183 protein-coding genes and 1 pseudogene (1 of these 184 cut by a window edge) are annotated in these 230,686 nt (G+C 62.1%); 94 read left to right on the forward strand and 90 right to left on the reverse strand.

All coding sequences use genetic code 11. The annotated features are described in order from the left end of the window. The 5 genes from Q5H89_RS17475 to Q5H89_RS17495 all read right to left on the reverse strand — a co-directional run. Positions 1-939: M56 family metallopeptidase (locus Q5H89_RS17475; protein ID WP_305020632.1), on the reverse strand; the 939-nt coding region annotated here is incomplete at its 3' end. Continuing rightward, positions 917-1,345, reverse strand: a complete 429-nt coding sequence (locus tag Q5H89_RS17480; RefSeq protein WP_305020633.1) for a BlaI/MecI/CopY family transcriptional regulator — start codon at positions 1,343-1,345, stop codon at positions 917-919. The genes Q5H89_RS17480 and Q5H89_RS17475, both read right to left, overlap by 23 nt. Before the next feature lie 256 nt (positions 1,346-1,601). Then, positions 1,602-1,991, reverse strand: coding sequence for a dihydroneopterin aldolase (gene folB / locus Q5H89_RS17485; RefSeq protein ID WP_305020634.1), 390 nt, complete (start codon positions 1,989-1,991; stop codon positions 1,602-1,604). Positions 1,992-2,221: 230 nt separating this feature from the next. Then, complete coding sequence (locus tag Q5H89_RS17490; protein WP_305020635.1) at positions 2,222-3,265, reverse strand: DivIVA domain-containing protein; 1,044 nt, start codon at positions 3,263-3,265, stop codon at positions 2,222-2,224. A gap of 90 nt (positions 3,266-3,355) precedes the next feature. Continuing rightward, positions 3,356-4,303 (reverse strand): WD40 repeat domain-containing protein, encoded by a 948-nt coding sequence (locus Q5H89_RS17495; RefSeq protein ID WP_305020636.1) that lies wholly within the window; start codon positions 4,301-4,303, stop codon positions 3,356-3,358. 115 nt (positions 4,304-4,418) lie between these two features. Between Q5H89_RS17495 and Q5H89_RS17500 the strand changes: the two genes are divergently transcribed. Together Q5H89_RS17500 and Q5H89_RS17505 are read left to right on the forward strand one after the other, a co-directional pair. Beyond that, a complete protein-coding gene (locus Q5H89_RS17500) occupies positions 4,419-5,105 on the forward strand; it encodes a 4'-phosphopantetheinyl transferase family protein (protein WP_305020637.1) in 687 nt (228 codons plus the stop codon). 62 nt (positions 5,106-5,167) lie between these two features. Further along, positions 5,168-5,734 (forward strand): redoxin domain-containing protein, encoded by a 567-nt coding sequence (locus Q5H89_RS17505; protein WP_305020638.1) that lies wholly within the window; start codon positions 5,168-5,170, stop codon positions 5,732-5,734. A gap of 68 nt (positions 5,735-5,802) precedes the next feature. Here the strand turns inward: Q5H89_RS17505 and Q5H89_RS17510 are convergent, their stop codons facing one another. Next, the gene (locus Q5H89_RS17510) at positions 5,803-6,678 is read right to left on the reverse strand and encodes a transglutaminase-like domain-containing protein (RefSeq protein ID WP_305020639.1); all 876 of its coding nucleotides are present in this window, start codon (positions 6,676-6,678) and stop codon (positions 5,803-5,805) included. Positions 6,679-6,870: 192 nt separating this feature from the next. Between Q5H89_RS17510 and Q5H89_RS17515 the strand changes: the two genes are divergently transcribed. Then, on the forward strand, positions 6,871-8,307 hold the full coding sequence (locus Q5H89_RS17515; RefSeq protein WP_305020640.1) for a glucoamylase family protein: 1,437 nt from the start codon (positions 6,871-6,873) through the stop codon (positions 8,305-8,307). A 22-nt stretch (positions 8,308-8,329) separates the two neighbouring features. Here the strand turns inward: Q5H89_RS17515 and poxB are convergent, their stop codons facing one another. From poxB to Q5H89_RS17540, 5 genes are all read right to left on the reverse strand, one after another. Then, a complete protein-coding gene (gene poxB / locus Q5H89_RS17520) occupies positions 8,330-10,057 on the reverse strand; it encodes a ubiquinone-dependent pyruvate dehydrogenase (RefSeq protein ID WP_305020641.1) in 1,728 nt (575 codons plus the stop codon). A gap of 80 nt (positions 10,058-10,137) precedes the next feature. Then, the gene (locus Q5H89_RS17525; protein ID WP_305020642.1) at positions 10,138-10,863 is read right to left on the reverse strand and encodes a hypothetical protein; all 726 of its coding nucleotides are present in this window, start codon (positions 10,861-10,863) and stop codon (positions 10,138-10,140) included. Continuing rightward, on the reverse strand, positions 10,853-11,257 hold the full coding sequence (locus tag Q5H89_RS17530) for a GntR family transcriptional regulator (protein ID WP_305020643.1): 405 nt from the start codon (positions 11,255-11,257) through the stop codon (positions 10,853-10,855). Before Q5H89_RS17530 ends, Q5H89_RS17525 begins: the two co-directional genes overlap by 11 nt. A 12-nt stretch (positions 11,258-11,269) precedes the next feature. Continuing rightward, positions 11,270-12,043, reverse strand: coding sequence for a hypothetical protein (locus Q5H89_RS17535; protein ID WP_305020644.1), 774 nt, complete (start codon positions 12,041-12,043; stop codon positions 11,270-11,272). Continuing rightward, positions 12,027-12,884, reverse strand: coding sequence for an ABC transporter ATP-binding protein (locus tag Q5H89_RS17540; protein ID WP_305020645.1), 858 nt, complete (start codon positions 12,882-12,884; stop codon positions 12,027-12,029). Before Q5H89_RS17540 ends, Q5H89_RS17535 begins: the two co-directional genes overlap by 17 nt. 290 nt (positions 12,885-13,174) lie before the next feature. Between Q5H89_RS17540 and Q5H89_RS17545 the strand changes: the two genes are divergently transcribed. Together Q5H89_RS17545 and Q5H89_RS17550 are read left to right on the forward strand one after the other, a co-directional pair. Continuing rightward, the gene (locus tag Q5H89_RS17545) at positions 13,175-14,497 is read left to right on the forward strand and encodes a family 1 glycosylhydrolase (protein ID WP_305020646.1); all 1,323 of its coding nucleotides are present in this window, start codon (positions 13,175-13,177) and stop codon (positions 14,495-14,497) included. Between the two features lie 95 nt (positions 14,498-14,592). Next, entirely contained in the window at positions 14,593-15,330 is a 738-nt protein-coding gene (locus Q5H89_RS17550; protein WP_305020647.1) for an SDR family NAD(P)-dependent oxidoreductase, read from the forward strand. A gap of 142 nt (positions 15,331-15,472) precedes the next feature. Here Q5H89_RS17550 and Q5H89_RS17555 read toward each other — a convergent pair whose 3' ends face one another. The 3 genes from Q5H89_RS17555 to Q5H89_RS17565 form a co-directional block, all read right to left on the reverse strand. Next, a complete protein-coding gene (locus Q5H89_RS17555) occupies positions 15,473-16,081 on the reverse strand; it encodes a hypothetical protein (RefSeq protein ID WP_305020648.1) in 609 nt (202 codons plus the stop codon). A gap of 89 nt (positions 16,082-16,170) precedes the next feature. Beyond that, positions 16,171-16,929, reverse strand: coding sequence for a hypothetical protein (locus Q5H89_RS17560; RefSeq protein WP_305020649.1), 759 nt, complete (start codon positions 16,927-16,929; stop codon positions 16,171-16,173). A gap of 67 nt (positions 16,930-16,996) precedes the next feature. Beyond that, the gene (locus Q5H89_RS17565) at positions 16,997-18,832 is read right to left on the reverse strand and encodes a S8 family serine peptidase (RefSeq protein WP_305020650.1); all 1,836 of its coding nucleotides are present in this window, start codon (positions 18,830-18,832) and stop codon (positions 16,997-16,999) included. A gap of 143 nt (positions 18,833-18,975) precedes the next feature. On the opposite strand from Q5H89_RS17565, the gene Q5H89_RS17570 reads away from it, so the two are divergent. Beyond that, the gene (locus Q5H89_RS17570) at positions 18,976-19,785 is read left to right on the forward strand and encodes an OmpA family protein (protein WP_305020651.1); all 810 of its coding nucleotides are present in this window, start codon (positions 18,976-18,978) and stop codon (positions 19,783-19,785) included. Between the two features lie 71 nt (positions 19,786-19,856). Here Q5H89_RS17570 and Q5H89_RS17575 read toward each other — a convergent pair whose 3' ends face one another. Next, a complete protein-coding gene (locus tag Q5H89_RS17575) occupies positions 19,857-21,932 on the reverse strand; it encodes a glycoside hydrolase family 65 protein (protein ID WP_305020652.1) in 2,076 nt (691 codons plus the stop codon). Positions 21,933-22,255: 323 nt separating this feature from the next. Here Q5H89_RS17575 and Q5H89_RS17580 point away from each other — a divergent pair, with 323 nt between their 5' ends. The 7 genes from Q5H89_RS17580 (at position 22,256) to treA (ending at position 35,879) form a co-directional block, all read left to right on the forward strand. Beyond that, entirely contained in the window at positions 22,256-25,045 is a 2,790-nt protein-coding gene (locus Q5H89_RS17580; protein WP_305020653.1) for a substrate-binding domain-containing protein, read from the forward strand. 192 nt (positions 25,046-25,237) lie between these two features. Continuing rightward, a complete protein-coding gene (locus tag Q5H89_RS17585) occupies positions 25,238-26,569 on the forward strand; it encodes a sugar porter family MFS transporter (protein ID WP_305020654.1) in 1,332 nt (443 codons plus the stop codon). Between the two features lie 87 nt (positions 26,570-26,656). Then, on the forward strand, positions 26,657-27,514 hold the full coding sequence (locus tag Q5H89_RS17590) for a carbohydrate kinase family protein (protein ID WP_305020655.1): 858 nt from the start codon (positions 26,657-26,659) through the stop codon (positions 27,512-27,514). Between the two features lie 20 nt (positions 27,515-27,534). After that, entirely contained in the window at positions 27,535-29,361 is a 1,827-nt protein-coding gene (locus tag Q5H89_RS17595) for a glycoside hydrolase family 13 protein (protein ID WP_305020656.1), read from the forward strand. A gap of 158 nt (positions 29,362-29,519) precedes the next feature. Beyond that, entirely contained in the window at positions 29,520-32,567 is a 3,048-nt protein-coding gene (locus tag Q5H89_RS17600; protein WP_305020657.1) for a SusC/RagA family TonB-linked outer membrane protein, read from the forward strand. Between the two features lie 24 nt (positions 32,568-32,591). Continuing rightward, complete coding sequence (locus tag Q5H89_RS17605) at positions 32,592-34,154, forward strand: RagB/SusD family nutrient uptake outer membrane protein (RefSeq protein WP_305020658.1); 1,563 nt, start codon at positions 32,592-32,594, stop codon at positions 34,152-34,154. Positions 34,155-34,280: 126 nt separating this feature from the next. Continuing rightward, positions 34,281-35,879: an alpha,alpha-trehalase TreA gene (gene treA / locus Q5H89_RS17610; RefSeq protein ID WP_305020659.1), complete on the forward strand. Its 1,599-nt coding sequence runs from the start codon at positions 34,281-34,283 to the stop codon at positions 35,877-35,879. A 173-nt stretch (positions 35,880-36,052) separates the two neighbouring features. Here the strand turns inward: treA and Q5H89_RS17615 are convergent, their stop codons facing one another. From Q5H89_RS17615 to Q5H89_RS17630, 4 genes are all read right to left on the reverse strand, one after another. Beyond that, the gene (locus Q5H89_RS17615) at positions 36,053-37,459 is read right to left on the reverse strand and encodes a M20/M25/M40 family metallo-hydrolase (protein WP_305020660.1); all 1,407 of its coding nucleotides are present in this window, start codon (positions 37,457-37,459) and stop codon (positions 36,053-36,055) included. A gap of 60 nt (positions 37,460-37,519) precedes the next feature. After that, positions 37,520-38,572, reverse strand: a complete 1,053-nt coding sequence (locus Q5H89_RS17620) for a hypothetical protein (RefSeq protein WP_305020661.1) — start codon at positions 38,570-38,572, stop codon at positions 37,520-37,522. A gap of 189 nt (positions 38,573-38,761) precedes the next feature. Then, positions 38,762-39,313 (reverse strand): histidine phosphatase family protein, encoded by a 552-nt coding sequence (locus Q5H89_RS17625; RefSeq protein ID WP_305020662.1) that lies wholly within the window; start codon positions 39,311-39,313, stop codon positions 38,762-38,764. A gap of 102 nt (positions 39,314-39,415) precedes the next feature. Beyond that, a complete protein-coding gene (locus Q5H89_RS17630; protein WP_305020664.1) occupies positions 39,416-40,849 on the reverse strand; it encodes a family 16 glycosylhydrolase in 1,434 nt (477 codons plus the stop codon). A 471-nt stretch (positions 40,850-41,320) separates the two neighbouring features. Here Q5H89_RS17630 and Q5H89_RS17635 point away from each other — a divergent pair, with 471 nt between their 5' ends. Together Q5H89_RS17635 and Q5H89_RS17640 are read left to right on the forward strand one after the other, a co-directional pair. Next, positions 41,321-42,016, forward strand: coding sequence for a response regulator transcription factor (locus tag Q5H89_RS17635; protein ID WP_305020665.1), 696 nt, complete (start codon positions 41,321-41,323; stop codon positions 42,014-42,016). Between the two features lie 183 nt (positions 42,017-42,199). Next, entirely contained in the window at positions 42,200-43,594 is a 1,395-nt protein-coding gene (locus Q5H89_RS17640; RefSeq protein ID WP_305020666.1) for a sensor histidine kinase, read from the forward strand. Between the two features lie 128 nt (positions 43,595-43,722). On the opposite strand, the gene Q5H89_RS17645 is transcribed toward Q5H89_RS17640, so the two are convergent. From Q5H89_RS17645 to Q5H89_RS17655, 3 genes are all read right to left on the reverse strand, one after another. Next, complete coding sequence (locus Q5H89_RS17645) at positions 43,723-44,253, reverse strand: hypothetical protein (RefSeq protein WP_305020668.1); 531 nt, start codon at positions 44,251-44,253, stop codon at positions 43,723-43,725. A gap of 86 nt (positions 44,254-44,339) precedes the next feature. After that, a complete protein-coding gene (locus Q5H89_RS17650; RefSeq protein ID WP_305020669.1) occupies positions 44,340-45,470 on the reverse strand; it encodes a DUF6973 domain-containing protein in 1,131 nt (376 codons plus the stop codon). A 691-nt stretch (positions 45,471-46,161) separates the two neighbouring features. Beyond that, positions 46,162-47,244 (reverse strand): AAA family ATPase, encoded by a 1,083-nt coding sequence (locus Q5H89_RS17655; RefSeq protein WP_305020670.1) that lies wholly within the window; start codon positions 47,242-47,244, stop codon positions 46,162-46,164. 77 nt (positions 47,245-47,321) lie between these two features. Between Q5H89_RS17655 and Q5H89_RS17660 the strand changes: the two genes are divergently transcribed. Then, positions 47,322-48,803 carry an ATP-binding cassette domain-containing protein gene (locus tag Q5H89_RS17660; protein ID WP_305020671.1) on the forward strand — a complete coding sequence of 494 codons (1,482 nt, stop codon included), beginning with the start codon at positions 47,322-47,324 and terminating at the stop codon, positions 48,801-48,803. Here Q5H89_RS17660 and Q5H89_RS17665 read toward each other — a convergent pair. The 3 genes from Q5H89_RS17665 to Q5H89_RS17675 all read right to left on the reverse strand — a co-directional run bounded on the left by Q5H89_RS17665 (position 48,800) and on the right by Q5H89_RS17675 (position 53,371). Beyond that, positions 48,800-49,579, reverse strand: a complete 780-nt coding sequence (locus Q5H89_RS17665) for an EcsC family protein (protein ID WP_305020672.1) — start codon at positions 49,577-49,579, stop codon at positions 48,800-48,802. The genes Q5H89_RS17660 and Q5H89_RS17665 overlap by 4 nt on opposite strands. A 234-nt stretch (positions 49,580-49,813) precedes the next feature. Beyond that, positions 49,814-52,600, reverse strand: coding sequence for a hypothetical protein (locus Q5H89_RS17670; RefSeq protein WP_305020673.1), 2,787 nt, complete (start codon positions 52,598-52,600; stop codon positions 49,814-49,816). Between the two features lie 39 nt (positions 52,601-52,639). After that, positions 52,640-53,371, reverse strand: a complete 732-nt coding sequence (locus Q5H89_RS17675; protein WP_305020674.1) for a hypothetical protein — start codon at positions 53,369-53,371, stop codon at positions 52,640-52,642. A gap of 121 nt (positions 53,372-53,492) precedes the next feature. Here Q5H89_RS17675 and Q5H89_RS17680 point away from each other — a divergent pair, with 121 nt between their 5' ends. After that, the gene (locus Q5H89_RS17680) at positions 53,493-55,004 is read left to right on the forward strand and encodes an APC family permease (protein WP_305020675.1); all 1,512 of its coding nucleotides are present in this window, start codon (positions 53,493-53,495) and stop codon (positions 55,002-55,004) included. 322 nt (positions 55,005-55,326) lie between these two features. Here the strand turns inward: Q5H89_RS17680 and Q5H89_RS17685 are convergent, their stop codons facing one another. From Q5H89_RS17685 to Q5H89_RS17695, 3 genes are all read right to left on the reverse strand, one after another. Beyond that, positions 55,327-57,666, reverse strand: coding sequence for a S9 family peptidase (locus Q5H89_RS17685; protein WP_305020676.1), 2,340 nt, complete (start codon positions 57,664-57,666; stop codon positions 55,327-55,329). Positions 57,667-57,729: 63 nt separating this feature from the next. Next, entirely contained in the window at positions 57,730-60,264 is a 2,535-nt protein-coding gene (locus Q5H89_RS17690; RefSeq protein WP_305020677.1) for a zinc-dependent metalloprotease, read from the reverse strand. A gap of 127 nt (positions 60,265-60,391) precedes the next feature. Next, a complete protein-coding gene (locus Q5H89_RS17695) occupies positions 60,392-60,985 on the reverse strand; it encodes a carboxypeptidase-like regulatory domain-containing protein (RefSeq protein WP_305020678.1) in 594 nt (197 codons plus the stop codon). A 218-nt stretch (positions 60,986-61,203) separates the two neighbouring features. Here Q5H89_RS17695 and Q5H89_RS17700 point away from each other — a divergent pair, with 218 nt between their 5' ends. Beyond that, a complete protein-coding gene (locus Q5H89_RS17700) occupies positions 61,204-62,964 on the forward strand; it encodes a class I adenylate-forming enzyme family protein (protein ID WP_305020679.1) in 1,761 nt (586 codons plus the stop codon). Continuing rightward, positions 62,957-64,072 (forward strand): acyltransferase family protein, encoded by a 1,116-nt coding sequence (locus Q5H89_RS17705; protein WP_305020680.1) that lies wholly within the window; start codon positions 62,957-62,959, stop codon positions 64,070-64,072. Before Q5H89_RS17700 ends, Q5H89_RS17705 begins: the two co-directional genes overlap by 8 nt. Before the next feature lie 92 nt (positions 64,073-64,164). Here the strand turns inward: Q5H89_RS17705 and Q5H89_RS17710 are convergent, their stop codons facing one another. Further along, positions 64,165-64,620: a hypothetical protein gene (locus Q5H89_RS17710; protein WP_305020681.1), complete on the reverse strand. Its 456-nt coding sequence runs from the start codon at positions 64,618-64,620 to the stop codon at positions 64,165-64,167. Positions 64,621-64,782: 162 nt separating this feature from the next. On the opposite strand from Q5H89_RS17710, the gene Q5H89_RS17715 reads away from it, so the two are divergent. The 5 genes from Q5H89_RS17715 to Q5H89_RS23310 all read left to right on the forward strand — a co-directional run bounded on the left by Q5H89_RS17715 (position 64,783) and on the right by Q5H89_RS23310 (position 72,049). Further along, positions 64,783-65,016 (forward strand): hypothetical protein, encoded by a 234-nt coding sequence (locus Q5H89_RS17715; protein WP_305020682.1) that lies wholly within the window; start codon positions 64,783-64,785, stop codon positions 65,014-65,016. A gap of 191 nt (positions 65,017-65,207) precedes the next feature. After that, positions 65,208-66,398, forward strand: a complete 1,191-nt coding sequence (locus tag Q5H89_RS17720) for an efflux RND transporter periplasmic adaptor subunit (protein WP_305020683.1) — start codon at positions 65,208-65,210, stop codon at positions 66,396-66,398. A gap of 197 nt (positions 66,399-66,595) precedes the next feature. After that, entirely contained in the window at positions 66,596-69,835 is a 3,240-nt protein-coding gene (locus Q5H89_RS17725) for an efflux RND transporter permease subunit (protein WP_305020684.1), read from the forward strand. A gap of 108 nt (positions 69,836-69,943) precedes the next feature. Then, positions 69,944-71,497, forward strand: a complete 1,554-nt coding sequence (locus Q5H89_RS17730; RefSeq protein ID WP_305020685.1) for an efflux transporter outer membrane subunit — start codon at positions 69,944-69,946, stop codon at positions 71,495-71,497. Between the two features lie 243 nt (positions 71,498-71,740). Then, positions 71,741-72,049 carry an energy transducer TonB gene (locus tag Q5H89_RS23310; protein WP_369810674.1) on the forward strand — a complete coding sequence of 103 codons (309 nt, stop codon included), beginning with the start codon at positions 71,741-71,743 and terminating at the stop codon, positions 72,047-72,049. Here Q5H89_RS23310 and Q5H89_RS17740 read toward each other — a convergent pair. From Q5H89_RS17740 to Q5H89_RS17750, 3 genes are all read right to left on the reverse strand, one after another. Then, positions 72,027-72,683, reverse strand: a complete 657-nt coding sequence (locus Q5H89_RS17740; RefSeq protein ID WP_305020687.1) for a class I SAM-dependent methyltransferase — start codon at positions 72,681-72,683, stop codon at positions 72,027-72,029. The genes Q5H89_RS23310 and Q5H89_RS17740 overlap by 23 nt on opposite strands. Before the next feature lie 124 nt (positions 72,684-72,807). Further along, complete coding sequence (locus Q5H89_RS17745; protein ID WP_305020688.1) at positions 72,808-73,263, reverse strand: peroxiredoxin; 456 nt, start codon at positions 73,261-73,263, stop codon at positions 72,808-72,810. Positions 73,264-73,340: 77 nt separating this feature from the next. Continuing rightward, a complete protein-coding gene (locus Q5H89_RS17750; RefSeq protein WP_305020689.1) occupies positions 73,341-74,291 on the reverse strand; it encodes an alpha/beta hydrolase in 951 nt (316 codons plus the stop codon). An 84-nt stretch (positions 74,292-74,375) separates the two neighbouring features. Between Q5H89_RS17750 and Q5H89_RS17755 the strand changes: the two genes are divergently transcribed. After that, entirely contained in the window at positions 74,376-76,244 is a 1,869-nt protein-coding gene (locus Q5H89_RS17755) for a M2 family metallopeptidase (RefSeq protein ID WP_305020690.1), read from the forward strand. Between the two features lie 74 nt (positions 76,245-76,318). Next, positions 76,319-77,122 (forward strand): alpha/beta hydrolase, encoded by an 804-nt coding sequence (locus tag Q5H89_RS17760; protein WP_305020691.1) that lies wholly within the window; start codon positions 76,319-76,321, stop codon positions 77,120-77,122. A gap of 111 nt (positions 77,123-77,233) precedes the next feature. Here the strand turns inward: Q5H89_RS17760 and Q5H89_RS17765 are convergent, their stop codons facing one another. Both Q5H89_RS17765 and Q5H89_RS17770 read right to left on the reverse strand, forming a co-directional pair. Continuing rightward, complete coding sequence (locus Q5H89_RS17765; protein WP_305020692.1) at positions 77,234-77,935, reverse strand: GAF domain-containing protein; 702 nt, start codon at positions 77,933-77,935, stop codon at positions 77,234-77,236. Continuing rightward, positions 77,935-78,657, reverse strand: coding sequence for a pirin family protein (locus Q5H89_RS17770; protein WP_305020693.1), 723 nt, complete (start codon positions 78,655-78,657; stop codon positions 77,935-77,937). The genes Q5H89_RS17765 and Q5H89_RS17770 overlap by 1 nt, the downstream gene beginning before the upstream one ends. 391 nt (positions 78,658-79,048) lie before the next feature. Here Q5H89_RS17770 and Q5H89_RS17775 point away from each other — a divergent pair, with 391 nt between their 5' ends. From Q5H89_RS17775 to aspA, 3 genes are all read left to right on the forward strand, one after another. Continuing rightward, positions 79,049-80,548, forward strand: coding sequence for an alpha-amylase (locus Q5H89_RS17775; protein ID WP_305020694.1), 1,500 nt, complete (start codon positions 79,049-79,051; stop codon positions 80,546-80,548). A gap of 110 nt (positions 80,549-80,658) precedes the next feature. Beyond that, a complete protein-coding gene (locus Q5H89_RS17780; RefSeq protein WP_305020695.1) occupies positions 80,659-82,476 on the forward strand; it encodes an alpha-amylase in 1,818 nt (605 codons plus the stop codon). Between the two features lie 167 nt (positions 82,477-82,643). Then, the gene (gene aspA / locus Q5H89_RS17785) at positions 82,644-84,053 is read left to right on the forward strand and encodes an aspartate ammonia-lyase (protein ID WP_305020696.1); all 1,410 of its coding nucleotides are present in this window, start codon (positions 82,644-82,646) and stop codon (positions 84,051-84,053) included. 176 nt (positions 84,054-84,229) lie between these two features. Here aspA and Q5H89_RS17790 read toward each other — a convergent pair whose 3' ends face one another. Further along, complete coding sequence (locus Q5H89_RS17790) at positions 84,230-84,799, reverse strand: DUF3109 family protein (protein ID WP_305020697.1); 570 nt, start codon at positions 84,797-84,799, stop codon at positions 84,230-84,232. A gap of 147 nt (positions 84,800-84,946) precedes the next feature. Here Q5H89_RS17790 and Q5H89_RS17795 point away from each other — a divergent pair, with 147 nt between their 5' ends. The 3 genes from Q5H89_RS17795 to murA all read left to right on the forward strand — a co-directional run bounded on the left by Q5H89_RS17795 (position 84,947) and on the right by murA (position 89,442). After that, positions 84,947-87,193 (forward strand): ATP-dependent helicase, encoded by a 2,247-nt coding sequence (locus Q5H89_RS17795; RefSeq protein WP_305020698.1) that lies wholly within the window; start codon positions 84,947-84,949, stop codon positions 87,191-87,193. A 93-nt stretch (positions 87,194-87,286) separates the two neighbouring features. After that, positions 87,287-88,054, forward strand: a complete 768-nt coding sequence (locus Q5H89_RS17800) for a DUF4290 domain-containing protein (protein ID WP_305020699.1) — start codon at positions 87,287-87,289, stop codon at positions 88,052-88,054. 80 nt (positions 88,055-88,134) lie between these two features. Continuing rightward, positions 88,135-89,442 carry a UDP-N-acetylglucosamine 1-carboxyvinyltransferase gene (murA, locus tag Q5H89_RS17805; RefSeq protein WP_305020700.1) on the forward strand — a complete coding sequence of 436 codons (1,308 nt, stop codon included), beginning with the start codon at positions 88,135-88,137 and terminating at the stop codon, positions 89,440-89,442. Between the two features lie 86 nt (positions 89,443-89,528). Here the strand turns inward: murA and Q5H89_RS17810 are convergent, their stop codons facing one another. The 7 genes from Q5H89_RS17810 to Q5H89_RS17840 form a co-directional block, all read right to left on the reverse strand. Next, positions 89,529-89,867: a phage holin family protein gene (locus tag Q5H89_RS17810; RefSeq protein WP_305020701.1), complete on the reverse strand. Its 339-nt coding sequence runs from the start codon at positions 89,865-89,867 to the stop codon at positions 89,529-89,531. 36 nt (positions 89,868-89,903) lie between these two features. Further along, positions 89,904-90,986, reverse strand: coding sequence for an agmatinase family protein (locus Q5H89_RS17815; RefSeq protein WP_305020702.1), 1,083 nt, complete (start codon positions 90,984-90,986; stop codon positions 89,904-89,906). Positions 90,987-91,104: 118 nt separating this feature from the next. Further along, the gene (locus Q5H89_RS17820) at positions 91,105-91,731 is read right to left on the reverse strand and encodes a chemotaxis protein CheC (RefSeq protein WP_305020703.1); all 627 of its coding nucleotides are present in this window, start codon (positions 91,729-91,731) and stop codon (positions 91,105-91,107) included. Between the two features lie 83 nt (positions 91,732-91,814). Next, positions 91,815-93,470 carry a chemotaxis protein CheA gene (locus Q5H89_RS17825; RefSeq protein WP_305020704.1) on the reverse strand — a complete coding sequence of 552 codons (1,656 nt, stop codon included), beginning with the start codon at positions 93,468-93,470 and terminating at the stop codon, positions 91,815-91,817. 188 nt (positions 93,471-93,658) lie between these two features. Continuing rightward, complete coding sequence (locus Q5H89_RS17830; protein WP_305020705.1) at positions 93,659-94,039, reverse strand: response regulator; 381 nt, start codon at positions 94,037-94,039, stop codon at positions 93,659-93,661. Between the two features lie 84 nt (positions 94,040-94,123). Then, positions 94,124-94,720, reverse strand: a complete 597-nt coding sequence (locus tag Q5H89_RS17835; protein ID WP_305020706.1) for a chemotaxis protein CheW — start codon at positions 94,718-94,720, stop codon at positions 94,124-94,126. A gap of 55 nt (positions 94,721-94,775) precedes the next feature. Further along, positions 94,776-98,570, reverse strand: a complete 3,795-nt coding sequence (locus Q5H89_RS17840) for a methyl-accepting chemotaxis protein (protein ID WP_305020707.1) — start codon at positions 98,568-98,570, stop codon at positions 94,776-94,778. Between the two features lie 222 nt (positions 98,571-98,792). Between Q5H89_RS17840 and topA the strand changes: the two genes are divergently transcribed. Beyond that, entirely contained in the window at positions 98,793-101,288 is a 2,496-nt protein-coding gene (gene topA, locus Q5H89_RS17845; RefSeq protein WP_305020708.1) for a type I DNA topoisomerase, read from the forward strand. Between the two features lie 108 nt (positions 101,289-101,396). After that, positions 101,397-102,236, forward strand: a complete 840-nt coding sequence (locus Q5H89_RS17850) for a DUF4846 domain-containing protein (protein WP_305020709.1) — start codon at positions 101,397-101,399, stop codon at positions 102,234-102,236. Between the two features lie 12 nt (positions 102,237-102,248). Here the strand turns inward: Q5H89_RS17850 and Q5H89_RS17855 are convergent, their stop codons facing one another. Next, positions 102,249-102,911: an HAD family hydrolase gene (locus Q5H89_RS17855; RefSeq protein WP_305020710.1), complete on the reverse strand. Its 663-nt coding sequence runs from the start codon at positions 102,909-102,911 to the stop codon at positions 102,249-102,251. Between the two features lie 108 nt (positions 102,912-103,019). Between Q5H89_RS17855 and Q5H89_RS17860 the strand changes: the two genes are divergently transcribed. Continuing rightward, entirely contained in the window at positions 103,020-104,033 is a 1,014-nt protein-coding gene (locus tag Q5H89_RS17860; RefSeq protein WP_305020711.1) for a VWA domain-containing protein, read from the forward strand. 10 nt (positions 104,034-104,043) lie between these two features. Next, positions 104,044-104,712, forward strand: a complete 669-nt coding sequence (locus tag Q5H89_RS17865) for a YggS family pyridoxal phosphate-dependent enzyme (RefSeq protein ID WP_305020712.1) — start codon at positions 104,044-104,046, stop codon at positions 104,710-104,712. Here Q5H89_RS17865 and Q5H89_RS17870 read toward each other — a convergent pair. From Q5H89_RS17870 to Q5H89_RS17885, 4 genes are all read right to left on the reverse strand, one after another. Then, a complete protein-coding gene (locus Q5H89_RS17870; RefSeq protein WP_305020713.1) occupies positions 104,709-105,452 on the reverse strand; it encodes an SDR family NAD(P)-dependent oxidoreductase in 744 nt (247 codons plus the stop codon). The genes Q5H89_RS17865 and Q5H89_RS17870 overlap by 4 nt on opposite strands. A gap of 101 nt (positions 105,453-105,553) precedes the next feature. After that, positions 105,554-106,384, reverse strand: coding sequence for a type IX secretion/gliding motility protein PorT/SprT (porT, locus tag Q5H89_RS17875; RefSeq protein WP_305020714.1), 831 nt, complete (start codon positions 106,382-106,384; stop codon positions 105,554-105,556). Continuing rightward, on the reverse strand, positions 106,333-107,061 hold the full coding sequence (gene ubiE, locus Q5H89_RS17880; RefSeq protein WP_305020715.1) for a bifunctional demethylmenaquinone methyltransferase/2-methoxy-6-polyprenyl-1,4-benzoquinol methylase UbiE: 729 nt from the start codon (positions 107,059-107,061) through the stop codon (positions 106,333-106,335). The genes porT and ubiE overlap by 52 nt, the downstream gene beginning before the upstream one ends. Positions 107,062-107,200: 139 nt before the next feature. Then, positions 107,201-109,447 (reverse strand): OmpA family protein, encoded by a 2,247-nt coding sequence (locus tag Q5H89_RS17885; protein ID WP_305020716.1) that lies wholly within the window; start codon positions 109,445-109,447, stop codon positions 107,201-107,203. Between the two features lie 416 nt (positions 109,448-109,863). On the opposite strand from Q5H89_RS17885, the gene yihA reads away from it, so the two are divergent. The 3 genes from yihA (at position 109,864) to Q5H89_RS17900 (ending at position 111,623) form a co-directional block, all read left to right on the forward strand. Further along, a complete protein-coding gene (gene yihA / locus Q5H89_RS17890) occupies positions 109,864-110,481 on the forward strand; it encodes a ribosome biogenesis GTP-binding protein YihA/YsxC (protein WP_305020717.1) in 618 nt (205 codons plus the stop codon). Between the two features lie 64 nt (positions 110,482-110,545). Next, positions 110,546-110,998 (forward strand): energy transducer TonB, encoded by a 453-nt coding sequence (locus Q5H89_RS17895; protein ID WP_305020718.1) that lies wholly within the window; start codon positions 110,546-110,548, stop codon positions 110,996-110,998. Between the two features lie 121 nt (positions 110,999-111,119). Beyond that, positions 111,120-111,623, forward strand: a complete 504-nt coding sequence (locus tag Q5H89_RS17900; protein ID WP_305020719.1) for a DUF5606 family protein — start codon at positions 111,120-111,122, stop codon at positions 111,621-111,623. A gap of 88 nt (positions 111,624-111,711) precedes the next feature. On the opposite strand, the gene fbp is transcribed toward Q5H89_RS17900, so the two are convergent. Beyond that, positions 111,712-112,740, reverse strand: coding sequence for a class 1 fructose-bisphosphatase (fbp, locus tag Q5H89_RS17905; protein WP_305020720.1), 1,029 nt, complete (start codon positions 112,738-112,740; stop codon positions 111,712-111,714). A 161-nt stretch (positions 112,741-112,901) separates the two neighbouring features. Between fbp and Q5H89_RS17910 the strand changes: the two genes are divergently transcribed. From Q5H89_RS17910 to rsgA, 5 genes are all read left to right on the forward strand, one after another. Beyond that, a complete protein-coding gene (locus tag Q5H89_RS17910; RefSeq protein WP_369810675.1) occupies positions 112,902-114,215 on the forward strand; it encodes an aspartate kinase in 1,314 nt (437 codons plus the stop codon). Between the two features lie 175 nt (positions 114,216-114,390). Continuing rightward, positions 114,391-114,984 carry a peroxiredoxin gene (locus tag Q5H89_RS17915; RefSeq protein ID WP_305020721.1) on the forward strand — a complete coding sequence of 198 codons (594 nt, stop codon included), beginning with the start codon at positions 114,391-114,393 and terminating at the stop codon, positions 114,982-114,984. Between the two features lie 85 nt (positions 114,985-115,069). Beyond that, positions 115,070-116,290: a 3-deoxy-D-manno-octulosonic acid transferase gene (locus Q5H89_RS17920; protein ID WP_305020722.1), complete on the forward strand. Its 1,221-nt coding sequence runs from the start codon at positions 115,070-115,072 to the stop codon at positions 116,288-116,290. A 27-nt stretch (positions 116,291-116,317) separates the two neighbouring features. Next, complete coding sequence (locus tag Q5H89_RS17925; protein ID WP_305020723.1) at positions 116,318-116,710, forward strand: hypothetical protein; 393 nt, start codon at positions 116,318-116,320, stop codon at positions 116,708-116,710. Positions 116,711-116,786: 76 nt separating this feature from the next. Beyond that, positions 116,787-117,713: a ribosome small subunit-dependent GTPase A gene (rsgA, locus tag Q5H89_RS17930; RefSeq protein WP_305020724.1), complete on the forward strand. Its 927-nt coding sequence runs from the start codon at positions 116,787-116,789 to the stop codon at positions 117,711-117,713. 179 nt (positions 117,714-117,892) lie between these two features. Here the strand turns inward: rsgA and Q5H89_RS17935 are convergent, their stop codons facing one another. Together Q5H89_RS17935 and Q5H89_RS17940 are read right to left on the reverse strand one after the other, a co-directional pair. Then, positions 117,893-119,251 carry a Gfo/Idh/MocA family protein gene (locus Q5H89_RS17935; RefSeq protein ID WP_305020725.1) on the reverse strand — a complete coding sequence of 453 codons (1,359 nt, stop codon included), beginning with the start codon at positions 119,249-119,251 and terminating at the stop codon, positions 117,893-117,895. Between the two features lie 174 nt (positions 119,252-119,425). Beyond that, positions 119,426-120,814 (reverse strand): 3-keto-disaccharide hydrolase, encoded by a 1,389-nt coding sequence (locus tag Q5H89_RS17940; RefSeq protein ID WP_305020726.1) that lies wholly within the window; start codon positions 120,812-120,814, stop codon positions 119,426-119,428. 147 nt (positions 120,815-120,961) lie between these two features. On the opposite strand from Q5H89_RS17940, the gene Q5H89_RS17945 reads away from it, so the two are divergent. Then, entirely contained in the window at positions 120,962-122,062 is a 1,101-nt protein-coding gene (locus Q5H89_RS17945; RefSeq protein ID WP_305020727.1) for a Gfo/Idh/MocA family protein, read from the forward strand. 3 nt (positions 122,063-122,065) lie between these two features. On the opposite strand, the gene Q5H89_RS17950 is transcribed toward Q5H89_RS17945, so the two are convergent. Further along, on the reverse strand, positions 122,066-123,046 hold the full coding sequence (locus Q5H89_RS17950; protein ID WP_305020728.1) for a Gfo/Idh/MocA family protein: 981 nt from the start codon (positions 123,044-123,046) through the stop codon (positions 122,066-122,068). Positions 123,047-123,263: 217 nt separating this feature from the next. Here Q5H89_RS17950 and Q5H89_RS17955 point away from each other — a divergent pair, with 217 nt between their 5' ends. After that, entirely contained in the window at positions 123,264-124,142 is an 879-nt protein-coding gene (locus tag Q5H89_RS17955) for an NAD(P)-dependent oxidoreductase (RefSeq protein ID WP_305020729.1), read from the forward strand. 140 nt (positions 124,143-124,282) lie between these two features. Here Q5H89_RS17955 and Q5H89_RS17960 read toward each other — a convergent pair whose 3' ends face one another. Beyond that, positions 124,283-124,921 (reverse strand): fasciclin domain-containing protein, encoded by a 639-nt coding sequence (locus Q5H89_RS17960; RefSeq protein WP_305020730.1) that lies wholly within the window; start codon positions 124,919-124,921, stop codon positions 124,283-124,285. A gap of 166 nt (positions 124,922-125,087) precedes the next feature. Here Q5H89_RS17960 and Q5H89_RS17965 point away from each other — a divergent pair, with 166 nt between their 5' ends. Next, a complete protein-coding gene (locus Q5H89_RS17965; protein ID WP_305020731.1) occupies positions 125,088-125,555 on the forward strand; it encodes a peptidylprolyl isomerase in 468 nt (155 codons plus the stop codon). 72 nt (positions 125,556-125,627) lie between these two features. On the opposite strand, the gene Q5H89_RS17970 is transcribed toward Q5H89_RS17965, so the two are convergent. Further along, on the reverse strand, positions 125,628-126,194 hold the full coding sequence (locus Q5H89_RS17970) for a DUF4269 domain-containing protein (RefSeq protein WP_305020732.1): 567 nt from the start codon (positions 126,192-126,194) through the stop codon (positions 125,628-125,630). Between the two features lie 82 nt (positions 126,195-126,276). Continuing rightward, entirely contained in the window at positions 126,277-127,797 is a 1,521-nt protein-coding gene (locus tag Q5H89_RS17975; RefSeq protein ID WP_305020733.1) for a sigma 54-interacting transcriptional regulator, read from the reverse strand. 293 nt (positions 127,798-128,090) lie between these two features. On the opposite strand from Q5H89_RS17975, the gene Q5H89_RS17980 reads away from it, so the two are divergent. Further along, complete coding sequence (locus Q5H89_RS17980; RefSeq protein ID WP_305020734.1) at positions 128,091-128,918, forward strand: rhomboid family protein; 828 nt, start codon at positions 128,091-128,093, stop codon at positions 128,916-128,918. Positions 128,919-128,993: 75 nt separating this feature from the next. Here the strand turns inward: Q5H89_RS17980 and Q5H89_RS17985 are convergent, their stop codons facing one another. Both Q5H89_RS17985 and Q5H89_RS17990 read right to left on the reverse strand, forming a co-directional pair. Then, positions 128,994-130,103 (reverse strand): vWA domain-containing protein, encoded by a 1,110-nt coding sequence (locus tag Q5H89_RS17985; protein ID WP_305020735.1) that lies wholly within the window; start codon positions 130,101-130,103, stop codon positions 128,994-128,996. A gap of 104 nt (positions 130,104-130,207) precedes the next feature. Continuing rightward, positions 130,208-131,200: a GNAT family N-acetyltransferase gene (locus tag Q5H89_RS17990; protein WP_305020736.1), complete on the reverse strand. Its 993-nt coding sequence runs from the start codon at positions 131,198-131,200 to the stop codon at positions 130,208-130,210. A gap of 96 nt (positions 131,201-131,296) precedes the next feature. Here Q5H89_RS17990 and Q5H89_RS17995 point away from each other — a divergent pair, with 96 nt between their 5' ends. After that, the gene (locus Q5H89_RS17995) at positions 131,297-131,578 is read left to right on the forward strand and encodes a DUF427 domain-containing protein (RefSeq protein WP_305020737.1); all 282 of its coding nucleotides are present in this window, start codon (positions 131,297-131,299) and stop codon (positions 131,576-131,578) included. A gap of 158 nt (positions 131,579-131,736) precedes the next feature. Here Q5H89_RS17995 and Q5H89_RS18000 read toward each other — a convergent pair whose 3' ends face one another. After that, on the reverse strand, positions 131,737-132,693 hold the full coding sequence (locus Q5H89_RS18000; protein ID WP_305020738.1) for an NADP-dependent oxidoreductase: 957 nt from the start codon (positions 132,691-132,693) through the stop codon (positions 131,737-131,739). Positions 132,694-132,826: 133 nt separating this feature from the next. Continuing rightward, a complete protein-coding gene (locus Q5H89_RS18005) occupies positions 132,827-133,813 on the reverse strand; it encodes an acyl-ACP desaturase (RefSeq protein WP_305020739.1) in 987 nt (328 codons plus the stop codon). Positions 133,814-134,075: 262 nt separating this feature from the next. Here Q5H89_RS18005 and Q5H89_RS18010 point away from each other — a divergent pair, with 262 nt between their 5' ends. Continuing rightward, positions 134,076-135,062, forward strand: a complete 987-nt coding sequence (locus Q5H89_RS18010) for a hypothetical protein (protein WP_305020740.1) — start codon at positions 134,076-134,078, stop codon at positions 135,060-135,062. A gap of 69 nt (positions 135,063-135,131) precedes the next feature. Here Q5H89_RS18010 and Q5H89_RS18015 read toward each other — a convergent pair whose 3' ends face one another. From Q5H89_RS18015 to Q5H89_RS18025, 3 genes are all read right to left on the reverse strand, one after another. Then, positions 135,132-135,668 (reverse strand): GbsR/MarR family transcriptional regulator, encoded by a 537-nt coding sequence (locus Q5H89_RS18015; protein ID WP_305020741.1) that lies wholly within the window; start codon positions 135,666-135,668, stop codon positions 135,132-135,134. Positions 135,669-135,676: 8 nt separating this feature from the next. Then, positions 135,677-136,597 (reverse strand): TIGR01777 family oxidoreductase, encoded by a 921-nt coding sequence (locus tag Q5H89_RS18020; protein WP_305020742.1) that lies wholly within the window; start codon positions 136,595-136,597, stop codon positions 135,677-135,679. Positions 136,598-136,804: 207 nt separating this feature from the next. Further along, the gene (locus Q5H89_RS18025; RefSeq protein ID WP_305020743.1) at positions 136,805-137,878 is read right to left on the reverse strand and encodes a nucleotidyltransferase domain-containing protein; all 1,074 of its coding nucleotides are present in this window, start codon (positions 137,876-137,878) and stop codon (positions 136,805-136,807) included. A 113-nt stretch (positions 137,879-137,991) separates the two neighbouring features. On the opposite strand from Q5H89_RS18025, the gene Q5H89_RS18030 reads away from it, so the two are divergent. Then, positions 137,992-140,241, forward strand: a complete 2,250-nt coding sequence (locus Q5H89_RS18030; RefSeq protein ID WP_305020744.1) for a TonB-dependent receptor plug domain-containing protein — start codon at positions 137,992-137,994, stop codon at positions 140,239-140,241. 58 nt (positions 140,242-140,299) lie between these two features. On the opposite strand, the gene Q5H89_RS18035 is transcribed toward Q5H89_RS18030, so the two are convergent. The 3 genes from Q5H89_RS18035 to Q5H89_RS18045 form a co-directional block, all read right to left on the reverse strand. Beyond that, on the reverse strand, positions 140,300-141,232 hold the full coding sequence (locus tag Q5H89_RS18035; RefSeq protein WP_305020745.1) for a helix-turn-helix domain-containing protein: 933 nt from the start codon (positions 141,230-141,232) through the stop codon (positions 140,300-140,302). 68 nt (positions 141,233-141,300) lie between these two features. Then, complete coding sequence (locus tag Q5H89_RS18040) at positions 141,301-142,161, reverse strand: SDR family NAD(P)-dependent oxidoreductase (RefSeq protein ID WP_305020746.1); 861 nt, start codon at positions 142,159-142,161, stop codon at positions 141,301-141,303. A 299-nt stretch (positions 142,162-142,460) separates the two neighbouring features. Next, complete coding sequence (locus Q5H89_RS18045) at positions 142,461-143,225, reverse strand: nucleotidyltransferase domain-containing protein (protein WP_305020747.1); 765 nt, start codon at positions 143,223-143,225, stop codon at positions 142,461-142,463. A gap of 360 nt (positions 143,226-143,585) precedes the next feature. On the opposite strand from Q5H89_RS18045, the gene katG reads away from it, so the two are divergent. The 7 genes from katG to Q5H89_RS18080 all read left to right on the forward strand — a co-directional run bounded on the left by katG (position 143,586) and on the right by Q5H89_RS18080 (position 150,094). Continuing rightward, positions 143,586-145,853: a catalase/peroxidase HPI gene (gene katG, locus Q5H89_RS18050; RefSeq protein ID WP_369810676.1), complete on the forward strand. Its 2,268-nt coding sequence runs from the start codon at positions 143,586-143,588 to the stop codon at positions 145,851-145,853. Positions 145,854-145,954: 101 nt separating this feature from the next. Then, complete coding sequence (locus tag Q5H89_RS18055; RefSeq protein ID WP_305020748.1) at positions 145,955-146,473, forward strand: hypothetical protein; 519 nt, start codon at positions 145,955-145,957, stop codon at positions 146,471-146,473. An 8-nt stretch (positions 146,474-146,481) separates the two neighbouring features. Continuing rightward, the gene (locus tag Q5H89_RS18060) at positions 146,482-147,066 is read left to right on the forward strand and encodes a TMEM175 family protein (protein ID WP_305020749.1); all 585 of its coding nucleotides are present in this window, start codon (positions 146,482-146,484) and stop codon (positions 147,064-147,066) included. A 2-nt stretch (positions 147,067-147,068) separates the two neighbouring features. Further along, positions 147,069-147,320, forward strand: coding sequence for a DUF3601 domain-containing protein (locus Q5H89_RS18065; RefSeq protein ID WP_305020750.1), 252 nt, complete (start codon positions 147,069-147,071; stop codon positions 147,318-147,320). A gap of 22 nt (positions 147,321-147,342) precedes the next feature. Next, positions 147,343-147,798, forward strand: a complete 456-nt coding sequence (locus Q5H89_RS18070; protein WP_305020751.1) for a hypothetical protein — start codon at positions 147,343-147,345, stop codon at positions 147,796-147,798. Between the two features lie 82 nt (positions 147,799-147,880). Further along, positions 147,881-149,584 carry a M28 family metallopeptidase gene (locus tag Q5H89_RS18075; RefSeq protein WP_305020752.1) on the forward strand — a complete coding sequence of 568 codons (1,704 nt, stop codon included), beginning with the start codon at positions 147,881-147,883 and terminating at the stop codon, positions 149,582-149,584. A gap of 54 nt (positions 149,585-149,638) precedes the next feature. After that, the gene (locus Q5H89_RS18080) at positions 149,639-150,094 is read left to right on the forward strand and encodes a VOC family protein (protein ID WP_305020753.1); all 456 of its coding nucleotides are present in this window, start codon (positions 149,639-149,641) and stop codon (positions 150,092-150,094) included. Between the two features lie 147 nt (positions 150,095-150,241). Here Q5H89_RS18080 and Q5H89_RS18085 read toward each other — a convergent pair whose 3' ends face one another. Together Q5H89_RS18085 and Q5H89_RS18090 are read right to left on the reverse strand one after the other, a co-directional pair. After that, entirely contained in the window at positions 150,242-151,033 is a 792-nt protein-coding gene (locus Q5H89_RS18085; protein WP_305020754.1) for an NIPSNAP family protein, read from the reverse strand. An 81-nt stretch (positions 151,034-151,114) separates the two neighbouring features. After that, entirely contained in the window at positions 151,115-153,916 is a 2,802-nt protein-coding gene (locus Q5H89_RS18090; RefSeq protein WP_305020755.1) for a polynucleotide kinase-phosphatase, read from the reverse strand. 44 nt (positions 153,917-153,960) lie between these two features. On the opposite strand from Q5H89_RS18090, the gene Q5H89_RS18095 reads away from it, so the two are divergent. From Q5H89_RS18095 to Q5H89_RS18105, 3 genes are read left to right on the forward strand one after another with little or no spacing between them, the layout of a single operon-like run. Next, a complete protein-coding gene (locus Q5H89_RS18095; RefSeq protein ID WP_305020756.1) occupies positions 153,961-154,314 on the forward strand; it encodes a type II toxin-antitoxin system RelE/ParE family toxin in 354 nt (117 codons plus the stop codon). Next, positions 154,295-154,600 (forward strand): helix-turn-helix domain-containing protein, encoded by a 306-nt coding sequence (locus tag Q5H89_RS18100; RefSeq protein ID WP_305020757.1) that lies wholly within the window; start codon positions 154,295-154,297, stop codon positions 154,598-154,600. The genes Q5H89_RS18095 and Q5H89_RS18100 overlap by 20 nt, the downstream gene beginning before the upstream one ends. A 23-nt stretch (positions 154,601-154,623) precedes the next feature. Then, positions 154,624-155,244 (forward strand): hypothetical protein, encoded by a 621-nt coding sequence (locus tag Q5H89_RS18105; protein ID WP_305020758.1) that lies wholly within the window; start codon positions 154,624-154,626, stop codon positions 155,242-155,244. Here the strand turns inward: Q5H89_RS18105 and Q5H89_RS18110 are convergent. Together Q5H89_RS18110 and Q5H89_RS18115 are read right to left on the reverse strand one after the other, a co-directional pair. Beyond that, positions 155,231-156,028, reverse strand: coding sequence for a DUF4249 domain-containing protein (locus Q5H89_RS18110; RefSeq protein WP_305020759.1), 798 nt, complete (start codon positions 156,026-156,028; stop codon positions 155,231-155,233). The two genes, Q5H89_RS18105 and Q5H89_RS18110, sit on opposite strands and share 14 nt — an antisense overlap. 186 nt (positions 156,029-156,214) lie before the next feature. Beyond that, positions 156,215-158,566, reverse strand: coding sequence for a TonB-dependent receptor (locus Q5H89_RS18115; protein WP_305020760.1), 2,352 nt, complete (start codon positions 158,564-158,566; stop codon positions 156,215-156,217). A gap of 187 nt (positions 158,567-158,753) precedes the next feature. Here Q5H89_RS18115 and Q5H89_RS18120 point away from each other — a divergent pair, with 187 nt between their 5' ends. Then, a complete protein-coding gene (locus Q5H89_RS18120) occupies positions 158,754-159,320 on the forward strand; it encodes a hypothetical protein (RefSeq protein WP_305020761.1) in 567 nt (188 codons plus the stop codon). 41 nt (positions 159,321-159,361) lie between these two features. Here the strand turns inward: Q5H89_RS18120 and Q5H89_RS18125 are convergent, their stop codons facing one another. Beyond that, on the reverse strand, positions 159,362-160,798 hold the full coding sequence (locus Q5H89_RS18125; protein WP_305020762.1) for a 3' terminal RNA ribose 2'-O-methyltransferase Hen1: 1,437 nt from the start codon (positions 160,796-160,798) through the stop codon (positions 159,362-159,364). Between the two features lie 175 nt (positions 160,799-160,973). On the opposite strand from Q5H89_RS18125, the gene Q5H89_RS18130 reads away from it, so the two are divergent. Then, entirely contained in the window at positions 160,974-162,482 is a 1,509-nt protein-coding gene (locus tag Q5H89_RS18130) for a TolB family protein (RefSeq protein WP_305020763.1), read from the forward strand. 141 nt (positions 162,483-162,623) lie between these two features. On the opposite strand, the gene Q5H89_RS18135 is transcribed toward Q5H89_RS18130, so the two are convergent. Beyond that, positions 162,624-163,559 carry a sugar phosphate isomerase/epimerase family protein gene (locus Q5H89_RS18135; RefSeq protein ID WP_305020764.1) on the reverse strand — a complete coding sequence of 312 codons (936 nt, stop codon included), beginning with the start codon at positions 163,557-163,559 and terminating at the stop codon, positions 162,624-162,626. A 165-nt stretch (positions 163,560-163,724) separates the two neighbouring features. On the opposite strand from Q5H89_RS18135, the gene Q5H89_RS18140 reads away from it, so the two are divergent. Further along, positions 163,725-164,363, forward strand: coding sequence for a hypothetical protein (locus Q5H89_RS18140; protein ID WP_305020765.1), 639 nt, complete (start codon positions 163,725-163,727; stop codon positions 164,361-164,363). A gap of 175 nt (positions 164,364-164,538) precedes the next feature. On the opposite strand, the gene Q5H89_RS18145 is transcribed toward Q5H89_RS18140, so the two are convergent. The 4 genes from Q5H89_RS18145 to Q5H89_RS18160 all read right to left on the reverse strand — a co-directional run bounded on the left by Q5H89_RS18145 (position 164,539) and on the right by Q5H89_RS18160 (position 168,671). Further along, positions 164,539-166,005, reverse strand: a complete 1,467-nt coding sequence (locus Q5H89_RS18145) for a GH1 family beta-glucosidase (RefSeq protein WP_305020766.1) — start codon at positions 166,003-166,005, stop codon at positions 164,539-164,541. A gap of 316 nt (positions 166,006-166,321) precedes the next feature. Next, positions 166,322-167,362 carry a glycosyltransferase family protein gene (locus Q5H89_RS18150; protein ID WP_305020767.1) on the reverse strand — a complete coding sequence of 347 codons (1,041 nt, stop codon included), beginning with the start codon at positions 167,360-167,362 and terminating at the stop codon, positions 166,322-166,324. 158 nt (positions 167,363-167,520) lie between these two features. Next, positions 167,521-168,432: a UDP-2,3-diacylglucosamine diphosphatase gene (locus tag Q5H89_RS18155; protein WP_305020768.1), complete on the reverse strand. Its 912-nt coding sequence runs from the start codon at positions 168,430-168,432 to the stop codon at positions 167,521-167,523. Beyond that, a complete protein-coding gene (locus tag Q5H89_RS18160) occupies positions 168,429-168,671 on the reverse strand; it encodes a hypothetical protein (protein WP_305020769.1) in 243 nt (80 codons plus the stop codon). The genes Q5H89_RS18155 and Q5H89_RS18160 overlap by 4 nt, the downstream gene beginning before the upstream one ends. 174 nt (positions 168,672-168,845) lie before the next feature. Between Q5H89_RS18160 and Q5H89_RS18165 the strand changes: the two genes are divergently transcribed. Beyond that, on the forward strand, positions 168,846-169,421 hold the full coding sequence (locus Q5H89_RS18165) for a hypothetical protein (RefSeq protein ID WP_305020770.1): 576 nt from the start codon (positions 168,846-168,848) through the stop codon (positions 169,419-169,421). A 165-nt stretch (positions 169,422-169,586) separates the two neighbouring features. On the opposite strand, the gene Q5H89_RS18170 is transcribed toward Q5H89_RS18165, so the two are convergent. Then, positions 169,587-170,105, reverse strand: a complete 519-nt coding sequence (locus tag Q5H89_RS18170; protein ID WP_305020771.1) for an NUDIX domain-containing protein — start codon at positions 170,103-170,105, stop codon at positions 169,587-169,589. 207 nt (positions 170,106-170,312) lie between these two features. Here Q5H89_RS18170 and Q5H89_RS18175 point away from each other — a divergent pair, with 207 nt between their 5' ends. Together Q5H89_RS18175 and Q5H89_RS18180 are read left to right on the forward strand one after the other, a co-directional pair. Beyond that, positions 170,313-171,767, forward strand: a complete 1,455-nt coding sequence (locus tag Q5H89_RS18175; RefSeq protein ID WP_305020772.1) for a DEAD/DEAH box helicase — start codon at positions 170,313-170,315, stop codon at positions 171,765-171,767. A gap of 190 nt (positions 171,768-171,957) precedes the next feature. Then, the gene (locus tag Q5H89_RS18180) at positions 171,958-172,428 is read left to right on the forward strand and encodes a hypothetical protein (RefSeq protein ID WP_305020773.1); all 471 of its coding nucleotides are present in this window, start codon (positions 171,958-171,960) and stop codon (positions 172,426-172,428) included. A gap of 100 nt (positions 172,429-172,528) precedes the next feature. Here Q5H89_RS18180 and Q5H89_RS18185 read toward each other — a convergent pair whose 3' ends face one another. From Q5H89_RS18185 to Q5H89_RS18195, 4 genes and pseudogenes are all read right to left on the reverse strand, one after another. After that, positions 172,529-172,705 carry a hypothetical protein gene (locus tag Q5H89_RS18185; protein ID WP_208130987.1) on the reverse strand — a complete coding sequence of 59 codons (177 nt, stop codon included), beginning with the start codon at positions 172,703-172,705 and terminating at the stop codon, positions 172,529-172,531. Positions 172,706-173,631: 926 nt separating this feature from the next. Then, positions 173,632-173,778, reverse strand: a complete 147-nt coding sequence (locus Q5H89_RS18190) for a hypothetical protein (protein WP_305020774.1) — start codon at positions 173,776-173,778, stop codon at positions 173,632-173,634. A 483-nt stretch (positions 173,779-174,261) separates the two neighbouring features. Then, a pseudogene (locus Q5H89_RS23315) lies at positions 174,262-174,429 on the reverse strand (helix-turn-helix transcriptional regulator); the annotation flags it as partial. 310 nt (positions 174,430-174,739) lie between these two features. Then, positions 174,740-176,506: a L,D-transpeptidase family protein gene (locus tag Q5H89_RS18195; protein ID WP_305020775.1), complete on the reverse strand. Its 1,767-nt coding sequence runs from the start codon at positions 176,504-176,506 to the stop codon at positions 174,740-174,742. Positions 176,507-176,908: 402 nt separating this feature from the next. On the opposite strand from Q5H89_RS18195, the gene Q5H89_RS18200 reads away from it, so the two are divergent. Together Q5H89_RS18200 and Q5H89_RS18205 are read left to right on the forward strand one after the other, a co-directional pair. Continuing rightward, positions 176,909-178,717, forward strand: coding sequence for a M1 family metallopeptidase (locus Q5H89_RS18200; protein WP_305020776.1), 1,809 nt, complete (start codon positions 176,909-176,911; stop codon positions 178,715-178,717). Between the two features lie 125 nt (positions 178,718-178,842). After that, on the forward strand, positions 178,843-179,730 hold the full coding sequence (locus Q5H89_RS18205; RefSeq protein ID WP_305020777.1) for a cyanophycinase: 888 nt from the start codon (positions 178,843-178,845) through the stop codon (positions 179,728-179,730). Between the two features lie 104 nt (positions 179,731-179,834). On the opposite strand, the gene Q5H89_RS18210 is transcribed toward Q5H89_RS18205, so the two are convergent. After that, positions 179,835-182,252 carry an FdhF/YdeP family oxidoreductase gene (locus Q5H89_RS18210; RefSeq protein ID WP_305020778.1) on the reverse strand — a complete coding sequence of 806 codons (2,418 nt, stop codon included), beginning with the start codon at positions 182,250-182,252 and terminating at the stop codon, positions 179,835-179,837. Positions 182,253-182,547: 295 nt separating this feature from the next. Next, positions 182,548-183,477: an isoaspartyl peptidase/L-asparaginase family protein gene (locus tag Q5H89_RS18215; RefSeq protein WP_305020779.1), complete on the reverse strand. Its 930-nt coding sequence runs from the start codon at positions 183,475-183,477 to the stop codon at positions 182,548-182,550. 271 nt (positions 183,478-183,748) lie between these two features. Here Q5H89_RS18215 and Q5H89_RS18220 point away from each other — a divergent pair, with 271 nt between their 5' ends. Then, the gene (locus Q5H89_RS18220) at positions 183,749-184,171 is read left to right on the forward strand and encodes a DUF3127 domain-containing protein (protein WP_305020780.1); all 423 of its coding nucleotides are present in this window, start codon (positions 183,749-183,751) and stop codon (positions 184,169-184,171) included. Between the two features lie 167 nt (positions 184,172-184,338). Further along, positions 184,339-184,968 carry an RNA-binding domain-containing protein gene (locus Q5H89_RS18225; RefSeq protein WP_305020781.1) on the forward strand — a complete coding sequence of 210 codons (630 nt, stop codon included), beginning with the start codon at positions 184,339-184,341 and terminating at the stop codon, positions 184,966-184,968. Between the two features lie 441 nt (positions 184,969-185,409). Here Q5H89_RS18225 and Q5H89_RS18230 read toward each other — a convergent pair whose 3' ends face one another. After that, complete coding sequence (locus Q5H89_RS18230; RefSeq protein ID WP_305020782.1) at positions 185,410-186,942, reverse strand: alpha/beta hydrolase-fold protein; 1,533 nt, start codon at positions 186,940-186,942, stop codon at positions 185,410-185,412. A gap of 123 nt (positions 186,943-187,065) precedes the next feature. On the opposite strand from Q5H89_RS18230, the gene Q5H89_RS18235 reads away from it, so the two are divergent. From Q5H89_RS18235 to Q5H89_RS18270, 8 genes are all read left to right on the forward strand, one after another. Then, on the forward strand, positions 187,066-187,773 hold the full coding sequence (locus Q5H89_RS18235) for an alpha/beta fold hydrolase (protein WP_305020783.1): 708 nt from the start codon (positions 187,066-187,068) through the stop codon (positions 187,771-187,773). A gap of 74 nt (positions 187,774-187,847) precedes the next feature. After that, positions 187,848-189,047 (forward strand): ATP-grasp domain-containing protein, encoded by a 1,200-nt coding sequence (locus tag Q5H89_RS18240; protein WP_305020784.1) that lies wholly within the window; start codon positions 187,848-187,850, stop codon positions 189,045-189,047. Between the two features lie 121 nt (positions 189,048-189,168). Continuing rightward, entirely contained in the window at positions 189,169-190,272 is a 1,104-nt protein-coding gene (locus Q5H89_RS18245) for a carboxylate-amine ligase (RefSeq protein WP_305020785.1), read from the forward strand. A 115-nt stretch (positions 190,273-190,387) separates the two neighbouring features. After that, positions 190,388-191,182, forward strand: a complete 795-nt coding sequence (locus tag Q5H89_RS18250) for a type 1 glutamine amidotransferase (protein ID WP_305020786.1) — start codon at positions 190,388-190,390, stop codon at positions 191,180-191,182. 56 nt (positions 191,183-191,238) lie between these two features. Beyond that, on the forward strand, positions 191,239-192,429 hold the full coding sequence (locus Q5H89_RS18255) for a hypothetical protein (RefSeq protein WP_305020787.1): 1,191 nt from the start codon (positions 191,239-191,241) through the stop codon (positions 192,427-192,429). A gap of 87 nt (positions 192,430-192,516) precedes the next feature. Next, entirely contained in the window at positions 192,517-193,008 is a 492-nt protein-coding gene (locus tag Q5H89_RS18260) for a YkvA family protein (RefSeq protein WP_305020788.1), read from the forward strand. A 62-nt stretch (positions 193,009-193,070) separates the two neighbouring features. After that, positions 193,071-193,394 carry a hypothetical protein gene (locus Q5H89_RS18265; protein ID WP_305020789.1) on the forward strand — a complete coding sequence of 108 codons (324 nt, stop codon included), beginning with the start codon at positions 193,071-193,073 and terminating at the stop codon, positions 193,392-193,394. A 20-nt stretch (positions 193,395-193,414) separates the two neighbouring features. Further along, positions 193,415-194,266 (forward strand): LysM peptidoglycan-binding domain-containing protein, encoded by an 852-nt coding sequence (locus Q5H89_RS18270; protein WP_305020790.1) that lies wholly within the window; start codon positions 193,415-193,417, stop codon positions 194,264-194,266. Between the two features lie 16 nt (positions 194,267-194,282). Here the strand turns inward: Q5H89_RS18270 and Q5H89_RS18275 are convergent, their stop codons facing one another. Next, positions 194,283-195,155 (reverse strand): SDR family oxidoreductase, encoded by an 873-nt coding sequence (locus tag Q5H89_RS18275; RefSeq protein ID WP_305020791.1) that lies wholly within the window; start codon positions 195,153-195,155, stop codon positions 194,283-194,285. A 223-nt stretch (positions 195,156-195,378) separates the two neighbouring features. Between Q5H89_RS18275 and Q5H89_RS18280 the strand changes: the two genes are divergently transcribed. The 3 genes from Q5H89_RS18280 (at position 195,379) to Q5H89_RS18290 (ending at position 198,101) form a co-directional block, all read left to right on the forward strand. Continuing rightward, on the forward strand, positions 195,379-196,158 hold the full coding sequence (locus Q5H89_RS18280; RefSeq protein WP_305020792.1) for an SDR family NAD(P)-dependent oxidoreductase: 780 nt from the start codon (positions 195,379-195,381) through the stop codon (positions 196,156-196,158). Between the two features lie 57 nt (positions 196,159-196,215). Beyond that, positions 196,216-197,508 (forward strand): BaiN/RdsA family NAD(P)/FAD-dependent oxidoreductase, encoded by a 1,293-nt coding sequence (locus tag Q5H89_RS18285; protein ID WP_305020793.1) that lies wholly within the window; start codon positions 196,216-196,218, stop codon positions 197,506-197,508. A 140-nt stretch (positions 197,509-197,648) separates the two neighbouring features. Then, on the forward strand, positions 197,649-198,101 hold the full coding sequence (locus Q5H89_RS18290; protein ID WP_305020794.1) for a PA2169 family four-helix-bundle protein: 453 nt from the start codon (positions 197,649-197,651) through the stop codon (positions 198,099-198,101). A gap of 245 nt (positions 198,102-198,346) precedes the next feature. Here the strand turns inward: Q5H89_RS18290 and Q5H89_RS18295 are convergent, their stop codons facing one another. Beyond that, positions 198,347-200,359, reverse strand: a complete 2,013-nt coding sequence (locus Q5H89_RS18295) for a DEAD/DEAH box helicase (protein WP_305020795.1) — start codon at positions 200,357-200,359, stop codon at positions 198,347-198,349. Positions 200,360-200,857: 498 nt separating this feature from the next. Then, positions 200,858-201,055, reverse strand: coding sequence for a cold-shock protein (locus Q5H89_RS18300; RefSeq protein ID WP_173113349.1), 198 nt, complete (start codon positions 201,053-201,055; stop codon positions 200,858-200,860). Between the two features lie 155 nt (positions 201,056-201,210). Between Q5H89_RS18300 and Q5H89_RS18305 the strand changes: the two genes are divergently transcribed. Further along, a complete protein-coding gene (locus tag Q5H89_RS18305; RefSeq protein WP_305020796.1) occupies positions 201,211-201,633 on the forward strand; it encodes an acyl-CoA thioesterase in 423 nt (140 codons plus the stop codon). On the opposite strand, the gene Q5H89_RS18310 is transcribed toward Q5H89_RS18305, so the two are convergent. Beyond that, complete coding sequence (locus tag Q5H89_RS18310; protein WP_305020797.1) at positions 201,634-202,062, reverse strand: hypothetical protein; 429 nt, start codon at positions 202,060-202,062, stop codon at positions 201,634-201,636. It abuts the gene before it with no gap. A 31-nt stretch (positions 202,063-202,093) separates the two neighbouring features. Between Q5H89_RS18310 and Q5H89_RS18315 the strand changes: the two genes are divergently transcribed. The 4 genes from Q5H89_RS18315 to Q5H89_RS18330 all read left to right on the forward strand — a co-directional run bounded on the left by Q5H89_RS18315 (position 202,094) and on the right by Q5H89_RS18330 (position 209,692). Continuing rightward, positions 202,094-205,609, forward strand: coding sequence for a UvrD-helicase domain-containing protein (locus tag Q5H89_RS18315; protein ID WP_305020798.1), 3,516 nt, complete (start codon positions 202,094-202,096; stop codon positions 205,607-205,609). Positions 205,610-205,913: 304 nt separating this feature from the next. Next, positions 205,914-207,701, forward strand: a complete 1,788-nt coding sequence (locus Q5H89_RS18320; RefSeq protein ID WP_305020799.1) for a S8 family peptidase — start codon at positions 205,914-205,916, stop codon at positions 207,699-207,701. Positions 207,702-207,740: 39 nt separating this feature from the next. Then, positions 207,741-208,757: a YitT family protein gene (locus Q5H89_RS18325; RefSeq protein ID WP_305020800.1), complete on the forward strand. Its 1,017-nt coding sequence runs from the start codon at positions 207,741-207,743 to the stop codon at positions 208,755-208,757. A gap of 98 nt (positions 208,758-208,855) precedes the next feature. Next, positions 208,856-209,692 (forward strand): MOSC domain-containing protein, encoded by an 837-nt coding sequence (locus tag Q5H89_RS18330; RefSeq protein ID WP_305020801.1) that lies wholly within the window; start codon positions 208,856-208,858, stop codon positions 209,690-209,692. A gap of 151 nt (positions 209,693-209,843) precedes the next feature. Here Q5H89_RS18330 and Q5H89_RS18335 read toward each other — a convergent pair whose 3' ends face one another. Further along, positions 209,844-210,860, reverse strand: a complete 1,017-nt coding sequence (locus Q5H89_RS18335; RefSeq protein ID WP_305020802.1) for a LacI family DNA-binding transcriptional regulator — start codon at positions 210,858-210,860, stop codon at positions 209,844-209,846. Between the two features lie 306 nt (positions 210,861-211,166). Between Q5H89_RS18335 and Q5H89_RS18340 the strand changes: the two genes are divergently transcribed. The 7 genes from Q5H89_RS18340 to uxuA all read left to right on the forward strand — a co-directional run bounded on the left by Q5H89_RS18340 (position 211,167) and on the right by uxuA (position 222,856). Continuing rightward, on the forward strand, positions 211,167-214,364 hold the full coding sequence (locus Q5H89_RS18340; protein ID WP_305020803.1) for a SusC/RagA family TonB-linked outer membrane protein: 3,198 nt from the start codon (positions 211,167-211,169) through the stop codon (positions 214,362-214,364). Positions 214,365-214,589: 225 nt separating this feature from the next. Continuing rightward, on the forward strand, positions 214,590-216,098 hold the full coding sequence (locus Q5H89_RS18345) for a RagB/SusD family nutrient uptake outer membrane protein (protein ID WP_305020804.1): 1,509 nt from the start codon (positions 214,590-214,592) through the stop codon (positions 216,096-216,098). A 179-nt stretch (positions 216,099-216,277) separates the two neighbouring features. Beyond that, a complete protein-coding gene (locus Q5H89_RS18350; protein ID WP_305020805.1) occupies positions 216,278-218,143 on the forward strand; it encodes a glycoside hydrolase family 2 protein in 1,866 nt (621 codons plus the stop codon). A gap of 95 nt (positions 218,144-218,238) precedes the next feature. Further along, positions 218,239-219,717, forward strand: coding sequence for a hypothetical protein (locus tag Q5H89_RS18355; protein ID WP_305020806.1), 1,479 nt, complete (start codon positions 218,239-218,241; stop codon positions 219,715-219,717). A gap of 5 nt (positions 219,718-219,722) precedes the next feature. Then, a complete protein-coding gene (locus Q5H89_RS18360; protein ID WP_305020807.1) occupies positions 219,723-220,577 on the forward strand; it encodes a sialate O-acetylesterase in 855 nt (284 codons plus the stop codon). Positions 220,578-220,705: 128 nt separating this feature from the next. After that, complete coding sequence (locus tag Q5H89_RS18365) at positions 220,706-221,527, forward strand: SDR family oxidoreductase (protein WP_305020808.1); 822 nt, start codon at positions 220,706-220,708, stop codon at positions 221,525-221,527. A gap of 162 nt (positions 221,528-221,689) precedes the next feature. Further along, positions 221,690-222,856 (forward strand): mannonate dehydratase, encoded by a 1,167-nt coding sequence (gene uxuA, locus Q5H89_RS18370; protein WP_305020809.1) that lies wholly within the window; start codon positions 221,690-221,692, stop codon positions 222,854-222,856. A 111-nt stretch (positions 222,857-222,967) separates the two neighbouring features. On the opposite strand, the gene Q5H89_RS18375 is transcribed toward uxuA, so the two are convergent. The 3 genes in view from Q5H89_RS18375 to Q5H89_RS18385 are tightly spaced (at most 57 nt apart) and all read right to left on the reverse strand, a layout consistent with a single transcriptional unit that may run on beyond the window. Further along, positions 222,968-223,804, reverse strand: a complete 837-nt coding sequence (locus Q5H89_RS18375) for a hypothetical protein (RefSeq protein WP_305020810.1) — start codon at positions 223,802-223,804, stop codon at positions 222,968-222,970. A 57-nt stretch (positions 223,805-223,861) separates the two neighbouring features. Beyond that, the gene (locus Q5H89_RS18380; protein WP_305020811.1) at positions 223,862-225,859 is read right to left on the reverse strand and encodes a hypothetical protein; all 1,998 of its coding nucleotides are present in this window, start codon (positions 225,857-225,859) and stop codon (positions 223,862-223,864) included. Positions 225,860-225,863: 4 nt separating this feature from the next. Continuing rightward, a protein-coding gene (locus tag Q5H89_RS18385) for a hypothetical protein (RefSeq protein WP_305020812.1) crosses the window boundary here: on the reverse strand, positions 225,864-230,686 show its 3' portion. The gene runs 46 nt beyond the window's last position; the window shows 4,823 of its 4,869 coding nt (coding positions 47-4,869); its start codon lies beyond the right edge, outside the window; the stop codon is at positions 225,864-225,866.

Consider the following 230,686-nt stretch of genomic DNA (forward strand, 5'->3'; position numbering starts at 1 on the left):
GGCCAGCGCCAGGCGCGGCGCGGTAGCGGCGGCGGCTTCCAGCTCGGCCAGGGCCGCCAGGGCGCGGGCCACGCGCAGGCCATCGCCGCCGCAGAGGGCCGCGGCTTGGTCGTCGCAGCAGTTTTCGCGCTCGGCGCGCAGGCAGTTGGCCATAAACCACACGGCCGGGTGGTAGAAAAACAGCACCTCGGCCACGGCCAAACCCAAATTCAGCAGGTAATCGCGGCGCACAATGTGGGCTAGCTCGTGGGCCAGCAGCGCTTCGAGCAACGCCGGGCTCAGGCCCGCCACCGCCCCTAGCGGCAGCAAGATTACCGGGCGCAAATGCCCCAGCACCACCGGCCCCGCCACCCGCGCCGACTCCAGCAAGGCTACCGGCCGGCGCACCCCGGCGCGGCGGGCCAGGCTAGCCAGCCGCTGCTGCCACTCGGCGCCCAGGGCCTGGGTACCGGCCCGGCGCAGCCGGCTGGCGTAGAGCAGGCCCCCGGCCAGGCGGCCGCTCATCAGTACCAGGCCCAGCAGCCACGCCACCACCACCAGCGGCAGGTAGGCTTCGAGCTGCACAGCGTTGGCGCGCAGCCAAGCCAGCGAAACGGTGGGCGCCGTAGCCTCAACAGCTGCGGCGGCGCCCGCCGTGGCCGGGCTAGCCGGCGCGGCGAAGGCCGCTGCTACGGGGCCAGCCCCCACGGCGGGCGCCGGCTGCGGGGCGCTTTGGTAGTAAAAGCCAAACGTGAGCCCCACCACCAGCACCAGGCTGGCCAGCGCGCCGGCCGAGGCGGCGTAGCGCACCTCGGCGCGCCGGCGACGCAGCAGCGGCAGCACGCCGGCCAGCAGCAGGGCCAGTACCCCACCCTGCCACACCGAATGCAGCAGCGCGTAGCCCAGGGCCCGCACCAGCGCGGGCGACAATACTTCTCTAAGCAGCGGGAGCGTGGTCATCGGAAGCGGGAGTTGAAGGGTTAGCGTTCTGAATCTCAATGTCATTGAGCAGGCGGCGAATCTGGGCCAGCTCGTCGGCCGAAGTCTTGCGGTTGCCCAAGGCCTGCATTACCAGCTTCAGGGCCGAGCCGCCGAAGGTGGCCGCCACAAACTTATCCAGCAGCAGCCCCTGGGTATCGTGCTCGCGCACGGCGGCCCGGTACACGTGGCTGCGGCCTTCGTCGTCGCGGCTCACCAGGCCTTTTTCCAGCATCAGCTGCATGATTTTCAGGGTGGTAGTGTAGCCCACCTCGCGGCGCTGGCTCAGCGCCTCGTTTACGGTGCGCACCGTGGCCGGGCCGTGCTGCCACAGCACCTGCAAAATCTCAAGTTCCGAATCGGTAGGTTTGGGGGGCGCTTTGGGCATGGCTGGCGGGCAAAAAGTTTCGTACGAAATAGTTCGTAGACCAAAGGTTATACGAGAGACTTCGTAGTTGCAAAAACAATGTACGAAATAAATCGTATAATCAGGCAACAAGTTAGTAATCAGCCGGATTATTTTTTTCAGCCGCAGCTTGTTGCTCCCTCTTGGTCTATAACCCGCGCCGCATTGGGGTAGCCCATCGGCGGCGCCAGGCAGTTGCTCACCCCTGAGACGCCGGGGTGCATCTGCTCCCCTATCGCTATGCCGGTTCGGTTGCGCCGGCTTGCCCGGCCCGGCGCTTGCGCACCAGCGTAACCCGCGCCCGGTGGCAGATGCCGCCCAGCGGCGGGTTGAATTTCGATACGCTCACCTGGGCGCGCCGCACCTGCGGAAACTCCTGCATCAGGCGGTCGAGGATGCGGTGCGCCAGGTGTTCCAGCAGCCGGGCCGGGCGCTGCATTTCTTCGAGTGTCACGCGGTAGAGCACTTCGTAGTTGACAGTGGCGGCCAGCTTATCAGAAGCCCCGGCGGCGTGCAGGTCGGTTTTGAGGTGCAGGTCGACGCCGTACTTATTCCCGATTTTCTGCTCCTCATCATAGTAGCCGTGGAAGGCAAAAAACTCCAACCCTTCAAGTGCAATCTGGCCCATGTCGTCAGTTGTCTGAACCGCGGATTTATCGGATTCGTCGGATTACTCGGATTTCGAGGATGCTTCCCGGCCGCGGCAGGGTGCAAAAGTAACGGCGGCCACCGCCCCAGCCGCTCGCCGCTACTAATCATCTGCTAGCCCCACCACAAAAAGAAAGGGCTGCCCAGTGGGCAGCCCTCGCTTACGGCTTCAAAATCCGACTAATCCGGAGAATCCGATAAATCCGCGGGCTAGATTTCGTCAAAAAACGACTTCTCTCCCATTGGCCCGGCCTGGGCCGGGCTAGCGGCCATGCCGGGGTGGGTCATGGGCTCGGGCTGCTGAATTTCGGGCCGGCCAGGGCCGATGGGCTGAATCTCGGGCCGGCTAGGCTCTACGTAGGGCGCGGGCGGCTGGGGCACGGTTTCGGGGCCGGGCTGGTCGATGTGCGGAGCCGGCGCGATGCCGGGGTTTTCGGGCGGCGACTGGGGGCGCTCGATGTCGGGCGTGGGCGCCTGGCCGGGGTCGGGCTGCTGGCCGGGCTTGGGGTTGTAGCCGCTGGGCGCGGCCGTGGGGCTAGCGGCCGCAGCCGGGCGGCCCGCCGCAGCGGGCGCAAAAGCAGCGGCAGGGGTCGGGGCCACGGCGGCAGCCGAGGAGCGCGAAGGAGCAGTGGAAACGTGCATAGCGGGGGCGGGGCTAGGTTCGGGAGCCGGCGTTTCGGCCGGCCGTTTTACCTGTACGCTGGCCGCCCGCGAAAGGATGGCCGCCGGGGCATTTTTGGGACGGGCGCGGGCGCGCTCCACTTTTTCGAGGGCGTCGGAGGCCAGGTGGTGCAGGTCGCGCACCAGCGTATCGAGCTGCTGCTCCAGGCGCTGGCACTCCTGGCCGAGGCCGGTTACTTCCTTCTGCATGTCGGCCACGGTTTTTTCGGCCGTTTGGTAGGCCTCTTCCACAATGGTGCGGGCACGCTGGCGGGCTTCGGAAAGCGTTTGCTCGGCCAGCAGCTGGGCCTCGCGGCGGCGCAGGTCGGCATCGCGCTGGGCCTGCTCGGTGATGGAGTTGCCGGTGTCTTCGGCCGTTTTGAGGGTGCGGTAGAGCGACGACTCTACCTCGCGCATCTTTTGCACGTCGTGCAGGGCGTGCTCCAGCTTGAGGCGCAGCTCGCGGTTTTCGTCGCCCAGCCGCTCCCACTGCTGCGACACCGTGTTGAGGAAGGCCTGCACCTCGTCTTTGTCCACGCCCCGAAAGGACTTTTCAAACGTCTTCTGCCGAATATCGAGGGCGGTAATTTTCATTATTTGAAGCTGTTAGCCCCTAGCTATGCGCTAGCGGCCGGGTAGGTAGTAAAATTAGGGTATGCCCGGCCAACGCTCGCCGGGCGCAAGCTATTGGCTGGGCGCGGCAATTTCCCACACCGCCAGGCTGCGGTCATCGCTACACGAAACTAACCGGTGCTGGTCGCCCGGCCAAACCAGCTTATTGACCGACGTGCCGTGGCCGGCCGCCCGCGCCCTATCGAGCACCCGCAGCAGCGCCAGGCTGGCCGGGTCCCAGAGCTTGATACTTTTATCCAAAGAGCAGCTGGCCAGGTAGCGCCCATCACCGCTGAAGGCCAGGTGGTTGATGGCGTACATGTGGGCCACCACGCTATCGGCCAGGGGGTAGCCATCGGTGGCCAGGTAGCGGCGCAGGTGGGCATCGCGGCCGGCGGCCAGCAGGTGCTGGCCATCAGGCGAGTAAGCGAGCGTGAAAACGGAATTGGTGGCTTCCGTCAGCGAAGTTTTGATAGCCAGCGAGTCGAGGTCGAGCACGTAGGTTTTCCAGTCGGAGCTGCCCACGGCCAGCTCGCCCCGCGCCTCGTGCAGGGCCAGGCAGCGCAGGCTCTTATCGCTGAGACGCAGTAGGTTTTCGAGCCGAAAGTCATCGCCGCGCAGCACGGCCAGCGTGCCATCGCCGAGGGCGCAGTACAGCCGCTGGCGGCTTTCAGAATACACCATCTCAAAGATGGCGACCGGCGGCAGGGCCGTGGCGTAGGCCAGCGTTTTACTTTGCAAATCAAGGGCTTGCACCCCCTGAAAATTATGTCCCAGCAATAGCAGGCCGCGCGCGGGCAGCTCCAGCAGGGCATATACCGAGTTCTCGACCCTGGCCAGCAGCTCGCCGTCGGCTTCGGGCTGGGCGCTGTTCCAGGCCACCACCATGCCATCGGCGCTGCCCGAGAACACCTGGTCGGCGCCGGGCCGCCCGGCCAGCGCGTACACGGCATCCTGGTGCCCGGCCAGGGTGCCGATGCGGGTGGCGGTGGGGCGAAGTGGGGGCGTAGTAGCAAGCATAAGAGCGGCAAAGGTCGGGCGGAAAGTAGCATAAGCTTTCGCTTGGGCGCCATGAAACTACTGCGCAAGCGGAAGCTTGTGTTACCTTCTGCCCGACCTTTGCCGCTACCTGTTTATGCCGCTTCATTCTCTTACGCCCCTGGCCGGCGGCCCACTGCTAGGCCGCTGGCACCTCACCGAAACGCCCGCCGAGCTGTGGCCCCAGCTAGCCCAGGCCGCCGAGTATGCCCCGCTCCTACCCGCCCGCGCCGATGGCCCGCGCCAGGCGCAGTGGCTGGCGGGCCGGGTGCTGGTGCAGCAGCTGCTGGCGGCGGCCGGCGCACCGCTGGCGGCGCTGCGCAACGACGAGGCCGGCCGGCCTTTTTTACTGGGCCCCGGGCCGCGGCCGGCCGTATCGCTGTCGCACTCGGGCGAGTGGGTGGTGGCGCTGCTAGCCCCCGCCGGCACGGCCGTAGGCATCGACATCGAAATGGTGCGCGACAAAGCCCAACGCCTTGCCCGCAAGTTTTTGAATGAGCAGGAAGCCGCTGTTTTAGAAAGCATTACCCTAGCCGAAAGCGCTGGGCTCCAGGCGCAGCAAGAACTGTATAGCCTGCTTTGGAGCGCCAAGGAAACCTTGTATAAGCTGGCAAACCGGCGCGGGCTCATCTTCCGCGACAACCTGCTGCTCGACCTGCCGGCGGGCGCCTGGCCCGTGCCCGGCACGCTGCCCGCCCGCCTGGCTGTAAACGGCACAATTTCCCGGCACCAGATTTGTTATCTTCGGCCAGCGGCGGGCTACGTGCTCACGTATTGCTGCTAATTTTCACGTACTTTCTACGCGGCTTGCGCGGCTTATTTTCCTTGGCTTTTTCTACTCGCCTCATGTCTTTTCGCAAACTTCCGATTTTGCTGGCGGCGGCCCTGCTGCTGGCCACCGTCACGGTGGGTATTGCCCGTGCTCAGGGCACGGTGGGCGATTTTACGGTGCAAAAAACCGGGGGCGGCAGCACCTCGCTCAGTGCCTACAACGGCCAAAAGGCGGTAGTAGTAGTGTTTATGAACCCCGCCTGCGCCTACACCCGCCTCTACCAGGAGCGCCTGGCGGCGCTCAGCAGCGCCTACGGCGGCCGGGGCGTGCAGTTTATGTTCGTCAACGTGCCCATCAACCTCGACACGGCCGATGGCGGCGGGGGCGGCTCGCTGGCCACCTTCACCGATGAAGGCGCCGCCAGCGCCGCGCTAGGCGTGAGCAAAACCACCGAGGCCGTGGTGCTGCAGCCTTCGGGCTCGGGCTTTGCAGTGCGCTACCGCGGCGCTATCGATGATAACCCGCAGGTAGCCAGCGGCGTGCAGCAGCACTATTTGCAGCAGGTGCTCGACAATGTGCTGGCTGGCCGCCCCGCCGGCGTGGCCGATAAGCGCGCCGCCGGCTGCCTCATCAAGCGCTAGGTTGCGTAACAGCTAATAAAAAAGGCCCGCTGTAGAGCACAGCGGGCCTTTTTTTAGGGCGTTAGGTTTTATTCTTCGCCTTCGCCCGGCTCGTCCTGTTCCAACAAGATGGCTAGCAGCTGCGCTACTTCTTCAGCCTTAGCGGGTTCCTGTAGTTTTTCGAAGCCCACCTGCAGGTTGCGCATTGCGCGGCGCACGATGTCGAGGTGGGTGCAGGGCTCGTAAAAACTCTCCTGCGAAGTGATGCCAAGCTGGCCCACATAGTGCTCAATATCAGCCTTCGACAGCACCACGCCCCGGTTGTAGCAGTTGATGTAGAACGGCAGCACCGGCTTATCGTCCGCATCCTTGTAGAGCTGGTAGGTGAGCACAAACAGGTTGGGCAGGTTCACGCCGAACACCGGCAAATCGAGGCGCTGGGCCACTAGCAGGTAGATAACGCAGAGCGACAGCGGGTTGCCGCGCTTGGTTTCCAGCACCCGGTGCAGCATGGAGTTGGCCGGCGAGTGAAAGTGCTGGGTATTGGCCGCGAACTTGTGGTTGCGAAAAATAACGTGGTTGAGCACCTGCACCTGGTCGGCGGGGTGCATTTCGGGGCGCAATAGCGTCCAGGCCTCGAAGCGCAGCTGCTCGATGGCCCGGTTCAGGGCCTGCAGGTCGGCATCGGGGTACTGGTACGAGTTGAGCAGCCACATGCCCTCCAGCAAATCCTGGCCGCCCGAGTCGCGCCACACGCGCAGGCGGTGCTGCAGGCCCTCAAACTGTAGGTTATGAATGAGGTCTTCGAGGCGCCGCTGCTGCTGCGGGTCGAGGGTTTCCTCCCACGATTCTTCTAAAAAAGGAATAATGGCCTCGCCCAGGTTCTGGATTTCGCTCTGAATCTGGGGGGCGATTTCCGGGTCGTCGAGCAGCGAGATGAGGGCTTTTATTTCGGTGGTAGTCATGCGGGCAAAATCGGCCCCAAGGCGAGAGGCGGGGTTAAATCTAACACCCGCTAGCGGGCTTTTTGTTCAGAAAACGGGCCTGGCGGCGGTTTTGGCCGGCTAGCTAGGGGCCGCCTAGCGTGGCCAGGCCGGGTTGGCGCGCCCAATTCTTTTGCCGAACTTACGGCTCCTTTCCTTCCCACCCCTCCTCTCATGCAAACTCTGCTTTGGCTGCTGGCGGCGGCTAGCCTGCTTGGCGGCCCGGCGCGGGCGCAGCCGCGCCGGGCTACCCGGCCACTAGCCCCGGCGGCCGACTTTATTGCTCCGGTAGGCATTGTGCCCCAGGCTTCTGACTCGGTGCTGCTCGATATTGTGCAGCGCCAGACGTTTCGCTACTTCTGGCACTTTGCCCACCCGGTGAGTGGGCTGGCCCGCGAGCGCGACAACACGGTGCGGGCGCAGTACTACTGGGATTACATCAACGAAGCCGAAGACAGCCCCAACCTGAGCACGGCCACTTTCGGGCCCGAAGCCTGCGCCATTGGGGGCACCGGCATGGGCATTATGGCTACAGTGGTGGCCGTGCACCGCCACTGGGTGAGCCGCGAAGCGGCCCTGCGTCGCCTCACCAAAATCGCAGATTTTCTGATTAAGGCCGACTGCTACCACGGCATCTATCCGCACTTTATGAACGGGGCCACGGGCAAAACCATCGCCTTCGACCGCATCGACGACGGGGCCGACCTCGTGGAAACGTCCTATCTGCTTATGGGCCTGCTCACGGCCAGGGCGTATTTCAACGGCAACACCCTAGCCGAGCGCTACTTCCAGAAGCGGGTGCAGCAAATGTGGGAGGCTGCCGACTGGAACTGGCACACCCAGGGCGGCCAAAGCAAGCTGTACTGGCACTGGAGCCCCAACAACGGCTTTCAAATGAATTTCCCCATCAAGGGCTACAACGAGGCGCTCATTACCTACATTATGGCGGCGGCTTCGCCCACCCATCCCATCCAGCGGGCCGTATATGACAGCTGCTGGGTGGGCAGCGGCGACTGGCGCAATGGCAAAACGTACTTCGGCTACCGCCTGCCCCTCGATGCCTACAACCAGGGCGGCCCGCTGTTTTTTGAACAGTATACCTACCTGGGCATCAACCCTAATGGCCTCACCGACGACCACGGCATCGACTACGCCGAGCAAACGCGCCACCACACGTTCATCAACCGGGCCTACTGCGTGGCTAACCCCAAGCACTGGAAAGGCTACGGCCCCACCTGCTGGGGCCTCACGGCCGGCGACAGCTACAAGGGCTACCTGGCCCACTGCCCGAGCGTGGACGTGGGCGTGATTCAGCCCACCGCGGCGCTCTCTTCTTTCCCCTACACGCCCGCCGAGTCGATGCAGGTGCTGCGGCACCTCTATTACGACCTGGGCAAGCAGTTGTGGGGCCCCTACGGCTTTGCCGATGGCTTCAGCGAGAGCCGCCACTGGTACGCCCGCACGCACCTGGCCATCGACCAGGGGCCAATAGTGGTGATGATAGAAAACCACCGCTCGGGGCTCCCCTGGCGGCTGTTTATGGGCCAGGCCGATGTGCAGCGCGGCCTGCAGCGCCTGGGCTTCACAAGCCGGCCCACCGCCGGGCGCTAGCCCTGCGGCCGGCTCGCCGGGCCTAGCGAAACAGGTTGGTTTTGGCGAGGTCAATAAGCTCGCTACCCCGGCCATTCATCAGGGCTTTCAGGGCATAGAGGCTAAAGCCTTTGGCCTGAGCAGCTTCGATGTGGGGCGGCATGCTCAGCTCCTCGCGGTTGACGATGGCGTTGACCACCACCTGGCCGTCGTGGGCCAGGGCTTCATGCAGGACGCTTTCCAGTTGGGCGGGGTCACTCACGCGCAGGCCCTTGATGCCGGCCGCCTCGGCTAGCTGGGCAAAGTCGGGGTTGTCGAGGGTGGTGCCGTATTCGAGGGTGCCGGCGGCTTTCATTTCCAGCTCCACGAAACCATAGGAGCTGTTATTGAAGACGATAACCTTCACCGGCACCTTCAGCTGGTGCAGGTCGAGCAACTCGCTGAGCAGCATGGCGAAGCCGCCATCGCCGCACATCGCCACCACCTGCCGGCCCGGATAGGCCAGCGCTGCCCCAATGCCCTGCGAAAGCGCGTTGGCCATGCTGCCGTGCACAAAGGAGCCTAGCAAACGGCGGTGGCCGTTCATGCGCAGGTAGCGGGCGGCCCAGATGGTGGGCGTGCCCACATCGCAGGTGAAAATAGCGTCTTCCGCGGCCAGCTCGTTGAGGAGGCGGGCTACCTGCTGCGGGTGCAGGCTAGCGGCGCCGGCCTCGCCGGTGGCCAGCTCGGCCAGGCTCTGGTCGTCGGCTTGGTGGCGCTCCTGGGCGGCTTTGAGGTGCGCATCGTCAGTACGGGCTTTGAGCAGCGGCAGCAGGTGCTGCACGGTTTCGGCCACGGTGCCGTGCAGGCCCACTTCTACGCGGGTGCGGCGGCCCAGGTGCAGCGGGCGGGTATCGACCTGCACCACGCGGGCATCGTCGGGGAAAAACTGGCGGTACGGAAAGTCGGTACCGAGCATCAGAATGGCGTCGGCGTCCATGAGGGCGTGGTAGCCGGCGGGCATGCCGAGCAAGCCGCTCAGGCCCACGTCGTAGGGATTATTGGGCTCCACGCACTCTTTGCCGCGCAGGGCGTGCACCACGGGCGCTTGCAGGGCGCCGGCTACTTGCAGCAGCTCGGCGTGCGCCCCGGCGCAGCCCACGCCGGCCAGAATAGTCACCTTCTCGCAGCTGTTAAGCAGCTCGGCGGCCTTGGCCAACTGCGTGGCGGCGGGTACAAGGGCGCTGGCGTGGCCCAGGCTGGGCAGGCGCGGCGCGGGCGCCTCGGCTTCGAGGTGGGCCACATCGCCGGGAATGACGACCACCCCCACCCCGTGCATGCCAATGGCGGCCTGAATAGCGGCCTCCACGATGCGCACGGCCTGGTCGGGGCTGGCGATGACTTCGCAATAGTGGCTGCACTCGCGGAAAATGCGCTCGGGGTGGGTTTCCTGAAAGTAGCTGCTGCCGATTTCCACGCTCGGAATCTGGGCGGCGATGGCCAGCACCGGCACCCGCGAGCGGTGGCAGTCAAACAAGCCGTTGAGCAGGTGCGTGTTGCCCGGCCCGCACGAGCCGGCGCACACGGCCAGGTCACCGGTAAGGTAGGCCTCGGCACCGGCCGCAAACGCGCCGGCTTCCTCGTGCCGCACCTGCACAAACTCGATGCCCTCGCGGGCCCGGATGGCATCGGTAATGCCGTTGAGCGAGTCGCCCACCAGGCCAAATACGCGCTTGACACCCGCGGCTTGCAGCGTGTCGATAATAATTTCGGAAACAGATTTTTTGGACATGCGATAGGCGCGGGCTAGCCGGGCAATAGAAGCGTACTTCCAGCACTTACGGCCGCCCGCGCCTTCACGTTCGGTACACCCTAGCGCAGCACGCTGCCCAGCGCGGCGCCCGTCAGGGTTACTTTGGCGCTGTCGCTGAACTGGCGGTGCAGCTGCGGAATCTGCACGTTGTCGAGCACCAGCTCGCTCTGGTGGGCCAGCGCGAGGCTAGCGGCGGCAATGCGGTTGCCCCTGTTTAACTGCAACAGCCCGTGGCTGCCGAGGCTAGGGCCAGCCGTGGCGCTCAGCATGCCCAACTCATTGTCGGCCAGCTCGATGTGGCTGCCGTGGTCCTGGCGCAGCACCAGGCTATCCTGCCGAAAGCCCTGCACCAGCACTTTTTCGTAGTCCCTGAAATCATTGGTGGTCAATGGCTTGCCCTGCGACTCGTACACGGCATCGGTACTGAGCGCCGCCAGGCGCGGGCAGCTGATAAGTACGGTTTCGGCCGGGCCAAAATAGCGCCGCCACCTCGGGAAAGCAGCAGTAATAACCAGCCGGCCGCCCTGCTGCCGCAGGTGCACATACTCGGCAGCGCCAGGGTTCAGGCGCACGCTAAATGGGCCGGGCACAATCTTGACGCTCACCACGTTGGAGGCCGGCACCACTACTTCCGTGAAATCGCGGAAGCCCTGGGCTACGTAGCCGCGCAGCGGGTTTTTGTAGTCGCCCCGGCGGTACTCGGCGCGCAGGGCCATGTTGTAGGCCGTGAGCGAGGCTAGCAGCACCAGCACGGCTGCCAGCAGGTAGTTGCTGCTATTTTTCATGCGAAGTAGAAGAATGCGGCTGCGGCGCGGGGGCGCCAGCCCGGTACTGCTCGTAGCGCTGGCTCAGCTCGGCAAAGCCGATGCCCAGCAGCGAAATTGTGTTGAAAAAGGCCGGTAGCTCTTGCTGCAAAAACCGCTCGCGGCGGTAGGCCAGCACGGTTTGCACGGCATCGGGGGCCACAAAAAAACCGAGGCCGCGCTTGTTGTAGACCGTGCCCTGGGTTTGCAGAAAATCGTAGGTTCGCATCACCGTATTGGGGTTGACTTGCAGCTCGGCGGCGAGGTCGCGCACCGACGGAATCTTGCCGTCGGGCGGCCACTGCTGGCGCAGAATATTATCGCCCACGTATCCGGCTATTTGCAGGTAGATGGCTTCGTTGTCGTTGAATTCCATGGGCTAGAGGCATTAAATCTGCTTTTCGGTAAGGCGGGCGTAGGCCGCCAGCCACAGCAGCCCGGCCAGGGCCAGGGGCAGCAGCGTCAGGGCCAGGTGCCACTGCCCCTCGGGCAGGGCTAGCAGGGCCCGCTGGCGGCCCTCGCCCACCCACACATCGCCAAACGGCGCAATGGGCGAGCTGCCCGGCAGTAATACTTTCAGCAATTGCCGGTTGGCCAGTAGCAGGCCCAGCAAGAGGCCAAATACCAGAAAAGCCGTCTTGATAATGTGCATCCGCCGGAAGTAAATGGCCCCGCACAGCGCCACGCTGTGCAACAGCGCGTAGCTCAGCAGCGGCGTGAGCCACTCCCGCGCACCGCGCGCAAAGTCATATACCTCGTAGGGGCGCCCCTGGCTGCTTAGCTGCAGCAGCAGCGAGTTAACGAGCATAAAGACAACCGTATATACTACTAAAAATACCGGCAGCGACCAGAGCCAGGCTACCAGGTATTTTTCGAGGTGCGAGGCGGGCAGCAGCAAGGCCGGCGCGGCCCCGCGCGGCGTGCCGAGCGCCGCAAACACCGACGACGTGAACAGCGCGCCCGCGGCCAGCAACCCAAACAGGAACAGGATTAGCTGCATTTCGCGCTCCAGGGGCCGGCGCGTGAGGTAGGTAAGGGCCCCTAGCACCACCAGTACGCCGCCCGCCAGCACGGCCGTGCTCATGAGGTAGCTGGGCAGGTGCTCGGCGGTGTGCTTGCGCAGCAGGCGGCCAAAGCGTGCAAAATCAAAGTGCTGGTTCATGCTGCAACTGAGTTAGATAAGTGGCCACTGCCGACTCGCGGCCGGTGAGCGCGTTGAAAAGCACCTCCAAATCGACTTTGCTGAATGCCCCGCCCGTATTGGCCCGGATGGCATACTGGCCCCGCACCGCAGGCTCGGCGTACAGCACGCCGGGGCTAGCGGCCCCGGCCGGCACCATACCAAAGTGCAGCTTTTCGGCTAGGGCATCGATGGTTTCGTTGAGCACCATGCGGCGCTCGTGCAGCACCAGCACGGTATCAATCAGGCTGTCGAGGTCGCGCACCTGGTGGGTCGAAATGACGACGCAGCGCTCCTCGCCCAGTGCCCCCGCCACGAGCTTGCGAAACTGCGCCTTGCTCGGAATATCGAGGCCGTTGGTAGGCTCATCCAGCACCAGCAGGCCGGTGTTGGTGGCCAGGGCAAAGGCTATCATCACCTTCTTCTGCTGGCCGTAGCTGAGCGCCGTGAGCTTCGTGAGGCTAGGCACGTCCAGCTCGCCCAGGTAGTTGTGGAAGGCCGCCGCGTCGAAGCGCGGGTAAAAACCCCCGGTACTGGCCGCCAGCTGCGTGGCCGATACGGGTGGCACCTGCACATCTTCGGGCAGGAAAAACAGGTCTTGCAGCGTGTCGGGCCGGCGCAGGGCCGCCGCGTGGCCATCTACCTCGCAGGTGCCGCTGAGCGGGAAGGCTAGCCCCACCAGGTTCTTGAGCAGCGTCGATTTGCCCGCGCCGTTCTTGCCCAGCAGGCCGTAGATGCGGCCACGCTCCAGGTCCAGGCTCAGGTTTTCGAGTTGCAGTACCCGGCGCGAGTACCCAAAATGCAGGTTGCGAATACGAACCATATGCGTATGCGTTTTAGTGTATTACTAAACTAGTACACTGCAAATGTATACGCTGCTTACCAAGTTGGTTCTGCTTGGCAAAAAAATAAGCTATTTTTTACCTCTACTCTTGCTCAGCTGCCGAGCTAATTCCTTGTTGACGGGCGCTTTCAACTGGCAAGCCAATACTTCATAAAGGCTTCATACGCAAAAAGAAAGCGCTCACTAGCCACCGTGCGAAGCTGGTTTCCGTAGGCTGCTTATTAGCCTGTTTTGCACCTCACGCTCCCGCCCATTTCATTCCACTTTTCATGGCTGCTTCCCAATTTCTCTTCGCTACCGGCATCGAAAACAGCAACCCGACCATCCAAAATGGCACCGTGCGCCAGGACGAGTATGAGAAGTGCGGCCATTATAAATTCTGGCAGAAGGATTTTGAGCTGGTGCAGGAGCTGGGGATTGAGTACCTGCGCTACGGGCCGCCCATCCACACGACCTGGATGGGGCCGGGCAAGTACAACTGGGATTTTGCCGACGCTACGTTCAACGATTTGCTGCGGCGCAACATCATGCCCATCGTGGACTTGTGCCACTTCGGGGTGCCCGACTGGCTGGGCAATTTTCAGAACCCCGATTTCCCGGCGCTCTTCGCGCAGTACGCCGGCGATTTTGCGCGCCGCTTTCCGTGGGTGCAACTCTACACGCCGGTGAATGAGATGTACATCTGCGCCGAGTTTTCGGCCCTCTACGGATGGTGGAACGAGCAGCTGGCCAGCGACCAGGCTTTTGTAACGGCCCTGAAATACATTGTGAAGGCTAACGTGCTGGCCATGCACGCCATCTTGGCGGTGCGGCCCGACGCGCTGTTTATCCAGAGCGAGTCGAGCGAATATTTTCACGCCTCTAACCCGGCCGCCATCAAGCCGGCCGAGCTGCTGAATGCCAAGCGCTTTCTGTCGCTGGACCTGAATTATGGCCGGCGCGTGGACTCGGATATGTATGAGTACCTGATGGATGGGGGCATGACGCGCGCCGAGTACCACTTCTTTCTGGATAATAACCTGAAGCACCAGTGCATCATGGGCAACGATTATTACCGCACCAACGAGCACCGCGTGCGGCCCGATGGCAGCACCGTGGCTTCGGGCGAAATATTTGGCTACCACGTCATTACCACCCAGTACCACGACCGCTACCAGCTGCCCGTGATGCACACTGAAACCAACCTCTGGCAGGGGCCCAACGGCGACGAGGCCGTGAACTGGCTCTGGAAGGAGTGGGCCAACGTGCTGCGCGTGCGCAACGATGGCGTGCCCATTGTAGGCTTTACCTGGTACTCGCTCACCGACCAGGTAGACTGGGACACCGCGCTGCGCGAAAGCCACGGCACTGTGAACCCGCTGGGCCTGTATGACTTAGACCGCAATATTCGGCCCGTGGGCGAGGCCTACAAAAAGCTCATCAGCCAGTGGCGCGAGGTGCTGCCCATGCAGTCGGCCTGCCTGCAAATGCCGCTCGTGCGGCCCCAGGACAGCAATGACGCCTGGGCCCGGCAGCAGCAGGCCGATGCGCAAGCCGCCCAAAACCAGCCCGCCGTAGCCGCCGCCAACGCTCCGCTGCAAGACAACCACTAGCCAGGCCAGGTGGCGGGCGGACGCGGCAAAGCCGCCCGCCTAAAATAGGTTAATAAAATACTCCTGCGCAGCTTGCGCTACAACTCTCCTACCCCATGCGTTTTCAAGATAAAGTAGTGATTATCACGGGTGGTGCCAGCGGCATTGGCCTGGCTATTGCCAAGCGGCTGGCCTCAGAAGGCGCCCGTATTGTGCTGGCCGATATCAACCAGACCAACCTCGACCAGGCCTCGCCCGACGTGCAGAAGGCCGGCGCGCCCGAGGTGCTGCCCACCATCTGCAACGTGGCCGATGAGAACCAGGTAATTGCCACCGTGCAGGCCACCCTGGCCAAGTTTAGCCGGCTGGATGTCATCATCAACAACGCTGGCCTGATGCAGTTTAAAGCGCTGGAAGAGCTGGATGGCGAAGACTGGCTGCGCGTGCTGAGCGTGGATTTGCTAGGAGCCTTTTACTTCACCAAGCAGGCCTTTCTGCACATGAAGCCGGGCGGCAACATCGTGAACGTGGCCAGCATCCACGCCATTGCCACCGAGGCGCTGGTGGCACCCTACGCGGCGGCCAAGGCAGCGGTGCTCTCGCTCACGCGCTCCGCAGTGATTGAGGGCAAGCCCAAGGGCATCCGTACCAACGTGGTGCTGCCCGGCGCCATCGACACGCCCATGCTCTGGAACAACCCCAACGTGAAGTCGGGCGTCGAAAAAATCAACCCCAGCGACGTGGGCAAGCCCGAAGACGTGGCCGCCATGGTGGCTTACCTGGCCTCGGACGATGCCGCGTTTGTGCAGGGCGCCGAGGTGCGCGTGGATGGCGGGCGCCTCGACCACTTGTAGGCTGGCAGGCTAGCTGGGCTGCACCTGCCCGCCCACATAAAACGCCGCTGGCACGGGACCATTATCCCGTGCCAGCGGTACCGTATGCATATCGCTGCTGGCACTCGCGGCACGCGTTAGCTGCAGCAAGCAATAGGCCGGTTTATTGATTGATAACTAGCACTTTTTTCAGCGTTTGCGAATAAGCCAGGCGGGTTTCGCCGCCGGAGCCCGGAAAATCGAACCCCACGGCGCGGGGGTCGTTGCGGAGGCTGGCCCAGGCCTGGGCATCTAGCTCGGCGGGCTGGGTAGCCGAGGCAGGCACAGCCGGCTGCACAAAGTGGCTAGGGCTAAAGAAATTATTCATGCCGCGCAGGATGCTGATTTCCTTGTCGCGCACGGTGGCCGACTGGTTGTTGCGCAGCGTGCGGTCGTCGAGCAGGGCCGTGGCGGGCAGCACCTCGTGGCGCAGCGTATCGCCCAGGCTGTTTATCACAAACAAATGCACCCGGCTGCTGAGCACGCGGGGGCCGCGCATTTGCAGGATAAAATTGTCGGGCGCCTGCGGGTTGGAGAAGGTGTGGCTGGTGCGCACCGTGTTCAGCACCGTGGCGCCGCCCACGCGCTCGCCGCGGCCATTGGGTGGCCGAAACTCGGTGCGCGGGTCTTTGCCTGAAGTAGAAGTGGCGGTTTCGCGCTCGGTGTTTACGCAGGAGCTGGCCGTGAGAATAATAGCGGCCAGAAAGCCGAGCTTGCAGGTAAAGGTGTTCATCAGAGAGAGGTTTAGGCAGGCAAAAAAACGGCAGCGAATGGCCTAGCGTCCGCTGCCGGGCTTTGTACGCAGGTGCGGCAGCCGGGGGTTCAGAACCAGCCCAGCTCAATGCCCAGCTGCCAGCGCGGCGGCTCGGGCAGGCCTGGCCCACGCAGGGCATTGCTGAGGCGGTAGCGGCCCACCAGGGCCAGCGAATTACTACCCAGGCGCACCCCCACCCCGCCCAGCCAGCGCGCCAGGTAGTCGGGCTGGTGGGCCACTATTTCGAGCCGGCCGCCGCTGGGCCCGGGGCCGGTGGTGGCGTAGGTGGTGGCAAAGGCCCAGCCGCCGTAGGCCAGCAGGTCGAGGTAGCGGCCCACGGTGTTGCCCCGGCGCAGGTAGGGGCTCAGGCGCAGGCTGGCCTCGCCCTGCACCTGGTGGTAGCTGAAATACTGGTTGTCGAAGCCCGTGCCGAAGGGGCCGGGGCGGCTGGCCCCGGGGTCGAGGCCGTAGCGCAGGTAGGCGTAGCGCAGGTCAGTATTGAGCGCAAAGAAGGGCCCCAGCCGCCGCTTGAGCCGGCCGCCCAATTGCAGTTCGGAAGCCGCAAAGCCGTACTTCACCCCTAGTGCGCTGGGGCCGGCGGCCAGCGAGTAGCCCCCATATAAGTGCCCGAAATAGCGCCGGTTAGGCCCCGTGCGGTTCGGAATAGTGTCCTCGGCCACGTCGGCTTGCAGCAGCACCTGCTGGGCCCGGGCGGCCGGGGCGCTCAGCAGCAGGGCTAGCAGCAGGAGCCCCGCTAGCACATACGCAGGCGCCAGGTCGCGCAGACGGGAGGTAACAGGTAAAAGTGAAGAGGTAAAAAACGTCATTGCTTCAGCATACATGGAAGGAGTCAATTCTACCTCTTCCCTTTCAACTTTTACCTTCCGATTAGCGCTATTCCGCATATTGCCCGGTATAGCCTTGATAATAAACGCGCAGCACATTGCCGTTTTTGGCCAGTCGGCGCGGCACCTGCACTACCAGCCGCTGGGTGGCGGCGCGCACCTCGTAGCGGTGCAGCACGCCGCGCGCGTTGGCCAGGTGCCAGTAGAGGCGCCCCGGGTAGGCGGGGTACGGCGGCAGGGCGGGTGCCGGGCCGGGCGGGGCGTCGTGCTCCTTGCCCACGGGCCGCACATCGGGGGCGGTGGGCGTGCCGGGCGGGCGCTCGGGGGTGGGCGGCGTGAGCCAGTCGGTGGTGCCGGCGGCCAGCTCGTCGGTTTCGGCCACCAGAGGCAGCGGGCGGGCGGCGGGCACAGTAGCGGCGGGCCGCAGCACCACGGCCACCAGCGAGTCGTGCACCACAAAGTCGAACGTGGGCTCCGGGGCCGGCGGCGGGCCTAGCCGCCGGGCCAGCAGGCGGCTGGCCTCGGGCCGGCCGTAGCCGTGGGCATAGTCGTAATACGGATACAGCTCGCCGGCCTCGCGCACCTGCCGAAACAGCTCCATGGCCGTGAGCTTGCCGCCCCCGGCCTGCTGCGCGCAAGCCGCCAGCCCCGCCACCAGCGGCGCCGAAAACGAGGTGCCCTCGACGCGCTCGAAGCCGCCCGAGGCATTGGCCGTGAGCACGATGCCGAAGGCCGACACATCGGGCTTGAGGCGGCGGTCGGCACTGGGCCCTACCGAGCTGAAGGCCAGGTGCAGGCCGGTGGCCGGGTCGAGGCCGCCCACGGCCAGCACCGAGTCGGCATCGGCGGGCGTGCCAATGCGGCCCCAGTCGTCGTCGCCATCGTTGCCGGCGGCGCTCACCACCAGCATCCCCTTGCGGGCCGCCAGCGTGGCCGCCCGCCCGATGAGCGAGTGCCGGCCATCCATCTGCTCGGGAAAGTAGCGCTGCTCGGTATAGGCCAAGGACGAGCTGATGATGTCGGCGCCCTGCTGGTCGGCCCACTCGGCGGCGCGCAGCCAGGCTTCTTCCTCGCTGTAGCGCTCGCTGGCTAGCCCCTCGGTGCGGGCCAGCAGGTAGGTGGCGGCCGGGGCCAGGCCCAGCGCCGGGCCCAGGTGCAGGGTATCGGGGCCGGGCAGGCGGCCGGCCAGGCAGCCCAGCACCTCGGTGCCGTGCGAGCCGCCCCGAAACACGCCCGGCTGGTTTTTCAGAAAATCGTAGGTGGCCACGATGCGCCGCTCGCGCCGCAGCGCCCGGAAAGCCGGGTGCCAGTCGGCCCCCCGAAAGCCTACATCAAACACCGCGATGCGCACGCCCTGCCCCAGCAGGCCGGCCCGGCTGAGGTCGGCGCGCCCGAGGGCGGCGGTTTGCTGGCGGGCCAGCAGGTAGTCGGCCGGCGACACGGCGGGGCGGCCAGCGGCGCTTTGACTTGGGCTGGCCACTTGTTTTTCAGTCTTATAGTAACTAGCCGGCCGCAGCCGGCTGGCCAGCGGCCAGGCCACCACGCTAGCCACGACGGGTAGCTGGCGCAGCGCGGCAGCCTGGGCCGGCGTGGCGCGGCAGGCCACGGCATTAAACCAGCGGCTAACCAGCGTGAGCGTATCGACGCGGGCCTGCACGGCGGCCACGTAGGCGGGCGGCACGGGGCGGTCGCTAAAGTCGGCGGCGGGCAGGCCCTGGCGCTGGCGGCGCGCCTGCGCGGCCGGGCTGAAGTAGTGAGCGGGGTCGAACTGCACGCCCGCCTTGTCGCGGAAGCTGACCCAGTAGCGGGCCGGCGCCTGGGCCTGGCTAGGGCCGGGCACGACCAGCAGCCGCACCAGACAAAGTAGCAGTAGAAGTATGCGCATAAAAGAGAAGGGCAGCGCGCAAAAGTACCCCGGCGCCGCGCTCTGGCCCAGGCGGGCGGGCAACCTGGGCTTTGGCCGGGCCGTTTAGCCCGAGTGTCCTGGCCCAAGCTAGGTCGTTTTTACCACTTTACGTGCGTTAGCTAATGTCTCATTCTTCGAAAAACCTCGCTGCCCCTACCCTGCTGCTGGCCGTGGCGCTGCTAGCCCTGCCGGGCTGCAACCAGAAGGAAATTGCGGCTTTGCAGCAGCAAAATGCCGACCTTACCAAGTCGCGCGACCAGCTGCAGGCCGAAAAGATGGCGCTGCAACAAGCTAAAAACCAAAACGAAGCCGCCCTCGGCGCCGACCTGCTGGCCCGCAACAACCGCGTAAACCAGCTCAACCAGACGCTGGGCACTACCGAGCAGGACCTGGCCGGCAAAAACGCCCGCGTGGCCGAGCTTCAGCGCGTGCTGGACGAGAAGGACGCCGCCACCAACGCCCTGCGCAAAAAAGTGGCCGATGCCCTGCTAGGCTTCAACTCGCAGGATTTGCAGGTGAACGTCAAAAACGGCAAAGTCTACGTGTCGCTCTCCGAGCAGCTGCTCTTCAAATCGGGCTCGACCAAGGTGGACCCGGCTGGCCAGGATGCGCTCATCAAGCTGGCTAATGCGCTGACGGGCAACAAGGACGTGAACATTCTGGTAGAAGGCCACACCGACAACGTACCCATCAAGGGCGTGGTAAACGGCGCCAAGGACAACTGGGACCTGAGCGTGCTGCGCGCCACCGAAATCACGCGCCTGCTCACTGCGGCGGGCATCGACCCCACGCAGATAACGCCCTCGGGCCGCGGCCAGTACCTGCCCGTGGCGGCCAACGATACGCCGCAGGACAAGGCCCTGAACCGCCGCACCGATATTATCCTGACGCCGAAGCTCGATGAGCTGTTTTCGATTTTGAATACCAACTAGGAATCAAGTAAATAAAAGCGCCCGGCAGGCTGAGCCTGTCGGGCGCTTTTATTTACTTGATTCCTAGTGAATTACGGGCCCTGGCGCCCCACTGAGTAAGTCTTTCGCCCCGGCCCCACGCCGGTAATCTTCACCGATTGCCAGCCGCTGGGCAGGGCCGTTTTGCGCTGCACGATGCCTAGCGGGGTGATGTCGAGCCCGCCGAAGCCCATGAGCACGGCTTGCAGCACGCCGCCCGCGCCGGTGGCGAAGTAAGGGTTGGTACCGCCCTTGGTTTCGGCGATGACGCGGAAGGGCGGCAGCAGATTGGGTGTGTAGGCATCCTGGAAGAAGTGCTGGGCCTTGGCCCCGTCGCCGAGCCTAGCGTAGAGCAGCGCGAAGATGGCTTGGGTCATGGCCGGCGTGCCCTCGTTGGGCACGCGGGTTTCGTAGTAAGCCAAGTCCTTGCGAATCTGGGCCGGGTCGGTGATAGTGCCGAGCGGGAACGCCAGCAAATTCACATCGCCCTGCTTGATGCCCTCGCCGTGGTAGGTGGCATGCTCCTTGGTCACGCCGTCGGGCATTTTGAGGATGGGAATGTTTTGAGCCACTAGGGCCCAGTCGGCGTTGGCGGGGCGGCCTAGCAGGCGGGCGGCGGCGGCGGCGGCGCGCAGGTTGGCCTGGGCGGCGGCATTGGTGAAGGCGTCGTTATCCACGTTTTCGGCCCACTCATCCGAGGCCACCACGTTCTTGATGTCGTAATGGCCGGGGCCGTTGCGCTCGACGCGGCTGGCCCAGAAATCGGCGGTGGCCTGCAAAATGGGCCAGCCTTTCTCGCGCAGCCAGTCTTTGTCCTGCGTCACGCAGTAGTACTGCCAGGCCGCTAGCCCTACGCAGGCCGAAATGTGGTGCTCAAATGGCCCGCTCAGCGCCCACACGGGCGTTTCCTCCACGCCGGTATCGGCGCTCTCCCAAGGGTACATGGCGCCTTTATAACCGTGCTCAAAGGCATTGCGCCGGGCCAGGTCGAGGCGATTGAAGCGGTACTCGACCAGCGACTTCGCGATTTCGGGGTGCAGCACGAGCAGGGCTGGGTACATCCACAAGTCGCTGTCCCAGAATACGTGGCCGTTGTAGCCCAGCCCCGAGAGGCCCATCGGCGAGGGCGAGTAATCGGTGCCGGCCCGCGAAAAGCTGTAGAGGTGGTACAGCATACTGTGCACATCCTGCTGGGCCTGGGCGTCGCCGGCTATCTGAATATCGCTGCGCCACAAGTCCTGCCAGGCTTTGCGATGAAAGTCGAGCAGGCGCTGGCGGCCTTCGAGGCGGGCAAAGATGGTGAGGCGCTCGGCCTCATTGAGTGGGTCGGGGTGGTGGGCCGAAGTAATGCTGGAGCCCGCCACGGCATAGGCGTAGGTCTGGCCGGCCTTCAGCGCCTTGCTGAATTTCATGAGGTGCATGTTGTTGTCCCACATCTCATGAATGATGCGCGGCTCCTGGCCGTGCGGCTCCTCAAACAGAAAGCTGTTGGAGGCGCACAACGTCAGCTTGCCCGTCGGGCTTTTAGCCGACGAAGTGAGCAGGCTGAGCGTGGCGTGGGGCCGGTCTATCTCGTTGTAGTAGTTCTGCGCATCGCGCAGGGCATCAGGCGTTTCCATCACGCTGGCGGCCGTGAGGGCCAGGTCCTTCCTGGCCGTGATGCTAACATCCATGAGCACCGTGAAGGGCAGGTGGCGCAGGGCGTAGTAGGTGTAGCTGACGGTAGCCTTGTCGCCGTAGTCAAACGTAGTGGTGAGGCTAGCCCCCTGCATATCAAGCTGCTGCCGGAAGTTGCTGGCATCCTGGGCGCCCAGGCGGTGGCCGTCCATTTCCAGGTACATATTCAGCAGGTTGAAGCTGTTGAGGAAGTTGCTGACCCGGCCTCGGCCGTACTGGTCGTAGGCGCCGGCCAGCACCACGTTTTTGACCTGAAACGGCACCGGCGACGACACGATGCCCAGCATGCCGTTGGCCACCGTCACGCCGTAGTAGTGGCTAGGGTCAATCTTATCGGCGCTGATGCGCCAGGGGTCGGGCGGGGCCTGGGCGGCCAGCGGCCAGCTAGCCAGCAGCAGGCAGCAAACGATACAGAGGCGCGCCGCAAACCAGCGGGAAACGGGTGGGAACATGGAAGGAGGAAAAGAGGCGAAAACGCGAGCGAGCCGATTAGTACAGGCCAGCCCACGCCGGGGAAGCTACTCCCGCAGAAGTTCGTCAAAAATAAGCAGGGCAACTGGCAATCAATTGCCTAGGGGGCACTATTTACTGGCTGCGGTGCGGGGTGGCCTGGTGGGCGCCCCCGCACCGCAGCCAGTAAATAGTGCTTTTCTATCTACCTTGACGCCGAAATCAGAAACTCCTGATTAAATACGTTTGGTTTGATGATAGTTAGCTACCTTCATTCCGGCGGCTGCCTCCCTAGGCAGCCGTATGCTCTTTCCATCCCCACCCGTTGAAAACTCTCCTGCTATCTGGTTTGGGTTGCCGGCTGCTGGCCTTTTTGCTGCTGGCAGGGCTAGCCAGCTGTGCCCCGGCCGCGCGCACGCCGGTCTACCACATCGGCTTTTCGCAGTGCACCACCGGCGATGCCTGGCGCCAGGCCATGCTGGCGGGCATGGAAAAGGAGCTGAGCTTCCACCCCAACGTGCAGTTTCAGATGCTGGACGCCCGCAACGATACCGAGCTGCAGCGGCGCCACATTCAGGAGTTTATCCGGCAGCGGGTCGATTTGCTCATTATCTCGCCCAACCAGGCCACGCCCCTCACCGAGCTTGTGGATGCGGCCTATGCCTCGGGCATCCCGGTCATTATCCTCGACCGGCGCACCACCTCGCAGCACTACACGGCCTACGTGGGCGGCAACAACCTCGAAGTGGGCCGCACGGCGGGCCGCTACGTGGCCCAGCAGCTGCACGAGCGGGGCCAGGTGCTCGAAATACTGGGCCGGCCGGGCTCATCGCCGGCCACCGACCGGCACGTGGGCTTTGTGCAGGCCCTGGCGGCCTACCCCAACCTGCGCATCGCAGCCCAGTTTTCGGGCGAGTGGCAGCCGGGCCCGGTGCTGGCGCAGCTGCCCGCCTTGCTGCGCCAGCACCCCGGCATCAGGCTCATTTTTGCCCACAACGACCCCATGGCTAGGGCCGCCCACCAAGTGGTGCAGCAGCTGGGGTTAGAGCGGCGCATCCGCATTGTGGGGGTTGATGGCCTGCCGGGGCCGGGCAATGGCCTGGAACTGGTGGCCCGCGGCGACCTGCAAGCCACGCTGCTGTACTCGCCGGGCGGCGAGGAAGCCATTCGCACGGCGCTGCGCATTCTGGGCCACGAGCCGTATGCCAAAGATAACATCTTGGTAACAATGGTAGTAGACTCGGCCAACGTGCAGGCCGTGCGCAGCCAAACCGAGCGGCTGGTGGCTCAGCAGCGCGATATTTTTCGGCAGCAGCAGCGCTGGCAACTGCAGCAGGTGCGCTACGACCACCAGAAGATGCTGGTGTACCTGCTGCTGGCCAGCCTGCTGGGGGCCGTGCTGCTGGGAGCGCTGGCCTGGCGCTCGTCGCGCCTCAACCGGCGCATCCGGCGGGTGCTGGAGGGGCAGAATGCCGAAATCAGCCAGCAGCGCAACCAAATTGCCGACCTGGCCGAGCAGGCCCGCGCCGCCGCCGAGGAAGTGCGCCGCACCTCGGAGGCCAAGCTGCGATTTTTCACCAACTTCTCGCACGAGCTGCGCACGCCGCTCACCCTCATTCTGGGGCCGGTCGAGGACTTGCTCACTAGCCCCGCCGACGACCTCACGCCGCCCCAGCGCCACGACCTGAGCCTGGTGCGCCGCAACACCCAGCGGCTGCTGCAGCTCGTGAATCAGCTCATGGATTTTCGCAAAATCGACGTGGGCAAGATGGCCGTGCGCGCTACCGAGGGCGACCTGGTGGGCTTCGTGCGCGAAATCATGGACGTATTTGAGAAAACGGCGCGCCGCCGGGGCATCACCTTCCGGTTTGTGGCGGCCGAGTCGGTTATCTTTCTGTGGTTTGACGGCGAGATTCTCGACAAGGTGTTTTTCAACCTCCTCTCCAACGCCTTCAAGTACACGCCCGACGGCGGGCAGATAACGGTGAGCATCCGGCTCGAAAAAGCCGATAAGCAAGTGTGCGTCAGCGTCGAAGATACCGGCCGCGGCATTGCCAAAGCCGACCAGCCGCACATTCTGGAGTGGTTTTACCAGGGCAGCCAGCCCACGCCCAATAGCTCGGGGCTAGGCCTGGCCCTGGCCGAAGGGCTCACGCGGTTGCACCAGGGCACGCTCTCGTTCCGCAGCCAGCCCGGCCAGGGCAGCACCTTCGACGTGCGCCTGCCGCTCGAAAAGCCCGCTGCTTTTTTAGAGGTGGAAACCGGCCTGGCCCGGCCCGCCAGCGCGGCCGCCGCTCCCGAGGAAGAGCTGGCCCAGCCCATTTCGGCCACGCCGCCGCCGCGCCCCGAGGCCACGGCTCTTGTTATCGAAGACAACGAGGAAGTACGCGAGTTTTTGGTGCAAAAGCTGCAGCCTTACTTCCAGGTGAGCACGGCAGCCGATGGCGCTACGGGCCTGCGCCTGGCCAGCGACACCATTCCCGACGTGATTGTGTGCGACGTGGGCCTGCCCGAGCTTAGCGGCCTGGAGGTGGCTAGCGCCCTCAAGGGCGACTGGCGCACCTCGCACATTCCGCTGGTGCTGCTCACGGCCCAAAGTGCGCCCGAGCAGCAGGTGGCCGGCGTGCAGGCCGGCGCCGACCTCTACCTTACCAAACCGTTCAACCCCACCTTTTTGCTCGAAAGCCTGCGCACGCTGCTGCGCAACCGCGACCAGCAGCGCGAGCACTTTCATCGGCAGCTCTCGGGCGGCGCGCCCAGTGCGGCGCCGCTGCGGGTCGACCAGAAGTTTTTGGCCGACCTAGCTGCCATTATCGAAGGCCGCCTCGACCAGCCCGGCCTGAATGTCGATGACATTGCCCACAGCCTGGGCGTGTCGCGCACGCAGCTCTACCGCAAGGTGAAGGCGCTGCTCGGCACCGGCGTCACCGAATATATCCAGACCGTGCGCCTCACCAAAGCCCGGCAGCTGCTGCTGCAGGAAGGCAGCACCGTGGCCGATGTGGCCTACCAGACGGGCTTCTCGTCGCCCTCCTACTTCTCGACCGCTTTTAAGGGCAAATACCAGGTGTCGCCCTCCGAGTTTAAAGCCCTGCACACGCACCTGCGGGTCTGACCGATTTTTAAAAGTTGCGCTACGCAATCAAAGAACCGGCCTTGGTGAGTCAGTACTCACTTTATTTTATTTTCTTGAATAGCAGTTATTTACGTCAAAAAAAATCCTCTGCATCAATTTTAAACGCATTTGGAATGCTAGTGCACGCCTAGCCAGGCAGCCCCCCGGACTTTTGTACAAACGATTCCGGTCATGGTGCAACGCAAAGTTCTTTTTTGGTCTATTGTTACGGCGCTCGGCGGCTTTCTGTTCGGGTTTGACACGGCTGTGATTTCGGGTGCCGAGAAAGCTATTCAGCAGCTCTGGCACCTGAGCGCTGTAGAGCATGGCTTCACTATTTCCATTGCTCTCATCGGCACGGTGCTCGGCGCCATGTTTGGCGGCATCCCGAGCGATAAGCTGGGCCGCCGCCAAACGCTGCGCTGGATTGCGGTGCTCTACCTAGTGTCGGCGCTGGGCGCGGCGCTGGCCCCGGCCTGGGTGCCGTTTATGGTCTTCCGCTTTCTGGGCGGGCTGGGCGTGGGCGCCTCCTCGGTCACGGCGCCGCTCTATATCTCCGAGATTTCGCCGGCCGACTCGCGCGGCAAGCTGGTAGGGCTGTTTCAGTTCAATATCGTGTTCGGTATTCTGGCGGCCTACCTCTCTAACTACCTGCTAGCCAATACGGGCAGCCACTCGTGGCGCCTCATGCTGGGCGTGCAGGCGGTGCCGGCCGTGGCCTTTCTGCTGTTCCTGTTTCGGGTACCCGAAAGCCCGCGCTGGCTGCTGCTGCACGGCCGCCTGGCCGAGGGCAAAGACGTGCTGCGGCTCATCAACCCCGCCACCGTGGAGGCCGACACGGCCGCTATCCTCACGGCCCAGGCCGATGCCGGCCAGCAGAGCGAGTCGCTCTGGGCGGCGCAATACCGCACGCCGGTGCTGCTGGCCATGGCCTTCGCCTTCTTCAACCAAGTATCTGGCATTAACGCTATTATCTACTATGCGCCGCGCATTTTTGAGATGACGGGGCTAGGCCAGGGCGCGGCCCTGCTGTCGTCGGCGGGCATCGGGCTGGTCAATTTTATCTTTACGCTGCTGGGCGTCAACGTTATCGACCGTTTTGGGCGGCGCTCGCTTATGCTGGTGGGTTCGCTCGGGCTCATTGCCACGCTGGGGCTGGTAGCAATGGCCTTCTATACCCAGCGCTTTCAGCTCTTTGGCGGCCTGCTGGTGCCGGGGCTGCTGTTTGCCTACATCGCCTTCTTCGCCTTCTCGCAGGGCGCCGTTATCTGGGTCTTCATCTCCGAGATTTTCCCGAATGCCGTGCGGGCCAAGGGCCAGGCGCTGGGTAGCTCCACGCACTGGGTCATGGCCACGGTTATCGCCTTCACTTTCCCCTACTTCGCCGAGCGCCTGGGGGGCGGCAACACGTTCGCTTTTTTCTGCGGCATGATGGTCTTGCAGCTTGTGTTCGTGCTGCGCTTCATGCCCGAAACCAAGGGCACCAGCCTGGAGGGCGTGGCCAAAACGCTGGTCATGCACTAGGGCCACACTGATTTATACTTCACTTAAATTCAACTTGTTGGCAACATTTTACCCTTCGCTCTTATGGCTATTGTCTGCTTTGGAGAAATGCTCTGGGACGTCCTGCCAACGGGCAAGCAGCCCGGCGGCGCCCCGCTCAACGTGGCTGTGCACCTGCGCAACTTCGGGCAGGAGGCCCTGCTTATCAGCCGCGTGGGCCACGACGACCTGGGCGCCGAGCTACTAGGCTTTGTGCAAAGCAAAGGCCTGAGCACCTGCTACATCCAGCGGGGCGAAACCCACCTCACGGGCGTGGTAAAGGCCAATGTGAGCGACAGCCACGAGGTTACCTACAAGATAGTGCAGCCCGTGGCCTGGGATTACATCCAGTACGAAGACGCGTTAGGGCCGCTGGTAGAAGCCGCCGATGCCTTTGTATTTGGCAGCCTGGCCGCCCGAAGCGGCGCCACCCGCGAAACGCTGTATCGCCTGCTGCAGCGCGCTCCTTTTAAGGTGTTCGACGTGAACCTGCGCGCTCCGCACTACTCGCGCAACGTGGTGACCTACCTGCTGCGCCAGGCCAACCTGGTGAAGCTCAACCACCACGAGCTGAGCGAGATAATGGGCTGGTTTGGGGCTAGCCCCGACGAGGAAACCGCCCTGCACTGGCTCGCCGACCGCTTTCAGCTGCAAGCCGTGTGCGTGACCAAGGGCGCCGATGGGGCCGTGCTCTGGGCCAACGGGCAGTTGCACCGCAGCCCCGGCATTGCGGTGCAGGTGCAGGATACCATTGGCAGCGGCGATGCTTTTCTGGCGGCGCTGCTCAAGGGCTGGCTAGCCGGCCAGCCGCCGGCCGAGATGCTGGCCTTTGCCTGCGCGGCGGGCTCGCTGGTAGCCACGCACCAAGGCGCCACGCCCGCCATTTCGGCGGCCGACGTGCTGGCGCTAACAGCCGCTACTACCTGATTTTCAGCATCTTAATTGTTATGAGCGCTTTACGCTTGCCTTTTTCAAGTCCTCCCGTTTTTCGCCTGGCTGCCGCTCTGCTGCTGGCTGGCGGCGCCGTGGCCTGCAACCAAACCACCAAAACGGAAACCGGGACAACTACCGCCACGCAGCCCGACAAGGCAACTACTACGCCAGCGCCTAAGGCCTTGGCTAAACCCGCTGGCTGGTGGAAGGAAACTGTTGTTTATCAGCTCTATCCGCGCAGCTTCCAGGATAGCAACGGCGACGGCGTGGGTGATTTGAAGGGCATCATCTCGCGGCTCGACTACCTCAAGAGCCTGGGCGTGGGCACGGTGTGGCTGAACCCCATCTACGCTTCGCCCAACGACGACAACGGCTACGATATCAGCGATTACCGCCAGATAATGCCCGAGCTTGGCACCATGGCCGACTTTGATGAGCTGCTGAAGGGCATGCACGCCCGCGGCATCAAGCTGGTAATGGACCTGGTGGTGAACCACAGCTCGGACGAGCACGCCTGGTTTAAGTCGGCGCGGGCCTCGCGCACCAGCCCCTACCGCGACTATTACTACTGGTGGCCCGCCGAAAAAGGCACGCCCCCGGCGCGCTTCAGCACCTTCGATGTCAAGAACAATGCCTGGCAGTACGACGCGCCCACCAAGAGCTACTACCTGCATTACTTCTCCAAAAAGCAGCCCGACCTGAACTGGAACAACCCCAAGCTGCGCCAGGAAGTGCACAACATCATGCGCTACTGGCTCGATAAGGGTATCGACGGTTTCCGCATGGATGCCTTTCAGTTTGTGGCCAAAGACCCCACGTTTCCGCCCATGCCGGGCCTCACGCAGGCCAACTATACCAACGCCTACAACCACGGCCCGCACCTGCACGACTACCTCAGGGAGATTAACGAGCAGGTGCTCAGCCACTACAACGTGATGAGTGTGGCTGAGGGCGCCGGCCGTAACCCCACCGAGGCTATGCTCTTCGTGGACCCCGCCCGCAAGGAGCTGGACATGACCTATCACTTTGAGGGCGTGGGCGTGGGCAGCAATTCGGATACGTACAAGCTCACCGACCTCAAGCGCGTGTTTACGAAGTGGGACAGCGCCTTTGCCCAGAAGGGCTGGCAGGCCATCGACCTGGGCAACCACGACCAGCCGCGCATGGTGAGCAAGTTTGGCGACGACCGCCTGGCCTTCCGCGCCCCCTCGGCCAAGCTGCTCAATACCTTTTTGCTGACCATGCGCGGCACGCCCTATTGCTACAACGGCGACGAGCTGGGCATGACCAACAGCCCCTTCACGGGCATTGCCGACTACCGCGACGTGGCGGCGCGCAACGCCTACACCGCGCTCAGGCAGCAGGGCGGCGATGAAAAAGCATTTTTTCACTCGCTAGCCCGCTTCTCGCGCGACCACAGCCGCACGCCTTTTCAGTGGAATGCCTCGGCCAACGCCGGCTTCACCACCGGCACGCCCTGGATTAAGGTGAACCCCAACTACGTGACGCTCAATGAGGCTAGCGAGGACAAAGACTCGGCTTCGGTGCTCAACTACTTCCGGCGGGCCATTGCCGTGCGCAAGCAGCACAAGGTGCTGGTACATGGCCAATACCAACTGCTCGACGCGGCCAATCCTAACATCTACGCCTACACCCGCACGCTAGAGGCCGAAAAGGTACTGGTGGTGCTCAACTTCTCGTCGGCGCCGCGCACCTGGCCCCTGCCGGCCGGCCTCACCCCGAGCGGCGCGCCCTGGCTCAACAACTACTCCGGCGCGGCTCCTGCCGGCCCGGCCCTGGCCCTACAGCCCTGGCAGGCAGTGGTCTATCAGCTGCGATAAGCCCGGCCAGGCAGCCGCAATTACTTTTTGATACGCTTTTCATTTTCCAGGTTTCACTCAGTTTCGGTGCCTTTCGCGGCCATTTTTTGGAATCGATTGGGCTAGGTTGCCAACCGGCTGGGTGCTCGCAGTATTTCCCACTTTAACCCTTTTCACTCATGCGTAACACCTGTTACTCAACCTACCAAGCCTACGAGCAGCCGGCGGCCCGGTCGGCGCTCAGCGGCAAGACGCTGCTGCTGGCTCTTTTTCTGCCCATCATCGGCCACGCGCAAACGGCCCGTGAAGTGACGGGCAGGGTGACGGATGCCACCGGCACCGCCCTGCCGGGCGTAACGGTACTCGTGACGGGCACCTCCATCGGGGCCAGCACCGGGGCCGACGGCGATTTCCGCGTGCAGGTGCCCGCTACGGCTACCTCGCTCACGGTGTCGTTTGTGGGCTATGCCCGCCAAACGGTGAGCATTACGGGCCGCAACACGGTGACCATTGCGCTGAAGGATGATGCCCAGGCCCTGGCCGACGTAGTGGTGGTAGGCTATGGCACCGTGAAGAAAAGCGACCTGACCGGCGCCGTGTCGGCGCTTAGCCCCAAAGATTTCAACAAGGGTACCTTTACCTCGCCCGACCAGCTTATCCAGGGCCGCGCCTCGGGGGTGCAGATAACGCAGAACAGCGGCCAGCCGGGGGGCGCCAGCACCATCCGCATCCGGGGCAACTCGGCCGTGACGGGCACCGGCCAGCCGCTGTACGTAGTGGATGGCGTGCCGCTGGACGGCCGCACCGCCCGCCCCGGCCTCACGACGGCCTTCGGCGACAGCCCCGACAGCAACCCGCTGCTCTTCCTGAACCCGGCTGATATCGAGAGCGTCGACATTCTGAAAGATGCCTCGGCCACTGCCATCTATGGCTCGCGCGCAGCCTACGGCGTGGTGATTGTGACCACCAAGCGGGGCAAGGTGGGCGAGGCGCAGCTGGATTTTGGGTCCAGCTTCGGCTTCTCAAAAATCCTGCGGCGCATCGATGTGCTCAATGCCGACCAGTACCGCCAGGCCCTAACTTACTACGGGGCCCCGACCAGCAATGACAAGGGCCAGAACAACGACCCGCTAGGGGCAATTCTGCAAACGGCGCCGCTGCAGAACTACAACCTGGCCGCCAGCGGCGGCACGGAAAACGGGCGCTACCGCCTCTCGCTGAGCTACCTCAATCAGAAAGGCATCGTTAAGACTACGGGGCTGGAGAAATACACCGGCGCGTTTGCAGGCAACTACAAATTTTTGGAAAGCAAGCGCCTGGGCCTGGACCTGAACCTGAAAGTGGCCCAGGTGAACGAGCAGCTGGCGCCCATTACCAACAACGGTGACTTCCGGGGCAGCATCATCGGGCAGGCGCTCCAGTGGAACCCCACCGACTCGCTCTACAGCGCCAACGGCCAGCCCGTATCGCGCCTGGGGAGCACCACCATCAACCCGGTGGCCACGCTCAACTACTACCACGACCGCGCGCGCACGACGACCGCGCTGGTATCGATATCTCCCTACTACAAGTTTACCGATTGGCTCGAATACCGGGCTTTGTTTGCGGGCACTTACAGCACGGGGCAACGCCGCAGCTACATCGACCAGCGCCTCAACATTGCTGATTATCAACAGGTAGGCTTTGCCGCTATTAACAGCGCCGAGCTGCTGACCCAGCAGATGACCCACACGCTGAACTTCAACAAGAAGCTAGGCAGCGACTTCAACCTGAATGCCCTGCTGGGCTACGAGTACCAGAAATTCAACTACTCGACTGCCGCGCTGAGCGGGCGCGGGCCGGTAAACCCCAACACGGGCACGCCTATCGGCTTCGGAACCTACGGGCTCGACTACACCAACTACCTGCAGTACTCCAACCCCTCGGGCCGCAGCGTCTCCTCCACGGTTGACCCCGTAACGGAGCTGCAGTCGTTCTTCGGCCGGGCAATCATCAACTACAAGGACCGCTACCTGCTGACGGCCACGCTGCGCGCCGACGGCTCTACCAAGTTTGGCGACAATAACAAGTACGGCTACTTCCCGTCGGTATCGGTAGCCTGGGATATCAGCCAGGAAGAATTCTTCAAGTCGGCTACGGCCTTCAACCAGCTGAAAATTCGGGCCGGCTACGGCCGCACCGGCAACCAGGAATTCCCGGCCGGCGCCTCGCGCTCGCAGTACTCGTTCCTGAACAACAACGGCGGCATCAGCCAGATTACCAACTTTAACCCCAACCTGAAGTGGCAGTCGGACGACCAGTTTGACGTGGGCACCGACATTGCCCTGTTCAACAACCGCCTGACCCTGACGGCCGACTACTTCTACAAGCGCACCACCGACCTGCTCTACCCCAACATCCCGGGCTACCCGGCGGCCCCTGGCGGCAGCAGCGTTATCTGGTCGAACCTGAACGGGCAGATTGTGAACAAAGGCGTGGAAATTATCGCCAGCGCGTCTATTGTTGAAGGCACTAATTTTGGCCTCAATATTGGCGGCAACGCCACCTTTGTGCGCAACTCGGTATCGGGCCTGCCCGAAACGCTCATTATCCAAACCGGTGCGCTGAGCGGGCAGGGCCTGTCGGGGGTACTGGTAGAAACCATCCAGAACGGCCAGCCCCTCAACGGCTACCAGCTGCCGGTCTACAACGGCATCAACGCCACTACGGGCCTCTACAACGACTTTGGCCCGCGGCAGTACAGCGGCAACCCCAACCCTACCACGCTGGTAGGGTTTAACGCCCGGCTGCGCTTCCAGAAGCTTTCGCTCATTGCCAACTTCACGGGCGTATTCGGCAACATGATTTACAACAATACCTTCAACAGCGTATTGAACGTAAGCCAGATACGCTCGGGTAAAAACATTGCCCTGGCCGAGTACCAGTCGGGGGTAAAAGAGTCGCTGGCCAACGCCGTGACGCCCTCGACCCGCTACCTCGAAAGCGGCAACTACGTGAAGCTCTCTAACCTGACTCTCAACTACGAGGTCGGCAACATCGGCACCGTATTTAAGGGGCTGAACATCTTCGCTATCGGCCAGAACCTGGCCCTGATGACCAGCTACCGCGGCTTCGACCCCGAGGTGAACACCAACAAGGCTAATGGCGTGGTGCCCTCGGCCGGCATCGACTACACGGGCTACCCACCGGCGCGCACGTTTACGTTTGGCTTCAACGTTTCGCTCTAATCCCACCCTAGCACTTATTCTGATATGAAAAAGACCCTAAGCGCGGCGGCTTTGCTAACGCTGCTGCAGCTGGCCAACAGCTGCAAGATTAATGAGGAGTTTCAGGGCACGCTTACGCCCAACCAGGTAGCCGGCGGCACCGCTTCCTCGCTGCTCGACGGTGTGTACACGTCCCTGCGCTCGCCCTTCCAGGGCGCCACGCAGGTGTTTGCCCTCTCGGAAGTAACGACCGATGAGCGCCTGATGCCTACCCGGGCCGGCGACTGGGACGACAACGGCGTGTGGCGCCAGCTGCACCTGCACACCTGGGATGCCAACCACAGCCAGGTGCGCGACGCCTTTGCCAACCTGGGTGGCATCGTGTTCGCGGCCACCGACATGCTGCAGAGCCAGTACAACGCCAGCACCCAGCAGCAGGCCGAGGCTCGCTTTTTGCGCGCTTTTGCCATGTACTGGACCCTGGACCTCTACGACCAGGTGCCTTACCGCGAGCCGGGCGGTGCCGTATCGGCAGCGGCGCAGGTGCGCAAGGGCACGGCGGCGCTCGAATACATCATCTCGGAGCTGACCGCCATACTACCCAGCCTGCCCGACTCGCCGGTGAACCGCGCCACCAAAGATGCCGCCCGCTGCCTGCTGATGAAGTGCTACCTCAACCGGGGGGTGTATGCCAACCGGCAGGCGCCCACCTTCGCGGCGGCCGACATGAACCAGGTAGTGACGCTGGCCGACCAGATTATCACCAGCGGGCGCTACAAGTTTGCGAATAACTATTTCGACAACTTCGCGCCCGACAACTCGAACATCGGCACCGAGAATATTTTCACGGAGCTGAACGTGGGCGGCGTGAGCAGCGGGGCCCAATACGACCTGTGGCGCTTCATCTCGCACTACAACATGGTGCCCAGCGGCTACAATGGCCCCTGCGCCCTCTCGGACTTCTATAATAAGTACGAGGCGCAGGACCTGCGGCGCGGGCAGTATTATACCTACACCAATGGCCCGGCCAACCCTGGCAAGCGCCAGAACGTGGGTTTCCTCATCGGGCAGCAGTATAACCTGATTACGGATGCGGCCCTTACCGACCGCACCGGGGCGCCGCTAGCCTTCACGGCGGCCGTTAGCATCATCGAAACCGGCTCGAACCTGGAAGTGACGGGCATCCGGCCGATGAAATACCCGCCCGACTTCACCAACAACGGGGCCGGTACCATCGACAACGATATGGTGCACTTCCGCCTGCCCGACGTGCTGCTGATGAAGGCCGAGGCCATCCTGCGCGGGGCCACCGGCACCACGGCCGGCGCCTACGGCAGCACGGCCCTGGCGCTGGTAAACTACATCCGCACGCACCCAACGCGCGGGGCCAGCGCCCTCGCCAGCGTAAACCTGACCAACGTGTATGACGAGCGCGGCCGCGAGCTGTATCTGGAGCTGTGGCGCCGCCAGGACATGGTGCGCTTTGGCACCTTTCTGGGTCCCATTCAGCAAGGCCCCACGAGCAGCGACCCCAAGTACCTGATTTTCCCGATTCCGAACCAGCAGCTGGCCGTGAACGCCAACCTTACCCAGAACCCCGGGTATTAACAAAGGGAGTTGATGCCTGACAGTAGCAGCGGTTGGCCCAGGCCGGCCGCTGCTATTTTTTTCGGGCTAGCGGCTAGCCCGTCGGTGGCGTTTCACCCTGCTCATTTTTCCGCTTACTTTATGCTTGTGCTTACTAAAAAACTGTGGGCTGCCGGGCTTATGCTGGTAGCGGGCCCGGCCCTGGCGCAGCCCGCCGCCCAGCCTACGCCCCGCCAGCTTTACCCGGGCCTGTTTGAGGCGATTCAGCTTACCCGGGTGTACCCCGATGGCAAGACCTTCGTGGACATGCTGCCTACTGCCGCGCCGGCCGTGGTGCTAGCCGCCTACGCCAAAGAAAAAAGCCAGCCGGGCTTCGACCTCAAGGCCTTTGCCAAGCGCTACTTCTACCTGCCCAACGCCGACACCGCGAAGTACCGCAGCAACATCCAGGCCGGCATCCGGGCGCACCTCGATACGCTCTGGACGGTGCTGCGGCGGCCGGCCCAGGCCACTGTGCCGCCCTACTCGTCGCTGCTGCCGCTGCCGCACTCCTACGTGGTGCCGGGCGGGCGCTTTCGCGAGGTATACTACTGGGATTCGTACTTCACGATGCTTGGGCTGCGCGAGGCGGGCCGGCTGGCCCAGGTGCGCGACATGGTTGATAACTTCGCATACCTAATTGATAAACTAGGGTTTATCCCGAACGGCAACCGCACTTACTACCTTACCCGCTCGCAGCCGCCCTTCTTTGCCCAGATGGTGGGCCTGCTGGCCACCGGCCCCGACTCGGCGGCCGTGCTGGCGCGCTACCGCCCCGCGCTAGCCCGCGAATACGCCTACTGGATGGCCGGCGCCGACAAGCTGCACCCCGGCCAGGCCAGCCACCGCGCCGTGCGCCTGCCCGGCGGCGAGCGCCTGAACCGCTACTGGGACGAGAGCGACCAGCCCCGCGAAGAATCGTACCGCGAAGATGTGGAGGCCGCCAAGCTCAGCAAGCAGCCGCCCGCGCAGTTTTACCACCACGTGCGGGCCGCCGCCGCCTCGGGCTGGGATTTCAGCACCCGCTGGTTTGGGCCCGATTTGCAGCTCAGCTCCATCCGCACCACCGATTTGGTGCCCGTTGACCTCAACTGCCTGCTGCTGGTGCTGGAGCAAACCCTGGCCCGCGCCAGCCGCGCCACCGGCCAGCCCGCCGAGGCCAGCCAGTACCGCCAGAAGGCGCAGGCCCGGGCCGCCGCCATTCAGCGCTACTGCTGGGATGCGCAGGCCGGCTTTTTTGTCGATTATGACCTGCCCCAAAAGAAGCTGGCCGGCATCCGCACGCTGGCCGGCGTTTTTCCGCTCGCCTACGGCGTGGCCACGCCGGCCCAGGCCCGCGCCGTGGCCAGCCGCCTGCAAAGCGAGTTTTTGCGCCCCGGCGGCGTGCTCACCACCACCAATGCCAGCCACCAGCAGTGGGACGCCCCTAATGGCTGGGCGCCCCTGCAGTACCTCACGGTGGCCGGCCTGCGCCGCTACCAGCTGCCCGACCTGGCCGATACCATCGCCCACCGCTGGACGACGCTGAACGTGCGCGTATTCAACCGCACCGGCCGGCTGCTGGAGAAGTACAACGTGGAGGACCTGAGCCGCGTGGCCGGCGGCGGCGAATACCCGCTGCAAGACGGCTTTGGCTGGACCAACGGCGTGCTGCTCAAGCTCTTGGATGAGCAGCGCAGCCGGGAGCAGCGCCGCAAGTCGCTGTAGCACTGGCTAGGGTCAATTACTAAAAAATACGTTCGTCATGCTGAACGCAGTGAAGCATCTCTACCGCATTATACAACGGTGCGGTAGAGATGCTTCACTGCGTTCAGCATGACGAACGTATTGTAAAGTACCGTATTATGAGCTAATGGCTAGGCCGACCCGGCGCTAGCCCCCTACAAGCCATACTTGCCCAGCAGGTAGATGAGCGCGGCCATGCTGGCGCCGCCCAGCTCCAGCTCGCGGCGGTTTACCTGCTCGAAGGTGTCGAGGGCCGAGTGGTGCAGGTCGAAGTAGCGCTGCGAGTCGCAGTCGTAGCCAAACAGGGCCACCGGCTTCACGGCCGCCACCAGCGGCTCGATGTCGGTGCCGGCGTGGCCGGGCGTGAGCTGGCCCGAGAGGTACGGGGCTAGCAGCGGCTTCCAGGCGGCCACTTTTTGAAACACAGCGGGCGTGGTTTCCACATTGAAGCCGCGCGGCGTGAAGCCGCCACCGTCGCTTTCGATGGCGGCGAGGTGGGTTTCGTGGTTTTGCTGGGCTAGCTCGGCGTATTTGGTGCCGCCGCGCGTGCCGTTTTCCTCATTCATGAAGAGCACGGCGCGCACGGTGCGCTCGGGGCGCAGGCCGGCGGCTTTCAAGAGGCGCAGGGCCTCGATGCTTTGCACCACGCCGGTGCCGTCGTCGTGGGCACCCTGGGCCAGGTCCCACGAGTCGAGGTGGCCACCCACGGTGATAACCTGCTCGGGGTATTTTGAGCCCTTTATCTCGCCCACCACGTTGTAGCTTTTCTCGTCGGGCAGCTGCAGGCAGCTCATTTCCAGCTCAAACTGCAAATTGGGGTCGGCGGCCAGCAGCTGGCTGAGCTGGTCGGCGGCCTGGGTGCTGAGGGCGGCGGCGGGCACTTTGGTGGGGGTGTCGCCGTAGTTGGTGGCGCCGGTGTGAGGGTTGTTGTCGCGGGCGGCGGTGAGCGAGCGCACGAGCGCGCCCACCGCGCCGCGCCGGCCAGCCTCGGCGGGCCCCGAGCGGCGCTGGTCGCCGGCGCCGCCGTAGGCCTGGCCGGGCTCAATGAGCTTATCATCGAAGGGGCGGTTGAAGAAGATAAACTTGCCGCGCACGGCCTCATCGGGCAGGGCTTTCAGCTCGGCCAGGCTTTTCACCTCGACCACACCGGCGCGCAGGGGCTTGTTGCCGGGCGTAGACACGGAACCGCCCAGCGCGCACACGGCCGCCGAAATGCTTTTGCCCTTATTGCCGATAATCTGACCTTTTTCCTTGGCGCCGCGCACCCAGTGCGGCACCAGGCATTCCTGCAGGTACACTTTGTCGAAGCAGTTGGCTTTTTCCATCGTGAGCTTGCCCCACTGCACGGCCAGGGCCGCCTGGGGCGAGCCCGAGAGGCGGGCCCCGATTTTCTGGCACAGGTAGCGCAGGTTGTCGTAGCTCTGGCCGCGCAGCAGCGCCTCGTCGTAAATTTTGCGGATGACAACGGAGTCGGCCTTGGCGGCGGGCGCCGTTTGGGCCTGGGCGGTGGCGAGGCCGCCCGCCAGCAGGCCAGCCAGCAGCAGCGAGGAAAATGAACGCATAATGGAAAGAAGCAGAAAAGGCGTGTTTGGCCAAAAGTACCAGCCTGGCAGCGCTACTTCCTACTGTTTTGGCTGGCCGCGCCACAAACCGCGCTCGCGCAGCATGCGGGCCACCGGCGAATCGGGCCGCAGCAGAGGCACTATCTCGGCGTAAGGCATAAAGATTTCCACGCCTCCTACTACCCGGTTACGCAGGTCATCCTCTTCAAAAGTGAGCAGCAAGCTGTTCAGCTCCAGCCCTACGTGACCTGCTACGGCGGGCTGGTCGGCGCCGAGCCAGTCCTCGTGCCGGCTGCCCGCCTCGGCTTGAAGATACTGCCTTACCAACGCGCGAAACTGCGCTTCGGCGCCGGGCCGCAGCAGCTGGGCCAGCGTTACCGGCGCCCCGGTGGCCAGGTCGTAGATGGTATTGCCCGCGCTGTGCGAAAAGTGGGCGCCGCCCGAATACCCCGTTTGGTACGTGCCGACGGAAAGCAGGCCGTACTCATTAAAGGTTATGCCCGTAATGCCTTCTGTTTCCTCCTGCACCGGAGTATCGCGCAGGTAGGCCCGCCTTTCGGCGCGGCGCTGGGCCGGGCTAGGGCACTGCAACCGGCGCAGGGCCGGGCACAGCGTATCGGAACCGAGCAGGTGCAGGTAACTGCGCTCTAAGGTGGCTAGCTCCGCATCGGCACTACGGTCGGCCAGCCTGCTTTCCGGCTGCGGCAGCGGGCCTTCGGCATCTTCGGTCAGAATCTCATACCGCACCGCTAGCTGGCGGTGACGGGCGTCCTGGTATTCTTCGCGCAGCGCAAAGGGCAGCTGCTGGCCGCCCGGGCTAGCCCAGGTACCGCTGAGCACAAGGCCGGCGGGCTGGCTAGCCTGCCACTGCCCGGTAATGGTGCGCTTTTCGGGGTCGCTCAGTTCGGTAAGGGTCAGCGGCTGGCCCGGCCGGTAAGCCGCGTTGCTTTCCAGCGCTAAGGCGCCCCTTTTGCCGTAGCCGTAGTAATACGAGCCCTGGCAAGACGCTGGCTCACGGCCACGAGCGAGCTTAAAAGTCAGCCCTACCGTTATGGGCTGGCCGCCCACCGTGCCCCGGTAGCGGTGGTAGCCGCTAAAAGGAGGGCTGGCCACGCGTGGCGGGGCTGCACGCTGGCTAGCCCGCGTTGCTGGCACTGGCACTGCTGCCGTCAATTCTGCCGCCGTAGATTTAGTATCAGACTGGCAACCAGCAAGGAGCGCCAGCCCGCCGATTACCCACCCAGCTTGCGACCCCATGCGCATGGCTTCCTTGCACTCAAAATACCCGAAGCAACCGCCGCCCTACTTCAGGCCGCCCGCACTGGCTGCCTGGGGCGCGGCCCCGTAGCGGCTCATTATCAGGCGGGCGGGCTGGCCGGCGCGCAGCGTTACCTTGAAGAGGTAGTTGTATTCCTCGTCGCGGATTTCGGCCGGCAGCGGGGCCACGCCCAGCGCGGCCAGCAGCGGCAGCAGCGTGTTGGAATGGCCCACCACTACCACCGTTTTGCCGGCGTACTGCTGCTGGAGGCGGCCAGCCAGCGCGGCGGGCTCCCGGGCGCTGTACACCTCGGGCGTGAGGCCGGTGGCCTGGGCCAGCGGGGCCAGCGTGGCGCGGGTGCGGCGGGTATCGGTGGTGAAGAGGGCGGCCGGGTGGCGCTTGGCCAAGTGCCTGGCCAGCAGCTGGGCGCGGGCTTCGCCCCCGGGCGTAAGGGGCGGGTCGGCGAGGCCGGGCGTGAGGTCTTTTTCGGCGTGGCGCACCAGGTAGATGGTGGTGGCGGGCGGCCGGGCCGCCGCAGTGGCTAGCCCCAGCAGCAGGCAGCAAAGTATCGGCAGCAAGCCCGTTTTCAGCAGCATATATTCAGTGCGTATCTCCCTTAACTACCGGCCAAAGGTAGCCGCAAAAAAAGCGGGCCGCCCCGTGGGCAGCCCGCTTTTGTTACTTGCCTCCGCAGGCGCTTACTGCTTGGTGAAGTGGCGGCTGCTGCGCTCCTGGGTGGGCGAGGTCAGCAGCAGCGTGTACTGGCCGGCGCGCAGGGCCGACACGTCGAGGCCCTCCACGCCCACGGTACCCTGGCCGGCCACGCGGCCCAGCGCATCGAGCACCTGGTAGGTGTGGCCGACGGCCTCGGGCTCGGTGCGCAGGAAGCTGCTGCCCGCTACGGGGTTGGGGTACAGGCCCGGCGCCGCGGGGCTAGCCGCGCTGCTGGGCGTGAGGGCCATGCGCGCCCCGGCGGGGTTGGTAATGCTTATCCAGTTAATGTTCCAGCCGCCGGTTTGGGCAAATACGCCCAGATTGTAGGTGCCGGCGTTGATGTTCACGGTTTTGCTCACGGTGGTCCAGGTTTGCCAGCCGCCGGTGGCCGGAATGGCCGTGTTGCCCAGCTGAATTGAGCCGGCGTTCAAGTCAGACGATACGGTGCCGCCGTTGGGGCTAGCCACCCGGTAGCTGATGGTGTAGGCGCCCGTGACGGGGAAGTTGACGCTGTTGAACACCAGGTAGTCGTTGGCATCGACGTAGCCCATGTCCTGGCCGCCGCCGGTGTCCGAGCAGGTTTCGGCCGTCATGCCGCTGTTCACGTTGGCCGCCTCGGCCTGGAAGGTGCGCACGCTGCCGCTGGTGCTGCCGCTCGTGAGCTGATACACCCGCACGTAGTCTACGTTCATGGTGGCGGGCAGCTTGGTTTCATCCACTGTCTGGCCGGGCCAGTCGCCGGCCACGGCCAGGTTCAGCAGCAGGAAGAACGGCCGCTGAAACTCCTCGGTACCGCCCGTGCCGTTGGTGATAGTCATCTCGTTGTACTTGGCGCCGTCCACAAACCAGCGGATGTAGTCGGGCGTCCACTCCACGCTGTAAATGTGGTAGGCGTTGGCGCTCATGGTAGTGCTTTGGCCGTACTGGGCGTGGCCGTTGCTGTCCCAGTGCGCGGTTCCGTAGCAGCGGCTATCGGCGTTTATCTGCTCCATGATGTCGATTTCGCCGCACTGAGGCCAGCTCACCGTGTTGATGTTCGCCCCCAGCATCCAAAACGCCGGCCACAGGCCCTGCCCCAGCGGCACCTTAATGCGGGCTTCCATGCGGCCGTAGGTGAACTGCTTGAGGCCCTGCGTTTTCAGGCGGGCCGAGGTGTAGGGCATACCGCCCACGCTCTGCTTTTTAGCCGTAATAACCAGCTCGCCGTTGGCCACCGTGGCATTCGCGGCCTGGTAGTATTGCTTCTCGTTGTTGCCCCAGCCGCCGCCGCCGGTTTCGAAGGCCCAGTTGGAGGTGTTCACGGCCGTGCCGTTGAATTCGTCGGCCCAGACTTGCTGGTAGGTTTGGGCCTGGGTGGGTTGCAGCGCGCCGAGCAACAGCGCCGCCCCGCCCAAAAGGGAGGTAAGCGTACCTTTCATACAGTTGTGGAAAAGGAGTGGGTGGGAAAATAGCGCTACCCAGGAGCCCGCCGCAGGGGCTGGCTTCGCAGTAGCTTCCTCCAAATATCCAACTTCATCCGGCATCTGGCAAGCCCAGGGCACCCGGTTTTCGGCCCCGGCAGCGCGCAACGCACCAGGGCTTTACACTTAGCGCACATACCCTGAACGGTTGTTTTTCGGCAGTAAAGGGCGCTAGCGTGCTCTGGCGGGCGGGCAGGCGTTGGGCTAAAAAACAACTGAAAATGCGGGCTACTGCACCAAGTTTTTTTACTACTACCCTACCCGGCGGCGCCGCCGCCCGCCAAAGCGGCGGCGCCACTAGCCGGCCTGAATGCAGAAGTGTGCGTTTATTTCTTCATCTTCATCAAATCAACAGTCAATCTTCATCTTCATTTAACGGCTCCCTCCCGAATGTTGCCTAATCATTCCGCTTTCACCCCTCCCCGCTCCATGCACGTTCTGCTCGTTGAAGATGAAAAAAGCCTCCACCAGGAGGTGCGCCAATTCTTGACGCAGGCTCAGTATTTAGTAGACTCCGCTTTCTCCTACGCCGAGGCATCGGAGAAGCTGTTTGTGAACTCCTACGATTTTGTGCTGCTCGACCTGGGCCTGCCCGGCGGCGACGGCCTCGACCTGCTGCGCGATGCCCGCCAGAGCGAAAAGCAGGAGGCTTCGTTTATAATCCTCACGGCCCGCGGCGCCCTCGACGACCGCATCAAGGGCCTCGACCTGGGCGCCGACGACTACCTGCCCAAGCCCTTCTCGCTGCTAGAGCTGACCAGCCGGATGCAGGCCATCACGCGCCGCAAGTTTGGCCTCAAGCGCCCCGAAATCACCTTCGGCGACGGCTTCGTGCTCGATGTCACGGCCCGCACCGTGCGCTACGGCAGCACGCCCGAGGTGCCCGGCCCCGAGGTGCCGCTCACCAAAAAAGAGTTTGACCTGCTGCACTACCTGCTGCTGCACCGCGGCCGCGTGCTCACGCGCCTGCAACTGGGCGAGCACCTGTGGGGCAACGTGCTGGAGGATGATTCGGACTCGAACTACATCGACGTGCACATCAAGAACGTGCGCAAAAAGCTAGCCCAGTTCGGCTCGCCCGACTTTATCGAAACGGTGCGCGGCATCGGCTACCGGGCAGTGTAAGAGAATCGGAAATTATAAGCAATAAAAAACATCCGTCATGCTGAGCGCAGCGCAGCGGAGTCGAAGCATCTTGGTCGCTTCATTGGATTACTAAACCAAACGCGACCTGCCAAGATGCTTCGACTCCGCTGTGCTACGCTCAGCATGACGGTTTTATTTTTAGCTTTTTAAGCAAACTAGCGAATGCGACTCGAAACCAAGCTTGGCCTCTTCAACGGCCTCTCCAAGCTGCTGCTGGTGCTGCTGGGGGCGCTCCTGATTCCGCCCATTGTGCAGCGCGTGGCAGTGGGCCACACCGACCAGCGCCTGCTCGATAAAAAGAAGGAGCTGCTGCATCTCATCGCGCGCGATGGACTGGCCACTTTCCTGCGGGCCGAGCACGATGAGAGCTACGCCGACTACAATATTCTCAAGCAGGAGTACATCACCATTACGCCCCTGCCGGCCTACCCCAACGGGCCCACCGGCCCGCCCACCGAGCGCATTTTTGAGGAGCCCCGGCAGGTAGACAAGGAGATTGAGGACTTCCGTATTCTGAGTTACGTGGCGCCGCTAGGTGCCCCGCGCCCGGCCGAAGCGGCCGAGCCCGGTGGCGCGGCGCCCCGGCGCTACCGCCTCGAAATCGGCTCGTCGCTGGCCACCGTGGAATTGCTCACCGATACGCTGCGGCGGCTGGCGCTGTGGGTGCTGGTGGCGGGGGCGGCCATCACGGTGTTTACCGACGCGGCCTTTGCCCACTACCTGCTAGGGCCGCTGCGCGAGCTGATTTCGCGCAAGCTGCGCGGCATCCGGCAGCCGGGCGAGTTTTCGTTTGCGCGCCTCGACACGGACACTACCGATTTCCGGCGCCTCGACGACTCGCTCTCGGCCCTGATGCGGCAGTTGCAAGCCTCGTTTGAGAAGGAGCGCGAGTTTATGAGCAACGTGAGCCACGAGCTGCTCACGCCCACCAGCATTTTGCAGTCGCGCTTCGAGAACATGCTCCAAGACCCCACCCTGCCCGAGCCCCACGCCCAGCAGATAGTGGAAAGCCAGCGCACGCTCTACCGCCTGCGCAACACCGTGCGCACGCTGCTGCTCATTGCCAACATCGAAAACGAGCAGTACCTGCGCGACGCCAGCGTGCCCCTGGCTGAAACCGTGCACGACGTGGCCGAGGAGCTTGACGACCGCCGCCAGCAGCGCGAAATAGCGTTGCGCATCGACCTGCAGCCCGACTACGTGGTGCCCCGCGCCAATGCCACGCTGCTGCACACGCTGCTGCGCAACCTGCTCTCCAACGCCATCAAGTACAACCACGAGGGCGGGCAGATTCGGGTGCTGGGCCGCCCCACCCCCAGCGGCGGCTACCAGCTGCGCGTGGAGGACGAGGGCCCCGGCATCGCGGCCGAAAACCTGCCGCTGCTCTTCGACCGCTTCCGGCGCTTCCACGCCACCGGCCCGAGTGCGCCCGAGGGCTACGGGCTAGGCCTGCCCATCGCCCAAACTATCGCTGCCTTTCACAAGGCTACACTACGAGCCGAGTCGGAGGTGGGGAAAGGGACGGCGTTTATATTGGAGTTTGAGGCAGCCGCATAATACGGTTTTCTCGCTAGCCCCTGCACTGGCCTGCACTGGCACGAGTTACGCTGCGCTAAACTCGCGCCAGTGCGGGCATAAAAAATAAAGCTTATTAGCAGATTCCTTGCCTTTCAAAACAAATGCTATTATTTTTCATGCTCCACAACCAATGATTTCATTACTTTAGAGCGTAAAAATTTAAAATTCTTGCACTCACGTTTTTCAATCCATATAAATTGCTTGTTCGCTGCTATTGCAAGCGGCGCGAAGTCGATAAAACTTCTTGTCAGCACATTAAAACCAACATACGTTTTATTATCAATGAATAACAAAGTGCAATTCATATCATCGTGAGATTGGTCGTTAACTAAAGATTTTACTGCCGAGTATCCAGACACATCAAGATTTTTAATACCATTGGGTATTGCATATGGATTAACCACAAGAATAGAATCCCATTTCCCAACAAACAAATTGCATAATTCAATAGAATCAGGGGACATGACATTGCTAATACTACGCTGAACTTGTACTTGGGCAGCTGGAGTAAGGGGATAGTTCACCACTGGCTTGGAGCATTGGCATAAAAAAAAAGCAATCAACATACTTCCCGCTTTTATTCTAGCAGAATAAAAAAAATTTAGTACAATTATAGAATTTATTTTTAACTTACTCATTAGAATAAATATTTAAGATTTTTAAGCAATTCAGCATTAATACAGGAGATATTAAATAAACTCTCCTGTATTAATGCTAGAATGATTTATAAGTGAGACGGAACTGTAGTGCCATTTTCTATAATGACAAGCAAATGGCTTCCTAACCAATCGAGAACAACCGCCTTGACCTCTACAATGCCAGTTTGAGAGTTACTTATGGCAATTTCACCAATAATAATGCCACTTCTATTATTTTCCAAATCCATTTCCTTTTCAATCGGATTATTATTTGGCTTCTCTTCGTGAGCATTTGATAGTTGAAGCGCCAACGTTTGACCTATGTCAATTGTATTTCTTGCAACAAAATATGCGTGCCTAAAAGCATCTCCCGGACCATTTACCAAAGAACTTGTAGAAAACAGAGCTCCTGCGAGGTCTTCTGCATTCTGAGCATTAAATAAATAATTGAATCTATCTACGAAGCTCATTCGGTCAAAAATCACTATTTCAGTGGCTGACATTCGACCTCTATAGTTACTCTCTAGCGTCTCATACTCTTGCATGATGGGGTCAGTACTACCACCATACCCTGAGTCAGGTACGCTAGGGCCACCTCCTCCATAGTCCGGACCACTAGGATAATAGCCACCTTCTCCAGGCCCATAGCCACCACCGCCACCACCATCGCCCCCATAGCCACCGCCCCCATAGCCACCGCCCCCATAGCCACCACCGCCACCATCGCCAGGCTCAGGGCAATCACAGTAATCAAATACGCCTAAAGAAAGTGAAATCGTGAACTTTGTACATGCAGCGCCGCAGTTACCATCACCATCCGGCTCTGATACTGATAGAGTTTGGCTTGGGCTTCCAGGCTTATTCGCCGCTTTTATAATTGCGGTAGCTGCTTTTTTAACATGAACTCCCCAAGTAGGCTTTTTGCCTAGCGCATATTCTTTTCCGAATAGGTAGTTATACCGAATGTCATAAACAATGATAGCTCCTTCAAAAGTATTGTTTACATGTACAGAAGTAGAAAAAACGTCATCAATAACTTCTACTAACTGCTTACCTACATCAGTAGATTTTTTCGCATACACCTCTATTACATAGCCTGAAATGGAGTTTTCACGCGAAAAGACACCGTACCGCTTTGCAGCCAAGCCTCCGTTTGCCGTAGCTTGCGCAATCGCATCGTTGATTGGTACTACCCAGCGCGTACCTGAACCACTCACAGCAGATTTTGACAGCGCATTATCCCAATCTAATTTGAGGTAACGCTTGACAGGCGCTGCAATGACCTCCTTACTTATTGGCTGCAATGACCTCCTTACTTATTGCAGAATACTTTACGAACGTCTGTCTGCCGCACCAATCTTTTAAGAATTGGATTTCAGATGACTGCACCTTAAATAAGCTGTCACTAGGCTTATTTTCAAGCTTGTCAGAGCATCCATAACTTACTGCTACCAAAACTAACAAAGCAGCAATAACTCTTGAACTAATGCTTTTGATGTACAAGTTTCCTTTCATGAAAGGGGGCTTATATGGTAAGGAATTGTTTAATTAACATTATATTTTACCTGAGAGGTATAGGAAGTTAAATAATGTAGTTCAAATGCAATACAATGCCCGCTTATCAAAAAGGAAAAAGGACCTGTGTATGTGACTTTCAAAAATACATAAAATTATAATAATAATATTATTTTTTACCAAAATAATTATAAATTACTTTGGTAGATTCGAAAAAAACGCTAGTATCAATGTTAATTAAAAGCCCATATGTGACATGCGCTCCTACTTATTGGTCATTAGTGACGTTGGTTAATTTTGAGGATAGGTATTCACCACGCGTAGCAAGTCTCGCTATCTACTCAACTACAATTGACAGTTGTACCAAAGAGTGTATTGATGGCCAAATACGCCTCACAGCGCCGCCCGCACCTGCGCTACCCGTTCCGCCACGCTGCCATCGAGCAAGGTATAAGGAATTCCCAGCGCCTCGAGCTGCATCAGAATAGCGCCGTGCTGAAACTGCCGCAGCGCCTCGGGCCCGCGCCAGCCATCCTGCTCGAAGGGCACGGTGGGCATACACACGAAGGTGCGGGCGTAGCGCTGCCCACACACCCGGGCCAGGGCAAGCAGGGCCGGGTCGCAGCGGTGAAAATAATAATAGGAATACAGCGCCGTAGTGGCCGCATTGGTGTCGCAGACGAGCCAGCCGCTAGCCCGGGGCGCGGCCTCGTCCTCTAATTCGAGCTGGCGGCGGCCGATGTAAAGCAGGTCCTCGTAGTCGAGCGCGCCGTTTTTCTGCTCGTGCAGGAGGCGGCCGTATTCGGGCACCCAGGCGGTGCCGAGCGCTTCGGCCAGGGCGGTGGCCAGGGTAGTTTTACCGCTGCTTTCGGCCCCTAGCAGCACCAGGCGCGGCCCGGCGGCGGGCGGCACCGCGCCGTATTGCGCGGCCACGAAGGGATGCAGGAAATTTAATTTGGAATTAAGAATGAAGGCGGAAGAATTATTTCCAGCTGATTTTTCACCCCACATTCCCAATTCCAATTTCAGCGCCGTGCCGCTCACGGGCACTTGCCGGCGCTCAGCATCGACCAGCACGTGGGCGGCGCCCAGGTGCTCGGCCAGGCCGGGGCCGTAGGCTTCGCTGCTGAACACCACGCTGGGGCGGTAGCCGTGGCTGGCCAGCCACTGGCGCACGAAGGCGCGGTGGGTGTGGTCGTCGGCCGCGTCGGGGGGCAGGCCATCAGCTTCGGCAGTGAGGGCGATGATGCGCAGCGGCGTGGCGCCCACGCGGGGGCCTGGCGCAAAGTCGTCGCCCCGGTACAGCTCGCGCAGCCAGGCGGCGCGGGCGGGCGCGGGGTGCGCGGCATCGTCGGGGTGGGCATACACGAGCACGAGCAGCTCGGCTACCTGGGCGGCGGCGGTTTCGAGCAGCAGCTGGTGGCCCCGGTGCGGCGGCCAAAACTTGCCTACCACGAGGCCAAGCGCATTCGACATGAAGGAAAGGCAGGCGTGGCCTTAGTTTGCGCCACGGCTTGCCGGTGCAAGCTAAAGCTGACGCTAGCTTCCTGCCCATGCCCACTCCCCTGCTCGCCCTCGACCACGTGGCCGTGCGCCACCTCAACCGGGTGCTGTTTGCTGACCTGAGCTTGCGCATCGAGCCGGGCCAGCACTGGGCGCTGGTGGGGCCGAGCGGGGCGGGCAAAAGCGCGCTGCTAGCTGCCCTGGCCGGGCAGCTGCTGCTTACGGGCGGAGCTGCCGCCTACCCCGGCCTGAGCGCCGCCGCCCGGCAGCGCCACCCCGCCGACCCGCTGGCCGCGTGGCGGCAGGTAGTGAGCCTGGTGGGCGCGCGGGCGCCGTTTCGGGCGCGGCCGGGCGGCGGCGAGCTGTATTACCAGCAGCGCTACGAGGCCACGGCAGCCGAGGAGGTGCCCACCGTGCGCGAGCACCTGCTGGCCCAACCCGCCCGCCCGGGCGGCGCCTGGACCTACGCCCGCGTAGTGGCGCGGCTGCGCCTGGGGCACTTGCTGGGGCAGCCGCTCATTCAGCTTTCCAACGGCGAAACCAAGCGCCTGCGCCTGGCCACGGCCCTGCTGCGCCACCCGGCGCTGCTCTTGCTGGATAACCCGCTGGCGGGCCTCGACGTGGACAGCCGCGCCGATTTCGACGCGCTGCTGGCCGAGATAGCCGCCGCGGGCACCACCGTGGTGCTGGCCACGGCGCCGGGCGAAATTCCGGCCCTGGTAACGCACGTAGCCGAGCTGGCGGCGGGCCAGCTCGTGCGCACCGGGCCGGTGGCGGCCTACCGCCCGCTAGCCCCACCCGCCCCGCCGGTGCCCGATGCGGCGGCCCTGCACGCGCTGTGGCCGGCCACGCCGCCCGCGTTTACCACCCTCGCCAAGCTGGAAGACGTGACCATTCGCTACGGCGAGCGCGTGATTCTGGACCGGCTGAGCTGGGAAATCCGGCCCGGCGAGCGCTGGGCGCTGCTAGGCCCCAACGGGGCCGGCAAGTCTACGGTCATCAGCCTTTTGAATGGCGACAACCCGCAGGCGTACAGCCAGCGCATCACGCTCTTCGACCGGCGCCGGGGCACGGGCGAAAGCATCTGGGACATCAAGCGGCGCATCGGCTACGTGTCGCCCGAGCTGTTGCAGTACTTCCCCGGCCAGCCCACCTGCCTGGGCGTAGTGGTCTCGGGCTTTGCCGATACGCTGGGGGCGGGGCGCCCCACGCCGGCCCAACTGGCCACGGCCCGCGCCTGGCTAGGGGTGTTGCACCTGGCCGACTACACCGCGCTGCCCCTGCGCCAGGTGCCGGCCAGCGCGCAGCGCCTGTGCCTGGTGGCGCGGGCGCTGGTCAAAAACCCGCCCCTGCTGCTGCTCGACGAGCCCGGCCAGGGCCTCGACGCCACCCAGCAGCCCTACTTCCGGGCGGTGCTGGAGGCTATTTGCACGGCTAGCCCGGTGGCATTGGTCTACGTGAGCCACTACGCCGCAGACATTCCGCGCAGCGTGACGCGGGTGCTGCGGCTAGGCGAGGCGCCCGCCGGCTAGCCCAGCCGCAGCGGCGCTAGGGCGGGCGGCAACTCGGCCCCCGCCGGGGCGGCGAAGTAGCGCAGGCGGTAGCAGTTCATGGCCGTAGCGCCGAGCTGCTGCAGCAGCCGGTAGTTGGCCACCGCGCCCACGGCCGCCCCGATAACGGGCACGAGCTGCGCCATTTTGGCCAGGTCGATGTAGTCGCGGTATTCCTGCTGAAAGGTGCGCCAGTCGAAATCGGCGGCCTCGGCGGGCAGGGTTTGGCGGTAGGCGTCCCAGTGCGCGAGGCGGTAGTACGTCTCGTTGCGGGTGTGCTGGCTGCTGAAGGCAAGCTGAAAAATATGCAGCAGATACAGCCGCTCGGGGTACTCGCGCACGTCGTAGCCGTAGCACGCCGCCACATCAAACAGCAGCTTGAGCTTGAGGCCCAGCAGCAGCGGAAAATCGGCGAGCCCTAGCAAAAAGCCGCCCGCGCCCGTCACGGCCCCCTCGGCGGTGGCCATGAGGCGGTAGTCACGCAGGTGGTCGCGCACGGCCGCCTCGCGCGCTGCCAGCGAAGGCGCTGCCAGCGGCCGGCGCGTGAGGTGCGTAGAGCCAAACAGCACGCCGCGCACCAGCTGTTTTATAGTCCCCGTGATGGCCTGATGCACCCGCTCGGGCAGCAGGCCATTGAGCCGGATTTGCACGCGCCGGGTAAACTTATCGAGCCGCGAGGGCAGCCGCTGCATCTGCCGCTGCCAGGCTTGCAGCTCGGCATAAATGGTTTCTTCGGCAGGAGTTTGGGGCAGGGGCATGAGGGGTAGAAAAATAATCTTTAACCGATAAAAACGACTAAATTATTTGTTAAATACTTAATTTACAAGCCGTTCAGCTTGAGACTGCGTTGGAAAACGGTTGTCATTGCGAGGAGGCACGACGAAGCAATCGCACCCGAACGGTCTGTTAAAATAAAAGCTCGTAGTGATGCGATTGCTTCGTCGTGCCTCCTCGCAATGACCGCTCGCTTGTTATTTCCACTAGCCCGGCCCTTACTCGCGCACCTCGTCGCGGCGCAGCTCGCGGCGCAGCAGGCGCACCAGCTGGTAGCGCTGGCGGGCGGCCTCGTAGCGCAGCGCCACGCCGGTGCCGGTGCTGGGCCAGGTGCCCGCCTGGGTGGGGCTGCCCGCGCCGGCGCCCAGCGGGCGGCCCTGGGCGTCGAAGAGCGACACCAGCCCCGGCAGCGGCTCGGTGAGGGCGAGCACCTGGTGAGCGGGGCCGAAGTCGAACCACTGCACGGGCTTCTCGCCCGAGGTGAGGAGCTGGCGGCTCAGCAGCGGGGCCGGGCCGGTGGCCAGGGGCGCATACACGTCGAGCTGGCCACCATCCTGGCGCACCACCACAAACGAGCCGGCGCGCCTGCTAGCCTCGGGCACGAGCCGGAAGCTGGCCGTACGGCTCCAGGTAGCCACGCGGCGCCGGGTACTGATGTCGCCGCTCAGCGTAATACTCAGCAATTCACCGTGTTGGTTCACCACGCGCAGCAGGCTGCGGGCCAGCGTGGGACCGGCCGCGGTGAGCAGCGGCCCCGCCAGCCGCGCCCCCGCGCTCACCGGAAAGCCCGGGTAGCGGCTGCCGGCCTGGTCGAAGGCATAGACGTAGCCATTGCGCAGGGCGGCCACCACCACATCGCGCCCACCCACAGTGAGCAGGGCCGGCGGGCCGGCCAGCGGCGCTTCCAGGCGGTGGGGCCAGCCCGGGTAGCGCCGGCCGTTGGTGTCAAACAGCAGCAGGCTATTGGTGGTAGTAGCCACCAGGATGCGCGCCGAGGTGCCGGCCGCCACGTCGGCCACCGTCACTGAGTCGGGCAGGTTGAGGGGGAAGCCGGGGGCCTCCCGGCCATCGGCCGGGCTCAGCCAGTGCACGCGGTGGGCGGTGGCCAGCAGCAGCCGCCCGCGCAGCAGGCGCGGCGGGCTCACCACGGGGCCGGGCAGCGTATCGGCCCAGGCCCGGCTGGCAGTGCCGGCCGGCAGCAGCGTAAGCACCCCCAGCGAATCGGCCACCAGCACGGGGGCGGCCAGCGTGCCATCGGCGGTGGGCTGGGCGGGCAATAAGAAGGGCTGCCCGGCCAGCGGCGTGCGAAAGCGCAAGCGCACGCCCCCGCCCCGCCCGGCCGAATCGGCGGCCGGGGCCTGGCCGGGCCGCCGCAGTAGCAGTTGGGCAAAGTACTGGCTGCCGGGCCGGGTTTCCTCGGCGGGCTGCTCGGGCGGCACCAGCTGCCAGGCCACCTGCGAGAAGTGGCGCAGCAGGCTCTCGTTGCGCAGCAGGCCGGCCCGGCGGTCTTCGGCCAGGGTGCCCAACAGGGCGTTCCAGCCCTGGCGCACATCGGCCAGCACCGTGAGGCGGGCCAGCGGCTGGGTTTGCTGCAAAAGCGCAACTTGCGAGGCCGAGCGGCTCCATACCTGGCCGGCCACTACATCGGCCAGGTAGGCGCGCAGCGTGGCGTTGTCGCTCAGGGCCAGGTACTCGCCCACCACGGCCGTGCTCAGCGGGCCGCCCGCCGGGGCTGCGGCCGGGCCATCGGCCAGCGCCCCTAGCAAGGCATTGGGTTGAAAGCCGGCCTCATACACCTCGTAGCTGCCTACCCGCCCGAAGGCGGGCGAGGCGCCCCCCGCTCGCCGCAGCCGGGCCAGCCACTGCGCCGTGCGGGCCGGCGCCACGCTGCGCACCAGCGTGAGGCGGGCCGGCAGCTGGCCCGGCGCGGGCGTGGCCAGGTACACCAGGGTAGCGCCCGGTGCCAGGGTAGCGCGCAGGCTGTCGAGGGCCGGGCGCGCGGCGCGGGCCGTGTCGGCGGCGGGCGCGGGGGCTAGCCGCCCGGCCACGGCCAGCACCAGGGCGGCGCGCAGGGGCAGCACGCCGGCCAGGGGGCGCGGCGACTGCGCAGCCTGGCCGCGCAGCGGCTGCTGCCACGAGTTGGCGGCCGTTTCGGGGTTGGCGAAGCCGGTGAGCGTGACCTGGCCCGGCCCAAATTTGAGGCCTAGCAAGCTCTCGTGGGTGAGGGCCAGCGCCTGGTCGAGCAAGGCGTGGGTGCCGGGCTGAAACAGCACGTCGAGCAGGGCCGGCACCCGCCGGAAGTTGACGAGCAGCGTGGCATCCACGTCGCGCAGGCGCAGCAGGTCGGTGGCCCCAAAGCCGGCGCGCACGGTGGGCGCCTCGGGGTGAGCCAGCCGGTGCACCACAGCCTCGACCAGCGCGGCGTGGGTACTGATTACTAAATGGTTGCGGTAGTTGAGCACCGTGAGCGTGCCGCCGGCCTGGGCCGTTAATTCCTGTAATTCGTAGCCCTCATAGTCGCGGGTGCTGAGGCGGTAGCGCGGGTCGCGGCCCAGGGTTTCAAGCAGGCCCCGGGCTTGGCGGTACTCGCGCACGCTGGCCAGCGGTATCTGGTACAGCACATCGACCTGCCCCGGCCCGGTAAGGTGCAGCGAGCTGAGCACGAGCTTCTTCCCCAGCAGGCTTAGCAGGCCGCGCGGGCGCCCGGTCACGGGGTTGGCCACCACGGGGCGCCCGCCGGTGTCGAGGCTGTCGGCCAGGGCCAGCGGGCCGGCCACCTGCTGAAAGTAGCGCACCCCGGTAATGTTGTCCCACACGCCGGCCTCCTGCAAGTGCTGCACCAGGGCGGCGTGGTCGCGGGTGGCCAGCACCAGCACGGCATCGTCGGGCACCAAGGCGTAGGGGTCGATGGGCCGGGCGGCCAGCGTGCGGCGGTAGTAAACGTAGGTGGCCAGCGACAGCAGCAAGAAGGCGGCCACCAGCAGGGCCAGAAGCTTGCGGGACATGCGGCAAAAGTAGCCCGGCCCGGCGTTAGGGCGGCCAGCCTAGCGCACGAAGGTGAGGGTGGCGCGCACAGTGTCGCCAGAAAGGGACGTGCGGGCTTTTATACTCACCAAAGTATCTTGGGTGGCCCCGCTAGCTGTGGTTCGCGAAAACGTTGCTACAGGCAGAATGCCTGGCCGATTGTAAAAATTCTGTGCCTCACCAGTATAGAATGGCACTGACTGGTAGAGATATACTGTTTGGCTTAGGTTATTGGCAGGAAACTTCTGAAGCCGGTTGAAGCTCAGATACTGATAGCCGGTCTGGCGTGTAAGCACCTGAACCGCGAATACCCGTCGAGGAGACGGCTTGAAATTCACAGTATTAGCGCTGCCAATAGTCAGGTCAATAGTGCGCTTGCTACGCGGATTATAGCCGGTGATAATTGAATCTGGCAGGTCGAGCCTGAAAATCCGGGTATTATCATTGGCTCCTTCACAGCTGACACCATAGTAGAGTTGGTAGGTATTGGTAAAGCTGAAGGAATAGTTGCCCTGCAAATCAGTTCGGGTTGAGTCTGCCTCGTTCCAGTAATTACCCGAAGAACCAGGATACTGGCTTATCGTAGCCAGCGCCATCCGGATACCGGTCATCGGCTTACCCGTGCGCAGGTTCATCACCTTTCCCTGCACCGTTGTGAGCTGCCCGGCTGGCACATTATTGGGGCAACCGGCCATAGAAGTCAGGCCAAAATAGCAGCTAGCAAGCAGCAGCAGACGTAGTTGACGGTTCATAACGGGAAAGTTAGTGGCGCAGGTTGATAGCTCAACACTGGACTCCCTTGGCGGGACGCGCGGTTGCATTGCGGGTGCCGGTCGTTTATTTGGCAAAAAACTGCCCTAGCCCCCCGCATTTATGGCCGACACCTTACCACCTTCCTCCGCTCCTGCCGCTGCCGCCGCCGCGCCCGGCCACTTCAAGCGCGCCCTCACGCTGTTCGACTCCGTGATGCTCGTCACGGGCTCCATGATTGGCTCGGGCATCTTCCTCGTGTCGGCCGACATTGCCCGGCAGGTGGGCTCGGCGGGCTGGCTGCTGGTGGTGTGGCTGCTCACGGGCCTCATCACCATGGCCGGCGCCATCAGCTACGGCGAGCTGGCGGCCATGTTTCCCAAGGTGGGCGGGCAGTACGTGTACCTGCGCGAGGCCTTCGGCAAGCTGGTGGCTTTCCTGTATGGCTGGACGCTCTTTCTCGTCATTCAAACGGGCGTTATCGCGGCCGTGGCCGTGGCCTTTGCCAAGTTCACGGGCGTTATCTGGCCCTGGTTTTCGGTCAATAATGTCCTTTTCGATACCCACCTCGGTAGCTGGCATTTTGAGTTTTCTTCCGTGCAGCTGCTGGCCATCCTGCTCATCGTGGCCATCACGGCGGTAAATGCGCGCGGAGTGCAGGCCGGCAAGCTCATCCAAAATGTCCTTAGCTCCACCAAACTGGTAGCGCTGGCGCTGCTCATTATATTCGGGCTGGCCCTGGGCCTGAATGCCGACGCGGTGCAGGCCAACTTCCACGACCTGTGGACGGCCACGCGCTCGCCGGCCCCCGGCGAGCCCGGCCTGCTGCAATCGCTGACGGCGGGCGGCCTGGTCATTGCCATCGGCTCGGCCATGAAAGGCTCGCTGTTTTCCTCCGATTCGTGGAATAACATTGGCTTCGCGGGCGAAGAGATTCAAAACCCCGAGCGCACGCTGGTACGCAGCATGGCCATCGGCACGGCCATCGTTACGGTACTCTACATTTTCATCAATATCGTGTACCTGCTGGTGCTGCCCCTCAAGGGCTCGGCCGAAGCCGCTACGCTGGCCGGCCGCGGCATTCAGTACGCTGCCGACGACCGCGTAGCTACGGCCGTCGCCGAATCGGTGATGGGGCCGAAAGGTGCCATTGTACTGGCCGTGCTCATCATGCTCAGCACCTTCGGCGCCAACAACGGCATTATCCTGAGCGGCGCCCGCGCCTACTTTGCAATGGCCAAGGATGGCTTGTTTTTTCCGGGGCTGGCCCGCCTTAACCGCGCCGGCGTGCCGGGCCGCGCGCTGTGGGTGCAGTGCCTGTGGGCCTGCCTGCTGTGTTTGAGCGGCAGCTACAACACGCTGCTCAACTACGTCATGTTCTCGGTTATCTTGTTCTACCTCATCACGATAATCGGCATTTTCGTGTTGCGCCGCACCCGGCCCGACGCGCCCCGCCCCTACCGCGCCTGGGGCTACCCGGTGCTGCCGGGCATCTACGTGGTGCTGGCTTCGGCCTTTTGCATCATTCTGCTCATCGCGCCCGACACGGCCGTAGCGGCTGGCATCGGGCTGGGCCTGGTGGCGCTAGGGCTGCCGGTGTACTTTTTGGTTGGGCGGCGCATGGGCGGGGCCTAGCAGAATTGAATTTAGGTAAAACACGCGTGCCCCGGGTTTCGGATGAAGCCCGGGGCACGCGTGTTTTCAGGGTATTCTTCCAGGCGCCCGACCTCACCCCCGGCCCCTCTCCTTGGGGAGAGGGGAGCCTGGCGATAGAATTAAAAATGAGGCGTTAAAAACCAAAACCGCAATGCCTAACTGACGCTAGGCTCCCCTCTCCCCAAGGAGCCATTTCCGGGTAGCCACGCCAGGTGTTGTACCAGTCGACGCTAGGCTCCCCTCTCCCCAAGGAGAGGGGCCGGGGGTGAGGTTGAACGAGTAACGAGCCAGCCATTGGCCCCTACTGCACTTCCAGCCGCGGGTCGGGCCGGGGCGTCATCTCGTAGTCGTGAGGCGGGGTGGCGCCGGCCAGGTTTTGCACAAAATAGTCCCAGCGGCGGCGCGTCATGTAGGGCGAGTACTGGCCGTAGCCGTGCTGCGCATTCGGGAAAATGACCAGGTCGTAGCTCTTGTTGGCTTTGGTGAGGGCCTCTACCACCAGCAGGGTATTGTAGGGCGGCACGTTGTTATCCATCATGCCGTGGGCCAGCATTATCTTGCCTTTCAGATTTTTGGCAAAAAGCGCGTTGGCTTGATTGTCGTAATTAGTGGTGCCGTCGGACTGGGTTTGCAGCAGGCCGATGTAGCGCTCGGCCCAGTCGTCCTCGTAGTTGCGGTTTTCGTGGTTGCCCGACTCCGAGATGCCCACCTTAAAGAAATCGGGGTAGCGGAACATGGCCGCCGCCGTGGCGTAGCCGCCGCCCGAGTGCCCCCAGATGCCGGCCCGCTCCAGGTCAATATACGGGTAGCGCTGGGCTAGCTGGCGCATGCCGGCCACCTGGTCGCCGAGGGTATTTTCGGCCATGTTGCCGTAGCAGGCATCGTGAAAGCCCTTGGAGCGCAGCGGGTTGCAGCTGCCCTCTATCACCACCACCACAAACCCCAGCTCGGCTAGGGCCTGGTGGTCGTTGCGGGCTGAGGCAAACGACCAGCTGCCCACGCCGCCGCCCTGCGGCCCGGGATATATATAATTGATAATCGAATACTTGCGGGCCGGGTCGAGCGTGGTGGGTGTGAAGAGCAGCCCGTATAAATCGGTCTGCCCGTCCTGGGCCTTCACCGTAATGGGCGTGGGTGCCTTCCAGCCAGTGGCCGCAAGGCGCGAGATGTCCATCTTCTCCAGCGTGGTAAGCAACTTGCCATCGAGGCTGCGCAACACGCTGACTTCGGGCACGTTGGGCTGCGAGTAGCTATCCACGAAGTAGCGGCCCGAGGGCGAAAGCGTGACGCGGTGGTTGCCGGCCTCCGGCGTAAGCAGGGTCAGGTGCCTGCCATCGAGCCCAATGCGGTAGAGCTGGCTGAAATAAGGGTTGCCGGGCGCGCGGCCATCGGCCAGAAAGTAGAGCTGGCGGGCCTGCTCATCTACTCTCAGCAGCTGCGTTACCACCCAGCTGCCCTTGGTAATCTGGTGCTTGACCTTGCCCGTGGCGGCGTCGTAGAGATAAAGATGCCCCCAGTTATCGCGCTCCGAGTACCAGACAACTTCTTTGCTCTTAGGCAGATAGCGCCAGTTAATAGCCCGCTGGCCCGATTCGTACTGCGTGGGCACGGTTTCGGAAAACATCTCGCGCACGGCGCCGGTAGCGGCGTCGGCCAGGCGCATCTTCTCCTGCTTGTGGTCGCGCGAGGTCGAAACGAAGGCTAGCTGCGCGCCGTCGGCGCTCCAGTCCACGTCATCGAAGGTGCCGCTGCTCGAAATATCGTCGGAGAGCGAGCCGCGGTGCGGGTCGGGCGGCACTTGCAGGCGCACTACCTTGGCCGGGTTCACGTCGATAATCACCCGCTCGATGGTGATAATATCCTTGTCGCCGGGCAGCGGGTACTTCCAGCTATCCAGCCGGGGATGGCCCACATTGGTGGTTACCAGGTACATATCGCCCGCCCGGCGCTGGTCCTGCTGAAAGGTGGCGATTTTGCGCGAGTCGGGCGACCAGCGCAGCACCGGCGCGTCGCTCATGGTCCAGCCCGCATTGTCGGTGGCGTAGCCGTAGTCCTTCACGCCATCGGTGGTGAGCTGGGTTTGCTGCTGGGTTTTGGTGTCGCGCACCCACAGGTTGTAGTCGCGGATGTAGGCGGCCAGGCGCCCGTCGGGCGACACCACTTCGTTGGCGGCGTTTTTGTCGCCAGCGGGGCTAGCCGCGGGTGGGTCGTCAGCACTCAGCTGCCCGCTTGCTAGCGCGTACCGGTAGCGCTTGCCGCCCGCCGCAAAGGCAATGGCCTGGCCATCGGGGGCAAACGCGAAGCTGCGAAACGGCAGCCGGGCCGCCTCGACCGGCCGGCCGCTGGCCGCCGATAGGGCGGCGGCCAGCCTGCCCTGGTCAAAGGCCGCGGCGCGGGTCCGGCGCGCGGGGTCAACCACGATAAACTCGCTGCCCTGCGCCGTTTGGGTGCGGTACCAGAACCGGCCATCGGGCAGCCAGTTGAGCTGGCCCAGGCTGTGGTCGACCAGCGGCTGGGTGTTGTAAAGCATGAAGCGCTCGGCCCGGGCATAGTCCTGGGCCGAGCGGGCGGGCGGCGCCTGGGCTAGCGCCGCCCCGGCCAGCGAGCCGGCCAGCGCGAGGGTTACTAAATAGGTATTCATAAGAAACAGGTCAGAAAACAGCCTGGTTGGCGGGCGCAAGGTAGTACCGACAACCGGGCGCTACTACGCCCCGTTGTCTTCCAAAAAATCCGGCCCCGGCATACCGATGGGCGCGCCGGGCGGCTGGGCCAGCGCCGGGGCGGGCACAAACTTGTTGGGGTCTTCCTCAAACTTGCCAATCTGGCTCAGGCCGAAGAGCAGGCTGGCCTTTTGGCGGGGCGGCGCCTGCGGCACCTGGCTTTTCAGCCAGTCCTTCAGCTCGCTTACTTTCAGCAGGCTCTCGCCGCGCACGTTTTCGGCGGTGGCGGGGCTGGCGGCCAGCTGCAACAAATATTTCAGGGTCAGATTATTGACGACTACTTGCAGCTCGCCGGGGTAGCCGGGGGCTAGCGGAGCGTGCCAGGTTTGGGCCAGCAGCTTATCGACCACCGGCATAAAGCCCGGCTGCTGCGCGTCGCGGGCCTGGTACTCAATGAGGCGGGCGGCGCGGGACGGGTCAAGCAGCGCCGCAAGGGTGGGCGCCGCCGCGGCCTCGGCCGCCCCCAGCGGGTCGAAGGTGGGGCCGGTGTGGCCGCTGAAGGTTTCGAGGCTGCCGGGGTAGCCCACGGGCCGGGGCGGAATCTGCTGAATCAGCTTTTCGGGCAGGGCCAGGGTGGCGGGCGTGAGGGTGGCGAGCAGGCCATCGAGGGCGCGCCACTGCTCGGCGGGTGCCACCAGGCGGGTTATCACCTGGCCGTCGCCCTTCACGGCGGGCGTGAAGTACAAGCCCCCCAGCGACTTAGCTGCCGCCTCTACCTGGTAGCGGTGCAGCAGGTACATGGGCACGAGCACTTCCTCGAGCGTGGCCAGGGGCGCGCCGGCGGGCAGAGCATCGGTCGAAAACGTGTCGAGCACGTGCCGGCGCACCGCCAGCAGCTTGGCGAGCTGGGTCACGGCATTGTCGCCATCGTCCCACTGGTTGGCCAGCGGGTGCGCGTAGCCGCCGACATCCGGAATAAAAATGTGGCCCTGCCGCAGGGTTTCCTGCATAATTTTATCGAGCGCGGCCGGCTCGTTGGTACCCTTCGGGAAATCCTGGTAGCCCCACAAAATGGCGCGCTTGTCCCAGCTGCCAATGCCCGCGGCGTAGGCCTGCGACACGTCGATGGTGCCGTCGGCCCGCAGCGAGAAGCGCGGAAACGGGTAGTCCATCACCGAGCCGCGCTCGTGGGTGCTGGAGGTAAAGTTGTGAAACAGCCCCAGCGTGTGCCCGATTTCGTGGGCCGAAAGCTGCCGGATGCGGGCCAGCGCCAGCTCTTCGAGCTGCTTGGGCGCCTTGCGGCCGTTTTTATAGGGCTGCAACAAGCCTTCGGCAATGAGGTAATCTTGGCGGTGGCGGTCCGAGCCCAGGGTGACGACGCCCTTGATGATTTCGCCGGTGCGCGGGTCGATGTACGACGAGCCGTAGGAAAACGCCCGCGGGTTGGTGGCCCTATCTACCCAGTTCACCACGTTGTAGCGAATATCCATGGGGTCGGCCCCCTCCGGCAATTCCTTCACGATAAAGGCATTGCGGTAGCCGGCCGCCTCAAAGGCCTGGTTCCACCACCCGCCGCCCTCGATGAGGGCACGCTTGATATCGGGCGGGGCGCCGCGGTCTACGTAGTACACAATGGGCGCCACCGGGTCGCTGATTTTGGCGCCGGGGTTTTGCTTGGCTAGCCGGTGCCGGCGCGAAAAGCGCTGCACGAGCGGCTCGCTCATGGGCGCCGAAAAATCGAGGTAGCTGAACTGGTTGAAGCCCGAGCGCGGGTCGAACATGCGCGGCTGGTAGCCGGCCGCGGGCAGCTGCACAAACGACTGGTGCATACCCACCGTTACGGCGCTGGGGTCGGGCGCCAGGCCGGGGCCGCCCGCGCCAAAATCGAGCCCCCCCGCGCCGGGCCCACCCACGAAGGTGGCCAGCGTCTCAAACTCCGTATTCTGCGGAAAATTCTTCGTGTTGGCCGGGTACACTGCCGAGCGCGTTTCGTCGAAGCGGTACGTGGCGGCGGCGGGCGCGGCGGCCCCGCCGCGCAGGCCCGCAAAGCTGGGCTTGCCGAGCTGGCCGGCCAGTTGCTGGCTATCGCGCACCAGAAAAGGCGTGAGGTCGAGCAGCACCCGGTCGCCCTCCACCGCCGCCGGCGTAAAGCCCCAAATGACAGACTTGGCAAAGGCGCTTTCCACGGCACGCTGCTCATCGGGGTTTTTGCCGGTAGCGCGGTAGGCCAGGTTGGGCTCCAGCAGCATCACCCGGGGGCCGATTTTCACAAACTTTACCACGCTGGCCGAGGCCACGCCCCGCTCGGGGCCGCCCAGCCCCACGCCATTGGTGAGCGAGCTGAAGTAAAGAAACTCCTGGTCGAAGCGCGTCACCTCCAGGTAGACTTTGCCGGTTTGCTCGTCGTAGTAAAACGGAAAGTAGCCGTCGTTTTTTTTCAGGCCCTGCGTAATGGTACTGAGGCTGGCCGCCGGGCGGGCCTCGGCGCGGGCGGGCGCCGGGGCGCCACCAGGGGCCTGGGCCGCGGCCAGGTGCGCGGCCAGCAGCAAAGCAGCGGAAGTAAGGAGCGGGGGTTTCATGCGCGGGCGATAAAAGGTTTAGCACCCGCAGTATAGCACCCAAAAGCAGCTTGTGGCAGCGCACTCTTAAAAAAGGCGGCCCGCGGCCCGCCGCCCGCCGGCCACCTGGCAGCGGCGCGGCCAGGGGCTAGCGCTGCCCGCGCCGGCCCTTGGCCGGCGGGCCGGGGCTAGCGCCGGGGGCGGGCAGCAGCGTCACGGTGAGGGGCTGGCCGTCGTGGCTGCGGGCCGTTTCGTCTTCGTAGCCGGCGTAGCCTATTAAAAACGTGTTCTCGCCCTTGGGCACCTCCAGCAGGTAGCTGCCGCTGGCATCGGTGCTGGTGCCCCGGCTGGTGCCGCGCAGCAGCACGGTGGCGCCTACCAGGGGCTGCCCGCTTTCGTCGAGCACGCGGCCGGCCTGCAGGTAGGTGGCGGCCGGGCCGGGCGCCGCCGGGGCAGGCTTTGGCGAGGTAGGCCGGGCGGCGGCTACAGTTATCTCGGGCGCCGCCACTGGCTCGGCAGGGCGCAAAGCGGGGCTGGCCGCCGCCTGGGTTGTGGCCCGGCTACCGGGCGCCGGCCGGGCCGGCGCGGGCACCGGGGCCAGCGCCGAAGCCTGCACGGGGGCGCTGGCGCTGGTGGGCGCGGCAACCGACTGCTCGGGCCCACGGCTACAACTGGCCAGGGCCCCGGCCAGCAGCAGCGAGGCTTTGGCCGGCAGGCTGCGTACCAAAAAAAAGGAGTTCATGAAGGAGCGCAAAAAGGCCGGGCCAGTTACCCGGCCCCGTTTCGGCTGCCAAGATACCCCACAGCTGCCAGCCCTGGCAGCCCGGTATAGTAAGTGGCACCGTTAAAAAAGCGTCGGCGCTGGTAACTTGCTCACCAATTTGCCCTTTAGGCAATTATTTGCGGCCCCAGCCTACAGCCCCGTGCCGGCTGCCCGGCCGCACCTTTCTGCTATGAAAAATGTCTGCTTCTGCTGCGTTTAACCGCGACACCATTCCTGATATGCTGGGCCAGCGCGCCCGGTACAATGCCCACGACGTGGCCTATTGCTTTCCCGAGCGGCAGCAGGCCTATACCTGGGCGCAGCTGTGGGCCGAAGTGCAGCAGCTAGCCGGTGGCCTCCTTCGCCTGGACATCGGAAAAGGCGACCGCGTGGCGGTGCTGCTGGAAGGCCGCGCCGAGCTTATTGTGTCGCTGCTGGGCGTGGCCACCGTGGGGGCCGTGGTGGTACCCATCAACACGTACTCGACTAAGAGCGAGCTGGAAACTTATTTTCGCGACGCCCGGCCCGCTGCCTTTATTATGGGCACGGCGGCCCGGCAGCTGCCTTATCTGGGCCTGGCCGCCGACCTGCGCGCGGCGCACGCAACCCCGGCCACGGCGTGGCTGCCGCGCCACGTATTTGTGCTAGGGGCCGCGGAGGCCCTGCCTGCCCCCTTCCGGCCCTATGCCGACCTGCTGGCCGCAGCCCCACTGCCGGCGGGGCAGCTGGTGCAGGCGTGCCGGGCCGTGCGCGCCACCGACCCGGCCTTTCTGCTGTACACCTCCGGCACTACGGGGGTGCCCAAAGGCGTGCTTCGGTCCGTGGCTTCCTTTTTGGGGCTAGCAAAGGAAAAGCGGGGCCTCAGTGGCCGGCTGCAAGCCACCGCCCAGCGCCTGGGCGACCGCTACACCCGCCGCCTGGCCATTATGAGCCTGCTGCCCCTCTACCACCTCGGCGGCATCGGCACCCTGTTTACTTCCCTGCGGCTCTGCAACGTGCGCACGGTGCTGCTCACCCACTTCAACCCCCTCACGGCGCACGCCGTGACGGCCGCCGAGCAGTGCAAGTTCCTGATAGGCACGCCTTTCATGATACAGGCCATGTTTGCGGCGCAGCCCGCGGCGGCCGGGCAGCTGCCCGGCGTGCTAGGGGTGGTTTTTGCCTCGGCGGCCGTTAATGGCCCCATGCTCATGCGCATTGCCGATAAGCTGCCCAACCTGCACTTCTTCACCGTCAGCTACGGCTCGTCGGAGGCGGGGGCTGTGGCCAACGGCACCTGCCTGCTGCACAAAAAGCGCAACCTGATGGTGACGCTCTTCATTCGGCTACTGCGCAGCATCAACCTGCTCAATGGCCTGCTGCCCTACGAGGAGTTTCACCAAACGCCCTATAGCATTTGTGGGCAGGTAGATAAGGCCGTGGAAATATGCACCCGCAACCCGCACACGGGGGCCCTGCTGCCGCCCGGCCAGCCGGGCGAGCTGCTGATTCGCAGCCACCGCGTAATGCGCTACGCCCACGAAGAACTACTCCACGATAGCTTTCTGGCCGATGGCTGGTACCGCTCGGGCGACATTGGCTACGTCGATGCGCGGGGGTGCCTGTATCTCTCCGACCGCCTCAAGCGGCTCATCTCGCGCGGGGGCGAGAAGATTTCGCCCGTCGAGGTCGAGCACGCGCTGCTGCGGCACCCGGCCGTGGCCGAGGCCTTCGTGGTGGGCGTGCCCGATGAGCTGTACGGCGAGCAGGTGTGCGCCGCCCTGGTAGCGCACAGCAGCATTGCGCTCGACCTCAGCGCATTGCGTGCCGAGCTGGCGGGCAGCCTGTCGCAGTTTAAGGTGCCGAAATATTTTGTGGTACTGCCCGCCCTGCCGCTGTCGCCCACCGGCAAGGTATCGAGCGAAACTATCAAGAGCCTTGTGTTGCCGCAGCTTGGTGCGGCCCTGCCCCATGCGTAAGTACTACTCCGGCATCACGGTATTTAAGCTGGTGGGCTCGCTAACGGTGCTGCTGGCCCACATCAAGCTACCCAGCGCGTACCTGGCGCTTACCTACCGGGTTGCGGGCCTGGCGCAGATGATGGCCGTGGTAGTGCCCTGCTTCTACATGGTATCCGGCTTTTTGGCCTACCAGGGCTGGACGCGGGCGGCTAGCCCCGGCACGTATATTCGGCGGTACTTGCTGTGGATAAGTGCGGTTTACGCGCTGTTTTGCGGCTATTACCTGGCTACTACCACCCTGCCGGCGCTTATAGGCAACTACCAGGCGCACGTGGCGCTGGGCGGGCCGGTGCGGCTGCTATTCGACGTTTTCTTCTTGCAGGGGCCGGCCTATTCGCTGTGGTTTGTGCCACCGCTGCTGGCTGGCATCGGCACCACGTATTTTTTCGAGCGCCGGGGGTGGTTTCGGGCAGTATGCCTGCTGGCGCTGGCGGGCTTTGGGTTTGCGCAGCTCACCTACGGCCCCCTGCGCGTGCTGGCCGAGCGCCTGGGCCAGCCCGTGCCCTGGTGCACCGGCCGGCATGCGCTGCTGGTGGCCAAGCTAAGCGCCAATTACCTCGGCATTGGCTTTCCGGCCGTGGTAGCCGGCGCGTGGGTGGCCCGGCACGAGACTGTCTTTCTAGGTATGCGGGCCCGCTGGCTGGCGCTGGGTGCCGCTGGCTTGCTGGTAGCCGAAACCTGGTTTTTGTGGTGGGCCACGGGTGGGCACTATTCCTACACGCTGGTTTTCAGCATGGCGCCCATCAGCCTGCTGCTTTTTTTGGGAGTGCTACGCCTGGAAGCTCCTGGTATCCGGGCCTACCACACGCTCATAAACCGGTTTAGCATGGTGGTTTTCTTTGCCCACGTGCTGCTCATCCGCGCCAACTACCTGGTGCTGAACTGCCCTGCCCTGGGCCTGGCGCCCGGGCAAGAGCTGGCCTGCGTGGTGCTTACCCTACTAGAATCGGTGGCTCTCACCCTGCTGCTTACGCACTACCTGGCCCGCCGCAGCCAGCGCGCGGCCCCCGCCCCCGCGCTGGCCCTGGCCAACTACGAGCCCGCTACCCAGCCGGGCCTGCGCTAGCCGCGCTTATATTTTGAAACAAAAATTTCCCGGCTGCCGGCCTTGCAGGGCCCACAACCGGGAAATTCTGTATTTCGAACAGTCTGGTGCTGCTACTTGCTGCTTTCGTCCTGGGTGCGCTGCACCGAGGCGCCGGGCTTGTCGTCGCCCAGCTTCTGCTCGTGCATCCGGATGCCTTCGCCCTGCTCATCAAGCTCGTAGCTGCCCTCCTCCGTAAAGCCCGGGCCCTGGGCCTGCTCGCCGGAGGTAGTGTGGTTGCTGCCGCCCTGGGGCTCGGTTTCCGAGCCGCCGATGTGCAGGTTGGCCAGCTGGTCTTTCTGGTCGCTGCGCTGGGTATAGCCGTTGGCGCCTACGTTGCGGTGGGCGCTGGCGTCATCGCTCTTTTTATTGTTGCTCTGGTCTTCCTGGTAGTCGCGCTGCTTGGCTAGCTCCTCGTTGTGGCCCGCCGGAATGCTGTTGGTCGGGTTCTGGTTGGGGGCGTCGGTTTGCTGGCCGTCTTTCTTGGGCGTGGTGCCGTCTTCTTCGAATAGCTCGTCGCTGAGAATCATAAATCGGGGTGGGAGGTTTTACGTAGTGGCTGGTTACTGGCTGAGGCCCGCGCCGCGTGGGGGCCACGCTGCCGGGCGGCGGCCCTAGCATGTACGCGCCGGCTAGCCCGAAGTTGAGCCCGCCAGCCCCTTTTCTTTGTCTTCTCTTCTACCGCCTTCCTCATGGATTTCGCCAAGCTCTATCGCCCCAGCCACTTCAACTCGTGGCAGTTTATTGCCTTCACCGGGCTGCTGATGAGCGGCGGGGCCGAGCTGCTGCTGCGCTACGTGGTGCGCCGGCCGCTGCCGGCCGGCTACGGCTGGCTCTACGTGTGCTGGGCCGCCCTTTTTGTGGTGGGCGCGCTGGTCAACATCTTTGGCAAGCCGGCTGCCCCGGGGCAACATCACCACCACTGAAAGCAAGTAAATAGCGCCTGAAAATGAGCCCGGTGGCGTAGTGGGCCGCGTTCGGCCGGCCGTTCACCGCCCCCTCATAACTCTGCTGGCCCCATCGGCCGTATAGCAGCGTCTGCCGGGATAGTTGGGGGCTTCGTCTTTTAGGAAGCGGCTAGCCCAGCCGCCCGGCCCGACTTATCCGTTTCAAGACGATGCACACTCGATTACCGGGCCTCGCCGCCGGGCTGCTGGCCCTGCTGAGCCTAGCCGCCTGCGGCTCCAAAAAAGACGATACCGCCAGCGACGGCAAGCAAGGCAAAGGCGGCAAGGATGGTGGGCCCCAGCCCATTAAAGACTACCCCGTGCTCGTGGTAAAGCCCGACACGGTGACGCTCTACCAGGACTACCCGGCCACCATTCAGGGCCAGCAGAATGTCGAAATCCGGCCCAAGGTCGATGGCTTCGTTGAGGCCATCTACGTTGATGAAGGGGCTAGCGTGAAAAAGGGCCAGAAGCTCTTTCACATCTCGGCCCCACAGTACGAGCAGGAGGTACGCACGGCCCGTGCGGGCATCAAAACCGCCCAGGCCGACGTGGACGCCGCCCGCATGGGCGTGCGCAAAGTGCAGCCCCTGGTGGCGCGCAATATCATTAGCAAGTACGAGCTGGAGGCCGCGCAGTACACCCTCGAAAGCAAGCTGGCCGCGCTGGCCCAGGCCCAGGCTACGCTGGCCAACGCCCTGACCAACCTGGGCTACACCACCATTACAAGCCCGGTCGATGGCGTAATGGGCAGCATCCCGAACAAAATCGGGTCGCTGGTGAGCAGCACCTCCACCGACCCGCTGACTACGATTTCGAGCATCGGCAACGTGTACGCTTATTTCTCGCTCAGCGAGAAGGCGCTGCTCAATTTCACCCGCCGCCGGCCCGGCAATACCCTGCAGGACAAGCTGGCCAAGGTGCCCGACGTGCGCCTGGTGCTGGCCGATGGCACGGTGTACCCCTACCCCGGCCGCGTCGAAACGGCTATCGGCCAGATAAATACCGAAACCGGGGCTAGCAGCTTCCGCGCCACGTTCCCCAATCAGCAGGGCTTTTTGCGCAGTGGCAGCAGCGGCTCGGTGCGCACGTTTCAGCCCATGGACAACGTGCTCATCATTCCGCAAAGCGCTACGTATGAGCTGCAAGGCAAGCGCTTTGCCTACGTGCTGGGCCGCGACACGGCCGCCCACGCCCTGCCCATCACGGTGGTGCCCACCCCCGATGGCGCCTCCTTCGTGGTGCAAAAGGGGCTGAAAGCCGGCCAGGAAGTAATCGTAGACGGTATTAACGGGCTCAAGGAAGGCACGAAAATCAAGCCTAAGGTGGTGAAAAAGGCTACCACGGAAATGGCGGGCTAGCCCCCTCGTTCTTGCGTGAGGCCCCACTCCCCGGCCCCCTCCCCTTTGGGAGAGGGGGAGCCTGACGATTAGCAAAGCTCTTTACTAACAAGACTTTGTGCTGAAAGCTAATTTTATTCTCTTCCTGCCTAGGCCCCCCCCTCTCCCAAAGGGGAGGGGGCCGGGGGGGTGGGGCCCCACGTAAGGATTACAACTCTATGCTAAAAATATTCATCGAGCGCCCCGTGCTCTCCACCGTCATCTCGGTTATTATCGTGCTGCTGGGCATTTTGGGGCTGCTGTCGCTGCCCATTGCGCAGTACCCCGACATTTCGCCGCCCACGGTGCAGGTGTCGGCCAGCTACGCGGGCGCCAACGCCGACGTGGTGCTCAAGAGCGTGATTGTGCCGCTGGAGGAGCAGATAAACGGCGTGGAGGGCATGACCTACATGACGTCCTCGGCCACCAACGATGGGGCGGGCTCCATCCAGGTGTATTTCAACGTGGGCACCGACCCCGACCAGGCGGCCGTAGACGTGCAGAACCGCGTGGCCAGCGCTACCAGCCTGCTGCCGCAGGAGGTGACGCTGGCCGGCGTGACGGTGCGCAAGCGCCAGAGCAGCAACCTGTTGATTTTCGCGCTCTACTCCGACAACCCGGCCTACGACCAGACGTTTCTGCAGAATTACGCCCAAATTAACATCGTGCCGCAAATCAAGCGGGTGAACGGCGTGGGCGATTCCAACGCCTTCGGCTCGCGCGATTACGCCATGCGCGTGTGGCTCAAGCCCGATGTAATGGCCATTTACGGCCTCACGCCGGCCGATGTCACGGCGGCCCTGGCCGACCAGAACGTGGAGGCGGCGCCCGGCAAGTTTGGCGAGAACTCCGACCAGAGCTTTCAGTACGTTATCAAGTACACCGGCAAGCTGCTGACGGCCGACCAGTTTGGCGACATCGTGCTCAAGGGCACGGCCCAGGGCCAGCTGCTGCATCTCAAAGACGTGGCCCGCATCGAGCTAGGGGCCCAGGCCTACAGCAGCAACAGCGCCACGTTTGGCAAGCCCTCGGTAGGCATTTCGGTAAACCAAACGCCGGGCTCCAACGCCCGCGACGTGATTGAGAAGTCCATCGCGGTGCTGCAAGCCGCCGAGAAGGACTTCCCGGCCGGCATTCACTACACCAACCTGGTGAACATCAACGACTTCCTGGATGCCTCGATTGACAAGGTAATCCACACCCTAATTGAGTGCTTCGCGCTGGTGTTCCTGGTTATTTTCATCTTCCTCCAGGATTTTCGGTCTACTATCATTCACGGCGTATCGGTGCCGGTGTCGATTATCGGCACGTTCTTTTTTCTCAAGCTCTTCGGCTACAGCATCAACCTGCTCACGCTCTTTGCGTTGGTGCTGGCTATCGGCATCGTGGTTGACGATGCCATTGTGGTGGTCGAGGCCGTGCACGCCAAGCTGGAAAGCGGCTACACCTCGCCGCGCCGCGCCGCCATCGACGCCATGAGCGAGATAACCGGCGCCATCGTGAGCATCACGCTGGTGATGGCGGCGGTGTTCTTGCCGGTCACGTTTATTACCGGCTCGGTCGGCGTGTTTTACAAGCAGTTCGGGATAACGCTGGCGGTGGCCATTCTTATTTCGGCCATCAATGCCCTCACGCTGTGCCCGGCCCTGGCCGCGCTTTTTCTGCTGCCGCCGCACCACGAGGAGGACAAGAAGGCCGAGAAAAAGACGCTTATGCAGCGCTTTGGCGTAGCTTTTAACGCGGCCTACGACGCGCTGGTGGCCAAGTACACCCGCGCTGTGCAGTTCCTGATGGGCCGTAAGTGGCTGGCCCTGGCGGGCGTGGCGGGCTTCGGCGTGGCCTTGTACGTGCTGATGACGAGCACCCCTAGCAGCTTCGTGCCCAACGAGGATATGGGCACCATTTTCGTGAACGTAAGCCTGCCGCCCGCCTCCACGCTGGAGCGCACCACGGCCGTTAACAACGAGGTCGATAGCCTGATTCGGACCATTCCGGCGGTGCGCGGCACGCTGCGCATCACGGGCCAGAACTTCCTAGCCGGCGCGGGCAGCGCCTACGGCATGGTTATCGTGCGCCTCAAGCCCTGGGATGAGCGCAAGGACATGAACAACGAACAAATTATCAAGAAGATAACCGCGCTCACGGCGCACATCCGGGCCGGCGATATTCGCAGCATCTCGCAGCCCACCATCACGGGCTTCGGGGCCACGGGCGGCTTCACGTTTCAGCTGCAGGACAAGGGCGGGCACACCACGGCCGAGTTCTATAAAGTGGCCCAGGACTACCTGGCCAAGCTCAGCCAACGCCCTGAAATTCAGTTTGCCACCACGGCCTTTAACCCCGGCTTTCCGCAGTACCAGCTCTCGGTGAACGTGGCGAAAGTGAAGGAAGCCGGCCTCACGGAGAAGGACATTCTGAACGCCATGCAGGTGTATTACGGCGGCTCCTACGCCTCCAATTTCAACCAGTTTGGCAAGCAGTACCGGGTAATGGTGCAGGCCGACACCTCGTACCGCGCCAACCCCGAGGGCCTGAGCAAAATATTTGTGCGCAACGCCACGGGCAGCATGGCGCCCATCACCGAATTTGTCACGCTTAAGCGCATTTACGGGCCCGAAAGCTTGTCGCGCTTCAACCTGTTCACGGCTATTTCGGTGAACGGCTCGCCCAAGGAGGGAACTAGCTCGGGCCAGGCGCTAGTGGCCATTCAGGAGGTGGCCAAGCAGCTGCCGGCCGGCTACGGCTTCGAGTTTTCGGGCATCAGCCGCGAGGAGGAAGGCAGCGGGCAGCAGTCGCTCTACATTTTTGCCCTATCGCTGGTGTTCGTGTACCTGCTGCTGAGCGCGCAGTACGAGAGTTACATCCTGCCGTTTGCGGTGCTGCTTTCCATCCCGATTGGCCTGAGCGGCACGTACTTATTCGCCAAGATTTTTGGGGTCGACAATAATATCTACCTCCAGATTTCGGTGATTATGCTCATCGGCCTGCTGGCCAAGAACGCGATTCTGATTATCGAGTTCTCGCTAGCCCGCCGCCGCGACCACGGCCTGGAAATAGTAGACGCAGCCCTCGAAGGTGCCAAAGCCCGCCTGCGGCCGATTCTGATGACCTCGTTTGCCTTCGTCTTTGGCCTGATGCCGCTGCTGTTTGCCAGCGGGGCGGGGGCCAATGGCAACAAGGCCATCGGGGCGGGCGCCATTGGCGGTATGCTGTTTGGCACGCTGGTCGGGGTGTTCTTCATCCCGGTACTGTTCATGATTTTTGAGGGCTTGCAGGAGCGCATCAGCGGCCCGCCCAAAACCAAGCAACAGCTCGAAGAAGAGGAAGCCGGCGGCGGCCCGCCCGCCCCCGAAGGCGCCAAAAAGCCGGACGAACCGAAGCCCGAAGGCCAACCGGCCGTGCAGCCCGCTATGGCGTAGGGGCTAGCCCCGCGCCCCGCCCACCCTCCTCCCAGCCGCCGCGTACAAGGCAGTAACTGACTTATAATGAGTACATGTAAATTATTTCGGCCGGCTGCTGCCCTGCTTTTGCTCGCTGCCGCGAGCAGCTGTGGCATCCTGCACCCGTATGGCCGGCCCGCTACGGCCACCACCGGCCTCTACCGCGACGCGGCCACTACTGACACCACCACCCTGGCCAGCCGCCCCTGGCAGCAGCTCTTCACCGACCCGCTGCTGCAAAAGCTCATCAGCGAGGGGCTGGCTAACAACCGCAACCTGCAAGTGGCCGATGCGCGCATTGCCCAGGCGCAGGCGCTGCTGGCCCAGAGCCGGGCGGCCTTTTTGCCTAGTCTGAACGGCCGGGCCACTACGACCCTTTCGCGGGCGGGTGGGGCTTTTGTGAGCACCGGCACCGGCGGCAGCAGCACCACTACGGGCACTACCACCGGGGGTACCACTACCGGGGGCACTACCACGGGCGGCGGTACTACTACCGGCGGGGGCACCACCACGGGGGGCGGTACTACTACGGGCGGGGGCACTACTACCGGCGGCACCACGGGCACGGGCACTACCACCGGCACCACCACCACCGACCAGTCGACCATCGTGACGGGTGGCGCGGCTCACCAGTATCTGCTAGGCCTGAGCAGCAGCTGGGAGGCCGATGTGTGGGGCAAGCTGCGTAGCACCAAGCGCTCGTATGTGGCGGGCCTGCTCCAGAGCGAGGCCTACCGGCGCGTGGTGCAAACCCAGCTCATCGCCGACATTGCCGACAACTACTACTCGCTGCTGGCCCTCGATGCGCAGCTCGAAATAACCCGCCAAACGGTACAGAACCGCATCAAGGACGTGGAGGTGATGAAGCTGCTGCTCGAAGGCGATGTGGTAACCGGCGCCGCCGTAGTGCAGAGCGAGGCCCAGCGCTACGCCGCCGAAGTCACCATTCCGGACTTGCAGCGCAGCATTCGGGAGGCCGAAAACCTGCTGGCCACGCTGCTGGGCCGCACGCCGGGCCCCATCGAGCGCAGCACCCTAGCCACTCAGGATGCCCCGCCCGCTCTGCTCACGGGTGTGCCCGGCCAGCTGCTGCGCAACCGCCCCGATGTGCAGCAGGCCGAGTACGCCTTCGAGGCCAGCTTCGAGCAAACTAACGCGGCGCGCACCTATTTCTACCCCAGCTTCACCATCACCGCCAACGGCGGCCTCACCAGCACCACGCTCGAAAACCTGTTTTCGCCCACGGCTATCTTCGCCAGCATCGTGGGCGGGCTAGCGCAGCCAGTGTTCAACCAGGGCATCAACCGCCTGCGGCTGGCCCGCTCGCACGCCTTGCAGCAGGAGTACCTCTACACCTACCAGCAAACTATGTTCACGGCCGGCCAGGAGGTGTCAAATGCGCTGTTCTCTTACCAGAGCGCCACCGACAAGGCGCGCATCCGGGCGCAGCAGCTCGACGCCCTCAACAAAGCCGTAGACTACACCCAGGAGCTGCTGCGCGCCGGCTTCGCCAACTACACCGAGGTGCTCACGGCCCAGCAAAGCCTGCTGCAAGCCCAGCTTAACGGCGTAAACGACCAGCTGCAACAGCGCCAGGCGGTTACGGACCTCTACCACGCGCTGGGCGGCGGCTGGCGGTAACTACCTTGAGTGGCACCAGATGCTGAAGCTTTGGCTAAATCTGGGCAAAGGTTTTAGGAAAGCTTTTAGCTTTGCTGCTTACTCATACCGTCCATGCAGCATTTTTCCGGCAGCTACCTAGTCCGCGCCCTCAAAGTCGGGGCCTTTGCTTGCTTATCGCTAGGCCTCCACCACGGAGCCCAGGCCCAGACTGCGGCGGGCGATACCCTGGCCAAGGCTAAGGTTTATACCGAAGCGGAGCAAATGCCACAGCTGCCGAAAGCGAATAGTAAGTATACAAACAAGGAAGCAGTGATAGCCGCCATTCAGCGGGCATGCCGGTATCCGGCCGAGGCGCTGCGCAACCGCGTACAGGGCACAGTCCTCATCGGCTTTACCGTGAACCAGCAAGGTGAGATACGGGATATACGGGTTGAGCAGGGCGTGAATACTGACCTTGACGAAGCCACCGTGGCGGCCGTTAAAATGCTGCCCAGGTTCCGGCCGGGCCGGCAAAGCGGGCAAAACGTGGCCGTTCGGTACACGCTACCTATTCGCTGGGCTGTTCAGTAGCCGGGCGGCTGGTTGCGCTGCCCCTATGCATAAAAACCGTAAAATCCCCATCGCGGTAACCTTCTACCAGCTCCACGCCAGGGGCCAGCGTTTGGCAAAAGGCCACAATCTCGGCCGGGTCATATGCAGCCAGCGGACCGCCGCCCTCGGGCTCCCAGCTCAGCAGATTAAAGCCCAGGCCGCGCCGGCTGCTACCGTAGAGCTTCTCGATGGCTTCGTAGATGAAGCGCGGCCGGCGCTGGCGGTAGTTGAGCGAGCCGCTGGCCAGCACGTAGTCGCTAAGCGGCAGCGGCGCCCGCAAAAAATCGCCGGTGGCTAGGGTCACCGCCGGGGCATGGGCGTAGCGGGCCTGGGCCAGGGCCAGCAGCTCGGGCATTTGCTCGATGCCGTGGTACTGCACCCCCGCAAAGCGCTGCCGCAGAAACGGATACAAATCGGCGTAGCCGCAGCCCACATCCAGCACCGAGCAGTGGGCGAGGTCGCCAATCTGGCTCAGGATTTCGAAGCGAATGAGCTGGCCATCGGGCTGCCAGCCCAGGGCGCCGGGGCTGCCGGGGCCATACTCGCGGATGCGCTGCCGGTGGTAGCGAAACACGGCCGCGTTGTCGAGCAGCTGCCCTAGTCGTTTGCGCATCAAAAAGTTGGGGTAAATGCTGCTGGCTTTACCCAACTTGCGCGGCGGCCCGGGCCGCCAATGAATCACGAACTAAGGAATTTACCTAACGCTTTCGGTACAAAGGCCTGCTAATCGGCCAGTCTTACCGGGCTAGCCCGCGCAGCACCTCTTTGGTCTTGCTTACGTGGTCGGTAGCGCCGCTCAGCGAGTTGAAGATGTAGGCAATTTTGCCGTCCTTATCAATTACGAACGTAACGCGCCCGGGCAGCAAGCCCAGCAAGGCGCGCGGCACTTCGTACTGCTTGCGCAGCTGCCCGCCGCTATCGGCCAGCAGCGGAAACGGCAGCCGGTGCTTCTGGCTGAATTTCTGGTGCGAGGCCTCACTGTCGGAGCTTACGCCCACTACCACGGCGCCCAGGTCCAGAAAATCAGCGTATTGGTCACGAAAGGCGCAGGCCTCGGCAGTGCAGCCGGGCGTATCATCCTTGGGGTAGAAATACAGCACTACCGGCCGGCCGCGCTGCCCGGCCAGGTGAAAGCGGTCGCCCTTATCGGTGGGCAAGGTAAAATCAGGAGCCAGGTCGCCGAGCTGAAGCATGCGTGCAGTAAACAGTTGGTAATGGGTAGTGAACAGGTAAAGTGCGTATTGTTCACTGCCCACTACCAACTGTTCACTCATTTTGTCAGCCAGCCGTTGTCAGCCAGCCAGTTCTGGAGGCGGTCCATCCACTGGTCTTTGGTAGTGGCGTTGTTCATGCCGAAGCCGTGGCCGCCTTTGGGGTAAAGGTGCATTTCGGCGGGCACGTTGTGGCGGCGCAGGGCGTCGTAAAACACGAGGCTGTTTTGCACGGGCACGGTCTTGTCGTCCTCGGCATGCACGAGGAAGGTAGGCGGCGTTTGGGCGCTCACCTGCAGCTCGTTGGAGTAGCGGCGTACCTGGGCGGGGCTAGCGGTGGCCCCAATCAGATTATCGCGCGAGCCGGTATGCTTCAGGCTGTCGCTGAAGCTGATAACCGGGTACAGCAGCACCAGAAACGCCGGCCGCACCGAGGCCGGGCCGGGGTTATCGCCCACCGGCTGGGCAAAATGGGTGCCCGCCGTGGCGGCCAGGTGGCCGCCCGCCGAAAAGCCCATCAGGCCGATGCGCTCGGGGTTGAGGCTGTACTTGGGGGCTAGCTGGCGCACCAGGCGCAGGGCCTGCTGGGCATCGAGCAGCGGCGCAATGCTTTTGTCGGGCTGGCTGCGGTCGTTGGGCAGGCGGTATTTCAGCACGAAGGCGGCCACGCCCATCTCGTTCAGGCGCTTGGCCACGTCGTAGCCTTCGTGGTCGATAGCCAGCCGGGCGTAGCCGCCGCCGGGGCAAATGATAACCGACGTGCCGTTGGCCTTGGCGCGGTCGGGCATAAAGACCGTGAGCGTGGGCTGAATAACGTTGGAGATGCGCACGCCGGCCGTTTCGGTCACGCTGGTTTCCTGCACCTGGCTAGGCTTCGAATCGGGGATGGAGCCGCTGTAGAGCGGCAGCACCGGCGCAGCGGTGCCAGCGGCCGTGGTTTGGGCGTGGAGGTGGGAGGCGGTAGTCATGCACAGCAAACCGAGGGCTAGCGACAGGGTGGTATTTTTCATAAAGTGCAAATTATCAGGCAAAGTACGCGGCAAAAGTACCGGGGCAGGCGAGCAAGCGCGGGGCTTCCCTCCTACCTTTCCGACATGAAAACGCGCTATTCCGAATTTCGTTTTGCCCGGCCCTGGCCGGTACTGGCCGCGCTGCTCACCGCCTGCGCCCCCACGGCCAAAGTGCCGGTAGCTACTACGCCCGCCCCGCCGGCCGCCCCGGCTAGCCCCGCCGCGCCCGATTACCGCGCCCAGGCCGAAGCTTTTCTGACCCAGTACACGGCCGAGTACGTGCGCCGCTACACCGAGGCCAGCGAGGCCGAGTGGACCAGCAACACCCACATTGTGCCCGGCGACACCACTAACGCCGGCCGCACCGCCCGCGCCAACGAGCGCATGGCCGCCTTCGCCGGCTCGGCCGCAACTATTGCCCGGCTGCGCGAGCTGCTAGCCCATAAAGACCAGCTCACGCCGCTGCAAGTCAAGCAGTTGGAAACGGCGCTCTACAACGCCGCCAACTCGCCCCAAACCGTGGCCGACCTCGTGAAGCGCCGCATCAAGGCCGAGGCCGCCCAGACGGAGAAGCTCTACGGCTTCACCTACACTTACGCCGGCAAGCCGGTGACGACCAACGACCTCGACGCGCTGCTGCGCACCGAAACCAACCCGCAGAAGCGCCAGCAAGTGTGGGAGGCCAGCAAGGCCATCGGCCCCACGCTCAAGGATGGCCTGCTAAACCTGCGCGACCTGCGCAACCAAACCGTGCAGGCGCTGGGCTACCCCGATTTTTTCTCGTACCAGGCCAGCGACTACGGCCTGAGCCGCGACGAAATGATGGCCTTGGTGCGCAAGCTCAACGATGAGCTGCGCCCCCTCTACCGCGAGCTGCACACCTACGCCCGCTACGAGCTGGCCAGGAAATACCACGCCCGGCAGGTGCCCGACTACCTGCCCGCGCAGTGGCTGCCCAACCGCTGGGGCCAAGACTGGGGCAGCCTGGTGACGGTGAAGGGCCTGAACCTCGACGCGGTGCTGGCCAAAAAGGGCCCGGAGTACCCGGTGAAGCAGGCCGAGCGCTTCTACCAGAGCCTGGGCTTCCCGGCTTTGCCGGCCAGCTTCTACGAAAAAAGCAGCCTCTACCCGCTGCCCGCCACGGCTAGCTACAAAAAGAACAACCACGCCTCGGCCTGGCACATGAACCTGGACCAGGATGTGCGCAGCCTGATGAGCGTGGAGCCCAATACCGAGTGGTACGAAACCACCCACCACGAGCTGGGCCACATCTACTATTACCTCACCTACTCCAACCCCGAGGTGCCGCCGCTGCTGCGCCAGGGCGCCAACCGCGCCTACCACGAGGCCATCGGCAGCATGATGGGCCTAGCCGCGCAGCAAAAGCCCTTCCTGGCCGGGCTGGGGCTGATTGACCCCGCTACCAAAACCGACCAGACCCAGCAATTATTGAAAGAAGCGCTGCAATACGTGCCGTTCATCCCCTTCGCCTCGGGCGTGATGAGCGAGTGGGAAAATGCCTTTTATGCCGAAAACCTGCCCGCCGACCAGCTCAATGCCAAGTGGTGGGCGCTCTGCAAGCAGTACCAGGGTATGGTGCCCCCTAGCCCGCGCGGCGAAAATTTCCTCGACCCGGCCACTAAAACCCACATCAACGACGACCCCGCGCAGTACTACGACTACGCCCTGAGCTACATCATCTTATTTCAGCTGCACGACCACATTGCCCGCAAAATCCTGCACCAAGACCCGCACGCCACCAACTACTACGGCAGCAAAGAGGTCGGCCAGTTCCTACAGGACATCATGCGCCCCGGCAGCAGCCGCGACTGGCGCACCGTGCTCAGGGAGAAAACCGGCGAGGACCTTTCGGCGAGGGCGATGGTGGCGTATTTCGAGCCGCTGATGGGGTATTTGAAAGAGCAGAACAAAGGCCGGAAATACACGATGTGATGCAGCAAGCTTCTTTCTTAAACCATTCGCCTAGCTGGCTACCTCTTCGCTTTAGTCAGCTGCTAGGGCTCATTTTGCTGCTGGCCGCCGGGCCTGCTGCGCGCGCCCAAACGCCGGCCGCTCCGCTGTGCATCGGCGAAACCTTCACGCTAGCCTCCAAGGTGCTGGGCGAAACCCGCCGCCTGAACGTGTACCTGCCCCCAGTCTACCGCGATTCGGCCACCGTGCGGCTGCCCGTGCTGTATATGCCCGATGGCGGACTGGCCGAAGACTTTTTGCACGTGGCCGGGCTGGTGCAGGTGCTGGTGGGCAACGGCACCATGCGGCCCTTTATTCTGGTAGGTATCGAGAATACCCAGCGTCGCCGCGACCTCACCGGGCCCACTACCAATGCCGAAGACAAGAAAATAGCGCCCCGCGTGGGCGGCTCGGCCACGTTCCGGCAGTTTATCCGCCGCGAGCTAATGCCGGCCGTGCGCCAGCGCTACCGCACCACGCCCGAAACGGCCCTGGTGGGCGAGTCGCTGGCCGGGCTCTTCACCGTCGAAACGCTGCTGCTGGAGCCCGACCTGTTCGATACCTACCTGGCCTTCGACCCTAGCCTGTGGTGGAACAACGGGCAGCTGGCGCAGCAGGCCTCCGGCATCGTAGCCGCCTACCACGGCCCTGCCAAAACGCTGTACCTAGCCACCAGCAGCCAAGGCGACACGGCCGCCACCCGCCGCTTGGCCGCCCTGCTGCCCGGCCCGGCCCGCCGCCCCATCACGGCCTACTACGAGCCCATGCCAGCCGAAACGCACGCCACTATTTACCACCCTGCCGCGCTGCGCGGCTTTCGGCGGGTGCTGCAGCCGCCAGCCAAGTCTTCGGCTAAGTAGCTAATTTTTAATTAGTAGTCATTCAGCGCTCTTCTGCGCCAGCAAACAGCAAAGCCCGGCTCATCGCCGGGCTTTGCTGTTTTAACTGAGGAAGGGCTTAATGCCCGCTGGCTAGCCTAGCCGGCGGGTCAGCACCCGGTCCACGTTTTCGAGGCACCGGACAATGGGCTGGGTGACCTCCGCGTCTTCCAGGTCGATGCCCTGGTTGCGGCTGGCGAGGTAGCGCGCCAGGGCCGCATTGTCGTCCAGCACTTTGCTAAGCTCGTGCTGGGCGTCCTCCCACTCGGCTAGCTGGTCGGCGGCCAGGTAGCGGTAGCGCAGCTCGATGGTGCGGCTCACCAGGCCCGCCAGGCGGGTAAGCAGGTCGGCTTCGGCGGCCGAAAAGCCCCGGGGTTCCTTGCCGATAACGGCCAGCATACCCAGGCGCGAATCGTCCTGGGCCACTAGGGCCGCGCCGGCGTAGAAATTCAAGCCAATGGCCTGGGCTACATCGGGCTTGATGAGCTGGCAGCTTTCGGGTTTGTAATCAGATATCACCACATCATCGCCCGAGAGAATGGCCGCCGAGCACATGCTTTCGTTGCGCGCCAGCCCGGGTATGCCCGTGGCGCCAGCCAGGGCCTTAAACCACACGTAGTCAGCATCGACGAGCGAGATGAGCGAGATGGGCACCCCAAACAGCTGCGCGGCCCAGGCCACGTAGTCGTCAAAAATCTGCTCAGGCGTGGTATTCACAATCTGAAACTGGTGCAGCGTGCGCAGGCGGGCGGCATCGTGCGCAGGTATCAGGGAAGCGGGAAAATTGCTGGTCATTAATAGTTTGCCTCACTGCCGGGCAGGTCAATCAAAATAAATTGGGCGTCTTTGGTGGCTTCAATAGCCAGCACGTCTTCCGCACTGATGCGAGCCTGGTCGTTGGCCCCCAGTACCGTGCCATTTACGGAAATGCTACCTTCCTTGACATAGATAAAGGTAAGGCGAATGGGGAATGTTTTGAACGTCAGTTTTTTCCCGCAGTCCAGGTTGCTCCAGTAAATGGTGCTGTTCGAGTTCATGTACACCACGTCTTCGAGCACGCGCTGGCCGGTTACGAGGGGCACCAACTCGTTTTTCTTGCTTTTCAAAAAACCCAGGTCCTTTTGCTCGTAGCTGGGGGCTAACCCCTTTTGGCTGGGCACAAACCAGAGCTGATAGAGGTGCAGGGGCTTGTCCTGGCGGTTCATTTCGCTATGGGCCACGCCGGTGCCGGCCGTCATGCGCTGCACCTCACCGGCCGGGATGGCCGTGCGGTTGCCCAGCGTATCCTCGTGGCTCACCTCGCCCTCAAGCACCAGGGTCACGATTTCCATCTCGGAGTGTGGGTGCTGCGGAAAGCCATTTTGCGGGGCCACCGTGTCGTCGTTGAACACGCGCAACGGGCCGAAATGCATGTTGTCCCGGTCAAAGTAATCGGCAAACGAAAACAGAAAAAAGGAGCTGAGCCAGGCAGTGGGGGCCGCGTGGTGGCGGCTGGCGGCGGCAATGTGGGCGAGCATAGAGCGAAAGAAAAAGGGACGCGCCAGGGCGGCCGTGAACAGAATAGCCCTAGAACTGCGAATCGGGGCCTGGGGTTGCTGCCGCTGGGTTTGCCCCGCGCCTTGCCAGGCAAAAATCAGGGCCGCAACTCACCCCCGAAATATACAATAGCGCACACTAGGGCGTGCCAACTATTTCCGCAAACGTTTGCAGGATAAGAAAGAATTAGAAAATGGATTAAAAGCCTTATAATGTTCGTTTTGCGTGCTTTTTCAGCTTTGCCTACGAAGGGAATATTCAAACAAAAATCTTCATCAAATTTTAATCATTATAAAAAAAATCTAAATTTTGTTGTGACATGTTGCGGGAATTTTGCTAACATTGCGGCGTCCTTTTCCCCACCCAAACCTCATGCTACTACCCCTACCCGGGTCCGTGCGCCTAGCTGGCGCGGCGGCCCTGCTGTTTCTGGCGGGCTGCGCCAAAGAAACCGCCACCCCGAGCGCTAGCCCGGCGCTCGCCACCTCCGCCACCTCGGCCAATGCCACCGCCGTGAACGGCGTGATGATGCAGGGCTTTTACTGGGATGTGCCCGGCAGCACCTCGGCCGGCACCTGGTGGCAAAACCTGGGCAGCAAAGCCACCGAGCTGAGCGCGGCCGGCATCACGGCCATGTGGCTGCCGCCCGCTTACAAAGGCAGCGCCGGCGGCTACGACGTGGGCTACGGCGTGTATGACCGCTACGACTTGGGCGAGTTCAACCAGAAGGGCACCGTGGCCACGCACTACGGCACGCTGGCCCAGCTCCAAAGCTGCATCGCGGCCCTGCACGGCAAGGGCATTCAGGTGTACGAAGACGTGGTGATGAACCACCTGATGGGCGCCGACTACCAGGAAAGTTTCACGTATAACGGCCAGAATTTCAACGTGTACACGGGCTTCAACTATCCCGGCCGGGGCACCACGTACAGCAATTACCAGTGGCACTATTACAATTTTAACGGGGCGCAGCAGGGCGCCAATAATAGCTGGCTGCAGTGGAACCCCTGGGATTTTCAGCCCTACAACAACGGCGACGCCTACGACAATCTCATGGGCTGCGAGGTGCGCTACGCCGACGTGAACCAGGCCAACGAAACCATTAAGTGGGGCAACTGGCTGACCACCAAGCTCGGGCTGGACGGCTACCGCATCGACGCGGCTAAGCACATTCAGACCGCCTTTTTCAACAACTGGCTCGACAATGTGAAGGGCACTCGCTTCGCCGTGAGCGAGGTGTGGTTTAACAGCGTGAGCCAGCTCAACGACTACGCCTCGGCCACGGGCGGGCGCACCAGTTTGTTCGACGTGCCGCTGCACTACACCTTTAAGGCGATGAGCGACGGCAACGGCGCCTGGGACATGCGCGGGCTGGAATTCGCGGGCTTTACCGAGTCGAACCCGACACTATCGGTGTCGTTCGTGGATAACCACGACACCGACACGCCGGGCGGGCTAAACTCGCCGGTCGTCAACCTCAAGATGCTGGCCTATGCCTACATCCTGACCCGCGAAAAGGGCTACCCCTGCGTGTTTTACCGCGACTACTACGAGTACGGGCTAGGGGCCCAGATTAAGACTCTGAGCCTCATTCGCAAGGCCAATGCCTACGGCGCGGCTTACGAGTACACCAGCGTGGATGACACCGACTACTATGCCTACTCGCGGGCCGGCGACAGCACGCACAAAGGCCTGATGCTCATTCTCAACGATGGCAGCGGCGCCCGCACCAAGGGCATTACCTCGCCCTTCAAGAGCGCCACGCTCACCGACAAAACCGGCAACTACGCTGGCACCATCACCACCGATGCCAACGGCTACGGCAACTTCCCGGTGAACGGCCGCAGCTGGTCGGTGTGGGTGCCGAATTAAAGAAGCTGAAAGTGAAGCGTTGAAGGTGAAAAAGATACGTCCTAACCCGCCTTTACCGCTTCACTTTCAACTTTTAACTGCTTTCCTTTCCCACCCATTTCCCTTTTCCTATGTCCACTTTTTTACGCGGGGCTAGCCGCGCTTCGCTGGCCGCCGCCCTCTTCCTGGCTTCCTGCGCCAAGGAAGCCACCGTGCCCACCGCGCCGGCCCCGGCTAGCCTGGCTACCGCCAGCAACGATGCCACCGCCGTGAACGGCGTGATGATGCAGGGCTTTTACTGGGACGTGCCCCAGACCACCAGCGGCCAAACCTGGTGGCAGGTACTCGGCGGCAAGGCCAGCGAGCTGAAAAGCGCCGGCATAACGGCCCTGTGGCTGCCGCCGGCCTACAAAGGCAGCGGCGTGAACGACGTGGGCTACGGCGTGTACGACCGCTACGACCTGGGCGAGTTCAACCAGAAGGGCACCGTGGCCACCCACTACGGCACGCTGGCCCAATTGCAGAGCTGCATCTCGGCCCTGCACGGCCAGGGCGTGCAGGTGTATGAAGACATGGTAATGAACCACTTGACCTCGGCCGATGCGCAGGAGCAGTTCAACGTGGGCGGCACCAACTACAACGTGTACACCAGCTTCACTTACCCCGGCCGGGCCAACAAGTACAGCACCTACCAGTGGCATTATTATAATTTCAACGGTACCCAGCAGGCGCCCAATAATGGGTGGTACCAGTGGAATGCCTGGGACTTCCAGCCCTACGCCAACGGCGATGCCTACGATAATTTGCTAGGGTCGGAAATTCGCTACGCCGACCAGAACCAGGTGACCGAAACCATTAAGTGGGGCAACTGGATGACGACCACGCTGGGCCTCGACGGCTACCGCCTCGACGCCACCAAGCACATGCTCACCTCGTTTGTGAACTCGTGGCTTGATAATGTGAAGGGCACTTCGGGGCGCTTTGCCGTGAGCGAGGCGTGGTTTCGCAACCTCACCGACCTCAATAACTACGCCTCGGCCACGGGCGGGCGCACGAGCCTGTTTGACGTGCCGCTGCACTACACCTTCGCCGATATGAGCAACGGCAACGGCGCCTGGGACATGCGCGGGCTGCAATTTGCGGGCTTCACCGAGGCCAACGGCGCGCTCTCGGTGTCCTTCGTGGATAACCACGACACCGACCAGACGGGCGGCGCGCTCTACTCGCCGGTGGCTAACCTCAAGATGCTGGCTTACAGCTACATTCTGACCCGCGAGAAGGGCTACCCCTGCGTATTTTACAAGGATTATTATAACTACGGCCTGGGCGCGCAGATTAAGACGCTCATCGGCATCCGGCAGGCCCACGGCTTTGGCTCGGGCTACGAGTACACCAGCGCCGACGACGCTGACGTGTATGCCTACTCGCGGGCCGGCGACGCCACCCACACCGGCCTGCTTGAGTTGCTGAACGACGGCAGCAGCGCCGCCAGCAAGGCCATCACCACGCCCTTCAAAAACGCGACCCTCACCGACCTCACCGGCAACACCACCGGCACCGTCACGACCGATGCCAACGGCCTCGGCACCTTCCGCGTCAACGCCCGTTCCTACGCCGTGTGGGTACCCAGCGGCACCAGTGGCGGTGGCACCACCGGCAACACCTCGGTGGCGTTCACCATCAACTACAGCAACACCGTGAGCGGCCAGGACCTCTACATTGTGGGCAGCACCGCCCAGCTAGGCTCCTGGAACACGGCCAATGCCATTAAGATGAGCGGCGCGGCCTACCCCAACTGGACCGTGACCGTGCCCCTCACCACGGGTACCAACGTGCAGTACAAGTACTTCCGCAAAGACGCTTCGGGTAATATCCTCTGGGAAGGCGACCCCAACAACTCGCTTACCCCTAGCGGCAGCAGCCAGAGCGTAACCGATACCTGGCACTAGGTTTTAGTTATGAAGTAAAAGCCAGGAGTTCGGAGTTGCCTTTTGTAGCAACTTAGGACTAAACAAGAAGTCCCCGCCGCGCTGGTCGCGGCGGGGACTTCTTGTTTTACCAAAGCTACCTTTCGCCGGCTTCAGCCGTAAGACCACGCTTTCCCTACCTCTCCCCCATGACCCCATCCACCCGCCTCGAACACGATTTCCTGGGCGAATTGCCCATCCCCGACGACGCTTACTATGGTATCCAGACCCTGCGGGCGCTCGATAATTTTCACATTACGGGCATTCCCATCAAGGTAGAGCCACTGTTTGTGCAGGCGCTGGCCTTCGTGAAGAAGGGGGCGGCCCTAGCCAATAAAGAGCTAGGGGTCCTCGACCCCACCATTGCCGACTTCATCGCCCAGGCCTGCGACCGCGTGGCCAGCGGCGAGTTCGACAATCAATTCCTCACAGACATGATTCAGGGCGGGGCCGGCACCTCGGTGAATATGAACGCCAACGAGGTGATTGCCAACGTGGCCCTGGAACTGATGGGCCACCAGAAGGGCGAGTACCAGTACTGCCACCCCAACAACCACGTAAACTGCTCGCAGTCAACCAACGACGCCTACCCTACCGCCTTTCGCATTGCCCTCAACAACAAGCTGGCCGGCTACCGCGACACGCTTGCGCTGCTCGCCGACGCCTTTTTTGCCAAGGGCGAGGAGTTCCACAACGTGCTCAAGATGGGCCGCACCCAGCTCCAGGACGCCGTGCCCATGAGCATGGGCGATGAGTTCAACGCCTTCGCCACCAACCTGCGCGAGGAGCTGCTGCGCATCGACGACTCGCGCCGGCTCATCTCCGAAATCAACATGGGCGCCACCGCCATCGGCACCCGCGTAAACACGCCCCCCGGCTACGCGGGCCTCGTAACGCAGCACCTGCGCCAGATAACCGGCCTCGACCTGAGCCTGGCCGGCGACCTCATTGAGGCCACCTACGACACCGGGGCCTACGTGCAGCTCTCGGGTGTGCTCAAGCGCACGGCCGTGAAACTCAGCAAGATATGCAACGACCTGCGCCTGCTAGCCTCGGGCCCGCGCGCCGGCCTGTTCGAGATTAACCTGCCGCCCTTGCAGCCCGGCTCCAGCATCATGCCCGGCAAGGTGAACCCCGTGGTGCCCGAGGTGGTGAACCAGACGGCCTTCTACGTCATCGGCGCCGACCTCACCGTAACGATGGCCGCCGAGGCCGGCCAGCTGCAACTCAATGTGATGGAGCCGGTTATCTCATTCGCGCTCTTCACCAGCATCTCTTACATGACCAATGCCTGCCGCACGCTGCGCGAAAAATGCGTGCTCGGCATCACCGCCAACGCTGAGCACGCCGCCAGCCTCGTCTACAACAGCATCGGCATCGTAACCCAGCTCAACCCCGTGCTCGGCTACGAAGCCTCGGCCAGCATCGCTAAAGAGGCTCTGGCCACCGGCAAGTCCGTCCACGACATCGCCGTAACCGAGCGCCACTTGCTGACCCAGGAAAAATGGGACGAGATTTTCACGTTTGAAAACCTCATCCGCCCGGTGTTTATGAAATAGCGCAACCCTCACCCCCGGCCCCTCTCCTTGGGGAGAGGGGAGCCTAGCGCAGGCGAACGTATAGCAATCGTCAGGCTCCCCTCTCCCCAAGGAGAGGGGCCGGGGGTGAGGTTACACGGTCGGGTTTTCAATCAAGAGTAGCGCTCATTGACGATTTGGTCGTCAGAGAGGCTAGGTTACGCCGTCGGGTTTTCAATCTCCCGCGCCAGCTCGGCGTACCAGTCGGCGCCGTATTTGCGCTCCAGCGGCTCTTTCAGGAATTTGTACACCGGCACCCCTAGCTTGGCCCCGAACGAGCAAGCCGGCGAGCAAATGTCCCAGCGGTCGTAGTTGAGCGCCTCGAAGCCCTCGTATTTCGTCACCCGAATGGGGTATAAGTGGCAGCTAATCGGCTTCTTAAAATCGGTAGCGCCCGCCAGGTACGCCTGCTCGATGCCGCACTTCAGAATACCCAGCTCGTCGTAGAGCGCGTAGGCGCACTCCCGGTCGTTGATGGTCGTCGTGCTATAGTCGCCCTCCCAATCCTCTATGTAAAGCCCCTGGGCCGCAATGGCTTGCTTGCCAGCCTCCGTCAGGAACGGCTCAATCTTAGGGTATTCATTTTTAAGAATTTCCAGTTCTTCCAGCTCCAGGGGCGCGCCAAGGTCGCCTTCCACGCAGCAGGCGCCTTTGCAGGCGTTGAGGTTGCACACGAAAAACTGCTCGGCCACGTCGTCGGAGATAACGGTGTTTTGAATAACAATCATAAGAAGCGAATTTATCGACGATAGAAAGCGGTTAGTAAAAGCGGGCAGCGGGCTAGCCTTGCCTAAAAACACTAGCACAAAGATACCGCCCGGCCGCCCCCTCAACTTATCTTTGTCAGCTAGCCGCCCGCGGGGCGGCCTCTTCGTATGGCTTTAGATTATCGCGCTCTTTTGAACCCCTCGCAGGCCGCCGCCGTGCTCCAAACGGAAGGCCCCTGCATGATTATCGCCGGTGCCGGCTCGGGCAAAACGCGGGTGCTCACCTACCGCATTGCTCACCTGCTTGAGCAAGGCGTCGACCCGTTTAACATCCTGGCCCTCACCTTCACGAACAAGGCCGCCAAGGAAATGCGCGCCCGCATTGAGAAGGTAGTCGGCCCCAACGCCAAAAATCTGTGGATGGGCACCTTCCACTCCGTGTTCGCCAAAATTCTGCGCTCCGAGGCCGACCGCATCGGCTTTCCGCGCTCGTTCACCATCTACGATACGCAGGACAGCAAGACCCTCATCGGCCAGATTGTGAAGGAGTTGGAACTGGATGACAAGCTCTACAAAGCCAGCACCGTGCTAGGCCGCATTTCAGCCGCCAAGAACAAACTGATTTCCCACAATCAGTACCTCAGCGACCCCGTCATCAAGCAGGACGACGAGGCGGCGCTCCGGCCCAAAATCGGCGTCATCTACCAGCAGTACCAGCAGCGCTGCTTCAAGGCCGGCGCCATGGATTTTGATGACCTGCTGTTTCAAACCAACGTGCTGTTTCGCGACCACCCCGATATTCTGAATAAATACCAGAATAAATTCCGGTTTGTAATGGTGGATGAGTACCAGGACACCAACTATTCGCAGTATTTAATTACCCGCAAGCTGGCGGCCAAGGAGCGCAATATTTGCGTGGTGGGCGACGATGCGCAAAGTATCTACGCTTTCCGCGGCGCGGATATTACCAATATCCTCAATTTCGAGAAAGACTATCCCGAGCTGAATATATTTAAGCTCGAACAGAATTATCGCTCCACTAAAAATATCGTGTGGGCCGCTAATTCGGTTATTAAGAACAACCAGGCGCAATTGCGCAAGGACGTTTTTTCGGACAACGAAGACGGCCATTTAATCGAGGTAATTAAAGCCGCCTCCGACAATGAGGAAGGCAAATTAATTGCCCAGTCGATTTACGAGGACAAGATGAACCAGCATCTGTCCTACGACAATTTTGCCATCCTCTACCGCACCAACGCCCAGAGCCGGGCCATGGAAGAGGCCCTGCGCAAATTAAATATTCGCTACAAAATTGTGGGCGGCCTGAGCTTTTATCAGCGCAAGGAAATCAAGGACTTGGTAGCGTATCTGCGCCTCACGGTAAACCCGAATGATGAGCAGGCCCTGCGCCGGGTAATTAATTATCCCAAGCGCGGCATCGGCGACACCACGATTAGTAAATTAATTAATTCGGCCGAGGAAAGCAACCACACTATTTGGGAAGTCGTGAGCAACGCCGACCAGTTTTTGCCAACCAGGGTATCAAACCCGGTGGTAGGCTTCGCCGAAAAAATTAAGAGCTACACGGCCGTGGCGGCTAAGGAAGATGCGTTTGAGGCGGCCAAATTCATTGCCAAAAACTCGGGCATGATTGAGGAATTGTACGCCGATAAGAGCATCGAAGGCTTGTCGCGCTACGAGAACATTCAGGAGCTGCTCAACGGCATCAAGGAATATGTAGACGACCACGAGCGCGAGGACAAGTCGCTAGGGGCGTTTTTGCAGGACATTGCCCTCGTCACCGATTCCGACCTCAAGGACGCAGCCCAGGAGGGCGAGGCCGTGACGATGATGACCATTCACTCGGCTAAGGGCCTGGAATTCAGAAACGTGTACATCGTAGGCATGGAAGAAAACCTCTTCCCTAGCCAGATGATGATAACCTCGCGGGCCGACCTGGAGGAAGAGCGCCGGCTGTTTTATGTGGCTATCACGCGGGCCGAAAAGAAGCTCACGCTTAGCTACGCCACCTCGCGCTACCAGTGGGGCAACCTGCGCTCGTGCGAGAAGTCGCGCTTCCTGGATGAGATTGACCATCAGTACCTTAACGTGAAGTTTGCGGCCGGCCCGGCCGTGGGCGAGTCGCCGTTTCAGCACGTATTTGAGCGCCGCTCGAACCTTATAGCCGCCCCGGTGCGTAAGACGGTACCGACCAAGTACGTAGCTCCGGCCGACTTTCAACCCTCGGACACGAGTAACTTGCAGGCCGGCCAGCGCGTTGAGCACGCCAAGTTTGGCTTTGGCAAAGTGGCCACGCTCGAAAAGCAGAACGGCACCGTGAAGGCGATTATTCAGTTCGATGAAGTGGGCGAGAAAACGCTGCTGCTCAGCTTTGCCAAGCTGCGGGTGCTGTAGCGCAGAGCCCGGCGAGGCTAGCGAAATTTCGCCAAGGAAAGTGCAAAGCCTCGTCACCGCTGCCAAGCTCTGCGCTCACTAACTTTTAATTACATGCAAGAAATACCCACCCAGCTGCCCTTCCACCTGCAATTATTGGTGCGCGAGTACGGGCAAAGCACTTATCAGCTTATTCAGGGCCTGGCCCAGATTGAGGACGTAGCCGAGCGTACGCGCCGCGCCGCCGGCATTGTGCAGCTTATTCTGCGCCTGCGCCCCAGCCTGCGCGACCAGCCCGACATTCAAACCCGTCTCTGGAACCACATTCATGCCCTGGCAGGTACCGAGGTGGCGCTGGACGCGCCCGTGCCGCTTACGCCGCCGCGCCTGTATGCCGAGCGCCCCAAGCGCGTGGAGTACCCGCGCCAGGCGCCTAAGCTCAAGGCTTATGGCCGGGGTATTGAAGCGCTCATTACCAAGGCGTTGACCATTGAAGATGGCACAGAGCGCGAGCAGGCTGCCATTCAGATTGGGCGCACCATGAAGTTTCTCTACCGCCAGCACAACAAGGAAAACGCGAAGGATGTAACCATCATCCGGCACCTGGGTGAGCTATCGGGCGGACAGTTGAAGCTGGATGCGCAAACGGTGGCCGACCAAGGCCTGTTTGAACTGGCGGGCCTGCCCACCACGGCCGCCCCTAGCCAGCAGGCGGCCCGCCCCGCCAGTGGCCAGGGCAGCAGCCGCTTCGAAGGCAACCGCGATAACCGGGAGCGCCGCGCCGACCGCCCCGAGGGTGGCCAGGGCAATGGCAACAACAAAAAGCGTGATAAAAAGCGCAACAAGAAATTCCGTACCGAGCCCCAACAGCCGCCGCAGTAGCTTTGCGGCTTGATTGGCCTTGGCTGCTTATTGGGCGGCCACTGGCTCACTGCTCATTGTTAACTGTTAATTGAAAAAGAATGGCTGCTTTTGAAGTACGCGGCGGACGGAAGCTGCACGGAGAAATTACTCCGCAGGGAGCTAAAAACGAGGCGCTCCAGATTCTGTGCGCGGTGTTGCTCAGCCCCGAGCCCATCACCATCAGCAACGTGCCCAATATCCGGGACGTGAACAAACTCATTGAGCTGCTGCGCGATATGGGTGTGAAAGTGGGCCAGCTAGCCCCCGACACCTACATGTTTCAGGCCGAGGACGTGCGCCTCGACTACCTCGATACGCCCGAGTTTGTGGCCCAGGCCCGCGAGCTGCGCGGCTCGGTGATGATACTAGGCCCCCTGCTGGCCCGCTACGGCCGCGCCCAGCTGCCCAAGCCGGGCGGCGATAAAATTGGCCGTCGGCCGCTCGATACGCACTTTGTGGGCCTCGAAAAGCTTGGCGCGCACCTCACGCTGGAAGGCACTGATTTTTACCGCCTGACGGTGCCGGCCGGCAAGCTGCACGGTGCCTCTATGCTGCTCGACGAGGCTAGCGTAACGGGCACGGCCAACATCGTAATGGCCGCCGTGCTGGCCGAGGGTACCACCACCATCTACAACGCCGCCTGCGAGCCTTACTTGCAGCAGCTGTGCCGGATGCTGGTGCGCATGGGCGCTAATATTCAGGGCATTGGCTCCAACCTGCTTACCATTGAGGGCGTGGCCAGCCTTGGGGGAACCGAGCACCGGATGCTGCCCGACATGATTGAAATCGGCTCGTTCATCGGCCTGGCAGCCATGACGGGTTCCGAAATCACCATCAAGGACTGCCAGATTCCGGAGCTGGGGATTATTCCCGACACGTTTCGCAAGCTGGGTATCAACCTGGAGTTTCGCGGCGACGATATCCACGTGGCGGCCCAGGAGCACTACGAAATCAGCACCTACCTCGACGGCTCGATTCTGACCGTGAGCGACCACACCTGGCCGGGCTTCACACCTGATTTGCTGAGCATTATCCTTGTCATTGCCACCCAGGCTAAAGGCACGGTCCTCATTCACCAGAAGATGTTTGAGTCGCGCCTGTTCTTCGTAGACAAGCTCATCGACATGGGCGCCCAGATTATTCTCTGCGACCCGCACCGGGCCACCGTTATCGGCCTCGACCGCCAGAAGAAGCTCAATGGCATCACCATGTCGTCGCCCGATATTCGGGCGGGCGTGGCGCTGCTCATCGCCGCCCTTTCGGCCGAGGGCACCAGCAAAATATTGAACGTGGAGCAGATTGACCGTGGCTACCAGAATATTGATGAGCGCCTCAACGCGCTCGGGGCTGATATCCGGCGCATCTAAAAAGCTCAAAAATTTCTTAGCCAGGCATAAAAGAGGCCTTCTGCACGCGCAGAAGGCCTCTTTTATGTTAGAGGGCTAGCCCCAGGCTAGTCCATTATCATATCTACCACCGACGTCACCAGCGATAGGGCTATGCTGAAAATCAGTGCGTTGATAAAACCCGTAACGGCAAAGCTGCTCATCAGGTAATCTGCCAGTTTCACGATGATGACGTTGATAATCAGCAGGAAGATACCCAGCGTTAGTACCGTAATGGGGAAGCCGATTATTTTCAGTATCGGCTTTACCGTCGCGTTGAGCAGGCCTAGCACGATAACCAATATGGCGGCGCTACCCACCCCATCGAGGCGCACGCTGGGCAGTATCTGCGCCAGCCCGTAGGTCAGCACCGCCGTGAGAATGAATTTAATAAGGAATTTTACCATGAGGCAACGTGTGAAAGAGTGAGAGGGAAAAGAGTGTTATTCAGTTCCTTTGGCAGCCAGGCGACCCTGCGATACGGCCATCCAGTTGCAGAGTTGGTAGAGCAGGCGCGCGCCCACAATGCCGTTCCAGTCCGTATCGCCGGGCGCCACCTCATTCAGGTCGAGCCCGATGATGGTACGGCCCGAGCGCACTATCATGCGCAGCAGGTAGGTGGCTTCCTCAAATTCGAGGCCGCCGGGTACGGGCGTACCCGTGCCGGGGCACAGCTTGGGGTCTAGCCCATCGATATCGAAGCTAACGTACACTTTTTGTGGTAGTTGGGCAATGATTTTGCCGCACACCTTTTTCCAGGATTTTTTAGCAAATTTCTCCTCGCTCATAAACCGCTGGCCAAACAAGGCTACCCGGCCCACCGAATGCGCGATAAAGTCGGCCTCCTGCTGGCACATATCCCGGATGCCTACCTGCACCAGCTTCTTTACCTGGGGCAGTTGCAAGGCATTGTACATGATGCTGGCGTGCGAGTACTGGAAACCCTCGTAAGCCGGCCGCAGGTCGCAGTGCGCATCTATTTGCAGGATACCAAACTCACTGTGGCGCTCGGCTAGGGCGTGCAGGTAGCCTAGGGGCGTGCTGTGGTCGCCTCCTAGCACCGCCACGGCCTTGCCAGCGTCGAGCAGGGCGCCGGTTTTTTGCTTGAGCCATTGAATAAGTTTATCGCCTTCGGCCGTGATGCGGGCGGGCACACTGCCGTGCTGGGCCGCTCCTTCAGCCGGCTGGCCATCTTCGAGCCAGCCGATGTAGTCGGCCGCCAGGGGTCGCAGCTCGCGGCTGGTTTGAGCAATGGCTTCGTCTTCGTCCTCCATCGCCAGGCCTAGCTTCCAGGCTTCGGGCAGGTCGGGGTCGTAAAGGTCTACCTGCAATGAGGCTTCGCGGATGGCCGCCGGGCCCTGGGCTGTGCCGGCGCGGTAGCTCACGGTAACTTCCCACGGCACGGGCACCACTACTACCTGGGCCTCTTCGGGCGTAAAGGGCAGCCCAAAGAGGCCACCAGCGGCGTCGCCGAGTGCGTTGGGGTCAAAATTGGCAATTTTTTGCGCGAGAGTAGAAGCAGACACGGTTAAAAAAGAACACCAAGCGACCGGCGCTTGGTGGGTGAGAAATAAAAAATGGCAGTAGCGTCACTAGGTCCGCCAGAGAACCTACGCAACTGATAATAGTAATGTGTTCAAGAACTTAGGCCGCAGACTGCGTTTTGCCTAGAAAATCGTAGGTGCGAATGATTTTCAGGATTTTTTCGAACGTAGCCCGGTCGAAGAACAGCATCAGCGGTAATTCCACCGAATTTTCTTTGTCCGAAAACTGCGTGATTACGGAGAAAATTAGCGGCTGCAAGGCTTCGGGGTCCGGCATCAGGCTGTGCAGGGCGTTGGCGAGGTCGCCGGTCGGGGTCAGGGGCGGCGCACCATAGATGTTGGCTTTCAGAATATTAGCCAGCTGCGTAACTAAAGCTCCGGTAATAATATTGCTAATTTCCAGCAGCAAAGACTCCTGCAACTCATTGAGATTCAATGAATCAGACACTTGCATGCGCAGGCACACCCGCGATAGCCGCTGCACGTGCTGGCCCGAAAAGAACATGAACGTGGAGCCGTTAAAATCGCCCCGGATATCGCTCTGAATGGCTACGTAGCGGGTTTGATAATCCCGCACCCGCTCAATAATGCTGCTGCTAGGCAGCAGGTCCAAGTTAGGCACTTCCAACATCACCCGCTCTTGCGCAATCACAGCAAAGCTGTCGGCCGCCCGGGCAAGGCCGATGTTGAGGATTTCGCGAATAATATCGCGCTCTAACTCATTCATTGATAAATTCATAACGGCTTAGTTCGTAACAGCGGCGCAGAAGCTGGCAAAGTAATACGGAAAAGGGCGGGAAGCAGCTAAAGTTAAGGGCGTTTGGATAGAAATAGCCGGGTTAGGGCTGGCACATCCAGTACCAGGCAAAGCTGCCCACTACCCAGCAGGGTAACACCTCCAAACAAGTCAATGGTATCCAAGGGCTTACTCAGCGATTTCACCACGATATTCTGCTGGCGCAGGAAGCGGTCGATGAGGATGCCCAGGCGGCGGTTGTTGTAGCTCACCACCAGCACCTGGTGCAGGCCCCCATCGGCGGGCAGGTCGGCGCGGGTGGCTAGGGGCAGTAGCTCGTCGCCTTCGGCGTAGAGCAGCTGCCGCAGGGGCACTAATGGCACATTTTCGTCCTGAATGCGGGTCATGAGCAGGCCGCCCACCACAAAAACCTGGTCGCTGGCCAACGCCAATACCGTGTCGGTGTGCAGCAGCGGCACCGCGTAGGCCCGCTCGTCAAGCTCGATAAGTAAGGCGCCTTTTACGGCAATGGAAGTGGGCAGCACCAGGGTAAACGTAGTGCCTTGGCCCAGCTCCGAATTCACGCGCAGGCGCCCACCGAGCGAATCGATGGCCAGCTTCACCACGTCGAGGCCCACGCCCCGGCCCGAGATGTCGGTTATTTTTTCGGCCATGGAAAAGCCGGGCTCAAACAGCAGGGCCCATACCTGCTGCTCGTCGAGCACGGCGGCGGCTTCCGCCGTCAGCATTCCTTTGCGCACGGCTTTCTGGCGCACGGCTTCGGTGTTGATGCCCCGGCCATCATCCTGCACCTGGATTAGTACGTCGTCGCGCTCGGTAAGGGCCGAAATGGTGAGCTTGCCAATAGCCGGCTTGCCGGCGGCGCGGCGGTCGTCGGGGTTTTCCAGGCCGTGGCTCACGGCATTGCGCACAATGTGCAGCAGGGCATCGGTGATGAGTTGCAGCACGTTGCGGTCAATCTGCACATCCTGGCCGGCCAGGCTCAGCTCGACCTGTTTATTTTCGGCGGCGGCTACGTCGCGCACCACCCGCGGAAATTTATTCAGCAGCACCCCGGCGCCTACCAGCCGCACATCCATTACGGAGTACTGCAAATCGTCGGAGATGCGAAACAGGTGGCGGGCCGTGGCTTGCAGCGCCGGGTGCCCTAGCTCGGCGGCTAGGGTCAGAATCCGGTCGCGGTCAATCACCAGCTCACCTACCAGGTTCAGCAGGTTATCCAGCTTCTTGACCGGAATGTACACCAGGTCCGACAGTTCAAGCTTGCGGGCGGCATCGGTTTCGGCCTCTTCCTCGGTTTGAGCGGGGCGGGTTTCTACGATTTCCTCGCCTTTGATGAGGTGCTCAAGGTTGTCGAGCAAGGGCTTGGCATCGGCAAATTCCTGCCCCGCTCCCACTGCCCGAATCATGTTGCCCAGAATGTCAACCGCCCGGAAAGTCAGCGAAACCAGCGCGCCCGTGAAGGTGCGCTCGTTGCCGCGAATCTGCCCGAACAGGGTTTCCATCTTGTGGGCTACCTCGCCCATGTCGATGAAGCCCATGGCGCGGGCGTTGGCCTTAAGATTGTGCATGAGCCGGAAAAGCTCATTCAGCGCCGCCGTATCCTGCGGATTACGCTCCAGCTCGCTCAGGTGGCGCGACATGGCATCGTAATACTCCAACGCCTCGGCCATGAACAGCTCCCGATACTCTTGCTCGCGTGCTGTCATAGTCGATTGGGCAACGAATGCTTCATGCGTATTATCTCGGTGCACCGCATTTTCTTCCGGGCCGCGGCACGCAGGCGGCAGCCAGGCCCTAGCAGGGAAAGCAGTTGCGCAGGAGCTAAAAAGGAAACCAAGAGAATACTGTTATCGGGTATTAGGTGAAGGGGGCGGCTAGCCCTCGGCGGCGGGGCTTAGGCCAGCGAGCCGTCGCCCTGCAGGGCACTGCCGACTATCTCCAGCACGCGCTCTTCCGAAAAAGGCTTTACGATGTACGCCAGGGCGCCATTTTCAATGGCCTCATTTACAATGGTTTCCTGACCCACGGCCGAGCACATAACCACTTTGGCATCGGGCTGCTGCTGGCGAATGCCTTTGAGCACATCGAGGCCGGTATTGTCGGGCAGGATAACGTCGAGGGTGATGAGGTCGGGGGTGGTTGCTACCGCCATTTCCAGGGCCTGCTGGCCGTTGGCGGCTTCGCCTACTACATCGTAGCCGGCATCGGTGAGCATATTCTTGAGCATCGTCCGCATGTAGAACGAGTCATCGACGATGAGAATGCGCTTATTCATGTACAACTGAATCTGAGAGAGTGATAAAAGAAAGGGAGGGCGCCGCCGCTACCTGGGGCGGCCGGCTAGGCTCGTCTACGGCTATCAGGCGCCGGAGGGTGCATTGGCTGCAGGGGCCGCCTTGGTACCGGCGCGCCCAGCCGGGACAGCAGCCTGGCCCGGCAGCCGCATTATCTCGCTAGGGGTGAGCAGCTTGGGCATATCGAGCACAATAATGACGCCCTCGCCCCCGGGCAGCTTGGCAATACCCTCAAGGTATTTTTCGCGCTGGCCGCTGTCCTGCACAAACTCCGGCGCCGGCTCGATGGCACTCACCGGAATGGTGACGGGGCGGGGCACCTCGCGCACTATCAGGCCTAGCGTATAGTCGGGGGCTTCGACGGCCAGCGTGTACGAAAAATCGGGCACCGGCCGGCCGGCCGGCCGCAGCTGAAAACGCTCTTCCAGGTCTACCACGGCAATAATATCGCCGCGCAGGTTGGTAATGCCCTTAATGAAGAGGGGCGTTTTGGGCATGCGCACTACCTCGGGCGTGATGGTGACTTCCTTCACCTGCTCGATGCGGATGCCGTAATCCTCATCGCCCAGGCGAAAAACAATCAGCTGGACCACCGCCTCGGGAGCGGCCGGCGCAGGCCGGCCCGAAGCAGTAGCCGGACGGGAAGCAGCAGAATCAGCCATTAAAATTAAAAAAACGCAAAACCAGGTAATTAGTCACTAAGCTGGGCTAGCCCGCCTATTTCGCCTTGGCGCGCCGGGGCCGGGCCGAAGCCTTGCCGTTTTCCCCGGCCTTCTCGGCGGCGGGCGGCGGGGTTGGGGCCGAAGCCGGCTTGGCGCGGCGCGTTGGCTTTTTGGCCGCCAGGGTGGCGGGGGCTTCGGGGGCTGTTGCGGCCGCGCGGGCATGGCCATTGCTGGCGGGCTGCTGGCCGTTGGTAGCCCCGGTAGTAACGCTGGCCGATGCTCGGCGCGTTGGCATGGGCCGGCTGGCCCGGGCCGACGGTACGGGCGTAGGCTCGGGAGCCGCGGCCTTGGCTGCCGCCACGGGCCGGCGCACTACCCGGCGCTGAGGCTCGGGCTCGGGTTCCGGTTCGGGCTCCGGCTCGTAGTCGAAGAGCTGGAAGGTTTCGAGGCCGTCCTGCAGGTCGTCGGCAATGTCGGAGAGCCGTTGCGACGAGCTGGTAAGCTCCTGCATGGAAGATGACAGTTGGCGGGCCGTGCCGGCCACCTGCTGGGTGCCGGTGGCCGTTTGCTCGGCAATGGCTACCACTTCCTCCACGTACTTCACTACGTCGCCAATCGAGGTTTGCTGCACGGCCGTGGCCGTGAGAATATCGCGCGAGGTGCGCAGCGTTTCGCCGCTGCTGGTGGCAATGTTCTTAAAGGCCGCGCTAGCCTCGAAGGTGGCATTTTTGCCCTTGAGCACCCGGCTTTCCATGGCGCTGATAGCAGCGGCGGCGCTGGTCGTGTCCTTGCGCACATCCTCTACAAGCGTGGCAATCTCGTTGGCCGACTTGCGCGAGCCTTCGGCCAGCTTGCGGATTTCCTCGGCTACTACCGCGAAGCCGCGGCCGGCCTCGCCGGCGCGGGCCGCTTCAATGGCGGCGTTCAGGGCTAGCAGGTTGGTTTGCGAGGCGATATCGGTAATTACCCCCAGCGACTTGCTGATTTCCTGCGAGCGGGTCGACAGTACTTCGATGGTGCGCGAGGTTTGGGTGGCGGCGCCGGAGATTTCCTCCATGTTTTTTACCACTTCGGCCACCGTTTTCAGGCCCTGCTGCGAGGTTTGCTCACCCATGATGGCCGACTTGTTCACCACGTCGGCCTTGTTGGCCGTTTCCTTGGTGGCCGTCATGATTTCCTCAATGAGCTTGAAGGCCTGGTCGGTTTTGAGAGCCTGGTTCTGGGCGCCTTCGGCCATCTGCTGCATGGCCAGGGCCACGTCAACCGTTACCCGGCTCATTTCCTGGCCTTTGTCCACCATCTCTTCCGAAGAAGTGCCCACCACCTGCGCCGAGTCGTTGATTTCACCGAGCAGCGCATTCAGGGTTTCCACGGCCTGGTTGAGCGAGTTCGACATCGAGAGAATGTCGCCCGTCGTCTGAATCTCGACCATTTGCGTCAGGTCGCCTTCCGAGATGGCGCGCACCACGCGGCTTACTTCGAGCACCGGCAGGGCAATGCTCTCAATCAGCGCGTTAAGCGTATCCACCAGTTCCTTCCAGGAGCCCGACACGCCACCCACCGTGGCGCGCTCGGTCAGCTTGCCCTCGGCACCCGCTACGCGGGCCACGCGGCTTACTTCCGAGGCCAGGCGGTTCAGGTCGTCCACCATCCGGTTGATGGTCTGGGCCAGGTCGGCTACTTCACCGGCGGCTTCCAGCGTCAGCGTCTGGGTCAGGTCGCCCTGCGATACGGCCGTTACTACTTTCACAATGCCCCGCACCTGAATGGTGAGGTTGGTGGCCATCGTGTTCACGTTGTCGGTCAGGTCTTTCCATACGCCGCTCACGTTAGGCACTACGGCCTGGCCGCCCAGCTGGCCCTCGGTGCCTACTTCCACGGCCACGCGGGTTACCTCGCCGGCGAAGATGTTGAGCGAGTCCACCATCTGGTTGATGTTGTCCTTGAGGTCGAGCAGCTCGCCGCGCACGTCTACCGACACCTTCTGGCTGAGGTCGCCCCTAGCCACGGCGGTGGTCACGTTGGCAATGTCGCGCACCTGGCTGGTGAGCGAGGCGGCCATCGTGTTTACGTTGTCGGTGAGGTCTTTCCAAGTGCCCTTCACGCCCGGCACCACGGCCTGGCCGCCCAGCTTGCCGTCGGTGCCCACTTCGCGGGCCACGCGGGTTACCTCGTCGCCGAACACGTTCAGCGAGTCCACCATCTGGTTCAGGTTTTCCTTGAGCTGCAGCAGCTCGCCGCGCACGTTTACCGTCACGCGCTGGCTGAGGTCACCCCTGGCCACGGCCGTGGCCACGTTGGCAATGTCGCGCACCTGAGAAGTCAGGTTCGAGGCCATGGTGTTCACGTTGTCCGTCAGCTCCTTCCAGGTGCCCGATACGCGCGGCACATTGGCCTGACCGCCCAGGATACCCTCGGTACCCACCTCCCTAGCCACGCGGGTTACCTCGCCGGCAAAGATGTTGAGCGAGTCCACCATCTGGTTGAGGATGTTTTTCAGGTCGAGAATTTCGCCCTGCACATCCACCGTCATCTTCTGGCTGAGGTCACCCCTAGCTACGGCTGTCGCCACGTTGGCAATGTCACGCACCTGAGAGGTCAGGTTGGCGGCCATGGTGTTCACGTTGTCCGTCAGCTCTTTCCAGGTGCCGCCTACGCGGGGCACTACGGCTTGGCCGCCGAGCTTACCCTCGGTGCCTACTTCGCGGGCCACGCGGGTTACTTCGTCACCAAAGATGTTGAGCGAGTCCACCATCTGGTTCAGAATATTCTTCAGCTCCAGAATCTCGCCCTTCACGTTCACCGTCATCTTCTGGCTGAGGTCGCCCCTAGCCACGGCGGTAGCCACGTTGGCAATGTCGCGCACCTGACTGGTCAGGTTGGCGGCCATGTTGTTTACGTTGTCCGTCAGGTCTTTCCAGGTGCCCGATACGCCCGGCACGCTGGCCTGGCCGCCCAGTTTACCCTCCGTGCCTACGTCGAGGGCCACGCGGGTTACTTCGCCAGCAAAGAGGTTGAGCGAGTCCACCATCTGGTTGAGATTCTGCTTGAGTTGCAACAGCTCGCCCTTCACGTCCACCGTCATTTTCTGGCTGAGGTCACCCCTGGCTACGGCAGTGGTCACGTTGGCGATGTCGCGCACCTGGCTGGTGAGGGCGGCAGCCATCGTGTTCACGTTGTCGGTCAGCTCCTTCCACACGCCGCCCACGTTGGGCACCACGGCCTGGCCCCCTAGCCGGCCCTCGGTGCCTACTTCCTGCGCCACGCGGCTTACCTCGCCGGCAAACACGTTGAGGTTGTCGATGGTGCGGTTGATGGTTTCGGCCATCACCTTGAAGTCGCCCGACACCGGAATCTGGAAGCTCTCATCCAGGTTGCCCCGGCTGATGTTTTTCAGCACCTTGCCCACTTCCAGTACCGGCACGGCGATGGAGTCCACCAGGCCGTTGATATTATTGAGCATGTCGCGCCAGAAGCCCGCCGCGCCGTCGGCCGAGGCGCGGGCTTTCAGATTGCCTTCCACCCCGGCCACCTTCGAAATGCGCGACACCTCGCCGCCCACGCCGCCAATCATCTCCACCATCGAGTTGTAGGCCTCGGCGATTTCGGAGAAGATGTCGTCGTTCTGCTTGGTGAGGCGCACCGACACGTCGCCCTTCTTAAAAGCGTCGAGGGCGAAGAGCACGCGGTTGAGCTGCTCGTTCACGTAGTCGGTATCGGTGAGGCCGGCATTGCGGCGGGTGCCGCGCTTGCGGGTCGTGTTATCGTCGGCAAACGTGCCGGTTTCGTCCGGCCGGGCGTCGTCGATAGCGTCAGGTACCGGGGCCGTAGTTTTCTTGGCGGAAGCCATGCGGAAAGGAAGCAGAGAGGGTGGGGCGAGTTGGGGCTCGCGGTGGAGACTAACAAAAGTAGGCGCGGGAGGCTATCTGGCAATGCCGGGCGGCTCGAAGGTAGCCTAGCAGCCATAGTCGGCGCCGGGCGTGCATCTTTGTCCCCGTTTTCAACTTTTCGGGCCGGGGCTGCGTTCTCAGCATCCTGACAAAACACTTACTCCCGCCCCTACCGCCGCCGCATGGTCAAGAATCTAGTTATCGTCGAATCGCCCGCCAAGGCTAAAACCATTGAAGGCTACCTCGGCCCGGACTACGTGGTGAAGTCCAGCTACGGGCACGTCCGCGACCTGCCCAAGGATAATAACGCCATCGATGTAGCCAACGGTTTCAAGCCCACCTACGTGGTTGATGCCGACAAGCGCGAGCTGATTTCGCAGCTCAAAAAGCTATCGAAAGAAGCCGAGACGGTCTGGCTGGCGAGTGACGATGACCGCGAGGGCGAAGCCATCTCGTGGCACCTCTCGGAAGCGCTTAACCTGAAGGCCGACAAAACGAAACGCATCGTGTTTCGCGAGATTACCAAGACGGCTATTCTGGCCGCCATCCAGAATCCGCGTCAGATTAATATTGACCTGGTGAACGCCCAGCAGGCCCGCCGCGTGCTCGACCGCCTGGTGGGCTTTGAGCTGAGCCCCGTGCTATGGCGCAAGGTGAAAGCCGGCCTCTCGGCGGGCCGCGTGCAGAGCGTGGCCGTGCGCCTGGTGGTAGACCGCGAGCGCGAAATCAACCAGCATAAGTCGGCCAGCGCCTACCGCGTGGTGGCCCGCTTCGACGCCGGCCAGGGCACTACCCTGGAGGCCGAGCTGCCCACCCGCTACAAAACCCGCGAGGAGGCCGAAGCCTTCCTCACGCGCTGCATCGGGGCTAGCTACAGTATTAATAGCCTCGATAAAAAACCCGGCAAGCGCAGCCCCGCGCCGCCGTTTACTACTTCCACCTTGCAGCAGGAGGCTTCGCGCAAGCTCGGCTTTTCGGTGGCCCAAACCATGACGGTGGCCCAGAAGCTGTACGAGGCCGGCCGCATCAGCTACATGCGTACCGACTCGGTGAACCTGAGCGAGGAGGCCCGCAAGGGCGCCCGCGAGGCCATTGAGGCCGCCTACGGCGCCGAATACGCGCTGGAGCGACAGTTCAAAACCAAGTCGGCCTCGGCCCAGGAAGCCCACGAAGCCATTCGCCCCACCGATTTCAAGCAATTGAAGGCCGGGGCTGATGCCTCGGAGCAGCGCCTCTACGACCTCATTCGCAAGCGCGCCATGGGCTCGCAGATGGCCGATGCGCAGATTGAGCGCACCACGGCCGTTATCGGCATCAGCACCCAGCCAGGCACCACATTTTCGGCTACGGGTGAGGTTATTACGTTTGAAGGCTTCCTGAAAGCCTACGCCGAAAGCAAGGACGACGACGACCAGCCCGCCGATGGCGAAAGCTCGTTCTCGCGCGGCCTGCCGCCCCTGAGCGTGGGCCAGAACCTGCCGCTGCAAACCCTCACGGCCACCGAGCGCTTCAGCACGCCGCCGGCCCGCTACACCGAAGCCTCGCTGGTGAAAAAGCTGGAGGAGATGGGAATCGGCCGCCCGAGCACCTACGCCCCCACCATCAGCATTGTGCAAAAGCGCGGCTACGTTGAAAAAGACTCGCGCGAGGGCAAAGAGCGTAAAATTTATGCGCTGGCCCTAGTGGGTAATGAAGTAAAAACCGAGCAGCGCTCCGAAACATACGGCGCCGATAAGGCGAAGCTTTTTCCGACGGACACAGCGCTGGTAGTCAATGACTTTCTGGTCGAGCACTTCCCCGCCATCGTGGATTTTCAGTTCACGGCCAAGGTGGAGGATGAGTTTGACCAGATTGCCAACGGCCACGAGGACTGGGGCCACATGCTGGCCGGCTTCTACGAGCCCTTCCACGCCAGCGTGGAGCGCGGGCAGGACATTGAGCGCAGCACGCTCAGCAGCACCCGCGAAATTGGCCTGCACCCCGAAACGGGCGAAAAAATAACCGCCCGCCTCGGCAAATACGGCCCCTACGTGGCGCTGGGCGATACCGAAGGCGAAACCAAGCCCGCCTACGCCAACCTGCGCAAGGGCATGTTTATCGAAACCATCACGCTGGAAGAGGCGCTGGATTTGTTTAAGCTGCCGCGCGTGGTAGGCGAGCTTGAAGGGAAAGACATGACGGCCGCGCTCGGTCGCTTCGGCCCTTATATCCGCCACGACAGCAAGTTTTACTCGCTTACCAAGGAGCAGGACCCGCATACCATCACGGGTGAGGAAGCCGTGACGCTTATTGAAGCCAAGCGCAAATCGGACGCCGAGCGCCTTATCAAGAGCTTCGACGAAAACCCCGAGGTACAGGTGCTCAACGGGCGTTTCGGCCCCTACATCGTGGCGGGCAAGAAAAACGTGAAGATTCCGAAGGGCGAAGAGCCTGCCGACCTCACCCTGGAGCGCTGCCTGGAGCTAGCCGCCGCCGCCCCCGATAAGCCCGCCAAGGGCGGCCGCTTCGGCAAGAAAGCCACCGCCGAAAAGCCCGCCAAGGAAGCCGACGCGCCCGCTAAGAAAGCAGCCAAAGCCCCCGTAGCCAAGAAGAAAGCGCCGGCTAAAAAACTGGCAGCGGCCAAAAAACCCGCTACGGCCAAGAAGCCAGCTGCTAAAAAAGCGGCTGCCAGCAGCTAAGCTAGTTGATTCGCATAGTGCAAAAAGGCCCCGCCATCCAGCGGGGCCTTTTTGGGGTATACTAGCCAGGGAAAACGTAGCGTTGGGGCAATATCTCACTCGTTTACGATGGCTTTTTTTCGGTTGCTTGTCCCGGGCTTTATTCTATTAGCGGCCCCTGCCCCGGCCCCGCCAGTGTATGCGTGGCTAGCGGGGCCGTCGGCGCCGCAGGCTACCCTAGTCGGGCGCTTTGCACCGCCGGCGGGGTGTCAGCGCGTGGCCGTGCCAGCTGGCTCGTGGGGCGCCTGGCTGCGCACGCTGCCCCTGCGCTCGGTTGGCACCCTAGCGCGCCTCTACAACGGCCAGTTAAAAGACAACCAGGCGGTAGTGGCGGCGGTGGTCAATATCGACCCCGGCACCACCGACTTACAGCAGTGCGCCGATGCCGTTATCCGGCTGCGGGCCGAGTACTTATTCAGCATCAATCCGAATAAAATCCACTTTCACCTCACCACTGGCTACGATGCCTGGTTTTCGGATTACGTGGCCGGCACTACATTTCGGGTGAAGGGCGAGGAAGTGCGCCCCGCTCCCAAGCCGGCCGAGGCCCCCACGCACGCGGCGCTGGGGCGCTACCTGCTGCCCGTTTTTGGCTACGCAGGCACGCGCTCGCTTAGCCGTGAGGTGCTGCCGGTGCCGCTGGCCCAGGCGCAGCCCGGCGACGTGCTGGTGCACGGTGGCAGCCCCGGCCACGCCGTGCTGGTAGCCGACGTGGCCGAAAACCCGCGCACCAACCAGCGCTACCTGTTGCTACTGCAGAGCTACATGCCCGCCCAAAACATCCATGTGCTACGCAACGTGGACCGGCCGGCGCTAGGGGCCTGGTTTGCCGTGCCGGGGCCGCAGGAACCGCAATTCGACACGCCGGAGTGGACGTTTGCCAGCACCGAGCTAGGGCGCTTTGAGTAGCGCACGTACTGGCTAAGCTACTTCAATTGCCTCTATTTGGGTTGCCGACAGCTCCGAAAAATCCTGAATAATGCGGTCGGCCCGGCGCAAATCCTGGCCCGCCGAGTGCGGGCTGGCGTAGCCAATGCAATAAATGCCGGCCGCCTTGGCCGCTGCCACGCCGTTAGCCGAGTCTTCGATGACAATGCATTCGGTCACGGGTGTTTCGGCCTGGCTAGCAGCATGCAGAAAGATGGCCGGGTTGGGTTTCGACTGCGCAAAGTCTTCGCCGCTAACCACATGCGCAAAATATGGGGCTAGCCCGAAGCGCTTGAAAACCCGGGCTATCGTGGCTTTGGAGGCCGATGAGGCCACTACCAACTGAATACCGTGCCGCTGAATATCTTCGATGAGCGCCCGCACGCCGGGCAACAAATCCAGGCTGGCATCGGTGTCAAATGTCTGGTTGAATAGCTCGCGCTTGCGCAGCAGCAACGCCTCCACTTCCTGCGGCAGGCCAAACTGCTGCTTGAGCTGCTGAAACACGTTGCGCGTAGAAGAACCTAGAAAAGAAGCGTATAGCTCGTCCGGAACGGTAATGCCCAACTCGGCAAACTGCGTAAAAAACGCCTGGTGGTGGATGGGCTCGGTGTCGATAATCACCCCATCCATGTCAAAAATTACGGTACGAATCATGAAGCCGGCCCCTGGGGCATATGGTCGGGGCAAAGGTAGCCCGTGCCACCCGGGTGGCTGGCCAGACACGGCTGCCAGCCGTAATTTGCGCCTCCTGGCCGTTTTTGCATGACTATCTTTTCCTACGCCACCCTGGCCGGCTACGAGTGGCAACACCCGCGCCTGCTGCTGCTGCTGGCCCTAGTGCCGCTACTGCCGCTGCTGCGCTGGCTGCTGGCCCGGCGCCGGCGGCAGGTAGTGGTGGCTTTTGGGCCTAGCGGGCTGCGGCCCGACTGGCGGGCCGGCCTGCGCTTCGTGCCCGATGTGGTGCTGGCTCTCAGCCAGGTACTGCTCATTATTGCCGTGGCCCGGCCCCAGCACCTGAGCGAGCACCTGACCCAAACCGGGCGCGGCATCGACATCGTGCTAGCCCTCGACGTGTCGGGCAGCATGGAAATCGAAGACCTGAAGCCCACGCGCCTGGCGGCGGCCAAGCGCCTGGCCAGCCGCTTTGTGCAGCGCCGGGCCGGCGACCGGCTCGGGCTGGTGGCCTTTGCCGGGCAGGCCTACGCGCTGGTGCCCCTCACCACCGACTACGACCTGCTGCTCGATAACCTAAGTAGCCTGCGCCCGGGCCTTATTGAGGAGGATGGCACGGCTATCGGCACGGCGCTGGGCGTGGCCATTAACCGCCTGCGCGAGTCGCCGGCCAAGTCGCGCATCTGCGTGCTGCTCTCCGATGGCGAAAGCAACGCTGGCAGCCTCGACCCGCTGCTGGCCGCGCAGCTCGCCCATGCCTACGGTATCCGGCTGTATACCATAGGGTTGGGGGAGGATGGCTACGTGCCCTTCGGCCGCGACTCTACTACCGGCAAGCCGCGCTACGTGCAAACTCGCCTCGACGAAACCACCATGCGCCAGCTGGCCGAGGCGGCGGAAGGCCGCTTCTTCCGAGCTACCGATAATGCCGCGCTCAGCCGGGTATTTGGGGAAATTGACAAACTCGAAAAGTCTGATATCCGCACCCAGCGCTACCGCAACGTGCAGGATTTTTACCGCCCTTACCTGGGCTGGGGCCTGGCCCTGTGGCTGCTCTGGCTAGCCCTCAAAAGCACGTTTATGAACAACGTGCTCGAAGATTAATTTAGTTATTATGTCCATCGCTGCCAACATCGCCGCCTTTGAAACCCAGTTGGCCGGCACCGCCGCCCGCCTGGTGGTCGTCACCAAAACTCACCCCGTAGAGCGCCTACGCGAGGCCTACGCCGCCGGCGCGCGCCTCTTCGGCGAAAACCGGGTGCAGGAGATGGCCGCCAAGCAACCCGAACTGCCCGCCGATGTGGAGTGGCACCAGATTGGACAGCTCCAGACCAACAAGGTGAAGTACCTCGCCGCGTTTGTGCACACGGTGGAGAGCATCGACAGCCTGCGCCTGTTAGTAGAACTGGACAAGCAAGCCGCTAAGCACGAGCGTATTATCAACGGCTTGCTGCAATTTCATATTGCGCAGGAAGACACCAAAACCGGCCTTAGCCTGGCCGAAGCTGAGGAGATTCTGCAATCACCCGAATACCGCGCGCTACGCCACGTGCGCCTGACGGGCGTAATGGGCATCGCCACGCACTCGCCCGATGAGGAGCTGGTGCGCGGCGAATTCCGGCAGCTACGCCAGTATTTTGACTTTTTAAAAGCCAGGTATTTCGCGGCCGACGAAGGGTTTCGCGAAATCTCGATGGGCATGAGCGCCGACTACGCCTGGGCGCTGGCCGAGGGCAGCACGCTCATTCGGGTGGGCAGCGCCATTTTCGGCAGCCGGGGCTAGCTGGCGCGCTTCACAGTAGCGGCGGCGGCCTGCGCGGCCGGAAACACTACTACCTCGGCTATCTGCACGTGCGGCGGGCGCGTAACGATAAACTGGATGATGTCGGCCACATCAGCAGCCTGTAGGGGCTGCACGCCCTTGTACACGTTCGCGGCGCGCTCCTCATCGCCCTTGAAGCGCACTTCCGAAAACTCGGTTTCGACCATGCCGGGCGCCACCTCCGCCACGCGGATGCCCTTGGGCAGCAGGTCGATGCGCATGGTGCGCGTGAGCATAGCCACGGCCGCCTTCGAGGCGCAGTACACGTTGCCGTTAGCGTAGGCCTCGTAGCCGGCAATCGAGCCCATGTTCACAATAATGCCGCCCTCGCCCATGCGCGGCAGCACGGCGCGGCTCACGTAGAGCAGGCCTTTCACGTTGCCATCGAGCATGGCGTCCCAATCGGCCGGGTCGCCGTCCTGAATGGGGGCTAGCCCGTGGGCGTTGCCGGCATTATTGATGAGCACGTCGATGTGCGCAAAGGCGTCGGGTAGCTCGGCCACGGCGGCTTCTACGGCGGCACGGTCGCGCACATCGAAGGTGAGGCTATGCACGGGCGTGGGGACCAGTTCCTGGGCTAGCGCGTCGAGGCGCTCGCGGCGCCGGCCGGTTATCACCAGTTGGAAGCCGGCTTTGGCCAGGGCCACGGCCGTGGCGCGGCCAATACCGGAGGAAGCACCCGTAATAAAGGCAGTTTTCATTGTACTAAGCAGGTAGCTATCAGCTGCCAGCTACTGGCTTTTCAGCATTGCCTCTTAAAAAGAAGCTAACGCCTGGCAGCAACTAGCTAACAGCTTAAGTTTTATTCGATGTTGAGGTAGAGTGTCACCGTATTGGTGCGCAGGCTTTGCAAGCTGTTGCTGTACTGGTTATCGCGCGGCGCCAGCACATTGCGCAGGCCGTGCGAAAAGCGCAGTTCCGGCCCAAACTTGAAGTACGGATAAAACAGGTCGAGGCCGAAGCCGTATTCCAGCATCACGTCGTCTTTAATGACCGTAATCTGGTTGATGGCGGGCGTGTTCTGGCGCTGCGTCACGGCAAAGCTGGGCTTAATACCGCCAATCATGTAGAAGCGCGTGTTGCGCCGCCGGTTCGACTGGTACTTGAGCAGCAGCGGCAACTCAAGCTGCGTAGTGCTTATTTCCTGGGTGCGAATGGTATCGGGCATGCCCGCGCCCACGCTCGCAAACTCCACGCGGCGCGTCAGAAAAGTCAGGCCCGGCACGAAGCGCAGGTGAAACGGCGTGCTAGGGTTGCCCAACCGGATGTCATTGATAAACCCCACGCCGAAGCCGGGACTAATAATGGCATTGGCCGAAATGCCCCGCCCCTGCTGCGCCGCCTGAAAATAGCTGCCCGACTGCTCCAGAAAAAACCGCGAAAAATTAGGCGCTATCGTGAGGCCCGGCCGGTAAAAACGGTCGTTGTAGTTCGACAGATTCTCGACCGTAATGCCCTTGATGTGGCCTTTGCGGCTGCGGTCAATGGCATCGCTGCGCTTGCGCTGGGCCAGCGCCGGGCTGGCCAGCAGCACAAGCAGCAGTAGCGGCAGGGCTAGCCGACCCAAGGGGCTGGTGCTGGCTATTTGCGAGCCGTGTAAATGGAGCTGATGCCGAACGTAAGGGGTTGCCATGCAGGATTGGTAAAGCCGACGCGGCCCAGAATGGTCACAAACTCGGCACCGTCGGGAAAGGCCTGCACCGACTCGGGCAGGTAGGTATACGCGCTCTGGTCCTTGGAAATAACCTTGCCAAAGACCGGCAGCACCCGACTAAAGTAAAAATTATAGGCTTGCTTGAGCGGAAATGCGGTCGGCTTGCTGAACTCCAGGATGACGAGCTGGCCGCCGGGGCGCAGCACGCGGTACATTTCGGCTAGCCCCTTTTCGAGGTGCGCAAAGTTGCGCACACCGAAGGAGGCCGTCACCGCATCAAACTGATTGTCTTCAAACGGCAGGTTTTCCGAGTCGCCCAGCTCCAGCTTAATGCGGTGGCTTAGCTTTTTATCAATCAGCTTCTGGCGGCCTACTTCCAGCATGCCGGCCGAAATATCCACGCCCGTTACCTGGGCGTTGGGCGCGGCGGCCCGTAGCGTTTCGATGGCAAAATCGGCCGTGCCGGTAGCAATGTCTAGGATGCGCGCCGGGCGCAGCGCCTTAAGCTCGTTCACGGCCTTGCGCCGCCAGTAAATGTCGGTGCCGACGCTCAGGAAGTGGTTGAGAAAATCATACTTGCCCGCGATGTTGTCAAACATGCGGGCCACCTGCGATTTCTTATCGGCGGCGTCTTCTTTATAGGGTACTACGGCCATAGGAGGAGTGCAAAGAACGGCAAGGCGCCGCAAAAATTGCGCGCGCTGGCCGGGTAACGGTGGGCTGCTAGCTAGCAGGACAAAAAAACGGCCGGACTGTTCGTCCGGCCGTTTCCTTTTTTAGCAAAATTGCCGTGGCTTAGTCAACTTTGGTTTTCACCTTGGCCTTCTCGCCCGAAGCGTCTTTGGCTTTCGAGTCAAGCTCGCCGTCTTTCGAAATCGTCTTCGACTTCTCGCCGGCGGCGCCTTTGGTTTTTACTTTCACTTTGTCGCTGTCCTCGTCCACTTTGGTTTTCACCTTCGTGCCGTCGGCCATGCGCACTTTGCTCTTGCCAGGCATCGGCGGGCCGGGGTTAACCGGGGTGGCGATAACCGTGGTAGTGGTCGTGGTAGCCGACGGAGCGGGCTGCATGGTCGGCATTTTCTCGCCTTCCTTCAGCACCGGCTTGAAGTCATCGCGGCGGTTAAGCTGCATGTTCTCCGGCGAATCGTTCGGGGCAACGGGCTTACGCTCGCCGTAGCTCACCGTAGTGAGGCGGCTGCTGGCGATACCCTGCTTCACGAGGTAGTTCTTGGCAGCATCGGCACGGTTCTGGCCGAGTACCATGTTGTACTCATCCGTGTTGCGCGAGTCGCAATTGCCTTCAATCGAGATGTTGAGGCCGGTATTGGCTTTTAGGAAAGCCGTCGTGGCGTTCAGCGTCTTAATCGACTCCGGACGCAACTTGTACTTGTCGGTGTCGAAGTAAATCGGCTTCATCCGGCCAGCAAATGCAGTTCCCGCCGTATCGATATAGTCAACGTAGAAGTTCTTGGTGATGCTCGTCGAATCGTTCGTCGAAATCGGCACCGCAAACTCCTGCGTCTCAATGTTCTTACCGTCTTTATTCACCGCTACTTGGTAGGTACGGGCCGACAGCACTTTCACCATGTACGAGCCATCTTCCTTGGTGATGTCGCGGAAGCTGATGGCCGTTTTGTCGGCCTGCGTACCGTTGAACACCAGTTCTACGTTGGGGATGCGTTGCGTGCTGTCACGCTTCGAGAACACCGCCCCTTTGATGTTGATGTTCTTGATGTAGCTGATGGTGTAGATGTCTTTCTCGCCGTAACCACCGATGCGGTACGAGCTCAGGTAGGCATACGTGCCATCGGGCGCCAGGCGGTAGTACGAGTCCGCATCCGGCGTGTTGATGGGGTAGCCCATGTTCTCGGGGCGGCCCCACTTGTGGCCAATGCTATCATACTTCGAGGCGAAGATGTCGTAGTCGCCCATCGTGTTGTGGCCACGCGAGCTGAAGTACAGCGTACGGCCATCGCGGCTGATGTACGGGCTGTCCTCGTCGTACTTCGTGTTGATGGTGCTGCCTAGCGACTTAGCCGGGCCCCAGTCGCCCCCGGCGGTGCGGGTGCTATAGTACAGGTCGAGGTTGCCATCTTCCGAGTAGCGCGCCGTCGAGAAATACAGCGTCAGGCCGTCCGGCGTGATGTAGGCATCGCCTTCATAAGCCTTCGAGTTGATATTGTTATTCAGCTTCGTGGGCGCACCCCAGTCGCCACCGGCTTGTTTCGAAGCCACGAACACGTCGCCGTCCTCGTCGCTACGGTACATCAGCAGCTTAGTGTCGTTGTCGAACAGCTGGTCCGAGGCATCATGGCCCTTGCTGTTGAGTGCGGCCGAAAGCGAACGCGGCTTCTCCCAGTTGTCGGCGTCGATGCGGTGGGTTTCAACGATACCCTCGTAGTACTCGCCGTCGGCCGCCGTTTTGTTGCGGGTCTTGGTGTCGAGGCCAGGAATATCGGTTGGGTTGGCGCGGGTCGTGAAAATCAGCGTTTTGTCATCCGACGAAATAACCGGGCTGTGCTCCGAGTACTGCGTGTTCACCGTTGGGCCCAGGTTCTTTACAAAGATGTCCTTGGGCGAGTTGAACAGAATTTTGGCGTTTTTGCTGTGTTGAATCAGCTGGGCTACTTCCTCGCGGCGGGTATCGTTCCGCTTTTTCAGCGTCGCGTTGTAGGCCTGGTAATGCGTAATAGCCTCGTCGAAGTTGTAGTTGAGGTGGTCTACGCGGCCGAGCCAGTATTCCACGTCTTTCGACACTTTCGGCTTGAGCTTCTGCGCCTTATAGATGTAATCGCTCGCCTTTTCTTTGTCAAAGGACAGGTAGGCTACCCCGGCCCGGAACAGCGCCTGGGCGTTGTTGGGGTCCTTCGCAATCACCCGCTCGTAGTAAGGGATGGAAGCGCGGTAGTTCTCCTGGTTGAACAGCTTGTTGCCGGTTTGCAGGTCCTTACGCGTGCTCTGTGCCTGGGCCGAGGTAGCCACGGCCGCAGTCAGGGCTAGCGCGGCAGAAGCTTGCAGCAGCCTTTTGGATACGTTGTCCATTGAAAAAAGGGTGTTTGGAAAATTTTAAAGGAAAGAGCGAAAGAGTAGCGTTAGTACAGCCCCGGGCTCGGGCGCACCGCTGGCACGCTCAATTTGCCGACTTATACTAATTTTTTGCGTCAGGGTTGGCCCAATTGGCCGGCCCACGGCTGAAAAAAGAGCACTATTGGCCCTCTACAGCTGCAAATATACCGGGAAAGCACCAGCAGGCCGGCTGGCCAGGGGCACTAAAAGGAGCGGGCGCTTGTACAGTATTGTTTTAATAACTGGCGAATAGGCAGTTTGAGAGCTGCGCAAATATAGGCGCAGGTTTTGAAAGACAACGATTTAGTACAAGATTGCTAGGCCCCTTGCCGGCCGGCAGCCGTAGTGCGACGCATCTTTGTACCCGCATAGCCTGATAGGTAACCCACACAATGGTAATTCGTGAAGCAAGTTTTTTAGTTAGTAATACGCAGGTTGCCCTTTGCCCGGCCCCCGACCGGCCCGAGTACGCCTTTATCGGGCGCTCCAACGTGGGCAAATCGTCGCTGATAAATATGCTGACCGGCCGCACGGGGCTGGCCAAAACATCCAGCACGCCGGGCAAAACCCAGGTTATCAATCACTTCAATATCAATGATGAGTGGTACCTGGTCGACTTGCCAGGCTACGGCTACGCCAAGGTGAGCAAGAGTGCGCGGGCCGACTGGGGCAAAATGATAACCGCCTACCTGGGCAAGCGTGAAAACCTGACCTGTGTGTGCGTGCTGCTCGATTCGCGCCACGCGCCGCAGGCGGCCGACCTGGAGTTTATGACCAAGCTGGGCGAGGCGGGCGTGCCGTTCGTTATGATTTTTACGAAGACTGATAAGCAGTCGACCAGCCAGACCAAAGCCCTTATTAGTAGTTACCTCGCCAAGATGAGCGAAACCTGGGACGAGCTGCCGCGGCACTTCGTGACGTCGGCCGAAACCGGGCTGGGGCGCGAGGAAGTATTGGACTTTATTACGGAAATAAACCGGCAGGTAGCCGCCGATGCGGCGGGCGCTTAAGTACTTTTGGCGCGCCAATTGCCCGGCAGCAGGGATTTTCCCCGTACCTCCCTCCTATTTACTCATGAAAAAACTATTGCTCACGCCGCTGGCTTTGGGCGGCCTGCTAGCCACCGCGCACGCCCAAACCCCGAAGCCGAATACCGTGCCCCCGTCGCAGACGGCGCCCGCTGCCCCAGCGGGTACTGGCCTCAACCATGTAGGCCAGGACATTCCGGTGGCGGCCTACTACGAGGGCGGGCAGGAAGCCATGTACGCCTTCATTGCCAAGGAGTTGAAATACCCCTTGCTAGCTAAGCGCAACCGCATGCAGGGGCGCTGCATCATCAGCTTCACGCTGAATCCGGATGGCAACCTTCAGGGCCTGCGCATTGTGAAGCAGGTGGGTGGCGGCACCGGCGAAGAGGCCGCCCGCGTAGTGCGCCTGCTCAAATTCAAGAAACCCGAATACCCGATTCTCACTAGCCTGCCCATCGATTTCAAGCTCGGCGTAACCGGCGCGAACACGGTGGAATAATTTTTTACCTCTGTCATTGCGAGGAGGAACGACGAAGCAATCATACCTGAATGGCTAATCTTGGTGTGATTGCTTCGTCGTTCCTCCTCGCAATGACAAAACCCTTTTACTTCCCAAAAGAATGCCCTACGATTTGAAAGAGCTGGCGGCCATCAGCGGCCAACCTGGCCTGTTCCGCCTGGTGCGCCCGGCCCGCCACGGTGTATTGGTCGAAAGCCTCGACGCGAAAGCTACCCGCTCGCTAGCCCCGGCCAGCAACAAAGTATCGCTGCTGAGCGAAATCGGCATCTACGCCCAGGATTCGGACGATACGCTGGCGCTGACCGACGTGTTTGAGCGCATTCATCAGAAGTACGGCGCCAGCCTCCCCGTGACCAATAAGTCGGGCGAGGGCGAGCTGAAAGACTTCCTGGCCGATGTGATGCCCGAGTACGACCGCGACCGCGTGTATTTGTCCGACATTAAGAAGCTGGCGACCTGGTATGGCATTGTAAGCCAGCACGTGCCGTATTCGGAGGCTAGCGCCGAAGAACCCGCTGCGGGCGAGCCCCTAAGCACGGGCGGCGTTATTGGCGAGGGTGATGCTGAGCCCTCGGCGGCCGGCAACCCGGAGGCCACGAAGTAATTGGCTTAGTAGCGCGGTGTAATCTGCGCCCAAGCAAAAAGGTCGTTCCTGCTGGCAGGAACGACCTTTTTTTTGTGTTGTGCCCTAGCTACGCGGTGGCGGTAGCTTCGGCAGCCTCTTTTTCCTGGGCCAGGAAGGCTTCGGCCTGCTCGACCAGCTCTTTGCTGCCGATGAAGACAGGGCAGCGCTCGTGGCAGGTTTTGGGCTCGATTTCGAGGGTGCGCAGCTGGCCGTTGGAGCTTTTGCCACCGGCCTGCTCCACGATGAAGGCCAGCGGGTTGCACTCGTACATGAGGCGCAGCTTGCCGCTAGGGTCCTTGGCGGTGGCGGGGTAGATATAGATGCCGCCTTTGAGCAGATTGCGGTGAAAATCGGCGACAAGCGAACCGATGTAGCGGGCCGAAAACTTCTCGCTTTTGCAGTGCTGCACAAAAGCCGCTACGCCGGGTGAAAACGACTCGGCCGAGCCTTCGTTGATGGAGTACACCTTGCCGGTTTTGGGCGTCTGAATGTCGGGGTGCGAGAGGAAGAACTCGCCCAGGCTAGGCTCGTAGGTGAAGCCGTTGACGCCGTTGCCGGTCGTGTACACGAGCATGGTGCTGGAGCCGTAGATGACGTAGCCGGCCGCCACCTGGTGGGTGCCGGGCTGGAGGCAATCGGCGCTGCTGCCCTCGCGGCCGGTGGGCGAAATGCGGCGGTAGATGCTGAAAATAGTGCCGATGCTCACGTTCACATCAATGTTGCTGCTGCCATCGAGCGGGTCGATGGCCACCACGTACTTGCCCTGGTTGTTGCCGGTTTGGATGATGTCGGCGTCTTCTTCCGAGATGATAGTGCATACCTCGCCGCCGTTGCGTAGCGCCCGGATAAAGCGGATGTTGGCAATCACGTCGAGCTTCTGCTGGTCCTCGCCCTGCACGTTGCGGTTGCCGTAGGCGCCGGCAATGTCGATGAGGCCCGAGCGGTTGATTTCGCGGTTGACAATCTTGGCGGCCAGTGCAATGTCGCGCAGCAGCTGCGAAAGCTCCCCGGTGGCATAGGGGAAATCTTCCTGCTTGCGCATGATGAAGCGGTCGAGGGTGGTGCCAACGGGCAGGGCTAGCTTATTGTGGTCCATGTAAGCGAATAAGGGCGAGAATCGCTACAAAGCTAGCCGGAGCGCGGCAAGCGGCCTAGCGAAAACTCCGCACACGATTGCGGAGCCTGCCAGGGTTGTTTACGCCACTTAGCAGGTCGCAAACGGCCGCCTCTCCCGGCTACGCCCTAGTTTTGGGCCTTATGAAAGACGAAGGAACGGGCTTGCAGGTCTACAAATTTGGCGGCGCCTCGGTGAAGGACGCGGCGGCGATTCTCAACCTCTGCCGCATCGTGCGCAACTTTGGGCCTAGCGGGCCGCTGCTCATCGTAGTGTCGGCGATGGGCAAAACGACCAATGCGCTGGAGGAAATTTATGATTTGGCGTATCACGGGCGCGACTACTCGGCGCAGCTGGCGGCAGTGAGAGCTTATCACGAGAAAGCAGGCAAAGAGATAGGCAAAGCACAGCCTCATTCCGGTATAGACCCTAATAAGCCAGATGCTGGATTAGAAAGCCTCTTTCAAGAACTTGCCTACAGATTAACAAACCTCTCGCATAGCAAAAGCTATGATGAGGGCTACGACCAGGTAGTGAGCTTTGGTGAAGCTCTCTCTTCAGAGCTTGTTTACGGTGCACTGGCAGGCAGTTTAACTCATAAAGTATATCACCGTTCAACACAGATTGTAACTGATAATACTTGGCGCGAAGGGAAAGTAAACTGGGAAGAAACTGTGAAGAAGATTCGAGAAGAAATTCAAGGGCTCTTCTTTCCTAACGGCGATGCACACGTTGTTATAACGGAGGGGTTTACCGGGCAAGTGCAAAATGACCACCGCACTACCACCCTCGGCCGTGAGGGCTCCGACTACTCGGCCGCCATCTTTGCCTACTGCCTAAACGCTGAGAGCGTGACCATCTGGAAAGACGTGCCGGGCCTGCTAAATGCCGACCCCAAAATCTTCCCCGACACGGTGCTGTACCCTGAAATCAGCTACCAAGAAACCATCGAAATGGCGTTTTACGGGGCTAGCGTCATTCACCCCAAGACCCTGAAGCCGCTGGCCGACCGCCACATTCCGCTGCGGGTGCGCTCGTTTCTGGACCCGGCCGCGCCGGGCACGCTCATTCACGACTGCCAGCACCCGCCGCTGGTGCCCGCGTTTATTCGCAAGACGGGGCAGTGCCTGCTGTCGTTTGAAAGCAAGGATTTCGCGTTTATCTCGGAGGAAAACCTGGAGGTGATTTTTGGCGCGCTAGCCCAGGCGCGGCTCAAAATCAACCTCATGCAGAACTCGGCCATTAGCTTTTCGGTGTGCACCGATTTCAATGAGATGCGCGTGCAGCGGCTGCTGGGGCTGCTGCAAGGCCAGTTTCGGGTGCAGTACAACTCGGACCTGACGCTGTTCACCATCAAGCACTACGACGCGGCCAGCATCGAGCGCCTCACGGCCGGGCGCGAGCTGCTGCTGGAGCAGCGCACGCGCAGCACGTTCCAGTTTCTGGTGCGCGAATAACCGTTTGGCTGGTTTTGGAGTACTAGGCCTATTCGTTAGCAGCGCGTCGGGTTGAGCCTGCCGAAGCATCTTGCTTGAATCGTTCGGTAGAACCCCTGGCGACACGGGTAAGATGCTTTGGCAGGCTCAACATGGCGCGCTGCTTCCAAGTCTCAACATTTCAGCTCCCATTTCAATGCCCGTTCTCGTTGGCAAGCGTGCCCCTGCTTTTAAGGCCAAAGCCGTCATCGGCCAGCAGATAGAAGAAGAGTTTTCGCTCGACCGCTACCTCGGCAAGCGCTACGTGCTGCTGTTTTTTTACCCAGCCGATTTTTCGGGCCTCTGCCCTACCGAGCTGCTGGCGTTTCAGAAAATGCTGCCCGAGTTTGAGCGCCGGGGCGTGGCCGTAATCGGCTGCAGCACCGACTCGCACCAGGTGCACCAGGCCTGGCTGCGCACCCCGCTTGATGAGGGCGGTATTGTAGGCGTGACCTATCCGCTTATCGCCGACGCTACCAAAACCATCTCGGCCAACTACGACGTGCTGGCCGGGCACTTCGATTACAACGAGGCCGGCGAAATGGCCTTTATCGGCACGCCGCAGGCTTACCGGGGCTTGTTTCTGATTGACCGCGACGGGATTGTGCGCCACCAGCTCGTGAACGACCGCTTCCTGGGCCGCCGCATTTCCGACGCCCTGCGCATGGTCGATGCCCTGCGCCACTTCGAGGAATTTGGCGAAACCTGCCCCGCCAACTGGGAGGCCGAGGAGGCCGGCGACGCTGCCTAGCGCTAAAAGCCGTAATTTTGGGGCCGCGTCCGGACTTTTTCTTTCCGGACGCGGCCTTTTTTTGCGCGTTTTATATTCTTTAGGTTTGGCGCTGTATGCGCTGCTGCTGCGGCTGGTATCGCCCTTCAACCCCAAGGCGGCTGCCTGGGTAGCGGGCCGCGAGGGGCTGCTAGCCCGCATAGCGCAGGCCCTGGCCGGCGAGGCCGCCCCGCGCCTGTGGGTGCACTGCGCCTCGCTGGGCGAGTTTGAGCAGGGCCGCCCGCTCATTGAGGGGCTGCGGCAGCAGTACCCGGGCCACAAAATTGTGCTCACGTTCTTCTCGCCCTCGGGCTACGAGGTGCGCAAAAGCTGGCCGGGGGCCGATTACGTGTTCTACCTGCCGCTCGACACGGCCGATAACGCCCGGCAATTTGTGGCGCTGGTGCAGCCGCAGCTGGCCATTTTCGTGAAGTACGAGTTCTGGTACTACTTCCTGCGCGAGCTGCGGCAGCGCGGCGTGCCGGCGGTAGTGGTGGCGGCTATTTTTCGGCCCAGCCAGATTTTCTTTAAGCCCTGGGGCGGGTTTTTTCGCGAAATCCTGGGCCAGCTTCAGCACATTTTTACGCAGAACGAAGCCTCGGCCGAGTTGCTGCGCGGCCTGGGCCTTGCCAGGGTGAGCGTGGCCGGCGATACCCGCTTCGACACCGTGGCGGCTACGGCACTGGCCCCGGCTAGGCCCCTGCCCCTGGCCGAAGCCTTCGTGGCCGATGGCGCGCCCGTGCTGGTAGCCGGCAGCACCTGGCCCGAAGACCTGCCCGCGCTGGCCCCGCTGCTGCGCAAGCACGCCCGCGCCATGCGCTTCGTGGTGGCCCCGCACGAGGTAAGCGAGGGGCATTTGCAGGAGATTGAGGCCGCCCTGCCGGGCCTCACGGTGCGCTACTCGCAGGCTAGCCCCGCCACGGTAGCCGAGGCCCGCCTGCTGCTCATCGATAACGTGGGTATGCTGAGCCAGCTCTACCGCTTCGGGCGCTTTGCCTACATCGGCGGGGCGTTTGGGGCGGGGCTGCACAACACACTGGAGGCGGCGGCCTTCGGGCTGCCGGTGTTTTTTGGGCCGCGCTACGAGCGGTTTCAGGAGGCCGTGGAGCTGGTGCAGCTAGGGTGCGCCTTTGCGGTGCAGTCGCCCCAGCAGCTCGAAGCGGCCTTCGACCGGCTGTATTACAATGAGGAAGCCCGCCTGAAAGTGCAGGACCTGAGCCTCGACTACGTACACAGCCACGCCGGGGCCACGGGCCGCATTTTAAGTCAATTATCACTTACCAGTTAATAAATATAGAAGCGTATTATTTCACAAATGTACATTATAGTTCAAATTTTAGCTGCCCAATACCACGCCTACCGCCGCCAGGGCAGTTCGGCTACAGAAAGCTTACTTTGGGTGAAAGTAACCAATAGCTTCCCGTTGGCTATGAGTGGCATGGCGTTACTATTTGTAGTCATAGCCACTACAATGAACAAGGAAAATGAACTTCGCCAATGTCTAGCTCATACTATTGCCTACTTTTTCTATTTTTTACTTATAGGCGCTTTCTATTGTCTGCACATCTTTGTTCGTAAGCAGCAGCGCATTATTACTGAACCAATTGGAGAAGATGCTTTTCAGCTAGGTAGGCTGTTAGGTTGGACTTACTTAGTAGTATGTATGATTCTTTCAATTGGGTTGGTTATAGTTTGTAGTCCGCTTTAGTACTATGTGCTTACCAGTTTCCTTCGCTCATTAAGGCTCTTACGCAGCAGGCGCGTAATGCTATCAGGAATATTAAATGACTGGAATAATAGTCAAATCTACCGGCTCGTGGTACGTGGTGCGCGACCGCGAAACCAGCCAGCTGCACCGCTGCCGGCTGCGGGGCAAGTTCAAGAACAAGGGCCTGAAGGTGAGTAACCCCCTGGCCGTGGGCGATGTGGTAGAATTTGAGGTGCCCGAGCAATCGGAGGGCGCGGGCGTGATTCACACCATCGCGCCGCGCCGCAACTACATCATCCGGCGCTCGGTGCACAAGAGCGAGCACGCCCACATTGTGGCGGCCAACCTCGACCAGGCCCTGCTGGTGGTTACGCTGGTATCGCCGGCTACCTCGTTTGGGTTTATCGACCGCTTTCTGGTTACGGCCGAGGCCTATCACATTCCGGCCAAGCTGATTTTCAATAAGTCGGACCTCTACGACGAGGACACGCTGGATTATCAGCAGCAGATAGCCGGCATGTATGCCAGCCTGGGCTACCCCAGCGTGCTGTGCTCGGCCGAAACCGGCGATAACGTGGCTACCGTGGCCTCGCTGCTGCCCAACAAGGTGTCGCTGCTCTCGGGCCACTCGGGCGTGGGCAAGAGCACGCTCATCAACGAGCTGGTACCGGATTTGGACCTGAAAACGGCCGAAATCAGCGCCTTCTCCGACAAGGGCAAGCACACCACCACCTTCGCCGAGATGCTGGAGATAGTGCCCGGCACCTACCTCATCGACACGCCCGGCATCAAGGAGCTAGGCCTCGTAGATGTGCCCGCGGCCGAGTTGGCCGGCTATTTTCCCGAGATGCGCGCCCTGCTCGGCCAGTGCCGCTACCACAACTGCCAGCACGTGCACGAGCCCGGCTGCGCCGTGCGCGAGGCCATGGACCAGGGCAAGCTGGCCGTGCCGCGCTACGAAAGCTACGTGAGTATGCTCCACGACGAGGACAACCGGCACTAGGGCTACTCGCTATTCAGCTTATCCCTGCCTTTGCAAAGGCAAAAAACGTTTGTCATGCTGAGCTTGTCGAAGCATCTCTACCGGGCCGCTAGGGTGTCGTTCGGTAGAGATGCTTCGACAAGCTCAGCATGACAAACGTTTTTACTTTCTAAAAAGAAACGGCTTTGCTCCTATAACCATCAGTAGGTAAACACCTTACCACCTACCATCACCTCCTGCGTTTTCTCATCAAACGTGGCTTTGAGGCCGGTGTGGGCGGCAGCCGTGGTCATGATGTTGGCGATGGAGTGGCTGTAGCCGGCCTCCACGGGTGCGTGGGGCTGCTGGCGGCTGCGCACGCACTCCATCCAGTTGCGCACGTGGTTGGAGGTGAGTACGTCGCCGCCGGTATTGGCCGAGGCTACTACGGCTTCGCTGCTGGCCAGGCTGAACTCGGGCAGCAGGTTGGGCGGCATGTGCATGGCCTCAGCTGCCTGCCTGGTGAGGCCGCCGGTGGGCGATACGCGGTTGGTAATCAGGTTCAATTCGCCGCCGTTGGAGTAGTAGATTTCGGCCGGGTGCTCGTCGCCGTTGTGCATACGCGAGCCGAACGTGACCTGGAAGCCGCTGCCAGGGTCCTGGGCGGGGCCGTAGTCGAACACCGCCGTGAGGGTATCCCAGTTGCGGCGGCCGTCTTTCCACACGTAGATGCCGCCGTTGGCTACCACGCTGCGCGGGTGGGCTAGCCCCGTAAACCAGTGCACGGTGTCAATCTGGTGGCTCATCCACTGGCCCGGCAGGCCCGACGAGTAGGGCCAGAACAGGCGGTACTCCAGGTACTTGCGCGGGTCGTAGGCTTCGGCGGGGCGGTTCATCAGGTAGCGCTTCCAGTCGATGTCGGCCTCGCGAAGCTGGGCCACCAGCTCGGGGCGGCGCCAGCGGCCGGGCTGGTTCACGTTCCAGGTCAGCTCGACCATCGTGATGGGCCCGAACTTACCCGACTTGATGAACTGCTCGGCGGCCATGTAGTTGGTGCCGCTGCGGCGCTGCGAGCCAATCTGCACAATCTGCCTGGAGCCCTTGATGGCCTTGAGCGCGGCGCGGTTATCGGCCATCGTCTCGGCGAAGGGCTTCTCCACGTAGGCGTCGCAGCCGGCCTGCACGGCCTCGATGGCGTGCAGCGCGTGCTGAAAATCGGCGGTGCCGATAAACACGGCATCTACGCTTTTGCTGGCGTAAAGCTCGTCGTTGTTGCGGTAGGCGGCCACGGGGTGGCCTAGCTTTTCTTTCCACGCGGCGGCGCCCTCGTCGCGGCGCTTGCTCCAGATATCGGACACGCCTACCACGTCGAAATTCAGCGCCTTGTAGTGCTGCAAAAAGCAGGGCAGGTGCGAGTTGCGGTGGCGGTCGGAGAAACCGACCACGCCCACCCGCACCCGGTCATTGGCCCCGATAATGCGCTTGTAGCTGCTGGCCGACCATGTAGTGCGGGGCAGCACGAGCGCGCCCGCGCTGGCCAGGGCTACTTGTTGAAGAAACTGACGACGCGGCTGCGACATGGCTAGGGTGGGTTGGGTGGGAAAATTGGTCTGGCGTGAACCTCACCCCCCGGCCCCCTCTCCTTGGGGAGAGGGGGAGCCACGGCGGTATGGGCTTTGGCTTATATTAAAAGGTCTGCAGGCTCCCCTTCTCCCCAAGGAGAGGGGGCCGGGGGGTGAGGTAAATCGACCGCGCTACTTCAGCTCCTTCAGCTTGATGCTGCGGAACGACACGCGGTTGCCGTGGTCTTGCAGCAGCAGGTGGCCGGCTTTGGCCTCGCCAAAGTTGGGCCAGATGTGGTACTTGCTCTGGGCCACCAGGTCGCGAAATTCTTTAGAGCCGCGCTCGTATTCAAGCACTTTGGCGCCGTTGAGGTAGTGCTCGACGTGGTTGTTGGGGTACACCACCACGCGGCCCACGTTCCACTCGCCGATGGGGTGCACGAAGCGCACGGGCTTGTCGGCCGTCTTCAGGTCGTAGAGCGAGGCTAGCGTGCGGTCGCCGTCGCGGCCCAGCTTGGCATCGGGGTGCAGGGCATCGTCGAGCACCTGGTATTCGAGGCCGATGGCCGAGCCGTCGGTTTTTTCGGCCAGGGTCACGAAGTATTTCACGCCGCTGTTGGCGCCCGGCGTCAGCTTAAACTCGAATGACAAATCGAAGGCGCTGTACTCGGCCTGGCTCACAATGTCGCCGCCGTTGGCCGCTTCCTTGCCTTCGGAGGGCAACACGGTCAGGGTGCCGTCGGCAATCTGCCAGCCCTGGGCGGGGAAGGCCGCGCCCTTCGCGCTACGCCAGCCCTGGCTGGTTTTGCCGTCGAACAGCAGCTTCCAGCCGTGCTGCTTTTCGTAGGCATTCAGGTAGTTGGGCACGAAATTGACCACGTAGATATCGGCCGGGAAAGCGCTCGGCTTGAGGTCGGTGGTTTTGATGCGAATGTTTTTGAAGTACACCCGCTGCCCGGCCTGGGCAGCCTCGCCCACGGCGTGCACCTGCAAGCCAATGAAGCCACTCGGGTCCACGGGGTCTACCACGTAGGCCACGGGCACACCGTTGACCCAGGTTTTCAGCTCGTTGCCCAGGCACTCTATTTTGAGGTGGTTGTACTGGCCCACTTTGAACGCCGTTTTGGCCTGGGGGTGCAAATCCAGGGGATACAGCCACTGGCGGCGGGCCTCGTCGTAGACGCCGCCCGACCAGCTGCGGGCCGAGGGGTCAACCTCAACCTGCCGGCCGTAGACCTTGCCCGGCTGCTCGGCCGAGTTGAAATGGCTGCGCGTTTGCACGCCCGAGTTGCTCGTGGGGTCATCGATTTTCACGTCCAGCTCCAGCACGTAGTCGCCGTACTCTTTTTCCGTCACCAGAAAAGTATTGCCCGAGTTGGGCACGCTCGTGCCCACAATGGCGCCGTTTTCGACCTTGTACTCGGCGGTGCCCCCTAGCCGCTTCCAGCCGGTAAGGGTTTTGCCATCGAAGAGGTTCTGCCAGGTTTCGGCCGCGGGCGCTGCTGGCCGCGTGTGAAACGAGAAAAGCAGCGAGGCAGCCGCGCTGGCCGCCAGCACGCAGGTTTTGCGAAGGAAGTTCATGGGGTGGGAAAAGGAAAGCAAACCGTAAGCGCCTTAAAAGTAGCTGCCGGGCCGCTTATGCGCCCTAAGCAGCCTCGTTAACCCTACCAGGGCAACCCGCGCCGCCCGGCCCGAGTATGCGACCCCGCACCCCTCCTCCCCGCTCCGATGCCTAAACTACTGGCGGCCATCGCCGCCCTACTACTCTTGGTTTTACTCGGCCACCCGGCCGCCGCACAGGCTAGCCCCCCGCTGCGGGTGGGCGTAGCCGGCCTCACGCACACGCACGTGCACGGCATTCTGGGCCGGGCCAAGCGCGGCGATATCATCATCGTGGGCATTGCTGAGCCCAACCGCGAACTGGCCCGCCGCTACCTGCAGCAGTATGGCCTACCAATGAGCTTGGTTTATAACACGCTAGACGAAATGCTGGCCAAAACCAAGCCCGAGGCCGTGACGGCCTTCGGCACCATTTACCAGCACCTGGAAGTGGTGCAGGCCTGCGCGCCCAAGGGTATTCACGTGATGGTGGAGAAGCCGCTGGCCGTGAGCCTGGACCACGCCCGGCAAATGCAGGCGCTCGCCCAAAAGCATCACATTCACCTGCTTACCAACTACGAAACCACCTGGTACGGCTCCAACCGCCAGGCCTATCAGCTGGTGCAGGACAAGGCCATCGGCGAGGTGCGCCGGATGGTAGCCCACGATGGCCACCAGGGACCCAAGGAAATCGGCGTTAACAAAGAATTTCTGGACTGGCTCACCGATCCGGTTCAGAATGGCGGCGGGGCGCTGCCCGATTTTGGCTGCTACGGCGCCGACCTCATGACCTGGCTCATGCACGGCGAGCGCCCCCTGTCGGTGACGGCCAGCGCCTTGCACATCAAGCCCGACGTGTATCCCAAGGTGGAAGACGACGTGACCATTCTGGTTACCTATGCGAAGGCGCAGGGCGTCATTCAGGCCTCCTGGAACTGGCCCTACGCCCGCAAGGACCTCGAAGTGTACGGCCAGACTGGCTCGGTCATCGCCCTCGACCGCGACCACCTGCGCGTGCGGCGCACCGAAAAAGAGCCCGCCCACGACGAAACCGTGGCCCCGCCCCCGGCGCCCTACGACGAGCCCTTCGCCTACTTGGCGGCCGTGGTGCGCGGCACCGCGCCCGAGGATGTGCTGTCTTCGCTGCCCACCAACATGCTGGTGGTCGAGATTCTGGACGCCGCCCGGCAGTCTATCAAAGAAGGCCGCACGGTGCAGCTGCCGCGCTAGGGGCTACTCGCCGGGGTAGCGCAGGCCGATTTGGGCCCGCACGGCGTCGAGCGTGCGCATCAGGTCGAGGCTGAAGGCCAGCGGCAGCAGCGGGCTTTCGGCCAGGCCCTGCGCCAGGCACTCCTGCACGTGGGCCGCTTCGTAGTGGTAGCCGAGGCCGGTTTTAGGATACGGAATTATTTCCGGCGCCTGCTCGGGTCGGTGAATTTCTATTCCATTAGGGGCATGAAACCGGCCCGTAAGGTGCAGCTGGCCCGCGGTGCCGTAGAGCACGCAGTAGTTGTTGGTGGTGGCGGCCAGCGTGGAAAACAGGCTGGCCGTGGCCCCGCTGGCGTGGGCTAGCGCCACCACGCAAGCCAGGTCGACGCCGGTGGGCGCGGGCGCAGCCACGGCGCGCACCGTGGCCGGCACGCCCAAAAACAACTGACTGATAAACAACGGGTACACCCCAATATCCAACAGCGAGCCGCCGGCCAGCGCGGGGTCGAACAGCCGCGACGTGGGCTTAAAATCAGTGATGAAGCCGAAGTCGGCCGCCAGGTGCCTCACCTCGCCGATGGCGCCGGCCTGCACCAGGGCAAGCGCGTGTTTGATGGCCGGGAAGAAGCGCGTCCAGAAGGCTTCCATCAGAAATACGCCGCGCTGCTGGGCTAGCTGTATCATTTCCTGGGCCTGGCCGGCGTTCTGGGCAAAGGCTTTTTCGCAGAGCACGGGCAGGCCGGCGCGCAGGCACAGCAGCGCGTGGGCGTGGTGCTCGGAGTGCGGCGTGGCAATGTACACGGCGTCGATATCGGGCACGGCCAGCAAGTCTGCATAGCTACCCACGGCGTGGGGCGCGCCGTGGGTGGCGGCAAACTCCTGGGCTTTGGCCAGGCTGCGCGAGGCTACGGCGTGCAGCCTGGCCTGCGGCACGAGCGCCAGGTCGGCGGCAAACTTGTGGGCGATGTTGCCCAGGCCCAGAATGGCCCAGTTGAAAGTGCGCATAAAAACTACGGGCTTGGCTAGGGGTCGGGCGAAGGTAGGCCCTTGGATAGCATCTGCGAGGCCGCCCGGCCCCTGCGGCAAGAAACCAGCGCTTTCGTAAAATGCCCGAAGAGGTTGCTGCTCCCCAGCTTGATAGGCGGCGCGCCAAAACCTGGCGCGGCAGCCCAGGTTTAAGAGGCCGATTGCTTCCCCTCTCACTTCATGCAATCGGTTACTTATGACTATTTCCTTTCTGGGCCTGGGCAGCATGGGCGCGGCCATGGCCGCCAATCTGCTGAAAGCTGGCTTCCCGCTGACCGTGTATAACCGCACTGCCGAAAAAGCCGAGCCCCTGCGCCAGCAGGGCGCCACCGTAGCCGCCAGCCCCGCCGAGGCCGTGCGCGGGGCCGACATTGTGTTTACGATGGTGACCGACGACCGCGCCCTCGAAGCGCTCACCACCGGCCCCCACGGCATTCTCAGCACCCTGCCCAAGGGCGCCATCCACGCCTCGTGCAGCACCGTGGCGCCCGATACCAACCGCCGCCTGGCCGAGGCGCACGCCGCCCACGGCTCGTTTCTGGTAGCCTCGCCGGTGTTTGGCAAGCCCGATGTGGCGGCGGCCGGCAAGCTCTGGGTGGGTTCCTCGGGCCCCGCCGAGGCGCGCGAACGGCTGAAACCTGCCCAGGCGGCCATCGGCCAGGGCACCCACGATTTTGGCGACGACCCCGGCGCGGCCAGTGTGGCCAAGCTCTGCGGCAACTTTCTGCTCGGCACCGTGATTGAGGGCCTGGCCGAGGCGCTGACCCTAGCCGAAAAGTGCGGCCTCGACCGCGTGGGCTTCTACGAGATGCTGACCAGCACGCTCTTCAACAACCCCATCTACAAGAGCTACGGCAAGCTCATTGCCGAGCAGCACTACCAGCCGGTGGGCGCGCCGCCCGCCATCATCCGCAAGGATATGAACCTCGTGGTGCAGGAAGCTTACAAGCACGACATGCCCATGCCCTTCGCCAACCTCATCCGCGACCGCCTCACCGCCACCGTGGCCCTGGGCGAGCCCGACGTGGACTGGGCCAGCTTTGCCAGGCGCGTGTCGGAAGACGCGGGGCTGTAGTTGAATTAAAATAAAGAGCGTCAGGCTGAGCTTGCCGAAGCATCTTGGCCGTACCGCTAGGGATTGCTTATTCCTAACGATTCAAACAAGATGCTTCGGCAAGCTCAGCCTGACGCTCTTTATGCAAAGCTGGCAGCGGTCTACTTGGCCAGCGGCAGCACCACGCCGTCAATCACGTGCGTCACGCCGTTTTTGGAAATCACGTCGGCAATTTGCACGGTGGCGGGGGCGTCTTTGCCATTGCTGACCATCACTTTGCCGTCTTTCACCGAGATGTGCAGCTTCTCGCCGTTCACGGTGGTTAGCTCCTGGCCATCCTTGAGGTCGGCGGCCACCAGGCGGCCGGGGATAACGTGGTAGGTCAGCACGCCTTTAAGCTTGGCGGCGTTGGCGGGGTCTTGCAGGGCGGCCACGGCCGCCTTGGGCAGCTTGGCAAAAGCCGCGTTGGTGGGGGCAAATACGGTGAAAGGCCCGGCGCCCTTCAGCGTTTCAACCAGGCCGGCCTGCTTCACCAGGCTCACGAGCGTGCTTACGCTCTTGGCAGCCATCGCATTATCCACAATGTCTTTGTCGGCCGTCATGGCCACGCCGTCTACCATCACGCCGCCGGGCTTGGCCATGCGGGCCGAGTCACCGGCCATCGCGGCCACCGAGTCGGCGGGGTTGGCCGTGCTGTTTTCAGTGGCCGTGGTGGTTTCGGTGGTTTTGTCGCCGCCGCAGCTGGCTAGGCCCAGCGAAAGCGTGAGGGCCGTGGCGAGAGGCAAGAAAATCTTCTTCATGAAAAAAGGAAATAGGGATTTTTGGAAAACATCCGGCTAGCCTTACGTAATAGCCAGGGCCTGTGGTTGGCCTAAACCCCGGCCCCGGGCAAGCTGTTTTACCTTCGCAGTGCCCGGCCAGCCTAAGCCGGGCAGTTTCCCACCCTTCACTTCAGGTTATTTTTCGATGAAAACCGCTGAAATCCACACGCCTAAGGGCGTTATGAAAGTTGAGTTCTACGAGCAGGATGCTCCTAACACCGTGAAGAACTTCACCGACCTAGCCAGCAAAGGCTTCTACGACGGCACTACCTTCCACCGTGTCATCCCGAATTTTGTGATTCAGGGCGGCGACCCCAACACCAAGCCCGGCGCCAAGGGCGCGCCCGGCACCGGCGGCCCCGGCTACAAAATCGACTGCGAAACCAGCGGCGGCCATCAATACCACGAGCGCGGCGCGCTCAGCATGGCTCACGCCGGCAAAAACACCGGCGGCTCGCAGTTTTTTGTAGTGCACAGCCGCGACAATACTGCCCACCTCGACCGCGTGCACACCGTATTCGGCAAAGTGGTAGAAGGCCTGGACGTGATTGACCAGATTCGCCCGAATGACACGATTGAGAAAATCGTGGTGAAGGACGACGCGCAGGCGTAAGCTTTTGCCCTAGCACCATAAAAAGGCCGTTCTGTTTAGTCAGAGCGGCCTTTTTTATGGTGCTAGGGCAAGCTAACGCTGGCTACCTTCGACCACGGACGCCAGCGCGGCATCATCCCAGGTTTCCAGCGCCAGCAAGGCGTGGTAGGGGTTGCCGGGCAGGCCTAGCACCTGGGCAAAGGCCGGCTCCGTTTTCAGGCCGCTAGCCTTAAGCGCCAGCACCTGCTGCCGCAAGGCCGCGCCGCCCACCGCCAGCAGCCGCGCCTCCACTACCAGATGGCGATAGCCGTTTTGGCGCGCCGTGGGTTGGGCCTGCCCAAACACCTCCACCGCTAGCCCCTCCACCAAAAATGAGGCCGCGAGGGCGGGCTCCGCGGTATTTACCGACCGCACCACATACCCCAAATGCCCGGCAAACCCGGCCAGCGCCTGGCGAAAATCAGTCCAATCGGGCACCTCACAAATAATATCCAGGTCGCTGCCCGGTACGGTGAGGTCCAGCGGGAAAGTGCCCACCAGCACAGGGTCGTAGCGGCGCAAGCGTGGCAGCAGTTCATGCCGCCTCAGTACCTCAAATGCCTGGCGCTGCGGTGCGCTGCCGTGTTGCAAGTAGCCAAGGTCTTTCCAGTCCGGAAGCATGACGCAAAGAAAAGCCCCGCGTACCGGGCGGTATGCGGGGCTTTTGTTTGGGCAGTCGCGGGCTGAAAGTCCGTGCTACGGCCTAGCGGCGGCGGCGGGGCTTAGGGTCTTCGTCCTCATCGTCGTCGTCGCCGAAGCTGGGCATGGTGAACATCGACGAAAGCAGGTCTTTGAACTGGGCGCCGGCCGTGAGCTTGTTGCGCGAGATGAGCGAGTGCTCGGCTAGCCCGTGCAGCAGAAATTCCATGAGGAAATAGGTGGTCTCGGCGTCTTCCTTGGGGTGCAGCTCGGTCACGATGTCGCGCAGGCCGGGCACTTTATCGAGGGCGGCGCGGTAGTCGGCGGTGCTGGCATCGCTGAGGATGTCGAGCGTGTTGCCGTTGCCAAACCACTCCTGCACCGTTTTGTAGGGGCTAGGGCGGTTTTTGAGCTTCTTGGCCTTGTCGGGGTCAGGGAAGTAGTTGAGAAACAGCGTGCGGATGGCCTTGCCCATCAGCTTCTCAGCCACGATGCCCGCGCCTTCCTGCTCACCCTCGTACACCAGCTCTACCTTGCCCGTAATGGCGGGCACGGCCGAAATAAAGTCGGCCACGCGCACGTAGGTGCTCGTTTCGCCGTTGATGAGCGCGCGGCGCTCGGCGCCGGCAATTACCTGCTCGTAGGCCGAGATGGTGAGGCGGGCCGACACGCCCGACTTGGCATCTACAAACTCGGAGCCGCGCGCCTCCACGGCCACCTGCTCCACGAGGTCGTGGGTTATTTCATTGGTCGTCACCAGGCCGCGCTGCTCTTCCTTGATGCGCGCCTCCTGCTTGGTAATGCGCTTGCCGATTTCAATCGACTTGGGGTAGTGCGTGATAATCTGGGCGTCGATGCGGTCCTTGAGCGGCGTCACAATGCTGCCCCGGTTGGTGTAATCCTCGGGGTTGGCCGTGAACACGAACTGAATATCGAGCGGCAAGCGCACCTTAAAGCCACGAATCTGGATGTCGCCTTCCTGCAAGATGTTGAACAGCGACACCTGAATGCGGGCCTGCAAGTCGGGCAACTCGTTTATCACGAAAATGCCGCGGTGCGCGCGGGGTATCAGGCCGAAGTGAATCACCCGCTCGTCCGAGTAAGGCAGCTTGAGCGTGGCGGCCTTGATGGGGTCGGCGTCGCCGATGAGGTCGGCCACCGTCACGTCGGGCGTGGCCAGCTTCTCGGTGTAGCGGTCGGCGCGGCCCAGCCACTCGATGGGCGTGTCGTCGCCCTTCTCCTCAATGAGGTTTTTGGCGTACACCGACAGCGGCTGCATGGGGTCGTCATTCAGCTCCGAGCCCTTCACTACGGGGATAAACGGGTCGAGCAGGTTGATGAGCAGGCGCGCAATGCGGGTTTTGGCCTGGCCGCGCAGGCCAAGCAGGTTGATGTGGTGCCCGGCCAAAATAGCGCGCTGCAGCTCGGGTATCACGGTTTCGTCGTAGCCGAAGATGCCGGGAAACACGTCTTCCTTGTTTTTGAGTTTAGAAATGAGGTTATCCCGCAGTTCTTGTTTCACGGTGCGGGGCTGGTAACCACTGGCGCGGAGCTGGCCCAGGGTGCGGATAGTTTCGTGCTTCATTAGCCCTTAAACCCGCAGAGGGCCCTTGAGGTTCAGGCCAACGGGGCAGAGATTTTTCGCTCCAAAGCCCATCTCCAGCCCCGGGCAAATGCCGCCAAGGCTGGCCGGGGCTGGCAGCTACTTATGGTCGGGCCTATTTTTTGAATCTCAGCGGGTTTTGAGGGCCTGGCGCTTGCGGCAGCAGGGGCCTGCTTGTTACTTTGCCCGGCTATTTTGCTATGCTGCGGGCTGCGCATTTTCCCGGACCCGGTTTCGCTTCCGCTCTTCTCTTCAACACCTACCCGTCTTTCTGCATGCCCGATTTTGGTATCATTGGCCTGGCCATTGTGCTAGCCATTTTTTTCGTTTCCTATAAAGGCTTTAAAGACCCTGCTTACCTCGACCGCTATGCCTTTCGGGTCGCCGATATTAGCCACGGGCGGCAGTACTACCGGCTGCTCACCTCCGGTTTTTTGCACACCGGCTGGCGGCACCTGGTGCTCAACCTGCTCACGTTTTACTTCTTTAGTGGCAGTGTGGAAGTCATGCTGGGCTATCGCAACTTCCTCCTGCTTTACGGGGCTAGCCTCGTAGGCGGCAACTTATTCTCGCTGCTGCTGCATCGGCACGAGGAAGACTACAGCGCCGTAGGGGCTTCGGGGGCCATCAGCGGGTTGGTTTTTGCGGCTATCACGCTGTATCCCGGCATCGAGGTGGGCATGCTGGGTCTGTTTGTGCCCGGCTGGCTGTATGGCATGCTATACGTGGTGATTTCGGCCTACGGCATCACTGCCCGGCGCGACAATATTGGGCACGATGCCCACCTGGGCGGCGGGCTGGTGGGGTTGCTGGTGGTTGTCTGCCTGCAGCCCGAACTGCTGCGCACCAACTACTTACCCATTATTGCCATTCTGGCCCCCGCCCTGGGGTTCTTCTACTTGCTTATCAAAAGGCCCGAAGCCCTGGTACTGGGTAATTTATTCGGGCGCTCGCCGGCCTACCAAACCGTTGACGATAAGTACTATGCCCAGCAGCGGCAGCAAGAGCAAGACCTTGACTACCTGCTCGACAAAATCAGTCATAAAGGCCTCGACAGCCTGAGTACCAAAGAGAAAGCGAAGCTGGAAAAGCTATCTCGCTAGCCCCCGCGCAAGCTCCAGATGCAAAAGGCCGTCCTGTACACAGCAGGACGGCCTTTTTATTATCAGCAAAGTAGCTTACAGCGACTTGCGCCGGTTTTTCTTATAATCCTCAAACACCAGGTGCCCCAGCCCCTTCAGGCCCGAGTAGTAGGCCTTGCCCTGGTTTACCTCCGTGAACTCCTCCACAAATTTTTGCAGATACGGGTCAGAAGTAATCATAAACGTGGTAATCGGAATCTTAATGCGGCGGGCGGCGGCGGCCAGGTTCAGCGTTTTGTTCACCACCTTACGGTCGAGGCCGAACGAGTTTTTGTAGTAGCCGGTGCCTTCCTTCAGGCAGGTGGGCTTGCCGTCGGTAATCATAAAAATCTGCTTGTTGGGCGTTTTGCGTTTGCGCAGCAGATCCATGGCTAGCTCCAGGCCGGCCACCGTGTTGGTGTGGTAGGGGCCCACTTGCAGGTACGGCAGGTCCTTCACCTCAATTTGCCAGGCGTCGTTGCCGAATACGATGACGTCGAGCGTATCCTTGGGGTACTTCTGCTTCACCAGCTCGGCCAAGGCCATCGCCACCTTCTTGGCGGGCGTAATGCGGTCCTCACCGTAGAGTATCATCGAGTGCGAGATGTCAATCATGAGCACCGTGCTGGTCTGCGACTTGTGCTCGTTTTCGCGCACTTCGAGGTCGCCCTCGGTCAGCATGAAGTTGTCGCCGTCCATGCCGTGGTTGAGCTGGGCATTGCGAATGCTCTCCGACATCTGAATCTGCTCGAGCGAGTCGCCGAAGCGGAACTCGCGCAGGTCAGTGCTCTGCTCGTCGCCCTGCCCGGTGTGGGGCGTGCGGTGGTTGCCGGTGTTGCCGCGCTTGAGCTTGCCAAAAATCTCCTCCAGCGCCGACTTACGGATTTTCTGCTCGGTTTTGGGCGTGATTTTCAGCTCGCCCCGCTCCTGCTCGTTCTCATCAATGTAGCCCTTCTTCTTGAGGTCGTCGATGAAGTTGCCCATGCCGTAGTCGTTGTCGGTGAGGCCGTACTGCTTGTCCAGCTCATTGAGCCACTGCAAGGCCTCCCCCACATCGCCGCTGGTGATGGTTATCAACTGCATAAACAGCTTGAACAGCTGCTCAAACCCCTTTTCGCCTGAATTTTCATCGGGCACAAAATCTTGAAAGCGAACGCCAATAGCCATAATTTTCTCTACGTAAAGTACGAATGCACCTGCTGGGGCGCGCCACGAAGCTACTCGGCCCAACAACGCCCGCGCCGGTAATGTTTCCCGGCCGCTAGCCTCCGCTAGTGCCCCGGTGCCGGGCGCGGGCGCAGCCGCCGGTACAGGGCCATGCGCGCCGCCTTGAGCTGGCGCACCGGCCAGGGCAGGCGGTTGGCGGCAATGGCCAGGTACGGCGCCGGCGCTGGCCCAAAGCTGCTGTAGAAGTGCGCCACGTTGGGCACCTCCGGCGCCTCAAAATCGAATACCAGGTCCTGGCCCGCGTGGGCGCGCAGCACCTCATCGAGCAGCACCGAAATGGCGCCGGCCTCCTTGCCGGCCTGCGTCGAGCAATTGAAAATGTAGGTCAGGTGCTGCTTGAAATGAAACAGCAGGCCCATCGCCAGCACCTCGCCGCTAGCCCCCCGCACCTGCCACATGGTAGCTAGGCCCTCCTGCCGGGCGCGCGCATACAGCGCCCGCAGAATGCGATACTCGTAGGCCTCGCCGATGACCCCATAAATTTTGGGCGCCGTGTTTTCGGCAAAAATCTGCACCATCAGGTCGATGTCGGTGGTAGGCTCTACGTGCAGGCCGCGGCGCCGGGCCTGGTTGAGGCGCCAGCGGCGGTTGGGCTTGTAGCCAGCCAGCAGCTGCGCATAGGGCGGGCGCAGCGACAGGTAATAAGTCGTGAACGGCACCCCGGCTAGCCCCGGCTGCCCGGCGCCCAGCAACTCGGCATTGCCCGTATTGAAGGCATACTGCGTGATAACCCGAAACCGGCCCAGCAAGCGCGCCACCTGCTGCCAGTCGGCAGCCGTAGGCGTTTCGAGCGAAAACAGGCCTAGCTGCTGGGCAAACAGCGGCTGCTTTAAATAGCGCAGGCCAAACTTGCGCTGCACGGGCAGCGGCAGGCCGGCCACGTAGCGGCCGCCCTCTTCGCGCACGAGCGCCTCCCAGCCCGGCGCCACACTATCGAGGTACCAGGTGAGGGCGTAGATTAAGCCGTTAGGGGCCTGATTGATAAGCGCGTCCCACTGCGGGCGGTTTATTTCGGCGTGGCGTACGTGGCGGAGCATTTACGAAGCAGAGCGCCGGAGCCGGGCGCAAACATCCGGCAAAGTAGCGCGTTTAACCCTGGCCGGGCGGCCATTCAGGTGCCGCACCGCCAGCTTATGAAAGCCATTTGGAACAATACCGTCGTGGCCGAGAGCGACGACACCGTGGTAGTCGAGAACAACCACTACTTCCCCGCCGATGCGCTCAAAAAGGAATATTTTGAGGACAGCATCGCCCATACCTCCTGCCCCTGGAAGGGCCGCGCCAGCTACTACTCGCTGCGCGTAAACGGCGAACTCAACAAAGACGCCGCCTGGTTTTACCCCGAAACCAGCCCCGCCGCCCAGAACATCCAAGGCCGCGTGGCTTTTTGGAAAGGCGTGAAGATTGAGAAGTAGACGCTTTTAAGTAGCAGAACCGCTCCGTTTTGGCGTATCATGCTGAACGAAGCGAAGCATCGCGCTCGCCTTCGCCTGGACTACTGCTCCTAGCGAAGGCGAGCGCGATGCTTCCCTGCGTTCAGCATGACGTTTCGATTGTCTGCTGCTTTTGCCCGTTAGGGCACAAGCACGACCTTACCCGTCGTGTGGTGCGTTTCAATCTGCTCGAAGGCCTTGCGGGCCTCATCGAGTGGGAAAGTGGCCGCGATGGGCACGGTGAGCTTGCCCGTATTGGCCAGCTCGCGCAAGAAATCAAGGTCGGGCACGCTGGGCTGGGCCATCACGTGCTGAAAGTGCACGCCGGCCGGCAGGACCAGGCCCTTGCCATCGTTAAGCACCGAGATGAGGCGGCCATTGGGCTTGAGGGTGGGCAGGCTTTGGGTGAGCGTATCGCCACTGGCAGCGTCGAATAGCAGGTCGATGCCAGCGGGGGCCACGCGCTTTATCGACTCGGCCACCGGGCCGGCCTTGTAGTCGACGGTGAAATCGGCGCCCAGCTTTTTCATATGGTCGGCACTGTCGGCGCTAGCCACAGCCACCACGGTGGCTCCTACGTTCTTGGCTAGCTGAATGGCTGAGCCACCCACCCCACCCGACGCCCCGAGAATCAGCACCGTTTCGCCCGCCTTCAGCTGGCCGGCCTTGATAACCGACTGGTACGCGGTGAGGCCCGCCAGCGGCAAGCCACCGGCTTCAACCCAGCTCAGCTTTTCGGGGCTCTTAGCCAGCAGGTTTTCGGGCACCACAATGCGTTCGGCAAAGGTGCCGTGCTGGGCCACGGGCTGGCGCACGTAGCCATATACTTCGTCGCCCACGGCCAGGCGCTCCACGCCAGGGCCGCATTTTTCCACAATGCCGCACACGTCCCAGCCGGGCACGGTCGGAAACGCGCTGGGCACCACCTGGGCAAACTTGCCCTCGCGCACTACGGCATCGACGGGGTTGACGCCGGCAGCTTTTACTTGCAGCCGCACGTCGTGGGGTCCTAGCTCGGGCAGGTCGAGGGGGCCGACCTGAATTTTATCGATGCCGCCAAACTCAGTGTAGAAAGCGGCTTTGGTTTGCTCAGCCATGAGGAAAAGGGAAAGGTTGGAATGAAACTGTCCGATGATAACCCGCTGCCCGGCCGATGGTTGGGGCAGCGCAAAAAGCCCCGGCTGCGCGGGGCAACCGGGGCTTGTCTACGAAAATCAGCGCTAGCGGGGGCTAGCTAATCCACTTAAATTTGTATTCGAGCTTGGGCACCGTCATGCGGTCGCTCACGCGGCGCAGGCGGGCGGGCAGGTTCATCACATATTCCTGGGCTTTTGCGGCGGCGGGCGTCAGGCCGGTGCGGTCGGCTATTTTCCACTCGTCAAGCAGCGAGTCCAGGATGTCGGTGTAGTCGTTGCTGGTATACACGCCAATGCGCTGGGCGGCATCGGTGAAGTGCCCGAAAGTTTTGCCCATGTCGATGCCCAGCTCGCGCATGTAGTGGGCGGGCATCACTATTTTCTTGCGCATCATATCCTCGAAGGCCAGCATCATCTCGCTCGGGTCAAGCTCAAAAATCTTGCTCACGAAGGTTTTGTACGCCTTGGCGTGGCGGTTTTCGTCGCCCGCAATCATGCCGCAGATTTTCGACAGGCCATCGTCGCCGGCCTGGCGGGCCAGCTGGCCCACGCGGCGGTGCGACACGTTGGTGGCCATTTCCTGGTAGCTCGTGTACACGAAGGCGCGGTACGGGTCGTGGGCCGTGCCCAGGTCGAAGCCGTCGTTGATAAGGTGCTGGGTCGAGAACTCAAACTCGCGCATGTTTACGCGGCCGCAGAGGTAGAGGTAGCGGTTGAGCAGGTCGCCGTGGCGGTTTTCCTCGGCCGTCCAGCCCCGAATCCACTGCGCCCAGCCGTTGTTGCGGTCGCGGTTCAGGTCGTCAAGCTCATGAAACCAGGCCTCGTAGTTGGGCAGCGCCTCCTCGGTAATGGTGTCGCCGATGAGCACGGCCAGCAGGTCGTAGCTCAGGCCACCGGCGCGCTCGCGCAGCTCCTTCACCTCATCGAAGAAGGTATCGCGGCGCGAATCGGGCAGGTAATCAGCAGGTTGCCAGCTATCTTCTACCTTTTTGAGAAAGGTATAGATATTATCCTTCAGGTAACCTTCGAGTTGCATGAGCACTTCGCCGCGCGAAATGAGAAGGTCATTAGTCAGTATCATAACGAGAGTGCACCACCAGTGAGCGGGCGATGAATGAACGTGCGAAGGTCGGGTTTTAGTTGACTTTAGGGGGTACAGGATTAGGGCATTCGTGCGATTAGCTCGGCCGGAGTACTAGCTACGGGCAAATTTGGGTGCTACCTTGCTTGTTTTCAGGCCTTCGCCTGGTTCGGCCAGCTAGCCCTCGCCGCAACAATAGTAAGTACGCCGCTTGCCGGCGAGGCGCCCACGGCTAGGCGGGCTAGCCGTTTTACTGCTTCTTATGCGCTTCTTATGGATTTTAGGGTTGGTGTGCTGCCTCGCGCTGGGGGCCCGGGCCCAGAAAATAAGCTACGACATTCCGAAAGACTACCGCGCGCTTATCAGCAAAGCCGACTACCAAGTACTAGTCGACTCGGCGGTGGCGGTGGTGGCGCGGCGCTACCCGGTGGCGGCCGTGCACGATGGCACCATTACGCTGCGCCCCGGGCAGCCGGGCGTGACGGCGCTCAACCTGCACAACCTCATTGCCAAGTGCGCGGCCCAGCCCGACAAAACGCAGTGGCCGGGCCTCATTCGGTATCATTTTACGAGCCTGTTCAGCTCGTTTGACGAGCAGCGCAAGATTGACCCGCGCAGCTTCGAGAGCGTGCGCCCCTACCTCAGCCTGCGCATCTACCCCGAGGCTAGCCTGGCGCAGCGCGGCGGGGCGGCCAACCTGCTCACCCGCATCGACCTCGAAGGCACGGCCACCGTGCTGATGCTGGACCTGCCGGGCGCCTTCTCGGCGGTGCCCAAAGCCATGTTTGCCGAGTGGCACCAGGAGCCGGCCGCCGTGTTTGCGCTAGCCCAGGCCAACGTAAACAAGCACACGGTGGGCCGCGATACCAGGGAACTGGAATCCGGGCCTATAAAACTGACGGTCAATTTTATAGCTGAGGAAAACTACGCCGCCAGCTACGCCCTGGACCTGGCCGCCAACGCGCCCGAGTTTGTGGGCGAGTGGGGCAGCGTGGTGGCCATCCCCAACAAGGGCCTGGCCAGCATCTGCCAGGTAAGCCGGGCCCATCCCGTTGATTTTGTGCAGTATATCCAGGGCACGCGGGCCATTATTGAGCGCTTTTACCAGGAGCACGAGCAGCCCGTAAGCCCCGCTTTTTACTGGTACTACCAGGGCAAGTTTACCCGCATCGTGGTCACTACCAACCCCGACGGCAGCGCCAACGTCATCGCCCCGCCAGGCCTCTCGGCCCTGATGACAGCCAAGTAGCCGCCCGCGCGGGCCCGGCGTGGGCGGCCGCTAGCCCGCACTGGCACTCAAAGACCTGCGCGGCCAGGGCTAGAGAAAGAGCTTGAAAAACTTGTCCCAGAACCAACTGCGCTCGGCCTGCATGAGCTTGGTGAGCAGCTTGTCGGAGGCGGCGGCCAGCTGCTGAATGTCGGTTAGGGTGGTGTGAAAGGCCCGGTAGTCGGCGTCGGCCGCATCGCCGGGCAGGACGGCCAGCTGGTCGAGGGTGCGCTTCATCTGGTCGAGTTCGCGGCGCTTGCGCGCCCGGATAATGCAGCGCGTGACTTGCAGCATATCCTTTTCGGCCACAAAAAACTCGCGGCGCTCGCCGGGGCGCAACTCTTTGTAAATCAATTCCCAATCGAGCAGCTCGCGCACCGTCATGCTGGCATTGCCCCGCGAGATGGTGAGCTGCGCCATAATGTCCTCGGTGCTGAGCGCTACTGGGCTCACCAGCAGCAGCGCGTGCACCTGGGCCAGGGTCTTGCTCACGCCCCAACTCGTGCCAGTCACGCCCCAGAGGTGGATGAATTGGGCTTTGGCCTCGGCCAGGCTGGGTGTGGGCGGGTTATTGTCTGCGGGAGTCATATGGCAACTTAGTTACTTGGTTCAGCAGGCAGTAAATCTGCCATTGCCGCCTCACAAGTTGGATAGTTGAATGCGAACCCCGCGTCGAGCAGCCGCTGCGGGTACACTTTGCGGCTTTTCAGGATAAGCTCGGTTTCGGTGCGCAGCGCGAAGGCGCCGATTTCGAGCAGCCAGCGGGGCTGCGGCAGGCGCAGCAACGGCCGCAGGTGCCGGGCCAGCAGGGCGTTGAAATCGCGGTTGGGCAGCGGGTGCGGGGCGCACAGGTTTACCGCGCCGCTCATGGGCCCGGCGTGTAGCAAAAACTCCACCGCCCGGCAAAAATCCTGAATGTGCAGCCAGCTAACCCACTGCCGGCCCGAGCCTTGCGGCGAGCACAGCCCGAAGCGCGCTAGCCGCGCCAGCACCGGAAAGGCCCCGCCATCGGCCCCCAGCACAATGGAGGTGCGCAGCGCCACCCGCCGCGTGGCCGGCGTGGGGGCCGCCGCCAGGGCCGCCTCCCAGGCCTGGGCCACCCCTACCGAAAAGCCTTCGCCAATGGTACCCGCAGCCTCCGTATTGGCTGGCAGGTCGCCCGCCGTATCGGCGTAAATAGTAGCGGTGGAGGAGTTTAGCCACACGCGGGGCGGCTGCCGGCAGGCTGCAATGGCAGCCCCTAGTACCGTGGTGCTTTCGATGCGGCTCGCCATAATCTGCCGGCGGTTGGCGGCCGTGTAGCGGCAATCGACGGTGCGGCCGGCCAGGTTTACCACGGCCGCGGCGCCCTCTAGCTGCTGCGCCCACGGCCCCAGCGTGCGGGCATCCCAGCGCACATCGCCCGGCCCCGTGCGGCTTATGCTGACTACTTCGTAGCCAAGCGCTTGAAAATGCTGCCGCAGGTGCCGGCCCAAAAAGCCATTGCCGCCGATGAGCACGAGTTTGGGAGGTTTCATAATCGCTAAGCACCTAAGCAGCCGCTGCTTCGTGCACCGACGCTTGTGGACGCCGCAAATGTATCACAAGTTTCAATAATTACTGAAATTTGTGATACATTTTATTTTACTCACATCACGCAGCTTACCAATAAGTTGCTGCCTGCTCGTTTCCATAGCCAGCCAACGCCGCTACGCGCTAAAGGCTCCCCGGTACCGAAAGAGAGGCTAGCGGGCCGCGTAAAATGCTTGGCGCACCTGGCGCAGCACGGCTTCGGCGGCGGCGGCATCGGGGGCCTCGGGCAGCGCGGAGGTGGCAAAAGCGGCTTCTACCTGGGCCACTAGCTGCTCGGCCTGGGCCACAAGGTCGGCGTAGGCAAACTCGCCGCGGCGGATTTGCAGCAGGAACTCGCGGTTGGGGCGGCGCACCTGAATTTCGCCGGTACGGGCAATTTCCTCGGCCATTTGCAGCAGCCGGAAAACGTGCAGCATGTTCTTGGCGTCGTAGTTTTTGCCGTGCTGCACGGTGTTTTGGTAGCGCTCCTGGTTGCGCTTGGTTACCCATTCCCAGTACTCGCGGTAGGCGCGGCAGTACACGCTGTAGCCCGTGCGGTTGAACGACAGGTACGCCACCGGCACCTCCCCTTTCGGCACGGCCGAGAGCTGCACATCCTGGCTGCTGTCGGGGTCGCGCACGAGGCCCCGGTAGCCGAGCGGCCGGGCCGCCGCGGGGTCCACAAACAGGGCGTATAAGTCGGTGAGATGCGGCACTTTGGCCAGGCCGCACTGCCCGGCCGCCAGCCCCTGCCGGGCGAGCCAGATGACCACCGGCTGCGCGCCGGCCCCCACCGTGACGTAGCAAAAATCGAGCACCGACTTGCGGGCCGGCGGCTCGGGGTGGTTGATTTTCTTATTGAGGCCCTGCGCCTTGCGAATTTGCGCCACGGCGTACTCGGCAAAGCTTTGACGGCAGAGCTTGGACAGAAAATCGGGGGCCTTGAAGGCGGCAAACAGCGGGTGCTGGTACACAATGCAGTCGGCGGGCGTGCCGAGCAGCTCCAGCACGGTGGGGTTGTTTTTCAGCAGCAGCTCCACAAAGCGGCGCAGCTCATAAAACACCTCGTCGTTGGTGTCGTTGGCGATTTGCGGCACGTAGGTGAGGCCCAGAAACTGGTCCTCGGGCAGCACAAACACGCCCTTCAGGTCGGTATCGGAGTGCGGCAGACTGGTGCCGTAGGCACGGCTGCCGCTCACGGCTTCAAACAAAATGAGGTGCTGCTGGCGCAGGTCGGCAATGGTCATAGCGGGCAGGAATTGGGCTGCGAAGGTGCTACAGAAATTCTTCAAAGCGCGGCCTTTGGTTTGCGGCCCTTTACGCGTTTACGCGGCTGGGCTAGCCTGCTTCTCCTAATTTTATGTTTCGCTCTTTCCCGCTCCTGCTGGTGGTGGCGCTCGGCCTGCCAGCCGCTGCCCGCGCCCAAAGCCTTCAGCTTGTTGTGCGCGACTCGACTACCCGCCAGCCGCTCATTGGGGCTAGCGTGGGCGTGCCCGGCACCGGCGTGGGCGGCACCACCGATGCCCGCGGCCTGGTGCAGCTAGCCCCGGCCCCGGCCCCGGGCACCCGCCTGCGGCTGGAGGCGCTGGGATACAAGGCGCGCAGCCTGGCGGCCCCGGCGCCGGGCGGCGCGCCGCTGCTGCTGCTGTTGGCGCCCAGCGCGGCGGCCATCGACGAAGTGGTGGTGACGGCCACGCGCACCAACTCGCGCATCGAGGACCAGCCCGAGCGCGTGGAGGTGCTGGGCGAGGAGGAAATGCAGGAGGAAAACGGCATCAAGCCCGGCAACATCGCCAGCCTGCTCGGCGACATTGCGGGCACCCAGATTCAGCCTACCTCGCCCACTACCGGCAACGCCGACCTACGCATTCAGGGCCTGCAGGGGCAGTATTCGCAGATTTTGCGCGACGGGCTGCCGCTCTACGGCGGCTTTGCGGGCAGCTTCGGCATCTTATCGGTGCCGCCGCTCGACCTGCGGCAAATTGAATTACTAAAGGGCTCGAACTCGACGCTGTACGGGGGCGGCGCCATCGCGGGCCTCGTCAACCTGGTGAGTAAGACGCCTACGCTGGGCACGCCGCAGTTCACGGCTACGCTCAACCAAACCACGCTCAACGAAACCAACCTCAACGGCTTTGCCGCCCAGCGCGGGCAGCGGCTAGGGTACTCGCTGTTTGTGGGCCTCACGCGGCAGCAGGCGGTAGATGTGGACGGCGATGGCTTCGTGGACGTGCCCCGCGTGCGCAGCCTCAACGTGCACCCGCGGCTGTTTTACTACCCTAGCCAGCACAGCCAGCTGGCCGTGGGCTACACCGGCACTTTCGAGAGCCGGCGCGGCGGCCAGCAGCAAGCCGTGCGCGACGAGGCCGAGGTGCTCGGCGGCGCGGCGTATTTCGTGAATAACACCAGCCAGCGCCACACCCTCGACGCCGTGTACACCAACGACAGCGTGGGCACCGGCCGCCTCACGCTGAAAGGGGCCGTCACGAATTTCGGGCGCGACGTGCTGACCAATACGGTGGCCTTTAAGGCTTATCAAACAACTTTTTACACCGAAGCCAGCTACCTGCACGCGGCCGGCCGGGGCAATACCCTGGTGGCGGGCCTGAACCTCAACGGCGAGCAGCTGCGCAATGCCGAGGGCCGCGCCACGCCCCTGCTTAGCCCCTACACCTACCACACGCTCGGGGTATTTGTGCAGGATAGCTGGCAGCCCGCACCGCGCTTCAACGCCCAGGCCGGCCTTCGCTACGACCACCAGAACCAGTACGGCGGCTTCGTGCTGCCCCGCCTTTCGGCGCTCTATAACCTCACCGATGCGCTCACCGCCCGCGTAAACGGTGGCCTGGGCTACCGCGTGCCGGTGCCCTACGTGAACAGCCTCGACGAGCGCGACTACCCGCAGGTGCAGCCCCTGGCCGGGCTAGTGGCCGAAACTTCGCAGGGCCTGAACGGTGACCTGAACTACCAGCACACCTTCGCCAATTTCGGCGATGAGGGCGAGCCGTTGGTGCTGAATATCAACCAGTCATTCTTCTATACGCGCCTCCAAAACCCGCTCATTCTGCCTGATGGCGGCCTGGCGGGCGGCCCCGGCGCGGGCACCTACCAGCCCGGCAGCGGCCCGCTGCGCTGGCAAAACGCCGCCGCGCCCGTCACAACGCGCGGCCTCGAAACCTACGTGCGCCTGCGCGCCGACGAAACGGAGCTGTACCTGGGCTACGTCTTCACCGATGCCCGGCGCGACTACGACCCCGCCAACCCGCACGTGGAGCTGGCCGCCCGCCACAAGTTTGCGGCCGTGGCGCTCACCGAAATCGGCGCGCACTTTGGGGGCGGCATCGAGGCCAGCTACACCGGGCAGCAGTACCTCAGCGACGGTAGTACCACGCCCGGCTACCCTATTGTGGCGGCGCTGCTGCGCTACCGCACCGGCCCCTGGACGCTGGTGCTCAATGCCGAAAATGTCTTCGACTACCGCCAGACGCGCCGCGAGCGCGTGGTGCTGCCCGTGGGCGGCAGCTACGCCAGCCCGCTTTTTCGCGAACTGTGGGCGCCGGTCGAGGGCCGCGTGGTGAATTTGTCGCTCAACTGGAAATTTGAGAAGTAGCGCGGCGTGGGGCGCTGCGCTAGGCGTCCCTTCCCAAAAAGCAGTCAGTAACAGAGCGTTAATTAAGCTGGAAGGACCGCCGGTATGCCAGCGGCGAGAGGGCCGTCTTGGCTTTGAAAAACCGGCTGAAGGACTGCGGATGCTCGAAACCCAGCGCGTAGGCTACCTCGCTCACCGACAGGCTCGTGGCAGCGAGCTGCTCTTTGGCCTGCTCGATGAGCTTGTCGTGGATGTGCTGCTGGGCGCTCTGGCCGGTGAGCGTGCGCAGCATGTCGCTCAGGTAGCTGGGCGACACGTGCAGGCACTGCGCCAGGTACTGCACCGTGGGAATGCCTTGCTCGTGCAGGCGCTCGGGGCGGAAGCTTTCGGCCAGCGTCGCTTCCAGGCCCTGGAGCAGGTCGCTGTGCACGGCTTTGCGCGTCAGAAACTGGCGCTTGTAAAAGCGATTGGCATAGGTCAGCAGCAAGTCGAGCTGGGCAATAACCACATCCTGGCTGAACTCGTCGAGGCGGCTGGCCAGCTCCGCTTCCATGGTCCTGAACAGCGCCAGCAGCACCTCGCGTTCCGGCTCCGACACGTGCAGCGCCTCATTGGCCGAGTAGGTGAAGAAGCCGTACTGCCGGATTTTTTTGGCCAGCGGGTAGCTCGCCAGAAAATCGGGGTGAATGAGCAGGGTAACGTGGGCGCACACCTCCCCTGCCCCGTGCTCCTGCGTGCCGCCCAGCAGCTGCCCGGGCGCGGCAAACAGCAGGCCGCCGGCCTCAAAATCGTAATACTGCTGGCCGTACCGGAGCTTGCGACTCAGCCTGGGCCAGAAGGACACCTTATAAAAGCCCAGCACGTGGGGCTGGAGCGGGGCGCTGCCCGGCGCGGGCGCGGGCGCATTGCGCACCAGGCTGATGAGCGGGTGCAGGGGCCCCGGCAGGCCCAGGGCCCGGTGCGCCTCCGACAAGGAGGCAAACCGCAACGGCGCGTTTTCTTGCTTTTTCATGGCTTAGGTAAACCTTACGCAACCAGGCAAACGGCGCGGGCGCACCGTTTGCCTGGTTGGAATATAGGCTAGCTGGCTTGGCCCTGGGCGGCGGTAGAAACGGCGGCCCAGGCCTCCCAGGTGGCTAGCCGCTGGGCATAAACCGCGCGCACCTGGGGCAGGTTGTGGCTGCCCAGAAACAGCCGCAGCGGCGGCTGCTCGGCATCTACGACGGCAAACAGGGCCGGCGGAGTCGCGGCGGGGTTGCCCCGCTCCATGCCTTGCAGGCCCGCGAAGAAATTCTTCTTGAAATCGGCATACACCTCCAGGCCTTCTGCAAAGCGCAACGACTCCGGGCTGCCAAACTCGGTGGCGTAGGCGCCGGGCTCGATGATAGTTACCTTGATGCCAAACGGCGCTACTTCGGTGGCCAGGCTCTCGTGAATGGCCTCGAAGGCCCACTTGGAGGAGGCGTAGTAGCCGATTACCGGCGGCGCAACAAGGCCTAGCGTGCTCGACACACCCAGAATGTGGCCGTGGCCCTGCGCCCGCAGCAGCGGCAGCGCGGCCTGAATGACGGAAACCGTGCCAAACACGTTGGTTTCGTACAGTGCCCGGAGGTCGTCCGGGCTGGCTTCCTCAATGGTGCCGACCAGGGAATAGCCAGCATTGTTGAGCACGATGTCGAGCCGGCCGAAGTGCGCGTGGGCCTGCGCTATGGCCGCTTTCACCTGCTCGGGCTTGGTCACGTCCAGCTCCAGGGGCAGTACGCTAGCTCCGTATTTCTCCGTCAAATCGGTGATGCTGGCCAGTTGACGCGCCGTGGCGGCCACTTTGTCGCCCCGTTGCAAGGCAGCTTCCGTCCAGGTGCGGCCAAAGCCGCGCGAAGCGCCCGTGATAAACCAGATTTTGGGGCTAGCGCCCCCAGCGGTGGGTGTTTGCGGTGTCATGCGGGTTGAATGCGTTAAGCTAATGAACAGCACAAAGGTCCCGCCCGGCGCAGGGCCCTGCCGTAGCCGGATTGCGGAAGTTTGTAGCTTAATCGCGGCGGCGACTCCGCTTTTTACTGGGCTGTATGAACAGTCAATTAGAAAACGTTGTCATGCAGAGCTAGTTAGAAAACGCTGTCATGCAGAGCATCTCGCGTGCGGTCGTTGCTATCGTCAGCACGCGAGATGCTGCGCTGCGCTCTGCATGACCTGATTTGAAAAGACTAATACTATCCACTCACCCTAGCAGGCAGCCCGGCCTATGAAATACCGGCTACCTGCTGGCGCAATAGTGCGTCCAGCGCTTCTACCAGGCCCGTCGGGCGCACGATGGGTAGCGTCTCCCGCGCCGCCTGCCCGGCCGCGTACTCTTCTGCCAGAAAGGCAATTAGCTCGGAAGGCCGGGCCACCATAGTTTTCTCATTGGAATGAGCCTTTTGCGCAAGCAGCTCCTCCACAACACCGTGCAAATCCGATGGCAGCAGTGTCCGCAACGGCGCAAACTCCATCGGCGGCAGCGCGTGGCGCTCGCGTATCCAGCGGGCGGCCAGGGCCGAGCGCAGGGCGTAAAACAGGCGTTTCAGGCGCACTTCTTCGCCAATCAGGTCTTCTTCTACCCCGCGCCGCAGCTGGCCCAGGTAGTGGTGCAGGCCGGCTTTCAGGTTGAAGGCTAGCGGCAGCAGCGGGGCTAGCCGGGTCCTGAAACCCAGGGCTTCGTGGTAGACAATGGGCGACTGCAGCCACTCGAACAGCGCCGCGTTGGAGCCGCGCAGCAGGCGCAGGGTTTTGCGCAGCTCCCAGCCGGCCAGGTCCAGCTCGTCATCGACCGGAAAGTTGAGCGTATCGAGGCCTTCATCGAGGCGCAGGTACCAGTCGGTGGGGTGACAGTAGATGAAGCGCACGTCGTAGTCGGAGTCGGGCGAGGGAAAGCCCCAGGCCCGGCTGCCCGACTCGCAGGCGTAGAGAATACGGATGCCGTGGGTGGCTTCGAGGCTAGCCAGGGCCGAGGTAAGGCGGGGCGTCATGGAATAAAAAACAGCGGCTTGGAGTTAGCTGAAAGCCAGCGTGAAAAAACACGCTGTCAGGCAGGTTAAACAGAAACAGGCAAAAAAAGCGCGCGGCGTGCGATTTGTTGATAATAAATGCTAATTTTGTTAAACAAAATACCTCCCTGCTGTCTTACTCCTACGCTCGTTAATCTACTGAATTGACCGGCGAAAGCGGGCTAGCTGGCCTGCGGCCAAAATGCCACAATCTTTTACCAGCGGCGCGCAAACCTATGCGGTAGTTGCCGGTAATTTGCCCGGCTTCCCGGTTTTTTAGCGAGCAGCCCGCTTTCAGGTATCGCATTTCCTCCAAGCTTTATTTAATCATCCCCTTTAACAATGGCTGAAGAACACAACCAACACCCGCCTGCCTCCAATACCACGGAGCATTTCATGAATGACCCGTCGGCGGCCAAATGCCCCTTCTTGTCGGGCATCGCGCAGCAGCACACGGCCGGCGGCGGCACCCGCAACCGCGACTGGTGGCCCAACCAGCTGCCGCTCGGCATCCTGCGCCAGCACTCGGCCCTGTCCAACCCCATGGGCGCGGACTTCAACTACGTGGAGGAGTTCAAAAAGCTGGACCTCAGCGCCGTAAAGCAGGACCTGTTTGAGCTGATGACCACCTCGCAAGACTGGTGGCCGGCCGACTACGGCCACTACGGCCCGTTCTTTATTCGCATGGCCTGGCACTCGGCCGGCACCTACCGCATCTCGGACGGCCGCGGTGGCGCGGGCGCGGGCATGCAGCGCTTTGCTCCGCTCAACAGCTGGCCCGACAACGCCAACCTCGACAAGGCCCGCCTCCTGCTGTGGCCCATCAAGCAGAAGTACGGCGAGCAGATTTCGTGGGCTGACCTCATGATTCTGGCCGGCAACTGCGCGCTGGAGTCGATGGGCCTCAAGCCGTTCGGCTACTCGGGCGGCCGTGCCGACGTGTGGGAGCCGATGGAAGAAGTGTACTGGGGCTCGGAGCGTGAGTGGCTCGGCGACAAGCGCTACACCGGCGACCGCCAGCTCGAAAACCCGCTGGCCGCCGTGCAGATGGGCCTCATCTACGTGAACCCGGAAGGCCCTAACGGCAACCCGAACCCCCTAGGCTCGGCCCGTGACATCCGCGAAACCTTCGGCCGCATGGCCATGAACGACGAGGAAACGGTGGCCCTGATTGCGGGCGGCCACACCTTCGGCAAAACCCACGGCGCCGCTGACCCTGCCCAGTACATTGCCCACGAGCCCGCTGCCGCCGGCATCGAGCAGCAAGGCAAGGGCTGGCTCAACTCGTATGGCACCGGCAACGCCGGCGACACCATCACGAGCGGCCTCGAAGGCGCCTGGACCGCTACCCCCGCCAAGTGGGGCAATGGCTACTTCAACAACCTGTTCGGCTTCGAGTGGGAGCTGACCAAGAGCCCCGCCGGGGCGCACCAGTGGAAGCCCAAGGGCGACGCCGGCGCGGGCATGATTCCCGACGCCCACGACCCCAACAAGTTCCACCAGCCGTTCATGCTGACGTCGGACATCGCCCTGCGCGAAGACCCGATTTACGAGAAAATCTCGCGCCGCTTCCACGAAAACCCCGAGGAGTTTGCCGACGCTTTCAGCCGCGCCTGGTTTAAGCTCACGCACCGCGACATGGGCCCGTTGTCGCGCTACGTAGGCCCCGAGGTACCTAGCGAAGTGCTCATCTGGCAAGACCCGCTGCCCGCCGCCGACTACGCACCGATTGACGAGCAGGATATCAACGCCTTGAAAGACCGTCTGTTAGCCTGTGGTCTGACGAACGCGCAGCTTATCCGCACGGCCTGGGCTTCGGCTTCTACGTTCCGCGGCTCCGACAAGCGCGGCGGTGCCAATGGCGCCCGCATCCGGCTAGCCCCCCAGAAATTCTGGGATGCCAACAACCCGGCCGAGCTGTCGAAAGTGCTCGACGTGCTGACCGGCATCCAGAACGAGTTTAACGCTGCGCAAACCGGCGGCAAAAAGGTATCGCTGGCCGACCTCATCGTGCTAGGCGGCGCTGCCGCCATCGAGCAGGCGGCCAAAGACGGCGGCTACGACGTGCAGGTGCCCTTCCACCCCGGCCGCACCGACGCTACCCACGAGCAAACCGACGTGCAGTCGTTTGCCGCCTTGGAGCCCCACGCCGATGGTTTCCGTAACTACTTGGCCGCCAATCATGAGGCTTCGCCCGAGGCCATGCTCATCGACCGTGCCCAACTCCTGACCCTCACCGCTCCCGAACTAACGGTGCTGGTAGGCGGCCTGCGCGTGCTGAACACCAACTACGACGGCTCGAACCACGGCGTGTTCACCGAACGCCCCGGCACGCTCAGCAACGACTTTTTCCTGAACCTGCTCGACATGGGCACCACTTGGAAAGCGACTTCTGACGCCGACCAGCTATTCGAAGGCCGCGACCGCAAAACCAACCTGGTGAAGTGGACCGGCACCCGCGTGGACCTAATTTTCGGCTCGAACTCGGAGCTGCGCGCCATCTCCGAAGTCTACGGCACCCACCAGGCCGGCGCGAAATTCGTGCGCGACTTCGTAGCCGCCTGGGCCAAGGTAATGGACGCCGACCGCTTCGACTTGGTAAAATCGTAAGGCTGGACCAGCGGGCGGTTGCGCCGGCTGGCTAGGTTAAAAAAACGCCGCCCTGGCAACGGGGCGGCGTTTTTTTTGTGCAACCGTCGCTAGCTTTGGTCGTGTTTGCACTAGTTCTTTTTCTATTCTTTAGCCTTGTTCTTGCTACTACGTTAGCGTTCAAAGCATCAATTGCTCGCCACATTGGCAATGATGTAATGCGCATCGTAGCGATAGGCTTATGCTTTATTGTAGTGCTAGTCGGAGGAGCTTGGGTGAGTATGAATACACTACTCGCGGCTATTTTTTACACTCCTACCACGACGCACGCCAGTAACGGCAGCTATTATTTCACCCAGCAAGAATACGGTTTCGTTACGATGACATCGAGCGGCTACAACCTGACGTTTTACCGGCAACAACCATTCTGGCTTGACCAGGAAATAGGCAAGGTGCAACTGGAGTGCGCAGGCAGTGAAGCTGTGCAAGCCACGCTTGCACTAGGGCGCAACGGCTACTTCCGGCTGCGCATCGCCACCGATAATCAAGAGCGGCTAGACACGACCCTCAGGTCTGGGGTGTTATTTAATTTTCGGCGCACCTCTGAGAATCATACCCTTGATTTTTCCAAGCGTCACTAGCCCACCCCATGCACAAAACCCGCCTCGAAGCATTCAGCGACGGTGTGCTCGCCATCATCCTCACCATCATGGTGTTGGAACTGAAGGTGCCGCACGGGGCCGATTTCCCGGCCTTGCGGCCGCTGCTACCCATATTCCTGAGCTACGTGCTGAGCTTCCTCTACGTAGGTATTTACTGGAATAATCACCACCACATGCTCAGCAGCTGCCGGCAGATTAGCGGCGGGGTGCTGTGGGCTAATCTGCATTTGCTGTTCTGGCTCTCGCTCACGCCGTTCGCGACGGGCTGGATGGGTGAAAACCATTTTGCCCCGGCCACGCTGGCCGTGTACGGCGGGGTGCTGCTAGGGTCGGCCATCGCCTATTTTGTGCTGCAAAACGCGCTCATTGCCGTCAATGGCCCCGACTCGCCCCTGGCCCACGCCGTGGGGCACGACTGGAAGGGCAAGCTCTCGCCGGTGCTGTACGTGGTGGGCATCGTTAGCAGCTTTTGGCTGCCCTGGCTGGCGGGTGCGGCCTACGTGGCGGTGGCCCTCATCTGGCTGATACCCGACCCCCGCATCGAGCGCACGCTCACTACGCAGCCCGACTAAGCATGGCTAGCATTCACGCGTTGGTGCGGGGGCAGCGGTACCAGATTATGCGCGAGTTCGTTGACTATGATGGCGGCCTACATTCGGTGGGCGAAACGTGGCTATTTGAAGGCACTACTTTTGTGCCCTACGACGACGAACTGACACTGCATGTGCGGGCTCACGGCGTGCCACGGGCCTATCGGCTGCAGTGGCGGCCGGAAGAGCAGGAGGCGATTATTGAGAACTTTACCGACTTCATAACCGCCTGCTAACCAAGTTATTTTTATGTATTCTATGGTCATTTTCCGTTCCTTACTTTTCGCTGCCAGCCTGGCTTTGCTTGCCGCCTGCCACGAGCAAACTACCCAGGCTAGCCAGGAGCCTACGGCCCCTACCGCCACCGGCCCGCAGTGCTACGCCTACCGCACCGAAACCGACACGGTGCGCCTGACGCTGCAAACCACGCAGCCCACCGTAACGGGCCAGCTAGCCTACCGCTACTTCGAGAAGGACCGCAACCAGGGCACCATCCGGGGCACCATGCACGGCGATACGCTACTGGCCGACTACACTTTTCAGTCGGAAGGCAAAACCTCCGTGCGCGAGGTGGCCTTTTTGCGCCGCGACATCGGCTTCGTGGAGGGCTACGGCCCCGTGGCAGAAATTCAGGGCAAGACGATATTTAAGCTGCCCCGCACCCTGCATTTCGACGCCAAATACACGCTGCTGCCCGTGCCCTGCCCCAACTAGCTGGCCCGGCCGCCGGGCTATTTCGGGCTGGCTTGTACCTTGAGCGTTCTTAGGCACGGCGGTTCGTGCCAGTACTTCGCTCATGTTCCTTTCTTCTGTTCGGGCTAGCCGGCTGCCGCTGGCGGGCCTGCTAGGCCTCGCTTTGGCCGGTTGCCAGTCTACTAAACCTACTGCTACCCTAGCCACGGCCCCGCCGCCTACGGCGGCGGCTCCTACCCCACCCACACCCACCGAGGCCATCACGGCGGCCGATATCAGCGGCTACCTGCAAGCTGTGTCGTCGGATGAGATGCTGGGCCGCAAGCCGTTTACGGCGGGCGAGGAGCGCATTACTGAGTATCTGGCGACACAGTTTAAGAGTTTGGGCTTGCAGCCCGCCGGCCCCGCTGGCAGCTATTTTCAGCCGGTGCCAATGGTGGAAATCGCCGTGTCGCCCGCGCCGACCATGCAGATTACGGGCAAGGGCCAGAAGCTGAGCCTCGATTATAAAACCGACTACGTCGTATTCAGCCAGCGCGAGCAGCCCACGGTGGCCGTGCAAAACTCGCCGCTGGTGTTTGCCGGCTACGGCGTGGTGGCGCCCGAATACGGCTGGGACGACTACGCCGGCCTCGACGTGAAGGGCAAAACCGTGGTGGTGCTCGTGAACGACCCCGGCAACGCGGGCCAGGATACAACCCTGTTCAAGGGCAAGGCCATGACCTACTACGGCCGCTGGACCTACAAATACGACGAGGCCGCCCGCCACGGCGCCGCCGGCCTGCTCATCGTGCACGACACCCAGCCCGCCGCCTACCCCTGGAGCGTGGTGCTCAGCGGCGCGCTCGGCCCCAAGCTACGCCCCCAAACCGCCGACCACGGCGCCAGCAAGTGCGCCCTCGAAGGCTGGCTGACGCTCGACGCCGCCAAGCGCCTCTTCACCGCCGCCGGCCAGAGCTACGACGCCCTCTACGCTGCCGCCAACCAGCGCGGCTTCCGCCCGCGCCCGCTGGGCCTCACGCTCAGCACCAGCCTGCGGCAGAAATTGCGCAGCCAGACTTCCAAGAACGTGCTGGCCGTGCTTCCCGGCACCACCAATGCGGGCGAGTACGTCATTTATTCGGCGCACTGGGACCACTTTGGCGTGGGCAAAGTCATTGCCGGCGACTCCATCTACAACGGCGCCGTGGACGATGGCACCGGGCTAGCCGCGCTGCTCAGCATCGCCAAAGCCTTTAAAAATGCGCCCGAAAAGCCGGCCCGCAGCATCGTGTTCCTGGCCGTGACGGGCGAAGAGCAGGGCCTGCTGGGGTCCAATTACTACGCCCAGCACCCGGCCTTCCCGCTGGCCAAAACCGTGGCCGACCTCAACATGGACATGCTCTGGCCCTACGGCCGCATGAAGGACCTCACCGTTATCGGCTATGGGCAGTCGGAGCTGGAAGACTACGCCCGCGCCGCCGCCAAGGAGCAGGACCGCTACCTGCTGCCCGACCAGACGCCCGAAACCGGCATGTTCTACCGCTCCGACCACTTCAGCTTTGCCCACGTGGGCGTGCCCTCGCTCTACGCCAGCGGCGGCTTCGAGAGCCGCAGCCAGGGCAAGGCCTACATTGCCCAAAAGCGCCAGGCCTACACCACCAACATGTACCACAAGCCCGCCGACCAGTTTGACCCTGGCTGGGACCTGAGCGGCGTGGCCCAGGATGCGCAGTTGTATTTCCGCGTGGGCCAGCGCCTGGCCGACGAAACTACGTTTCCGCAGTGGCGCGCCGGCTCGGAGTTTAAAGCCGCACGCTCAAAATAATTAAGTATCCTTGCCAATTATTTACTGGCACCACTATCCCACCTATTCCCACCCATGAAAAAATACCTGTCGTTTTGCGTAATTACTTTTCTAGTAATTATAACCACTGCTAAAGGCGCTTTTGCGCAAGGTCCGGTCTTGCTCAACCACATTGCGCTGTACGTGGTGGATTTGCAGAAAAGCGCTGATTTTTATAAAAACGCGCTGCTACTACCCGAATTATCAGAGCCGTTTAAAGATGGCAAGCACGTGTGGCTGCGCATCGGGCCGCACAGCCAGCTGCATATTATTCAGGGCAATAAAGCGCAGGAACACGACATCAATACCCACTTGGCTTTCAGCGTAAAAGACCTGTCAAAATTCATGGCGCACCTCGATAAGCTAGGCATCCGCTACGGCAGCTGGAAAAGCGAGCCGGGCAAAACCACGCCGCGGCCCGACGGCGTGAAGCAGATTTATTTGCAGGACCCGGATGGTTTTTGGCTGGAAGTGAATGATGATAAGTTCTAGAATTAATTACCCGTAAGAAAAAACGTCTGTCATGCTGAGCTTGCGAAGCATCTCTACCGCATCGTTAGGATTATTACCCTAGCGGCGCGAGCGAGATGCTTCGCAAGCTCAGCATGACAGACGTTTTTCAATTAATTACGCTGGTTTTTATAAATCAGAATAATTAGCCGGGCGCAAAAACGTAATATCGATGTGCGATACATTATTCTGATATTCGGGCTGGCTGGATAATTTCTTCCATTCGGGGTCGGCACCGAAGGCTTTCCAGTGCGCCTCGCGGTCCGCCATATTGGCGAAGGAGGTCATGTACATGAGGTTCGGCATTTTTGCGCCGAATACTACTTCGCTGTAGAAGATAGGATTAAAGCCCAGGCGGTCGAATAATTTAGTTTCGCCACCGGCATTAAACATCTGCACCTTGTTGCGGAATAGTTGTTCGCTAGCCCCTTCGTAGCTGCGCAGCTCATACACGCGCTCGTTTTTGGGCGCGGCGAGCTTGGGAGCAGCCAGGGTTTTCATCTCGTCAAAGGCCTTGAGCAGAATGGTTTCCTGGCGGGTGTAGGCGGGATTATTATAAGCCGTATTTTCGTAGGCACCGCCTGCGGCCAATAATTTAGCCGAGGTTTCCTGGTCAATTTTTTCCCACTGTTTTAGCGACGTAAACGGCGTAAATACATACACCCGCCGGTCGGCGGCGGTGTCGTTGCCGATGGGCTTAAATACGCCGACGTTGGCAATACCGGCCGCGTGCAACGTGGGCAAATACTGCCGCTGCAAGAAGCTGTCGATGCGAGCTTCCTGGCGGTTGGTTTTCAGGTGATATACTTTGAGGGCAAAGTAAATGGGGCGCTCGGCCGCAGGGGCCGCGGCGCGGCTGGAGCTGGCTAGCCAGAGGCCCAGGCCAGCGGCGAGAGCCGGCGCAAAAAATCGGTAGTTCATAGGTGGGAAAAGAAATAAGCTGCCGGAAATTAAGTAGCGCCGGGCCCGCAGGCATACCCTACGGGCCCGGCGCCGGCGCGGCTATAAGCGCGGGTCTATCGGCTCGCTTTCGAGGGCCAGCACCCCAAATACGCACTGATGTACCAGGCGCAGCGGCTGACCGGCCACGAACCTTTCGAGCCCCTCTACCCCTAGCGCAAACTCGCGCAGGGCCAGGTTGCGCTTGGCTTTCACGTTGCGCAGGCGCAGGCGCTCCAGGTTGCCATCCAACAGATAATCAGGCCCGTAGATAATGCGCAGATACTCGCGGCCCCGGCACTTGAGGGCGGGCTGGATGAGCGAGCGGCCAGTTTTGGGGATGAAGTCGTAGGGCTTCACCACCATGCCTTCGCCCCCGCCGGCGGTGAGGGCCAGCCACCAGTCGGTAGCCGCCTCGATTTCGGCGGGGTTGGTGAGGTCGATTACGCGGTAGGGCGTGGCGCGCAGCAGGCGCGGGTCGGCGAGGCTGAGGGCGCGCAGGGTTTCCATGTGCCAGGCGTGGTCGCGGTCGAAGTAGGTGTGGCCCTCGGTGGCTAGCAAGTGGAAGGGCGCCAGCTTGAGGTCGTCGAGCGACTGCACGGGCCAGCAGTAGCGGCGGTAGGCGTCGGCGTAATCAGTAGCGGCGGCGCGGCGGGCGCTGGTGCGGGCCAGCAGGGCATCGGCGTCGGCCAGGCCCCTAGCGGCGGCGGCGGCCAGGGCCGTTTCGGCCTGGGGCAGGGCGGCGGTGGCAGCGGCGGCCACGGCAGCGTACTGGCTTTTCACCAGCTCCTGGGCCTTGGCCGACCACGGCAGCAGCTCGGCGTCGAGGCACACCCAGTCGGTGTTGAATTTCTCCCAGAAGCCGGCCGTGCTGAGCGCACCGCGCAGACGGGCAAGGAAGGCCGTTTCTAACTCATTATCGGTGAAGAAATTGCGGCCGGTGCGGGTGTAGCATTTGCCTATGCCCTCGCCCACCACCCCTAGCCGGCGCTGGATGGCGGCCTCGTCGCGGCCCAGCACCACTACTACGCGGCTGCCCATGTGTTTTTCCTCGCATACCACGCGCGCCACGCCCTGGCGCTGGTAGTAGGCGAAGGCCTCGGCGGGGTGTTCGAGCAGGTCGGGCAGCTCCGAGGTTTCGGTGGGCGACATGGTGGGTGGCAGGTAGAGCAGCCACTTGGGGTTGAGGGCGAAGCGCGACATGACCTCCAGGGCGGCCACGGCGTTTTCCTCGCGCACGGTCACGGTATTGAGCAAGCGCGTGTTGATGAGCTGCTTGCCGGTCACGTCGCGAATATCAAGCAGGTCGTCGTGCTGCTGCTGGGCGGTGGCTAGGGGCTCCGGCTGGGCCAAGGGGTCCGCGCTGCCCGGTAGTTCGCCGGGGCGGTGCGGGTTGTAGTGTAACGGCCGGCTGGGCTCGCTGTATACCTGGTGGGCGGGCACGCTCATCAGCGCCCGCTCGGGGTAGCGCAGGGCCGTGAGGCGGCCGCCAAACACGCAGCCGGTGTCAATGTCGATGGTATTGTTGAGCCATTCGGGCTCGGGCACGGGCGTGTGGCCATATACCACCATTGCTTTGCCGCGGTACTCGCTAGCCCAGTGGTAGCGCACGGGCAGGCCAAACTCGTCCGTTTCGCCTGTGGTTTCGCCAAAGAGCGCAAAGTTGCGCACCGCCCCCGAGCCCCGGCCCTGCATCTCTTCGGTGAGGCCGGCGTGGGCCACCACCAGCCGGCCGCCGTCGAGCACGTAGTGGCTCACCAGCTTATCCAGAAACAGCCGCACCTGCTCCTTGAAGGCGGGCGTTTCGGCTTCGAACTGGGCGATGGTTTCGGCCAGGCCGTGGGTGTGCGACACGTTTTTGCCGTTGAGGTAGCGCAGCAGCTTGATGTCGTGGTTGCCGGGCACGCACAGGGCCAGGCCGTCGCGTACCATGCTCATTACCAGGCGCAACACCTGCGGCGAGGCGGGGCCACGGTCTACGAGGTCGCCGAGGAAGATGACTTTGCGGAGGACGGCCCTGGTGCCGACCTCACCCCCTAGCCCCCTCTCCCTGGGGAGAGGGGGGACTAGCTCTAGACTCGTGCTATCGTCTTCTAAACCAACGTTATTTTTTAGGTTAGCACTAGTCCCCCCTCTCCCCAAGGAGAGGGGGCCAGGGGGTGAGGTTGACGCGGAGGGCAGCCGCACTACCCGCACGCCCAAGTCGCGCGCATCCCTTACTTCTTCTTCCTCAACACCATACCCTAGCCGGCTCAGCAGCTCGCACAGCTCGCGGTAGCAGCCGTGCACGTCGCCGATGATATCGAAGGGGCCGGTTTCCTGCTGGCGGTTGTTGTGCAGCGGGTCACGCGCTATCGCCCGCACGGCGTCGATTTCCTCCACCCCGCGCAGGTGGTAGAGGTGCCGAAAGCCCTCGGCCTTGAGCGTGCGCAGGCTCTGGCGCAGCAGGCGGCGGTGGCCCGCAATAACGTGGGGCTTGAGGCCGGCGCGGTCGGGGCGTTGGCGGTTGCGGTCGGTGGCTATGCTTTCAGGCACGTCGAGCACAATGGCCACCGGCAGGCAGTGGTACTGCCGGGCCAGCGCCACGAAGGCTTTGCGGTCTTCGGCGCGCACGTTGGTGGCATCGACCACCGTGAGGCGGCCGCGCTTGAGGCGCTTGGCTACCCAGTAGTGCAGCAGGTCGAAGGCGTCGTTGGTGGCGTCGAGGCTGTTTTCATCATCCGATACCAGGCCCCGGCAGGTATCCGACGACACCACTTCGGTGGGCTTGAACAGGCGCCGCGCAAACGTGGACTTGCCCGCGCCCGTGCTGCCAATGAGCAGCACCAGCGAGAGTTCGGGGAGTTTTAAGGTATCGAAAGGCATGAAAAAGAGCTAATCATTGTTAGCTAATCAGCTAACTTTGGCGAATGACCGCCGAGTTTGTTCGCAATGTATTTTACTACCGCCAGTACTACCTGGACTTCTTCGCCACGCTGAAGCCGGAGGTGCAGCGCAAATTCAACTGGACCTTGCAGTTGCTGGCCACCGTAGACCGGGTTCCCGAAAAATACTTCAAGCATCTCACCGGCAGCTCCGGCCTCTACGAAATCCGGGTAGAAGTCAGCACCGATATCTACCGCGTCTTTAGCTTTTTCGACAAAGGCAAGCTGATAATTCTAGTGAACGGCTTTCAGAAAAAGACGCCCAAAACGCCCAAGAATGAATTGGCCCTGGCCGAACAACTAAAACAGCAATACTTCGATGAAAAACCAGCCCGCTAGCCATCTCACTTCCTTTGCCGACCACCTCACCGCACAATACGGCGAGCCCGGCACCCCCGCCCGCGAAGCCTACGAGGAAGGGTTCGAAGCCTTCAAGCTCGGCGCCATGCTGCAAGAGCTTCGCAAAGAGAAAGGCCTGACCCAGGCCCAGCTAGCCGAGAAATGCGGCACCACTAAAACCTATATCTCCCGCATCGAAAACGACGCTTCGGATATTCGCCTTTCCACGCTGATGCGGATTATTCGGGAAGGGCTAGGCGGGCATTTGAAATTGAGTGTGGAGTAGATTTACCAAATTAGAATTCCATTATGCAAGAGATAGAGCCAAGATACTCAGGACCAGCCACCGTGCGCCAGTCATACATGACTGAATTTACGGTTGAGTGTCCTAAGTGTAAGCACGAAGCTGCTATAACGGTAAATAGTCCTTGGTTTCTAGATAGTGGAAAACTGACTTGCAGCTATTGTACGCATTCAGAAAACGCAACCGACCTCATCAGATATAAGATATTAGTCAAAAGAAATTGTGATAACTGTGGAAAGCTCATACAAAAGATTATTCCGCAGTCAAGAGAAATGATGGATTCTCTTGCTGTTTCTTGCCCATCCTGTGGCAAAACCCGAGTTTATAAACCAAGAAACGAAGCTTATACGCAGCCTTATAATGAGCCTCAAGAGGGCTTAGCTCCTGTCTTCGGACTGCCTTTGTGGCTGCAAGGAAGCATTCGCGACAATTTATTCTGGGCTTATAATCGACAACACTTGCACGCCATTAAAGAATATGTAGGTGCAAAGCTGCGTGAGCGACAAACCACCACGCACACCACAATGGTGGAGCGGCTACCACAATTTATTAAGGATGCAAAAAATCGTGATGCTATCCTCAAACTTATTGAGAAGCTTGAGCGGAAGCAGCCTACTGCACCTTAATCCGCAGTACCTGGCGTGAATGGGCGCTGAAATACCCTAGCGCGCCGCCCGAGAAATTCGATTTGGGGTTGGCGGGAGTGGTGCTGGGGGCGCCGCCGACGGTCAGAATCTGGTTGAGGGTGCGGAAATACTCGTAGACGTTGGCGTCGATGTTTTGCATCTCGACCTGGAGGCTGTCGCCCGCCGCGAGCTTGTTGACGCCGTTGGGGTCGGTGCTGCTGTTGCTGAAGGCGCGCAGGGTTTGGGTGATATGCTTGCCGTCGGTAAACTGGTCGTTTTGCACGAAAATGGCGTTGTTGAGGCGGCCGTTGCGGTACTGGCGGAAGAGGTAGCTGTTGCCCAGCCCCACGGGGTCGGTGTAGTCCACCACGGCCTGGATGTTGTTGCCCACGGGGCTGACCTGGGTGCTCAGCTTCTCGAAGGGCACCACCGGCGCGGGCAGCGTAGACACGGCCACGTAGGACGCGCCGCCCGTGGCCACCCGCAGCGTGTAGGTGCGGCCCGGCACGCCCTTGATGCTCGCGCCCGCGTACTGGCCGGGCGTGGCCTCGCGCAGCGTTTCGGTGCTGCCCGCATTGTCGGCCAGGGTGATGGTGGCGCCGGTAACGGGCGCGAAGGTGTTGGCGTCAGTATAGTTGGCCGAGGTGCTGAGGCTGACCTGGCACGGGCGGTTATCGTCCACCAGGTTGCCCTCGATGACGAGCTGCGAGGACGAGGTTTTGAGGTCGAGATTGACAACTTTCTCGCAGCCGGTGCCGGCTAGCAATAGGGCAGCCAGCAGCAACGTAACCAGGCTATTGACCTCACCCCCCGGCCCCCTCTCCTTGGGGAGAGGGGGAGCCGACCGATTATGTTGACGAGCCCACGGCCGCGCCGTCGTGGCTCCCCCTCTCCCCAAGGAGAGGGGGCCGGGGGGTGAGGTAACCCCTAGGCGGGTAAACAAGGCTATTTTCTGCAACTGGCTCATGCCTTAAAAGCTGAAATTGTACGTGGCCGAGGGTACCATCCGAAACAGGGCCGTTTGCACGGCCTGGGTTTTGCTGGCGTCGTTGGGGTCGGGCTGGAAGCGGATGCTGTAGGGGTTTTCGCGGCCTAGCGCGTTGTAAATGGAGAACGACCAGCTGCTGTGAAAGCGCTTGCCTTCCTGGCCGTGCTTCTCGTAAGTGGCGCCCAGGTCGAGGCGCTGGTAGTTGGGCAGGCGGTCGGCATTGCGCTGGCCGTAGAGGCTCACTACCTGGCCCGCCACCAGGTATTTGCCCACCGGGAAAGTGGCCGCGTTGCCGGTGCTAGCCAGGAACGTACCCGAGAAGCTCCACTTGTTATTGAGTTGATAAATAGCCACTACCGACAAATCATGCGGCCGGTCCTGCCGGGCGTTGAACCATGAGCCGCCGTTGATTTCGGCAAACTGGCGCTCGCTCTTGCTGAGCGTGTAGCCCACCCAGCCAGTGAGGCGGCCCACGTCTTTGCGCACCAAAAATTCGACGCCGTAGGCCCGCCCGATGCCGTAGAGCAGGCTGGCCTCCACGTCGAAATTGCCGCGCAGCTGCGTGCCGTCGCGGTAGTCAATCTGGTTGCTAAGGGCCTTATAATAGGTTTCAACCGTCAGCGAATACGTCTTGTCTTTACCCAGCGTGCGGTAGTAGCCGGCCGACACCTGGTCGGACGTTTCAGGTTTCACGTTGAAGGTGGTGGGCACGTAGAGGTCGGTGGGCAGCGAGGTACTGCTGTTGCTGAGCAGGTGCAGGTTCTGCACGTTGCGGGCGTAACCGGCCTTGAGCTGGCTAGCCTCGTTGAGCTGGAAGCTAGCCGAAAAGCGCGGCTCCAGGCGCACGTAGGTTTTCAAAAACTGGCCCTTGGTGGTGTAGGGCGTGGCCACGAGCACGTTGCCGGCCGCATCGTAGGTCGAGTAGGTGCCGGGACCCAGCAGGCTGAAGCCCGACAGCCGCAGGCCAGTGGTGAAGTTGAGGCGCGGCGCAGCCTGCCACTCGTGCGAGGCGTAGGCCGCGGTTTCGAGCGAATAGTTGGTGCGGTCGGCGGTGGCATTTACCGACGAGCCGGCGTCGGCCACCACGTAGCCGGGCGTGATGGTGTGGTAAATAGCGTTGGCCCCGAAGCGAAAAGTCTGGGTAGCGCTGGGCGTAAATTCCACGTCCTCCTTCAGGTTCAGGTCCTGAATTTTCGAGATAATGCTGAAATTCTGGGCGTTGGAGGTGATGTCGATTTCGTAGTCGTACTTACTGAAAATGAGCGAGGTATTGGAAAACACCCGGTCGCTGAACAAGTGGTTAAGGCGCAGCGTTGCCGTTTTATTGCCGTAGTACTGGCCGAAGGTGTTAGCCAGTCCCAGCGCGTCGCGCCCCAGGTAGGCACTGAAATAGAGCCGGTTGCGCTCGTTGAGCGAATAGTTTGCTTTGGCATTGACGTCGTAGAAGTACAGACTTGAATTTTTGGTGGTTTCGTTTTTGGAGAACTTCAAAAACACGTCGGCATAGGTGCGTCGGGCCGTTACCAGAAACGAGCCTTTGTCCTTCACAATCGGCCCTTCGAGGGCTAGCCGACTGGCAATGAGGCCAATGCCGCCACTGCCGTGCAGCTGCTGGTTGTTGCCGTCTTTCATCTTGATATCGACCACCGACGACAGGCGCCCGCCATACTGCGCCGGCATGCCCCCCTTAAACACGGTCAGGTCCTTGATGGCGTCGGAGTTGAAGGTCGAGAAGAAGCCTAGCAGGTGCGAGGCATTATACACGGGCGCCTCGTCGAGCAAAATCAGGTTCTGGTCCACGGCCCCGCCGCGCACCGAGAAGCCGCTGCTCCCCTCGCCGGCCGACTTGATACCCGGCAGCAGGGTCAGCGTTTTTATCACGTCTTTCTCGCCAAAGAGCACCGGCACCTTGGCTATCTGCTTGAGGTCTAGCGTTTCGACGCCCATCTGCGCCTTGCTGATGTTGGCGTCGGCGCTGCGGCCAGTCACTATTACTTCGTTGAGGTCGTTGCCGCTAGGCTTGAGCTTGAAGTCGAGGCGCTGGCTAGCCCCGATGGTAAGCGTGCGCTGCTGATTGGCGAAGCCTACAAAGCTGACTTCCAGCGTGTAGGTGCCCGTTGGTACCGTGAGCGTGTAGAAGCCGTAGGCATTGGCGCCGGTGCCCACGCCAGGCAGCTCGCGCACCCGCACGGTGGCGCCGGTGAGGTTTTCGCCCGAGGTGGCATCCTGCACGGTGCCGCTGATAGTAAAGCGCGATTGGGCCAGGGCCGGGTGCCAGTGCAGCAAGAGCAGCACCAGCAGCCACGCCCCCAGCGGGTAAATACGTTTTTGCATAGAAAAGGCCAGGAAGCGGCCGGGCAGTAATTGGGAAGGCTAAAAGTACGACCCGTGTCTCCCAGCAATGGACCCTTTCTAGCGCATCCTGCATCTTGAGACCCTAGCGGACGCCAGTGGCAGTGCCTTTATCCTTTATGACATTGTTACTTTCGCCGCTCCACTTCTCGTCTGATACTATCTACTAATGGCTTGGATTGCAATGTACTTGCTGCCTCCAGATATTGACCTGCTCAATGACTGGCTGAATCAGGAAAGCGAAATCGCCTTTCTGGTTACAGATGGCCCAGCTAGATGGATTGCGCAAAGCGCCCGAACTATCAGCCGCGACATTGGCACTCAGGTTGCGATGAGGGGACACCACTTTCTGTGGCCTGATTATGCTGAATACAATCTTTGGCACGTGCCTTCTGGCCCGCTACCGCTATTAACCCAAGGCTTGACAGACGGTATCGTCGAAGACCCTTGGCATGGCTGGGCAGAACTGCGAGGTGGTCAGAACCCACGGATTCCTTATTTCGGTGCTGGCCATCCAGGTATTATTCATTTGGAGTTGAAACTCCATTCAGAAGCTGAAATACCCATGTCAAATTTTGGCTGGATTGGTAACCATTACAGAATGATTGGTAGCAGTGCCGATAAGTCAACGGAGGTTTTCTGGAAGAAATTAAGAGGTGTTATCAAAAAAATGGCAACGCAAATTCCTAGAGCAAACCATGCCTATTCGCCTTCCCGGCTGCTTACCAAGAGATAAAGAATGGTCGTCCTTGCGCTGTTAACCCCTAGCGCAGCCAACTATTCTTTTCGCCCGAACACCGCCAGCTGCGAGGGCGCTCCAACCCCTTTCGCCTCCTCGCCCATCGCCTCCAGCCGCACGGTGTAGCCGTGGCGCTCGGCCACGCCAGCGGCCCAGGCCGCAAACTCGGCGCGGGTCCACTCGAAGCGGTGGTCGGCGTGGCGGAAGGTGCCGGCTGAGAGGGTTTCGTAGACTTGGTTGTACTCCGCGTTGGGCGTCGTGACGAAGACGTGCCCCGGCCGCGCCTGGCCGAATACCACCGCTTCAAGGGCCGCGAGGCGGCTAGGGTCGAGGTGCTCGATAACCTCTACCAGCGCCGCCGCGTCGAAGCCGGCCAGGCGCTCATCCTTGTATAAGAGCGAGCCCTGGATGAGGTCGAGGCGGGCGCGCTGGCGCGGGGGCATTTCGGCCAGGTGCAGGCGCTGGGCGGCGCGGGCCAGCGCCTGGTGCGACACATCCATGCCCAGGATGTACTCGATTTTGGGCTGGCGCAGCAGTAAGCGCAGGAGCTTGCCCTCGCCACAGCCCAGGTCGAGCACGCGCTTGGGGGCTAGCTCGTAGATTTCCTGGGCTACTTGCTGCAAGCGCTGGTCGTGGAGCGACAGCTTAGGCTCGGGCGCGAGGCTAGCCGGGGTGCTAGTCGCTGGGGAACCCGGCTCATCGGCTTCGGCCGCGGCTGGCTCCGGCAATTCTTCCTCGTTGCCTTCCAGCAGCCTAGCCAGCAGCGGATTCACATACAGCGCTTTGTAGCGCAGGTAGCGCCGCGTGATGAAGCTGCGCTCGGGGTGGCGGGGCAGCCAGTCGCCGCCGCGGTGCAGCAGCTTTTCAGCCTCATTCTGGTCTACGTAGTAGTGCTTGTCGTTGTCGAGCACGGGCAGCAGCACGTAGAGGTGCGTGAGCACGTCTTGCAGGCGCAGGCCTTCGTGGCGCAGGTGCAGGGTATAGTAGCCGCTATCGCCCCAAGTGGGCTGGGTGGGGTCGAGCGGGGAGGTTTCTACCTCCACCTGATACCCTAGCGGCTCGAAGAGGCGGCGCGGCCAGTCGGGGCCGGGCGCCGACACGACGGCCACGGTCACGGCCAGCGGCAGGGCTTCGGCCGGCAGGGCGGGGCGGTCTTTGCAGGTGCCGTTCATGGCCGTGCCGAAGGCTTTGCTCAGCGCCACGCTCAGAAACGACGAGGCTACGTAGGGCCGGTCGTTCACGTATTCCTGCAACGAGAACCCCTCGCCGCCGCGCTCGCCCCGGCCGCGCACCAGCCCGATAGGGTCGAGGTCGAGCAGCAGCGCGGCAGTGCAGCGCTCGGGCGTGGCTTCGGGGTAAAATACGTGGGCCTGGCCGCCGGTAATTTCCACGCTTTGCAGGCGCGCGGGGTTTTTATGCAGCAAATAGCCCAGGTCGGTGGCGGGCTGGTGGGTGGTCGAAATCGTGAGCAGCATGGGCGAAAGCGCAAGGCGGAAGCCCGAAAGTAGTACGGCCCCGGGGCTCAGGCTAGTCCCGGCGCTAACTCCCTGGCTTACCGAGCGGAGTAGCTGGCCTTTGGAGCCGGCTGATGCTTACTTTCGCTAGCCTGGCTTTTAGCCCTTCACTTTCCTTTTCCCACCCGCCCGCCGTATGAAGTTTTTTGCGTCAAAACTGCTTTTTCTATTTTTTTGCCTGGTCTTAGCCCAAGCCGGCTTTGCCCAGCAGCTAGGGGTATTTGACGGCCAGCAAGACGTGGGCGATACCGGTAAGCCGGGCGCAGCCACCTACCTGCCCGCCACTCAGCAGTACGTAGTAACGGGCGCCGGCGCCAACATCTGGGCCGAACACGACGCGTTTCATTATGTCTATAAAAAGCTCACCGGCGACTTCCTCCTCTACGCCCGGGCCGGCCTGGTGGGCTGGCGCGGCGCCGAAAGCCACCGCAAAATGGGCTGGATGGTACGCCAGAGCCTGGCCCCCAACTCGCCCCACGTAAGCGCCGCCGAGCACGGCGACGGCCTCACCTCGCTGCAATACCGCAAAACCGCCGGCGCCACCACCGAGGAAACCCGCGCCTCTACTACCCAGGCCGATATTATTCAGCTGGAGCGCACCGGCACCACCTACACCATGCGGGTGGCGCAATTTGGCCAGCCCTTCGAGGTGGTGCAGGTCACCAACGTGGACCTGGGCCAGGAGGTGTACGTAGGCCTGTTTGTGTGCGCGCACAACGCCGATGTGACCGAAACGGCCGTGTTTCGCGATGTGCGCCTGGTGGTGCCCGCGCCCGCTAGCATGGTGGCCTACAAGCAGTACCTGGGTAGCCATCTGGAGGTACTCGACGTGGCCTCCGGCAACCGCGAAATCATCTACACGGCGCCCAATTCCATTCAGGCGCCCAACTGGCGGCCCGATAGCAAGAGCTTGATATACAACAGCGACGGCCTGATGTACAACTTTGACCTTGCCACCCGGCAACCAGCCGTGCTGCCCACCGGCGACGTCAAAAACAATAACAATGACCACGTACTGTCCTTCGGTGGCCAGTTCCTGGGCCTGAGCAGCGGCGTCGATAAGCTGGGCGGCTCCATTGTGTATACGGTGCCGGCTAGCGGGGGAATGCCCCGCCAGATTACGCCGCGCGGCCCCTCCTACCTGCACGGCTGGTCGCCCGATGGCAAGAGCCTGCTCTTCACCGGCCAGCGCCACGACGACTTCGACATTTACCGCGTGCCGGCCAAGGGCGGCAAGGAAGTGCGCCTTACCACCGCCAAAGGCCTCGACGACGGCCCCGAGTACACCCCCGATGGCCAGTACATCTACTTCAACTCGGCCCGCAGCGGCACCATGCAAATCTGGCGCATGCGGCCCGATGGCAGCCAGCAGGAACCCGTGACCACCGGCGAGTTCAACGACTGGTTTCCGCACATTTCGCCCGATGGCAAGTGGCTGGTGTTCGTATCCTTCCTAAAGGATGAAGTACCCGCCGGCGACCACCCCTTCTACAAGCACGTGTACCTGCGGATGATGCCCCTAGCCGGCGGCGCGCCCAAAGTAATCGCCTATGTATATGGCGGACAAGGGACTATTAATACACCTTCGTGGTCGCCCGACAGCAAACGCGTGGCCTTCATCAGCAACAGCGACCCGCTTAAGTAAAGCACTTTCACCAACAAAACGTTTGTCATGCTGAACGCAGTGAAGCATCTCTACCGTACTGCTTGTTAGAGATGCTTCACTGCGTTCAGCATGACAAACGTTTTTTAGCGTCTTTACTTTCTGCATTCGCTAGCCCTGCGCCTACACCCGGCCCACTCGCTCCAGCAGCGCCTTGGTTTTGCGGATGCCCTCGTCCTCGCTCAGCTTTTCGCCCTCGTACTCGATGCCGACGTAGCCTTTAAAGCCCGAGTCTTTGATGATGCGGAACATCTTCGCGTAGTCGGTTTCGACGCAGTTGCCGGCCGCATCAAACTCAAACGTTTTGGCGCTCACGCCCTTGGCTAGGGGCATCCACTCGCGGATGGCCTTGTACTTATCGTACGATTCGAGGCAGGTGCCCTGGTAAAGCTCACCGGTATCACGCCGCACGCAGAAGTTGCCGAAGTCGGGCAGGATGCCCACGCTCTTTTTATCGACCTGCCGAATAGTTTTTAACAGCCATTGCCCATCAGAAGTATAGCTGCCGTGGTTTTCCACTATCACGTTGATGCCCGCCTTCTGCGCGTACTCATTCAGCCGGCTTAGGCCGTCGATGGCGGCTTGCTGCACCTCGGTGGCCGAGCCTTTGCCGAAGGCGTTGACCCGCACCGTGCGGCAGCCCAGATACTTGGCGGCATCGACCCACTTGTAGTGGTTTTCGACGGCTTTCAGGCGCGCAGCCTGGTCGGGCGCGCCGAGGTCGCCCTCGCCGTCTATCATAATGAGGTGGTTGCGCACGCCGTGGTCGCGGCAGCGCTGCAAGAGGTCGTTCAGGTACTTGGTATCCTGGGCTTTATCCTTGAAAAACTGGTTGACGTACTCGACCACGCTGATACCGTACTCCTTTTTGGCGATGGCCGGGAAGTCGAGGTTATCGATTTTCTTGCTGAACAAGGCTTTGTGCAGCGACCATTCGGCCAGCGAAATCTCGAAGAAGAGCGGGCTAGCCAGCTCATGGGCAATGGCTTGCGGAGCTACGGCAGCCGCAGCGGCCACGGTGGCCGCTTGTTTGAGAAACTGGCGACGGGAAGACGACATAGTGATAAATGCGCGGTGGGTGGGAAAAGGAGCACACAGCCGGGCTAGCACAGCGCGGCCCGCCGAAAGTAGCACGGCGGCGCCCACAAGCCCGCGCCGCGCCCGAACTTTGCCGCTCCGGCCCGGCCTATAGCCCGCGGCGACCCTTCTTAGCGTACCTTTTCCGTGTCCGAATTTCCTGCTTCCGGCGCCTCAGCGCAGCCCTCGCTCACTGACTTCGCCAGCTTTTACCTCTACGGCCTTACCGACAACCCGTATCGACAATCGACTGACCTGGCGCAGTTTGGCCAGCTTTACAACCTAGTTATTGGCGAGCACGGCGGCGTGGGGCTAGCCAGCTCATTTCACCCCTACCAGCTTGTGAACCAGGCTGGCGTGACGGTGTGGTACGCGGCCTACGCCCAGCTCTACTCCCAGCCCAACCGTGGCGAGCTGTTCGCGGCCATGGCTGAGGAGCAGGCGCGCTTCGTGGTGGCACCGCCGGCCTCGTTCAGCGAGTTTCACGTGTGGCCCGATACGCGGCTGACGAGCGTTGAGAACCCGGTTTTCAGCCACTACATTCCGTTTGTGCTGCCCTTTTTGGTGCGCAAAGGCCCGGCCGCGCTGCGCTGGGATGCTGAGCTAGCCGCCGCCGAGGGCGACCGCGCGCGCTTCGGCCAGTACCTAGAGGCGGTGAACGCGGCCATCCGCTTTGTGCAGCCCGCGCCGGGGTTTGTGCTGGGCTTTGGCGAGTTTGACGAGCAGCAGCCCAGCCAGCTCATCGAGCGGTTTATGGCCATGCGCGACACGCCGCTGACTCGTTGAAATCAACACGCTGAACACCCGGCGACATCTGGCTTCAGTTGTCATGCAGCGCGCAGCACAGCATCTCGCTCGCAATCGTTGGATAGTATCTCTAGTGTCAGCAAGCGAGATGCTGCGTTGCGCGCTGCATGACCGATAGAGTAAGCCCTGTTTTAAACAGTGCCCAGCCCGCGGCCTACATCCTGCCTGCCACCCGCGCTTGCCCCACCTCCACCCTGGCGCCGGCCAGAAACTCGCCGTACCAGCGGCCCGAGTCTTTCAGCGTGCGCTCCTGGGTTTCGTAATCGACGTGCACCAGGCCGAAGCGCGGGCGGTAGCCCTCGGCCCACTCGAAGTTGTCGGTGAAGCTCCAGGGGAAATAGCCGTTGACCCGGATGCCCGCGCGGCGGGCGCGCAGCACCTGCCCGATGGCCGCCTGGTAGTAGGCTAGCCGCGCCGCATCGGGCACGCGGCCGCCCACCGGCTGGTCGGCAAAGGCGGCGCCCGACTCCGTTATAACCAGCTCGGGCGCGCCGGGGTAAGCGGCGTACTGTTTCAACATTTGGTAAATCGACTCGGGGAAAACCTCCCAGCCCATTTCGGTGGTGGGCACGCCGCGCTTGGCCGCCGGCACCAGCGCCGCGCCGATGAGCGGCAGCCAGGGCGCGGCGCGCACCACCTCGCGGGTGTAGTTCTGCACGCCCCAGAAGTCGAAGTCGAATTTCTGGCGCTCCATGTCGCCCGGCTTTTGGTAGCGGCGCAGCAGCCAGCCTAGCGTGGGCAGCTCGGCCGTGGGGTAGCCTAGCCCGAGCGCGGGCTCCACAAACAGCCGGTTTAGCACGGCATCGACGCGGCGGGCGGCGGCCTCGCTCGGCCCGTGGCCGGGCCTAGCGGGCGTAACGTAGGAGCACGAAAACGTGGTGCCGATGCGGGCCGTGCCCGGCAGCGCCGCCCGCAGCGCCCGGCCACCCTCGGCCTGGGCCAGCGTGGCGTGGTGGGCCGCCGCCAAAAATGCTGGCAGGCTGCGCCGGCCCGGCGCGTGAATGCCCAGCAGGTGCCCGGCGCCCACGAATACCATGGGCTCGTTGAGCACCATCCAGTGCTGCACGCGGTCGCCGAGGCGGCGGGCCAGCACCTGGGCGTAGTCGGCCAGCCAGTCGGCCACGGCGCGGTTGGCCCAGCCGCCGCGCTGCTGCAGGGCCAGCGGCAAATCCCAGTGGTACACCGTGAGCCAGGGGCGCAGGTCGCGCTCCAGGCAGGCATCGACGAGGCGGTCGTAGAAATCGAGGCCCCGGCGGTTGATGGCGCCCACGCCCTCGGGCAACACCCTAGCCCAGGCGGCGGAGAAGCGAAAGTCCGTCAGCCCCAGGCCCTGGGCTAGGTCGAGGTCCTGCTCGTAGCGCGTAAAAAAATCGGTGCTTACCCGCGCGTGCTCGCCCCGCGCAACCGTTCGGGGCCGGCGCGTAAACTCATCCCAAATGCTCGGGCCCTTACCCTGCTGCTGCCAGGCGCCCTCTACCTGATAGGCCGCGCACGCCGCGCCCCAGTGAAAATCGGACCCAAAATCGGCCCGCGAATAGCTAGCGGGCGTGGTAGCGGGGAAAAAAGCCGGGGGCAGCGCCAGCGGGCGCTGGATAGAAAGGATAGTATCGTCGGGCATCATTTGGGGCCAGGCTGAGCTAGCCAGGAAACAATAGGGAAGTAAAAGCTGAGAGCTGACTTTTTAGGATTTCAGCTCTCAGCTTCTGCAATCACTCAAGTAATTATAGAAAGTCAAGTTTTGTCATGCTCATCTGGCGTCCGCGAAGCGGAGCGTAGTCGAAGCATCTTGGCCGCTTCGTTGAACGGCTCATACGTGCCCTAGCAAGATGCTTCGACTACGCTGCGCTTCGCGGACGCCAGATGAGCATGACAACGAGGGTGCTTTTAAATGGCTTCTTTAACTCTCTCTGCGGCCATATAGTGCACCGCGCCGCAACCTACAAAGCTCGCGCCGCCTGCCGCGGGCACGGCACTCCTAGCTGCTCGGCCAGCAGCTGGTCGAGGATGGCGCCGGTGCGGTCGGGGTACTCTACGGGCACGGGGCGGCCGCGGTGCAGCCAGTCGTCGATGCGGGCGAGGTGCTTGTCTTTGAGGCCGCGCACCACGGGCACGCCCATCTCCGCTAGGGCCGCCGCGTTGCACTGCTGCTCGTACTGCTGCTTCATGGGCACGACCAACAGCTTTTTGCCCAGGTACAGCGCCTCGGCGGGCGTCTCAAAGCCCGCGCCGCAGAGCACCCCCCTGGCCCGGGCCAGGCTTTGCAGAAAATCACCGCCGCTCACCGGCCACACGCGCACGTTGCCGTAGTCGGCGGGCTGCTGGCTGTGCTTCGAAAACACCTCCCACCGCACCGTGCGGCTGAGGTAGCGCAGGCGCTTCACCAGCGTTTCTTCATCAAAAGCCGGCAGATATACTGTGTAGTGCCCCTCATCGGTAGGCGCCAGCTCGCGCACCTGCCGCCGAATGACGGGCGTGCTGATACCGGGCGCATACGCCTGAAAATGAAAGCCATACTGCACCGTGCTAGGGGCATAGTGCCGCAGCACGGCCCGGCCGGCAGGGTCCTCGCCCTTGGGGCGCGGGGCGGCGGGGTGCAGCACGGCGCTCTGGTGGCTCAGGGCCACGCAGGGGCGGTGGCGCAGCCGGCAGGCCCAGGCCGATACGGGCTCAAAGTCATTGAGCACCAAATCGTAGCTTTCCACCGGCAAATGTCGGATATCGTGCACGAACCCAGCCGAGTTGAACTGCCGGAAGGTTTTCACGAAGTTGATACCACCCTTCTTTCCAAACAAAAAGCCCATGCCGCCCACCCGGTAGCGGACATTAAAGGGCAGCGGCAAATCGGCGGGCGGGCCGCTCACCAGCAGGTCGAGCTGGCCGCCCAGGGCCGCCACGCGGGCTTGCAGCAGCGGCACCACGTCGAGGGCGCGCATCAGGTGGCCGTTGCCGGTGCCCTGAATGGCGTAGAGAATGTTCATTCTTCTATAAATCAAAAACTGCTAGTTGGCTATGAAGTACTTGTTAGGTCATGCAGCGCGCAGCGAAGCATCTCGCGTGGCGCAGTAATCCCTGTCGTTCGCAGACGTCAGCACGCGAGATGCTTCGCTGCGCGCTGCATGACCTAATAATATACTTTTTACTTCAACTTAAACTCGGCCAGCAGGCTTTCGAGCAGCGCGGCGGGCGCGGCATCGGCGGCTAGCTCGTCGGCCTCGGGGGCTTCGCTAGCCTCGCCGGGCTGGGGCAGCATGCGCGGGTCGTCGGCGTAGCGGTAGAGGGCCCAGCCGGCTTCGGCGGTGTATTCGAGGGCGGTGAGGTTTTCGACCCAGTCGCCCGAGTTGAGGTAGGTAATGGCGCCCTGGGGCGTGGCCAGGGTCTTGATTTCGGGTTGGTGAATGTGGCCGCAGGCCACGTAGCGGTAGCCCTGGTCGGCGGCAATGGTGGCGGCCGTTTGCTCGAAATCGCTGATGAGGCTCACGGCGCTTTTCACCCGGTCTTTCACAGCTTTGGAGAGCGCCACCTTGGGCCGGCCAATTTTTTGCAGCCCAAAATTCACCAGCCGATTGAGCAGAATGAGCAGGTCGTAGCCCTTGCCGCCGAGGCAGGCTAGCCAGCGCGAGTGCCGCATGGTCACATCGAACACGTCGCCGTGAAACAGCCAGGTGCGGCCGTGGGGCAGGTCGAGCACCAGCTTGTTATCGAGTTGAAAATGACCCAGCTTCAGGCCCGCGAACTTGCGCAGCAGCTCGTCGTGGTTGCCGGTGAGGTAGTAGATTTTAGTGCCTTTGGCCGCTAGCCCCGCCAGGTAGCGCACCACCCGCATGTGCGACGGCGGCCAGTAATTCTTCGAAAACTGCCAGATATCGACAATGTCGCCATTGAGCACCAGCACCTGCGGCCGGATGCTCTTCAGGTAGCGCAGCAGCTCAGGGGCGTGGCAGCCGTAGGTGCCCAGGTGCACATCGCTGACCACGGCTACGCCGAGGCGGCGCTTTTTGGACGGGCGCGGGGCAGTGCCGGGTGGGGCTAGCTCAGGAGATTTGCTCATGCGGCCGAGGGGTAAGGCACGCGCGGGTAGCTGGGGCGCGGCCGGTCTTTGGGGCGACGGGGCCGGGTGGGCGGGCCGGCCGGGTGCTCGCCGGCCGCGCTGCCCAGCGCGGGGCGCAGGCTACGGCGCAGCGGCCACCCCAGCACCAGCCACCAGCCCAGGGCCACGAGCCACACCAGCCCCGCGCCGGAGGGCTGCCAGTCCAATAACCAGCGCTTGAATTCCGCGAGTTTTTGCATACCCCAAAGCTCGCCGCAGCATATCACGCCCAGGTTACGAGCGGGTTACTTTTCCGTCAAACTTTGCTGCTGGCCGATTATTTAGCGCCTGAGCCGGGGCGTTTGGCGCGGGCTGCCGTTCTTTGCAGCGCCCCTATTCACTTTCCATACAGGATTATTTATCTTCTCTGTAAAATGCAATTTACGTCTACGCTACGCACCGGGCTGGTGCTCGCCTTGCTAGGGGCGGCCACCGCGGCCCACGCCCAAAGTCCCAACGGCCCGGCCCGCAAGCGCTACCTGTTTGCCCAGAAAAACCCCGAGTGCCCAGTGGTGGCCAACATCACCAAAAACACCGACGAGGACGCCGACATCACGGGCACCTACACCCACGTGTGCTACCGCTCGAACGAGGAAATGCAGGCCGAAATCAACGAGCTGCGCAAAATTCACGCCTGGGCCGACTCCACGTATCAGCGCCGGCTAGCCGCCCTGCCGGCCAGCGGGGCGCTGGTGCTCGACATTCGCCGCCAGGGCGCCAAAAACGCTGACCCCTCGCTGCTCACGCTCTCGGCGCGCACCAAGGATGGCAAAGAGGTATTCACGGGCACGCCCAAAGCGGGCTTCGGCCGCTTCTACGGCCGCGACTTGTACCAGAATCACCAAGTAGTACCTTTTATCAAACTCGACCCGGCCGCCGGCCCACTCACGCTCATCATCACGGACACGCGCCTGCGCCAGCAGTTCGAGTATCAGCTCACGCCGCAGTAGAAACTATACTAATGGCACTAATGGCGCCTCTCCTATAAAGCTCGTCATGCTGAACGCAGTGAAGCATCTTGGTCGCACCGCTAGGGTTAATAATCCAGCGATGCGACCAAGATGCTTCACTGCGTTCAGCATGACCTGCTCTTTTCAACTCCGGTTCGGCCCTGGCTAGCCTTTGTGCAGCTGCGCCCACTGCACGGCCAGCAGCGTTTTAGCGTCCTGAATTTTCTCTTTGGCTAGCTCCTCGCGGGTGAGGCGGATTATCTCTATCTGCTCGTGCTCGTCGGCTAGCCCGCCGCCTTGGCTAGTCTGGCGGCTCACCTCGGCGTAGTACACGACGATGGTTTCGGAGCTGGTGCCGGGCGAGGGCCACATGGTTACAATCTCGGTGAGCTGGTCTACTTCGTACCCCAGTTCCTCATGCAGCTCGCGGCGCACGGCCGTTTCGGGGCGCTCGTCCTTGTCAATCATGCCGGCGGCTATTTCCAGCAATTCGCGCTCGGCGCCCACCCGAAACTGCCGGGTGAGCACGTACTGCCGGCGCTGGGTGTCGAAGACCAGAGCAGCCACTGCGTGGCCGGGGGCGAACTGCTCGCGGGGTAATTCTTCGCCCTGCTGGGTTTTAAGCGTGAGCTTGTTGAGTTTAAAATGACCGTCGTAGGCGCGCTCGCGGTGAACTATCTGCATGGCTTGGGGATTTAAGCGGTACCTTTGCCGCCGAAGGCAGCCTGGCAATCGGACCAGCTGCTGGCCCTAGTATACGGCCGCCGGCCCGTCGCGTAGTCATTACTGGCGCCCGACGCGGGTTTTTCCCTCCTATTTTCTTGTATTTGCGCAGGCAGCCGATGGCCTCCGCCCCGGCCACCACCCACCGGGCGGGTGGCTCCCATCTTCATGACCTTTAACGACCTCAACCTGATTGAGCCCATCCTGCGCGCCCTGAGCGAGGAAGGCTACACCACCCCCACGCCCATTCAGCAGCAAGCCATTCCGCAGGTGCTCGAAGGCCACGACCTACTAGGGGTGGCCCAAACGGGCACCGGCAAAACGGCCGCCTTCTCGGTGCCGATTCTCCAGATTCTGCACCAAACCGCCCAAACCCAGAAGGCTGCCCAGGGCCCCCGGGGCCGCGTACGCTGCCTCGTGCTGACCCCCACGCGCGAGCTAGCCATCCAGATTGGCGAGAGCTTTAAGGCCTACGGCCGCCACTTGCCGCAGCTGCGCTCGACTGTCATCTTCGGCGGCGTGGGCCAAAACCCGCAGGTGCAGGCCTTGCAGCGCGGCGTCGAAATATTGGTAGCCACGCCCGGCCGCCTGCTCGATTTGATGAACCAGGGCTACGTGAACTTGCAGCACCTTGAAGTATTTGTGCTCGACGAGGCCGACCGCATGCTCGACATGGGCTTCATCCACGACATCAAGCGCATCCTGCCCAAGCTGCCCGCCGGGCGCCAGAGCCTGTTCTTCTCGGCCACCATGCCGAACGTTATCAAGGAGCTGTCGGCCACCATCCTGCGCCCCAACCCGGTGCAAGTAGCCGTGACGCCCGTATCGAGCACCGCCGACACGGTGACCCAGTCGGTGTTCCTGGTCGATAAAAACGACAAGCCCGCCCTGCTCCGCCACGTGCTCAAGGACTCCGCCATCAAGCGCGTGCTGGTCTTTACCCGCACCAAGCACGGCGCCAACAAGGTAACCGAAACGCTGGAGAAGGCCCAGATTACGGCCGAGGCCATCCACGGCAACAAGAGCCAGAACCACCGTCAGCGCGCGCTCAGCAACTTCAAGGCCGGCACCACCCGCGTGCTCGTCGCCACCGACATCGCCGCCCGCGGCATCGACGTGGATGAGCTGACGCACGTTATCAACTACGAGGTACCCAACGAGCCCGAAACTTACGTGCACCGCATTGGCCGCACGGGTCGCGCCGGGGCCTTTGGCACGGCGTTTACATTTGTAGAAGAAGAAGAGCGTGCGTATCTACAAGATATTCAGAAGCTTATCCGTAAGCAGATTGACGTCGACAAAGAGCACCCCTACTCCACCAACAGCGTAGCGCCGGTATCGCTGAATGGCAACGAGCGCATTATCCGGCCCAAGGGCCCGGCGGGCCGCCCGCCCCGCGAGGGGCGCGGGGGCAGCGGCGGGGGTCAGGGCCGCAGCGGAGCGCCACGTTCCAGCGGCTCCACCTCGGGTGGCGGTCGCAGCGAGCACCGCGGTGGTGGTCGTCCGCAGTCGTCGGGCGGCGGCGAACGCTCAAGCACCTCGGGCGGCGGGGGCCAGCGCAGCAGCCGTCCTTTCCAGGCGGGCCGCAGTGGCGGCGGCGAAGGTGGCCGCCGCTCGAGCTAGGCCCTTATAATTCCTTAATTTCTGATAGAGCCTAATGGGCAGGCGGAAATTCAGTATTCCGGTAGTTGCGCTTTTAATAGCGGGGCTACCGGAATATTTTTGCCCTGAGGAAACAAAAATCGGCTGGCCAGGCTTCACTAGGTGGCTATCTGCCACTAGTTCAACGCTGTTTTCCTGGCTCCCTAGCATCATGACTTCCCGCGTTTCCCTTCCGCTTATTCAGGCCCTGCGCGATACGGCCCGCCGTCTGGCTTCTGAGGCGCCCTACCAGTGGGGCCACATGGGCAGCTGCAATTGCGGCCACCTCGCCCAAACCATCACCAGCCTCACCAAGGCCGAAATTCACACCCAGGCCTTGCAACGCTACGGCGACTGGGAGCGCCAGCTCGTGGACTACTGCCCCACCAGCGGCCTGCCTTTCGACCAGACCATTGATGAGATGCTGGCCCTGGGCTTCTCGCGCGAAGACCTCACGCACCTCGAAAAGCTCGGCGACCCGGCCGTGCGCCACACCATCCCCTTCGAGCGCCGCAATGCCCTGCGCCACAACCAGCGCGACGACGTGGTGCTGTACCTGCGTGCCTGGGCCGACCTGCTCGAACGGCAGCTAGTGGCCGTGTCACAGCCGGCCCTTCACGAAGAGGTGCTGGCCGAGGTCTAGCCACAACCAAATTAAATTGAAAAGCCCCGGCTACGCACACTGCGTAGCCGGGGCTTTCTGGTTGAATGATGCTGCGCTCTCAGCACGGCATCAGATGGGGTTAGTAGTTTACGTTGCTACGCTGGGCCTCGCGGTAGCCTTCGGTGCGGTGGGCCCGCTTGTAGGCCGCATCGGCGCTAGGGTCTTTCTCCGCGTCGGGAGCCGTGGTGCAGGCAGCGGTCAGAAACAGGGCCGCGCTGGCGGCCAGCAGCAGGGAGTAGGTGCGCAAGCTTTTCATGCCGCGAAGGTAAGGCCCGGCGGCTTAAAGCTGAAAGCTATTGCGCGCATATTTATTCAGGCCGCCCCGGCTGCTAGCCGCGCCCGGCGCCCACCGGGCCGCCCCGGCTGGCGCCTGCCCGGCATTTTACGCGGGCGCTACAGCAAATTTACATTTGACAAATTGTGCTGGCTGGCGCTGCTGGCCGGGCTGGCCTGTCCTCGTCGCTGGCCTGTTTGCTCATAGCCGGGCAGCTGACGAGCCAACGAAACTAGCTGTATTTAGCCGGCCACTTCAGGCATCCCGAAGCGCCCGGCAGCTGCTTATTATCGCCGCCTTGCCGTGCAATTTGCCTATACCATTAGCGCCCGCTCTTTGCGTTTTAACGAGATTTAGGCGTGGCAAATAAATTAGCAGTGCCTGGGGATAAATGCAGTGCGCACGGGCACTAAATGAGTTAGGATTTAAAAAATAAAGCTGACAAGCTAAAAAGTCATTAATTTGTTCCAATCAACACTTTACACTGCTTCTTATAAAATGCTGAAAATAAATTTATTATCCTCAAATAATTCCAGTAGAAACAGGCACTCACCACAGGCTATCACGACTTTGATTTACCCGGGCTTTCTGCATCGACACAGCGCATACATTCAGGCACTTGCCTGGCGCCTTCAACTAGCTGGCGAAGGGCGGACAGGCCTTGCACTATACCAGTTCTTACCCAGGCGAAGAGTATTAGCTTTTCCTACGGTGGCTGCCAAGATAGGGCGCAAATGGTCAATCTCTCCCGGCTAGCCCGGTTAGCAGAAACTAAGAAGCTAATCGACAATTTTTCCCGCCCGCTCCCAACGGGCAAAAGCCATTGCTTAGCAGACGCAGAAAGCTAATTGTTTATTTATTTTAATTCTTAAATTCAATGACTTCTCAAGAACAGCCGTCCGGGCAGTTTATTCGGGCTGATAATCGGCGAAGGAGCCATCGCGGTAAAAAATGACGATGCGCCGAATGGGCTTCCCGGGCTCGGCCAGGAAAGGCAGTATGGCGGCTTCGCCGCCAGGGCTGGCCGGCAACGCGGGCGGAGTAGCCGTGGGCATTGGCACGGCCGGTAGCAGCGCAGCGGGCTGCTCGGCAGTAGGCGCTGCGCCCGCTGCCGGCGCGCCTAAAGGGGCGGCTGCCCCGGGGACCGGCTTGGAAGCCGGCGGCGCCGCTGGCACAAACCGCGCAGCCCTGAATGGCTGGAGCGCCACTGGTGCCGCAACGGGAGCGGCTGGGGCTGGCTCGGGTTGAGGCACGCCTGCTGGCTCCATAGCTACCGGGGGCGGCCCGGCGGGCGACGCCCCCGCAGCTGGCCGGGCGGGCACGAAAGGGCGTGGAGCAGCCTCGGGAGGTGGCGGGGCCGCAGAAGCGGCAGCAGCCTCGGGCGGCGAGACAGCAAGAGCCGATGGAGGCGCGGCAGCGGGCACTTCTGCCTCGGCTAGGGGCGCGGGCGCTACCGGCAGAGGGCTTGCTGGGGCTGCCACGGGTGCGGGAGCTGCGGCCGCCAGCATTTCGCCAGTGCCAAAAAGGAGCCAGGGCAGCGAAATATCCGGGAAAGCGCCGCTTATCTGCTTCACTACCTCCAGGCTAGGCTTGTTTCGCTCGCTTAGGATATGGCTCATGACTGGCCGCCCGACCCCAACCAGGTCGGCGAACTGCGTGGGGGAAAGCTGCTTATGCTCCAACAGTTGGCGGATGCGCGTTACCATAAGGTTTCAATTATTTTACAAATGTGCGAAAGCGCGCGCATAGTTGACGCCCTACCGACACTTCCCACCTGTTTACATACGTGCCAAGCAGAATGCTTTAGTTTGTTTACAGTTGTTTAAAGGCTGTTACCACGCGGAGCCACCTTGGCTTAAGCCACATCTTCTATACAATTGTAATCATCAAAATCACTTCGTTTTATCCTCGTATTTCTCTCTGCTAGTCCCAAAAAAACGGCCCTGCTATGGAGATAGCAGGGCCGTTTGAGTAGTAGGAGAGCAGGGCATTTTAAGCCCTCCCGTATGACGATGCCTAATTAAAATACTCCTTAGCCAGGGTCTGGTCGTGGCCATAGATGTCGTCGCGGAAGTGGGCGTGGCCGTTGGCATCGGCCCAGGCCGTGAGGTAAACCAGGTATACGGGCAGCTTTTCCTTAAGCGTAATGTACTTCTCGCGGTGCTGCGCAATGGTATCCTCAATGGCGGGCTGGCTCCAGTTGGGATTGTCGCGCAGCAGGTACGTAGCCAGCTTCACGGGCTCCTCTACCCGCACGCAGCCGTGGCTGAAGTTGCGCTTGGTTTGCGAAAACAGCTCGCCGTGGGGCGTGTCGTGGAGGTAGATATCGTTGGAGTTGGGGAAGATGAATTTTACGTCGCCCAGGTCATTCTTAGGGCCGGGGCGGCGGCGCATGGTGTACTTGAAAGTAGCCTGCGTCACGTTGGCCCAGTCGATGGTGGAAGGGTCTACCACGGTGGCTTTGCGGCCGTAGCCCTTCACCACTTCCATGTCGAGGCGGTCGAGCGTGCCCTGGGCATCGGCCACTAGTTTCGGGCGCAGCTCCTTGTCGATAATGCTGAACGGCACGTTCCAGTAGGGCGCCAGCACCACGTACTCCATCTTATCCGAAAACACCGGCGTGGCGGTAAGCGTCTTGCCCACGATAACGCGCATGGTAAGCGCTTCCTTGCCCTGCTCGAACACCCGCAGCCGGTACTCGGGGATGTTCACGATGAGGTAGTCGGGCTCGAATTTTTTGGGCAGCCAGCGCCAGCGCTCCATGTTCAGGATGACCTGGTCGATGCGCGCCTGGATGGGTACGTTGAGCTGGCGCAGGGTTTCGCCGCTCACCAAGCCAGTGGGGGGCAGGCCCAGGTCGGCCTGAAAACTTTTTACGGCGGCTACCAGCGTGGGGTCGTATTTGTTGGCCGCGGCGGCGGGCGCAGGCGTCACATTGTTGACGGGCGTGGCGGTGGCCGCCACGGCAGCGGGTGTTTGGCCGGTGGCCTCGCCCCCTAGCAGGCGCTGGCGCAGCAGGCCCACCACGGGCAGCGCATCGCCGGGCTTGAGGTGGGTAGTGCCGGGCAGCGTGGGCCAGCCGCCCGCCGACTGCCGGGCGCGCAGCAGGCCTAGTGCCTTCTTGAGGTTGTTGTACTCGGGGTGCAGCGGCGCGAAGTCGTAGTAAGGGTAGGTGCTTTCGCGCTCGCGCAGAATGGTCATCAGCGCGTGGTCGAGCTTAATCTTGTTGCGCTTTACTTTCCAGGCGTCGTTCTTGGTATCGCGGGGGTTGGCCACGCCGCGGTAGTAGTCCGAGGCCCAGGCAAAATAGCTACCCGAGAGGGTCACGTCGAGCTTGCGCTCCAGCTGGTTACGGCGCGCAGTGTCCTGGCCCACGCTTTTTAGCTGGGCTAGCAAATCAGTTATCTGCTTGGTGTCATATCGCTTAGGCTCCAAGCCATCATCCTTTGCTTTACTTACTACGGTAAGGAAAGTAGTGGCTTGCGGCACGAGCTGGTGCTCCTTAAACCACCCTAGTCGAAACTGGCGCTCGCGGTAAAACTTGCGCGCCCAGCGCTCCTGCGCCTTGAAGTGTGCATCGGCCTGCATGGCCCGAATCACGAATACGCTGTCGAGGTGCGGCTCGGGGCCGGTGTTATTGGCCGTCACGGCCGTGCCGGTTTTGGAGCTGGCCTGGCTGGTCTGGTCGCCCTGCCCGTTGCACGATGTCAGCAGGACGGGCACGCTGAGCAAGCCCAGAAACAAGGCTAGTGAAAGAAAATGTAGTCGGAGCTGTAAACGCATCAGAAGGAAAAAATCGGGCGGCCAGGGCCCGCTGACTAATAGCCAGCAAAGCAGGTAAGCCGCGCCAGGGTGACGAGAAACTGCCCGTTTTACTGAGCCGCTACCGGGCGGGTTGTGCCGGAGGTTTCTACGCCCACGCAAATAACGCGCCTAAGGTACCAGAATGGTTCGGCCAAACCAGCCAGCGCCACGTACTTTTTGCGGCGCCTGGGGCTGGCCACCTTCCTCCTCGGGCGGCGCGTTGGTGGCCGGGCCTCGGCAAGGCTAGCCCTCGCGTCGGCGCAGCCTTGCCAGCTGGGTTTTGGTTAGAGGAGCCAGCGCACCGCTAGCGCGTGGGCTCTCACTAGTCAGAGCGTCCGTCTGCCTTCCGTCACCTCCACCTTTCGTTTGTTTTTCTCTTCGATGCAGCCCCTTCCCACTCCCCCACCCGCCGACCCGCACAGCTACGCCCAGGGCCCGGCCCTGCGCCACCTGCAGCTAGCCCTCACGGTTGACTTTGCCCAGCAAACCCTGGCCGGCTCGGCTACCTGGCTGCTGGCCGAGCCACTAGCGGCGGCCGCGACTCTCGTGCTCGACACCCGCGACCTGACTATTGAGGGCGTGCAGGCTGGCCTGAAGGCTAGCGACGTGCCCGTGTCCTACTCGCTGGCCGCGCCCGACCCGGTGCTCGGCCAGGCGCTGCGCCTGGAGCTGCCGGCCGGCACGGCGGCCGTGCGCATCGCCTACCATACCAGCCCCGGGGCGGCGGCCCTGCAATGGCTGGCCCCGACCCAAACGGCGGGCACGCACCCGTTTTTGTTCACACAGTCGCAGGCCATTCTGGCGCGCACCTGGCTGCCCTGCCCCGACTCGCCGGGCCGGCGCTTCAGCTACGAGGCCGCGATGGAGGTGCTCGGGCCCGAGCGCGGCCAGCTGCTAGCCCTGATGAGCGCCGAGAACCCGCAGGCCACCGCCCTCGATGGCCGCTACCAATTCCGGCAGCCGCAGCCGGTGCCCGCCTACCTGCTGGCGCTGGCCGTGGGCCGGCTCGACTTCGCGCCGCTCGATGCCCGCACCGGCATCTATGCCGAGCCTGCTACTCTGGCCCGCGCCCAGGCAGAGTTTGGCGAGATGAGCGCGATGGTACGCGCCGCCGAACAATTGTATGGCCCCTACCGCTGGGGGCGATATGATTTACTTGTGTTACCAAGCAGTTTTCCATTTGGTGGCATGGAAAATCCTTGTTTAACATTTGTAACACCTACCATTCTGGCCGGCGACCGCAGCCTCACCAGCCTCGTGGCCCACGAGCTAGCCCACTCGTGGAGCGGCAACCTCGTGACCAATGCCACCTGGGATGATTTCTGGCTGAACGAAGGCTTCACGGTCTATTTTGAGCGGCGCATTATGGAGCAGCTCTACGGCCGGCCCTACGCCGACATGCTGCAAGTGCTGGGCGAAGCTGACCTGCGCCATACCATGCAGGAAATGGGGCCGGCTAGCCCGGCCACGCACCTGCGCCTGCATCTGGCCGGCCGCGACCCCGACGACGGCCTCACCGACATTGCCTACGAAAAGGGCTGCCTGCTTTTGCTGACCCTGGAGCGGCTGGTGGGCCGCCCGCGCCTCGACGCCTTTATTACGGAGTACTTCGCCCGGTTTGCTTTTCAGAGCATGACCACCGACCACTTCGCGGCCTACCTCACCCAAACCTTGCTCACGCCCGACGAGGCTAGCCAACTCGACCTGCCCGCCTGGCTCGACGGCCCAGGCCTGCCGCCCGGCGCGCCCGTGGCGCAGTCGGCCCGCTTCGCCGCGGTCTATGCCGCGCTGGCCCGGCTGGCCGCCGGCGCGGGGCCCGCCACCTTGCAACCTATAACTACGGAGTGGAGCAGCCAGGAATGGGAGCATTTTTTGCGTGGCCTGCCCCCCACCCTGACGGCGGCCGACCTGGGCCGGCTCGACGAGGTTTTCCACTTCACCACCTCCGGCAATGCCGAGCTACTGGCCGCCTGGTTTCCGCTGGCCCTACGGGCGGGCTACGCGCCGGCCGACGCCCCGCTCGAAAACTTCCTGCGGCACGTGGGGCGGCGCAAGTTTCTGGTGCCCCTCTACCGGGCGCTGCTGGCCACGCCCGGCGGGCCGGCGCGGGCCCGCGAAATTTACCAGCTGGCCCGGCCCAACTACCACTCGGTGGCCACGAGCACCCTCGATGCGCTGCTGGGCGCGTGAGCCATGCCGCTAGCTTCAGCCGCGCCGGGCGGGGGCTGGCGGCATGGCTTTTGCCCAACCAGCCGGGCTAGCCCGGCCCCGGCCGCCGTACCTTTGCTTTCTTCCAATCAGACTAGCCAGTACCGTTGAAAAATATTATTCCGCGCGGCAAGCTCATCGCCATTGGGGGCAATGAGGATAAGGGCACCTACCCTACCGTCCGCAGCAAGCGCCAGTATTACCTGAATTTTTTTGAACTGGGCATTCTCAAGCGCGTCGTGTCCGAGTCGGGCAAGGCCGACCCGCGCATTGAGGTCGTCACCACCGCTTCCATGATTCCGCAGGAAGTGGGGCCTATTTATACGGCTTCGTTTGCGATGCTCAATTGCCACAATGTGGGCATCATGGACATTCGCACGCCCCAGGATGCGCGCCAGCCCGAGTATCTGGCCCGCCTGCTGGCCGCCGATGTAGTGATGTTTTCGGGCGGCAACCAGTCGCGGCTGCGTGAGATGTTCGGCGAAAGCGACTTTCTCGATACCCTCACCCGCCGCTACTACGCCGAGCCCAACTTCGTGATTGCCGGCACCAGCGCCGGCGCCATGGCCATGTCGCAGCACATGATACGCGGTGGCTCGGTGCCCGATGCCCTGTTGAAAGGTGCCGTGAAGATGGGCGTTGGCCTCAGCCTCTCGCCGCCGGCCGTCATCGACTCGCACTTTGTGAAGCGCGGGCGCTTCGGCCGGCTCATCGAGGCGGTGGCGCTGCACCCCAGGCTCATCGGCATTGGGCTGGGCGAGGACACCGGCGTGCTCATCACCGACGGCCACTTGGTCGAAACCATCGGCTCGAACCTCGTCATCATTCTCGATGGCCACGACATTCAGCACAACAATGCCGCCGCCGCCAAAAAAGGCACCACGCTCTCCATCGAGAATTTCAAGATGCACGTGCTGGCCAAGGGCAACGTGTACTGCATGACCGAGCGCAAGTTTTACGTGAGTAAGGAAGCCGCCGTGAACGCCAGCTGCTAGCCACTCCGTAGTAGGATGTGGGGAGCACCGGGTGGCCGGGCTGCTCGCCAAAAAAGCCTCTCCCAATTAGGGAAGAGGCTTTTTTGGTGGCAGGAAGACGATTACTAGGCCAGCTCGGCTACCGGCGCCGGGGCGCTAGCCACTGGCGCGGCCTGGGCTTTGGCCACCGTTACCACAATGTGCTTGGAGGTGGGCGTGTTGCTCACCGGCACCACGCTGGATAGCGGCACGAGCACGTTCATTTCGGGGAAATAAGCGCCCACGTTGCCCTTCGGAATATCGTAAGGCACCACCAAAAACTTTTCGGCCGTGCGCGTTTGGCCCCCGTAGTGGCTGGTAATATCTACCAGGTCGCGGACTTGCAGGCCACGCTCGCGGGCGTCGTCGTGGTGCATAAACAGCACCCGGCGCTCGCCAAACACGCCCCGGTAGCGGTCGTTGTTCTCGTACACCGTAGTGTTGAACTGGTCGTGGGCGCGCAGGCTGGTCAGTATCAGTTGGCCGGGGGCTAGCGGGGTTTTTTCGAGCTTCGTTACCGAGAAGTGCGCCTTTTGGTCGGCGGTCTTGAACTTGCGGTCGCGGGGCCCGTTGGGCAGGTAGAAGCCGCCCGGCCGCCGCAGCTTCTCGTTAAAGTCCTCGAAGCCCGGCACTACGTGGCTGATGTGCTCGCGGATGAGGTCATAATTCTCCGTCATGGCCACCCAATCGCCCTTGAGCCTATCGCCCAGCGTGGCGATGGCCACGGCGCTGATAATGGCTACTTCGCTCAGCATCTGGTCGGAAATGGGGGCTAGCACCCCTTTGTTCTGGCCAATTACCCCCGTTGTGCTCTCGCACGACGTCATCTGGTGGCCGCTCTTCTGCATGTCGATATCGACGTGCGCCAGGGTGGGCAGCAGCAGGCTGGTTTCGCCGGTGGTGAGGTGGCCGCGGTTGAGCTTGGTAGCTACGAAGATGGTCGCCAGCTGCTTGCGCATTCCGTCGGCAATCAGCTCGGTATCGGGGGCGGCAGAGAGCAGGTTGCCGCCCAGGCTGAAAAACACCTTGGTTTTGCCTTCCACCATCGCCCGCAGGCTTTTCACCACGTCGAGGCCGTGGGCGCGGGGCGGCTCAAAGTCAAACTCCTTCTGGAGCGCATCCAGAAACTCGTCCTTCATCTTTTCCCAGATGCCCATCGTGCGGTCGCCCTGCACGTTGGAGTGGCCGCGCACCGGGCAGGTGCCCGCCCCGCGCTTGCCAATGGCGCCTTTCAGGAGGTGCAGGTTCACGATTTCCTGAATTACCTCCGTGCCCTGCTTCTGCTGCGTCACGCCCATGGCCCAGCAGGTGATAATCTTCTGCTTGGGCGCCAATAGGTTAGCCGCCTCCAGCAGCTGGTAGCGGTTCAGGCCGCTGCTCTCCTCGATGTCTTCCCAACTGGTGTTGCGAATGCTTTCCTCAAACGCGGCGAAGCCGCTGGTAAACTCGTCGATGAACGGCCGGTCCAGCACCTCGCCGGGGTTATAGCTCTCGGCCTCAAACAGATGCTTCATCAGGCCGCGCAGCACGGCAAGGTCGCCGCCCAGCTTCACCTGCAAAAACACGTCGCTTATCGGCGTGCCCGCGCTCAGCAGCGTCGGAATGGCCTTGAGCGGGTTTTTGAAGTCCTGCGGCTGCCGGAAGTGGTCGAGGCCAGCCTCCGGCAGCGGATTGATGCTGATAATCCTAGCCCCGTTTTGCTTGGCTTTTTGCAGCGCCGTAAGCATGCGGGGCGAGTTGGTGCCAGGGTTCTGGCCGATAACGATGATGACTTCGGAGTGGTCGAAGTCACTCAGTATTATAGAGGCCTTGCCCAGGCCCAGCGTGTCGGTCAGGGCCGCGGTGCTGCTCTCGTGGCACATATTGGAGCAGTCGGGCAGGTTGTTGGTGCCGTATTGCCGCACGAAGAGCTGGAATAGAAACGCCGGCTCATTCGGCACCTTGCCCGAAGTGTAGAACACGGCCTCGTCGGGCGAGGCTAGCCCGTTGAGCTGGTCGGCGATAATCTCGAACGCCTCGCGCCACTCGATGGGCTCGTAGTGGGTGCCGCCGGGGCGCTTCACCATGGGGTGCGTGAGGCGGCCCAGGTTGTTGAGGTCGCGGTCGGGCAGCTGCGACAGCTCGGCCAGGCTGTACCTGGCAAATACCTCGGGGCCGCAGGCGCGCACGTCGGCATCGGAGGCCGTGGCCTTGGCGCCGCTTTCGCAAAACTCGGCTATCGAGCGGTGCGCGTCGGGGTCGGGCCAGGCGCACGACGAGCAGTCGTAGCCATCAAACTGGTTGAGCTTCTGCAAGCCGCGAGTGCCGCGCACCACGCCCGCCTCACCCCAGTTGAACTCGACGGACTCCAGCACGGCCGTGACGCCGGCCGCAATGTGTTCGCGGGCCTTCAATTCTAAGTCGAGCAGGCGGTCGGGCGGCTGGGCCAGAATGGGGTGGCGGTGCTTGCTGGCCAGCGTGTCGGGCGCGGGCATCAGGGGTGCATTTTCGGGATGTTCGGGCATAATAGCAAGCAGCTACGGGCACCGCATAGCAACAGGCGAGCTGGCCACGGGGCTAGCCGGCCCAAAGCTTCACGACCGGCGCGGGCCTATAAAAAGGGAAGAGTCAGCAGGAAGTAAGCGAAGCTCACCCAGGCAGCCCCGGCCATGGCCCGAGCCCGAGTTCCTTCGTTACTAAAATACGACAAAGCGGCCGGTTCGTTTGCGTAGCTGCCTGCCATTTCAGCTAAGGCATTTTCCCGGCAGCGGCCGGGCCAGGGCCGGCCGCTGCCCGGCGCAGGGGCCAGCCGCGCCCTTCCTAATAAATATCGACTTGCTCCTCCCCCGCCGCATTGCGGCTGGCGCGGTACATGCCTTCCGAGTTGAAGGGCAACGCCAGGTTGCCCGCCGCATCCACGGCGATGAGGCCGCCCTCGCCGCCCACCGGGGCCAGCTTGTCGTGCACCACCACGCGGCAGGCCTCGGCCAGGCTCAGGCCCTTGTACTCCATGAGGCAGGCCACGTCGTAGCCCACCACCGCCCGGATAAAATACTCGCCGTGCCCGGTGCAGCTGATGGCGCAGCGCGCATCGGCCCAGGTGCCCGCCCCGATTATGGGCGTGTCGCCGATGCGCGAGTAGCGCTTGTTGGTCATGCCGCCGGTGCTGGTGGCGGCGGCCAGATGCCCGCGCTGGTCGCGGGCCACGGCACCCACGGTACCTTTTTTCCAGTTGGGGTCCGGGGCGGGGCTAGCGGCGTGGTCGAGCTGCATGCGGCCGGCCGCGATGGCCTCCTGCAACTGGTCGAAGCGCTGCTGGGTGAAAAAGTACGCGGCCGGCTGCATCGGCAGGCCGTGCGCGCGGGCCAGCTCATCGGCGCCCGGGTAGGCCAGCAGCACGTGCTCGGTTTGCTCCATCACGAGGCGCGCGGCCCGAATGGGATTTTGCACCTGGCGCACGCCGGCCACGGCGCCGGCCCGGCGGCTAGCCCCATCCATGAGGGCGGCGTCCATCTCGTGGTGGCCGTCGTGGGTAAATACGGCCCCGCGCCCGGCATTGAAGAGCGGGCAGTCTTCGAGGCTGCGCACGGTGGCCTCCACGGCATCGAGGGCGGGCGCGCCCTGGGCCAGCAGCGCCGTGCCGGTGGCCAGGGCCGCCGCGAGGGCGGCGCGGTAGTCGGCTTCGAGAGCGGGCGTAAGCGTGGCGCGGGCAATGGTGCCGGCCCCGCCGTGCAAGGCAAGAGAAAACATAGTGAAGGTTGCTAATCAAGTGGGTTTCTGGCGCAAGAACGGCACTTTCCGGGCTTGCTAGCGGTTTATAAAGAAGCCTTGCCCTAGCAGCAAATTCTAAATCAAGGTGTTGCCGCTATTCAGCAACGCTATTTTTTTTAGCTAAACCCTGGGTAACTACCTGAAAAAAGCCCGCCTTGGCTAGCTGAAACCAGGCTTGCGGTTGGCCTTCCTCAGTTTTTTTTCGTAGGTTTGGCCCTACGTTTTCTACATTTTAAATTTCCCCTTTCCGATGGCATACGACGTAACCGGCCGCCTGCACGAAATCTTTGACGAACAGCAGGTAAGCGAAAAATTCCGCAAGCGCGAGTTCGTCCTGGAAGTGCAAGACGGCCAGTATCCCCAGCAAATTAAGTTTCAGCTGACTCAGGACAAAACCAGCGTTATCGACCCCTATAAAACGGGCGATGAGGTGAAGGTGACCTTTGACCTGCGTGGCCGCGGCTTCAACAAAAATGGCCAGATGCTGTACTTCACCAACCTCGAAGCCTGGCGCGTAGAGCCGGCCTCGGGTGGCGCCCCCGCCGGTGGCTCGTCGTATGGCCAGCAGCAGCCCGCCGCCCGCCCGGCCGCTCAAAACCAGAACCCGAACCTGCGGGCTCAGCCCACGGCCCAGCCCATCGCGGGCGACGACGACAACGACCTGCCTTTCTAGACCACCGCTCTAACGGCTTGCGTAGCTAGGCAGGCCAGCTGTTAGCTTATTGATGTGCCGCTTTCCTGCTTGGAAGGCGGCACATTTGCGTTTCGGTTTACGTTAGTATTTGTATTTATTCTTAGCTGCTGAGCAGGCCGATAGCCGGTAGCTTACAAGTATACCATATGAACTTACGCGCACTTATCAGCCAGGGCGAGGGCGAGCGGCTCGAATTCAAGAAGAAGACCACCCACCCTACCCGCATTGCGCGCACGCTGGCCTCGCTGGCCAATACCCACGGCGGGCAGGTGCTGGTGGGTGTGGATGACGACGGCCGCGTGGTGGGCGTGCGCGATGCCGAGGAGGAGATGTTTGTGCTGCGCGATGCGGCGGCGCACTACATCGACCCGCCCCTGACGCTGCAATTTCGAGAAGTTGAAACCGAGGATGAGCTTATCGTTCTTGTCGTGAGCGTGGCCGAAAGCTTCAACAAGCCGCACCGCGCCCAGGTGGCGCCCGGCGAGTGGCGCGGCTACGTGCGCGTGCGCGACGAAAGCGTGCAGGCCAGCAGCCTCACCGAGAAAGTACTGGCCCGCCAGCAGCCCGAGGCGCGCCTCGAAAAGCTGCCGCTCAGCAAAGACGAGCTGCGCGTGCTCGATTACCTCAAAACCACCCAGCCGCGCATCACGGTGGCACAGTACACCAAGCTCATCAACGTGAGCCGCCGCCGCGCCTACCGTACCCTCATCAAGCTGGTGCTGCACGGCTACCTGCGCTATCACGACAAGGAAAAGGAGCCGTACTATACCCTCTAAATCACGGATTACGCGGATTTTAGCGGATTTCACAGATTTTGTGGACGACGGCTACTGCCAGCTAAGTATTGCCTATTAAATACAAAAGGCTACGCCAGCCGCCGCCGCCGGCACCCAGAAGCCAACTAAGTATTGCCTAATAAATACAAAAGGCCACCTCGCCAGGTGGCCTTTCTATGTTGGAAAGTAGCGTCGTCCACAAAATCCGTGAAATCCGCTAAAATCCGCGTAATCCGTGATTTAGTCTTGCTTGCGGGCGCGGGCTACTTTTTTCTCCTCCTTTTCGGCTTTCTTTTCTTTCATCGACTTGGTGGGCTCTTTCTTTTTCTCTTTGCGGGCGTCTTGGGCTTTGGCCATGAGTGAAAAATGGTTGGGGTGGAAGGAATAAAAACGAAGGCAACGCGGCAAATTAACGTACTGGGGCAGCCGGTTGTTGTGCGGCTAGCCGGCCTGCGCCGCCGGCAGCAGCGGCCAGTAGCGTTCGCGCAGAATGCGCAGGTGGTGCTGCTCGTGCCCGGCAATAATATAGAGCAAGGCGCGCACCGAAGTGGCGCCGCCGTTGGCCCGGCCAGCGCGGTCGAGCTGCCCGCCGTTCAGGCCGCCGAAGAAGGCTAGCGTGGCGGCGCGCACGGCGTGGTACTCGGTCAGCAAGTCGCTCAGCAGGCGGTCGTTGGCTTCGCTATTGGCCGCAAAATCGTTCTCGTCGAACCCAGGCAGCTCCTGGGCATCGGCGCGGGCGAAGCGCAGGGCGCGGTAGGCAAAAATACGCTCCGCATCGGTGAGGTGCACCAGCACTTCCTTGGGCGTCCACTTGCCCGGCGCGTAGCGTAGCAGCGCCTGGGCTTCGGTGAGGCCCGCCAACTCGCGGTGCATTTCGGCCGCCTGCTGGCGCAGTTGCGTCAGCGGGTCGGCCGCGGCGGGCACCAAGTCGATATACGCCTGCGTGTAAGGCAGATACGTGCCGGGCGCCGGACGGGCTAGGGTAATGGCAGCAGAAGCAGGCATGGCCGCAAAGGTAGCCGCCCGCCGCAGATACTGAAATTTCCAGCGGGCGGCCCCGCCCGGGCGCCGCAGCAGCGCCCGCCCCCCTAGCCGCCAGCGAGCCGGGCGCGGCGTGCGGGCCGCCACCTCGGCCGCTGCCAACTCCTTGGTACCAAAGGCCCAATGCAGAAAATCGGGCATGATGGTGCCCCAGGTATCGGGGTGATGGTGGCCGCCGGGCACCTCCACGTAGCGCGCCGAGGCAGCCGGCAAGCCCTGGGCAGCCAGGGTCGCCAGCAGGTCCAGGGTATCGTCGATGGCATCGATAATGCCGTTGTTATTGCGGTCGCTGGTTTCGTCGTCGGTGCCGGTTTGCAGCCAGAACTGCTGCCCGGGCCGGGCCCGGCCAGCAGTTACCAATTGGTGCATCAGGCGGTCGGCATCGGTATAGCCATCGGCCAGCCCCCGCCCCCGCCACCAAAACGAGCCGCTGAACGCGCCGCATTTTAGAAAGGCTTCGGGGTGGTGCCAGGCCAGGTCAAAGGCCATGAGGCCCCCTAGCGACATGCCCGCCACGGCGGCCTCGGCTGGTTCGGCGCTGGCGTGGTAGTGCGCCTGCACGTAGGGCAGCAGCTCCTTGAGCATAAAGTCGGTGTAGCGGCCGGCACGGCTGCCGCGGCCCAGGTAATCGGGGCGGGCAGCCACACCGTATTCCTGCAGGCGGTCGGCGGCGTGGATGGCCACCAGCACAAACGGCCGCACCTCACCCTGCCGAAACAGCCGGTTGAGCGTGGCCGGCAGGCGCAGCCGTGCCAGGTCCTGCCCATCATGGAGATACAGCACCGGGTAGGGCTGGGCAGCACGGCTCGAAAAACCGGGCGGCAGCACCACATCGAGGCGCACTACGCGCCCCAGCGCCACCGAAAATAGATATTCATCGCGCCGCACCACTACCGTAGCGCCGCGCGGCGACTGAAACCGAAAACTTGTCATGGCCCGCAAATAAACACCCCTGGCTTCATTCGGCCGGGCCAGCGGCAGGCTTGGCCGTTCGGTTTTTCTGCTTAGTTTGCGGCCGGTTCGGGCGAGCGTGTCATTCCCGCCGGGCCCCGCATTTTGCACGAAGAATACCGCCGCTTCCACTCCCAGCACCTAGGCCTGGACCTGGAAATGCTCGTCGTGGGCGACTACGGCTACCCGCTCATCATCTTCCCCACCTCCAACGGCCGCTACTACGAGGCCAAGGATTTTCTGCTGGTCGACTCGGTGCGCTGGTTTATTGAGAACCGCCTTATCAAGCTCATCTGCATCGATAGCGGCGACAAGTGGAGCTGGTATGCCAAGCACCTGCACCCCGGCACCCGCGTGCACAACCACGGCCTCTACGACCGCATGGTGAGCGAAGAGCTGGTGCCCCGCCTGCAGCAGGAGTGCCAGGTAGATAAGGTGGGCGTAGCCGGCTGCTCGCTAGGTGGTTATCAGGCCCTCAACTTTGCCTTTCGGCACCCGGGCCAGGTGGCGCACATGTTTTCGATGGGCGCGGCCTTCGACATCAAGATGTTTCTGGATGGGCACTACGACGAGCAGGCGTACTTCCACAACCCGCCCGACTACATGCCGAATGCGCAGGATGAGAACTTCTACAAGATGAACATCATCCTGGGCACCGCCGAGCACGACTTCTGCAAGGATGCCAACTACCGCATGTCGGAAATCCTGTCGCGCAAGGGCATTCCGCACCGCCTCGACGTGCGCCCCTACGGCACCCACGACTGGCCGGTGTGGCGCGATATGTTCCCCGAATACGTCTCCACTATCTTTTAGGCGGCACTTTGCGTACACGCAACGGGCTCACGCTCACCCATTCCTAACACCTTAGCTTCCTACAACTCTTCCCCATGAAAAAAATCGGCATCTTGTTCGGCCAGGAAAATACTTTTCCGCAGGCATTTGTGGACCGCGTTAATCAGAAAGCCGTCGATGGCATTACGGCCGAGTTTGTGCGCATTGAGGAAGTCGAGCAGGCAGTAGCCACCGACTATGCCGTCATTATCGACCGCATTTCGCAGGATGTGCCCTTCTATCGGGCGTACCTCAAAAATGCCGCCCTCACCGGCACGGCCGTCATTAACAACCCCTTTTGGTGGAGCGCCGACGAAAAGTTCTTCAATAATGCCCTGGCCGTGCAGCTAGGGGTGCCGGTGCCCAAAACCCTGCTGCTGCCCAGCAAGGCCCGCCCCGACGACACCAGCGAGAACTCGTTTCGCAACCTGGCCATGTTCGATTGGCACAAGGCATTTGAAAAAATTGGCTTTCCGGCCTTCATGAAGCCCCACGCCGGCGGTGGCTGGAAGAGCGTGTACAAAGTAGATAACCCCGATGAAGCCTGGCGCGCCTACGACGAAACTGGCCAGCTCGTAATGCTGTACCAGGAGGCCGTTGACTTCGACGACTACTTCCGCTGCTATTGCCTGGGCGGCAAAGACGTGCTCATCATGCCCTACGAGCCGCGCAACGCCCCGCACCAGCGCTACCAGACCGAGATGAAAACTCAGGGCGAGGCCGGCGAAAAGCTCCTGGCTACGGTGAAAGACTACACCCTACGCCTATGCCAGGGCCTGGGCTACGATTTTAATACCGTAGAATTTGCTGTGCGCGGCGGCATTCCGATTGCCATTGATTTCGGCAACCCGGCGCCTGACGCCGATATTAATTCGGTTGGCCCCGAAAATTTTGAATGGGTAGTAGAGCACGCGGCCAACCTGGCTATTGAGCGCGCCCAGGCCCAGCAGCCCGGCCGCGACAACCTGACCTGGGGCTCGTTCGTGCAAAAGTCGGCCCGCCAAACGGCCATTGCCAGTACCGATGGGGCCGTTGAGGTAGGCGGTGCCCTGCACCAGACCAACGACCTGGGCGCTAACCCGCCCGCCCCCGCTAAGCCCGCTAAAAAGGCCCCCGCGCCTAAAAAGCCCGCCGCGCCGGCGCCCGTTGCTCCTGAAGGCGAAGTGCCCAAGCCGGCTGCCAAACCGAAAGCTGCTAAGCCAACCGCCCCGGCCGATGCGCCGGCTAAGCCTAAAAAACCGGCCCCCAAAAAATAATTGGCTGCCAGGGTTCATTACTAGTAGAGAGCTGCCATCGCTAGGGGTGGCAGCTCTTTTTACTGCCTCATTTCTCGCCAGATAGGGCCCTCTCCCACTCACTTTCAGTTGCTGACCGCTTATGCCACGGCCCATTTTCACGCTCGGAATAGAAGAAGAGTTTCAGACCATTGACCCGGTCACGCGCGACCTGCGGTCGCACATGTCCAAGATTGTGGAGGACGGCAAAATAACCCTGCACGAGCAGGTAAAAGCTGAAATGCACGAGTCGGTAGTGGAGGTAGGCACCAATATTTGCAAGAATATTCACGAAGCCCGCGACGAAGTGGTGCACCTGCGGCGCCAGGTAATTGAGCTGGCCGACCGCGTGGGCCTTAAAATTGCCGCTGCTGGCACGCACCCATTTTCGCGCTGGCAAGACCAGCCCATCACGCCCGATGCGCGCTACGATAAGATAGTAGAGGAATTGCAGGAGGCCGCTCGCTCCAACCTGGTTTTTGGGATGCATGTGCACATCGGCATCGAAAACCGCGACCTGGGCGTGTACATGATGAACGCCCTACGGTATTTTTTGCCGCACCTGTTTGCGCTCAGCACTAATTCTCCCTTCTGGGAAGGCCGGGAAACCGGTTATAAGTCTTTCAGAACCAAAGTTTTCGAACGTTTTCCACGCACGGGTATCCCAGGCTATTTTACGAGCGCCTCGGATTATGACGAGTTTATTGCCCTGCTAATAAAAACCGGCTGCATCGACAACGGCAAGAAAATCTGGTGGGATTTACGCCTCCATCCCTTCTTCGATACTATCGAGTACCGCATTTGCGACATGATGATGCGGGCCGATGAGACCATCGCCGTTGCCGCCGTTATGCAGGCCCTAGTAGCGAAGATTTACAAGCTCAAGTGCCAAAATCTAAATTTCCGCCTTTATCGCAGCGCCCTCATTAAGGAAAATAAATGGCGAGCCGCCCGCTACGGTATTGATGGCAACCTCATCGATTTTGGCTCGCAGGAGGAAAAGCCTGCCCGCCAGCTCATTCTGGAACTGCTTGATTTTATAGATGATGTCCTAGATGAGCTAGGCAGCCGCCAGGAGGTTGAGTACGTACTTAAAATGCTCGAAATGGGAACCGGAGCTGACCGGCAGCTCGCAGTTTTTCATCAAACCGGCGACTTAACCAAAGTAGTAGACTTTATCCTGGCTGAAACTACCTACGGCTTATAACTCGTTGATATAAACGAAAGGATTATATTCTGCTTGTTACTCACCTGCTTTCTGTGAGATTTTTTACTTAAGTTTTATTCATACTATGAGTCAGTTTAGAATTGCTATTCTGGATATGTACAATAATTTTCCTAATGAGGGAATGCGTTGCATCCGACAATTATTGCGGCGGGCTGAAAGCGAAAATCAGGTCAGCTTTTTAGTAGATATATTTAACGTCCGGGCTACTAGTGAAGTGCCTGACCTGACGTATGATATCTATATTTCAAGCGGTGGGCCGGGCAGTCCGCTGCAGTCTGATGAGCCTTGGGAGACGCGCTATTTTGATTTTATTGACGCCTTATTCTCGTATAATCAGCAAGCCGAGCGCAAGAAGCATTTGCTGCTTATTTGCCATTCTTTCCAACTAGTAAGCCGGCATTTGGGGCTAGGCACCGTAGGTAAGCGTAAATCAACCTCTTTCGGTGTATTGCCCGTGCATCTGACTGAGGCAGGGCAGGTCGACCCTATTTTCTCGCGCTTACCCGAGCCGTTTTACGCCGTTGATTCCCGGGATTACCAACTGATTGACCTTCATCCTGAACGACTGAGCGAGCTTAATATCAAGGTCTTATGCCTGGAAAAGGAACGACCCCATATTCCGCTTGCCCGAGCCATTATGGCACTGCGTTTTTCTCCCGAAGTATTAGGCACCCAGTTTCACCCCGAAGCCGATGGAGAAGGCATGCTGCGCTACATGCTGACTGATGAGCGCAAGCAGCAGGTGATTACAGCCTACGGAGAAGAGAAATACCACGAAATGGTAAATCTGCTAGCCTCACCGGACACTATTGAGGTGACAGAAGGAATTATTATTCCCACTTTCCTGCGGCGGGCGCTATCGGCACTGAGCGAGCCGGCCTTCACCTAATTTCATCAGCGTTTTGCCTGCTCTGTCCCGCTTATTTCTTTAGCGCTACCTACCGCATGATTCCTGCTCCTCGCCAATTATTTAACGCTGCCTTTACGCCTGAAAGCTATCAGGCAATGCTAGCCGATATCGACCAGCAATTACCTAATCAGCTTGATTTTCGCGTGGCCGAAACTCCGGTATTTGTGCCAGCTGCCCTGCGGGATAAACTGATACAAGCTGGAGAGGATATTATTCGGGTCATTCAGCAATCAGATTTTAAGCAGCGTACGGATGCTGCAATTCCTGCTGGGCAGCGGGTACCGCACGAAGACGAACACGCTGAGTTTTTAACTTTCGATTTCGCTGTATGCCGTAATGCCGCGGGTGAGCTTGAGCCACAGCTTATTGAGATGCAAGGGTTTCCATCGCTCTATGCTTTTCAGGCATACCTGCCCGAAGTATTTGCGGCCCACTACCCTATTGTCCCTGGCGTAACTCCTTTCCTCGACGTTGCGGATGCTGATGCGTACCACGCCAATTTAAAGAACTTGATTCTGGCTGGTGAGAATCCAGAGAATGTTATTTTACTGGAGCTGTTTCCGGAGAAACAAAAAACCCGCATTGACTTCGCTCTATCCAAAAAATACTGGGGTATTGAAGCCGTTTCACTGCCGGACGTTCGCAAGCGAGGGCGTCAACTTTTCTACGAAAAAGATGGCCGAGAAATTCTCATCAAGCGAATTTATAATCGCATTATTTTTGATGAGTTAGCCCGTTATCCGAATTTAAATTCAGAGTTTAATTTAACTGATGAGGTTGATGTGGCCTGGGTGGGACACCCTAACTGGTTTTTTCGCATCAGCAAATACACGCTGCCGCTGATACAAAGCCAGTTTGCGCCCCCTAGCTATTACTTACAGGAGTTAATTTCTTACCCGGCTGACTTGGAAAACTACGTATTAAAGCCGTTGTTTTCCTTTGCGGGTGCGGGCGTTCGCCTTCATGTTACGGCTGCCGATTTGGATGCTTTGCCTGATAAGGAAAACTACTTATTGCAGCGCAAAGTCACGTATGAGCCAGTGGTTCAAGCACCTGACGGGCTAGTAAAATGCGAGATTCGACTGCTTTATACCTGGCCCCACTCCGAGGCGCACCCTACGCTAGTGGCCGGGCTAGCCCGCCTAAGCCGCGGCGAGATGATAGGGGTCGATTTCAATAAAAATAAGGATTGGGTGGGCGGCACGACGCCCTTATTTGAAAAATAGCTTTTTGCCAGCCCAAAGTCTACGCCAACTAAGCTGGTAGCGCTACGTATCAGGTGGTTCTTGCTTTAAATTTCAAGTATTCGCCCAATGGCTACCCTCGCACAACGCGGCATTCAGATTTCTAAAAATGCCATCTTTAGCTTATTCGTAAATCGCGCCAGTAAATTATTAGGCAAGCCGTTTAAAGTAATTACTATTCTAAACGAAACAGCGGATAAGCTAGCGGATGAGAATAGCAAAGACAACAAATTTAAACAGCTGTTTGACGTTGCGCTAACTTTGGTGCGCCTGGTACGCAACTATATTACTGGTGATTACCGGCAAATTCAAACCAGCACCATTATTTCGGGGCTAGCCGTGTTGCTATACGTACTAAGCCCCATCGATTTGGTGCCAGATTTCATTCCAGTTTTGGGTTTTCTGGATGATTTGAGCTTAATAAGCTGGTTTGTGGGCAAGTTTCAAGTGGAGATTACCAATTATCGCGAGTGGGAAACGCGGGCGGGTAATACAAGCCCAGCCGCCCCGGCACTTGGTGACCCGAGCCTGCCTGCCGTTGCCGAGCTAGGGCATTCGTAGGTTGCCTCTGCACATACTGCACCTTGCCGGTAGCCGCATTGCCACCGGCTACTACCTAGCTCTTGTTTCTGGACCAAGCCGAGTATATGCCAGCCTTTGCCGTATCGTTTCGCCTACCCCAATCTTTTACGGAAGATTTTATGGCGATTATTCCGCAACACCGCACGTTTATTAATCAGCTGCTCGCCGAACACATTATTGAGGCTTACGCTATTAGTGCAAGCCGCAGCCGGGGATGGGCTATTATTACCGGGGAGGATGAGGACGCGGTGAGCGCCATTGTAGCGCAATTCCCTTTGTATTCCTACTTGCGCGGTATTGAAGTAGACGAGCTATTTATTTTCGATAGCGCTGCTTCTCGCTTCCCGCACATTAGTTTAAATTGACAGCCTTTTTTAATTTATCTGTGCGCTACTATTTTTTTCTGGCTGGTGTATTTTGCCTAAGCTTAACTTGCCGCGGGGCTACTGCGCCACCGGCTAGCTCACTTACCACGGCCCAGCTCATCAGCCGGCTCACGGCCGCTATTCACAATCTGGGTTCTATCCGCTGCAATGCAGAGGCCAGGGAGCGGGTGGGCACTAAGATTGCGCCGGATTATACGGCCATGAAAATTGCTTATAATCCTTACCGCGTTTATTTAAAAAACCGCAAGGGCGTGGAGGTTTTATACGTGACTGGCCAAAACGATAATGACGCCTGGGTGTATCCGGCCGCGTTTCCGTACGTCACCCTCAGCCTGGACCCCAACGGCTCGCTGATGCGCAAGGGCCAGCACCACACGGTGTTGCAGGCCGGCTTTGGGATGATTGCCGACCTGCTGAACGGCCCCGATGGGCGGGCTGAAAGTGTATTTACCCGTTCGTTTCATTATACCGGCGATAGCACGGCGCAAGGGCAGCCATGCTATGTGCTGCGCTCCGACTACCCGCAATTTCGCTACGTAGCTTACCGTGTTGGCAAAAACGAGAGTATTGCCTCGGTAGCAGCTCGCTTCGGCTGCGGCGAGTACCGTATTATCGAGCGCAACAACTTAAGCGTAGATAGCAAGTTGACCGAGGGCCAGGAATTGCAGGTGCCTAATGCGTACGGCCGGCGTGTGGTAGTAGTGGTGAATGCTAAAACATACCTGCCAGCGTCCGTTACTGTTTACGACGACCGGGGACTGTATGAGAAATACAGTTTTCTGGACGTAGTAGCTAATCAGCCTATTCCGGCCGCCGAGTTTAGCAAGGATTATAAAGGCTATAAACTATAAGCCGAGGCCACGCTTCTTAGCGGCGCATGGTTTTCTCAATGGTGTCCCACATTTCGGGCGTCAGGGCTTCAAGTTTGTTAAACTCCCCGGCACCGTTGAGCCATTCGCCGCCGTCGATAGTCACGACCTCGCCATTGATATAAGCCGAAAAGTCGGACACCAGGTACGCCGCCAGGTTGGCCAGTTCCTGGTACTGCCCTACCCGCTTAAGCGGCACGCTGGCGGCCGGGTCGAGCTGGCTGGCCAGCGGCTCCGGAAACAGGCGGCTCCAGGCGCCTTCGGTAGGAAATGGCCCGGGGGCAATGGCATTGGAGCGGATGCCATACTTGGCCCACTCCACGGCGAGCGAGCGGGTGATGGCGAGCACGCCGGCCTTGGCGGCGGCCGAGGGCACTACGTAGGCCGAGCCCACGGAGGCGTAAGTTGTTACGATATTGAGGATGGTGCCGGGCTGCTTGTCGGCTATCCAGCGCTTGCCCACGGCCAGGGTACAGTTGTAGGAGCCCCGCAGCACGATGTCCACAATCACGTCGAAGGCCTTGTGGCTAAGGCGCTCGGTGGGGCTGATAAAGTTGCCGGCTGCATTGTTGAGCAGTACATCCACACGCCCGAATTCGGCGTAGGTACGCGCCAGCATGGCCTCGACTTCTTCGTATTTGCGCACGTCGCAGGCTAAGGCCAGCACGCGGCCACCCGTTTGCTGGCGCAGTTCGGCCGCGGTTTGTTCCAGTACAGCGAGTTTGCGGCTCGTGATGGTGACGTTGGCCCCTAATTGCAGGAAATACGTGGTCATCGCCCGGCCCAGGCCAGTGCCTCCCCCCGTCACAATAATGGTTTTGCCAGCTAGGGCATTATCGCGCAGCATGGGCTGGGTAAAGGAATTTGTCATCATAAAGCAGGCAAGGCCGGCGGGCTGCCAGCGGCTAGGGCCCCGAAGGTAAGTAATAGCCGGCGCACCGTACAGCTTTACGTGGTTCATGTGCAACTTGCATCCTTTTAGCATAGCTTACTAGTATTCGATAATAATTTTTATGTCTGTTACTTTCGTTGCCGGTTCCCCTGCTATACCTTCCACCGTAGCCGTGCTGGGATGCGGCTGGTTGGGCCTGCCCTTGGCAAAGCACTTGCTGGCCCAGGGGCACCGGGTGCTGGGTACTACCACCTCGGCCGAGCAGCTGCCCGTGCTGGCCGCGGCCGGCATTGAGGCCCAGCTACTTCAGCTAGGGCCCGAGTTTGCGGCCAGCGACGAGCTGCGGCTCACTTCCCTGCTTAGCCAGGCCACCAGCTTAGTGCTCAACGTGCCCCCGCGCGCCGCCGTAGCGGGCGGCTACCCGCAGCTGCTGCGCCCGGTGCACCGGGCCGTAGCGGCGGCCCGCCTGCAAGCGGTGCTGTTTGTTTCGACCACCGGCGTGTATCCCGACGAGCCCCGCCTGATGCGCGAAACCGATGCCATCAGCACCCGCGACGCGGCCTCGGATGTATTGCGTACGGAGGGGCATTTTGTGCCGCGCTACGGGCAATGGCAAAGCACGGTGGTGCGGCTGGGCGGGCTTATTGGCCCGGGGCGGGCTCCGGGCCGCTTTTTGGCGGGGCGCCGCAACCTGCCCCAGGGCGATGCCCCTGCTAACTTGCTGCACCTCACCGATGCGGTGGGCGTGCTCGGTACCATTCTGGACCAGGGCATTTGGGGACATACGCTCAATGTATGCGCCGAGTCGCACCCGTTGCGGCGCGATTTTTACCCGGCTGCAGCCACCTACCTGGGGCTTGAGCCGCCGGTTTTTCTGCCCGGCGGAGGCAGCAGCAAGACTATTGATTCGAGCCGCCTGCGGGCGCTGGTACCCTATCAGTTTCAGCACGACGACGTGCTGGCGGCGCTGCCCTACTGCTAGGGCCACCGCGCCGCGCCAGCCAGCGCTACTGCCAGGGTTACCTTTGTATCTATGTCAGTGCCTAGCTTTCTCCCGTCTGGTTTACCCGCGCCACCGGCCCCCGTGGTGGTGCTGGGCGGCGGGGCCGCCGGCTTTTTTGGGGCCATTGCCTGCGCGGAAGCCAACCCTGGCCAGCCGGTTTTTCTCCTCGAAAAAAGCCCCAAGCTGCTGGGTAAGGTGCGCATTTCGGGTGGCGGGCGCTGCAACGTAACCCACGCCTGCGAGTCGGCCGCGCAGCTGGTGCAGCACTACCCGCGCGGCGGCCGGCAGCTGAAAGAGGCCTTCCGCCGCTTTGGCGTGGCCGATACCATTGCCTGGTTTGGGGCGCGGGGCGTGCAGCTCAAAACGGAAGCCGATGGCCGCATGTTTCCGACCACCGATAGCAGCGAAACCATTGCCCGGGCCCTCGAAGACGCCGCCCGCCACGCCGGCGTGCGCGTACTCACGCGCACGGCCGCCGAGCAGATTACGGTGCTGCCCGATGGCAGCTTTCGCTTGGCAATCAGTGGAGAAGGCAGCGCCGCGCTAGGCCCCGAGCTGCGCGCCAGCCAGCTGCTGGTAGCCACGGGCGGCAATCCCAAATCGGGGGCCTACGACTGGCTGCGGGTGCTGGGCCACTCCATTGCCGAGCCGGTGCCCTCGCTGTTTACTTTCAACGTGCCGGCCTCGCCCCTGCGCGAGCTGCCCGGCGTGAGCGTGCCCCACGCCCGCGTGGTGCTAGCCGGCGAAAAGCTGCAATACGAAGGGCCGCTGCTGGTTACGCACTGGGGCGTGAGCGGCCCGGCCGTGCTCAAGCTCTCGGCCTGGGGGGCGCGCCGCCTGCACGAGCTGGCCTACCACGGCACCGCGCTCATCAGCTGGGTGCCCACCCATACCGACGAAACGCTGCGCCCCTGGGCCCAGGCCTTCCGCCTCGACAATGGCAAGAAGCAGGTGGCCGCCCACCCGCAGTTTGGCTTGCCTGCGCGGCTCTGGCGCACCCTGGTGGCCGAGGCGGGCATCGGGCCCGAAGCGCGCTGGAATGAGGTGCCCGCCAAGGCCCAGAACCGCTTGCTGGAATTGCTGCTGCGCACCCCGCTGCAAGTGCAGGGTAAAACCACGCACAAAGACGAGTTTGTGACCTGCGGCGGCATTCCGCTCAGCGAAGTCAGCCTCACTACGTTTGAGAGCCGCCAGGTACCGGGCCTCTATTTTGCGGGCGAAGTGCTTGATATAGACGGCATAACGGGCGGCTTTAATTTTCAGGCAGCCTGGACCACCGGCTTCCTGGCCGGGCAGGCCATGGCCAGGGTCACTCACCCCGCCAACTGAGGCTGCCGGTGCCACAAGCGCAGGAAGCGGCCAGGGCTAGAGCAGCATAAAATTGGGGCATCTTGGATTAGGGTGTAACCCTGCGGGCAATTGGCTAGTAAACTGCCTCACCTTTCCAACTTACATTCCCTTTTCCAATCATGGAAGCCAAAGCCACCCAAGCCGCCCTCAACACGCTCATCACCGTCCTTAAAGATGGCCAGAAAGGCTACGCCGACGCGATGGTCGACGTAAAGGACCAGCACCTGAAGGACCTGTTCAAGAAATACTCGGCGCAGCGCGCCAGCTACGTTACCGAGCTGGAAGACCAGATGTTCAAGCTCGACCTGCACCCCGACACCAACGAAGGCTCATCGGTGGTAGGTGCCATTCACCACGCCTGGATTGACCTGAAAGCTGCCGTAACCGGCCACGACAACCACGCCATCCTCGCCGAGTGCGAGCGCGGCGAGGACGTAGCCAAGAAGGCTTACGAAGAAGCCGGCAAAGTACAAGACCTGCCCGGCGACCTGAAATCGATTATCGAGAAGCAGTCGCAAGGCGTAAAGGCCGCCCACGACGAAATCCGCGGCCTGCGCGATTCGTCCAAATAGAGCACGGATTTTAGCGGATTTCACGAATTCTGTGAATGATGATTTTCCAAACAAGAAAGGGCTACCCAGTGGGTAGCCCTTTCTTGTTTAGGCGTTTGCAATCGCTTACTCGGCGCAGCAACTTAAGCTTGCTTCAGGTTTCCAGGTTACGCAAAAAGAGGCCGCCCTATGGCAGCCTCTTTTTTAGAAAAACGTCGTCTACAAAATCCGAGCAATCCGTTAAAATCCGTGCTAATCAGTGGTCCTTATTCGTCGAAGCCGCCTTCGCGCTTCTTGAAGCCACCGCCGTAGGAGCTACCACCGCCCTGGCCGCCTTTGTAGCCACCGCGCTGGTAGCCACCACCCTGGCCACCCTGGCGGTCGCCGTAGCTGCTACCACCCTGACCGCCTTTGTAGCCGCCACCATAGGAGCTGCCGCCTTCGCGGTTGCCGCCTTTGTAGCCACCACCGTAGCTGCTACCGCCTTCGCGGCGGTCGCCGTAGCTGCCACCACGGTTGCCACCACCGTAGGGCGGGCGGCCACCTTCGCGGCGGTCGCCGCCGAAGCCGCGACGCTCACCACCACCGAAGCCCCCTTCGCGGCGCTCAGGGCGGTTGGTGCCCTCTTCCTTAGCAGCCGCATCCTGCACCGGCGTAGCGATGCTGAACGTAACCGGCTGGCCCTGGATGCTGGCGCGGCCTAGCTGGCCTACTACCTCCTCGGCAAACTCGTTGGGTACTTCCACGAAGCTGAACTTGTCGTAGAGCGCAATGTCGCCCACTTTGTTGCCGGGCAGGTTGGTGCTCTCCGAAATCAAATCAACCACATCGCGGGGGTGCAGGCGGTCCTTCTTGCCCATGCTGATGAAGAGGCGCGTGTAGCCGGGGCGGCTAGCCCCTTTCTCGCGGCTGGCATCGAGGCTTTGCTCGTTGCGCTTGTCCTCCTTCATCGTCATTTTGAGCAGCGCGGCAGCGATGTCGAGCGAAGTGATATCCTCACTCTGGTCGAGCAGGCGCTGCACGCGGCCGATGTACTTGTCCAGGTTGCCCTTTTCAACTACTTCCTTAATCTGGTTGAGGAACAAAGTCGTTTTCACCTCCGATACGTCGGCGAACGACGGCACCTGCTCCAGCTTGATATCGGCCTTCGTAAAGCGCATGATATCGCGCAGCTTGTAAATGTCGCGGCCACTCACAAAGGTGAAGGCGCGGCCATTCTTGCCAGCGCGGCCGGTGCGGCCAATGCGGTGCACGTAGTACTCCTCGTCGGCAGGCAGGTCGTAGTTGAATACAGCCTCCACATTGTCGACGTCGATACCGCGGGCAGCCACGTCGGTAGCCACCAGAATTTCGAGCGTGTTCTTGCGGAATTTGTCGAGCGTGTTCTGGCGCTGGGCCTGGCTCATGTCGCCGTGCAGGCCATCGGCAAAGTAGCCTTTGGCTTGCAGGTCGGCCACAATCTCATCTACCATGCGCTTCGTGTTCGCGAAGATGATGGTCGATTTCAAATTGTACATGTCCATGATGCGGGTCAGAACATCCTTCTTCTGCGGGCCACGCACCTCGAAGTAGCTCTGCTCGATGTTCGACACCGTCATCTCTTTATGGTTGACCTTCACTACCTGCGGGTCGCGCTGGTACTTCTTGGTCATCTCCATAATCGGCTTGCTCATCGTAGCCGAGAAGAATACCGTCTGGCGATTCTCCGGCATCTTGCTGAGCACAAACTCGATATCCTCGCGGAAGCCCATGTCGAGCATTTCGTCGGCTTCGTCAAGGATGATTTTAGTCGCCTTATCGAGCTTCAGCGTGCCGCGCTCGATGTGGTCCATGATGCGGCCGGGCGTGCCGATAACGATTTGCACGCCGCGCTCCAGAGCGCGGAACTGGCGGTCGTAGGACGAGCCACCGTAAATAGGCACTACGGCCAGGCCTTTTTTGTACTTACCCAGCTTCTGAATTTCGCCCGAAACCTGCACGGCAAGCTCGCGGGTGGGGCAGAGCACAATTACTTGTACGTCGCGGCTTTCGCCGTCAACACCTTCGATGGCGGGGATAGAGAAGGCAGCCGTTTTGCCGGTGCCCGTCTGGGCCTGGCCGATTACGTCTTTGCCAGCGAGCAGCACCGGAATGGCAGCCGACTGAATGGGCGAGGCTTCCTCATAGCCCATCTCGGTGATGGCGCGCTGTACTTCGGGCGAGAGATTTAGCTCATCGAAGCGGATTTTAGCTTTGTCGACGGCCTTGGCGGGGGTGTTTTCTACTTGTTCGGTATCCATGTCGGAACGGAATAGGTTGCTGGGCTACCTGGTTTTCCAAAACCTGGGTAGCTTGTGGGGAATGAGACTACGCTCTGAAAACAGCCGGCTCAACAGCGGCGGCGCTTCTTCCCCCTCAACCTTCCTATCACTCGACAAGGCGGAAAAAATACGACCGAACTAAAACGGGAACTACTCGGCAGCCAACTACTTACTCTGGGCCACCCCGGCCACTCAATGGGGCCGTTCTCAAATGCGGGTGCAAAGGTACGGATTTTATTTGAAAAAGGCTAATTCTGCAAATAAAAATCTCTGGTCATGCTACATCCAGTCGTTATCATGCTGACGAAGGAAGCATCTCGCCAGGGCAGCGTCAGGGTTGCGTGCCCTGGCGAGATGCTTCCTTCGTCAGCATGACAACGGTTGAATACAACGGCTGGATACCAAGCTGATACCGCATAAAAAAGCGCCCTCCCGCAGGGGAAGGCGCTTTCTGCTAGCACGAAAGGTGCGCGCTGCTTAGAGCAGCGACACTTTAACGGCGTTCGGGCCTTTGCGGCCTTGGGCTTCTTCGTACTGAACTTTGTCTTTCTCTTGTAGCGTCTTGGCGTCTACTAGGTCGGTGACGTGGACGAAGATGTCTTGGCCAGTCTCGTCGTTTTTGATGAAACCAAAGCCTTTGGTTTCATTGAAGAATTTTACCGTTCCGGTCGGCATAATAAAAAAATGTTTGGGGTGTCGCCAAAGCCCGGCGGGAAGCTGGGGACCTTGGATGCTAACACACCGGAGCGGACCGGAACAGCACCACAGGGCCTTGGGTTGCGCCAAAGATAGACAAAATCCCCGAACTTCGTCTATCTCCAAAAAAAGTTATGGACACTCCCCTAGCCCCTACCCACGCTTATACTCACAGCTTTACCGTAGAGGCTAGCGACATTGACCAGCTCGGCCACGCCAACAACGTGGCCTACGTACGCTGGGTGCAGGATGTAGCCGCCGCCCACTGGCACCACTTATACCCGCCTACGGCCGAGCTGCCGCCCCAGGTGTGGGTGGTGCAGGAGCACCGCGTGCGCTACCTGCGCTCGGCCTACGCCGGCGACGAGCTGCGCGCCCTCACCTGGGTAGCCGACGTGAAAGGGGCTAGCTCTAAGCGCCTCACCCGCATCGAGCGCGTAGCCGATGGCCAACTGCTCTGCGCCGCCGAGACGCAGTGGGTACTGCTGGACGGGGCTAGCGGCCGGCCGGTGCGGGTGCCGGGGGACGTGGCAGAGCGGCTGATGCCAATAGAATAGCTATTTCCAAGGGTCTTTGTAGAGGCCCCAATTTACCCAAACGCTTTTAACTGCTTCTACTATCATCTCTCCCGCAAGAGTGACGGTATTCTCATGAGAAAAATAAATAGCCCATTTTGCATCCTCATCACAGTAGATAGTTTCAATTCCACCATAACTACCTAACATTTCCAAGCTAATCTTTTCGTCTTCTCCAAGTTCTGTTATTTCCCAAACAGAGGTATAGCCTTTGTTTTTCAAAATAGTAATCAGAGTATTAATTCCAAAATCCCTTTCAAAAGTATCTGCTTCAAAATACTCCGTTATCCGAGCTTTGGGCTCGGAATGAAGCGGATACCAATAGAATCCATCAAAACTTAGATGCTCCTTTAGCAAAGCTCTTATGTGCAGATTTTTATTCTGCTTTTTGGGTTCTCCGAAAAAATTCATTACAGTTAATTAAGCAATAGGATTGTATTAAATGCCAGCCCCCTTCCGCATCTATTCCGCGTCTGCCGGCTCCGGCAAGACGTACCAATTAACGAAAGAATACCTGAAGCTGGCGCTGGGCTACCCGCAGCCGGCCGACCCCACGGGCGAGCGGATTTATAAGGCCGACTATTTTAAGAGTATTCTGGCGATAACCTTCACCAACGACGCGGCGGGCGAGATGAAGGAGCGCATTGTGGGCGCGCTACGGCGCTTCACGCAAGCTACTGACGACAAGCCCGATGCTTTGCTGGTGGAGGTGGCCGCCGAGCTAGCCCAGGAAAAGCAGCTGCCGCCGCACCTGCGCACGCCGGCCGAGTGGCAGCAGGAAGTGCAGCGGCGGGCGGCGGCTACGTTTCGGCTGGTGCTCTACCACTACGCTGATTTTGCGGTGAGCACCATCGACTCGTTTGTGCAGCGCATCGTGACGGCCTTCACACGCGAGCTAGGGCTGCCCGCCACCTTCGAGGTAGAGCTGGATACCGACAGCGTGCTGCGCTCGGCGGTGGCCGCGCTCATCGATAAAGTAAACCGCGACCCGCAAAGCAAGCTGCTGAGCCAGACCTTGGCCGACTACGCGCTGGGCCAGGCCGAGCAGGGCCGCAACTGGAACAAGCTGCCCGATGAGTTGCTTGATTTTGGCCGGGCGCTCTTCAACGAGAGCGTGCACGAGGCCGTGGCCCAGCTAGGCCAAAAAACGATGGCCGACTTTCGGGCGCTCGACCAGGAAATTCGCACGCGGCAGCACGAAGCCGAGGAGGCCGTGCAGGCTCAGGCCGACCGCGCGCTGGCCGTGCTGGCGGCCGGTGGCATCGAGGCCGAGCACCTGGCTAGCGGCAGCAGCGGCATCTACGGGCACTTCACGAAGTGGGAGCGCTGGCTGAGTCCGCCCGAAAAAGACGCTTTATTTCCGACGGCAACGGCACGCAAAACCATTGAAAGCGGCAAGTGGTGGAGCGAAAAAGGCAAAAAAGCCGGCCTCGTGCCAGCCATTGAGGCCGCGCAACCGGAGCTAGTGGAGGCTTTCGGCGAATTGCTAAACTTGCGCGAAAAGCATTTGCCTGGCTACGTGCTGCTAGGGGCTTTGCAGCCATTTTTATTCCACGCTTCGCTGCTGAGCGAATTAAATAAACTGGTTGAAGAAATCAGCCGCGAGCGCAACGTGGTACTGATTTCGGAATTCAACCGACGCATTGCGGCCATTGTACTCACCGAGCCGGTGCCGTTTATCTATGAGCGACTGGGCGAAAAATACCGGCACTTATTAATTGACGAGTTTCAGGACACGTCGGTGTTGCAGTGGAATAATTTATTACCGCTGGTAGAAAATGCGGTGGGCAACGGCGGGCTCTCCCTAGCCGTGGGCGACGCCAAGCAGGCTATTTACCGCTGGCGCGGCGGCGAGCTAGAGCAGATTTTACGGCTGTACCAAAACGACACGGGCACTCTGGTAGCGCGGGCGCGCGATGCCGATATGCAGCGGCTATTAACCGAGCGCTACTACACGTTGCAGCAAACTATCGAGCCGCATTCGCTAGCCATTAATTACCGCAGCGAGCCGGCAATAATTAAGTTTAATAATAATTTTTTCAGCTACGTGCGCGAGCGTAGCGGCGAGTACGAGGTAGTGCAGGGCATTTTTGAGCCGGGTTTTCGGCAGGAAGTGCCGGGGCGCAAAGGCGAATTATTTGATGGCGAATTTGACGAGTTGCCGGGCCACGTCGAATTAGTATTTACAAAGGATGACGCCCCGGCCCGCCGCTACGCCCCGGCTACCGGCGACTATCTGGCTGAACCCTTGCCTGGCTACGCGCCCGAAGCCTTGCTCGACTACGCCGAAAGCACCTGTTACCTGGCCTTGCAGCTGGTAGAGCAGGCCCTGGCCGACGGCTACCACCTGCGCGACGTGGCCGTGCTGTGCCGCACCCGCTGGCAAAGCCGGTTGCTGGCTAAGTTCTTGAAAGAGCGCGGTTTTCCGATTATTTCCGCTGACTCGCTAGCCCTGCAATTTGCCGAAGTGGTGAACCTGCTGGTGGCTGTGATGCGCGTGCTGCACCAAAGCGGTGACACCCTGGCACGGGCCGAGGCGCTATTGCTGCTTGATAAAGTGGTGCGGCGCTTGCCCCCTACCCCGGCGCGGGCCCGGCACATTGCTGAGGTTGCCAATAAAATCGAAAGCGGCAAACCGTTTTTTGATGAGCTGCGCAGCCTGGGCTTTGACTTGCAGGAAGAGAAAACCGGCAACCTGGGCTTGTATGAGTTAACTGAAAAGCTGATTGGTATTTTCGGATTACTAGGGGCAAATGCCGAAAGCGACTACCTGTTTCGCTTCCTGGATTTAACGCTGGAATTCAGCTTGAAATACGGAAATAATTTAGGCAATTTTCTCACTCACTGGGACGAGCGTAAGGGCACGCTCAGCATTAATGCGCCGGGTGGGGCTGACGCCATCACTATTACTACGGTGCACAAGGCCAAGGGCCTGGCCTACGGTATTGTGCTAGTGCCCTTTGCCGACTGGGCGCTGGTGCCGCGCACCGATACGCTGCTCTGGGGCCGCCTGGAGGCGGGCCACAAGCCGCTGCCTGGGCTGCCCGACGTGGCGGTGGTGCGCCTCAATAAAACCCTCACCTATACTCCTTTAGCCGAGCAGGACGCCGACGAGCGTGAAAAAACGCTACTCGACGGCCTCAATACCTTGTACGTAGCGTTTACGCGGCCCCGACATCGGCTTTACATTTTGAGCAAAACGCCCGCCGAGCCCAAAAAGACTACCGGCGAGCTACCGCTCACTGCCTCGGCTGCACCCGAGCCGGCCGCCGCGCAGGGCCCCGCCCGCGACGTGGCCGACCTGCTGGCCGGCTACCTGCGTAGCCTGGGCCGCTGGCAGACCGAGGCTACCAGCTTCGTGCTCAACCAAGGCGTAGTGGCTGCCGCCAAGATTACCGCTCAACAATCAGAACCTGATTTTCCCCTCACCAACCTGGCCTCTGCGCCCTGGGAGGAGCGCCTGAAGCTGCGGCGCCACGCGACCACGGTATTTGATTTTGACGAGCAGACGCAACTGGGCGAGTTGAACCGCAAGCTGCACTATGCCCTGCGGCGCCTGCTTTCGGCCCCCGACCTGGCCCGCACGCTGCGCCAGCTGGTGGCCGAAGGCCTGCTCAATCAGCAGGAACGGCCGGCACTGGAAACCCGGCTGCAGGCTATTCTGGCCGACGAGCGCCTAGCCCCCTATTTCGCCGAAAACCTGGCCGTAGAAACCGAGCGCGAAATAGTAATTGGGGGCCGCACCCAGCGGGCCTACAAGCCCGACCGCATTGTCTTCGGGCCAGGCGCTAGCCGCGCCGAGCAAAGGGTAACTATGCTCGATTTTAAATTGCCGCCGCCGCAGGATATTCATAAAATACGGCTGCGCGATTACGCCAAACTGTTCCGCGAATTGGGCTATGAGGACGTGCGCGGCCTTATTTATTATTTCGACTCGGGTGAGGTGGTGACCATATAGGCGGTCGTTAACTCGGCATACTATGTTGGGTATAAAATCGCCACTATTTATTCTTTATTCTACTCCAGGCGCCAAGAGCTATTCGCTGCTCATTTAATAAATAATTACGCCTTAGCTAACCTCGCCTCGACCATTATCGTGGCGGGTGAATAAAAAGGCTAACGCTTACGTTCATTTATGTGCTGGGCCGGGGCTAGGGCCCGGTCGTACTATTGTGGTGGCCAACGGGCGGGCGCAACGCACACCCGGCCTGGTCCGTCTTATACCCGGCGACGGCTTTTCGCGTCCCGCTTATTTTTTGCTGATGCTTCCCAACTCACTTGCTACCTGGCCGCGCCTCGCGCTGGCGGCTTCTCTTCTTTCTACTGCCGGCTGCCGCGTGGCGCAATCGCCCACCGCTACGGCCGCAACGGCGGCGGTGGCAACCCCGGCGGCCCCGGCAGCTATGCCGGCGGCGCCAGCGGTTGCCGCGCCTACGCCCGATGTGGCGGCCCCCGCCACGCCCAGCACGCCCGCCGGCCCCACCGTGGCCGAAGCCGAGGCTGCCCAGTGGTACCTGCGCGACCCGCAGCTCGATAAAACGCCCGGTACCGGCACCACCCGCGCCTACGCTGAGCTGCTGAAGGGCCGCACGCCCACGGCCGTGATTGTGGCCGTTATCGACTCGGGCATCGATACGGCGCACGTGGATTTGAAGCCTATTCTGTGGCGCAACCGCGGCGAGATTCCGGGCAATGGCATCGACGATGACAAGAACGGCTACGTGGACGACGTGCGCGGCTGGAATTTTATCGGGGGTAGGGATGGGCGTAATATCTCGGTTGAAACCCTGGAGTCGACGCGCATTGTGGCCAAGTACGGGCCGCGCTTTGCAGGCAAAACCAGCGCCCAGATAGCGCCCGCCGACCGGGCCAACTACTCACTGTACCTGAAGGCCAAAAAAGCCTACGATGCCAAGCGCAAGGAGCTGACGAGCGAGTTGGCCCAGGCCGACCAGATGACCGGCCCGCTCACCCAGATGACGGGCATGTTGAAGGAAAAGCTAGGGGTCGAAAAGCTCGATACGGCTACTATGCGCCGGGCCGCCGCCCAAATTGCGGACCCCGACTTTAAGGGCCTGCTGACTTCGCTGTACCAGAATATGAAGCAGGGCGGCATCGGCGATACCGACGCGCTTATCGCGGAGTTGAATAACGAGCTGAAGGACCAGCGCGAGCAGCTCGATTACAGCCTCAATACCAAGTTCAACGGTCGCGCCGACATCGTGAAGGATAACCCCGACGACCTCACGCAGCGCAACTACGGCAACAACGATGTGACCGGCCCCGACCCGCTGCACGGCACCCACGTGGCCGGCATTATTGCGGCGGTGCGCGGCAATAACCTTGGCGTGCAAGGCATTGCAGCCTCTCCGGTGCAGGTAATGAGCGTGCGCGCCGTGCCCAACGGCGACGAGCGCGACAAGGACGTGGCCAACGCTATTCGCTACGCCGTGGACAACGGGGCGCAGATTATTAACATGAGCTTTGGCAAGGAATTCTCGCCCCAGCGCCCGGCCGTAGAAGCGGCTTACAAATACGCCGCCAGCCACAATGTGCTGCTGGTGCACGCCGCCGGCAACGAAGACGATAACCTTGACCTGATACCGCACTACCCGGCCGCGTTTTACTTGGATGGCTCGACGCCGCTCAACCTGCTGACCGTGGGCGCCAGCGGCCCCACCGACGACGCCAACCTGCCCGCCAGCTTCAGCAACTACTCCAAGCGCCAGGTCGACGTGTTTGCGCCCGGCGTGGGCATTTTCTCGACCCTACCCGGCAATAAATACGGCTCGGAAAGCGGCACCAGCATGGCCTCGCCCGTGACGGCCGGCGTGGCGGCCGTGCTCAAGTCGTACTACCCCAGCCTCACGGCCGTAGACCTCAAGCGCATCATCCGGCAGTCGGCGCAGGTGCACCACACCCAGGTGCTGGTGCCCGGCGAAAACGGCAAAAAGGCCGATTTCAGCACCCTCTCGGCCACCGGCGGCATCGTTGATTTGTACACCGCCCTGCAATTAGCCGCCCAGGCCGACGCGGCTAAAAAACCTTAAGTTTTCGGCAGCGCGCCGGCTTTTTTCGTAGAGCCGGGTATGCTTCCTCAACTATTCATCTTGGAGCGCCTGCGGCGGCTGAAGGCAACCCAGCCCGCCGCCGCAGCTGCTAGCCCCACCGAACTGGCCGCGCACCCGGCCGTGGCCGATGCGCACTTGCACAATCCGCCCGGCCACGGCCAGCCCGACGAGTCGTGGCTGCGCCGGCACCTGCGCGAGCTGCTGTACCTGATAGCGGGCGTGGCTTCGGCCGCGCTAGGGCTCGAATCTTTTATGCTGCCCAACGGGCTGTTCGACGGCGGCGTTACGGGTATTTCGCTGCTGGCGGCGCGCCTGCTGCCCGGCGACCCGCCCCTGTCGGTGCTGCTGGTAGTACTCAACCTGCCGTTTGTGTGGCTGGGTTACAAGCAGTTGGGCCGGGGCTTTGCCATCCGGGCACTGCTGGCCATCGTGGCGCTGGCCGTGGTGCTGGAAACCGTGCACTTCCCGGTTGTGACGCAGGACAAGATGCTGATTGCCGTGTTCGGCGGGTTCTTTCTGGGGGCCGGCATTGGGCTAGCCATGCGCGGCGGCGGCGTGCTCGACGGCACCGAAATTCTGGCCGTGTACCTCAGCCGCAAAGCCAGCCTCAGCGTGGGCGATTTTGTATTGGTACTCAATATCTTAATCTTTATTGTGGTAGCCTTGGTGCTTGATGTTCCTACGGCACTCTACTCCATTCTTACCTACCTAGCGGCCTCCAAAACCATCGAGTTTGTGGTCAATGGCATTGAGGAGTACACTGGCGTCACTATTATTTCGGAGAACAGCGATGCCATTCGGCGCGCGCTCACCGAGCGCCTGGGCCGGGGCGTTACGGTATATGCCGGGCACCGGGGCTACGGCTCGCGCGGCGAGCAGCCTAGCCCCATCGACATTGTATTTACGGTAGTTACCCGCCTGGAAGTGAGCCAGGTAACGGCCGAGGTAAATCAGCTCGACCCGCGGGCTTTCATTATTATGCACAGCGTGAACGACGCCAAGGGTGGTATGGTGAAAAAGCGGGCGCTGCACTAGGCAAACGGTATAAGTTAGAAGGCATGAATTATGCGTCTCTATCCTGGGAATTTATACTTCATACTTTCTAACTCATAACTTTTACCGAACTTTGCACTATGTCTGCTCCTGGTGCTTCGTTTACCCTCACGGGCCTTTTTATCTATCCGGTTAAGTCGCTGGGCGGCATCAGCCTGCCGGCCGCCGAGCTTACGCCGCAGGGCCTGCGCCACGACCGCCGCTGGCTGATAGTAGACGAGCGCAACCGCTTCCTGACGCAGCGCGAGCACGCCGCGATGGCTCTGCTGGCCGTGGAGCCGGCCTACAACGGCTTTTTGTTGCGCCACCGCCAGCGGCCCGAGCTGCTGCCGCTCTACATTCCATTTGAGGCGCAGCCCGATAAAACGCTGTTTGTCAGCATCTGGGATGACATGGTGTGGGCCTGGCGCGGCACGCCCGAGGCCGATGCCTGGCTGACCGACGCCCTGGGCCAGCCCTGCAAGCTGGTGTACATGTCGGACATGGCCCGGCGCGAGGTAGAGCCTGACAAGCCAGAGCTTAACCCCGCCGGCACGCTCGTCAGCTTCGCCGATGGCTACCCCTACCTGCTGGCCACCGAAGAATCGCTGGCCAAGCTCAATGCCCAGCTCGCCGAGCCGGTGCCCATGAACCGCTTTCGCCCCAACTTGGTGGTGCGCGGCGCCCCCGCCGATGCCGAGCTAACCTGGACCGCCTTGCAGATTGCGGGGCAGGCGTTTCGGTCGGTGCGCGGCTGCGGGCGCTGCGTGGTCACGACCATCGACCAGGCCACGGCCGAGAAGCACCCGGCCAGCGAGCCCCTGCGCACCCTAGCCACCTACCGCAAGCCCGACCGCAAAGTGCTATTCGGCCAAAACGTGACCGGGCCGGCCACCGGCCGCGTGCAGGTCGGCGATGCAGTGGTAGTGATAGGGTAAAAGCTATGCGTTTCAGCGGGCGGCTAGGGGCAGTTCGCGCCAGGAGCACCGGCCAGAGGCCGGCGAAGTACCGGGCCCAAGGTAGTGCCTTGCGCCAGCGAATAAGCAAGCAAACGGCCGGGCCAAGTAGTGCCCCGGCCACCACGCGGCGCTACTTCACCGCCGTAGAGCGGCGCTGCACTAGCTCCGAGTTCAGCACCACGCTTTGGCTGGGCAGAATGGGGCGCTTTTTTTCTACGGCGCGCAGTAGAATGCGGGCGGCCTCGCGGCCGATGTCGTGGGCGGGCTGGGTAATGGTAGTGAGCGGCGGGTCGAAGAGCGAGACGCTTTCGAGGTTGGAAAAACCCACAATTTTTACGTCTTCCGGGATGCGGCGGCCCAGCGCGCGGCACACGTGGTAGGCACTCACGGCCAGACGCTCGACCGAGGCGAAGATGCCGTCGATGTCGGGCCGGCGGCGCATCAGCTCTTCGATAAGCTCCACGTTGCGCGGGTTGTCCATGGTGCCGGCCAGCACGAGGCCGGGGTCGTGGGGCCGACCGTGGGCCGCTAAGGCGTCAAGGTAGCCTTGGTGGCGGTTGTGGCCGATAGATAGGTTGTTGGAAATCAACAGGTGCGCAATTTGCTGGCAACCCGCCTCGATGAGGTGTTCGGTGGCCTGGTAGCCGCTCTCGTAGTCGTTGGTCGTGACCTTGGCCGTAGGAATCTCGGCGCGCACGCGGTCAAAAAACACGAGTGGAATGTTGGCTTCCCGCAGGCTTTCGATGTGCGAAATATCCTCGGTGCCGCTGGCTACCGATAGCAGAATGCCATCGACGCGCCCGCCCTTGAGGTGCTGAATAATGGCCACTTCGCGGGCGTAGTCGTCGTGGGTGAGGTAAATGAGCACGTGGTAGCCGCTCTGGCGGGCGGCTTCCTCGATGCCGTTGATGGCTAGGGCAAAAAAGTGGTTGGTAACCTTGGGGATGACCACGCCGATGGTTTTGCTCTGGTTGCGGCGCAGGCTGCTGGCATAGGCGTTGGGCTCGTAGTTGAGGGCGGTGGCCAGGGCACGCACCCGCTCCTTGGTGGCGGCCGATACTTCGTGGCTGTCTTGCAAGGCGCGCGAAACCGTGGCGATAGACAAGTTCAGCTCCTCAGCCAAACGCTTGAGGTTCACGGGCTTCATAATATACTAGCAGCTAAGGGAAGGGAAAGAGCGCAGGGGCGCGGGCGCCCAAAAGGCGCCCATAATTACCGGGCAAGTTAAGCCCACGCCCTAGCCAACCCAGCCCGGCAGCCCCGGCTATCGGAAACGTTTACGTAAATAAACCGCCGGGCCAGAGTATGAATAAGGGATGAGTAGCCTGTACTTCGCAGAGCAGACGGCTTCAGTGGCCCGGCTAGGGGAGTCTCATTCTCAGCACGTTGCGGCGGCCTTGCTGCAACGTAATGGGCCGGCTGCTCTATTTCCAGCACCCTTTTCCCACCCATTATGACAGCTCCTCTACGCTCGGCGCGTTGGCGCTACGTTCGGCCCCTGGTTTTGCTGCCCGCCCTCAGCCTGGGCCCCAGCGCCTACCTGGCGGCGGCGGCTCGCCCGGCCACCCACCACGTTTCGGCCTGGGCCGATGTGACTATTACGGGGCAGGTACTCGACGAAAAAGGTGCCCCGCTGCCTGGCGTCAACGTCATCGTGAAGGGCACGAGCATCGGCGCCCAAACGGGCGTGGATGGCCGCTACAAAATAGTGGCCCCCGACAACGGCACGCTGGTTTTTTCCTTCGTAGGCTACGTGGCTAAGGAGGTGGCTGTAGGCGGCAAAACCTCGATTAATGTGTCGCTAGCCCCCGATGCGGCCGGCCTCGACGAGGTGGTGGTAGTGGGCTACGGCGCTCAAGAGAAGAAGCTGCTGGCCACGTCCATCAGCTCCATTCCGGCCAAGCAGGTTGAGCTTATTCCGGTGGCTAGCCCCTCCGAGGCGCTGGTAGGCCTGGTGGCGGGCGCCCAGATTACCGAGCCCTCGGGCGAGCCCGGCGCGGGCGCCGTTATCCGCATTCGCGGGCTAGGGTCGATTTCGGCCGGCAACTCGCCCCTGTACGTGGTGGATGGCTACCCGCTGAATAGTGCCGACAGCTACAACCAGATTCCGCCCGGCGATATTCAGTCAATTCAGATTCTGAAAGACGCGGCGGCCTGCGCCATCTACGGCTCGCGCGGCGGCAACGGCATCGTGATTGTGACCACCAAGCGCGGCACGGCCGACGGCAAAACGCGCTTCAACTTCACGGCCAACGGCGGCATTCAGCAGGTGGCCAAGCGCATAGATTTGCTCAACCGCGACCAGTACCTCGACTACCTGCGCGAGTCGTTTACCAACGGTAACCGCGCCATTCCGGCCGCCTTGCAGCCCGGCGCGCCCGCCCTGCCCGACACCGACTGGCAGAAGGAGATTTTCACCACCGGCGTGCAGCAGCAGTACCAGGTGAGCGCGGCCGGCGGCACCGAAAAGTCGCGTTTCTACATTGCGGGCGGCTATTTCAAGCAGAGCGGCATTGTAAAGAACTCGGGCTTCGAGCGCTTTTCGCTGCGCGCTAATTACGATGCCCAGCTGAGCAAAAAGCTGACGCTCGGGGTGAGTTTGAGCCCCAACTTTACGCGCACCAACACCATCCCGATTTCGGGTAGCTACAACGGCGGCAACATTGCGGGCGGGGGGCCTAGCGGCGAAACGGCCGTAGTAACGGCCGCGCTCATCCTGCCGCCCATCATCCCGACGCGCTTGCCGAATGGCGACTACGGCACCATCCGCAACGCCGGCTCGGGCGTGACCACGCCCGGCGACTTGCTGAGCCCGCTGGCTACCATCGACTTATACCAGGACCGCACCAACGCGGTGCGGGCGCTCGGCTACTCGTACCTCGACCTGGAAGCCATCAAGGGCCTGCACCTGCGCACCAGCTTCGGGGCTGAGTTGCTCAATAGCCGCCGCGCCATTTATGTGCCGGCCACGCTGGGCACGGCCGGCAACCAAGCGGCCAACCTGTCGAACCCCATTCTGGGCAACATCGACGCCCGCCAGCTCAACGGCACCAACCTGAACTGGGTGTGGGAAAACACCGCCACATACAACCGCACCTTCGGCACCAACCACAGCCTGACGCTGCTGGCCGGCTACTCGGCCCAGTACAACCAGAACGAGGGCAGCACCGTGCTAGGCCAGACCGGCACTTACACCAATACCTCCATTGAGTACGCCACGGCCGCCGGCCAGCTGTTTGGCCAGGCCAACTACTCGGCTAATGCGCTGACTTCCATCTACGGCCGCGTCGATTACGCCTACAAGGAGCGCTACATCCTCACGGCGGCGCTGCGCTCGGATGGCTCGTCGCGCTTCGGCCCCGACAACCGTTACGCCACGTTCCCCTCGGTGGCGCTGGCCTGGCGGGCCGGCCAGGAAGAGTTTATCAAGCGCTTCCCAGTTATCTCGGAATTGAAATTGCGCGGCAGCTTTGGCGTGACGGGCAACAACAACATCGGCGACTACAACTACCAGAGCTACCAGCAGGCCGCCAACTACGTGTTTGGCACCGGCAACGGTACCCGCGCCTTCGGCTTTGCGCCCAACGGCGTGGCCGTGCGCAACCTGGGCTGGGAAACCAACACGCAGTACGACGCCGGCTTCGACCTGGGCTTGTTCCGCGACCGCATCTACCTGACGGTGGCCGCCTACCAGCGCAACACCACCGATTTGCTGCTCAACCGCAATATTCCGGCCCTGGTGGGCTTCGCCAGCCGGGCGCTAGCCAACGTGGGCGAGGTGCGCAACCGCGGCCTGGAATTCCAGCTGAACACCGCCAACATCACCGGCAAAAGCTTTACCTGGAGCACCTCGGCCAACCTGAGCATCAACCGCAACGTGGTGCTGGCCCTGGCCGGCTCCAACGACCAGCTGCTTTACGATGCGGTGTTTGGCTACACCAGTTCCATTCGGGTGGTGCCGGGCCAGCCGCTGGGCACCTTCTACGGCTACACCCAGGAGGGTGTGTACCGCGACCAGGCCGACATCGACGCCAGCCCCAAATGGACGGCCAGCACCGTGGCTCCTGGCGACCTGAAGTTCAAGGACATCAACGGCGATGGCAAGATTGACTCGAACGACATCGGGCCCATCGGCAACCCGTTTCCCAACTTCACTTACGGCCTGCTCAACACGTTTGGCTACAAGAATTTCTCGCTCAGCGTGACGCTGCAAGGCTCGCAGGGCGCTGAAATTCTGTACGGCGCTGACCGCTACACCTTCAACTCGCCCGGCCAGGCCAACGCCCGCACCAACCAGCTCGGCCGCTGGCACTCGCCCTCCGACCCCGGCGATGGCCGCACGCCGCGCGCTACTTCGGGCGCCTCGCTGCGCACGCAGTTCAGCTCGTATTTCCTCTACGACGCCTCGTTTTTGCGGGTGCGCAACATCACGCTGCGCTACAACATCCCGACCGACTGGGCCGGCAAGGCGGGCTTGCAAAGCATTGGCGTGTACGCCTCGGCCCAGAACCTGTACACCTTCACCAAGTACTTCGGCTACAACCCCGAGGCCAACAACTACGGCAACACCACCGCCCCCACCTACGGCGTCGACCAGGGCTCGTACCCGATGGCGCGCACCATTACGGTAGGGTTGCAGGCTGGCTTTTAGGGAGCAGCCCCACCCCCGGCCCCTCCCCTGGGGGAGAGGGGAGCCGGACGCTCGCTAACGTCTGCGGTCAATTGGCTCCCCTCCATGGCTAGCGAGCGAGCCACTCGGCCAGGGCGAAGCAACGTCTGCGGTCAAGTGGCTCCCCTCCCCCGCAGGGGAGGGGCCGGGGGTGGGGCTACCCGCTTTAAGCCGATAGTATTTTCTACCTAACGACTCATTCCCACCATGACTATAAAAAACATACTCACCAGCGGCACCCTGGCCGCCGCGCTGGGGCTAGCCCTGCTCGGCACCAGCGCGTGCAAAAAGGACTTTATCGACCTCAACGACCCTACGCGCCTCGTTACCACCAACGGCTACACCGACTCGCTGAGCATCGTGAACGGCGTGACGGCCGCCTACTCGTCCTTGCAGGACACCTACGGCAAGTCGGGCGCCAACCGCGGCATCTTCCTCTTCGGCGAGGTGCCTAGCGACAACAGCTACACCGTGGTATCGGGCGAGCGCCTCAACGAGTTCGACACCTTTAGCCTGGTGAGCGACAACCCGCGCCTGCAAAACATGTGGCAGTACAGCTACCAAACCATTGCGCGCTGCAACATCATCCTGGGCCGGGCCGATGGCGTGAAGCTGACCGCCGCCACCCGCAACCGCCTCTACGGCGAGGTGCGGCTCATTCGGGCGCTCACCTACTTCAACCTGGTGCGCCTCTGGGGCGATGTACCGCTGGTAACCACCGAGATTGCCAACATTGCCGATGCCTACACCTACGGCCGCCGCCCGGTAGCCGAAGTCTACAAGCAGATTGAGGACGACCTGGCCTTTGCCGAAGCCAACCTGCCCGTGACCCAAACGGGCGTCAACCTGGGCCGCGTCACCAAGGGCGCCGCGCAGGGCCTGCTGGGCAAGGTGTTTCTCACCGAGAAGAAATACAAGCAGGCTAGCGACGAGCTGAAGCTGGTAATCGACGCCGGCACCTACGCCCTGCAAGCCACCTACGCCAACATCTTTTTGACTACCAATGAGATGAACAGCGAAATCCTGATGGCCGTACGCTACACCAAAGGCGGCTTTGGCGTGGGCAGTCCGTTTACCAACTACTTCCTGCCGGCCGTATCTACGGCCATCGCCGCCACCGTGAATGGCGGCGTGGGTACCGGCCAGCAGTTCAACAGCGTGGATGCCGACCTGGTAGCGGCCTTCACGGCCAGCGGCACTACCGATGTGCGGGCGGCGGCTTCCTACGGCACGGCCACCACAACTACTACTCCCATTTACTACACCAGGAAATACAACGACACGCCCACCACGGCCTACGACGCCGAAAACGACTGGATAGTGCTGCGCTACGCCGACGTGCTGCTCCTATACGCCGAGGCCCTCAACGAGCAGGGCGGCGGCAACGCCGCCGCCCTGGATGCCGTGAACCGCGTTATCCGCCGCTCGCGCAACCTGCCCGTGGCTACCGCCGCCCCGGCCGTGGACCTGCCCGCCAGCACCGACCAAGCCACCCTGCGCACCCGCCTCGAATTGGAGCGCCGCCTGGAGTTGAATTTTGAAGGCCACCGCTGGTTCGACCTGCTGCGCACCGACCGCGCCATCACGGTGATGAATGCCTACTTCACCAAAGCCGGCGCAACTACCCGCATCGACGCCCATAACCTGGTGCTGCCCCTGCCTTTGCAAGAACTGCAAACCAACCCTATTTTAACCCAGAACCCGGGCTATAACTAAGCGCTATTTAACTACGCAATAACCGTTTGTCATTGCGAACGCAACGCAGTGGAGTGCGGCAATCGCACCTGCACGAAACCCGCACCTATCGTTCCGCCAGGGTCGTTCTAGGGCGATTGCTTCGCTTTGCTCGCAATGACAAACGATTATTGGAAGCCTACCTTCTCCTTTTCCCGCCTATGCTTTTCCGCCCCTGGCCCCGCCTGCTGGCTGCCCTGTTTTTCGCCGCCGGGTTCTTGGCTAGCCCCGCCGCCCGCGCCCAGTCGGGCCTTATCCAGAATGCGCCGGCCCGCCGCGTGCTCAGCCTGAATGGCAGCTGGAACTACATTATTGACCCCTACGAAAACGGCTTCTACGACTACCGCCGCGAGGCCTTCGACCAGTCGAAAACCGGCAAGGGCGGCTACTACGACAACCAGAAGCCCAGCAGCTCGCAGGAACCCGAGCTGATTGAGTATGACTTCGACCACTCGCCCGCCCTGCAAGTACCCGGCGACTGGAACTCGCAAGACCCCAAGCTCTTATACTACGAAGGCACCATCTGGCTGAAGAAGAATTTCAAGCTGACGCCCACGGCCGGCAAGCGGTATTTCCTGTATTTCGGAGCCATCAACTACGAGGCGCACATCTACCTCAACGGCAAAAAGCTGGGCATGCACCGCGGCGGCTTCACGCCCATTCAGTTTGAGGTGACGGGCAAGCTGGCCCCTGGCGGCGACAACTTCGTGGTGGTGAAGGCCGACAACACCCGCCACGCCGACGCCGTGCCCACTATCAACACCGACTGGTGGAACTACGGCGGTATCACCCGCGATGTGTTCGTGGCCGAAGCGCCCGGCACCTTCATCAAGGACTACGAGGTGCAGCTTGCCAAAAACGACCCTGGCACCCTCATGGGCTACGTGCAGCTGAACGGGGCTAGCCGCGCCGGCCAAACCGTGACGCTCAACATTGCCGAAGCCGGCCTCAGGCAGACGCTGAAAACGGATACGGCTGGCCGCGCCACCTTCCGCGTTTCGGCGAAGAAGCTGCAGCTGTGGTCGCCTTCAACCCCCAAGCGCTACGCCGTGAGCCTGGCCAGCGGCGGCGATGTGGTGCAGGACAAAATCGGTTTCCGCACCATCCAGACCAAGGGCCAGGACATTTTGCTGAATGGCAAATCGGCCTTTATGCGCGGCATTTCGATTCACGATGAAAACCCGCTCATTCCCGGCCGGGCGCGCGGCGAAGGCGACCTGCGCATGCTGCTCACCTGGGCCAAAGAGCTGGGCTGCAACTACGTGCGGCTAGCCCACTACCCGCACAACGAACTCATGCTGAGGCTAGCCGACGAGATGGGCCTGCTGGTGTGGGCCGAGGTACCCGTGTACTGGACCATCGCCTGGGAAAACCCCGCTACCTATCAAAACGCCGAAGCCCAGCTCTCCGACCTCATTTCGATGGGCAAAAACCGGGCGAGCGTAGTGGTATGGTCGGTGGGCAACGAGACGCCGCTCGGCGACCCGCGCCTGAAATTCATGACCAGCCTTGTGAAAAAGGCGCGCAGCCTCGACGATACCCGCCTCGTGGCCGCCGCCCTCGAATTGCACCGCACCCCCGACGACGTGGTGCACGTGGACGACCCGCTGGGCGAGTACCTCGACCTGACGAGTTTCAACGAGTACGCCGGCTGGTACTGGGGCGGCCTGCCCAGCGAAATCACGAAGTACAAATTTGATATCAAGTATAACAAGCCGGTGTTTATCAGCGAGTTTGGCGGCGATGCCCTAGCTGGCTACCACGGCGACGCCAACACCCGCTGGAGCGAGGAATACCAGGAGGCGCTCTACGTAAACCAGCTCAAGATGCTGGGCACCATCCCCGGCCTGCGCGGCATGACGCCCTGGATACTGGCCGACTTCCGCGCCACCCGCCGCCAGCACCCGGTGTACCAGAACGGCTTCAATCGCAAGGGCTTGATTTCGAGCACCGGCACGAAGAAAAAGGCTTTCTACGTGCTGCAAGAGTATTACCGCCAGCAGGCAGCTAAGTACGACGGCAAATGAATAGGAACTCAGTAACGACCCTAACGCGCAACCCCACCCCCGGCCCCTCCCCTTCGGGAGAGGGGAGCCGGACGATTGAACACGTAAGCCCCGCCGTGGCTCCCCCTCTCCCCAAGGAGAGGGGGCCGGGGGGTGAGGTGCGCCGCCTGCTGACGCCTGCTTTACTTCTGTTCAGCCTCTCCATCGCCCACGCCCAAACCTCGCGCGACAGCGCCGAGTACACCCTGCGCGTGGCCGCCAAAAAAACCATCAATAACTCGACCGTTGACGGCAAGGCAGGCTTTTCGGAGTACAACTACTACCCCACCCGCACCATCGCCACGCTGCAAGGCTTCGCGCCGGCCGAGGTGAAGCTTGATAAGTACGGCGGGCGCTTAGACCGGCGCACCAAGGCCACCGGCTTCTTCCACGTCGAGAAACTAAACGGCCGCTGGTGGGCCGTGGACCCCGACGGCTACTACTTTCTGCACAACGCCCCCAACGACGTGCAGCCCGGCGGCTCGGCCCGCACCCAGCAGGCCCTGAAGGAAAAGTACGGCGACCGCGCCGGCTGGATGGGCGCCACGCGTAAGCTCTTCTTTGCCAATGGCTTCAATGGTGCCGGCGCGTGGTCGGCCACCAAGGATATTCAGGCGGATAATGCCCGGGCCGACCAGCCGCTGGCCTACACCATCAACCTGGATTTTATGAGCAAGTACGGGGAAAAGCGCGGCGGCACCTACGTGCAGCCCGGCCACAAAGGCTACCCCAACGACGTGATTTTCGTGTTCGACCCCGGCTTCGAAGAGTTTGCCGAGCAGCACGCCAGGCAGCTAGCCCAGAATAAGAAGGACAAGAACCTGTTCGGCTATTTCTCGGACAACGAGATGCCGCTGCTGCGCAAAAACCTCGACGGCTACCTCAGGCTGCCCCCTAGCGAGCCCGGCTACGTGGCCGCCAAAAAGTGGGCCGACGAGCGCGGCATCACCCTCGAAACCATCACCGACCAGAACCGCCAGGATTTTCTGGCGTATGCGGCCGAGCGCTACTTCTCCATTGTGGCCAAGGCCATGAAAAAGTACGACCCCAACCACCTGTACCTCGGCTGCCGCTTCCACGGCGCCCAGCGCTACTACCCCGAGCTGCTGCGCGTGGCCGGCAAGTACCTCGATGTGGTGAGCATCAATTACTACAACAACTGGACGCCCGAAAAAACCTGGGTGCGCGACTGGGAGCAGCTTGCCGGCAAGCCCTTCCTCGTGACCGAGTGGTACGTGAAGAGCGAGGATGCGCCCGGCCTGGCCAATACCGCCGGCGCCGGCTGGGTCGTGAAAACGCAGGCCGACCGCGGCCTCTTCTACCAGAATTTTACGCTGGGCCTGCTCGAATCGAAAAATTGCGTGGGCTGGCATTGGTTTAAGTATCAGGATAATGACCCGACGCTCGTGGGCGCCGAGCCCTCGAACACCAACGCCAACAAGGGCATCGTGGACAACTACCTGAACCCCTACCAGCCACTGCTCGACAAGATGAGGGAGCTGAATTTTCAGATGTATCACCTGGCCGATTTCTTCGACCAGCGCCCGCCGCAATAATGAAAATGAGCGGGACACTTCTCTTGGCGGGCCTGCTGGCGCTGGCCTCGGCAGCGGGGGCTAGCGCGCAGATGCCGGCGGGGCAGCCACGGCTGCGAACAGTGGTAGCGCCGCCCGCGCGCAAGGAGAAATTCCACTTGTATCTGCTAGTGGGCCAGTCGAATATGGCCGGCCGCGGCTACGTCGAGGCCCAGGACACCGTGCCCAGCCGCCACGTGCTGCGCCTGAGCCCGGCCGGGCAGTGGGAAATTGCCAAGGACCCCATTCACTTCGACAAGCCGGTGGCGGGCGTGGGGCCGGGGCTAGCCTTCGGCCGGGCAATGGCCGCCGCTGACACCAGCGTGACCATCGGCCTGATTCCGTGCGCGGTGGGCGGCTCGGGCATTGAGGCCTGGGCGCCCGGCGCCTACTTCGCCGATACCAACGCGCACCCCTACGACGACGCGCTGGCCCGCGCCCGGCTAGCCCGGCAAGCGGGCACGCTGGCCGGCATTATCTGGCACCAGGGCGAAACCGACAGCAGCCCGGAGAAAAGCCAGGCCTATGGGCCGAAGCTGGCGGCGCTCATCGCCCGCTTTCGGGCTGACTTGCAGGCGCCTGCGCTGCCCTTTGTGGCCGGCCAGCTGCCCGCTTTTCAATTTACCAAAACTGCGCCCGACGGCACCACGCAGCCCAACCCCGGCGCCAGGCGCGTGAACGCCGCCGTGGCCGCGCTGGCCCGCACGGTGCCGCACTACGCCTGCGTATCGGCCGCCGGCACCACCGACCGCGGCGACCACCTGCACTTCGACGCCCGCTCGGCCCGCCTGCTGGGCCGGCGCTACGCCCGGGCCATGCAGCGGCTGCAACGCCGCCCCTAGCCACGCCGGTCCTGCGCAACCAGCCTCATCCGCTTATCCGGCCCGAAGAAGACACCTGGCCGCAAACGCTGGGCAAGCACAAAAATTTATCCACAAATATTTTATAACCAGCTTTATACGCCTTGTTCATGCCTGCTTTAAGTCAATTTTCCTTACAGGATAAAGTCGTTGTTATTACCGGGGCTACCGGCGTGCTAGGGGCTTCTATGTCGCTGGCCGTGGCCGAGGCGGGCGCCAAAGTGGTGGTGATGGGCCGCGACGCGGGGCGGGCCGAGGCGCGGGCCGCCGCTATTCGGGCGGCGGGTGGCGAGGCGCTCGTGCTGCTGGCCGACGTGCTCGACCAAGCCCAGCTCGAAGCCGCCCGCGACCAGGTACTCGCTACCTGGGGCCGCATCGACGGGCTAGTAAACGCCGCCGGCGGCAACCTGCCCGGCGCCACCGTGAGCCCGAGCCAGGATTTATTTGACCTGCGCATCGCCGACACGCGCCGGGCGGTAGACCTCAACCTGTTCGGCACCATCATCCCAACCACCGTTTTCGGGCGCGTGATGGCCCAGCAGGGCCGGGGCGCCATCGTCAATATCTCGTCGCTTACGGCGCAGCGGCCCCTCACGCGGGTGCTCGGCTACACGCTGGCTAAGAGCGCGATAGAGTCCTACACGCAGTGGATGGCCGTGGAGCTGGGCCAGCGCTACGGCGGCCAGATTCGCATGAATGCCATCGCGCCCGGTGTGTTTCTCACCGAGCAAAACCGCCACCTCATGCTTGAAGCCGACGGCACCCTCTCCGACCGCGCCCGCAGGTTCATGGCCAACACGCCCTTCCAGCGCTTTGGCGAGCCCGAGGAGCTGACCGGCACGCTCATCTACCTGCTCAGCGATGCCTCGCGCTTCGTAACCGGCGAAACGGTGCTGGTCGATGGCGGCTTCAATGCTTACAGCGGCGTGTGAGCCTGACTACTTGTTCGTTGAAATAGCGCATAACACACTGGCAACCAAACTATTTTCCATACTGAGCCTGCGAAGCATCTTCTCGCCGCCGAACAAGCAGCGCAAACCTGATAAGATGCTTCGCAAGCTCAGCATGACGGACGTTTTTTTAAATCAATAACTATGACCTTTCTCCAAAGCTGGCGCTGGTTTGGCCCCCATGACCCCGTGAGCCTGGCCGACATCCGGCAGGCTGGTGCTACCGACGTGGTATCGGCCCTGCACCACGTTCCGAACGGCGAGGTGTGGCCGGTGGCCGAAATCCAAGCGCGCCAGACGCTCATTGCCGGGGCCGGCCTCACGTGGAGCGTGGTGGAAAGCGTGCCCGTGCACGAAAATATCAAGACCCGCACCGGCGATTTTCAACGCTATATCAGTAATTATCAGCAGTCTGTCCGCAACCTGGCGGCGTGCGGCATTTTCACGGTTACGTATAATTTCATGCCCGTGCTCGACTGGACGCGCACCGACCTGGCCTTTCCGGTGGCCGACGGCTCGCGGGCGCTGCGCTTCGAGCGGGCGGCGTTCGTGGCCTTCGATGCGCTGCTGCTGCGGCGCCCCGACGCGGCGCACGCCTACACGCCCGAGGAGCTGGCCCGCGCCGAAAAGCGCCTCGCCCAAATGAGCGAGGCGCAGCGCGAGCAGCTCCAGCGCAACATTATTGCGGGGCTGCCGGGCAGCGAGGAGAGCTTTACGCTAGCCCAATTTCAGCAGGCACTGGATGCGTATGCGGGCATCGATGCCGAAAAGCTGCGCCAGCACCTCATCTGGTTTTTGCAGGAAATTGTGCCGGTGTGCGAGGAAGTGGGCGTGAACCTGGCCCTTCATCCCGACGACCCGCCCTACCCCATTCTGGGCCTGCCGCGCGTGGTAAGCACCGCCGCCGACGTGGCGGCGCTGGCCCAGGCGGTGCCCTCGCCGCGCAATGGGCTGTGCTTTTGCACCGGCTCCTTCGGGGTGCGGGCCGACAACGACCTGCCGGCCCTGGTGCGCCAGTTTGCCGAGCGCATTCACTTCGTCCATTTGCGCAGCACGCAGCGCGATGCCGAGGGCAACTTCTACGAAGCCAACCACCTGGAAGGCGACGTGGACATGCCCGCCGTAATGCACGCGCTTATCGGGGTAATGCGCCAGCGCCAGGTGCGCCTGCCCATGCGCCCCGACCACGGCCACCAGATGCTCGACGACCTGCACAAAAAAACCAATCCCGGCTACTCGGCCATCGGCCGCCTGCGGGGCCTGGCCGAGCTGCGCGGCCTGGAGCTGGGCCTCACCGCCCGCCTGGCCTAAGCCCCGGGCCGGGCGCCAGCCCGGGGCGCAGCGGCGGGCTAGCTTGCCCCGGCCCCGAACCGGGCCTAGCCAAAGCCGGCCTTGGCCTGGCCCGGTTCGGGGCCGGGGCACTTATTTTTTCTCAATCAGCATTACGATGGTGCTGCACAGCTGCTTCTGGTAATCAATCATCAGCTTCAGGTCCGGCGAGTCGGTGGCGAGCTGCAAGTAGGCCGCCAGCCGGTCGCATTTTTCCGGCGAAAAAATATCGAGCTTATCGAGCAGGTCGATATCGGCCTTAAACCTGGCAGCCTCGGCGTCGGTGAGATATTTTTTTAATTTCAGCCGCTCAATCAGGGCCAGATGCACTTCCTTGGACAAGGACAGCAGGTTGTCTCTGGTCAACGTGTAGCACACGGTCGTTACCACCGGCACGCCGCTCACCATCGAGAGGCAAAAGGCCACGTTGGTGCCCGCCGCCACGGCGTTGTTGCGCAAAAAATTGTTGGCGGCGCTCTGAAGCGGCACCTGCCACTCGGTGCGTGGGCTAGCCTTCAGGTAAGCCTCCAGCTGCGTAAATAGCCTGGCGTACGTGGTTTTGGCGGCCACGTTTACCGGCCCTTGCAGCACAAAGCCATCGCGGCGGGCCGGGTCGGCGACGAGCAGCAGGCTGCTCACCCGCTGCTTGTCGCTAAACGTGCAGTCGATGCGGTAAAAGCCCGCCTTGGCGGGCCGGCCCAGCACCACATCGCCCTGGTTGCGGGGCTCGCTCGCCTGGCTGAAGTCGTTGGCGATAAGCACCGGGCTGCTGCCTATTATCGTGGCCTGCACGGTTTCGCCCGCTACGTAGCTCGGCTTGGTAAACTTCACAATCTGCGCCGCGCCAACCTGGCTGGCTAACAGGCTGGCAACCAACACAAGCCCTTGCAAGTGGGCTAGCCGCAAGCGGCAGCAAACAAAGCGTTTCATGGGGGAAAGAAGTTAAGAGGTGGTGAAAATGAAAAAGCCCTGCCCGGCGCACCGGGCTCAGTACAGGGGCCACTTAAGCAGCAGGGCGGGCTGCCCGGCGGGCTGGCCACAGGCGCCGGCCAGCGGCTCGGGGCTGGCGGCCACGAGGTAGAGCCAGCCGTTGGCCAGGGCCATCCCTTCGATAGCCGTGTGGTAGCAGGCCGCGTAGGCGTTGATAAGCTTGCTCAGATTGACCAGCGTTTCAGGCTTTTGTGCCGGCACGAAGTGGTTGTCCTTATCCAGGCCGATGGCTTCTACCACGTAGCTGTTATCCGGGCCGGGCCGGCTGCTGTAGGTCGATTTGAAGGCCAGCAGGCGCCGGTAGCGCTCATCATACACCAGGTCGGTGTAGCGCCAGCCCGCGCCCGCCACCGAGGGCGGAAAATCAAGGCGCAGCTCTTCTTCAAAAGTCAGGCTGGTGGGGAGGCTGTCGGCGTTGACCCCTACTTTAAAGCGGCGCAGCAGCCCGTAGGCACTGCCGGGCTGGTTTTTCAGCAGGAAGCAGTGCCCTAGCCGGGCATCGGCCGCAATGCCTTCATTGGCCGCATTGCCTACATCGGCGCCAGGCATTCCCGCGCCCGGCAGCGCCCGGAGCGGGTTGGCAGTAGCGGCGGCAGGGGCAGTACGCAGGTCGCACACCAGTACCCGGCCGCCCAGCTTATCGCTGAGCAGCAATGCCTTGGCTTTGCGCTTGCTTTGCCACAGGGCAGCGCCCCCAAGCTGGCGCCGGGCGGGCCCGCCCGGCTCGGTAAGCGCGGCCTGGGCGCGGAGGGTTTCGCGCCGGGTATCGAGGGTAAATAGTAAGTCGCACGTTTCCGCCAGCAGGTACAGCCGGGCCGAGTCGGGCAGCGCGGCCAGGGCCGTCAGGCGGTTGGCCTGCCCTAGCATACGCTGCGTACTGGCGTTGTAGAGCACCCCGGCGCCGGCGCCGGGCCGGGCCGTGCGCAGCCGAAACACCAGCTTGAGCTGGCGAAACTGCCGCCGCGCGGGCAGCAGCTCAAAAGCCGGGGCGGCGGCCAGCTCCTCTACGCCCCGCTGGGCCAGCTCCCCACGCATAAAGCCCGCATCCTGCACCACCGACGGCCCGGCAAACTTGGGGCCGGGGGCTACCGCCGGCCCGGCGGGGCCAGCCCACAGCATACTGCACAAGGTTTGTGCGCAGGAGTCGATTTGTGAGTCGGCCAGCAGGGGCACCGCCCGGCCCCTCCCATTCCGGAGGAGGGAGAACGTGGTGTCGCTCAGCAAACCCAGCAGGCCGGGCAGCAGCTTAGTGGCCAGGCTGCGGGCTAGCCGCCGGCCGGCGTAGGTGGTAGCGCGGCGGCACGTATCCAGGCTGGCCAGGCCGTCATCCAGCACCAGCAGGGCCAGGGGGTTGTCGGTGCCCAGCACCAGGGCAAAATCGTAGCCGGCGCCGCACGGCCGGGGGCAGGCGGCCAGCTCCGGGGGCAGCGCCTCGGCCAGCACGGCCACCCAGTTTTTCCGCAGCTGGTCGTTCCAGGCTTTGCGCAGCGTGTCGAGGCGGGCGTGGCGCAAGGCACTGTCCAGCAGCGTATAGGTGCGGGCCAGCGGGCGGGCGGCGGCAGCGCTGGCGGGCCGCAGGGCCGATGGCACCGGGGTGGCCGGGGCCTGGGCGCTGTACGCATAGTAGCTGCGCAGGGTAGCTTCGGCGGGCTGAGACAGCCGCACTTGGTACAGGCCCGGCGCCTCAAACTCGCCCAGGTCGCAGCGCCGGCTCACCTGCCCTGCCAACGGGATGGCGTTGGGCCGGCGCAACCGGCTGCCGCGCCTGGCCGGCCGCACCTGCTCGCCATACTCAACCGGGCTATAGTATTTTGTGCCGGGCAGCAGGTCGTTTTGCACCTCCAGCATACTGCCCACCGGCCGCAGAGAGTCGAGGTTGAGCAGCAGCTTATCGTGGGCGTAGCACACGGCGCCGCCCCGGCTCACGACCAGGGTTTGCGCGGCGCACCGGCCGGCCGGCAGGGCTGCCAGCAGCAGCAGAAACAGGTAGCGCATGGCCTTAGGGGGTAGGAAGCGGGAGCACGTAGGAGAAAATCAGCCGGTAGCGGGGGTCCTGCCGGGGGTCGGGGCTGGGCTCATAGTAGGGCTCGCTAGCAGTGGGCCTGTCGCTTAGCTCGTCGTTTTCATAATACTCAAACTCGGCTAGGGTAAGCGTGGCCCCGGCGGCGGCAGGCAGCATCCCGGCGGGCAGTTTCAGTATGGTATCTTCTTTATTATCAATTTGTTGATGATAGCAGAAATGACCAGCGTTTGCCTGCGGCGGCCCTAGCCCACTGTTTGCGTCTATAAATTCGGTGGCCGCTTCCAGTGCCGCTTCGGTGCCGGGCTGCTCGATGGGCGCCAGGTACCGGGCCGCCTCGGGGGTGGCCGGACTGATGTAGCAGGCGAGCAGATTGGGGGGGCCGGGCCGCTGGTGGCTAGGGTTGAGGCCGGCGGGCCAGCTTATGCGCAGCTCTGCCGCTCGCGTTATCGTCAGGCTGCGGGGCGGCAGGGGCTGCCAGAAATCGGTCAGCACCAGCTTCGAGAAGCAGTAATGCTCGGAGGGGTGCCCGCCCACCAGGGGCCTGATGCTGTGCGGCTGATAGCGCGCCAGCGCCAGGCGCACAAACGGGAAGTACTCCGCCAGCAGGGCCGCCTCGTCCAGGTACACATCCACGTAAAACTTTCCCTCGCGGTAGTAATAGTCGGCGGTGTCATCGGTGTAGCCGGCCCAGCAGTTGAGCTGCTCCGGCGAGGCAAAGCACACCTCGTAAAGCACGTAGCGCAGGCAGTGCTGGCTCAGGATTTCCAGGCCGGGGCCGGTGCCGGCAAACTGCGGCTTGTCCCACTCCAGGTCGCCGAGCGGCACCTCGTACACGGGCCTGGGCTTGCCCGCCGCATCCCGAAAAAACGTATCATCCATCGTTCGCCCAATGCCCTGCACCGTGGCAATGGGGTCGCTGCCCAGCTGGCTGATGAGCTGGCTGACGCTCAGCTCCTGGTAGCCGGCCGCCGGCGGGCCGAAGGCCAGGGTATTGCGCGAAGAAAAGACCGGCGGGCTCCAGCCCGCCGGCGGTGTGCCGGGGTCGAGGCCGAAAAAGATGGCCACCTGCTCGCCCCAGCCCGTGCAGTACCAGTCGCCCTCGAAGTACAGGCGCACGGCCCGGCAGCTGCGCGCCACGGGCCAGCCACTCTGCAGCTGGGTGGCCGTGGGCGCGGGGCCGGGCGGGTGCCAGTGCAGCAGCGGCACCAGCTTTTCCAGCACCGGCTCGGGCGGGCGGGCGGTGCTGCGCACTTGCAGCAGGTCGGTGGCGGGGGCTTCCAGCAGCTCTTTGCGCAGCTTTGCATCGTTGTAGTGCGGTGCCGGGGGCGCGGCGGGGGCGCCGGGGCTAGCCGGCAGCAGCGCCTGCTCCACGGTGGCCACCAGCTTGCTGAGCGGGGCAAAGGCGTGGCCCGTAATGCTGTGCGCATCGTCGGGGCTGTGGGCTAGCCGGTCCTCGAAGTAGGCGCTGAACTTCGACACGGCCTCCACTTCGTAGGCCACCCGGTAGGCGCGGGTGCCGGGCAGGGTGTGGCGCAGCTGGTCGAAGCACACATCGCGCTCGCGCACGGGGTCGGCGGGGCCGCTGCCGCTGCGCCGGGGCTGGATGCCCGCCTGCACGGGGAGCTTGCTCACCTCCACCCGGTAGCCGAGCGGGGCGCGCCGGTCGCACACCACGCCTGCCACCAGGGCGTGCAGGCGGTAGGTTTCGGCCGTAAGCACCGGAAACTCGCTGAACGCCAGGCTAAACTCCAGGCTGGCCGCACCGGGCGCGCGCTCCTGGGCCGCAAAGCTCTGGCAAAGTACCTGTAGCTGAAACTGGGGGTCGGGGCTGCCGGCCGCCTGGGTGTAGCGCTGGTAGAGCAGGCAGGGCTTCTCGACGGCGTGCACAAACGTGACGGGCGGCTGGTGCGGGGCTGGCTGCTGGGCGGGCGGCAGGTCGGCCGCCGCCCAGGTAAGGGGCACGCTCAGCGGCGAGGTGTACACCTGCGTGATGCCTGCCAAAAACAGCTCATCGCGCGGCCACTGGAGCGCGGGCCTGGCCGCCGCAGTGGCAGGAGCCGCCGGCCCGCTGGCAGCCGGGGGCCGGCACGGTTTGGGGAGCAGGCAGGCCAGGCTCATCTCGTGCGCAAAGCCCCGCCGCAGCTTAAAAATACTTTGCACATACTGCGGGCAGTCGGGCGCCTGGGCTGCCGTTTTTTCCAGCACCAGGCTGGCCACGCCGGCCGCCGGCTGCGCCGTTGTCAGGCAGAGCCGGTGGTAGGGCTTCTTCCGCCACTGGTCCCACTTGTCGCTCATGGCCGCCAGCCCCATGGGCAGCTCGTAGAGGTGGCCGTCCAGGGTCAGCTCGTAGCCATCCACTACGGGGTCGGTGAGGTAGCTCACGTAGCCGTCTTCGCGCACGCGGGGCGCGGTTTCGGCCGGGCTGGCTTCGGGGGCCGCCACGTAGTCCCAGTCGATGAGCTGCCGAAACAGGGTGGCCGGGCTGCCGGCCTGCCGCAGCGCATCTACTACGCCGTGCTGCATCAGCAGCGCCAGGCTCATGCGGGGCGGGGCTAGCAGCCGCACATCGTCGATGGGCTCGGCTACCAGCTTGGTGCCATCGAAGCAGCTGCGCACAACCAAGGTATGGGGCTGCTCGTGGGTGCCCTTGCCCCAGTGCTGCTGCCGGGGGTTGGTGGTACTCAGGAAGATGCGCGGCAGTTGCACGCCATCGACGCGCCGGTGCGTAATGGGGCGGGTGAAGATGTCGGCAACCGGCTGGCCGCTCCCAGCTGAGGCGGGCTTCGAGCTTAGAAAGTCTTTGAATTTGGCATGCACGCTGCCCGCGCACCAGTCGCCGCCCGCGCGCAGGCGCTCGTGTACGGGCGGGGCGCTCTGGCCGGCCAGGTCAACCGGCCGCAGGGCAAAGCTGTAGCGCCACAAAAAGCGCAGCGGCACCAGCGACTGCGCCGCGGCCGTGGCGCGAATGCGCAGGCCGGGGGCACGGTACTCTTCCTCCTTTTCCTCGGCGTTGCCGAAGGGAGTTACCAGGTTCCAGTCGTTCCAGTGAAACAGCTCTTCGTCGGTGTAAAAGAGCGTGTCGTCGGTGCTGGCCTGCACCGACTCTAGCAGCCAGCCTTCCAGCTCATCGTGCCCTAGCGGCTGCTGCGGGCGGGCCGGCGCGGCATAGGTTTCCCGCTTGCTGCAAAGCGACGAGGCCAGCAGCTCGTCGTGCCGGTTCAGCGCTACCACATCTACCCGGTAGCCATGGTGCACGTTGTGCTGGTAGATGAGGGCCGAGTTGACCAGCAGCGCCGCAATGCCGGTGTTGTCGGCCTCGCCGCCCGCCGGGGCCTGCCGGATGGCCCGCAAGCGCTGCACGCTGGGGTTTTGGGCCAGCACCGCGCTCAGCACATCGGGCAGGTTGCTGACGCTGAGGGTAATGCCGCTGGCCGAGTAGCCGTTGTGCTGGCTGCCCCGCTGCTGGCTAGCCCCGGCCACGGCCGGCGACAAGCGCTGGAGCAGGTCGGTGGCCGTGGCCGGGGCAATTTTGAGGCTACCGCGCTGCCGCAGCACCACGTTTTCCAGCTGCCTGAACAATTGGCTGCGGTTGAGCAGCTGGCTTTTCACGCTAAACCGGGGGTTGTGCATCAGCACGTAGTCGCGAAAGCCAGCAAACAGCGCCGCGTCGCGGGCCTGGCTGGCATCGGCCTCCTCCTGCCAGCTGCCCACGCGCCAGCGCAGCGAGTGGGTAGTGGGCGCCAGGTCGCCCTCCCCCGGCCCGGCCGCCAGCAGCTCTACGGCCGTAAACGCGCAGCTCACGTCGAGCTTGTTCAGCCAGGCCAGCCAATAGTCGCCGGTAGTGGCCGGGGCGGCGTTGAGAATACGCTGCAGGAAATCCTCCTTATCTTCCATCGAGAAGATAGAGTTGTTGAGGTCGGGCTGCAGGTCATCCAGGGCAAAAACGTCGTCATCGACGGCGAGGAAGAAGCGCGGCTCGTTAGGCTGGCTGGCAGGCACCTTTTTAAGCAGCTCAGCCCGAGCCGCTTCCACCTCCCTGGCTTCCAAGGTGTAGTGCCAGAGCCAGCCGGTGCGGCGCAGCAGCTCGGGGTGCTGGGCATAGGCCGCAAAGCGCTTGTGAAACTCGCTCGACTCGGCCAGGTTGCGCTCGTTCACCTCGGTCAGCTCCAGCCGCAGCAGCAGTCTGTTCAGCTCCAGCTTGTAGTCGGCATAGATGGCTTCGAGGCGCTGGTGCAGCCTAGCCAGCGGGGGCGAGCGGCGGGGCAGTTCGCGCAGCAGCGGGTGCGCCAGCAGGGCCGGTACATCGAGCGCTTTTGCGTCCAGCTCGGCTATCATATCGTGCAGCACCCGCCCAAAGGCCAGCTGCTCGCGGCCCGTGGTGGTGGCCGCGGGCTGCTGGCGCAGGGCGCGGGCGGCTTCCCGCAGGGCTTGCTGCAGGCTGGCGCGCAGGCTATCGGCCGTCAGGAGCTTGGCCAGGCGAAAGGGCGTGGGCGGGTCTTGCCAGTTGCTGACCGGGGTATCGGGGGGCATCATCTGGTGCCACAGCTGCTGGTTTTGGGCGGCCTGGTAGCCCCTGGCGGCTGGCCCGGTAGTGCTGGCCAGCAGCCGGGAGCCATACGGCTGCCAGCCGGGCCCAAAGGCGTAGAGGCGGAAGCGAATGGCGCGCTCGAAAAAAGCTGCGTACTGTGGCCAGCTGGCTACCTCGGGGTAGTCGCGCCCCAGCTCGACGCGGCTGCCGCGCTGAAACAGCTGCGGACTCAGCGACAGCGCCACTTGCAGGCAGCCCGCCTTATCGACGG

Origin of the sequence: Hymenobacter cheonanensis (assembly GCF_030581075.1) — a bacterium.
In the GTDB taxonomy this organism is placed as follows: domain Bacteria; phylum Bacteroidota; class Bacteroidia; order Cytophagales; family Hymenobacteraceae; genus Hymenobacter.

What these genes read in the sequence shown, in the direction of transcription:
- Q5H89_RS18145 (WP_305020766.1), bottom strand. Translation starts at nt 166,005, where the DNA reads ATGATGCCCGACGATACTATCCTTTCTATCCAGCGCCCGCTGGCGCTG.
- ubiE (WP_305020715.1), bottom strand. Translation starts at nt 107,061, where the DNA reads ATGGCCGTAGTACCCTATAAAGAAGACGCCGCCGATAAGAAATCGCAG.
- Q5H89_RS18080 (WP_305020753.1), top strand. Translation starts at nt 149,639, where the DNA reads ATGAAAAAATACCTGTCGTTTTGCGTAATTACTTTTCTAGTAATTATA.
- Q5H89_RS17740 (WP_305020687.1), bottom strand. Translation starts at nt 72,683, where the DNA reads ATGCGCAAACGACTAGGGCAGCTGCTCGACAACGCGGCCGTGTTTCGC.
- Q5H89_RS18325 (WP_305020800.1), top strand. Translation starts at nt 207,741, where the DNA reads ATGCTTCCTCAACTATTCATCTTGGAGCGCCTGCGGCGGCTGAAGGCA.
- Q5H89_RS17995 (WP_305020737.1), top strand. Translation starts at nt 131,297, where the DNA reads ATGAAAGCCATTTGGAACAATACCGTCGTGGCCGAGAGCGACGACACC.
- Q5H89_RS17585 (WP_305020654.1), top strand. Translation starts at nt 25,238, where the DNA reads ATGGTGCAACGCAAAGTTCTTTTTTGGTCTATTGTTACGGCGCTCGGC.
- Q5H89_RS17545 (WP_305020646.1), top strand. Translation starts at nt 13,175, where the DNA reads ATGGCTGCTTCCCAATTTCTCTTCGCTACCGGCATCGAAAACAGCAAC.
- Q5H89_RS17525 (WP_305020642.1), bottom strand. Translation starts at nt 10,863, where the DNA reads ATGAAAAATAGCAGCAACTACCTGCTGGCAGCCGTGCTGGTGCTGCTA.
- Q5H89_RS18165 (WP_305020770.1), top strand. Translation starts at nt 168,846, where the DNA reads ATGCAATTTACGTCTACGCTACGCACCGGGCTGGTGCTCGCCTTGCTA.
- Q5H89_RS17615 (WP_305020660.1), bottom strand. Translation starts at nt 37,459, where the DNA reads ATGCGTTCATTTTCCTCGCTGCTGCTGGCTGGCCTGCTGGCGGGCGGC.
- Q5H89_RS17505 (WP_305020638.1), top strand. Translation starts at nt 5,168, where the DNA reads ATGTCTTTTCGCAAACTTCCGATTTTGCTGGCGGCGGCCCTGCTGCTG.
- Q5H89_RS17870 (WP_305020713.1), bottom strand. Translation starts at nt 105,452, where the DNA reads ATGAAAACTGCCTTTATTACGGGTGCTTCCTCCGGTATTGGCCGCGCC.
- Q5H89_RS17490 (WP_305020635.1), bottom strand. Translation starts at nt 3,265, where the DNA reads ATGAAAATTACCGCCCTCGATATTCGGCAGAAGACGTTTGAAAAGTCC.
- rsgA (WP_305020724.1), top strand. Translation starts at nt 116,787, where the DNA reads ATGACTGGAATAATAGTCAAATCTACCGGCTCGTGGTACGTGGTGCGC.
- Q5H89_RS23310 (WP_369810674.1), top strand. Translation starts at nt 71,741, where the DNA reads ATGCCACAGCTGCCGAAAGCGAATAGTAAGTATACAAACAAGGAAGCA.
- Q5H89_RS18020 (WP_305020742.1), bottom strand. Translation starts at nt 136,597, where the DNA reads ATGAAACCTCCCAAACTCGTGCTCATCGGCGGCAATGGCTTTTTGGGC.
- Q5H89_RS18135 (WP_305020764.1), bottom strand. Translation starts at nt 163,559, where the DNA reads ATGTCGTCTTCCCGTCGCCAGTTTCTCAAACAAGCGGCCACCGTGGCC.
- Q5H89_RS18225 (WP_305020781.1), top strand. Translation starts at nt 184,339, where the DNA reads ATGAACTTACGCGCACTTATCAGCCAGGGCGAGGGCGAGCGGCTCGAA.
- Q5H89_RS18340 (WP_305020803.1), top strand. Translation starts at nt 211,167, where the DNA reads ATGACAGCTCCTCTACGCTCGGCGCGTTGGCGCTACGTTCGGCCCCTG.
- Q5H89_RS17480 (WP_305020633.1), bottom strand. Translation starts at nt 1,345, where the DNA reads ATGCCCAAAGCGCCCCCCAAACCTACCGATTCGGAACTTGAGATTTTG.
- folB (WP_305020634.1), bottom strand. Translation starts at nt 1,991, where the DNA reads ATGGGCCAGATTGCACTTGAAGGGTTGGAGTTTTTTGCCTTCCACGGC.
- Q5H89_RS17825 (WP_305020704.1), bottom strand. Translation starts at nt 93,470, where the DNA reads ATGACAGCACGCGAGCAAGAGTATCGGGAGCTGTTCATGGCCGAGGCG.
- Q5H89_RS17990 (WP_305020736.1), bottom strand. Translation starts at nt 131,200, where the DNA reads ATGCTCCGCCACGTACGCCACGCCGAAATAAACCGCCCGCAGTGGGAC.
- Q5H89_RS18075 (WP_305020752.1), top strand. Translation starts at nt 147,881, where the DNA reads ATGTTCCTTTCTTCTGTTCGGGCTAGCCGGCTGCCGCTGGCGGGCCTG.
- Q5H89_RS17985 (WP_305020735.1), bottom strand. Translation starts at nt 130,103, where the DNA reads ATGGCTATTGGCGTTCGCTTTCAAGATTTTGTGCCCGATGAAAATTCA.
- aspA (WP_305020696.1), top strand. Translation starts at nt 82,644, where the DNA reads ATGACCCCATCCACCCGCCTCGAACACGATTTCCTGGGCGAATTGCCC.
- Q5H89_RS17605 (WP_305020658.1), top strand. Translation starts at nt 32,592, where the DNA reads ATGAAAAAGACCCTAAGCGCGGCGGCTTTGCTAACGCTGCTGCAGCTG.
- Q5H89_RS18375 (WP_305020810.1), bottom strand. Translation starts at nt 223,804, where the DNA reads ATGAAACGCTTTGTTTGCTGCCGCTTGCGGCTAGCCCACTTGCAAGGG.
- Q5H89_RS17530 (WP_305020643.1), bottom strand. Translation starts at nt 11,257, where the DNA reads ATGGAATTCAACGACAACGAAGCCATCTACCTGCAAATAGCCGGATAC.
- Q5H89_RS18310 (WP_305020797.1), bottom strand. Translation starts at nt 202,062, where the DNA reads ATGAATTTTTTCGGAGAACCCAAAAAGCAGAATAAAAATCTGCACATA.
- Q5H89_RS18155 (WP_305020768.1), bottom strand. Translation starts at nt 168,432, where the DNA reads ATGAGCAAATCTCCTGAGCTAGCCCCACCCGGCACTGCCCCGCGCCCG.
- Q5H89_RS18100 (WP_305020757.1), top strand. Translation starts at nt 154,295, where the DNA reads ATGAAAAACCAGCCCGCTAGCCATCTCACTTCCTTTGCCGACCACCTC.
- Q5H89_RS18295 (WP_305020795.1), bottom strand. Translation starts at nt 200,359, where the DNA reads ATGGATACCGAACAAGTAGAAAACACCCCCGCCAAGGCCGTCGACAAA.
- Q5H89_RS18150 (WP_305020767.1), bottom strand. Translation starts at nt 167,362, where the DNA reads ATGAACATTCTCTACGCCATTCAGGGCACCGGCAACGGCCACCTGATG.
- Q5H89_RS18335 (WP_305020802.1), bottom strand. Translation starts at nt 210,860, where the DNA reads ATGAAGCCCGTGAACCTCAAGCGTTTGGCTGAGGAGCTGAACTTGTCT.
- Q5H89_RS18255 (WP_305020787.1), top strand. Translation starts at nt 191,239, where the DNA reads ATGATTCCTGCTCCTCGCCAATTATTTAACGCTGCCTTTACGCCTGAA.
- Q5H89_RS18315 (WP_305020798.1), top strand. Translation starts at nt 202,094, where the DNA reads ATGCCAGCCCCCTTCCGCATCTATTCCGCGTCTGCCGGCTCCGGCAAG.
- Q5H89_RS17680 (WP_305020675.1), top strand. Translation starts at nt 53,493, where the DNA reads ATGGCCGACACCTTACCACCTTCCTCCGCTCCTGCCGCTGCCGCCGCC.
- Q5H89_RS17775 (WP_305020694.1), top strand. Translation starts at nt 79,049, where the DNA reads ATGCTACTACCCCTACCCGGGTCCGTGCGCCTAGCTGGCGCGGCGGCC.
- Q5H89_RS17725 (WP_305020684.1), top strand. Translation starts at nt 66,596, where the DNA reads ATGCTAAAAATATTCATCGAGCGCCCCGTGCTCTCCACCGTCATCTCG.
- Q5H89_RS17925 (WP_305020723.1), top strand. Translation starts at nt 116,318, where the DNA reads ATGTACATTATAGTTCAAATTTTAGCTGCCCAATACCACGCCTACCGC.
- uxuA (WP_305020809.1), top strand. Translation starts at nt 221,690, where the DNA reads ATGACCTTTCTCCAAAGCTGGCGCTGGTTTGGCCCCCATGACCCCGTG.
- Q5H89_RS18380 (WP_305020811.1), bottom strand. Translation starts at nt 225,859, where the DNA reads ATGCGCTACCTGTTTCTGCTGCTGCTGGCAGCCCTGCCGGCCGGCCGG.
- Q5H89_RS17895 (WP_305020718.1), top strand. Translation starts at nt 110,546, where the DNA reads ATGAAAAAACTATTGCTCACGCCGCTGGCTTTGGGCGGCCTGCTAGCC.
- Q5H89_RS17795 (WP_305020698.1), top strand. Translation starts at nt 84,947, where the DNA reads ATGGCTTTAGATTATCGCGCTCTTTTGAACCCCTCGCAGGCCGCCGCC.
- Q5H89_RS17570 (WP_305020651.1), top strand. Translation starts at nt 18,976, where the DNA reads ATGTCTCATTCTTCGAAAAACCTCGCTGCCCCTACCCTGCTGCTGGCC.
- Q5H89_RS17945 (WP_305020727.1), top strand. Translation starts at nt 120,962, where the DNA reads ATGCCTAAACTACTGGCGGCCATCGCCGCCCTACTACTCTTGGTTTTA.
- Q5H89_RS17540 (WP_305020645.1), bottom strand. Translation starts at nt 12,884, where the DNA reads ATGGTTCGTATTCGCAACCTGCATTTTGGGTACTCGCGCCGGGTACTG.
- Q5H89_RS17575 (WP_305020652.1), bottom strand. Translation starts at nt 21,932, where the DNA reads ATGTTCCCACCCGTTTCCCGCTGGTTTGCGGCGCGCCTCTGTATCGTT.
- Q5H89_RS18320 (WP_305020799.1), top strand. Translation starts at nt 205,914, where the DNA reads ATGCTTCCCAACTCACTTGCTACCTGGCCGCGCCTCGCGCTGGCGGCT.
- Q5H89_RS17750 (WP_305020689.1), bottom strand. Translation starts at nt 74,291, where the DNA reads ATGAAAAATACCACCCTGTCGCTAGCCCTCGGTTTGCTGTGCATGACT.
- Q5H89_RS17860 (WP_305020711.1), top strand. Translation starts at nt 103,020, where the DNA reads ATGACTATCTTTTCCTACGCCACCCTGGCCGGCTACGAGTGGCAACAC.
- Q5H89_RS17665 (WP_305020672.1), bottom strand. Translation starts at nt 49,579, where the DNA reads ATGCCCCTGCCCCAAACTCCTGCCGAAGAAACCATTTATGCCGAGCTG.
- Q5H89_RS18065 (WP_305020750.1), top strand. Translation starts at nt 147,069, where the DNA reads ATGGCTAGCATTCACGCGTTGGTGCGGGGGCAGCGGTACCAGATTATG.
- Q5H89_RS17830 (WP_305020705.1), bottom strand. Translation starts at nt 94,039, where the DNA reads ATGAATAAGCGCATTCTCATCGTCGATGACTCGTTCTACATGCGGACG.
- Q5H89_RS17755 (WP_305020690.1), top strand. Translation starts at nt 74,376, where the DNA reads ATGAAAACGCGCTATTCCGAATTTCGTTTTGCCCGGCCCTGGCCGGTA.
- yihA (WP_305020717.1), top strand. Translation starts at nt 109,864, where the DNA reads ATGGTAATTCGTGAAGCAAGTTTTTTAGTTAGTAATACGCAGGTTGCC.
- Q5H89_RS18220 (WP_305020780.1), top strand. Translation starts at nt 183,749, where the DNA reads ATGGCATACGACGTAACCGGCCGCCTGCACGAAATCTTTGACGAACAG.
- Q5H89_RS18015 (WP_305020741.1), bottom strand. Translation starts at nt 135,668, where the DNA reads ATGACTCCCGCAGACAATAACCCGCCCACACCCAGCCTGGCCGAGGCC.
- Q5H89_RS18350 (WP_305020805.1), top strand. Translation starts at nt 216,278, where the DNA reads ATGCTTTTCCGCCCCTGGCCCCGCCTGCTGGCTGCCCTGTTTTTCGCC.
- Q5H89_RS17635 (WP_305020665.1), top strand. Translation starts at nt 41,321, where the DNA reads ATGCACGTTCTGCTCGTTGAAGATGAAAAAAGCCTCCACCAGGAGGTG.
- Q5H89_RS17660 (WP_305020671.1), top strand. Translation starts at nt 47,322, where the DNA reads ATGCCCACTCCCCTGCTCGCCCTCGACCACGTGGCCGTGCGCCACCTC.
- Q5H89_RS18005 (WP_305020739.1), bottom strand. Translation starts at nt 133,813, where the DNA reads ATGATACTGACTAATGACCTTCTCATTTCGCGCGGCGAAGTGCTCATG.
- katG (WP_369810676.1), top strand. Translation starts at nt 143,586, where the DNA reads ATGGCTGAAGAACACAACCAACACCCGCCTGCCTCCAATACCACGGAG.
- Q5H89_RS18060 (WP_305020749.1), top strand. Translation starts at nt 146,482, where the DNA reads ATGCACAAAACCCGCCTCGAAGCATTCAGCGACGGTGTGCTCGCCATC.
- Q5H89_RS18240 (WP_305020784.1), top strand. Translation starts at nt 187,848, where the DNA reads ATGAAAAAAATCGGCATCTTGTTCGGCCAGGAAAATACTTTTCCGCAG.
- Q5H89_RS18300 (WP_173113349.1), bottom strand. Translation starts at nt 201,055, where the DNA reads ATGCCGACCGGAACGGTAAAATTCTTCAATGAAACCAAAGGCTTTGGT.
- Q5H89_RS17800 (WP_305020699.1), top strand. Translation starts at nt 87,287, where the DNA reads ATGCAAGAAATACCCACCCAGCTGCCCTTCCACCTGCAATTATTGGTG.
- Q5H89_RS18365 (WP_305020808.1), top strand. Translation starts at nt 220,706, where the DNA reads ATGCCTGCTTTAAGTCAATTTTCCTTACAGGATAAAGTCGTTGTTATT.
- Q5H89_RS17935 (WP_305020725.1), bottom strand. Translation starts at nt 119,251, where the DNA reads ATGTCGCAGCCGCGTCGTCAGTTTCTTCAACAAGTAGCCCTGGCCAGC.
- Q5H89_RS17975 (WP_305020733.1), bottom strand. Translation starts at nt 127,797, where the DNA reads ATGAAGCACGAAACTATCCGCACCCTGGGCCAGCTCCGCGCCAGTGGT.
- Q5H89_RS17855 (WP_305020710.1), bottom strand. Translation starts at nt 102,911, where the DNA reads ATGATTCGTACCGTAATTTTTGACATGGATGGGGTGATTATCGACACC.
- Q5H89_RS18275 (WP_305020791.1), bottom strand. Translation starts at nt 195,155, where the DNA reads ATGACAAATTCCTTTACCCAGCCCATGCTGCGCGATAATGCCCTAGCT.
- Q5H89_RS18215 (WP_305020779.1), bottom strand. Translation starts at nt 183,477, where the DNA reads ATGTTTTCTCTTGCCTTGCACGGCGGGGCCGGCACCATTGCCCGCGCC.
- Q5H89_RS18030 (WP_305020744.1), top strand. Translation starts at nt 137,992, where the DNA reads ATGTTTCGCTCTTTCCCGCTCCTGCTGGTGGTGGCGCTCGGCCTGCCA.
- Q5H89_RS17900 (WP_305020719.1), top strand. Translation starts at nt 111,120, where the DNA reads ATGCCCTACGATTTGAAAGAGCTGGCGGCCATCAGCGGCCAACCTGGC.
- Q5H89_RS17710 (WP_305020681.1), bottom strand. Translation starts at nt 64,620, where the DNA reads ATGATTCTCAGCGACGAGCTATTCGAAGAAGACGGCACCACGCCCAAG.
- Q5H89_RS18345 (WP_305020804.1), top strand. Translation starts at nt 214,590, where the DNA reads ATGACTATAAAAAACATACTCACCAGCGGCACCCTGGCCGCCGCGCTG.
- Q5H89_RS17820 (WP_305020703.1), bottom strand. Translation starts at nt 91,731, where the DNA reads ATGAATGAGTTAGAGCGCGATATTATTCGCGAAATCCTCAACATCGGC.
- Q5H89_RS17970 (WP_305020732.1), bottom strand. Translation starts at nt 126,194, where the DNA reads ATGCTTCCGGACTGGAAAGACCTTGGCTACTTGCAACACGGCAGCGCA.
- Q5H89_RS17940 (WP_305020726.1), bottom strand. Translation starts at nt 120,814, where the DNA reads ATGAACTTCCTTCGCAAAACCTGCGTGCTGGCGGCCAGCGCGGCTGCC.
- Q5H89_RS17695 (WP_305020678.1), bottom strand. Translation starts at nt 60,985, where the DNA reads ATGAACTCCTTTTTTTTGGTACGCAGCCTGCCGGCCAAAGCCTCGCTG.
- Q5H89_RS17745 (WP_305020688.1), bottom strand. Translation starts at nt 73,263, where the DNA reads ATGCTTCAGCTCGGCGACCTGGCTCCTGATTTTACCTTGCCCACCGAT.
- Q5H89_RS17980 (WP_305020734.1), top strand. Translation starts at nt 128,091, where the DNA reads ATGCCCGATTTTGGTATCATTGGCCTGGCCATTGTGCTAGCCATTTTT.
- Q5H89_RS17500 (WP_305020637.1), top strand. Translation starts at nt 4,419, where the DNA reads ATGCCGCTTCATTCTCTTACGCCCCTGGCCGGCGGCCCACTGCTAGGC.
- Q5H89_RS17625 (WP_305020662.1), bottom strand. Translation starts at nt 39,313, where the DNA reads ATGCTGCTGAAAACGGGCTTGCTGCCGATACTTTGCTGCCTGCTGCTG.
- Q5H89_RS18045 (WP_305020747.1), bottom strand. Translation starts at nt 143,225, where the DNA reads ATGACGCCCCGCCTTACCTCGGCCCTGGCTAGCCTCGAAGCCACCCAC.
- Q5H89_RS17600 (WP_305020657.1), top strand. Translation starts at nt 29,520, where the DNA reads ATGCGTAACACCTGTTACTCAACCTACCAAGCCTACGAGCAGCCGGCG.
- fbp (WP_305020720.1), bottom strand. Translation starts at nt 112,740, where the DNA reads ATGGACCACAATAAGCTAGCCCTGCCCGTTGGCACCACCCTCGACCGC.
- Q5H89_RS18170 (WP_305020771.1), bottom strand. Translation starts at nt 170,105, where the DNA reads ATGCAGATAGTTCACCGCGAGCGCGCCTACGACGGTCATTTTAAACTC.
- Q5H89_RS17780 (WP_305020695.1), top strand. Translation starts at nt 80,659, where the DNA reads ATGTCCACTTTTTTACGCGGGGCTAGCCGCGCTTCGCTGGCCGCCGCC.
- Q5H89_RS18195 (WP_305020775.1), bottom strand. Translation starts at nt 176,506, where the DNA reads ATGCGTTTACAGCTCCGACTACATTTTCTTTCACTAGCCTTGTTTCTG.
- Q5H89_RS17770 (WP_305020693.1), bottom strand. Translation starts at nt 78,657, where the DNA reads ATGCTCGCCCACATTGCCGCCGCCAGCCGCCACCACGCGGCCCCCACT.
- Q5H89_RS17960 (WP_305020730.1), bottom strand. Translation starts at nt 124,921, where the DNA reads ATGAAGAAGATTTTCTTGCCTCTCGCCACGGCCCTCACGCTTTCGCTG.
- Q5H89_RS18185 (WP_208130987.1), bottom strand. Translation starts at nt 172,705, where the DNA reads ATGAAAAGCTTGCGCACCTACTCCCTGCTGCTGGCCGCCAGCGCGGCC.
- Q5H89_RS18095 (WP_305020756.1), top strand. Translation starts at nt 153,961, where the DNA reads ATGACCGCCGAGTTTGTTCGCAATGTATTTTACTACCGCCAGTACTAC.
- Q5H89_RS18175 (WP_305020772.1), top strand. Translation starts at nt 170,313, where the DNA reads ATGACCTTTAACGACCTCAACCTGATTGAGCCCATCCTGCGCGCCCTG.
- Q5H89_RS18305 (WP_305020796.1), top strand. Translation starts at nt 201,211, where the DNA reads ATGGACACTCCCCTAGCCCCTACCCACGCTTATACTCACAGCTTTACC.
- Q5H89_RS17670 (WP_305020673.1), bottom strand. Translation starts at nt 52,600, where the DNA reads ATGTCCCGCAAGCTTCTGGCCCTGCTGGTGGCCGCCTTCTTGCTGCTG.
- Q5H89_RS17590 (WP_305020655.1), top strand. Translation starts at nt 26,657, where the DNA reads ATGCTCTGGGACGTCCTGCCAACGGGCAAGCAGCCCGGCGGCGCCCCG.
- Q5H89_RS18105 (WP_305020758.1), top strand. Translation starts at nt 154,624, where the DNA reads ATGCAAGAGATAGAGCCAAGATACTCAGGACCAGCCACCGTGCGCCAG.
- Q5H89_RS17535 (WP_305020644.1), bottom strand. Translation starts at nt 12,043, where the DNA reads ATGAACCAGCACTTTGATTTTGCACGCTTTGGCCGCCTGCTGCGCAAG.
- Q5H89_RS18250 (WP_305020786.1), top strand. Translation starts at nt 190,388, where the DNA reads ATGTACAATAATTTTCCTAATGAGGGAATGCGTTGCATCCGACAATTA.
- Q5H89_RS17790 (WP_305020697.1), bottom strand. Translation starts at nt 84,799, where the DNA reads ATGATTGTTATTCAAAACACCGTTATCTCCGACGACGTGGCCGAGCAG.
- murA (WP_305020700.1), top strand. Translation starts at nt 88,135, where the DNA reads ATGGCTGCTTTTGAAGTACGCGGCGGACGGAAGCTGCACGGAGAAATT.
- Q5H89_RS18190 (WP_305020774.1), bottom strand. Translation starts at nt 173,778, where the DNA reads ATGCCCACGGCTACTCCGCCCGCGTTGCCGGCCAGCCCTGGCGGCGAA.
- Q5H89_RS17645 (WP_305020668.1), bottom strand. Translation starts at nt 44,253, where the DNA reads ATGAGTAAGTTAAAAATAAATTCTATAATTGTACTAAATTTTTTTTAT.
- porT (WP_305020714.1), bottom strand. Translation starts at nt 106,384, where the DNA reads ATGGCAACCCCTTACGTTCGGCATCAGCTCCATTTACACGGCTCGCAA.
- Q5H89_RS18245 (WP_305020785.1), top strand. Translation starts at nt 189,169, where the DNA reads ATGCCACGGCCCATTTTCACGCTCGGAATAGAAGAAGAGTTTCAGACC.
- Q5H89_RS18070 (WP_305020751.1), top strand. Translation starts at nt 147,343, where the DNA reads ATGGTCATTTTCCGTTCCTTACTTTTCGCTGCCAGCCTGGCTTTGCTT.
- Q5H89_RS17690 (WP_305020677.1), bottom strand. Translation starts at nt 60,264, where the DNA reads ATGAAACCCCCGCTCCTTACTTCCGCTGCTTTGCTGCTGGCCGCGCAC.
- Q5H89_RS17835 (WP_305020706.1), bottom strand. Translation starts at nt 94,720, where the DNA reads ATGGCTGATTCTGCTGCTTCCCGTCCGGCTACTGCTTCGGGCCGGCCT.
- topA (WP_305020708.1), top strand. Translation starts at nt 98,793, where the DNA reads ATGGTCAAGAATCTAGTTATCGTCGAATCGCCCGCCAAGGCTAAAACC.
- Q5H89_RS18230 (WP_305020782.1), bottom strand. Translation starts at nt 186,942, where the DNA reads ATGACAAGTTTTCGGTTTCAGTCGCCGCGCGGCGCTACGGTAGTGGTG.
- Q5H89_RS17640 (WP_305020666.1), top strand. Translation starts at nt 42,200, where the DNA reads ATGCGACTCGAAACCAAGCTTGGCCTCTTCAACGGCCTCTCCAAGCTG.
- Q5H89_RS18040 (WP_305020746.1), bottom strand. Translation starts at nt 142,161, where the DNA reads ATGACACCGCAAACACCCACCGCTGGGGGCGCTAGCCCCAAAATCTGG.
- Q5H89_RS17720 (WP_305020683.1), top strand. Translation starts at nt 65,208, where the DNA reads ATGCACACTCGATTACCGGGCCTCGCCGCCGGGCTGCTGGCCCTGCTG.
- Q5H89_RS17850 (WP_305020709.1), top strand. Translation starts at nt 101,397, where the DNA reads ATGGCTTTTTTTCGGTTGCTTGTCCCGGGCTTTATTCTATTAGCGGCC.
- Q5H89_RS17510 (WP_305020639.1), bottom strand. Translation starts at nt 6,678, where the DNA reads ATGACTACCACCGAAATAAAAGCCCTCATCTCGCTGCTCGACGACCCG.
- Q5H89_RS18125 (WP_305020762.1), bottom strand. Translation starts at nt 160,798, where the DNA reads ATGCTGCTCACGATTTCGACCACCCACCAGCCCGCCACCGACCTGGGC.
- Q5H89_RS17840 (WP_305020707.1), bottom strand. Translation starts at nt 98,570, where the DNA reads ATGGCTTCCGCCAAGAAAACTACGGCCCCGGTACCTGACGCTATCGAC.
- Q5H89_RS17910 (WP_369810675.1), top strand. Translation starts at nt 112,902, where the DNA reads ATGAAAGACGAAGGAACGGGCTTGCAGGTCTACAAATTTGGCGGCGCC.
- Q5H89_RS17765 (WP_305020692.1), bottom strand. Translation starts at nt 77,935, where the DNA reads ATGACCAGCAATTTTCCCGCTTCCCTGATACCTGCGCACGATGCCGCC.
- Q5H89_RS17865 (WP_305020712.1), top strand. Translation starts at nt 104,044, where the DNA reads ATGTCCATCGCTGCCAACATCGCCGCCTTTGAAACCCAGTTGGCCGGC.
- poxB (WP_305020641.1), bottom strand. Translation starts at nt 10,057, where the DNA reads ATGTCCAAAAAATCTGTTTCCGAAATTATTATCGACACGCTGCAAGCC.
- Q5H89_RS18160 (WP_305020769.1), bottom strand. Translation starts at nt 168,671, where the DNA reads ATGCAAAAACTCGCGGAATTCAAGCGCTGGTTATTGGACTGGCAGCCC.
- Q5H89_RS18260 (WP_305020788.1), top strand. Translation starts at nt 192,517, where the DNA reads ATGGCTACCCTCGCACAACGCGGCATTCAGATTTCTAAAAATGCCATC.
- Q5H89_RS17630 (WP_305020664.1), bottom strand. Translation starts at nt 40,849, where the DNA reads ATGAAAGGTACGCTTACCTCCCTTTTGGGCGGGGCGGCGCTGTTGCTC.
- Q5H89_RS17675 (WP_305020674.1), bottom strand. Translation starts at nt 53,371, where the DNA reads ATGAACCGTCAACTACGTCTGCTGCTGCTTGCTAGCTGCTATTTTGGC.
- Q5H89_RS17555 (WP_305020648.1), bottom strand. Translation starts at nt 16,081, where the DNA reads ATGAACACCTTTACCTGCAAGCTCGGCTTTCTGGCCGCTATTATTCTC.
- Q5H89_RS18090 (WP_305020755.1), bottom strand. Translation starts at nt 153,916, where the DNA reads ATGCCTTTCGATACCTTAAAACTCCCCGAACTCTCGCTGGTGCTGCTC.
- Q5H89_RS17655 (WP_305020670.1), bottom strand. Translation starts at nt 47,244, where the DNA reads ATGTCGAATGCGCTTGGCCTCGTGGTAGGCAAGTTTTGGCCGCCGCAC.
- Q5H89_RS17595 (WP_305020656.1), top strand. Translation starts at nt 27,535, where the DNA reads ATGAGCGCTTTACGCTTGCCTTTTTCAAGTCCTCCCGTTTTTCGCCTG.
- Q5H89_RS18115 (WP_305020760.1), bottom strand. Translation starts at nt 158,566, where the DNA reads ATGCAAAAACGTATTTACCCGCTGGGGGCGTGGCTGCTGGTGCTGCTC.
- Q5H89_RS17810 (WP_305020701.1), bottom strand. Translation starts at nt 89,867, where the DNA reads ATGGTAAAATTCCTTATTAAATTCATTCTCACGGCGGTGCTGACCTAC.
- Q5H89_RS17550 (WP_305020647.1), top strand. Translation starts at nt 14,593, where the DNA reads ATGCGTTTTCAAGATAAAGTAGTGATTATCACGGGTGGTGCCAGCGGC.
- Q5H89_RS18000 (WP_305020738.1), bottom strand. Translation starts at nt 132,693, where the DNA reads ATGGCTGAGCAAACCAAAGCCGCTTTCTACACTGAGTTTGGCGGCATC.
- Q5H89_RS17495 (WP_305020636.1), bottom strand. Translation starts at nt 4,303, where the DNA reads ATGCTTGCTACTACGCCCCCACTTCGCCCCACCGCCACCCGCATCGGC.
- Q5H89_RS18035 (WP_305020745.1), bottom strand. Translation starts at nt 141,232, where the DNA reads ATGAAAAAGCAAGAAAACGCGCCGTTGCGGTTTGCCTCCTTGTCGGAG.
- Q5H89_RS18010 (WP_305020740.1), top strand. Translation starts at nt 134,076, where the DNA reads ATGCGCTTCTTATGGATTTTAGGGTTGGTGTGCTGCCTCGCGCTGGGG.
- Q5H89_RS18130 (WP_305020763.1), top strand. Translation starts at nt 160,974, where the DNA reads ATGAAGTTTTTTGCGTCAAAACTGCTTTTTCTATTTTTTTGCCTGGTC.
- Q5H89_RS18330 (WP_305020801.1), top strand. Translation starts at nt 208,856, where the DNA reads ATGTCTGCTCCTGGTGCTTCGTTTACCCTCACGGGCCTTTTTATCTAT.
- Q5H89_RS18085 (WP_305020754.1), bottom strand. Translation starts at nt 151,033, where the DNA reads ATGAACTACCGATTTTTTGCGCCGGCTCTCGCCGCTGGCCTGGGCCTC.
- Q5H89_RS17685 (WP_305020676.1), bottom strand. Translation starts at nt 57,666, where the DNA reads ATGAATACCTATTTAGTAACCCTCGCGCTGGCCGGCTCGCTGGCCGGG.
- Q5H89_RS18120 (WP_305020761.1), top strand. Translation starts at nt 158,754, where the DNA reads ATGGCTTGGATTGCAATGTACTTGCTGCCTCCAGATATTGACCTGCTC.
- Q5H89_RS17965 (WP_305020731.1), top strand. Translation starts at nt 125,088, where the DNA reads ATGAAAACCGCTGAAATCCACACGCCTAAGGGCGTTATGAAAGTTGAG.
- Q5H89_RS17705 (WP_305020680.1), top strand. Translation starts at nt 62,957, where the DNA reads ATGCGTAAGTACTACTCCGGCATCACGGTATTTAAGCTGGTGGGCTCG.
- Q5H89_RS17955 (WP_305020729.1), top strand. Translation starts at nt 123,264, where the DNA reads ATGACTATTTCCTTTCTGGGCCTGGGCAGCATGGGCGCGGCCATGGCC.
- Q5H89_RS18210 (WP_305020778.1), bottom strand. Translation starts at nt 182,252, where the DNA reads ATGCCCGAACATCCCGAAAATGCACCCCTGATGCCCGCGCCCGACACG.
- Q5H89_RS17560 (WP_305020649.1), bottom strand. Translation starts at nt 16,929, where the DNA reads ATGACGTTTTTTACCTCTTCACTTTTACCTGTTACCTCCCGTCTGCGC.
- Q5H89_RS17515 (WP_305020640.1), top strand. Translation starts at nt 6,871, where the DNA reads ATGCAAACTCTGCTTTGGCTGCTGGCGGCGGCTAGCCTGCTTGGCGGC.
- Q5H89_RS17715 (WP_305020682.1), top strand. Translation starts at nt 64,783, where the DNA reads ATGGATTTCGCCAAGCTCTATCGCCCCAGCCACTTCAACTCGTGGCAG.
- Q5H89_RS18180 (WP_305020773.1), top strand. Translation starts at nt 171,958, where the DNA reads ATGACTTCCCGCGTTTCCCTTCCGCTTATTCAGGCCCTGCGCGATACG.
- Q5H89_RS18290 (WP_305020794.1), top strand. Translation starts at nt 197,649, where the DNA reads ATGGAAGCCAAAGCCACCCAAGCCGCCCTCAACACGCTCATCACCGTC.
- Q5H89_RS17950 (WP_305020728.1), bottom strand. Translation starts at nt 123,046, where the DNA reads ATGCGCACTTTCAACTGGGCCATTCTGGGCCTGGGCAACATCGCCCAC.
- Q5H89_RS18025 (WP_305020743.1), bottom strand. Translation starts at nt 137,878, where the DNA reads ATGACCATTGCCGACCTGCGCCAGCAGCACCTCATTTTGTTTGAAGCC.
- Q5H89_RS18360 (WP_305020807.1), top strand. Translation starts at nt 219,723, where the DNA reads ATGAGCGGGACACTTCTCTTGGCGGGCCTGCTGGCGCTGGCCTCGGCA.
- Q5H89_RS17915 (WP_305020721.1), top strand. Translation starts at nt 114,391, where the DNA reads ATGCCCGTTCTCGTTGGCAAGCGTGCCCCTGCTTTTAAGGCCAAAGCC.
- Q5H89_RS17885 (WP_305020716.1), bottom strand. Translation starts at nt 109,447, where the DNA reads ATGGACAACGTATCCAAAAGGCTGCTGCAAGCTTCTGCCGCGCTAGCC.
- Q5H89_RS17700 (WP_305020679.1), top strand. Translation starts at nt 61,204, where the DNA reads ATGTCTGCTTCTGCTGCGTTTAACCGCGACACCATTCCTGATATGCTG.
- Q5H89_RS18200 (WP_305020776.1), top strand. Translation starts at nt 176,909, where the DNA reads ATGCAGCCCCTTCCCACTCCCCCACCCGCCGACCCGCACAGCTACGCC.
- Q5H89_RS17565 (WP_305020650.1), bottom strand. Translation starts at nt 18,832, where the DNA reads ATGCGCATACTTCTACTGCTACTTTGTCTGGTGCGGCTGCTGGTCGTG.